Consider the following 170,802-nt stretch of genomic DNA (forward strand, 5'->3'; position numbering starts at 1 on the left):
AAAAACCCGGAACAAATCAACAAAGCCCAAGAATCAATTGGAAAAATCATTAAAGACATTTCCATCATTGTCGAAAGTAATCCGGAAATTAAAGCGTCGCAGGTAGTCGAAAATCTCATGAACGAGCTTCGCGATACCGCCGACAAAGTAACCTATGCCAGAAGACTACTCATCGACCTCACTGCCGATTTCAATACTACCATCTCTACAATTCCGGGAGTCTGGATAGCTCCTATAATGGGTTTTAAAACAGAAAAAGGATTAAGCGTCCCCACCGCCGGAAAATTTCTTGAAGTTTCCGAAGAAGAAACACAAAAACCATCGGTAAAAATCTAATTTTATGCTTAATGTCTACGAACAGGTCAGAAATAACAAATCCAGATCCTCCACCATCATCGCCCTCTTTATAATTTTCATCATTTCCGTTGCAACGATAATTACATACGCCTTTGATTTAGACCCATCATTTGTAATTTTTGCCGTCATTTTTTCATGTTTTTCTTCAGTAATCAGCTATTTTTATGGCGATAAAATAGTCCTCAACCTAAACAATGCCCACCCGGCCAAACGGGAAAAATATTTTGATTTTTATACTATAACAGAAAACCTTGCCATGGGAATGGGTATTCCAAAGCCACAAATTTATGTCATCGAAGACGAATCCCCAAACGCCTTTGCCACCGGAAAAGACCCCAAAAGTGCCGTAATTTGTGCCACTACCGGCCTTCTTAACAAACTCAACCGAACTGAACTTGAAGGTGTAATAGCCCACGAACTATCGCACATTCAAAACTACGATATCAGGGTAATGATGATTGTTAGTGTCCTAATCGGTACGATTTCCATCCTGGTAAATTTGGTTTCCAGAAATCGTCTCGGCAGAAACAGCGACCGTAAAAGCAACGGGCTCTTAATTCTATTAGGATTCATTCTCTTATTATTTGCCCCTTTAATCGGTCAAATTATCCAACTTGCCATCTCGAGAAGTAGGGAATTCCTGGCTGATTCTTCGGCTGTTAAATTAACCCGTCAACCACAGGGATTAATTAATGCTCTCAAAAAAATATCCTCCGACCCCTCGGTTCTCGCCTCAGCCTCAACCGCCACCGCTAGCCTTTATATCATAAACCCCTTTAAAAACAATAAAATCGCCAATCTTTTTTCTACCCATCCCCCTATTGAAAAAAGGATTACCGCCCTTGAGCAAATGCTCTAAGTCGCAAAATTCCCGCATATGGTGATTTTGATACACTTCCTCCAACTTTTAACTTTTGACTTTTAACTTTAGACTTACATATGTCTTTCGTCCATCTTCACGTCCACACCGAGTATTCCCTGCTAGATGGCTTATCAAAAATTAAAAAGTTAACCAGTCTGGTAAAAGACATGGGAATGAATGCCCTGGCTATAACTGACCACGGCAATATGTATGGAGCAATTGAATTTTACAAATCTTGTCAAAAAACCGGTATAAAGCCAATTATAGGATGCGAAATGTATCTCGCTCCCACTAGTAGATTGGACAAAAATAATGCCAGTCGAAAATCATCGCACCTCATCCTTTTGGCCAAAAATCTTCAAGGATACAAAAACCTAATGAAAATGGTCACCATTAGTTTTATGGAGGGCTTTTATTACAAACCAAGAATCGATTGGGAAATCTTGGAAAAATATCACGAAGGAATAATATGTAGCAGTTCCTGCCTTGAAGGAGAAATATCCCAGCTTATCATCGACAACCGATACGATCAGGCTATGGATAAGGCCAAAAATTTCCATCAACTTTTTGGGCAAGATTATTATCTTGAAATCCAAAAGCACGTGGGACTAAAAAATCAGGATGTGGCCAATGAAAAGATCGTAAAAATCAGCCGTGAGTTAGGAATTCCACTAGTCGCAACCAACGATGCCCATTATCTCAAAAAAGATGATGCCTTCGCTCAGGACGTGCTGGTCATGATTAACACTCAAACCACCATTGACAATCAAAAAAGGCTTTCTATGTTTGATGTTCCGGATTTTTATATTAAAAGCCCGGAAGAAATGGCCGACCAATTTTCCCAATACCCCGACGCCATTGAAAATACACAAGTAATAGCCGATAAATGTAATCTTGAAATCGAAATAGGGAAGTGGTATTTCCCTAAATTCCCCCTACCTGAAGGAAAAACATCAGAGGAATATCTTAAAGAAAAAACCTTTCAAATGGCGAAAAACCATTACGGAGAATTAAGCCAGGAAATAATCGATCGCCTCGATTTTGAGCTCAATGTAATTTGTTCCAAAGGTTACGCCCCCTATTTTTTAATCGAGGAAGATTTTATCCGGTGGGCAAATGAAAATGACACATCCTCAAATACCAGAGGATCCGCTGCCGGCTCGTTAGTATCATTTGTCCTGGGAATCACTTCTGTCGATCCCTTAATCTATCAATTGCCCTTTGAAAGATTCTTGAATATGGACAGACCAACTCCACCCGATATCGATCTAGACATCGCCGACGACAAAAGACAGGGAATGCTATACCACATAGTCGAACAATATGGCGTAAACTCCGTTGCTCAAGTATGTACCTTCGGACGAATGATGGCCAAAGGTGCTGTTAGAGACACGGCCAGAGTACTTGGTTATGAATATGCGACGGGAGATAAAATTAGTAAATTGATACCTTTAGGCTCTCAGGGATTCCCGATGTCAATCGACAAAGCTTTAAATACCGCCCCCGATTTAAAAGCCATTTACAACACCGATCCAGATGCTAAAAAAATTCTTGATACCGCTAAACAAATCGAAGGCTGCGCCCGACATATAAGCGTCCATGCTTGTGCCATCGTTATTTCCCCGGACGAAATTACAAATTATTGTCCAACCCAAGTTGAAACTGGTGGTGACAAAACAATTACCCAATATGAAATGCATGCAGTCGAAGATGTGGGGTTATTAAAATTTGACATTTTAGGAATCAGGAATCTTTCAATTTTAGGCTCAGCCGTTGTCAATGTAAGAAAAACAAAAAACATTAATATAGATCTCAGGAAAATACCTCTTGATGACAAAAAAACTTTTGAAATGCTTTCGATGGGAGGCACTATGGGAACCTTTCAGCTTGGAGGCGAGGGTATGACTAAATGGTTAAAAGAACTTAAACCGGAGAGAGTCGAAGATTTAATGGCGATGGTTGCTCTCTATCGTCCTGGCCCCATGGCCATTATTCCGGAATATATCGCCAGAAAAAATGATCCCTCGAAAATCTCATACTTCGATCCCAAAATGGAAAAATACCTTAAAAAATCCTACGGCTTATTGGTTTACCAAGACGATTGTTTATACACCGCCATTGAGTTAGCCGGCTACAACTGGGTAGAAGTTGACAAGTTTCGAAAAGCCATCGGCAAAAAAATACCCGAAGAAATGGCTGCGCAAAAAGAGAAATTTATTCAGGGATGTATCAAAAACGGTTATACCCAAGAAAAAGCCGAAGAGATTTTTAGTTACATCGAACCATTCACTAGTTATGGATTCAATAAGGCCCACGCCGCCTCCTACGGTATGCTAGCTTATCGAACCGCATACATGAAGGCCAATTACCCGGTTGAATTTATGTGTGCTCTGCTTACCGCCGAATCAGGTGATATCGAAAAAGTTAGCGCTGGGGTAGAAGAATGCCGTAACATGAGTATAATTGTCAACCCTCCAGACATAAACCGCTCAGAAAATGGTTTTACAAACGAACCAAACGAACTTTCGAAAGAAGGAATGGCGATAAGATTTGGCTTAAGCGGAATCAAAAATGTTGGCAAAGCTGCAATTGATGATATCTTGTCAGAAAGGAAACAGAATGGTGAGTTTTATACCTTCACCGATTTCTGCCTAAGGGTGGATAGCCAAAAAGTTAACAAAAAAGTTTTTGAAAGTCTTGTCAAAGTTGGCGCCATGGACCAATTTGGAGAAAGAAACTCAATTTTAGTCTCAATAGATAAAACCCGGTCTGATTGCGAAAAACAAAACAACAAAAACAATACAGGGCAATTCGGGCTTTTTGATGGTCCAAAAGATGAAAAAAAGAAAAATTCCGCTCCCCCGGACAGTTTCGCCCAGACAGAACCGATGAGTCAAAAAGACAAACTGGCTCTGGAAAAAGAACTATTGGGTATCTATATAACCGAAAACCCAATTTCCAAAATGCTTGACCAATTTCAGCAAAACGGTTTTCCCAAAATCGGCGATATTACCGCCAAGGGTCCTGATATCACTGTTAAATTTGTCGGTATCATTAGTAAATACAAAAAAATAACCACCAAGAAAAATGGTCTTCCCATGGCCTTCTTAGCGGTTGAAGACGAAACGGGAAAGATTGAGGTTGTTGTCTTCCCTAAAATATTCGAAAAGTGTAACCAAATCTTAATCGAAAATAAGGCCATATATATCGAAGGAAAAACTAATCTTAGGGAAGGCAATATTTCCATACTTGCCGATGTAATCGAAATCAGTCCTCCGCAAAACTCTCCCAAATACGATTTTATTATCCAAGTTCCTCCAAACACTACTCAAAACCAACTTATGAATCTTAACAACTTGCTAAAGAGGAACCAAAATGGGCATAGGGGATTAATAATACTTGCTAGCGGGAAAAACATTCCGCTACCATATGGTGTAAACTACAATTCTGACCTTCAAAAAGAAATCAACAATATCCTGAATATTGATAATTAACCATTTTTAGGCTAGAATACCAAGGTTTTCTCTGCTATAATTAAAAACAATAAGAAATCAAAAATATGTCTCTAAAAATAACCCACAAAGACAGTACCTTTTTAGTAGGGGACACCGTAAAAGTCAACTACAAAATTAAAGAAAAAGACAAGGAAAGAATACAAGCTTTCGACGGAATAATCATTGCGATAAAGGGAATTGGCGACAACAAAAATTTTTTAGTCAGAAAATCCGCGGCAGACGGAATATTCATAGAAAGAATTTTTCCAACAAATTCTCCCTGGATAGAGAGCATCAAAAAACTTAGGGGCCCAAAGACCACCATTAGAAGGTCAAAGTTATACTACCTCCGTAGTCCAAAAGCTAGAAAAATCTAGTTCCTTTTTTAAAAGGGTCCTTAGCTCAGTCGGTAGAGCAGTTGCCTTTTAAGCAATTGGTCGCGGGTTCGAGTCCCGCAGGGCCCACCAACATGTCGCTCTATGGTCTAATTTTAGGAATAAGTTTTCTTGTTGGTATAAACTTTTTCTCCAAACACAATACTTCCGTCCCCAAAGACAAACTCAACCTTTTTATTGTTGGAGCCATAGCCTCTGCTATTATCGGAGCCAGGCTTTATCATGTTGTTGACCAGTGGAGTTATTACTCCAACAACCTTTGGCAAATACTTGCCACATGGAACGGGGGATTAGGAATCTTTGGTGGCATAATTGGTACAATAATATTCATCCTTCTATTTTCATTCTTATCCAAAATCTCTTTTTTGTCGATTACAGATTCCATATCCCCAGTCATCCCCCTGTGTCAGTCCATTGGTAGGCTTGGAAACTTCGTAAACAATGAAATTCCTTCATGGTGGATAGAATCCTGTCTCAGCTTGGTTTTATTTTTCATTTTAAAAAAATCGAAAACTCCGACTGCTCACTATCTAATTGGTTATGGATTAATCCGTTTTCTCTTAGAATTTATCCGCACCGACACCTGGCAAATATCCTCTCTCAAAATAGGCCAGATGATCTCTGTCTTGTTTTTTCTTTCAGGCATCGCTATTATTTCAAAAAACACCAACTCCCGACACAAACAGTATTAATTCCCATGGCGGGTCCACCCATCTCTCCAACCATCTTTTTAATCATACTACCGTCAAAACATTCTGCTCCGAACATCCATTTGATAAGCATTGGAAGCCCCTGAACCAGAAAACTCAGGCAACCAATCTTATCAGGATTACTTCTTTGACTACAAACCAAACTCTGTAGGAAACTCTCTAAATATTGTCAATGCCACTGAAAAATCAATCGCATTAGACATCAAACATTTCAATATTTAATGCTAAAATCTAGCCATGGATCAATTAAACCCCAGACCGCGGGTTCTCACTGGCGACCGTCCAACAGGTCCGCTTCATTTGGGTCATTATGTCGGTACCCTTAAAAACCGCGTCGCGTTGCAAAATAAATACGATTGTTTTTTTATAATCGCCGATTTGCACACCCTAACAACAGCCTCCACCAAAGATAAAACTTCAACCATCAACGAAAGGGCCAAGGGGTTGGTTCTCGACTATTTATCGGTTGGAATCGATCCTCAAAAAAGCATTATCTATCAACAGTCCCGAATTCCCGAAGTAGCTTACCTATCACTAATTTTTTCAAATCTAATCACCGTTCCCCGCGCCCAACGAGTCCCCACCCTAAAAGATGTAATGCACGATCTCCGTATCGAGCAACCTTCTCTAGGGCTTTTAAATTACCCCGTGCTTCAAGCTGCAGACATTCTTATGTGCAAAGCCAATCTGGTGCCCGTTGGCAAAGATCAGGAGTCCCATATCGAAATCGCCCGCGAAGTTGCCCGTGACTTCAACCGTCTTTTTGGCGAAATATTCCCCGTTCCCAAAGCGTTAATAGGCAATATCGGCACCCTTGTCGGTACCGACGGCCAAGCCAAAATGAGCAAGAGTGTCGGCAATTGTATCTATCTTTCCGACGACGAAGACACGGTTATCAAAAAGGTCAAGGCCATGTATACCGATCCCACACGTATAAAACCCACCGATCCCGGTCATGTTGAAAGTAATCCAGTCTTTATCTATCACGATGCCTTTAACGATAACAAAGAAGAAGTTCAAGATCTTAAAGATAGATATACAAAAGGGCAAGTTGGCGATGTCGAGGTAAAAACAAAATTAGCCCTAGCTATAAACAAATTTCTAACCCCCATCCGTGCTAAACGCTCTGAGTTTGAAGGCAATGATAGTCTGATTATTCAAATTATCGATGAGGGGAGTAAAAAAGCCCATGTCGAGGCGCAAAAAACCCTCAATGAAGTCCTGTCTGCCATGGGCATGAAAGACTAGAAAGACAATCAGGCAGAGACATTTACAACATATTTATAAGATCGCAGATTTGAAGGCAAACACCTATTCGATTCATTAATCTCAAAACTTACGACAAACTAGTTGAAATCAGCCTTGTCTCGAACATAAATTTCTCCTGCTTTTGTATCTCTCCAAGTTTTCACTTGGAATTCTATCTGAAACTCCGGCCTCTTCAGCCTTTCGAAAAGTCCAATCGTCTAAAGTATCTTTTAACGCTCGCATGAAGGTATCATAGTCGAAAGGAGTGTCTTGTTTTTCTACAAAAGTATAGCGATAGTCACCTTCATCCCAAGTCTTTATATCAGCAATATCGTGCTGAAGCAAACATTCTAACTTATCTAAGGCATAAGCAAACTTCGCTTCAAGTGTTTGTTTTGCCTCAAACTCTTCCCAAAGAGCAATAATTTCTGAAGATGTTTCTGGACTAAGATTTTTAACTATTTCCCTTATCCCCTCAGATTCAGTTATTGGCTTAGCATCCTGTCTTTGGGAAATTTCGTGCGAAGGAATATCCCCCACAATTGCTTCTCCCAAATCGTGAATAATAAGCATTTTTAAGACCCTCAGCTTATCAACTTTCTTTTTGACCTTGTCCATCAAGGTCAAAGCTACCAACAGGGTCATCCAGATATGCTCAGCAACACTTTCTCTGCGATCTGAATTACTGGTCCAACTATGACGAAGTTCTGTTTTAAGTTTCTCGGCAAGTTTATAAAACTCGAAAAATTTCTTTATTTCTCCCTGCATTGATAAAATTCTAACACAAGAAAAGCGAAGTTAAGACTTTATTCACAATTCAGTAGAAATAGTGGCTGTATATTAAAACATCTTACAATTTTGTGACTCCAGGGGGAGTCGAACCCCCGATTACCTGGATGAAAGCCAGGTGTCCTAGGCCACTAGACGATGGAGCCAAAAACAAACAGTCTATTTTACCAAATAAATCAAAATTCCTCTACACAAGATGTTTGCCTTATACTTCAACCATGCAATATCTTTTCCATGGCGACGATTACGGCACCAGCCGAATGGAGTTTAATCAGCATCTCGATAATTGCCAAAAAACAGAAATTCTTCGCATTGACAATAAACAAATTGACCTTGACAAAATCAATAATTTCATCAATGGCGCGTCCCTCTTTGGTGATCAAAAAATCCTCGCCATCTCTAATTTTTTTTCCATCTCCAAGCCGATTCTCGATAAACTGATACCCATGATTAGCCAAAGTGCTATCGATATTGTTATCTGGCAAGACAAAGTTCTTACCCAAGTTCAACTAAAAACCTTTCCCAAAGCAACCGTCTTTTCTTCAAAGCTCAACAATACGCTTTTCCAATGCCTAAATACAATCAAACCCAACAATCTTAAGAATTTTCTGACCTCATACGAAAAAGTCGACAAAGCCAGTATGTATGATTTATTTCTATATTTACTAAAAAATAACCTCAGAAAGCAGCTTATAGGGCCATCAAGCTTTAACCCCCGCATTCTAAAAACAACCTATCTTCAGCTAATTGAGCTCGATTACCAAAACAAATCCGGTCAACTCACAATTCCAAAAGAAATCGCTCTGGTCAGAATCATAATAAACCTGATAAAGAATTAATAGCCATAATTCTGTTATCATTTTTATAGATGTCCAAAATTGTCAGTAAACCATGGGGGAGAGAAATAATTCTCTCCGAAAGCAATCTGCCTTATACCGCCAAAATTCTTCAAATTTCCGGCGGCAAAAGGCTTTCACTTCAGTATCACGATCAGAAAACAGAAACCCTTGTTCTAGTCTCCGGAAAAGCCATATTATTACGTGGTCCCACCCAAAACAAACTGGAAAAAACCGAAATGACCCCCGATCAGGGCTATACCATTCAAAATATGGAGGTCCATCGCATCGAAGCTATAAGCGACTGTCGAATTTTTGAAGCGTCCACCCCGGAAATCGGCATTACCTACAGACTCGAAGATGATACCAACAGAACCAATGAAACATTAAATCATTTATAAAAATATGGAAACCCCAAACATCCTCTGGTTTAAAGAAATTACCAAAGACAGCATCCCCCAGGCCGGTGGCAAAGGTGCAAACTTAGGCGAAATGTATGGTCTCGACATTCCGGTGCCCAACGGATTCGTTGTCACCTCCGATGCCTATTTCCGATTTATAAAAGAAAACAAGCTTGATATCCAAATAAAAAATGCCCTCTCGGGAATCGATGTCGACGACCCAAACCAACTCCTGTCCGCCTCGAAAAAAGCAAAATCAATCATAAAAAAAGGGAAGATAAGCCAGGCTCTTTCTATCGAAATCATGAAAGCCTACAAAAGACTTTCCGACTATGGCGGCCTAAAAAACAGCCCGGTGGCGGTCAGGTCATCCGCCACGGCCGAAGACTTGCCCGACGCTTCTTTTGCCGGTCAACAGGAAACATTTCTCCATGTTGGCGGGGAAACAAACGTACTAAATCGTGTTCAGGACTGTTGGGCCAGTCTCTTTACTCCCAGGGCAATTTTTTACCGCGAAAAAAAGAAATTTGACCACTTTCAAGTCGGCATTGCCGTCCCGGTGCAAAAGCAGATAAACTCAGAAATCTCGGGCATCGCCTTCACCATGAATCCGGTAACAAACGACAAAACCCAAATTATTGTCGAAACTATCTGGGGGCTTGGAGAATACATTGTTCAGGGAAAAGTCACCCCCGATCAGGTGGTAATAAACAAACACGATTGGAAAATACTATCCAAAAGTCACGTCAGCCAAGATACCCAACTCGTCGAATCTTCCGAAGAAACCAAAGAAACTCCCGTACCCAAAAGCAAGCAGGACAAAATCAAAATAACCGATGATATGGCCCTCAAAATTGCCAAAATTTGTCAAAAGCTCCACAACCACTACGGCAAACCGCAGGATATCGAATTCGCCATAGAAAAAAATAAAATTTACATAGTTCAGACAAGGCCAATAACTACCTTCGTCGCCACCCAAAAAGAAATTGACAAGCAGGAATCCATCAAACAAAAGCCCGATCTCGTTGGGGATTCGGCCAGTCCCGGTCTAGCCTCAGGGGTTGTTGTCATAATCAAAAGCCCCAAAGAAATAGACCGAGTTACCAAAGGCCACATTTTGGTTACCTCCATGACTTCTCCCGATTACGTTCCCGCCATGAAAAAAGTCAATGGAATAATAACCGACAAGGGTGGCCAAACCTCTCATGCCGCCATTGTTAGCCGGGAGCTCGGAGTTCCTTGTGTCGTTGGCACCAAAACCGCTACCAAAGATCTAAAAGAGGGTGATGTCGTTACCCTAAACGGTGCTACCGGCGAAGTCTGGAAGGGAAATTTAGTCACTGCGTCAAATGTTGTCATTACAACTCAACCGTCAGTAAACGGCAAGCCCCGAAAAACTGCCACCAAACTTTTTCTAAATCTGGGCGAGCCTGAATTAGCAAAAGTCATGTCCCAAAAAAACGTCGACGGTGTCGGTCTACTTCGGGCCGAATTTATGATTGCCAATATCGGCATTCATCCCAAAAAAATGATCGCCGAAAACAAACAAAAAGAATACATCGACCAATTGGCAAAAGGGCTACTAGAGTTCTGCAAAAACTTTTCCCCGAGACCTATTATCTATCGGGCCACCGATTTCAAAACCAACGAATACCGATTCCTAAAATGGGGAAAACTATACGAGCCTGAAGAGCCAAATCCGCTTTTGGGTTTCCGCGGTGCCGTCAGATATATCAACTCTAGTGACGTTTTTAATATGGAACTAGAGGCAATAAAATTAGTCAGAAACAAATACGGCTACAAAAACATTTGGCTCATGATTCCTTTTGTCCGTACTCCCCACGAGCTTGAAGAGGTAAAAAAAATCGTTACTGCCGCCGGGCTAATCAGATCTCCCTCATTTAAACTCTACATGATGGTCGAAATCCCTAGCAATGTCATCCTTCTGGACAAATTTATCGATGTCGGAATCGACGGAATATCAATCGGAAGCAATGATTTAACCATGCTCACCCTTGGCCTGGACCGGGACAATCAGGAAGTCGCCAAAAACTTCAACGAAATGGACCCGGCCGTAATCTGGTCCCTCAAAAGAGCCGTCACCAAAGCCAGAAAAAGAGGAATCAATGCTTCTATCTGCGGCCAAGCCCCCAGTAATTACCCGGAATTAGTCGAAAAATTAGTCAAATGGGGAATTACTAGTATCTCCGTTAGCCCCGATGTTGTAGAGTCCACCCGAGATATTATCGCTTGGGCCGAGAAACGAAAAATAGAAAAATAATTACCCAAAAACAACCACCATCTCACCCTTCAATAGGCCGATTTTCCCGGGATTGATTACTTCCTCAAAATTTTTGGTCATCTCACGGCAAATCCTCATCTGAATTTTGTCCCCATATACCTCTCGTATTTCAGCCACTAATTTTTCCACCCTAAAAGGAGACTCATATACAATTTTTACACCATCTACAGTCAAATATTCTTTCAAAACTTTAATTCTATCCCCTGATTTTTTGGGTAAAAAGCCCAAAAAACAAAATCTTCCCGCCGGTAAACCCGCCAACACCAAGGCATTAATAGCGGCACTTGGCCCGGGTATCGACGTATATTTTATACCCATCTCCTGGCATTTTTTAACTAATTTCCATCCGGGGTCAGAGACAATCGGTGTCCCGGCATCGGTTACCAGTCCGACTTTCGACCCTACCCGCAATAGTTCTATTATTTGGGGGATCTTTTGTTCCTCAACTTCATCATAAAAAGAAATCATTTTCGGGTTATTTCTAATACCCAAGTTTTTAAGAAGCATCCCCGTATGCCGTGTATCTTCACACAAAAGATAGTCCACCACTTCCAATGTTTCCACCGCCCGCAGGGTAACATCCTTAAGATTCCCAATCGGTGTGGCAATTATATACAACATTTATATTTCTTTTAAATCAAAATTTTTAACTGTTTTTTTGTCGGCGTTAAAATGAAAAACCGCTTTAATACTGGTACCCCTCAAAACCACCGGCAACCAGTGTTTATCTGTCTGCCACATCATTTCGTATGGTATTTTTTCAATATCAAACCACTCTGGCGCCATTTCTTCGCTTTCGCTTGGTTCTCCCTGCCACTGATAACACAAAAACAAATAAACAAAAACTTCAAAATCATCTTCAAAAACAAATAAAACTTCCCCTCTGGATTCTAGCTGCCCCAAATCAACTCCAAGTTCCTCTTTGGCCTCTCTCCTTGCCGCCTCAACTACAGTCTCGCCTTCCTGGATTTTCCCTCCGGTTCCATTCCACAAACCCACACCCAAACCTCTCTTCTTCATGGCCAAGCAAATTTTGTTTTCTTTTATCAAAAAACAATTGGTTACTACTTTTCGCATTTTTAATTAAAATTATCAATTATTTTATCTCAAACTCTTCCCAAAACGAATCAACCACATAAGTTTTTATCCCAATCGTCATTTTTTGTCCACCCAAATTCGAATCCATTATAACCTTTTTAATTCCCAGAGCCCAATCCTTTAGTAAATCCAAATTTTTTCTGGAGGTCTCACCTCTTATCAACACATCCCTTTTCCCCTCATAAAGCTGATACTCTTCAAAATCAACAATAATTTCGTCTACACCTTTATGAAACAATTCCGCCGTAAGCCCCGCCACACCAGTCTTTAGATGCAAATAATTTTCACTCATTAAATTAGCCAGACTCTTTTTATACTTAAATGTAATTGACGACATAATTAATTAAATTGTCTAATAACCGCTACTACTTTCCCCCTGATCTCCACTTCTGTCACAAAAATAGGGGACATGGTTGAATTTGCCGGTTGAAGCCTGATTCTATTGGCCTCGCGATAAAACCTCTTCAAGGTGGCAAACCCATTTCTCAAAACCGCCACCACAATATCACCGTTGTTTGCCTCCTTCTGCTCACGTACCACCACATAATCACCGCTCAAAATCCCATCATCAATCATCGAGTCACCCTTTGCCTGCAACACATATGATCTTTCCCCGGGCCGTACCAGTCCGGAATTCACCATTAGCGTTGCATTTGGGTCAGTATACGGTTCAATGGGCGCTCCACAGGCAATATATCCCAAAACCGGTAGCTCAAAAAAATTCCTTTCTATCTTAGCCTGACCCGCCTCGGTTCCGGTCACCTCAATCCCTCTCACCGCCCCCTTGTATCGCCTGATCAACCCCTTCTTTTCCAACACAGCCAAATGCTCGTGAACGGTAGCCAAAGAAGATAAACCCAAATATTGGGCAATCTCCGTCAATGTCGGTGCATAGCCAAATTTGTCAATATTCTTATTAATATAATCTAAAATTTGTTTTTGCCTTCTGTATATTACCGTTGCCATATTCAAGATATTACGCGAATAATACCCGAAGTCAACTACCAAAACAAAACTGACTAAATGTTATATTTAAACATACATTATGTTTGCCATTATTTTTCTCGCACTACTTATAGCCTTTCCATCCCCATCTTTCGCCGCCGGTGAGTTTAAATCAGTTCAGGAAATAGTTTACAATGTCGATCAAGCCGGAAATGCCCTGGTTCAGGAAAAAATTACCCTGACAAACAATTTGTCCCAAATCTACATAAAAAAATATACTATAGAAATCAATGGATCCGATATAAAAAACATAGTTGGAAACGATGAATACGGAAATATTGTAATCACCTCCGAAACAAAAGGCGACAAAACCACTATCAATCTGGAATTAAACCAACCAGCGGTAGGAAAAGACAAGACAAACACCTTCAACCTTTCTTATTCCATGGGCAAATTTGCCATCCACAAAGGGAGTATCTGGGAAATAAATATTCCCGAATACAATACTTTATCTGAAAACGATACCACCAGTGTCACCGTCAATACTCCCACCTCTTTCGGTAAATTATCATTTTCCTCCGTTGCGGCAAAAACCCTCCTCGCCTCCAACAACCAGAATCAAATCCAACTTTCCCCAAACCAGGCGGCCAACAAAAAAATCCTCCTGACCTTCGGTAATTTTCAACTCTTCAACTTCGAATTAAAATATTTCCTCAACAATCCCTCCTCAGATACAATCAACACCGAAATTGCCATTCCGCCTACCACCGAAAGCCAATCAGTAATATTTTCCGGCCTCACCCCCAGCCCAAACAATGTCTTGATAGACGCCGACGGAAACTGGTTGGCTCAATATCAGCTGTCTCCAAACCAAGAGATATCCGTTATCGCTTCCGGCCAGGTCAAAATTTCACCGCCATCCCCGCAGCAGGTAGATATAAACACCGAAATCTACACAAAACCCGAGTCCTTCTGGCCAACCGACGATCCTACCATAGCAAGTATTGCCGAAAAACTAAAAACACCCAAAGATATCCACAAATATGTTGTCTTCGCCCTGTCTTATGACTACAAGAGAATCGACTCATCCGGCCGCAAAGGCGCCCTCGAAGCAATCCGTACCCCCGGTGAATCCTTGTGTACGGAATTTACCGACCTATTTGTTACTTTAGCCAGAGCCAAAAAAATCCCCGCCCGGGAAATCGAGGGCTTCGCCTACACCAACAATCCCAAAATAAAACCGACCAACACCAACGCCGACATTCTCCACGCCTGGCCGCAGTATTGGGACAAATCAAAAAAGCTATGGGTTTCCATCGATCCCACCTGGGAAAAAACCACCAACGGAATTGATTATTTCACCAACCTCGATCTAAACCATTTTACCTTTGTCATTCACGGATTAGACAGTCAATATCCGCCCCCACCCGGTTCCTACAAAGACAACAAAAATATAAAGACGGTTGATGTCTCTTTTGCCACCGAGGAGCTAGAGGAAAGTTTCTCTCCCCCCCAAGTTACCGCCTCCAAATACACTCCCCTCACTAATCCCCAAGTTGATATAAAAAATATAAACCCAAATCAAATAGGGCAAATCGCCGTCTCCATTACCAATTCAAATTGGACCAAGACGATAAGCACTCTCCCTCCGTTTGGGAAATTAACCATCGACATTCCCAAAATGCCATTCTTAGTCTCCCTTCTGCCGATTAATCAAAAAACAAAAATTATGGTCTCATCAGACAAAATAGCCCCGACCGAATATCAAATTGTCTATCCTCCCCACTTCCTAAATTTGGGGATTACTATCGGTATTCTTATGCTTACACTGGCTATTGGAGGTATAATAGTGACTGGTACAAAAAAACCAAAAATATGAAAAGATTCCTCCGTCTTTTTCTCATAATCATCTTCTGTCTCATCACCGAAAACGAGATTTGGAAAAATCTTTCTTTCTCGCCGGTTGTTCCGACAATTATCAAGGTGGCTCTTGTTTTAACCATCTTCGAATTAGTCCTAAAGCCGATTATAAAAATTCTCCTTCTCCCCATAAACATTCTGACCTTGGGCACAATCAGGATTGTCATCAACACCCTGGGCTTATATATCGCCATTTTTTTAATCAGCGGTTTTCAAATCAATAATTTCACTGCCTTCAATTTTAAGTTGGAAGGCTTTTTTGCCTATCTTGCCAGTTCACTTACCATCAGTTTTCTGCTATATATATTCAATATAATTTTATACAGAAAAAAAAGTTAATATGAAAACTACCCTGATAATTTTTCAAATAATACTATCCCTTGTCCTTTCCGTTCTCATCTTCCTTCAGCCAAACGACGAAAGCAACAGCCGGGGAAACATCATGTCATCGGTCGAGTATCAAAAAAGAGGCTGGGAAAAAACTTTATTTAGTCTGACCATAATCTGTCTGATTTTATTCCTAATTTCGTCAATTATTCAAACAATAATTTAACTCCTTTTGATCAAAAAACTCAGGTTTACCCTAGAACTCTATTTAAATTATCTGAAGCGAAACCTGGTCCTTCTCCTCGGCGGGTTCCTGGTCGGCTCTGTTTTTTTTATTGGCCGAAACCAGCTGATTACTTTCTATCAAAATCAGTTCAAATCAAATCGGATTATCGGCGTCGAAGGTCTCTCTACCTCCCAAAACCTCCCCTCAAACATTTTGGAGAAAATCAGCTATGGCTTATTTATCAATCAAGAAAACGACCGCCCGGATCTTTCTCCGCTGGTCAAGTCCTTCGACATTCAAAACAACAACCTTGATTACATCATCGAGTTAAATGACAATATTTATTGGCATAGCGGCAAAAAATTTACCGCCGATGACATTTTTTATAATATTGCCGGAATCAAAATTGAGCCCATATCCGACACCTCACTAAAAATCAGTCTCAACAAACCCTTTACCCCCATCCTCTCTGCCCTAACCAAACCGCTTATCCAAAAAAATCTTGTCGGCCTGGGTGAATATTTGGTCAAACAAGTCACCCACAGCGAAGGCTTCGTAAAACAAATCACCATTATCCCCACCGACAAAGCCAACCGCACTTCAATCACCTACAAGTTTTATCCCGATGCCGAAGGTGTAATCAATGCCTATAAACTGGGAGAGATTGATGAAGCCGCTACTGGCTTGCTCCCCCCCGAAATGACCTCCTGGGCAAACACAAAAATTACCCAAAAAATCCATTCCGACAAAAAATATGCCGCTGTTTTTATCAATACTGCCAAATACGATTCAAAGTCTACTCGCCAGGCACTCAGTTACGCCACCCCCAAAACCACCGACAGAAATGAAAGATGCTTTGGCCCGATTCCCCCAAATTCCTGGGCCTACAATCCCTCGGTCAAGGAATATACTTACAACCCGGCCCGCGCCAAAGAATTAATTGGCGACACCAAAATTGAACAATTGAATTTATCGGTCACCGATAGAACCCTTCTGCCAATTGCCGAAAAAATCAGCTCCTCATGGGAGCAAAACCTGGGCATCAAAACAACAATCACCGTCGAAAACCAAATTGACAACCAAAATTACGACGCAATTTTGGCATATTCAGGCATCCCCTCCGACCCCGACCAATATACCTTTTGGCACTCTACCCAAACCGAAACCAATATCACCCATCTAAACAATTCCCGCATCGACAAGCTTCTGGAGGAGGGCCGCACCCAAACCGACATTACCGAGCGCAAAAAAACCTATCTCGATTTTCAGCAATTTCTCTCGGAAGAATCACCGGCCATCTTCCTTTTCTACCCCACCTCATTTACATTTTCCAGAATAAAATAACATATGACCAAATTCGAATTAGGTGCTGTTTTTATCTTTCTTTTGCTTTTGTCCTATGCCGGTTATCTCTCCTACCAGAGCATTGATTTTGATGTTCTCAAAAAACTCGAAGCCCAGCCTCTGGTTCTGCCACCTCCGCCCACCACTATACCGATTCAAAAATAATTTTGCCTCAGTTCTACATATCTTTTACGTATTAGCAGTCTTATACCCCAAGTGCTAACAACCCCCTCAATTTCCATATTCCAGACAGATAGGGCATATCCAAATGGTAAAATACAACCATGACCAATAATCTATATTGTTTCGCCCTCGGCACCAACCACTCCCTCTGCAAGGTCGAAATTATTAATGTCCTTTACCAAAAGGAAATTAGCTTCGAAATTATCGAGGCCTCGCAGGAAACTCTAATTATTAGCACCCCCATTGAGCTCGATCAAGTTATTTCCATAAACGACTTTGGCAGTACCGCCAAGCTTATAAAAATCCACTCCTCCGCAGACCTTTCCGACTTTTTTTCTACCCCCCAAAACATCCTCGGCCCTTACCTTTTTCCCAACCAAACAAGTGACCATATTCAATCCGGCCTTAGCCTTTACGGAGCCGGATGCAAGTACAAGGATTTAAACAAAGCTTTTAGCTTAACGGGGGCTTTGGTCAGTGAAATAAAAAAATATTTGTCAAAGCACAATATAAAAAGTAATTTTCTGCCGATCAAAGAAAGAATTATTCCAACTGCTAGCGTAGACAACACCAAAATTCTCTCCAAAGGTTATGAGCTAGTGGTCGCTGTCGGCAAAGAAACAATCTATGTGGGCAAAACAATCGCCATCCAAGACTACAAAAGTTATAGTTTCCGCGATTACGAGCGGCCCGCCCGGGATTCCCGCTCCGGCATGACCCCGCCCAAACTTGCAAAAATGATGGTTAACCTTGCCCGAAAAACCACCGATCAGCCTCTTCTCGATCCCTTCTGCGGCAGCGGAACCTATCTTATGGAAATGCTGTTATTGGGATTCAACCACATCACCGGCTCAGACATCGACCCGGTCGCCGTCGAAAACTCAAAAACCAATACCGAGTGGGTCTTAAAAAATTATCCGCAAATCGACAAAAGCTCAGAGGTTGGTATTTTCCAATCCGATGCCAAAAAAATATCGCAAAAAATTGCCAAAAAAAGCATCGATGCCGTCATTACCGAGCCATATTTGGGTTCTCCAAAAGCCATCCGTTTCAACCCTCTGCAAATTAGTCAGGAAATCAAAAAGTTGGAGCTTCTATATTTAGAATCGTTTAAAGAGTTTTCTTCTATCCTTTCAAAATTCGGCACCATTGTCATAGTTTTCCCGGTCTTCAAATATAAAGATAGTTTCTATTACCTAGAAATTATAAATAATTTAAAGCAAATTGGTTTTGACCAAAAAAATTATCTGCCCGATAAATACGCCGCAGAGCAGGACAAGCTTCATCTGACTCTCACCGATAGGGGAACCATCGTTTACTACCGCCCCGATCAAACAGTCTCCCGGGAAATCATCATCTTTTCCAAAAGATAACCTCCCGTCTTGCCCTCCGTAGCCTTGGCGCAGGAGGGTCATTGCGCCTGTCCGCCTTTGGCGGAAGGAGCAAAGCGACGTGGCAATCCCTGCCTGCCGGCAGGCATGGTTTACGGCAAGAAATACAAGACCGCCCCTCTCCCCATATTCATCCACAATCTTCAAAAATACTCCCGAATCACCTCAAACATTTTTTTATGTCCCTGTTTATTTGGGTGAAGCCCATCCGCAAAATCCTCGGCCAATAACTTTTCCTGCAAAGAAATAAACCGGCCTCCCTTTTGTTGCGTAATTTTCTCAATAAGTTTATTATATTCAGCCGTACTGTCGCAGCTAAATGGTTCATCCCCCCTCCAGTCGCCCAAAACCAGACCTACAAAATTTATGTCTTTTGTAAATCTACTCGCCGTATCCACCAATTTTATTAGATTAACTACAAAAAGTTCAGGATTATAATCTTTTGTGTCGTTAATCCCTATAGCAAAAATAATCGAGTCAGGATTTCTTACCGACGCCTCACCTTCAAACCGTTTCAAAACATCATCAGTCGTGTTTCCGCCAATTCCCAAATTAAATACATTAACAAAGCTATCAAAATATTTATTTTCCAAATATCGTCTTAAAAGTTCCACCCAGCCGGCATTTACATAAGCAGCCTGGGCAACACTGTCTCCAAAAATACAATATGTTTTATCCATTTTTTAAAAAGATAATCTATTCTACCAAAACCCCATCTACTCTCCGGTTAGCCCCAGCCCCCAATCTATTGTTTCCACCCATTTTTTGGAAGTATTAGAATAATCAAGCGGCAAACACACTAGTTCCTCCCTGCTAACCCACCTGATATTCATAAGTTCATCATCCTTATAGTCAATCTTTTCCCCATTCCACTCGACAACAAAAAACTTGCTAAATTCAGTTTGTTCGGGAAACCTAAAAAGATCACCCGACATTTCTCTAAAATTTTTTGGCTCAATCCCCAGTTCTTCTTGGACTCCCCGAACCAGTGCCTCTTCATACGACTCTCCCGAAATTACGTGTTCTCCCAAAAAACATATTTTCCCCGGATCTGTTTTTTTACTCATCGCTCTTTGGGTAATCAAAATCTTTTTTGCCTTCTTGTCAACCAAGGTAAAATGAACCGTACGATGAATTAGTTTAGGATCCTGTGACATTCCTCCCTGCTTGCCTGCCCCACCACTTCATCATTTTCATCAACCACATCAAATATTTCCATATAATCCTATTCTACCAAACAATGCTAAACTTATTTTGTGTTCCTTTCTACACTAATCGCCCTATCTTTTGTCAATAATCTTTTCTCTCATCCTCCCAAAACTCCTCCCGCCCGCAACACCTACAAAATTATAGATGTAATCGACGGCGACACCATAATTACCGACAAATTCCAAAAAGTTCGTCTTCTAAGTGTTGACTCCTCCGAGTTTTCCCGTTGCGGCAGCTCTGAGGCCAAAAAACAACTTGAGACTTTAGTCAAGGGCAAAAATGTTTATCTCAAAGAAATTATCGCCGACAAATACAGCCGTCTGGTAGCTCTCGTTTATGTCGGCAAAACTTTTGTAAACGGTGAGCTCGTCAAATCAGGGTGGGGGAGATACAACAGTATTAATTCCACCCAAAGCGATCTTCTTCTTTATTATTCCCAAGTCGCCCAAGCCAACAAATTTGGTGTTTTTAGTCCTCTCTGTCGACAAACCGAAAATCCTACCAATTCCAAATGTATAATCAAGGGCAATGCCTCCCGAGACGGCCGGTATCTTTATTTCTTCCCGGGCTGCAGCGATTATTCCCGGGTTATCGTCGAAAAAGATCTGGGTGACCAGTGGTTTTGCACCGAGGCCCAAGCTCAAAAATCAGGCTATACCAAATCAGAAAATTGTTACAACAAAACCTATAGTCAACAATAGATAGGTTACAATATCGTATGAAAGATTTAAGAGAAGAACTGGCGAAACTCGAACATTTGCAGTGGACCTGTTGGTCAAAATTTATGTTAAATAATTTAACTGAGGAAAATATCGCCAAGTGGAAAAAACAAATCAATACTCCATACAATGAATTAACTGACCAAGAAAAACAAAGCGATAGAAAATGGGCTGACAAAGTTTTGGAAATTATCCAGAAATAAAAAAGTGTTGTAATCTGTACTTCTAGTTTTTTAGAAAACTTAGACTTAACCCTTCCGAATAAAGAATCAAACTCCCCCTCTTTGGTCAACCAATCCGCCCAAATAATTCGCCTTGTATATTAACTTATCCCCCAAAAATATTTTTTCTTCCCCAAAAAATTTATCCGCCTCACCCCGCCAGGTATTTGTGTAAACATATTCTCCTTCCCTAAATTCTTTCGGTCCCCTAAATGGATAATCAGCCGGCATAAGTTTCAGTGCATCTCTCAAAATTCCGTAAACAGAATTGGTTTCAACTCCTTCCTCAACCCATCCATAATAAACCATCATCCAACAGGGCTTACCCTCGTAAAAAACAATGGTTCTCCCCCCATAAGGTTCGCCGCCAAAGAAATTGTCATGAGATCTCCATTCCCCCTTTTCAAACGGAATTGTGGTGGAGCCATCTGGCTCCTTTTCCCACTTTTTCGTCTTACCACCGGCATAACCGGCATTGTTTGAATCGATAAGAAACTTTTTTAATGATTCAATATTCATTTTATTTTTGTGGTTCAAAAAAAGACCTTTTGTTGGCTCTCGTTGATTATGTCACTACTTAGTTTAAGTAACAACTAGCTAGCAATTCAAATGCAGCAAAATTCCGACTGACCCAAAGTAAGTTCTAAAACGAATCCAGTTTGTATAATATAAATTTATATATATATGGAGAGACTACTAACTCGCAGAAATTTCTTAAGACTTGTCGCGAGTGCTGCTAGCGGAGTTGTTCTTGACGCCTGTAAACCAAGACCTAAGGCTGTCGAAGCCCCACCGACATCTGCCCCAACCAAAGTAGAACCTCCGAAGGCAGCCGCCACTATGGCCCCAAAAGAAGTGGAGACAAAAGATAACACCGCTAATACTGCTGTACCACAAGCTACCGAAGCACCAAAACCAACCAAAGAAACGTTCGTCGCAAAAGAAGTCCTTAATCCGGGCAAGTTACCGGAAAAATGGGGCTATTTTACCGGCCAGGGACCTAATGCTGACACTGCCTTCCAAGCCGCTAATTTTGGTACAGTTGGTCCGCTCGTTACCAAGTTTATGGGCATGGAAGACAAAGATCCCACCCTACCCCCAGATTTAATTGAGGCGGCATCGCTTTCTAAAAATAAAGAAAGCCAACCAAACGGCGAAATAATTCTCTATGTTGAGTCTAGTAGTGAAACGGCTTGTGACCAAATCGCCGATGGAAAGATGGATGAATTCTTTACGCAATTAGGAGAAAATATTGCTGCAATTCACAAACGGGGGATTAAAGTAACTGTGGCAATCCTACCGGAAATCAATATGGGTGATCAAATCCAAAATCAATGTCCTAGATTTAAAGAAGCATTCAGACGTGTTCACGATATTATAAAAAACAAAGCGCCCCATAATAGCCAAATGGCCCTATCTCTAAATTTTGCTACTTACCCATTAGTACCTGAAAACGATCCTGAAACCTATTTTGCCAAAATAGAGGGACTTGTTGATCGAGTTATTGTCAGCGGTTTTAACTTTGATACTGACGAAATTCCCGAGAAAACTTTTAAGGAGGTGTATGGGCCGATTCTTGATCAAATTTCCCAATGGGGGGTACCTATCACTCTAAATACCGGTTGTGCGAAAAGACCTTATCGCCCTGATTGGATCAGGGCAATTCCGGGTGTCCTTGCTCAATATCCTAATGTCGATCAAGTTTCAGTTTTCGCACAAGACAAATTAGGTCAGGGGATTGAACAAAATTGGTCTTTTGGTGACCCGGAGTCTCAGAAATCATTTCGAGATATTCTCCCATAATAAGGCCATATACCTCAACCCATTTGAACCATATCCGTTACAGGTTTCCAGTCCAATCCTACTGAAACAATATCATAATTTTCTTCAAAATTTGTCAAACTGCCTGCGCTATCCAAATTTACTCTATAGCCAGCAGTTCCACCTTCAACCAGAAACCTATCAGCGGCAGAATGTCCGACTGTGATTATTTTCCGATCAGGAAATCTTTCCACAAATTTTTTTGCAACTACGCCTTTATCTTCAGCTCCCAAGCATCCGGAAACCCCCGTCACTATACCATTTTTTTCCGTAAAGGTGTCTCCAATACAAAATATTCCTGATAAATTGTGTTTTCTGCATAATTCCTCAACCGACCATTCTAATCCGCAAGAGACAAACACAATCGGAATCTTATTTTTTTTGCATATATTCAAAAAAGGTTCTCCGTTTGGATTCAAAACAGTGCCACCAATTAATTTTCTAATACTGTTTTTGATAACCTCAACCTTTAAACCTATCAAGAGTTCGCATAAAGCCCTAACTTGCTCTCGACCTTCACCGCTTTTCCCGTACGATAATTTCTCCTGGTTTACCGGATAATTATCCGAAAAATAATTCGTATTTAGCCTACTTACATGATCTCTGACAATACATTGGTCAAAATCAGCTAAAACAATACACCCAGCATTTGGAAATTTTGATTTTATGTTATCAACAAGACCCTCTATTTTATTTTCCATCTCCTCATTATTTATTGCCATATTCCCTGGTTACCCCACATAGATTCATTTCTAACCACAGTTAAGTTAAATAAGGTAATTTATTGTATCAAAGACTTAATTCAGACCTTTAATCCGCCATTATTTAATCAGGCTTAAATTTCCATTTACTACAATTGGGCTCATTGCCACTATCTCTGATTTATAGAACTCAATTTCTGGAATCGGGTTGTACAGAAAAATCTTCTTTCCTAAAATAAAACTATATCCCATTTCAATTAAAGTATTTCCACCTATATAGTTTTTAATGCCTTTTTTATCTAAATTTAAAACTAAGATTGCGTCAACGTCTTTTAAGCTTTCGCATAATTCAATCAACCCGTTATTATCATTCTTATCTTTTATTGTTAATCTGGTTATTTCTTCAATATCTTTTCCGGCGTACCCTTTTGTGAAGCTTGAAATTACAACCTCGTGATTTATTTTTTCCAAACCAGATTTCAACTTCAACATTTCATCAGAAAAAACCATGCTACCAAGGATTGCTATTTTCATTTTTCTTGTTGAGAGTATACCGAAAAATTCAAACTGTATTCATCAAATTGTAACACCCTGCCTGCCGGTTTACCCGCCGGGGTGGGCCTCTAAGGGAGACTCGATTAAGAAATTATTCCAAGTTACAGATAGCGAAAACAAAATTTCAACAGTGCGGACCATTTTTTAATTTTTTGCGCGTGATTTCCGGATATCAATACACAATGAGATATAATTAACGCATGGACAAAAGGGAAACAACACAATCCCCCTCCGACGAAACCAGCACATTTGATAATAAACAATATAGTGTTATCAAGACAGGAGTTCCTCTTACAGTAGACAAAGGCCTATATGGTAAAGGTTATAATTATACTGTCGATTTTGATAGCTCACCTACTCTTCAAGCACTTTACCTTCAAGCGGAAACATTTTTTCGCACCGATAGTCTTTCTCCTCCACAAACTGTTCTTAATAAGTTAAAAGGAATCGTAGCCACAGCCTTTCCACACCAAGGCATTAATAAAGTTATTGACTTCGAAAGACAACTACGTAAGTCCAAAAATCCAGCTTCCCTGGAAGACTACGCCAAAAATGGTATCGGTAATTGTTCTCAAACCACGCTGACCTTAATTTTATTGTTCGAAAAACTTAGAGAAAAGGGGATGGCTCAAGGCGCTTTTACCTTAGAAGAAGCTGATTGGGAGAACGAATTTACTGGCGGCGGACACACTTGGGCAAAATACTTACCGGAACAAGGAGAACCTGTCGTCGTGGATGTTGTTCGGGACTATGTAGGGAACGAAGAAGGTCATAAATCCATTTTGGAAACAGTAAGGTGGGAAACTCTTAGTGGCTACTAACAAAACATTTTAGTTTACCGTCGAGCCGAGCGCGGCACGCGCCACATCAACCTGCTTCAATTTGCAGAAACTGTTAAGCAGTATGGCTACAGACTGTTCTATCCTTATAACTGAATTGTCTATATATCCCCAATGCTAACTTTACTTTTATTTTATTTGATTTAGCTTTCCAATATCTTTTTGTTGTACCATTAAAGTCTCGTCCATGGGCTTAAGAATAATTTTATTCAAAATAATGTTATTTTTTATATCGACGTTTACAAGTAATAAATCTCCATTATATTTTCCAGCTATTATATAGCTTTCGTCATTTATAGTACTAATTGGAAATTTTGTTTGTGACTGGATATCAGAGTAACCAATTCCATATGAGAGTAAAGTCCATATAATAATAAAAGCGGGATAGAAAACATAGTTAATTCTCAGGAACTTAGTAATAAAAGAAATATCAACATTTATATCTTTTTTCTTTTCTTTATTTGCTAGGTTCGCTTTAAAAATTTTTTCCGAGTACAAATTATATTTTGATAGGTAACTTTTTTCATTTGGATATTGAAAAAGTGGAATTACAAAAATATATATTATTAAAAGTAAAAAAATGAATAATATCAATGCCGATTTAAGTACGGGTAGGAGAATAGAAATAGATAAAATTAGATAGGTAAAAATTATAAATACGGCCAAGACTGCAACAAATGCAAATATTAGATTTTTTTTAGTTAAAGGCTTAAATTCTTCGTCTTCTTTTTTATTTGGAGACTTTGTTGAGAGAAAAAATGAAAACATTAAGACAGCTAATACAAATAGCACCAACAAGGATGACAGAATTGCTGTTTCTGTGTTAACTTCTACGAAAATTACTGGTAAATTAAGAAAAGTATATTTACCCGTGAGATAGCAAAAAGCAGCAATATATCCAACTACAGGAATACTGATTATGGACAAAGTCTGACTTGAGTTCAAATCTGGAATAATTTTCATTTTTCTTGTTGATAGTATACCGAAAAATTCAAACTGTATTCATAAAACTATAACACCCACCCTGCCCGCTTACTCGCCGGGGAGGGCCTCTAAAGCCGGTAAGATACTAATTTATACAGGAATATTGGCTATCATTTTGTCGATATATCCAATTGCTTGAACGGGCGTATCGACGAAATAAATCATATCATCTAGTACCTGTCGGATGAACCCCTCTTGTTTCATTCTCTTGAATTGATTTTTTAGACCATCGTAAAAGCCATCTGTATTTAAGACCACAATTGGTTTGTTATGCTGCTTTTGTTTTTTCAGCTCTAGTAGTTCAGTTACTTCATCTATTGATCCGATTCCACCGACCAGAAGCACAAACGCATCACTTTTTTCAGCCATTAGAACTTTTCTTTCGGGCAGAGTTTTGGTTATATATACTTCACTTAAATCCGTGCTAACAGCATCTTTAATTATTTCAGTAGCTATCCCGATTAGCCTACCTTTTGATTCTCATACTGATGAGGCAAGAAATTTCATTAAACCGATGTCTGAACCACCATAGATAAGGCCGTACCCATGACTAACAACTACTTTTGCCAAATCTTGAGCATCCTTAATATATTTTTCTTCAACGTCATTTACGGAACAAAAAACACAGATATTTTTCCCCACGGGTAGATTATAGCGTAAAAACTTTTCTAATACCCATAAACAACATCTCCCTCTTTGGCCCCGGCAACCGAAATCTTCTTCCACTTGTCCGGGGTATAGTTTCTTAGACCAATCAGTAAACAATCTTTTTTGAAAATAAAGGCAACCGGAACATCTTTGTCATTGCCGACTTTCTTAAGAATATGGCTAGTATCCATATATAATATTCATCTAAATATAAAGTGTTGCGGGACTAGGGCTCGAACCTAGAATATCCACTTCCAAAGAGTGGTGTCCTACCATTAGACGATCCCGCATTGTTTATTAAAACCTTTAACCCATCCGGCAATTCTCCTATTTAAATCAGTGCTTCTTCTTACTCGCACACTTATTTGACCATGATAGTTCTGATCTACATTTTTTCTCATGGTCATGATTTTATTTTTCTTAAAATAAATCTTATCAAACTTACTTTTAGGATAACCCAATTCATTAGACCAATATTCTACAAATACATTCTTTGTTTCTTTAAATTTTTCATGGACATAAAGCTCCAAAACGATATCATCGTCAATAATCTTCAAATACTCTTTTAACCAAAAAATAAAAAACGACAACATCCTGGAATCAGAATTGCTAAATTTTATACCAACGGAAACATTAGTCTCTTTTTGTTTTTCACCTTCTGCCCAATACAACATTATTCCTGCCAACCACAAATCGCGATTACTTAGTTGACCAATATCACTAAATGTACTTTTATCAATAGCTTCAATTTTTTGCAACCTTTGTTTTCTCTTTTTCGCACCACCCCTCTGTATCGCTGACAGTTTACGTTCAGTTAAAGCTTGTTTTTGTTTTTTTGACAAGCCAACCGATCTTAGCCACTGAGACAAAGTAGATTTTGCCACTGGGACTTTTTTCAAAATCTGGGAATAAGATAAGCCATCTTTTCTCAAAGAAACCGACAAATTTTTAAGGTTCTTTTTTGCCATTAATAAAACCATTATAAATGTTTGTAGTACATAGTACAATGGTTCGCTTATACCAAAAGTGCCGATGAGAGGACTCGAACCTCCACACCTTGCGGCATACGCACCTCAAGCGTACGTGTATACCAATTTCACCACATCGGCATTAATTTATTTCAATGTGCCCCCTGCCTGCCGGCAGGCAGGAATTTCACTTACCCTGCCGTAGCATTGGCAAAGGCGGGCCACATCGGCAGATTGTCCAAAAGTACCCTGTATTATACCAACAAAAACAAGCATAGCCACGTTTATTTGCAAAGCAAATTTAAGTGGCGTCGCCACGTTGTCCGATGAAAAGTCGGACTTACGCGGCACAGCAACGTTTATTTGCGAAGCAAATATTACGTTGTGGCTGTTGAGGGACTCGGACCCCCGACATCTTCGATGTAAACGAAGCGCTCTACCAACTGAGCTAAACAGCCATCCTGGCCTATTTTACCAAAAAACCCAAAAATATCGCTTCGCAAAACGTTACAATTTGGCTACAGAGACCGAAACATCCTTCTTAAAAAGTTTCCAGTATATAAATACTACCGGAAGTACTATTATTTCTCCAATTATTAATGCCTGGCCCGGGGATAGTTTGTCCGCAATAAAGCCTAATAAAAATGCAAATAATGCAAAGAACAAATTACCAGCAAGGCTGTTCAGGCTTACCATAGTTGCCCGTTGTTTATCAGTGAACTCCCTTTGGAACATAGTATCTTTAGCTACAGAACCTACACCATACGAAAATGATGAACTAGCCATAAGAACAGGAGAAAATACACTTGGGTAAATGACTGCTATCAAACTAACAATATGACTGTAAATCTTCCCCGGCATGAATGACTTGAAATAACCAAATTTTTTAATAATTTTCCCACTAATGTTCATTCCGATTGCCGCCAAAATATTAGACAACATTCTGTATATCCCAATCGCCCATACCGGCCACAACAATGCAATAAAAGCCGAACTGAATTGATACATTGTCTCGCCGACTCCATATTCAAGCACTGATGCGATGCTTAATAATCTTAGTTTTGAATTATCCTTAAATTTTAAAATAGCCTCTTTAAGGTGTGAATAGATATTTGTCCGGTCTGATTTATTTTGAATCTTTGGTTCAACCATCAAAAAACCTATATACAAACAGATCAATTGAGGTATTAGAGATAGCCACATCACAAAGGCAAATGAAAAATAAGCGATTACTCCACCAAATAGTGCTGATCCGGCCAAAGCCCACTGAAACATAGAGCTAACTTTACCGGAATGCTCGGCATAATTCTCCTCTTGGCCATATTCTTTCAATGAATCATGCAGGAGTGCCTGATTATTACCACTGTAAAAAGACCTGGCTAATCCAGCAAAAATACTCCCCATCGCCAATATTAAAAAATTCGTCCCAATTGCATAACATATCAATGTTAGAACTGCCATTAATGCCCCCAAAATAATCGTTTTTCTTCTGCCAATAAAGTCAGAGAAAATCCCGGTTGGTAATTCGAAAATGCTCGCAGACAACATCTCAATCGAAAGTACGGCTAATCCCAAAGTATAAGATCCGGAAACTTTCGCAAAGTAAATTATTGCCACAGGAGCATACGGTCTAAAGTCAGTGAAAAAGTTGAACCAAGTTAACAGCTTAATATTTCGATGAAATTCCATGGTCTTATTATAGTAAAAACAGGGGTGATAAGGCGAATTTATATTTTTATGAGAATAGGTCCAACTCTTATCGCCAGTATCCAAGATTTCCGGGCCAACAATAAAACATTATTATTTACTCGTACTCGGTAAAAACTTGATTTTAGGAGAATTTTAAACTACGACACAACCATCATCATCTTTGAGCGAGAGACGGGACTCGAACCCGCGACCTTCTCCTTGGCAAGGAGACGCTCCACCAATTGAGCTACTCTCGCAAAATAATTCAAAAGAACAAAAATAAGTGCCGAAGGTTGGACTCGAACCAACATCCCAGGTTTTTCAGACCAGTGCCGTGACCATCTTGGCTACTTCGGCAAGAAGTATCTGTATTATATCAATTAATTTTTGCGCAGCCACGTTTATTTGCGAAGCAAATTTAGGTTGCATAGCAACGTTGTCCGATGAAAGGTCGGACTTATGTTGCATAGCAACATTTCCACCAAAGCAAATTTAGTTGCGCAGCCACGTTTATTTGCGAAGCAAATATTACGTGGTGCCACGGGTGGGAGTCGAACCCACACATCCGGTTTTACGGATACGCCGTTCTGAGCGACGCTTGTCTACCAGTTTCAACACCATGGCAAGTACCGATATTTTATCATCCCAAAGGCCTAGCGCATAACACTCGCAAATTTGATAAAATATCCTGAAAAGCGCGGGATTAGTTAATCGGTATAACTTCACTTTTCCAAAGTGAAATGATGGGTCCGACTCCCATATCCCGCTCAAAAAGAAACAAAAATAATAAATAAAAGTTAAATCAATTACATATATGAAGCTTTTGCCCATAAAACCAACAATAAAATTTGATGATCTTGAGAAAATCGACATTCGTGTAGGAACAATCGAAAAAGTTGAAGACATCGAAAATTCAGATAAGTTGGTCCGGCTGACTGTTAATTTTGGAGATTTTAAGCGAATTATTTTGGTTGGAATGAAAAAAGAGCGAGAGAACCCAAAAGAAATTGAAGGGAGGCAGTCTTTGTTTGTCGTCAACCTCGAACCCAAAAAAATGATGGGCGAGTTTTCAGAGGGGATGATATTTGATATCGGATACACAAATGAAATTGTTCCGGTCCTATCTATGCCCGAAAAACAAGTTCCTGACGGGGTAAATGCAGGTTAGTACGGAAGATTAGAATAATTTTCATCGTCAAAAGCGAGGGTCCATCAAGGTTACGGATATAAAATAAATTACAAGAAATAAAAGGGCAAGGACCGCATACCTCTCGAGTTTTGAGTTTTTCTTATTCATTATGACCTTCGGAATTGCCACTACAAGAAACACCTCAACCCCAAATGAAATAAATCCAAAACCCGCAATTACTTGCCGTATAAGAGGGGAGAACACTAATAAATCCTCGTTTACATTTCCAAAAAAATCCAAAAAAGTAGGAATTTTGAAAATATCCTGGGTAATATCTTTCAAGAGATGAACTAAAACGACCAGGAAAAAAGCAGGAAGACAAAATCGCCAGATTTTATACAAATATTTCATCATTAAATAAGCTAATTTTACTCCATTAATTAGCAGACCTCCGCTTCCCAATATTCTTCCAAAATATCGCCACTATTTTTTAACTGTAGTTTTTATCCTGGAAAATCCCATCCCGGAAACCGGAACCAAACCCAAAAGTAGTAAACTATAAACATGTTAGATAATTTTAGAATTTACGGGAAACCTCCATTTGCTGTCGTATTGGTACACGGGGGTCCTGGCGCCCCGGGTGAGATGAAACCAGTGGCCAAAAATTTATCAAAAAACTTCAGTGTAATCGAGCCCCTCCAAACCAAAAATTCCATTGATGGTCAAGTTGAAGAGCTCAAATTAGTAATTGAAAGAGAAACGACCCACCCTGTTTACTTGATTGGTTGGTCTTGGGGAGCTTGGCTTAGTTATTTGCTTGCCGCCCATTACCCAAATTTGGTAAAAAAATTAATTTTGGTAAGTAGCGGACCGTTTGAAGCCAGTTACGCCGAGAGGATAATGAAAACAAGGTTAAAAAGATTGTCAACACCAGAGCAAAAAAGAGTTAATAAGATTATCCAATTACTCCAAACGGGAAAAGCCAATGACATCATTTTCAATGAATTTGGTAATTTAATGAATAAGGCAGATTCGTACAATCCACTTTCCCATCAGGGCAGGGGAGATATTGAAAAATCAAATTTTCAATCAGAAATTTATGAAAAAGTATGGTCAGAAGCCGATGCTCTTCGAAATAGTGGCAAATTACTCAAAAGTGGAATAAAAATAACGTGTCCCGTAGTCGCAATTCATGGCGATTTTGATCCACATCCCTCCGCGGGAGTTAAAAAGCCTCTATCGGCAATTTTAAAAAATTTCCGTTTTTATTTGCTAAAACAGTGTGGGCATCACCCCTGGTTTGAAAAAGAAGCTAAAGATAAATTTTATGAGATTTTATTTCAGGAGTTAAAATCCTAAAATCTCTAACATCCAAGTACTCTTTGAAAATATTTAATTGCAAAATCAAGTCGGTCGTAAAAATAATGCCAAAGACCATTTATAATCCTGATCAATAAATCCGATTCAATCATAACATCAATCTTGTTAACACACGGGAATTATTATAAATATACATAAATTGACAGTAGTGTGATAATAAATCAAATGCTAAAAGTTTATGTCGCGCATTCAGGAAATTTTGACTACAAAACAGAACTTTACACCCCCCTAAGGATCTCCTCCCTAAGCTCACAATATCATTTTGTCCTACCTCACGAAAGTAATGGATTCGTTAATTCCAAAGAAATAATAAAAAAGTCAGATTTAGTTATGGCGGAGGTTTCCCATCCATCTACTGGCGTAGGTATTGAGTTGGGTTGGGCCGATAGTTACCACATACCAATCTTATGCTTCTACAAACAGGGAACAAAGCTCTCTGGTTCACTAAAAGCTATTTCTAGCGCTGTCGTTTCCTATTCTAATCCAACAGACATGCTTAAAAAAATCGAAGACTTTTTATCCGAGAAGTTTTCGATTAACCAGTTCAACTCTGACAACCCCACTCCATAATATCCAAATACAGTCAAAAGATGAAAGATTTATCTTCAAAAAAACAAACAAAAACCCGTGTTCACTTAAGCATTCCCGCCATACTGATATTCATCTACTCCCTAATAACAATATATTTCTTTTATTTCAAGTCAACAAGTGAAAGTTACAGCCTGACTCAATCATGGAAGGAGTATTATGCTCTTGATGACTGGAACCTTTGCCTACATGCCCAAACAGATATTGACGGCGATGGTCAAAAAGACATTATCACTTGTACCAGCTGCGCGATTTTGTCCTCAGTTTCACCAAAAAACATCCCCACCAACAAGCAATGCCAGGAGCCGGGAATGTCGTCTATTGTCTTTCCCGACAACACCACTACCATAGGCCAAAATTTAACTTCCTCAAAACCTTTTTTATATCAATGGCCCAAAAAATCATATTTTGTAAAAACGCAAAACAATGTTTGGAAGCATTACGAAATGAACGGATTACAACTTAAAACCTACGAGTTGGGAGAAAATAATCTATTTATAGAAGTTAAGCCAACTATTTCTGATATAATTGACACGTTTACTTATCAGATAAGCCATCTTGGACTACCTCTGGTTTTCTTCATTTTCAGCATCCCAACATGGTTCCATTCATAATAAATTAGTCGTTTTCTACCCATCGGAACAGGGGATGAAACCAAAATACATTAACAATCCGCCGCTGTGGTGAAATTGGTATACACGCAAGACTTAAAATCTTGTGGTCTCAAAAACCGTGTGGGTTCGATTCCCGCCAGCGGCACTAAGTTATAAATTAAAGAATTATGGCATTAATTGACCGAATTTTAAGTCCATTTGGACTACAAATTACTCCCGTCAGAGAATTAGTCGTCCGAGACTCCAGGGGGAGAATTATTGATCGACATCCATTAACAATAAGACCTAATGGAACACCAGTGTTCGATGCTTCTGAAGTTGATACCGGAAATTCCCAATTTCCGGAAACAAGAAAAATTATTACAAGAATAATTTAAATTATCGGGGATTGGCGCAATTGGCTAGCGCGCACGGTTTGGGACCGTGAGGCTGCAGGTTCGAATCCTGTATCCCCGACTGAGATCGTCTTGTTTGTCGGATGATAATGGGTTAAATTAGTAAGGATGATAGGATTAATGATCATTTTGGGGGTGATTTTGCAGTCATGGCTGTTAGTGGGAATACCCAAAAAAACAAATTTGTTGAAAACCTTAATAATATTTTCGATTTCGTTGCTGGTTCTGGGACTATTTAAGCAGAAGCTTTTTGAAGATAAATCTGTGTCATTATTGATTTTCTTCTACATTTGCATTTTTAGTGAAGCTTTCCGTAATGAAGCCCTACCTGTAATCAACGAAAAGGTGCTGGTGTCGTACCTGACATTATTGGGGTATGTGTTGGTAAAGGTATCAGTCTTGATGATTTTATTATGGGCAGATATTAGTCTAATCATGCCGATAGCGGTGGTAATGGGGTTACTTTTTTGGCGAGTTTTTAGCAGTCGACCTTTTGGCGTGGCTGAAAAATTTTTGGCTTACACATTCTTTTTGGTGCTTTTGGTACTAGTCCAGACAGCTAGTTTTTTAACACAAGAGGCATTAATTGAACAAGATAGGATGCGGGGTGTTTCGAATTGGGAACTAATTTTGTGGGGGATGTCGATTCTCTATAGTAGTTTCTATATTTATCAGCTGTTAAGCCTTATCCCAATACCGAGTAAAACTCAGTCATTTTATCAAAAGTGGAAAGATGTTAAAAGCCAGGTAAAATTATTTGTGAAAAAATATTCCGATAAACAGGCACAAAAGATAGAATTATTGTTTTTGGTTTTGCTGCAGGGGCTAATTTATTGGGCCAATGAGAGGTGGCAACTGTATAGTTTTTTGGGTATAACAAGCTTATCAATAGTAGTGATTCCGCAGCTGTCGGCACACCTTGGTAAACATTAAAAGATAGGTTTTAGTTTTCTACCCATATTTTGTCTGACATAATGTACATCAACATTTTTATATTAGCTAGTTTTAGGATTCAGTTATTAAATTTTTGCGTTTAGAGCCGACAGTTTTGTCCAATCGACCGTGTCTGCCATAGCTTTAGCGTCGGTGAGGCTCCGCCTCTTCGCCGCGCCCCACCCGCAGCATACCGCGCGACCTGCCCGTGATAGGTGTCCCCAACTACGTTAGTCACAGTAAAAGTCTCCCTTGTCAAAGGGAGATTTAGAGGAATTAAAATATTATTTGTTATAATTCCCCATGCTCACTCAGCCTACTTTTATCCCGGTCGGTACCCAAGCCACCGTAAAATCCCTGACCCCTTGCGAGCTTTCAGAAATCGGGGTCGAAATATTTTTTTGCAACACCTATCACTTATATCTTCGCCCGGGAGATCGGGCCATCAAAAAATTTGGCGGTCTACATAAATTCACCCGATGGGACGGCCAAATTATCACTGATTCCGGCGGTTTCCAGGTCTTTTCCTTAGGCAAAGAGCATAATGGCGCCGGTAAACTTACAAAAATATCCGAAGACGGGGTAGAATTCCGCTCCCACCTCGATGGCTCCCTCCACTTTTTAACCCCCGAAAAATCAATTCAAATCCAGCACAATCTGGCCGCCGACTACCTAATCGCCTTTGACGAATGTACCCCATATCCGGCCACCAAAAAATACGCCACTCAGGCCCTGGATAGGACTCACCGTTGGGCCCTCCGGTCTCTTTTAGAGCACTGTAGGCTCAATAAAAAGCTAAACCAAAATTTAAAATTATACGGCGTTGTCCAGGGTAGTTATTTCAAAGCCCTCCGCCTTCAATCTGCCGAATTTATTTGTTCGCAGGATTTTGACGGCATCGCCATTGGCGGAGTATCGGTGGGCGAACCAAAAAACAAAATGCGCGATGCAGTTTCCTGGGTTATGCCCACGGTTTTAAAAACCAAAAAATCAATCCACCTTCTTGGGGTGGGGGAGATAGATGACCTTTTTGATTTCTTTGGTATGGGCATCACTTCTATGGACTGCACCATGCCCACCCGTTCTGCCCGGGCCGGTCAATTTCTAAACCGGACAGGTGAGGCAAAACACGATCTCAAACAAAGGTTTTACAATCAAATAATTAACAAAAAATATAAAAAGGATCAAAGCCCGTTGGATTTGGAATGCCAGTGTTATTCCTGCAAAAATTTCGATAGAGCCTATATCCATCATCTTTTCAAAACCCAGGAACTTTTAGGCTATCGGCTGATGACTCTCCACAACCTAAAATTTATGATCGATACCACCCAAAAAATAAGAGATGCTTTAAAAAATGGGACATTTGACAAGCTAAAATATTCCTGGCTTGGTAGGCCTTAACTATGGGAAAAACTTTTTTATGTATTAATTTCGGTTGCCGGGTCAACGCTGCCGAAACCAACCAATTCGCCCAAAAGTTAATTAGCGATGGTTATACTCCCCTCCTTTCTTCAAAGGAGGGGCCGGGGGTAGATTTAATCTTCATCAACACCTGTTCCGTCACCGCCAAAGCCAACATCGAATCTCTTGGCAAAATCCGCTCTCTTCGTCATCAGTACCCAAACGCAAAAATTGTCGTTTCTGGATGCGCCGATTTAAGAAATATTGAAGTATTACCGAATATTTCCATTATCAACAATGTTGAAAAAGAAAAAATTCTTGAAAAAATCAATGGCGCCTATCGCCCGCAAATAGGGGACAAGTTTAGTCATACCCACCGCTATATCTTAAAAGTTCAATCCGGCTGTACCCACAATTGCTCGTATTGTACCGTGCCCCAAAAAAGGCCATATCTGTGGTCTTTACCCATTACCACAGCCATCGATACGGTAAATCAGGCCATAAAAAACGGCTATCAGGAAATCATCATCTCCGGCGTAAATCTCGACCAATACAAGTATGGTTTTTCCACCCTAATCGAATCTCTTTTAAAAAACACATCCGTTCCCCTTATCTCCTTCGGCTCCATCCCCCTAAATTGCATCGATAGTCGCTTCCTTTCCCTAATGACAGATTACAGGTTACAGATTACCAATTTCCTCCATATTCCCCTCCAATCCGGCTCCGACAAAATCCTAAAACTCATGCACCGCCCTTACAATGTTAAAAAAATAAAAGAAATCTTTACTTCCTTAAAAAATATCACCCCCCGCCCTGTCAAGGGAGGGGCTGGGGGAGGGTTTAGTTTTGGTACCGACATCATTGTCGGCTTTCCCGGGGAAACCGATGCTGAATTTGAAGAAACATATAATTTGTGTAAACTTATCGGTTTTTCCAAAATCCACGTCTTTAGATTTTCCCACCGGCCCAATACTCTTATTACAGATTATTACAAATCGTGCCTTAAACCATCTAAAGTTGACATCAAATCCCGCGCCGAAAAACTCCGAAAACTTTCAACATAATGTTCTCCCTTGTCAAAGGGAGAATTAAAGAGGGATTTATATTGTTATTTCACCCTTTTTCTCCCCATTTACTAATTACTGATTACAAAGCTAATAATTTCTCCATCACCTCCCAAACCACACTTCCATTTCATCAAAAACCGCATAGTTAAACGACACTTCCTGTCCCGGAAACCGCGCATTTTTACCCCAAATACAGGCTTTATTAACATCATCCCGCATTTGGCTAGAAATCCGTTTCAAGACATCATCAATAGTCTTTGTTTTTTTCATAATCAGCGGTTCTTTTTTATCACCCTCGGTATTTCTCTCATACCTCAGATATACCCGAACAAGTCCCAGCTCCCTCCAAATTTTTTCCTTTAATTCTTCCAGGCCAATCTCTTTATCCGCACTTAAAAATAATACTTCCCCGGTTTTTACTTTCGACTTTAGACTTTCGACTTTAAAGTTATCAATTTTATTGATAATTCTCACTACCGGCATATATCTTCTGGATTTTGACAAGCCATCAATCAATACATCTACACTTTTGATTTTTTCTCCAAACTGAATCAGAGCATTGTTATACCCCATTTCTTCGGCAATTTCCTCCACCAATTCTTTGTCAAAAGAATAATATGGATCAATAATTTGTATCGCTCCCTTATCAGTCCGGTTAATATGAATTTTGGGTGGTATCTGCCCCAATCTTATCCCCGATTTATAAAGTTCATTGGCCATAATATCCAGCCACCCAATCCTTTTTACATCAGTCATTATCACCGCCAAGTCAGATGCTCTGATTACAGAAATCACTTTTTTCCCAAAACCTTTGTTTTCAGCCGCCCCCTCCACAATACCGGGAAGATCCAAGATTTGAACTTTAACACCTTTATATTCCATCATTCCGGGGACCACGCCCAACGTAGTAAAATCATAATTTCCCACTTTCGACTCAGCATTGGTCAGTTTATTGAGGAGTGTCGACTTTCCCACACTCGGTAGCCCCACCAAAACCACTGAAGCGTCACCGGAGTGTTTAATTGCATACCCTACTCCTCCGCCTCCGCCTTTCCCCGACGAGCCCTGCAATTCATCCTGCAATTTAGCCATCTTGGCTTTCAAAAGTCCATGCAAGTGTTCCGTCCCTTTGTGGTATGGCGTGTCCCGAATCTCCTTCTCGATTCGAGACATCTTCATTTTTATTATTTCTTCTTTGGTCATTCTGATAAAATCACTAGATACAAATGATATTCATTCTTTCTCTTTTATTATTGCTTCTCAGCTACAATCAGTCTATTTTAGCATCCGAAAACATTTTTGGGGTGCATTTAACCCAACCACAGGACATTTATACCGCAAAAGATATGATCAATAGTTCTGAGGGGGATTGGGGATGGGCCACAATTGTCATCAGAACCGATCAATTAAACCACCAAACTTGGCAGGACTTCTTTGACAATTGCCGTAAGTTCCACATTCAGCCCATTATCCGGCTAGCAACCGTGATGGAAAAAGAATGTTGGAAGCGGCCGGATTACACCGATATCGACAATCTCGCCATATTTCTAAATTCTCTTAACTGGCCGGTCCGGGAACAGCCCGTAATCCTTTTTAACGAAATTAATCATGCCAAGGAGTGGGGTGGGGAAGTCGACATAAAAAATTACACCGACCTTGCCATTTACGCTTCCAAAAAATTCAAAGAACTTAACCCGAATTTCACTATTCTTACCAACGGTCTTGATCTGGCTGCCCCCGAAAACCCGCCTCTTAACAAATCGGCTAGCAATGTTTATCGGGAAATTTTTTTATACCGGCCGGAGTTTTTTGATTCAATCGACGCCATTGCCTCTCACTCCTACCCCAACCACGGCTATATTGGTACACCCAAAGACTCCGGGCAACACAGCATCAGAGGTTATCTGTGGGAGCAGGAATTTATCAAAAATCTCGGAATCAAAAAAATTTACCCAATATTTATCACCGAAACCGGCTGGCCCCACCGTCAGGGAGTCAAACCCGACAATGGTTTCTTTACCGCCGAAACCGCCACCAGCTTTCTAAACCAGGCCTTCTCGATTTGGCAATCAGACCCCAACATCAAGGCCGTTACCCCCTTTATCTATAATTATCCGCATGAACCCTTCGATCATTTTTCCTGGCTGAGCTTAGATGAAAAGCTGATGCCCGAATACCAAAAATTACTGGACACGCCAAAAAATCAAAATCAGCCGGAACAAATAACAAAATTCCATACCCAGGGCATAAAATTACCCTTTATCATTTTTACCGATACCGAATATACCGGAGAGATAGTATTAAAAAATATCGGCCAGTCAATTTGGGGAGAAAAAGGCAGTTTTTGCCTCAATCCCCAAACAACTCCAAATGTCCAACTAGACGCCATCTGCATCGGCAACGGCTTCATCTACCCAAATCAATCACTTCCCCTAAGTTTTAAATTCAAGATATTATCCGACAAAGAATTTAAAGGAAAAACTTATATTAGTTGGGAAAACACCGACACCTATCAGATTACCCCTTTTTATAGCAATGCCACTATCTACCGAAGTGAGCTCAGATTCAAAGACAAGATTATTAATTTTGTCGAAAAACTGATAAAATAGACCGTATTATTTGACAATTTATAAGTACTCCGGTGCAGGCGCCCATAGCTCAATGGATAGAGTACTAGTCTTCGGAACTAGTGATGTGGGTCCGATTCCCACTGGGCGTACTTTACTTGTCCTCGTAGCTCAGTTGGATAGAGCGCTTCCCTTCTAAGGAAGAGGTCACAGGTTCGATCCCTGTCGGGGATACCCATATTTCGGGTTGCTAGCTCAGGCCGGTAGATCCGCCCTCCCGGCGGACTCTTGAGCGATCATAAAATACTTTAAAAATATGGGTTGCTAGCTCAGTTGGTAGAGCGATCGCCTCTTAAGCGATTGGTCGTGGGTTCGAGTCCCACGCAACCCACCACCAACAATCCGCCGCTGTGGTGAAATTGGTATACACGTACGCTTTAGGAGCGTATATCGCAAGATGTGGAGGTTCGAGTCCTCTCAGCGGCACCAAGGACATTTAAATCCCTTCGGTTTTTTTAAGCTCGACTAAAATATAACTACATATCAAAAAACAAGTAAGACTTATCACAAATAAGACTGAAAGATATGATAATTTATATAAAAATGTGATAGAATAGGGCTATTAATGATACTTTTTTTATAAAGCAAGGAAATATAATATGGAAACTATTATTCTAAAGGATAATCCTATTACTACAGATAGTACACTAATCAGGGATAAAACTTATCACCCGCCTGGGTCTATTATTAGTGTTGATCCAACTACTGGTCTAAGAAGAGAGGTCGCCTCACCCGCACAAGATACAGAAAATAGAAGAGCGTTTTTTAGAAAAAAATAGTCCGATCTTTAAACAGGCTTTAACGAAACCTCTCAAACTGCCCCGCCAATAAAGATGGTCTGATATAAACCTGATCTCTTTAGAAAACGTTGTTGAAACGTTTAAATCCTAATTTATTACGTTTCACCGCCAAATATTTGCTAAACTGAATCATGTTGTTGTATCTTTTGTTAATTTTCTTCTTTTTCTCTCCCCCAAAATCTTACTCCCAGGAAGCCACTCCCGCCGCCGGTCTTTTTGACACCTACAAAACCGACTACCTCTATCAGCGAAAAATCTATCAGGAAAACTATCTCGACTATTCCAAAAAAAAGGAAATCCACACCCAATACGGCACCCTGATTACTCAAGCCGACAAAAACGAAGCTACCACCAAAACTCTCATCGCCAGAAACACCATGCTCAAGGCCTATCTTATGGCCATTAGAGTAAATATGGACCAATATGAAGACCAAGATCCCATCGAAACCGAAATAATCCAAATAGAATTAGCAAAGCTCGAAGAGTGGCTAGACGAACAAAATTCGATAGTATCCTCTATCAACAATGAAAGCGATATCTCCGATTGGGCCGAAACGTTTAGATTCAAGTACATCACGATTCAACAACAAATTTATTCCTCTCTGGTCCAAAATGAAGTCAACCAGAAAACATTGGTTCTGAGAAAAATCCAAAAACTAGCCTCCGACATCCAAAATTCCCCCCAAGTCAGTCCCGAAAGTCAACAGTGGTTTTCTAGCCTACCGATAAAATCAGATTTGGTTGTCGCCAGTCTAGACAATGCCGTTAATAAAATGAAAAAAAAGCAGTACTCGGGCAATACTTTCAACAATTTTTACCCCGAAGCAAAAGCCGACCTCAATAAAGCCAATTTCTATCTATTAGAAATTATCGGTGACCTAAAATCAATTGTTTTAAAATTTACCAACTAATATGGCAGACGATCTCACCCAAAATATCGACACCCCACAGGACAATCCGGCCACCCCGGAAACGACCACTTCAAAAACAATTTTACCCAAAGATCCAAAAATCAAGCTTCTGGTCATTTTGGTCTCAGTCATAGCCATTCTTCTATTCATCGCCCTTATCGTTTCGGCCACAAAAAACGATCGGCCGACCCCCAAAAAGACCAAAGCTACCCCCACCCCCACAGAGTCTAATTTACCCCCTATTTCTCCCACCACCACCCTCGGTCAGTTTCCGGTAGAATTTCAGGCCCAGTTTGACGATATAGAAAAAGAAATGAACAGTCTGGAAAACTTACCTCCGCCCCAAATTGATACAAAAGTCGGCATCGAAGAATAATTTATTCCAAGACAGCGAAAACTCCGATCGTAAGATCGTGGATTTTTTACTTCCTCGAAAGATACCCACCCGTTTCAGTGCTAATAGAAATCTCATCCCCAACTTTTACAAAAAGCGGGACCTGAACTTTCGCCCCCGTATCTACCATCGCCGACTTCATCGCCGAAGTGGCCGTATCGCCCTTAACGGAATTTTCCGTTTCCACCACTTTACAAACAATACTTTTGGGCAAAGTTACCCCCACCGGGTTTTCTTCATAAAATTTAATCCTGAAAAGCAAACCTTCCTTCAAATAAACCTTATCATCTCCCATAATCTCCACCGGCACCATATATTGCTCAAAACTCCGCGGCTCAATAAAAACATAATTTGCTCCGTCAAAATACGAATATTCAGCCTCATGAGTTTCCACCATCACTTCCTCAACCTTTTCCCCCGATTTATAAGTAAATTCAACCACCCTTCCCGTATACAAGGACTTTAATTTCGTTTTATAAAACGCCGATCCCTTTCCGGGAGAAACAAAGGAAATATCCACCACCATGTGTGGCTCATCATGAAACATTATGTAAATTCCTTTTTTGAATTGTGCTGTCGAGATTGTCCCCATGTCTGGTATTTTACCTCCAAATTTTGGATTTTGCTAAAGCTGCTTCCCAAGTTTAAACCAAAAAAAATCCCAGAGCATGCTTTTTAGAGGAGCCACCCCGGGATCTGATGTGTAATATATCATAATATTATAAATACGTCAATTATACTAATCAGATACACACCCTCGCCGACTATGTCACATTAGTATTCACCCGTTTCCATTTGGCGGATAAATTGATTTACCCCCCGTGCCCAAGAACCATCAGAGTAAGGGCAATACTTTTTCATAATTAACTCCGCCGTATTCAAGCCCTTTTCAAAATACACCCTGTTTAGATATTCTGCGTAACTTCTTAGGGCCAAATCATAACTTTCAAACCGCAAAGTTCCTTTAGAATGTATCCCATAACCCCAACAGTTAAATGAACCCTCCGGGATTTTTTTGCACAAATTTGACTCCTGTTGGGCAATCGCCGGTATCCAATAATACTCAAAACCATAGGTATCGGACAGCTCACATATCAGCTCAGCGTAGTCAGCCAGCGGAGATTTATATTTTTCCAGATACCGCCTCACAATCAAGGGCCTGGCATCCGCCACCTCAAACTCCCCATTTCTGACAACATTTGTGTCTTCTTCATTCGACGCCGAGACAGCCAACCCCTCGTTACTACCCATGTCGTAAACAACGCTATAAGTTGATTTATGGCCGGGTTGATACTTTACAAAAGTCACTGTTTCCCACAGCAAAAATAATACCGATATTACACCAAACACCGACAAAAAGACCAGTCTTCCCACCACCAATATTGTTCTCTGCATTCGTATTTCATGATATCATACCCCTACTTATGAAAACAAACGTCAACGATATCGAGAAACAAAAAAACAAGACCTTTATCCTGAAAATCGTTCTCACCACAGAGGAGATAAATAGGGAATATACCTCCTCCCTAAAATCCGTCCAGTCAGGGTTTGAAACCAAAGGTTTTAGAAAAGGAAAAGCCCCTCTTGACCTGGTAGAGCAGCAAATTTCAAAACCAAAAATTCTCGAAGAAGTTGCCTCTCACCTTATCTCTCAGGCCTACGATCAAAAAATCAAAGAAAACAATCTCAAACCCATTATCCAACCTCAGATAAAAATTACAAATCCGCCCATCACCCTCGAAAAAGATTGGGAGATCGAAATCATTGGTTGCGAGTTGCCGGAAATTGAAATTGATCCAAAATATCAGCCTCAAGTCATCAAAATTAATTCTGCACCAGAAAAAAAAGAGCCCAAGGCCGAAAATGATCATGACCACAAACACGACAAATTGGACGAAATTTTAAACACGCTAATAAAACACTGCCGCGTCGATCTGCCCCCGATATTAATCAACTCTGATATCGAAAACCGCATGTCTCAGTTAGTCGATCAAACCTCCCAGGCAGGCATTACCGTTACCCAATATCTCAAAACCAGAAATCAGACTCTTGAACAATATAGGGCCGTCTTAACCCAGCAAATAGTAAACGAGTGGACCGTAAATCTTGCCATCGACAAAATCTCAAAAGATCAAAAAATGGAAGTCACCAAAGAAGAGACTGAGGCCCTTCTCAAACAAAACCCCAAAATGGCCAATAACCCAAATCTGGTTTACTACCTTATCACTCAGCAAAAGGTTTTTGACTACCTTCAACACCTCAGATAACTAGCTATACCAAAATATATCTTTTCAAGCTAATTAGTGTTATAATACTTGCCATGGCAGGTGGGTATTTACTTAAACCAAGTACCAACAAAACCGGTAACTACAAAGTTAACGGTTTTTCAAATGAAATAATTAAAGGGGACCGTGATGAAGCACCAAAGAAAAAAACTGGTCTAATGGGTATTTTAGGTCTCGGTCAAAGTGTAGAAATCAGCAAACCGAAGCTAAGCTGGGGAAACGAGTTTTTGGGCGGAGTAAGTCACCTTCAACAGGAAGAAAACCTTTTGCTCAAAAATCAACAAACCGAGCTCAAAAAAACCATCGAGTCCCTCCAACAAGAAATCAAAAAGCTCATCAAGGCCACCGATAGCCTAAATACCGATGTCGAAAAAATCGCCCTCGAGCCGATTGTAGAGGTCAGTGAGTATCAGCTTCACTTCCTTGACCGGGTAAAAATATTTATCGCCAACCTTCGAAAAAATCTATCTCAGGCCTCAACCTGGCTCGAATCATTCCAATCCAAGAAACGCAAAAAAAATGCCTTCTGGAGTAAGGTAAAAAATAAAAAGGAAGGGGGAGAGCAATATCTTTTTAGCGGTGAGCACTCCGCCGCCCGCTCCACCTCTTAATTTTTACTATTTCACCAACAAATCCTTTTTTAAAACACCCGGTCATTGCTCCCACTCACGCATTACGCCTGTCCGCCTTTGGCGTAAGGGGATTATTCCCGTGGCAATCTTTCCCACCCCGTCATTGCACCTGCCCGCCTCTGGAGGGGAGGGATTAAGGGTAGATTTCGACAAAAATTATAGATATACTAGGCCATCTCGAGTCTATAGCTCAGTTGGTTAGAGCGCTTCGTTGACATCGAAGAGGTCAGAGGTCCGAGTCCTCTTAGACTCACAAACCCCCTCAAGCCAAAGAGGTCAGAGGGGAGTTTATCCTGAGCGAAGTCGAAGGAAGTCCTCTTAGACTCACCATGCTATACATAAATCAATACTCAACTACATCGCCCGATCGGGCACAAGATTCTCGCCTCTGAATCGGGCCTCCTGTCTGTTTTGTTTTTTCCTATTATTTCTTATAAAATACATCATATGTCAGAACTTAAAGACCTCCGCCATTCCGCGGAACACATTTTAACCCAAACCATGCTCCGGCTTTATCCGGACAAATTTATTATGGCCATGGGTCCCGCCACCGACGACGGTTTTTACTTCGATTTCGAGACAGTAGGGGATTTCAAAATCAATGAATCCGATTTTCCGGTCATCGAGACCGAAATGAAAAAAATCGTCAAAGAAAACCTTCCCATTATCAAAAAAGAAATTACTCTCGCCGAGGCCAAAAAACTTTTTTCCGATAATCCCTACAAACTCGAATGGCTAGATAGCATTACTAATCGTGATGAAGCTATCACCATTTATTCCACCGGTGATGATTTTATTGATCTCTGCGCCGGTCCCCATGTCCGCTATACAAGCCAGGTCAAAGCCTTCAAATTGCTTTCGATAGCCGGCGCCTATTGGCACGGAGACGAAAAAAACAAAATGCTTACCCGTATTTATGGTACCGCCTTCGAGAACAAAGAAGCTTTAGAAAAGTATCTTCTTAACATCGAAGAAGCCAAAAAACGGGACCATCGTAAATTAGGGCCACAACTGGGCTTGTTCTTCTTGGCTGAAACTGCTCCGGGTATGCCCTATTGGCTTCCAAAAGGTACCGTCATTATTAATGAATTGCTAAAATTTTGGCGTGAAGAACACCAAAAACGTGGTTATTTTGAAACGATTACTCCTCAACTAAACAAAAAACAACTCTACGAAACTTCTGGCCATTGGGAGCATTATCGTGAAAACATGTTTATTTGCGACATGGGCGAAGAAGGTACTTACTGCCTCAAACCCATGAATTGCCCCAATGCCATGACCATTTTTCAACAGACAAAACATAGCTATCGGGAATTACCTCTCCGCCTGTCCGACTGCGATGCTCTTCATCGCCATGAAAAATCCGGGCAACTAAGCGGCCTTCTGCGCGTTCAAAAATTTGCCCAGGATGATGCTCATATCTTTGTCACCGAGGCACAAATCAAGGATGAATACAAAAGAATTCTGGAAATTGCCCATCTTTTTTATTCTGTCTTTGACATAAAATTCAAAATTCGACTGGGTACCCGCCCCGATGATTTTATGGGCGACATTGAAACCTGGGACAAGGCCGAAAAAGAGCTTGAACAAATTCTCATCGACAACAAATTTGACTATTTCATTGGCAAAGGTGAAGGTGCTTTTTATGGTCCCAAACTGGACATCCTCATGGACGACTGTTTAGATCGGCAGTGGCAAACCGGGACCATCCAACTTGATTTTCAGTTGCCCCGAAAATTTGATCTCAAATATACCGATTCCGACGGCACCGAAAAAACTCCGGTTGTCATCCATCGGGTAATCTACGGTTCTTTAGAAAGATTTATGGGTATCTTAATCGAGCAGTTTGCCGGTGCCTTCCCAGTCTGGCTCTCACCAATTCAGGCCAAAATAATCCCCATCACCGATAATCAACTTGAGTATGCTCAAAAAATCCAAAATATTTTACTTGAAAGCAATCTTCGGGTAGAAATAGACGACCGGGCCGAAACCATGCAAAACAAAATCCGCTCAGCCGCCATGGAAAAAATCCCATATCTGATCATAGTAGGAGACAGGGAAGCCAAGTCTTCCGACAATCAAATCTCGGTCCGCCAACGGGACGGTCAGGATCTGGGTTCCATGCCTCTGGAAAATTTCCTAAAGCAAATTATCGGGCAAATTAGCACAAAGAGCTTAAACCTGATAAAATAGGCACAATGGCATATCAAAGATCCGACCAAAATTTGCGCTATTACAACACCAACAATCGTATCAGCGCCGCAACTGTCCGGCTTTTGGACGAAGATGGTAAGCAAATAGGTATTGTTCCTCTTGCTGAAGCTCGTCAAAAGAGCTTCGAAACCGGGCTTGACCTGGTAGAAATTGCCGCCCGCGCCGTCCCGCCGGTGGTCAAGCTCATCAGTTTTACCAAATTCAGGTATCAGGAGGCCAAAAAGCTAAAATCCGAAAAGAAAGGCATAAAAGGCGGCGGGCTAAAAGAAATCCAAATGACACCCTTCATCAGTCAAAACGATTATGAAACCAGAATTAAAAAATCACAAAAATTTTTAACTACTGGAAATAAAGTCAAATTAAGTATAAAATTCCAAGGTCGCCAAATTGCCCGAAAAGAATTTGGCTATAACTTGGTTGAAAAATTCAAAAACGACCTCAAGGAATACTCTGTTCCCGAAGGTGAACCAAAATTAATCGGCAAAAGATTAATGTTTACTCTGTCGCCTTCCACCAAAAAGAAAGCGGCTACAAAAAATGAAGAAAGTCAAAAATAAGCTAAAAACCAGAAAATCTGTCAGAAACAGGTTTGAAGTCACCAAAAATGGTGTTGTTCTACGTATGTCTTCATTTAACCGGCATCTTCGCCGCAAAAAAAGCAAAAAACAGCTCCGCCGGCTCAAAGGTAAGCAACCCGTCCTCGGCCGATTCGCCATAAAGGTTAAAAAGCTCCTGGGAAGAGCATAACATTATAGTTTTCTCCCTTGTCAAAGGGAGAATTAAAGAGGGATTTATGAGAGTTAAAACAGGCACAGTCCGCCACGCCGGACATAAAAAAATACTTCAGCAGGCAAAAGGGTTTTGGATGACCCGTCACAAAAGGTTCAAAGTCGCCAAAGAAGCTGTTATGCACGCCGGCCAATATGCCTACGAGGGCCGTCGCATTAGAAAAAGAGACATTCGCCAGATTTGGATTGTCCGTATCAACGCCGCCCTCAAACCATTCGAGATCAGTTACTCCAAATTTATAAAATCTCTAAAAGACAAAAAGGTCGATCTCAATCGCAAAGTCCTCTCTGATCTTGCCACCAACAATTCGGACGCCTTCAAAGCCATCGTTACCTTTATCAAATAAGCACGGGGGCTACTTTAATATTAAAGCTCCCTCCACCGGGAGCTTTTTTAATATAAAATAGACTATAAACTATCAAATGAACCAAGATCTGATCAAAGTGTTGGCCGATTCCAGCACCAAAATTCTTGCCGCAAATACCTCCGATGACCTCGAAAAAATTCGCATCGACCTCCTTGGCCGCCACGGCCTGATAAACCAGTTATTTTCTCAAATAAAAGTTGCCTCTGATCCCAAACAATACGGTTTTGACCTTAACCATCTCAAAAAACAAATTGAGCAATTACTCTCACAAAAATCAGCCGATATACAGCCAATAATAAGCCCAACAAAGTTAGAAACCAAAGATTCAATTTTTGCCTTACCAAATGTCGGCCATCTTCATCCCATCACTCAAACCGAACGTCAGATAAACAACCTGTTTCGCAAGTTAGGTTTTTCTGTTTACGATGGTCCCGAAATAGAAACCGACGAATTTTGTTTTCAACGGCTTAACGTTCCGGCCGATCACCCCGCTCGGGAAATGCAAGACAGCATTTATATAAAAGAGCCGGATTATTTATTACGCACCCAAACCTCATCTATCGAAGCCCGGCTTTTATCATCCGAAAAACCACCCTTCAAAGCAGCTTTTCCGGGCAAAACCTATCGCAACGAAAAAGTTACCAAAAGTAACCACTTTATCTTTCACCAATACCAGGGAGTTGCCGTGGACAGGCATATAACCCTAAAAGATCTTATCGGTACTTTTGACCTCCTGTTCAAAGAGCTATATGGACCCGATGTCAAAGTTCGCTATCGGTGCAAATACTATCCCGAGGTAGAACCTGGTATGGGGCTAGATCTCCAGTGTTTCAACTGCCACGGTACCGGCTGTCCTATCTGCAAAGGCGCCGGTTGGATGGAAATGGGCGGATCCGGCATCATCCACCCCAAAGTTCTCCAAATGGCCGGCATTGACCCCAAAGAGTGGCGCGGGTTTGCCTTCGGTCTTGGTCTCGACCGTTGGGTTATGGCCAAATTCAATATCAAGGACATCCGCACCCTGCTAGGCGGCAATCTTGCCTACAAACCAAACGAACTATGAAACTAATTATTTCTGAGTTAAAAAAACTATTACCAAATTTATCCGTAGATCCGGAAACCCTACGCGACGATTTAACCATGTTGGGCCATTTTGCCTCCGGATTGAAAAAAATTGATGGCGAAATCGTCTTTGATCTGGAAATCCGCCAAAACCGAGCCGATTGTCTCGGCTACTACGGCCTCGCTCTCGACCTATCCGTTTTTTATAATATTAATCTAATTTTACCAACACATCCAGTTTTACAGATTACAGACCTGCCCGCCAGTCAGGCGGGTTACCGATTACCAATTACCATAAACTCCCCCGATGTTAAGAGAATTCAGGCCATCAAAATCTCCGATCTAAAAATTGCCCCTTCACCAAATTGGTTAATTAAGTTTCTCACTCTTCACGACATCAATCCCATCAACAACCTCGTTGACCTCACCAACTACGCCATGTTGGTTTATGGCATCCCTTGTCATGCTTTCGATACGGCCAAGACCACCGATAATTTGATTTGGGAAAACAATTCAAAATACAAAAGTCTTGTTTCCCTCGACGGCACTACTCTGGCATTAAAAGATAACCTCATTATTAGCAATCCCCATGAATGTCTGTCTTTGGGGTTTATTGGAGGTAAGAATTCGGGCATCGAAAATTCAACGGGCGATACTATTTTAGAAATGGCCATTTACAACCCCACCCGTATCCGCGCCGATTCCCGTAACTTAAAAACAATTACCGAGGCATCCATTCGTCTTGATAAGTTTTTAGACACCGAAACCATACCTCAAGCTTTCGCTTTTTTAGTGGACAATGTTTTAAAAATTTGCGGTGGCACTGTTTCTAGCCAATTATTTGAACAATACCCCCAAAAACCCAGTCCCATTTTTATCCCTTTTGATCCGTCCAAACCATCCCAATACGCCGGTATAAATATCCCTGTTAATTTTTCGGTTGATATATTAACCCGTCTTGGCTGCAAAATTAATGCAAATTTAGTCACTCCGCCGTCTCTCCGAAAAGATATCACCATCGAAGAAGATCTGATCGAAGAAGTCATCCGATTTTACGGCTACAACAAAATCCCCCTTGATACCCCAATCTCTGCCAATCCTCTAGCGGATATCACCCCAAAAATTCTGCATTTAATCGAATCACTCAAAGACAGTTTGGTTTCCCTTGGCTACGACGAAGTCCGTTCCTGGCCTCTCGTTCAAAAACCATTATCCCGAAACGCAATTTATACCCAAAATTCCATAAATTCTGAATACCCGGTTTTAAGGGAATCAATTGTTCAATCCCTCAAAAACCAACTGGACCAGTTCAATCGATACAAATTACCCCAACCCCGCTTTTTCGAAATCGGCAAAATATATTATCAACAAGACAAAGAGTACCGCGAAAAATACGCTCTTGGTATTTCCAGTCACGATTCCGACAAGCTGATTTCCGACATCGAAAGCATATTTCAAAAAAAGTTTTCCACTTTTAACTCCCAAAAAATGCAAAACCAACTTTTTGTTGAAATTATTCTCGACGATCTAGAAAAACCAATAGCTTATCTCCCAAAAAACACCACCAATACCGCCATCGAGCTCACTTCTCAGATTATTACTCTCGACGCCAACGTTACATTTGATTCTCGACAGGATCCCATTTCTCTAATCCGGCAATACACCAAAACTATTGGTCCTCAATATCTTTGGCAAATTATCGTCACCGACGAATACCAGGACCAACCGACGGGCAAATATCGTTACACTTTTCGTGTCTCCTATTACAACTGCGACGACAAAACCGCCAAACAGCTCCATCTCAAATCTTTCGACCTGATCAAAATTTAAAGTCAAAACTCCCCGTCAAATGACAAGCTATATTCTCCCTTGTCAAAGGGAGAAACCCCGAAAAGGGGAGAGGGATTATAAACCGGTCGTTCCCACAGTTGGTACCACCGTTGGCACAATAGTCACCGTCGCCATCATTGTTGGTGTCGGAATAGTTACCGTTGGTGTTGCTGTTGGTGGCACGGGGGTAATTGTAGCAGTAGGGGAGGGGCTCCAATTCCAGGGCAAATTTACACCGATACTTACGTCAGCCACCCCGAAGCTTCCGTCTTTATCAACCGCCTTAACCTTAATTTTATAAAGCCCATCTTTTAAACTAACCTTGGTTTCATATGGCTTCTCAGTCCACACTTTCTTTTCCTCATCGTTAATCCACATTTTGACCTCAACAATCTTTTTCAGAGATGAGGTGTGAACCTTCACCTCAAAATCATTCCCCACTGTCGTTTCATGGTACGGATTATCAAATCCGATACTCACCATCCCGTCAGTCCGACAATAGTCTTCCGGGGGGTTATATTTATTTTTATCAGCTTGTTGACCAATCCACTCGTCTATTCCTTCCTGCCACCTATTTCTCCCATCTTTCGAAACAGGATCTTCTTCGGCCAATTTTATATATTCCTTTTCTTCGTAATTATTCGAGGCGATATCCTGAGGCGTCGCCAACCCCGCCTTGTCACCCTTACACACTCTCAGCTTCATATGAATCGGATCCGAAATTTTCGGCTGCGTTCCGTCAATAAAATATTCTGTCCTGGAGGGAAAACCGTCATGTGCCGGATATCCGGACAATCTGTCAACTTCCGCCGACACAATCCTGTCCGGGATGGGAAAATCCTGTTTTGGTCGTGTTGGAACTATCAAAAGCATAATCCTTTTCCAGATGGGGCTAGCTCCGGAAACACCCGAAGCCACTTTCAGCATTTGGCTGTTATCGTTGTTTCCCACCCAAGTGGCCACCAACAAGTTCGGTGTCCAGCCGATCGCCCAGTTATCACGTTTATCATTAGTCGTTCCGGTCTTTACCGCCACCTGATAATTTGGAATTATCAGCCCATTTACCGCCCCAAAAGTTATTTCTCTTGCAGAATTATCAGACAAAATATTGGATATAATAAATGCCTCTTGCGGCGTCATTACCCTTTTGGAATCAATCTGTCGAAACTCCTCCATCACCCGACCGTTGCTATCCTCCACCCTAAGCACCCCCGTCAGCTCTTTTTTCCATCCCGTATTGGCAAACGAGCTATAAGCCGCCGCCAATTCAATCATCCGTACTTCCGCCCCACCCAAAGTCACCGCCAGTCCATATCTTGACAGATTTTCTTTTGTCGGTTCCAAAGTTGTCAAACCCATCTCAAACGCCTGCTGCAGCATCTTCTCCAGTCCCACATTGGCAAGCATTTTGACCGCTGTCGTGTTTATAGAATTGCCCAGGGCATTTCGCAAAGAGATCGGCCCCAAAAATTTACCGGTATAGTTCTGTGGTTTATAATCTTTCTGTCCCTGCGTACCGGCAAAAGTTACTGGCGTATCCATAATCAAACTCCCGGCCGTCCACCCCTTTTTAATTGCCGTCAGATAGGTAACCGGTTTAATAGCCGATCCGGGCTGCCTTAGTCCCTGTGTCACTACATTAAAATTACCGTCTGTTTTATCCGAATTGTACCCCCTCGACCCCACCATCGCCAAAACCTGTCCGGTCACCGGATCAACCACCAGAGCCGCCCCGTTACTTATACCCATTTTTTCCGCTTTATCAATTTCCTCCGCCACTATCTTTTGCACTTCGTCCTGCAGCTTCAAATCAAGTGTGGTAGTAATTTTCAAGCCTCCGCCTTCAACCACATCCTCGCCGTACTTTTTTGCCAATTCCTCTTTAACCCAAAAGATAAAATGGGGCGAGACAATCTGGCTCGAGTTATCAAAAAACTTATAATCCACAGATTGCTTTATCGCCTCATTGTACTGATCCGTGTTTATGTATTCGTCCTGCAGCATTCGATCCAAAACATGTTTAGTTCTGGCCACATAGGCCTTGGGCGTCGTCGAAAAAGGACTGTACACACTCGGTCTTTGGGGTAATCCTGCCAAAATCGCGCTTTCCACCAGATTCAATTCAGACACCGGCTTGCCAAAATACTGTTCGGATGCCGTTCCCACCCCCCAGGCTGTACCACCATATGGAGCCTCGTTCAGATACATCAAAAGTATCTCGTCCTTCTTGTATTTGGCCTCAATCTGCATCGCCAAAATCAATTCTTTAATCTTCCGCGTTACGCTCCGCTCCGAAGTCAACAAAACATTTTTAACCAGTTGCTGAGTTAAAGTCGATCCTCCGGTTAAATGGCCCAGCACAAAATAGTTTTTTACGATTCGAAAAGGGGTTAGCGGGTCAAAACCCTTATGGCTATAAAATTCCTTATCCTCCACTGCTACGGTCGCTTTTTTCAAATAATCTGGTATCTCTTCCCACACGATAGGTGTTCTTTTAATATCCTTGTAGACATCATACAAAAGCTCCCCGTTTCGGTCAAAGATTTTACTGGAAAATCCCTCCCTTCTGACTACTTTGGACGGTGTCGGCAAATCCTTGGCATACCAGGCAAACAGCACAAAAATTCCTACAAACCCCGCCAAAATCATCACCAACGCAAAAACAAAAAATCCCATCAACAATCGACGCCTATCGATTTTCGGTCTCTTTTTTAACATATCGCAAATCTTTCTTCTTATTTTATCCACACACTTAAAAAGGGAACCATCCCGGATAATAATAATATCACCATTGCAAAAACCAATACAGCTTTCTTAATGGTTTTAGCCTTTACTTTCATAAGCAATGATAACATAGCATATGAATTCTCTGTCCGAAATCCCGCTTCTGGGCCCAAAGACCATCGAGAAACTAAAAAAACTAAATATCCACACCCCCGCAGATCTGATCAATCACTTTCCAGTTAGATATATAGACTTTTCAAAAATTACCAAAATTTCGGATTTAGAGCTAGACTCTAGCTCAACTGTTACCGGAAAAATAATTAGTTTTCAAAATATTTATACCCGCTATGGGAAAAATATCCAAAAGGCAGTCGTAGCCGATCAAAGCGGCCAAATCAATCTAATCTGGTTTAACCAACCCTACCTTTCAAAAAACCTGCCCATCGGCCAAACTTTTAGTTTCGCCGGCACGGTTTCTCTTTTCCAAAACAAAAAAACCATAATAAGTCCGGAATACGGAGCTTACAATACCGGCAAAATTATCGCTGTTTATCCCGAAACCAAAGGTCTGTCGTCAAAATGGTTTCGCAAAATTATTCAAACCAATATTCTCTCGCTATCCGCCAATATAACCGAAAATTTACCCGCCTTGATCTTAAAAAAATTCCACCTTGTAGATAAAAAACAAGCTTACCTCCAAATCCACATTCCCTCAGGCGTTGCCCATCTCAACCTGGCCCGAAACCGTCTGGCCGTCGACGAGATTCTCTCTCTGCAAGCGCTCTCTTACTTGAAAAAACAAAAATGGTTAACCTATCGGCCCAAAAAGATATTTAAATTATCCAAGATTTTTGACTCCCAAATCACTGACTTTATAAAAACTCTGCCCTTCAAACTCACCAAAACTCAGGAAATTGCCTGGGAGGAAATAAGAGGGGACTTAACTTCAAAAACCGCCCCCACTAATCGTTTACTTCAGGGCGACGTCGGCTCCGGAAAAACTATTGTTGCCATGCTTTCCTGTATTTTAGCCTCTCAAAACAAAAGCGTTTCTCTTTTAATTGCCCCCACCGAGATTCTAGCCAAACAGCATTTTGACAATTTTTGCCAATTATTAAATCACCAAAAAATCCCCGTCTATCTTCTTACCGCCCATTCAAAAATCGACCTCAAAAAAATTGAAAATAATTCCGTTCTCGTTGCCACTCACGCCGCCATCTTCAAAAAATCCGAGTTAAAAAGAAAGATAGGGTTACTCATAATCGACGAACAACACAAATTTGGTGTCGAACAAAGATCCTTCCTCTCTTCTTCTTCCAATCCTCCTCATTGTCTCACCATGACTGCCACCCCAATCCCTCGGACCATCAGTCTGACTCTTTTAGGAAATCTTGATCTCTCGCTTCTCGACAGTCTCCCCCAAAACAGGCTAAAAATAAAAACCTTCCTCGTCCCCAAAGCCAAATCAGTCGACTGTTATCACTGGATTAAAAAAACGGTTCAAACTACCCATCAACAGGTTTTTTATGTCTGTCCTTTTATCGAACCCTCAGAAACTCTCTCCACCGTCAAATCAGCCATCCACGAGTTTGATCACCTCAAAAATACTGTCTTTCCCGACCTGAAACTCGATCTGATTCATGGCAAAATGAAAACTCCCGACCGGGAAAAAATCATCAATAAATTTCGGGAAAACAAAACCAACATTCTCGTCACTACTCCGATCATCGAGGTAGGAATAGATATTCCAAACGCCTCTGTCATCGTCATCCAATCGGCCGACAGATTCGGCCTGGCCCAACTTCATCAGCTTCGTGGCCGTGTCGGCCGAAGTTCAAATCAAAGTTACTGCTATCTGTTTACCGAGTCAGACAACGAAAAAGCAATTAAGCGCCTAAACTATCTTGCCGAAAACCACCACGGCCAAAAAATTGCCGAATATGACCTTAGTCTCCGGGGTCCGGGTGAAGTCTTTTCCACTCTCCAACACGGCTTCCCCTCACTAAAAATCGCCTCATTTTCCAATGCTTCCCTCATCAACCAATGTCAACAGATTCTCAAATACATTCTCGATACAACTCCTGCCTTTGACTTACATCAGTTAGTCAATCACACCTTTTTCAACGATTCTCTCTCCTCATAGAACTCTATTAAACTTGATTACTTTTTATTGTATTATGATATGGATAATATAAATAAATACTCTGTACAAATAGTGCTAAACATCTCATATATGTATTGACCAAAAGGTATTTTACAGTGTATACTATAGTCAATCAACGCTCCGGTCATGCGAAAGCCCACCGGAGTTTTTTGTGTCATAATACACTCAATGAACAGTAATAAAGTAGCATTATTTATCGATGGAGAGAACCTAAGACACTATGTGGAGCAAGTTTTGCTAGATGGCGGCTTTAAAAAACACGAATTTTCTATCCTAAACATTGATTTTGAGAAAATGTTTAAAGGTGCTTTGAGTGGTTTAAACATAGTAACCAAAATATATTATTCTGCAAAACTTCAGGTCACACCCGAAACAGAAAAAACTTCCCGGTTGTTAGTCAACAAACAAAGATTTTTAAAAACAAGGTTAGAAAAACAAAAGTATCAGTTTTTAATTGCCGGAAAAGTAAGGCCACAACTTATAGACGACGGCAACAAAAAGAAAATTGTATTCAAAGAAAAAGGTGTTGATGTTCGCATTGCAGTTGACCTAGTAAAAAGTGCGTTTGATCGTAATTTTAATACCGTTGTTTTGTGTAGTTCAGATTCTGATCTTCAACCGGCAATAAAAGAAGCCAGAAGTCGGGGGCTAGAAATTATTTACTTAGGATTCGAGTCAATGCCAAACAAGGGGTTAACCTTTACCACCAATAAAACAATTTTACTCAGGAGTTCTGAGATAATAAACGCCATCGACAAAACCACTCAGCTTGAAGCCTTTGATCTTCAAAAATAATCTGTCAACTCTAATCTTGACATCCACTAGATGGGCTTATAAAATACAGTTATGTCACCAATAATAGAGATAAAACCGGACCCAGACCAAGGAGAGACATTCAAACCAATATCTGTCCCCGTTTCTCGGAAAACAGTACCATCCATAGTAACCGCTTTATGCCTGGCACCGGCAATAGCAAATGATGATGCTTCTAAAGAACAAGTTAGGGAAGCTTTAGTGGATCTAGCTCGAGCGTTTCGAAGAACTTTTTCGCGATAACCATAGTTAGTTAATTGCCAGTCAACTTTCTACTTTCAACTTTCTACTTTCTACTCTATAATACCCCTATATGACAGCCTTACCTAAACATTGGCCATCCAGTCGCCGCCAGGGAAAAAGACGTGCCAGTCAAACCGGCCCAAAACTTCAAAAAACCGTTAGCTGCAAACACTGCGGCCAGCCAAAAATGGCCGGCTATCAATGCTCAAACTGTAAACAGTGAAAAGTAAATTCGACCCCCGTCATATAAAAAGGATCAAAAACATGCAGGCGCTTTTTGCTCACGCCTGTAGAAACTCTGAACCGATCACCCAAGATACCGCCGACATTATTGCCCACCTCCCGGAAATCGATACCATAATCCAGGAAAATGCCCCCAAATGGTCAATCGACAAAATAAATCGAATCGATTTAAGTATCCTAAGATATGCTCTTTGGGAATTAATTTTTCAAAAAAAAGCCCCCCCAAAAGTCGCCATCGATGAAGCCATCGAAATGGCAAAAGAATTTGGCACCGAAACCTCCTCCTCTTTCGTCAACGGAGTAATCGGTTCAGCTGCCAACAAATTGGGGCTACTGGAACAAAATGCCCCACAACCAGAACCAAAATCAGCTTGAAAAATTAATCGGCGTAAAATTCAAAGATCCCCAAATCCTCAATCAGGCGTTAATCCATCGGTCATATCTCAACGAAAACAAAAATCTCATGTTACTTTCAAACGAAAGATACGAATTTTTGGGTGACGCCGTTTTGGAAATGTGGATTTCCGAAACCCTTTTTAAAATGTTCCCGCACTATAGCGAAGGGGACCTCACCAACCTCCGTGCCCTAATTGTCTGTACCCAAAATTTAGCCCTGGTCTCCGCCTCCTACAACCTTGGCGACTATATCTATTTGTCAAAAGGAGAGGAAACCCACGGCGGCCGGACCAACACCTCCATCCTGGCCGATACTTTCGAAGCCGTTCTCGGCGCCGTCTTCCTCGATCGTGGTTACAAAGTCTCCTTTGAGTTTCTAAAAACTGCCCTCTCAAAAAACGTAACCGAAATCGCAAAACAAAAAATTTACAAAGATCCCAAAAGCATTTTCCAGGAAATTGCCCAGGAGGTTAGGGGAGTCACCCCTCACTACCAAACAATCAGTGAATCCGGTCCCGACCACCAAAAAACTTTCGAAGTCGGAGTATTTTTAAATGATGAGATGATCGCCTCCGGCACCGGTAATTCCAAACAAAAAGCCGAAGAAAACGCCTCCCAAAAAGCCTCCGAAATCATCTCCGGCTAAAACTCCATTACTTTAAACTTTCGACAAATTAGGTTATAATCCCCCATATGCTAAAAATTAAACTTACTCCAAGAGGGACAAAACATCACCTCAGTTACCGGATAGTTGTCTCCGAAGCCAGAAGCAAATATAACGGAAATTTTGCCGACGATCTCGGCTTCTATACTCCCCAAACCAAAACCCTGCAAGTCAACAAAGAAAAAATCGTTGATTGGCAAAAAAAGGGGGCCATCCTTACTGTCGGCGTAGATAAACTTTTGAACCCCAAAAAAATTCCTAAAAAAACTAAAAAAACCACCAAAGATACTAAAGCCGAAACTCCGAAAGTAGAGGAAAAAGTTAAAGAATAATTATGGCCAAAATCACCGAAACTCTCGAATATATCGTAAAAGCCATTACCCCCGCCGATTCAGCTATCACCATCGAAGAAAGGGACGAAAACGGTCTTTTAATTCTCGAAATTGTTGCCCCCACCGAGCTTATCGGGCAAATCATCGGGAAAGAAGGCAAAATAATCAAATCAATCCGCACCATCCTTAACCTGACTTATCCAAATACTAAGTTTACTCTCGATATCAGGGGTTAAACGGATCTTTCCTGTCGTATTTTACAAATGTCTTTTTCTCGTCACTTTCCCCCAGTTCGATTTTCGCCCGTGGAGTATCTTCAATCGGGGTAAAGGCGGAAAGTTTTTTTAGCACATCAGTTTCTTCCTGTTTCATAACCAAATCCGCCAACGAGATGTTGGCTGATTTTTCCACCGTCTTTTCGCTCAAATAGTACGAGGACATATCAAGAGTCAGCTCCATTACCTGTCCCACCGACCGGACGTTAAAACTATCTATCGACAAAATCGGCAAATTTCTCTCAATCCCCAAAAGTAGCCCCAGATACCCCTCCTTGGGGCCAACAATAACCACTTTAATAGGTAGTTTCGGCTCTACTTCATTCCGACTCACGGTTCCCGGGCTGATCATAAAACTTTCCACCACAAAACCATGCTTTTCCGATATTCTCCGGATTATATTAACCAGATAGTACGAATCCTTCCCGTTCATCAGCGCGCTTTCCAAACTTTCCGCCTGGCTTTTCATTTCCGCCTGATCAACCTGTGTTAAATAGGCAATCTTTTCCCTAAGATCTTTTGTCTTTTGCGCAAATTTACTCGATTCTCCCTTCATCGAATTCATTTGCTCAATTCTGGGCGTCACCACTACATTTATGCTTATTAGCACAATTATTACCAATATGACCGGCCAAATATAAATAACCAACAAATTACCTTCAATCCCAAAAACCTTATCAGGGAGATTCATTTTAAAATATTTCATTTTATCTTCACCTCCATATCAAAAGTCCATCCTTTTTCAGTTGAATACACCAACGAATTTAGCTTTGCCGACATAAAACCCTCAGACAAACCGTCGTTAACATCCCGAACAATTTCCTCCAGTGTATCTACCTCTTTCCAATCAGGCACCACCCCCGAAACACTAAAAATTTTTTGGCTTTTAAGTTCATATTTGTCCAGGTTAATCACCGATGGAAACAAAGTAGTTACCGTTTGAAAAGCTTTCCCATACTCAAACCTTTTGTTCAATATTTCTCCCACAATTTTTGCCCGATATTTCAGTTGTTCACTGTTTAATACTGCATCAGAGATTCCCTGAAAATCTGTTACCGCTTTCTTATATTTCTTTTCATCTGCCACTAGAGCCATTTTTGCCAAAAACCAAAACAAAAAAACAACCACCAACCCCAAAACCCAGAGCACCGAGATCAAAATCATTACCCTACTTACCTGGGACTTAACTTTGATTCTCGCCGCCTGAAATTTTGCCTGAGATGGCAACAGGTTTAAATCCGCGCTCATACCAACCCCCTTAATCCTAGCCCCACCGCCAGACTAAATCGACATCCCTCAGACGCCAAATTTATCGGTATCACTAGCTTAGTCGTGTCAATATGCAAAAACGGTTGGATAACCTGCACCTCCACTCCCAATAATCTGGTTATCTCTTCAGCCAATCCCGGCAAATTAGCCCCACCACCGCTTAAAACTAGCAAATCCACCGGCCGACCCTGCTCTTCCAGAAAAAGTGACATTGCTTTTCTGATCTCATCCGCCATGTTACTAAACACCGGCGCAATCGCATTTTTAATCTTGCCCTCCAGTTCCATTTCCTTCATCCCATATGCTTTTTTGTATTCTTCCGCCGAGGCCATATCCAACCCCAAGTTAACCGAAATTGCCCTGGTTATAGACTCACCCCCCACCGACATTGATCGAGTAAAGGCAATATTCTTTTTGTTCAAGCTAACAATGTCAGAATACTTTTCTCCCATATCAATTAGCATTATCCCTTGCACGTTCGATACCGAGCTATTCAAAACCCTCTTCATCGCCACCGCCGGAGACTCCAGTGCCAAAAGTTCCAATCCCGCAAATTTAAACAATTTAACATACGCCTGAATTAGTTCATTTCGAGCCGCAATTGCAAATACTGCCAATCTTCCGGCACTATCTTTTTCGACAATTTCATAATCTATCGACACCTGGTCAAGTGGGTAGGGGACAAAGGTCTCCGCCTCAAACTTCAACGCATCTCTAATTTCACTGTCTTTCAGTGGCGGTAGTCTAATCAATCGGCTGATTACTTCATCTTCCGGCAGACAAGCCACTACATTTCTGGCTTTTATTTTTAGATCAGACAACAGCAGTCTAATTGCGGCCACCACCTCCTCAACTGGCTTATTTTTAGTTGTACTCTTTATCCAGTCATAGTTGGGGGTTTTTGTCTCCCCGATAGATTCCAAAGACAACCCTGATTTATCTCCGCTTATCTGGACGACTTTTATCGAACCCATCCCGATATCCAAGCCAAAAAAATCACTCATACTCTAAGTATAGCCATACTTTCTCACTTACTCAACACACGGCTGCCAGATGTTATCGCGTCCATCATAAAAAATGGTACTTTATAGCCTCTTACGACCGTTACCTTTTTGTTCACACCAACATTGCTTAAATCTCCTGCCCGTCCCACCGATGTAATCTCCTCGCCCTGAGACGGAAAATCATACGCTGCGTTGCTCATCGATACCCTGGTGTTATTAAACAAAGGTGTCACGGAAACTAAAAGAGTCTTATTCCCCATTCCCAGGGGGAAATTAAAACAGCCCAAAGTCAAAGCCTGGTCAACAAATCCACTCACGCTATCGCTGCCGCCACCGATATTAAACCCATACCTTCCGACCTTATATTCATCCGTTGCTCCGTCTTTATAAAAATAATCAACCTTCAGCGCCCCGACAAAGGCACTGTCAACACATATGTCTACGTCCGTACCGATAAAATGATTCGAGCTGATTGATCCGTCAGTATTATGTTCCACCAACCAAAATAACGCCTTCTGATTCTTCAAGGTATAATTCTCAAAGTTCAACTCGTGAACCCCCACTCCACCCAACTGCCTCACCGTTACATCTGCCCTTTCCTGATTACCAGGATTTGAATAACTGGTTTTAGTCCCTTCAGAGCCAAGATAATAATCAATTCCGGATTCTGCAGCACTAAAAGCTTTCTTTAGCAGCTCCTCGTCGGTATCAATTCTGGTTTCCACCGTCGTCTTTTTGGAAATTGATAGCCCGAATGTCAATACCACCGCCGACACTATAAGCACGATCAGTGCCACCTGGCCACTTTTTCCCTTAATTATAAATTTTAAATTAAGAATTATAAATTTTTTCACTTATCTTCCCTCCTTCCAGCCCGACAATACTTTTGTCAATTCTGCTGGCAAATTAAACATTAAATCCGATCGGTAGTTAACCAAAACTGCCGGTTTTGTGTTGTTTATTATCTTATCAGTATATCCTCTTGTTAAACTAATATCTCCGCCGGGAGTATAAATCACCCCGTTTATCACCAATTGCTCTGCCGAGACTCCTGGTGTCTCAAAGCCACCGTTTGCCAGAAATATCCCGTCCACCTGATTCACCGTCTCTTGGACTGTAATTTTACCCGAAACTACCACCATCAAAAACCCCACAGGATTTCTCACGATGTCCTCGTCAATCGAAAGATTCCCATTCACAAACACCACCCCTGTTACTCCGGCTCCCAAATTACTCCAGACAGTGTTCCCCTCAGATACCACTGCCGGCCTCATTATCTTTCTAAAATAATCATAATCGTATTTTTCTCCTATAACATTGGATTCCAGCCCCCAGTCGTGCACCTCACCATACTTACACAAACTGCCGCAACCCGAGCTGTTAGAAATAATCGGCGCCGCCACCAATCCATTACTACCGCCCAAGCCACCAATAGCGATTGCCGGAATACAAGTGGTGTCAATTGCGCAAGTCACCGGGATATTATCAAGAATGGACACCATTGCCCCGATACCACCCGATGTCACCTGAAACCACGGCCCCTGGTCTGCTGCCGTCACATAGTCTACCTTTATCTTTGGCTCTGTTTGGTAAGGGTTAACCACCTGATTAGTTATGTTTAGCCTGGTTGCTGCCGGGCAATTTTCCAAAACCCTTTCCCCGTCATTCACATCCGTAATCTTTAGCAGTCCGCTCAATACCGGATCCGTCCCAAGTAGCTCAGGGTCAAAATCAGGTGCATATTGTTGCCCAAAAATTAAATGATTTGCATTATCACTGTGATAATCAGAATCATTGTCCGCAGTCATTGTTCTGTTAGAAAATTTGTACAGGGAAGAAACATCTTCATACATCAGTCCGCCAAATCCTACACTGTCCGCAATCGGAATCGAATATCCGGTATGAGGACAGACCGCCAATAGATCGGCGCTACTGTCATAAACAGTTCCGACTACCTCCACCACACAATCCCACACCTTAAATTGTCTATTCATTTCCATCCAACCGCCAACACCTGTACTCAACAGACCTCCCCAGGTATCCTCAGCATAAACAAAAAGATCATAGCCGTCAGTCGCGGCCGGCCAACCACTCAAATCATTAAAGGTTACTGCAAATGTCACTGTCTTATCACTTCCGTTGGTTGTAGCCGTCGATCCAACCGTTACGTTACCACTACGCAAACCGGTCACGCTTATCCCCGCCGTCATATCATAGTGCAAACTCAAATCAGTACCATCACCAAATCTTAGCTCTACTATCTGAATCTCATCATGAACCGGAGAGGTAGAGTTATCAGGGTCGGTCACTGTCACATTAAATTTCACGATTCTCTCACCGGTTGCGGTAAAAAAAACGGGATCACATACATGGTTTCTAATTCCGGTAACAGGAATCTCCGTCGGCGTCGGCGCCAGGGTAACCACTGCCGTCGGCTCTGCTGTTGGCACAACCACCGGATCCATACAGATAGCATATGTTTTCAAATCGGTTGGCCATTCCCTCATCCAATACAACTGCCTGTCAGCCAAATTTTGTTTACACCTCAATTGATAATTTGTCCCCCCCGTCAAGCTAAATTCCGCCGACTGAAAAGACATTGCCTTCCAACCCTCACCGGCGTCAATGTTAAAATCTACCGAACTACCTTCCGTCGAGATATCTACTGTTCCCATAGAATCGGTTACCTTACAGTCCAAATGGTTCGTAAACGATCCGCCCCTCTGGCTACCCGCCTTGACTAAAACTCCGTTAACAGTTCCGCTAAAAGAAGGAGTAAACGACATTGTCATCCAATCATTCGATATAAAATTTACAGGACTCAAAGAAGCACTATCAAAAGAAACTCCCTGTGGATAAAATCCGGCATCCCCACAGGACGCGACAGTCGGTATCACTGCCCCTGTCGGAGTTGGGGGTGGAGCACAGGCAGCGCAGCTATAACTTCCGCCACCATGTACATATTGACAACTAGCCGGCGACCCGGCACAACCCATATGACAGCAATTTAATTCATATATCTCATTTCCCCAATCCTGAACACAGGTCGACGGGTCCGTTCTTACACCGCAGACACCACATGTACTGTCACACCCCGGATAAGTAGTCACCGGAAGGATACTGGTAGGTGTCGGAACGACTGTCGGCGGCGGTGCCGACGCCGAATACAGACAAGCGATAGAGCCATCTTGGTGATTGTGGTAGACATAATGGTATCCGCCTCCGTCAAGTGTCACCACGTATCCATCGGTAAACATCAGTCCACATACCCCCGCACTTGGACACCCGCAGCATGTATCGTCAAACGTCTTTGCTACAGCCGCCCCAGTAATTGAAGCAATACTTACTCCCGTCCTACTGGCCATATTTGCCTTATCAGTCGCCAAAGCTGTCGCCGCACTAGCCAATACGGATCTAGGTGTGTACCAAAAAACCACAGAAAAAAACAAAACTGCCAATAAAGCTATAAAACCTCTCGAAAAATTCATTCCAACATCAGAATACCATACGGAAATTTTCACTTCAAACGGCCAATGAGATTTTTACCCGTCCCTACTTTGAGTCAAAAAAGGTCAGTCCGGCAAACACCGACTTGCCCAATATACTTTTGTAGCAAACAGTATTTTTGTCCCAAACCGAGCCGCCGGTTACTTGCGGGTTAAAATCAAGTGGATATCCCACCGGATTTGTCTCCTTCACATATATACTTCTCATCGGATAGCCGGAACAAACAGCCGTCCATTTTCCTGTTGAGTCTGTAGTGACCGTACCGCAAGTCCAATGCCTCCCCGAACATGAACCCATGTCAACCCGATGGACCAAAACCTTTGCCGAGGCCAACATTTTACCGGTCTTGTAGTTCTTGACATACCCGGAAACTGTTTTTCTCACCAACTCTTGTCGGGCAAGACATCTTACTAGTCCTGAATTATCAGTATTATAGGTATATTTCATCCCTGCCCCTTCCAAAGCAATTATATAACCGCCCGTTTGCACCTGTGCACAAACCTTACTTGTATTACAACCACAACAACTATCAGAAAAAGTGACACTCTTTGTACTTAATACATAAATTTCACTCGCAGAAAGCCCCAACTTAGAAGACATATTGGCAATACTATTTTTAATTGCCACTCCCTCATCCGCTCTCACATTCTCAGCCGGCTTCAGGCAAAAAACAAATAATGCCAAACATAAAACAGTTGCTACTTTTTTTATTGTCTTCATAATTTTGTACCAGATTATAACTCAACCACCAGACATTGTAAAGTATTATAAGATTAGCAAAATCCGTCTATCTCCCTTCCTTCCACTTCGACACGGAACTGGCCGATACTGAAGGCATTTTAAACATCATATCCGGCCGGTATCGGACCACTACTGCCGGACTGGTATTATTTTTTGCTCCATTACTATATCCTCTTGATAATCTTATATCCCCACCGGGGGAATAGAGTACGCCGTTAATCACCAGTTGATTAGGCGACTTTCCATCTGCCTCAAAACCCAAATCGGCCACATACACCCCATTTATTTCTTTCACCTCTGTATCAACACTAATTTTTCCCGAAACTACCATCATAAAAAAACCTGATTTCGGCATCATTTCTTCGGTAATATCCTCATCAATCACCAAATTCCCCTGAACGTATACAATTTCCTCTCCTTCGCTATATGGTCCAATATCATCTTCATAACTAAGGCTACTTCCCCTAAAAACCTTCCCCACAGAATACTTTTGATAATAATTATCCAGAAAATACTGGTATCCATATCTCTCACCGATTATATATAGCTCCTCCCCCCAGTCTTTGGGAAACCCGTATTTACACTCACTTCCACAGTCAGTGTCATTGTCGATGTTTGGCGCTGCCACCAGTCCATTATCTCCACTTACATCCCTTATTGTCATCGCAGCGACACATCCCATGCTCTTATCGTCAGCACACGTCTCGGGGATACTGTTTACAATTTCTATTCCGGCCGCTATGCCGCCGGCTGTCACTTGAAACCATGCCTCTTGATCTTCCGGTGTCGGAGTTGTTGGCACTCCGGGTACGAAGGTAGTCGCAGGGGAGGGGATTAAAGTTGGAAAGCCTCCCATCGGCGCCACCAACAAACAATATTCTCGACACTCCTCCGAATACAAGGCAACATTTTTACTGAAAGGCGGATTAGGGGCAGTTGCCTCCGGGAGTTCACTCTTACATCCGCCGTTTGAAATCCACAATCCGGCCGATGCGTTCATCAAACTTGTTGGTACCACCACCCTTCCTCTGCTCAAACAATCATATATCGCCACTCTCCAGTCACATCTGCATCTAAAGACTTCGCTATTATAATAATCACTCGCTATCTCCCCCCCGGGATCACACTCCGTCCGTGGTGGTCTTACATCCGTCCAAAAGTCTTCGCATCCGATAGTGCTGGTCTCCCGGTAAACACAATCTGCAGTAAAAGGCCCCACCCCGGCCGGATAAGGGTAGCAAGAGCCGGCATAGGCATCTTTCAAAAAGCCACTAAACATCGACATCAAAATCAAGATAAAACCAATCACATATCCATTCTACAACACTTACTCAGTTCCTATTGTCATCCCCACACTATTTGCCACTGTCAACCGTGCCATCGAGGGCGGACCATTTGGACCGACACATGTAATTCTATTTATTGCCCCAACACCCCAACTGCCGTCACATGCGCTAATCGCGTGTACCCAAATATCATACGTCCCTCCCGGTTCAAAAGTATAATATTTGTAAGTCGTACTCACATCCTCACAAACATCTCCCGGGTTGGTTGGGGTACATGCACTGTTAAAAGAACTTGGCGAATCATCAACCCTCAAAGGATAATAGTCAGCCCCGGCCACCGGATTCCAGGATATTCTATTTCCGGCCACATCACAGACTAGTCCGGCCGGATTGGCAACCGGCTCACAGGCTGAATCAGGGATTGGTGTCGCCGACGGGGCACAAGCCGCGCAATTCCACGACCCCCCTCCGTCTACATACATACAGACCAAGGGTGAATTCAGGCATTCCATGTGGCAACAATTTAATCCATAAACAGAATTCCCCCAATCTACATAACAAGACGATGCCGACACTTTTACCCCACAAACGCCACATGAAGCATCACATAGGGGATAGCCTGGTCCGGGAGTATTGGTGGGAGTAGGGGCTATTGTCCTCGTTGCTGTTGGCGCTCCCGGTACCGGAGTCCGGGTTGCCGTTGGCGTCGGAGTCCGGGTTGCTGTTGGCACTCCCGGTACCGGTGTCCGCGTTGCCGTTGGCGTCGGTGTCCGGGTTGCTGTTGGCACTCCCGGTACCGGTGTCCGCGTTGCCGTTGGCGTCGGTGTCCGGGTTGCTGCTAGCGTCGGTGTCCGGGTCGGAGTCGGAGTCACACAGGAAGCAGACGATATACAGCTCACCGTCCCGCTAAAGCTTTTCTTTCCGTCCCATCGGCTGCAATAAGTCCCATCATTCCTCAAAATTTGATTTGAAGGACAGCTCAAACTCACGCTAGGGCCCGATACCCAACCCGTATTGCAAGCCCCCAATCCACACCAATTTAATCCTGACCACCCGCACGATTCATTCCAAACACTGGTTTGGCAGGCAGGTGCGGGAGTCGACGTCGGCACCGCAACCGGGGTAGAAGTAGGCGGAGTTCCACAGCTTGTATTCTCTCCATTACACTGATCACTTCCTTCACCGGAAACTGTTTTACAAACATAACTGCTGTTACAAGTCCGCCGGCAACAAGAATCGCTATTTGTATAATTACACCCCCCCGCAGGGGTACAACACGACATATTACAAACTCCATGACTACTGTCGCAATTACAAGCCCCCTGGGCAAAAGTAGGACGTGGCGAAAACAAAACGGTACTCAACAAAAACAATAAATACAAAAAAACTATTTTCATATGTTAGGGGCTATCCGATTTATTTCTTAATTACTTTAACTTTATAATTATATTCTTTTGCTAGACCTTTGACTGAATAAGGAAACTCCCCTAGCTGCTCAAAACTCCTGGTCCACTCCTCCCCGGGCAATATCGTCCTCGGCCCCATAAGTTCAAACTCTACCGCCACCATGCTATCGGTTCCGTTTCTAAAGGTAACAAAATCATGAAATCCCAAAATTCTGGACTGATCTTCGGCCGAAAGGCCGTTTTCGCCGATAACAAACTCAAAAGTTTCCGCTTTTTTCGCCATCTCTTCTTGTTCTGGGGTATAAGTAGGTACTATCGCCTCCTTTTCTTTTGGGATAACTTGATTTCGGCTTTTATTACCGATTCCACCCTCTGCAACATATCTCATCCCCACCGATCCGACCAACACCAACACGCCCAAGATAAAAAATACCAATCCCAACGAAACCTTCGCCGTAGCTCCTCTTTTAAACAAATTATCAATCACAACTAAAGATTAAAGTATCCCCGCACCTATGTCAATCGAGGCGGGATCTTTCGATTCCCGCCTCGATTATCTACTTTAAATTCAACTTATCTTACGGACGCCTTCGTCTTGGCGCTCTGACAACCGGTTTGGCTGGAGGATTTTCTACCATAGAATCCCCTACAAACGATTCAGCTGCTCCACAGGATGGTTTTCCTCGCCACAGAGGAGTATCAAGCGGATATTCGGTCACTATCAGAAAAGTGCCGTCATCTAGCCTACCTAAAATTGTCTCTGTCGGGAAGACTCCAGGTCCGTCACCAATCTTAACTGTCTCTGTCGCCGAGGATCTAGGATCACCGCCAACCCAACTGAGTCCGGGTCTTGGTTGCCACGGAGCAGATGGATATGTATCGTCGATTCTACTCACTCTCACGGCTACCCCGCACCTATTAATAGTCCAATCACCAGAACCATTGACACTATAATTTTCCTGTATCGCTAGCTGTCTCTCTATGGGCAGTACCGGCAATACCACTCTGTTTTCCGTATCTCTGGACACACCCCCCTCTTCTGCCTTAGCAACACCACTAACTGCAGCCCCACCAGCACCAAGTAATAATGTCGCCAACCCCACCCTGGCAACATATTCTACAAACCCAACATGTCTTTTAGCAGATCCTTCATTATTTCTTCTAATATTTCTTTCCATTTATTTTTATTTAAAAAATAATTAATTAGCGAACAGACGTAATATAACAAATATTCTAGGACATGTCAATATCATATTTACTCTATCCTTGCATACAATCAATTATATCAAAAAATTTAAAATATTCATTATAAAATATTATACACACCAATTACACACGCCAAAAATCACTCCTCCCATTCTAAAAAAATCAACCCTAAAGAAATTTTCGCCTCCCCCCTATCTCTTTTTTTATCAACACCGCCGCCCCCGTCCGAAAAACATAAAGATTAACTCCTAGTCACAAATAAAGACTAATGAATTACTTCTCGTATGTCAATCGAGGCGGGATCTTTCGATTCCCGCCTCAATTAATTACTTAAATTCAAACCTACTCTGCAAACCCCACTTGCATTGCAAACGATTTACCTTGGTCCGCAAGTTGGTTCTCCCTGCGATAAATCAGTCCCACCCCTATATTCGATCACATATAATACGCCATCCTTTGTCATTGTCCCTACAGGTCTCCACTCATTGCCAAGGCGGCTCTTTCCTCCTGTAGCTTGCCACGGAGCATCCGGATAGTCGGGTGTTCTTGGGCCTTCACCTGGGACGGGAATCGGAGTCATTTGGGTACCTGTTCCACACTCGTCAACAAAAAAACGACCGGCATTACCATCTCTGGCTCTGACCATATAGTCTATTATTATTCCTAATCGTTCACCGAGAGATACTCTCGGCAATACCACTCCACTTTCCTTACCGGTTCTATACGCTTCACTAACCTCTGCCTGAGTAACGCGACCAATAGCAGCCCCACCAGCACCAAGTAATAATGTCGCCAACCCCACCCTGGCAACATTTTCTACAAGCCCAACATGTCTTTTAACGGGTTCTTCATTATTTCTTACAATATTTCTTTCCATTTATTTACTATTTAAAAAATAATTAATTAGCGAGCAACCGTAATATAACATATATTCTAGGACATATCAATATCATATTTACTCTATCCTTGCATACAATCAATTATATCAAAAATATTAAAATATTCATTATAAAATATTATACACACCAATTACACACGCCAAAAATCAATTTCTTATCTTTATTTCCGAGGAAAAGTATTTCGAAACAAAGTCACTCGGGCCACCGCCCGATAGGCCGGAGCTCAAATAAAATCCCACGCTCAAATCGACCACTTTTCCTGTCGATGGGGAAGTCGTCCCGCTGATAAAATTCCCGCAACCGCTCACCTCCACTTCTTCGCCGCTCAGCCGAACGGTATTCGCCGACACCGATGCAATTTGGCTATCTGCCGACTCCACACATTGAATTGTCGTCCCTATGCTCGACAAGGAAACCCAAGATTTATCCGCCGGGTCCAATTCGATTGTCTCTCCCGGAGCATTTATCACGTTTTTTCTGATTTCCGACAATACCCAAGCCCCATTCTGCTCCACCTTATCCGCCCAATTGATCCTGTTTTTCGCCTTAAAAGAATTAACCAAAACGGTAGTTATAGAAGTCAGGATAAACCCCATCACTGATACCACCACCACTATTTCAATCAAACTAAAACCCATCCTTTTAATCTCCCTTTCGTCAAAGGGAGATACCCCCACAATAGTGGGGGAGAGGGATTTTGCTTTTGACTCTTTTCTTCTCATATCCTCGAAAATACCCTATTTAACTTAAGTATCTGCATTTCCTTTGCCGTCCATTGAACTGTTACCGTTACAAGAACACAAGACGGACACTCCACAATAGAGCTATCAGAATTGTTGAAAACAATTGTATATGTATATCCCGGAAACTCTGTCAGTGTTTGCCATGTTGTCGTCGCATACACAAAGGGCGATTCAAAAAATCCCTCCGGGTCAGCTTCTCTGGCTTTCATCATTTTCTCCATTACCACCTCCGCCATCCGGCCTGCCGTCTTTCGGTCAAAACTTCTTGTCTTTGTAGAAACCGAAGACACCAACAGCACCACCACCCCCGAAAGCACCAGTACCACTATTGCTACCGAAAATATTAAATCAACCAGACTTTGACCAAAATTTTTATTATTCATTTATCAATCCCGAAGCAGAAACTCTAACCATCAACCCGCCTCCGCCGGGATCTTCCATCCGGCTCACATCACCGGCAAAAACAGTAAAACCCACTCCCGAATTTACCGGGCTACCGGAAGAATCCACCAGTTTTCCTTCATAAGAAGCAAACCTCAAACTTGTCCCGACCCCAATCATCACCCCCTCGGGAGAAATATCTTTACTAAAATATTGAGCCGCGCCAGCATCGTTTGGAAAAACCGAAACGTTTCCCTCGCTGTCAACAGAAAATGTTACATATTTCAAGTCCGCCACTCCGCTCATACTCTGCCCTGTCATGGCATAATTTCTTGCCATCCTCAGGCTGGTTATCAGCCCCTCCCGGGCTTCTTCAATTTTTTGAGTTGATCCGAATTTGTTCAAAGATACCACCCCCACCGTTATCACCAACCCCATTATTGTTATCGCCACCACTAACTCCACCAAAGTAAATCCCCGTGACCTCACGTTCATATATATAAATCTACCATATTACGTCATTACGATCCTGAGCCCGTCGAAGGAGTGACAATCTTTAAACCTGCGACTTTGTAGGAAAATCACCACAACCTTCGGTCTCGAAATAACGAGCAGTGTTCTCCTTACAGATTACAGATTACCAATTACTGATTACCAAATTTACGGCTGTGTCACCCGATAGTTACAATTTCCGGTCGTACACGATACCGCAGTCGCAATCGTTGTTCCTGTCTCCATCCTGGCATATAGAAAATAGGTGTAATTAGTCTGCCGGTCATAAACATAGGTATCGCTACTCGGCCCAACCGGGTAAGCCGACAAAAACCCTCCCGAAGTCAATACTGATATGCTTGAGTCATCAGGATATGTCGTCCCCACCTGTCTCACCACTTCCAGTGCCATTCTGATTCTCTCCAAATCGGCCTGCCTTCTCCCGTCCCTTGCCTTTCTATTCGTCGTTCCGAAACTCACCGTCGCAATCGCCGTAATTATTGCAATTATAGTTATCACCACAATCAATTCAATCAAACTGAAACCTAGTTTTTTTGTAGTGCCCCTCCTTTCGTCAAAGGAGGGGGTAGGGGTAGATTTAATTCTCATTGTTGATTCTTAACACAATAATGAGTCTTATTGCCAACCCCCGTAAAATTACAGCTAGCATTAATAGAATTTCCTGCAGTCGTATTTTCAAGCTGTGCGCATACGCAATAATCCGGTACACCAACAACAAAACCTCCGGTAACCGTATATGGTGTCACATTCTTGGGATCAACAGGCCAAGCCTGCAAAAAACCTCCGCTGATTAAACCACTACTAAAAGCAGCAACTGTTCCCACTGGTGGATACACTGAATTATTCATCAAATAATACTGCTCCGCCGCCGTCTGAATATTTTTCATATCCTGCATCCTTCTCGCATCCCGCCCTTTCTTTTGCGCGTTCGAATAAGACACCGTCGCAATCGCCGTAATTATTGCGATTATGGAAATTGTTATCAAAAGTTCAAACAAAGTAAAGCCTGTCTGCCGAAAGGCATGGCCATTTTTTATTTTTTTCATTTTATTTTGCGCACACAACAAATAATTTGTCTGTAGTTCCGGCAGCCAATCCGCATACTCCCGTATTCGCTCCGCAATCTATCTGGGATTTTATATCCTCATCGCCGCTTCCCGCGTCCAAACCCACACACAAATCAAAAGTCTCACCGGCCGCATCAACTGTATAAGTGCACCCAATCCCGCTCATCCCCGGAAGATAGCTAGCCAACGTGGCCGACAAACCTGCACAGGTAGAAAACCCAACCGGATACGATTGATGCTCGTTGTAGTACATTCTCAGGGCATTTTTAACTGCATTGAGATCAGAAATCCGCTGGGTATCTTTGGCCCTCTCTCTGGCTCCCATAAAATTCGGCAACAATATCGCCGTCAGGGTAGCAATAATCGAAATCGCCACCAAAAGCTCAATCAGGGTAAATCCAAGTTTTCCGTTTTTCATAATTAAATGTTAATAGATAGTTAAATCCGGATCCAACGGATCATTATTAACACTGGATATCGCAAAACAAAAAGCATTATTTCTCCCGCACGCAGTGTAAAGCAAGTCTCCGCTTCCGTCTTTAAGACACTCCGGATCATTGGTGTTTTCCAGGATTGTATACAAAGAAAACTTTTTTTGGTCAGGAGACACTACATAGCAATACTGAGTTGGGGATGGCAGTATATTTTCTTTTGGTACCACCTTCATATATGTATACCCGGTAAGATCTTTCAATTCCAATCCCCACAATACATTTAAGCCCCTCCCTCCCTCCAAATCAGTCGCTATCGGATATTTCCCATAATCGGCATAATACATCTGCAGGGCCTTGGCCACCGAGCTGATATCGGTCTTCCTTTGTGAATCGGCCGCCCTTTTCCTGGCCAAAGTAAACTGTGATGCCGTGATTATCGTCAATATCCCCATAATGGTTATTACCACCAAAAGCTCAATCAGGGTAAATCCATTTTTACTTATTTTTATCATTGCTACTTAATCATAACAGATTTGTTAACTCACTCTCGACAACCCAACGCCCCCCACCATTCCAGTCCTCCTCCGGGGCAAAGATCAATCTGGCAGTCAGTACTTGGCGCCCAATAACAATTTGCCCCCGAGCAATTGGCCTGTTTCCAATTGCCTTCGTCCAGAACCCTACAGGCGTAGTTACAGATATCACCACAGGATTCGGGATATACAGTTGTATCATACCAATTGGCATTTGGACTGGAAACTCCATAATTTACCGGCGAAGAGGTATATGCCCCTGCTCCCGATATACCCCCCCAGCCAACAGGAATATCCCGATCGGCCAAAAACTCTAAGTAAGCATACGCTCTATATTCATCCGGGCAGCTGCTACTGGAATCCACAATTATTTCATACGGGTCACCATCCGGATCGCACGGCCACGGAGTCAACCAGGGAGAAAATATAATTCCGCTATCACAATTTACCGGATTCTGTAATTCATCAACTTTCGCCTGGTTGGGATAGCATCCCTTGTCGTTGTAATATTCCTCAAACGCAGTCTTAATCCTCGACAAATCTTTTTTTCTCCTGGCATCCTTACCCTTATTAACCAGAGCAATTGGGTTAATAATCCCGATTATAATCACCGACATCAGGGCAATTATTGACATCACTATCAACAATTCCGTCAATGTAAAACCCGCAGACCAAATAGCATTCCCCTTCCTTCCCATAAATTACTCTAACATTTTTTGGACATAGAAACCAACGCTCCCGCTCCACCACCAGGCCACCAATGTCCCCAATATCAGAAACGGACCAAATGGTATGACTGATTTTCTTTTTACCTTTTTTACCGCCATCAATACCAATCCCACTATCGCTCCCGACACAAACGCCACATAAAAAGCCAGTACTGTCTTTTCGGGGCCTAGCAACAATCCCATAAACACCGCATACTTTACATCTCCCATCCCCATCCCTTTCCCCTTAGTTATCACGTGTAAAAACAGTAAAAATCCTGCCGCTCCAACCGCCGCTAATAAATAAGGGACTACATTTTTCTCATCAAAAAACACCCCGGCAAAGGCGATAACAATCAGTATTATCGTAGAAAAATCCGGCAATATCATGTATCTAAAATCAAACACCGCACTAAACACCAACATCGTGATTATTACCAACTCCAAAACAAAAAAAACGTTAAATTCGTAATTTGAAATTCGTAATTCGTAGTTAATTAAAAATAATATCCCCATTGTAATTTCTACAATAGGGTAGGAGACCGGTAAACTTTTGGCACAACATCTGGTTTTTCCGCCCTGCGTCAGCCACGAAATTATTGGCACATTCTCAAACCACCTCAACTGTCTTCCGCAATAATCACAATAACTCCTTTCTTGAGACTTTAGGACTTTTGGACTTTTAGACTTTAAGACTTTATATCGAACAGCAGTTCGATAAACTACCATATTCACAAAACTCCCAAAGCACGCCCCCAAGACAAAAATCGTTATCAAAAGCAACATTTCCATAATCTATTGTACTAATACCCCTCCTTTCCTCAAGGGAGGGATTAAGGGTGGATTTTTGCCCCTCCGTCATTACGAGGAGCAGTTATATAAGCGACGTGGTAATCGTTACAGAATTAAAATAGTCGAGTTGTTTCAGGATTACGAAGCCTGTCCCGAGAAACGAGGTATCGTTTCTCCTCGCAATGACAAACATTCTAACCCTCCCTTCGTCGAGGGAGGGAATAAAAGGGTGGGTTTGGCTTGAGGGTAGATTTAGATTTATCCCTCCCTTTTCAAGGGAGGGAAGGGTGGGTTTAACCTAAAACCCCGCCTTTCGGCGGGGTTAAATTCGTAATTCGTAATTACTAATTCCTGCCTGCCGGCAGGCATGGCGTAATTAACCTCACTACGGCACACACTTAAATAAGGATGTTGCCGGTGCAAGAAACGTCCACACCGCCGGATCAGGGTACCCAGCTACAAAGTCGGCAGGTACCACCGGAACCAAGCTAAAACCTACCATGTTATTTGCCGAATCAACAGCAGCTTCCGGTTTATAAAGGACCGTCGCACTGGTTCTATTCGATTTCGCTTTCGGTATATAACAAACATAAATAGAATTATGCCCTGATGCTGCATCTTTTTTGTCAACATAAAGCAAGTTCATTCCCGCCAGGTTAAAATTAGGATTTCCGGGAGCCAGTGACGTATAGCCCTTGCTTAAAAATGAGTCTTTCAGTTCGTCAGTACTTATCAACAGCCCGGCATTATTGTACAAAGTACAATCATCATTTGGAGTCGACGCGGCACCGCCGGTACAAAGGGCTGCCCCGGCCATAGTACTCCTTCCGAACCAGGCCGCATCTGAGGTGGTAATTGTCGCCGCACTATCAATATCAACCCACGGATAAGTCTGCTTAACAGTGTAGTACCTCTCATAAGCGTTCATTACTTCTGCCGCATCATTTTGCACTGTCGAATCTTTGGCTTTGTTTGATTGCTCAATCGGGTTAATGGTCGCTAATACTGCCACCGACAAAATGGCAATCAAGGCAATCACTATCAAAAGTTCCACCAGAGTAAAACCTCCCTGCCCGGGGCTTTTTCTTATCATATTTTTCGCTATCATTTTTTTATTAACTTTTTAACTTTATTCAGCCACAGGCTGATCCGCCTTTGGCGGAAACTTTATTAACTTTCTACATTCATTATTTACCACTAGAAAGATGATGTCAAGTTATAGATAGGCATAATCACGGCAATTACCAAAAATCCCACCCCGACTCCTAGCACTATCATAATCAACGGCTCAATTGCCGCCGTCAGGGACTTCACTGATTGCTCCGCCTCGGTGGAAAAATATTCTGCCACCCGAATCAACACTTCATCTAGCTTTCCGGTTGCTTCGCCTGTTGCCACCATTTGATTAACAATCATCGGAAATACCCCCGCGTCCTCAAAAGAATTGGAGATACTAAATCCTTTCTGCACTCTTTCCGAAATGTCAATATACGCCCGGTTGTACACCTCGTTTCCTGCCACCTTGGCCACAATCTTTAGCGCATCGACCAGTGATATACCTGCCGACAACAGCATCGACAAAGTCCTTATCGTATCCGCCAAAATTGTCTTTTCAATCAACGGTCCCATAATCGGTGCTTTCAATTTCAAGGTATCCAGTTTGAAACGGAATTCTGCGTTTTTCATTCCGACTCTGTATGCCGACACCGCCCCCACGGCAATTATGGGAAAAAGATACCAATTTTTTGCCATCCCATTCGACACTGCCATCAAAATCTGTGTAACCATCGGCAGCTTTGATCCCATATCCGCATATAACCCCAAAAGTTTGGGGATAACAAAAATCATCATAATAAAAGCCACAATAATCATGCCTATTACCACGATAATCGGATAAATCATTGCCCCTTTCACTTTTCCCTGAAACTCGTTTTGGTCCTCCAGTCCGTCCGCCAACTTGGTCAATATTTCCTGCAACACTCCTCCCGACTCACCGGCATCAATCGAGGCCACATAAGCCTCACCAAAAACATCCTGATATTTCTTTAACGAATCACCCAAAGACTGCCCGCCCCGCACCATCCCCAAGGTATATTCCAAAATATCAAACATCATCCCGTTTCCCGCCGTCTGATTTTTTAGAAGCGACAGGGCATCGGTCAGTGGTAAACCTGCCGTCATCATCGTCGACAGTTGCCGGGTAAAAGTAGACACTTGTTTTAGCCCCACTTTCCCCAAAAATTTTTTTGAATATTCATTTAAAATGTTTGGTCTGTCCATCTCCACCGACAGGGGAATTAGACCCGATCCTTTTACCGATTCGATCACTTGCACCCGATCATTTAATTCCAAAAACCCCTTGATTGTCTTGCCGCTCCAGTCTTTTGCCCTGTATAAAAACTTTGGCATATTTATGATTTCCTCAATCTGGTCTGCAATTCATCCGGTCGTAAACTATAACTCATCGCCACTTCCTCGGTCACCTTGCCCGTTTTTACCAATATAGCAAGTGATTGTTCCAGCGTTACCATCCCCAAATCCGATCCGGTCTGAATAATATTGTCGATCATAAAATTTTTCGACTCGCGGACAATATTTCTCACCGCCGGAGTAGCCACCAATATTTCAAACGCCGGAATCCGCCCGCCGTCAATTCCCGGAATCAGCCTCTCCGAAACCACGGCTGAAATAACCGATGCCAACTGAACCCTAATTTGATCTTTTGATCCCTCCGGGAACACATCAATAATTCTGTCCATGCTTTGGGCTGCCGAATTAGTGTGCAGAGTAGAAAACACCAAATGGCCGGTTTCCGCAATTGTCAGGGCCGATGAAATAGACTCCAGGTCCCTCATTTCGCCGGCAAATACCACGTTTGGATCCTGCCGAAGACAAGACTTTAGCGCCGCCTCAAAGCTCGAGGTGTCCGATCCCACTTCCCGCTGCGATATGGTTGCCTTGTCAGGCTTTATCAAATATTCTATCGGATCCTCGATGGTCACAATATGGCAATTTTTCTGGTGGTTAATTTCGTTCAAAATCGCTGCCACCGACGTTGACTTACCATGTCCTGTCGGTCCGGTCATCAAAACAAATCCCTGTTTCATATCGATAAAATTCCGGAAAAACATCGGTAGATTAAGTTTTTCAAAACTCGGAATTTCCGAAGACACCACCCGCAGGGAACAGGCAAGCGACCCCCTCTGATAATAAGCATTTACTCTAAACCTGGCCTCAACCGCGGCTAGCGAAAAATCAAGCTCTTTTTCCCGTACCAAACGCTCGAATTGGCTTTCGGTCATTATCGACCGGATTAGCTCGTTCATTAACTTATCGTCGGAAATATCAAAGTTCCCGATATTGGTCAGCTCTCCGTCAATCCTCAGCTTCGGGTGAGTCCCCACCAACAAATGGATATCCGATGCCTTATTAGCCACCGCCAAACTCAACAATTCTTTTAATTTTATATTCATATTTTTTTAGTATTGAGCCACTCTCAATACCTCCTCTATTGTAGTCACTTTTTCCAACACTTTCACATACCCATCCTGTTTCATCCTAAGCATTCCCTCCGCCATTGCCTGCTTTTGAATTTCTGCTGCCGATGCCCTCTCCACTACCAGTTTGGCTATTTTTTCCGAAATCGGCATCACTTCATACAAAGCAATCCTTCCAAAATATCCGGTATTATTGCACTTCTCACATCCCACAATTTTTGGTATTTTCATCTGCTTTCCGTCCTTTTTCCACTTCTCTCCAATCATGTCATAAATCGGGCCCAAAGTTTCTTTCAACTCCGGATCCACGTCTGCCGGAATATCCACCTCCGAGGCACAATATTTACAAACCCTTCTTACTACCCGCTGGCCCACCACACAATTCAAAGACGATACCAACAAAAACGGCTCCACTCCCATATCCAACATCCGCGGCGGTACTCCCGCGGCATCATTGGTATGCAGGGTGGAAAATACCAAATGTCCTGTCAGCGAAGCGTTAATCGCCAAATCCGCTGTCTCGGCATCACGGATTTCTCCCACCATCATAATATTAGGATCCTGGCGCAAAAAAGATCGTAGCGCCGAGGCAAAAGTCAGCCCTGCCTGTGAATTTACCTGCACCTGATTTACCCCTTTCATCTGATATTCCACCGGGTCCTCGATGGTCACCACATTCACCTTTGACGTAGCCACAATATCCAAAACCGAATATAGGGTGGTGGTTTTACCCGAGCCTGTTGGTCCGCACACAATAATTATTCCGTGAGGCCGCTCAATTGCGTTCATCAGGTTTTTCAAGGCCAAGCCCCGCAGCCCCAAGTCCGGCAAAGTCGGTACTTTCTGCGATTTTTTCAAAAGCCGCATCACAATTTTTTCTCCATAAGTAGTCGGCAAGGTAGAAACGCGCAAATCAACATCGTTTCCGTCGGCCGAAAAGAAAAACCTACCGTCCTGGGGCACTCTTTTTTCATCAATTTTCAGATTCGACAATATCTTGATTCTCGAGGCCACTGCGTCCTGAACATTCCGCGGTAAGACATATTTTTCCTGCAAAATACCATCAATTCTATATCGAATTCTCACGTTGTCCTCTTGTGGTTCAATATGGATATCCGACGCCCTGGCTTTAACGGCATATTCCAAAATAGTTGATACAATTTTGGCCACCGGCGCTTCCGCCGATACCTTTCCCGCCCCCTTATCCAGACTTGCTTCCTTTTCTTCTTTCTTACGCTCGTCCAGGGCTTTCCCCACCTCCGAGGTTATCCCTTTTTCCCTCTCGTATTTCTCATTAACATAGCTAATGATTTGCTTTTCCAAAGCCATGGAGGCCGACACTTTTACCCCTGATTTCTTCTCGATAAATTCAATAGTCTCCAAATCGAGTGGATTTGCCATCGCCACATATAAAAGTTTATTTTTGGCGTCCAGTTTGTAGGGGACAATTTTATATTTCCTTGAAACGCTTTCCGGCACCAGTGCCAACGCCTCGGGTGAAAAACCGATTGTGTCCAAGTCGACGTACAAAACCTTCAAAAAATCTGCCTTCGCTTTGGCAAAATCTTCATCAGAGACCAACCTTTGCGATCTTATAATCGCTTCTTCCGGCTCACCACTTTTTAGCTGCAACAGCCCAATCTCGTCCGACTTCACCTGATCGATCAGGTTTCGGGCCACCAAAACCTCCCGGATATTCTTGTATATTTTCTGGGCAGCATCATTCATAATACATCTACATAATAAACATTTTCCCCAACCTTTACAATTACAATGATCTTTCCCTCAACCATAATTGTCTCCTCCGACCCTACCCTTTTATCTAAAAAATTAAACGAGCTTTGCAAAAAGCTAAATAATAAAATCTCAGCCAACAACCCCGACATTTTTACTATCGGGCCACTTTCGGGGTGGGGGATAGACACCGTTCGGGCCATCAATTCCTTTTTATCCAAAAAACCGTTTCAACACCTCAACAAAATAGTTTTAATCCGGGACGCCCAAAATCTCCAAACCGAAGCTCAAAACGCTCTTCTCAAAAATCTTGAGGAGCCGGGGGCAGATAACTTCATTATTCTGACTACCAACAATAGTGCCTCTCTGCTTCCCACCATAATTTCCCGATGCGAGGTAATAAAAATCCGATCCTTCTCATTGTCGGCCCCCCCGCAAGCTCTGGTTATCACCGGCTTTCCCGCTACAGATTTTTTAACCTCAGACCAAATCGCCCAACACAAAGAAGACGTTCTGTCCTATTTAGAAGGCCAAATTTCTCTCTTCCAAAAAAAATTAATCAAAAACCCGTCCAAAGAAACTGGGCTCCAAATTAAAAAAATAATCAAAGCTATTCAAATGATCAAATCCAACGTTGATCCAAAATCGGCTCTTGACTATATTATGCTTGCCTGACTTTAACCGCATTTTTACCTCAGTCACTTTTTAAAACAATGATATAATCTACTCAAGATGTTTTCTCCCATCTTTTCAATCAATAACAAAATTCTAAAAACCATCGGGGTTATAGAAGGGGCAAAAGCTGTTATCGATGATGCTCCGTTAATTCCTGCCTACGAAAAACAGTTTCAGCAAGAGGCTGTTGTCCGCACTGTCCACTATGGCACCAGAATCGAAGGTAATGACCTAACCTTCCAAGAGGTTTCCCGCCTTGTCGAAGGTCAGCAAATTACCGCCGGCGAAAGAGATATCCAGGAGGTCATCAACTACCGAAACGTTGTTTCCTACCTCGAAGAGCTCTGGTCTCTATACGATGCCAACCTGCCGCTTCCCGAAGAAAGAAATATAGCTTCAGCCGGCACCGAAGAAAAACGGCCGTTTTTTTACAGCGAAACCATTGTCAAAAGAATCCATCAGCTCACCACCACCAAAGTCATTCCCGAGACAGAGCTTGGGAAATACCGCCACCAACAGGTAGTTCTAAAAAACACCCGTACTGGCGAAATCGCCCACCGTCCGCCACCCGCCATCGAAGTCCCGTATCTGATGACCGATTTAATAGACTGGCTCAACGATCCCTCCGGCCGGGAGATCCACTCCGCCATTCGGTCGGCTATCTGTCAATACCTTCTGGTTGCTATCCATCCATTCATCGAAGGCAACGGCCGTGTCAGTCGGGCTTTTGGCATGCTTCCTCTTTATGTCGAAGGTTACGACATCCGCCGTCTTTTCTCCCTCGAAGAATATTTTGACCGCAATGCCGAAGAATACTACGGTACTATTCAGGAAACTCACAATCTCTCCTCCGACATTTTCAAAAGAGACCTCACCCTGTGGATTGAATACTTTGTTCTGGCTCTGAGTATCGAATTAAGCCGGGTAAGAGAAAAAGTTCAGACTCTCTCTCGCGATATCAAGTTAAAACAAAAACTCGGCGGCAAACAGCTCCACCTTACCGAACGTCAGATTAAATTGGTTGAATACATGCAACAATTCGGCGGTCTTCGTATGCCCGACGCCCAAAGCCTCCTTCCCATGGTCTCCGACGACACCATCTGGCGAGATCTCAAAAAACTAGTCGACTCCGGCGCCATCGAGAAGCGCGGTTCCACCAAAGGCGCCTACTATTGCCTGGTTGATGTCTAACATCATTGCCACTCGGTTTAGCAGGAGCAACAAGTGTTCTCCCTTGTCAAAGGGAGAATTAAAGAGGGATTTTGGCTGTAAGGTTTAAGCTATAATCACTCAATGATCACCCTCGACACCCTCGATCTCCAACACTTGTCCCCGCAGGACTTAGGCGAGCTTCTTATCTCCGCCAAAAACGCCTATTACACCACCGGCAAGCCCATCATGGATGACCACACCTACGATACCCTTGAGGAAATTCTTCGTCAAAAAAATCCGCATCATCGGATTTTTCAAAAAGTCGGCAACAAAAATTTTGATACCGGCTTTCTCAAAAAATCCCATTCCATGCCCATGGGCTCCCAAAACAAAGTCACCACCGCCGCCGAGTTAGTCCACTACTTCGAGCTAAAAAAAATCGCCGGAGGCAACGTTGATATGCAAAGCATATCTTACGTTGTTCAACCAAAAATCGATGGAATTTCCCTCGAAATCGAATATAAAGACGGCAACCTAATCGATGCCATTACTAGGGGAGACGGTTTTATCGGTGACGTTATCACTCAAAATGTCGTCCGTATGCAAAATTTCCGTGAAAGATTAAATGAGGATTTTACTGGTACCATCCGCTGCGAAATCGTCGTTACCTACAAAGATTTTAAAAAACTAAACAAAATTGTTGAAAAAAATAATACTCCCTCCCATTTTCAAGGGGAGGGTGGGGGAGGGGTTTCATACTCCAATCCCCGCAATGCCGTCTCCGGCATTTCTCAACGGTTAGACGGAAAATTTTCCGAATTATGCAGTCTGATAGCCGTCGACATTTCCCCGGAACCGGCTTTGGAATCAGAAAAAATCACTAAACTTAAATCGCTGGGTTTCATTCCCGTCGAAACTCATCTCTGTCAAAATTTTAACCAAATCGAACAAATCTACCAACAATTTCTCACCAAAACCCGCAAAACTTATCCCTTTGAAATTGACGGCTTAATAGTCAAAATAAATAATCTGAAAATTGCCCATCATCTTGGTTCCAAAAATAATCGGCCAAAATTTCAAATCGCATACAAATTCCCGGCCGAAAGCAATCAAACTCAAATCAAGAAAATTGAATGGCAGGTCGGTCCTTTGGGTACTATTACCCCGGTTGGTCAAGTTGAGCCAATTGAGTTGACCGGCGCTGTCATTACCTTCGCCTCCCTGGGTAATTACGATTTGGTTATTCAAAAAAACATCAATATTGGCGATATTGTAGAAATATCCCGTCGCGGCGATGTTATTCCCCATGTCGAAAAAATCATCACCAAGGTCAACCCGGGCCATGTTGATATCCCCATCCTCTGTCCCAGCTGTCAAACTAAATTGATCAAAGAAGACAAATTCCTCCGCTGCCCCAATCCAAAAAATTGTTTAGCCCAAATATTAGGGTCTCTGCGCCTTTTTTGTGATACCCTTGGCATCCTTGGTCTTTCCGACAAAACCATCGCCAAACTCTATCAAGCCGACAAAATTCGTCTCCCGGGAGATTTCTACAAACTAACCATCGGCGACATTAGTAATCTTGTTAATCTTGGAGAAAAATCAGGCAAAAATATTATTTACCAAATCCAAACCAAAAAAAACCTGACCCTCAAGCAAGTTTTTGATGCCGCTATCATTCCCAATTTCAGCGCCGCCCGTATTCAACAATTAATTACAGCCGGTTTCAATACCCCGGAGAAACTTTTAAATATTTCCAAAGTCGAAATTGAATCTCTCCCCGGTTTTCAAAAAACCCTGGCCGAAAAAATTCAGGCGGGAATAGAGTTACGAAAAGAATGGTTAAAATCCATCCTCTCCCAAGTTCAGATTACCAACCACCAATTACCAGTTACCAATTACAGATTACAAGGCCTAGCCTTCGCTATCACCGGCGATCTTTCCCAACCCCGAAAAAAAATTGAAGATCTGATCGAACAAAACGGGGGATCAGTCAGTTCTTCGGTTTCCAAAAATACTTCTTACCTCATAACAAACGAAACTAAGTCAAATTCTTCAAAATTTCTCGCCGCCAAAAAATTCGGTACCAAAATCATCACCGAAACTAAGTTTCTAGAACTCATTAACTCGTAAACTTTGTAACTTTCAGACTTTGAGACTTTTAGACCTTCGGCTTTTTGACTTTCAGACTTTGAGACTTTAGACTCTTTCATCATGATCTTCAAAAACCCTTCCCAATCCGCCTCGCTCTTAGCCCAAAAAATAATTGAAGAGGGGATAGCCCAATCTTCTCTTATCACCTATATCGATTCTGATGATAAAAATTATTGCCAACAAATTGCCGATAACTTGTCCCTCAAATTAGAATATCTCCCCAACCTAATAAGGGACAAATTCACCTTTGCCCTCCCGAATTTAATTATTGCCGACTCCGGTCAAACCCGGGGACAAGAGTACAACGAGTTCACCGACCTCATCCGAAAAATTTATCCAACAATTAGGATTTATCTGGCAATTCCTGTTATCCCCTTATCCGAAGAAGAAGTTCTAAAACAAGCCTGTGATTCCCTCATCACTCTTCATGTCGAACCCCTCTTCTTTTCCCTCGATCAGTTCTACGAAATCTCCCCGTAGTATACACAACCAATACACACTAGCAATCACACGCCCCGAGTGCTAATCAGCACATAAATTTACCTTTATCCTATCCTTAGGGAATAAGTAAACTTGTTCTATACTACACACATGAAGTTATTCGTCGGTCTCGGTAATCCGGGAGAAAAATATCGGCTCACCCGCCACAACCTGGGACAAATGGTTGTCAATCAATTTGTAGCAACGCATCACAATGCGTTCCTCTCCAATAAAAAATTATCTGCCAAAATCGCCGAGTATCAAAATTCAAAATTTGCCACCCTTAACTCCTTTATGAACGAGTCTGGTTTTCCGGTCAGCAAAATCGTCAATTACTTCAAAATTAGCCCACAGGATCTCTACATAATTCACGATGATCTTGATTTGCCGATAGGGGAGTACCGTTTCCAGTGCGACCGCGGCCCGGCCGGGCACAAAGGGGTTTCCTCCATCATCGAACAGCTCGGCACCCAAGCCTTCCACCGCATCCGTATTGGTATCGGTAAACCCACCACTCCCATTGCGGTCGAAGACTATGTCCTCCAGCCATTTTCAAAAGAAGAACAGGTGCTAATAAACCAAACTATTGATAAAATAATTACCGAGACAAAAACAATAACGGATTTTAATTCGTAATTAATAATTCGTAATTCGTAATTGATTTCGGGCCCATAGTCTAATGGTAAAACGTCTCAGTCGCACTGAGTTGTTGGCGGTTCGAGTCCGCCTGGGTCCACCGCAACTTTATTTCCTAGGTCGACCAAGAAAATCTCTTCCCCGGGGAGCAAGTTGAGCTTCTGTTTCTCTTATTTCTTTCCTATCTTTATTTTTATGACCCACCCCAATGATTTTAGGAAAATCTCTATGTGAATATCGGGAATAAATATCTTGCCTTTCATGTAATCTAATTTTAGATATTTGTTCGGCATCACCGGTCATCAATACTTCAGCCACCGATTTTTCAGTTCCGTCAACATCAACCATAGTCGTCTCACACCAAGAACAACCACCCCCATATGTCTCTTTTGCCGATCGAATGATTTTTGACAATAAATGGTCTACCGTACCGAAGTGTATCTCCCCGGTAATATCAGCCGAATCGACTAAGTTACTACACTCAACAAACACTCCGGATGCAATCGAAACTGCTACTCTAGCCTCAGCTAATGTCGCTACTTGACCGGTCTCAACCAAATCTCTTGCCAAGGCAGCCTTATATTTTGGATAATTACTTAGTTTTTCTTTTACCCCGGAATCAACCGCCTCTCCCTGCTGTTTTAATCTTAGCTGAAATCCCTCTTTTCTCTGTGGATCAACCTCACATAAATCCCTAACAATAACCGCGGCAATAGCTGGAACTGGATAATTTTCACATACCGCACTGAGATCAGCACCGTCAACACTACTAGCCCCATCATAATAATTTAGACCTTTTTCTATCATGTAAAATGGTTCTTGCTTTAAACCAGCCAACACATTTACCAACACAGCCAAACGTGTCATTCTTATCCAATCATCGTATGGGACACCCTCGGGAGAATCAATAAGATAACTACGAGAACCATACTCACCTTCTGGTGGAGTCGGTATTCTTCTTTCGAGTTTATAACCAAATTCATCTCTCATAGCGTCCGCCACCTGTCTTCGCGTTGCTTCATAACCTGAGTTTCGTTGGGCCAAATCATCTATTGTCATAACCAACATATTATCACAACTTTTAATCCCGATAAAGATTTCCTCCCTCCCCAATCCACCTTCCCCTCCTCTTGTTATCTAATTCTAGTGTGATGCTTCACCTAATCCCAACTGACGAACATCCATAAAAAATTCTCTAACTGCATATGCTCACTTTATCATTAGAGGAAAGACCACTTAGTTCACCTCATAAATCAAAAACTGCACTTCTCCGCCCGGTTTTTTGATTTCTTCCAATAGGCTCAGTTTACCTCCCGCCTCCCCCGCTATTGGGTTAATTACCGACACCACATACAAGCTTTTCGGTTTTAGTTCTTCTCTGTTCCAGTCAACCTCTTTAAACCAATATTTCCCAATCCTTGTTCCGTCTCCATCAGTTCTTTTCTGCATAGCCTCAACCGGAAATGCTCCAAAATACCCAAAATACAAATGTGCCACCCCCACAAATTGCCCATATCTGCCAAACTTTGGCTCCACCACCACCAGGTCATAATTTTCAGCCCTGGGTTTAATAAACTCCCACGCTTGTTTATACCCGTACTGAAACCCATCGGCGCTAAATTTTGGAAACTGAATATAGTAAGCCACTACAAATACTCCAAAATTAAAGACCAGAAAGGGTATTAATCCCAAAAACCATTTTCTCTTATTTTCAAACAGCCATTTAGCCCCTCCCGCCATAATAATTATCGCCGGCACCAGCATCGAAATATTTCTAACCGAGGTAATTCCACCTACAGTCAAGGCAGGCACTATGGGGCACAATAACAACCAAACTAACAACCACTTAAAATCATTTCCAAAAATTATTTTCCCCTTCCACAATCCGAGTACCACTAATGGTAAGCAACCCAACAAAAACCATCCCTGTTCCAATGGGTAACTGCCCTCAAACAAATCAATCCCATTTCCAAACATTCCCGCCAAATCAATTTGCCCCAAATAATTATTAATCGGACCCGTCCCTGCCGTCCAAGTTTTCCTCAACCAACTATCATGGTTGTTTTTTAAATAATCCTGCAACTGACCGTCAGACAACCACAATTGCGAGCTAGCCCGATTGTTTACATCCCTTCTTTGCACCATCAAAAAATTCAAAAACATTGGCAAAGCAATTATCACCACCAAAACCCACATCGTCCACCATTTTTTAAAAGAAATTTCCTTTTTCCAGATAAAAGGAAGTATCACCGCCAAAAGGGGAGTCAATCCCCATTGAGTGTGATAACCCCAAATTGAAAATCCCAACAACACCCCGGCTAAAACCAAATAAATATTAGTTTTCAAATTTTTATATCGATACATCATCCACACCCCCATCGTCATTACCAGTACCGCTAAGTTCGATTCAAAAGCCATCCGCGACACCGTAATTGCCTTAGGGTTAAGGGCCATCAGCAGTGCCGAGATTATTCCCACCCATGGGTTTACCGACTCTCTGGCCATAAGCCCCACAACCAATACCAAAATCGAGCCTGACAACGCCGATAAAAATCTTACCCCAAGCTCATTATTGCCAAACAAAAAGTTGAAAGGCATATTCAAATACCCATAAAGCGGGGCCTTATAAGTCTGGTGTGACTTAAACGATAGGGGATAAGCCACTCCATGTTCGTCCCTGCCGATCGTCCGCACCGAATAAGAATCAAAAGCAATCGAAATCTCATCATTCCCCAAATGTGGCGGATTAGAGCTCAAATTAACCGTTCTCAATAATAACCCCGCCAAAAATATTAACAATAGTCCGACCCCAAAATACTTATTTTTCATGTCTTATCCCTCTTTGCCACCAAAATATAAGTGCCGGCAATGCCCCTACCAGCGACATATTGCTATCCACCAGTATCCCCAAAGCCGAAGACACCACCACTGTCGCGATCCAAAAAAACTCTTCTTTTTTTGGTTTAGTCAAAAACAACATTCCAAAACCCAAAAATCCGATTGTTCTAACCAAATACACCGGCGACATAATTTTCAAAATATTCATTACCCATAACCTCAAAACCAGCCAATCTCCATAAAATATATTTCGAACCCGATAGGGGACAACCACATCATTTTTCCAATAGGTTTCCACCACTTCCAAATTCCCCGGATTTGTAATCACCATTTTTTCCAAATTAAAACTATATTCAAATGGTCTTAAATTTATGGTAAAAAAATGGTTAATATTTAGATTAATTAAAAACACAATCGGCATTACCAATACCAAAAAATATTTATTTCTTTGAGCCACCAACCACAAAACAATCACCGCCAACCCCACTTTCCAATCCATTTCAAAAAATTTCCAAAAAATTGGCGCCCCACCCAATACCACCATCATCAACCCCGTCCAAAACACGTTTTTTGCATCAATCCTTCTTTTATTCCCCACCACATATATTACCTCGTAAACGGCCTCACCCAAAGGATTTCTTGAGATATACCAGATAGTATCACACTACCCTATAAAATTTTTCAAAACGAGTTATAATCTGTCTCATGAAAAGAAATCTCTCACTACCTCTGTTAGTTGCAATTTTTACCTTCGTTTTTTTGCAAGCCCCTCTCAAAGTCTCCGCCCAGAGCCGCCCCGCATTTTCCGGCCTCAATTTTTATTACGGTGATCTCCACGCCCACAGCGGCTATTCTTCCGACGGCGTCGGCCGGCCAGAAACTGCCTACGACAACGCCATAAACAACAGAAACGACTTTTTTGCCCTCACCGAACACGACGAAGCCTTTGTTACCAATCCCGACCTCTGTCTCAAGGCCGTCGACAGCTCCAAAATCGGTACCCCTCAGTTTCAGTGCGCTCAAAGAGAAACCGTTGGCACTACCCAATAATGGCAAAATCTAAAAAGCATTGCCCAAGATAAAAATATTTCCGACCAATTTGTTGCCCTCTACGGTTTTGAGTGGACCCACACCGGCGGCCATATCAACGTCCTTGAAGCCCCAAACTTTACCACCCCTCCCTATACTCTGGATAACTTTTACACCTACCTCAGCCAACATCCGGACAAAAACACCCTCTTTGCCATGTTCAACCACCCCTTCAATGGTTCCGATTTCAGACTTCCGGTCAACAGCACCGATCTGTCAACTATATTCACTTACCGTTCTACCATTGCCCCCTATACCTATATGGTCGAAACCAACGCTTTTGCCTCTCATTTTCCCAAAGCTCTAAAGAAAGGTTACAAGCTTGGTGCCACCGGTTATGGCGATAACCACAATGTCGCCAACGCCGGTTCCCGTCGCTACGGAGTTCTTACTTCATCTCTGACCAAGGACTCGGTTGTCGCTGCTTTCAAAAACCGCCAAACCTTCGGGGTTCTCGACGGACGCGCCGGCTCCTCCTATTTTCCCCTTGCCATCGCCCTAATAGTCAACAATCAACTCATGGGCGGTACTGTTAATTTCAATGGCTCAATTTCTTACGAACTTTACGCCCGGGATGATCAAAAATTACTCGACTCCCTCGAGATTAGATATGGTGGTTTCGATTACAGCTCCGATTATTATCTTGCCGCTACTTTTACAAACAATGGTAACGAGGTAACCAGAACCGGAACCTTTTCAAACTTTGCCTATGCCATGCCCAAACGGGCAAAATTTGTCTACGCTGTTGCCAAACAAAAAGACTCCAAAAACAATTTGGTCGAAGTCGCCTGGTCTTCTCCGGTCTTTCTAAACTACAATCCCTCATATGTCACCACTCCAACCGCCACCCCCCCGCAACCCACCAGCCCTCCTGTTTCAACCATCACTTCCACCCCCACCCCAATTCTTACTCCCACCGCCACTCCGACCAAAATTATCACTCCCACTCCGACCACCTCAGCCATTACCTGTTCCGGCGGGTGTTACGGCAGTAGTCCCAATTGTACTAGAAACTGCGGCACTACTTGCACCAAACTTTCAGTCTCCCAAACTCTCTCCCAGTGTGGTTGGGCAAACGCCCGGGCTTATCGGTGCTGTAAATAAAAAATATTTCTCACAAATCCGCTAAAATAACTTGTGGGTAATCCGCCGACATCAATCAAAGACCAGCTCAAAAAATTTCAACAAACTCTTTTTGGGCGCCAAAAATATGTCAAAAATGAATATCAGTCCTACGGTCTGGAATTAGCCAAAGAATTGGGTGATTGGAAAAACCGTGCCCTCTATATCCGGATGGCCAAAAATATGGACCGAAAAATCCTCGAACAAGCCCGCTACTTTATAAAGGACCAAACTCGCGGTACAATTCAATCGCCATATAAACTTTTTATGTGGAAAGTTAAGGAATTACGGAGTAGTCAAAAATGAATTTTTTCGAAAAAAATATTCTAAAAATTTTTATTGGCATTATTCTGGCAACCGCCGTTTTTGTCGGCTTTAATCAGGTCCAAGCTCAAAATTCCAAAGATCAAACCCAAAAATTCAACCCAAAAAAAGACATCGTTTACACTCCCAAATTTGAAAATATAAAAGAAGAACTGATTATCACCGGCTCGATTAGCGCCGACAAAATTGCTTCACTCCGCTTCCAAAATTCCGGCAGATTAGTTTGGGTTGGCGTCAAAGTAGGGGACAGGGTCAAAAAATGGCAGGCTCTGGCTAGTCTCGACCGAAAAGAATTAGAGAAAAATCTTTCTACCCAATTTAACAACTATCTTACCACCTTTTCCGAATTCCACGACACCGAATTCGATTACAAAACCACCCGGGAAAACGCCCTGGTCACCGACACTGTTCAACGGATTCTTGATCGCACCCAATATTCTCTCAACAACGCCGTTATCAAATACGAAATCGCCGATATGGCTCTCAAAGAGTCAGTCCTGTCTACCCCCATCGAAGGAGTGGTCGTCGGTATCGATCAACCAATCCCCGGTACCAACATTACCCCCGCCACCGCCACCTTTACCGTTATCGACCCCGGCAGTATTTTTTTCAAATCAGAAATTGATCAGCAGGATGTTACCAAAATCACTACTGGGCAACTTGCCACCATCAAAATCGACGCCTTCCCCGGACAGGAGATAGCTTCGGAAATTTCTTATCTGTCTTTTATCCCTGTTTCTGGTCAAACCTCCACCGTCTATGAGGTCCGGTTTAATCTGCCCCTGGAAAACAACGATTTGCTATATCGTCTGGGCATGGATGGTGATGCGACTTTAGTTCTTTCGGAATCCGCCAATGCTCTCACCATTCCCACCGACGCCGTTTATGACGACAATGGCCAAAGTTATGTTTACAAAAAAAATGACAACCTTCTGGTCCGTCAGGATATAAAAATCGGCATCGAAACTGATACCACTACCGAGGTTAAAGAAGGCCTTACCCAAAATGACCAAGTCGTTCTCACCTCAAAATAAATCAAAAATCGTCCTCGAGTTAAAAGACGTAGTCAAAACCTATACTTCCGGCAATACTGTTTTCAATGCTCTTGACGGAGTTTCGGTCTGTATCCGTCAGGGAGAATTTGTTTCCATCACCGGACCTTCAGGATCCGGCAAATCGACTCTCATGCATATAATCGGCCTTCTTGACAACCCCACCACCGGCCAAGTCCTGCTCGAGGGGCAAGATATCTCTCACTTAAACGAAGAAGAGCTAGCCAAAACCCGTAATATTACCCTTGGCTTTGTCTTTCAGCAATTCAATCTTTTACCAAAAACTTCTTCCCTGGAAAACACCACCTTGCCGCTTTTGTATTCTGACATCCCCAGATCCAAACACAGACAAATGGGGATAAACTTGCTGACAAAAGTCGGCCTGGCAGACAAGATAATCAACACTCCCGCCCAATTATCCGGTGGTCAACAACAGCGGGTCGCCATCGCCCGGGCTCTGATCAACAACCCCAAAATAATTCTTGCCGATGAACCAACCGGCAATCTCGACTCAAAATCAGGTCTGGAAATTATGTCCCTTTTCCGCCAACTCCACCATGAGGGCAATACCATTGTCCTGGTTACTCATGATATGGAATTGGCTCAACAAGCCCAAAGAATTATTATTATCAAAGACGGCAAAGTCACCGGCAAATCATGCTAAAACCCTCCATCAACGATCTTATCAAAAGCAGTATCCGCAGTATTTTAAAAAATAAAAGCCGGACCGTACTAACTTCCCTGGGAGTCATTATCGGCGTTACCTCCGTCATCATGCTAACCTCAATCGGCAATGGTCTAAAAATTTTTGTCAATCAACAGTTTGAGGCCTTAGGAAGTAATACGATATTTGTCAGCCCGGGTAAAATTTTTAACGACGAAGGTGGCTTCAGCAACAACCGCAGCGGTCTCATCACCAACTCTTTTACCCAAAAAAATATCACCGATCTCAAACGCGGCCTTAAAACCAACATGGTCATGCCCCTCAAAACATCTTCTGTGGAAGCCAAATCAAATACCATAAAAAAAACTGTCACCATTATCGGCACCAATTACTTATATGGTCCCAACAACAATTCTTCACCATCTACCGGCAACGGCCGTTGGTTCACCAAAGAGGAAGAAGACAAAAATAGCACTGTCGCCATTTTAGGCGCCGTCATCGCCAAAGATCTTTTCCCCAATAGCTCCGCCTTGGGGAAAAAAATTGTTCTGGGCAGTAAAAATATAAAAATTATCGGCGTCAACGACAATAAAGGCAGCAGTTTTGGCGGTCCGAGTGTTGACGAGTACGTTTTTCTTCCTTTTGGGATTGTCGCCGACCTAACCGGTGATGAAAACATCCAGCAAATCATAATAAAAGCCCCAACCAAAGATCAAATAGATTCTACCAAAGAAAAAACCACCGACATTCTTTTAAAACATTTCGACAAAGATGCTTTTTCCGTCTTTGATTCTGCCCAACTTTTAAGCTCCATTAACTCCATCATCAGCACTCTGACCATTGCCCTCACCGGCATTGCCGCCATCTCTCTGATAGTCGGTGGAATAGGCATCATGAATATAATGCTAGTTACCGTTTCCGAAAGAACCCGCGAAATTGGCCTTCGAAAAGCTATCGGTGCTTATCCTCGTGCCATCCTGCTTCAGTTCCTTTTTGAGGCCATTATCCTATCCGGAATTGGCGGCATTGTTGGAATTATTCTTGGTTCTCTTGGAACCTTAGGCATCAACAGCTTCTTTCCGGCCAGAGTCACTCTTTCCTCAGTCGCCCTGGCTTTTGGTGTTTCCTTTATGGTTGGAATTATTTTTGGTGTTGCCCCGGCCCGCAAAGCCAGCCGGCTATCTCCGATCGAAGCCCTACGATACGAATAATCCCGTCTTTGCTATTATTAAAGGGTGAGACAAGAACTTAGGCATCATTTATTACCACTCCTCGGGATTTTTATCCTGGTTTCCATCGTCTGGATAATATACAAAGTTTCCCCTATAAACTTCGTTGCACTATTCTTTGGCTTAGCTATTGGCGCCTTTGCCCTAGACACCGATCATTTCATCTATTGGTTTTTTCTCTACCCCAATCTGGACGAAAGTCAGCAGGCGAAAATATTTTTAACCAACAAAAAATATAAAAAATTATTAAAATTGCTAGAAAATACTCACAAAAACCATACCAGTCTCGTCTTTCATCATTATTTTTTCCAGGCTATTCTTCTGCTTATTACCTTTTTTGTCTTTACCTCCACCACCAGTGTCTTTCCCAAAGCTATTTTGTTGGCTCTCAACATTCACCTTCTGGTCGACGAAATAGTTGACTTTAGAGTCGACAAAAAGCATCTCCAGGATTGGCTTTTTGCCCGCGAAGAAAAACAACTTGCCCTCAACTCCCTAACATATTACATCGGCACTTTTGTCCTGGTAAATGTCGTATACCTTTTTATCCTGATAAATTCAAAATTATGAGTCTGTTAACCGACCTAGTTTTTTTCGAAGCAAAAAACTTCCTGCCAAAAGAACAAATAATGCTTTTAGACGACACCCAATACGTTCTAAAAATATTGCCAAAAAACCACATTAACGATTATTCTTTCCTCGTTTCTTCCATCTCAAAAGCCTACGAGGGGTATCTGAAAAACTTCTTCTTCAATATCGGTATTATCAGTGAGGAAGAACACGCCAGCGACCGTTTCCGTGTCGGTAAAACGCTCAACCCATCACTTCGGTACAAACGCTTCTCCGTTTTCCAAAAATTGTCAGATCTCGATTCCACCGGCGAAGAGCTAGCCGAGACCCTCTGGGATGCCTGGAAATTCGGTCGTAATGAAATATTTCACTATTTCCCGGGAAAAATAAAGTATCTCAACCGTGAAGAAGCCGAAGACAGAATCTATTTGTTACTAAACGCCATTATCAAATCGGGCAAATTCCTAAAAGCCAACAAGCATTATTGCGACATTGTCCAATAGCCTCTCGTGTTAAAATCAAAAAGACAATTGACATTACAAATTTTTCCGTTAAGATTATTCCTATTATGAAAAAAATTATCGTCAACCAGGACAAATGCATCGGCTGCAATACCTGCCCATTAATAGATCCCGAGGTATTCGCCCTTGATCAACAAACTTACAAAGCCATCGTCATAAAACAGCCAGAAACTATCGATGAAAAAGTAGACTCCGCTGTCGCTTCCTGTCCGGTAGGCGCCATTACAATTGAAGAGCAGTTATAAATTAAATTTCTCCGTTTTTAACGAAAATTATATATTTTAAAATTATGCCCGAAACCAATAGCAACAAAAATAAATACGTCAAAGTCCCCACCGCCGGTGTTATCTTTTTCTCCCTTCTACTGGCCGGAGCTTCTTTTTACTCAGGAATTTCCTGGGCAAAGTCAAAAGGAGCCACTCCCGATACTACCACCAAAACTACTAGCGACAATGTCTTTGCTGTCGACAAAACCGACCGCCCCGAATTAAAATTCTTTGTCATGAGTTTCTGCCCCTATGGCAATCAAATAGAAGACATCCTTCGGCCCGTGGCTGATCTTCTCGGAGACAAGGCCGACATCCGACCTCAATATATCTTTGGCAAGGTTGCAAATCTGGGCGACTACTGCAAACAAAGATCAGGCGATCCCTCGCAATGTTCAAGTTACGTTACTAGCGGCTACTTCAAAACCGAAGCCGAGTGCAAAACTACCATCGCCGCCAATGCAAAAACTTGTCTCGACGAGAAAAACTATATCAAAGCCAGTGACGGAACCTTCTATGACTCCCTGCATGGCCGGATAGAGGCCAATCAGGATATCCGCGAAATTTGCGCCTGGAATCAGACCCAAGACAAAAAACTCTGGTGGAATTTTGTCGACAATGTCAACAAAAGCTGTACCTCCGAAAACGCCGATACCTGTTGGGAAGAACAGGCCAAAAAAGCCGGATTTGATACCAGCAAAATCACTGAGTGCTTCAACAAAGAGGCCATCAGCCTAATAGAAAAAGAAGTTGCCGAAACCACCAAATACCAGGTCAGCGGCTCTCCCACCGTTCTCGTAAACGGCTCTCTCTTCCCGCCCGAAGCCGCCTACGCCCAAGACGGCAATGGCACCCTAAAAATCGGTGACAAGGTGGCCGAGCAGGCAAAATATCGTACTCCAAATGTTATCAAGCAGGCAGTCTGTTCCGCCTTCAAAAAAGAACCAAAAGAATGCGATACCGTCCTCAATGAACTGAGCGGTCAGGCCCCCGCCGCCGGTGGTTGCAACTAAAAATCACGTCATTGCGCCTGTCCTTTTACCCGCCGAGGCGGACCTATGGCGGAAAGAGTGGAACAAGGTGTCAACCTTACGCCCGTCATTGCGAGGAGCAGTTGTTTAGGCGACGTGGCAATCTTCACGGCAAGAAATATAAAATCGCCACATTCACTTCGTTTATTCGCGATAACGTTCAGTATCCCTCCTTTTTTTATCAAAGGAGGGATTAAGGGTAGATTTTAACTAAACAATTTCCCCTCTTTATCCCTGTCCGCCTATGGCGGAAAAGAGGGGTTAGGGGAGATTTAACCCCCTAGCTCATCGAAGGGGTTTTTTGGTAAAATATCTTATGGAGTTCCTTTTTATACGGAGAGGGTATAAAGCTATTTGCTCCGAACACAAGAACGAATTTCCAAGACAAAACAGCCAATTCGGCATCAGGTTACCCCTCATTCCCTTGCGACCACGTAAGAATGATTTATGCCTTTGCGAACACGAAATGTGTAAAATCCGAGGGTGGGATGGGTGTACGGGTCGCGGCGTCTTCACTGAAATTTATCATGGTCAAACAAATCCAGTCGGAGTTATTGTTCCGGAGATCCCGACTGCAAAGGCACCAAGATTGGGACGCAGAGCTATTTGAAAACAATGCCAACCAAACTAAATTCTCATCAGCTTCGTAAAAGTAGGGTAGGGGAGTCAAAAAAAAATCAATCCCTTATCAAACGCAACCCGATTGTCTTGGTCCTCGACAACGTTCTTGATACCTACAATATCGGTTCTTTTTTTCGGCTTGCCGATGCCATTGGCGCGCAAAAATTATGCCTTTGTGGACCGGTCGTCACTCCGCCAAACATCAAAATTCACCGTAGCTCAATTGGCACCTGGAAATGGGTTCCCTGGCAGCATTACACTTCCACCCGGGAATGCCTTGAAGAACTTAAAAAAAATGGTTATCAAATTATTGTGTGTGAACAACATCCCAAAAGCGTCAACTATCAACAAGCTAATTATAAATTTCCCGTCGCCATCATTGCCGGTAGTGAATCAACCGGCGTCTCAAAAGAAGCTATTACCGCCGCCGATATGATTGTCGAAATTCCAATGTACGGAATCAACATTTCCCTAAACGTTTTGGTGGCTACCTCCGTCGTCTGTTTTCACTCCCTTTCTGTCCTAAAATAAGGGCTAATTTTGACGATATTTTTGGCTTTTTTTATAAATTTATATTGCCTATCTTAGGGCTTTATTTGCTTATTGTAAAGCTATTTTAATTTGTTAGAATGGAACTGTACGCAATAATTATCTATGGCAGACACAAACAACCAATACACCGGAAAACAAATTGTCGTCCTCGAGGGGCTTGAGCCCGTCCGCAAGCGCCCGGCTATGTATATCGGTTCCACCGACGTCACCGGGCTTCATCACTGCATCACCGAAATCATCGACAATTCCATCGACGAAGCCCTGGCTGGGTTTGCCAAAAACATCTGGGTAATAATCCATCCCGACAATTCAGCTACTATCGCCGACGATGGCCGCGGTATCCCCATCGATATCATGCCCAAATACAACAAACCGGCCCTGGAAGTCATCATGACCACTCTTCACTCCGGCGGCAAGTTCGAAGGTGCCGCCTACAAAGTTTCCGGCGGTCTCCATGGTGTCGGCGCCGCCTGCGTTAATGCTCTTTCCACACTCTACCGGGTTGAAGTCCGGCGTGATGGCAAAATTCATGCTATGGAATTTGCCCGGGGCAAAGTCAAAACCAAGCTTTCCGAAATCACCGAAACCAATGTCGCCAAGTTAAAAGAATTAATCCCTCAAAACATTTCCGGCACCACTACCACCTTCTTTCCCGACAAAGAAATTTTTAAAGACACCCTCGAGTTTGACAACAAAACCATTATCAAATCCCTCAAAGACCGTGCTTATCTGACATCAAAAATTTATTTTCATTATTTTGACGAAAGAAACAACACCGAACACAACTATTATTTTGAGGGCGGAATTGTCTCACTGCTACGCGAGACCAACAAAAATAAGGTCGTTGTCCACGAGCCTATTTATCTTCACAAAGCCGAAAATGATGTCGATGTTGAAGTCGCCATTCAATACAACGATACTTTCCAAGAAAATACCCCGTCATTTGTCAACATTATAAACACCCACGAGGGCGGCGCCCATCTTTCCGGGTTCAAAACCGCCCTCACCAAAGTCATCAAGGACTATGCCGCCAAAAAAGAACTGTTAAAGGGCAAAGATGACATCATTACTGGCGACGATGTCCGCGAGGGCTTAACCGCCGTTATTTCCATCAAAATGCCCAGCAAGGATCTTCAGTTCGAAGGTCAAACCAAAGGCAAATTGGGCAACAGTGAAGTCACCCCGATTGTTACCAAAATCGTCCGCGAAGAATTGGAAATGTATTTCGAAGAGCATCCCGATGTCGCCAAAGCCATCGTCGGCAAATCAATCCTGGCCATTCAAATCCGCAAAGCCGCCAAGGCCGCCAAAGATGCAATTATGCGCAAAGGGGCTTTTGATTCTCTCGGACTTCCCGGCAAACTGGCCGATTGCCAATCCCGTAAGCCCGAAGAATGTGAAATTTTTGTCGTCGAAGGAGACTCCGCCGGTGGCAGCGCCAAGCAGGGGAGAGACCGCAAGTTTCAGGCCATTCTTCCGCTTTGGGGAAAAGCCATCAACACCGAAGGTATGCGCATCGACAAAATTGTTGGTTCCGAAAAACTCAAAGATCTAATAATTGCCCTCGGCATGGGAATAGGGGAGAGCCTAAATCCCGAAAAGCTCCGTTATCACCGCATAATTCTAATGTCCGATGCCGACGTCGACGGCGCCCACATCTCAACCCTTCTTTTGACTTTTCTCTATCGCCACATGCCATATACCATCGAACACGGTCACGTCTACCTATCCATGCCACCGCTGTACCGCATCAAAACCGGAAAGGTCACAAAATATGTCTATACCGACGAAGAAAAAGAATCCTATCTCAAAACTCTCCCCGACATCAAAGGCATAGATATCCAGCGCTTCAAAGGTTTGGGGGAAATGAACCCTCAACAGCTTTGGGACACCACCATGAACCCCGAAACCAGAATGCTGAAAAAAATAAACATCGAAGATGCTGAAAAAACCGACGAAATTTTTAGAATCTTAATGAGCGAAGATGTCCCACCCCGCAAAAAATTTATTACTTCTCATGCCCATCTGGCTACCCTTGATTTATAAAAATGGCAAACGATATAAAAACACTACCGACCGCTCCCCAAAATCCTATCGGTAAAATTCTCAATGTCAACATAGTTCCCGAAATGGAAAAATCGTATCTCGATTACGCCATGAGCGTTATCGTTCAGCGGGCTCTGCCCGATGTCAGAGACGGGCTAAAACCTGTTCACCGGCGCATCATCTATGCCATGGACAAAATGGGTTTATCCGCAAGCGGAAGGAACGTCAAATCAGCTGCTGTTGTCGGCGACGTCCTAAAATCCTATCACCCCCACGGCGACATGTCTGTTTATATGGCCCTGGTCCGTATGGCCCAGGATTTTTCTCTTCGCTACCCACTGGTCAAAGGCCAGGGGAATTTTGGTTCCATCGACGGGGATCCACCCGCTGCCATGAGGTACACCGAAGTCAGAATGTCCCGTCTCACCCCGGAAATGGTCGCTGATATCGGAAAAGAAACCATTGAAATGATGGACAACTACGACGGCTCCACCAAAGAGCCCACTGTTCTTCCTTCCCGTATTCCCAATCTCCTTTTAAATGGCGCCGATGGTATCGCCGTTGGTATGGCCACCAGAATCCCACCCCACAACCTCAAAGAAATTTGTCAGGCCATCAGTCATATTCTGGACCACTGTCATCTCGAAAAAATTGAAACCCCCCTGGAAATTTCCCACATCAAGCCCAAAACAACTGAGGAGTTAGTTTTACAGCCGGTTTATCATCTTACCAACCAGCATTTTAATCTGGAAACTGCCGCCACAGTAGAGGAGTTGACTAAATATGTTCAAGGCCCGGATTTCCCCACCTCCGGAGAAATATACGGTAAAACCGGAATTATCGAAATGTACACTTCCGGTCGTGGTAAATTCGCTATCCGTGGGAAAACCGCCATCGAAGAAACAAAATCCGGAAAAATCAGAATCATCATCACCGAGCTACCATATCAGGTAAACAAAGCCGAATTCGTAAAAAAGATAGCCGACCTGGTTCGCGACAAAAAAATTGTTGGCATCTCTGATCTCCGCGACGAATCCGACCGGCATGGTATCAGGGTGGTGGTCGAAATCAAAAAAAACGGTAAACCAAAATCGGTGCTCAACAAGCTTTTCAAGTACACTCCCCTCCAAAGCTCTTATTCCGCCAATATGTTGGCTCTGGTCGACGGCGTTCCCCAAACCCTAAATCTTCGTCAGTTTTTGCTTCTTTTCCTCCGCCATCGTGAATCAATAGTCCGCGCCAGAACAATTTTCGATCTAAAAGGTAATTATATGAGGGCTCATATTCTGGAAGGTCTCAAAAAAGCCCTGGATATCATAGATGAGGTTATAAAAACCATCAGAGCCTCCAAGAGTACCGACGATGCCCGGGACAATCTTATTTCAAAATTTTCCTTTACCGATCTTCAGGCCAATGCTATTTTGGAAATGCAGCTTCGCCGTCTTGCCGCTCTCGAACGGCAAAAGCTCGACGAAGAATACGACTCCATCAAAAAGCTAATAGACGAATTAACCTCTATCCTTACGGTAGAAGCAAAAATGGTTTCCGTTTTAAAAACCGAAAACGACGAAATCAGCCAAAAATATGGCGACACCAGAAAAACAAAAATTTATGTCCGGGGCTTAGATGATTTCAGCGAGGAAGATCTGATTCCAAACGAGCCTACCATCGTCACCCTCACCAAAACCGGATATGTCAAAAGGGTTCCAAAAGACACCTACAAAACCCAACACCGCGGCGGCGTCGGTATCGTCGGCATGTCCACCAAGGCCGAGGATGAAATAGAAAACGTCATGTCCGTCGAAACTCACGACGACCTTTTATTCTTTACCAACAAAGGCCGTGTCTTTAGAATCAAAGTTTGGGATATCCCCGAAGCCAACCGTCAATCCAAAGGTCAGGCTCTGATTAATCTTATCAATACCGTTCAGGGCGAAACTGTCCAAACCGCTCTCCCACTTAGCAAAGACGAAAAAAACAAATTCATTCTTCTGGCCACCAAAAAGGGTATCGTTAAAAAAACTTCCTTAGAAAAATTCAAAAACATCCGCCAAAATGGTCTAGCCGCCATCAAGCTCGATCTAAACGATGAGCTGATTTGGGCCAAAACTACCACCGGTGGCTGTCAGGTTTTTCTCGTCACTCACGACGGCAAATGCATCCGCTTTGACGAAAAAGACACCCGTCCCATGGGCCGGCAAACCAGAGGAGTCAGGGGAATTCTTCTAAAAGAAAACGACTACCTGGTCAGCATCGGCATCATTCCCAGTACCATCACCAAGGTCGGCCAGGTCAACGGCTTCAGACATCTTTTGGTTGTCACCGAAAACGGCGTCGGCAAACGCAGCAATGTTTACCTTTATCCTCTCCAAAAACGCGGCGGAGTCGGTGTCAAAGTCGCCGCTCTCACCCCCAAAACCGGTAAAATCGCCGCCGCCCAGGTGGTTTCCGAAATCCACAACCAGGTAATTTTGGTCTCAAAAAAGGCCATAACTATCAAGCTCCCGTTAAAAAATATTCCCACTCTAAACCGAAACACCAAGGGCGTCATCCTGATGAGGTTCAAATCAGCCGACGACAAACTTAATGCCATGACTGTTCTAGAAATTAACGACACCGACAAGGAAAATCCAGCCTCGGATAGGGCAGGGGAGTCAGCCAAGAAATCAGCAGACAAAGTGGTCTAGTGATAACAGGATGCCAAAGTGTACTTTTGGCCAAAGATTGGGACATTTTGCTCACTTTACTATACACACTGGATACTAAAGACTATTTCCGATTTCCGCTATGATATTTCTCGTGTACTTCCCTCAATCTTGCATCTGTTACGTGAGTATAAATTTGAGTAGTGGCAATGTTTTTGTGGCCAAGCAATTCCTGAACCGACCGAAGATCAGCCCCGCTTCTTAGAAGATCAGTCGCCATCGAGTGCCGTAAAGTGTGGGGGGTGGCACCAACCGGTATCTTTGCCTGACGCGTAAATCTTTTTACCATATACTGAATCGCCCTCGAAGACAGCCTGGCTTTTTCTTCACTGGCCGTAATGTCCTTTCTTTTCTTCAAATTTACAAATAGCGGCCTAAACTTATCGGTCCTGCTTCTCAAATATCTCTCTAAAATCACCTTGGCCGATTGGGAAATAAAAACCAGTCTGGATCTTCCACCCTTGCCGATTATCCCAAATTCCCTGGTCTTCAAATCAATCTGATCTCGATTCAAAGCCACCAATTCCGATACCCGCAATCCGGCCGAAAACAGCAATTCCAAAATCGCCCTGTCCCGCAACCCGGCGGGCGTAGACAACAAAGGTTGGTTAAATAGTCTGGCTATCTGCTCTCCATTCAAAAACTTCAAAGAGTGTTCGCTGTTTTTTGGGACGTCAATTTTTTCCGGCTGCATCGATTTCAAGTCATTTTTAATTGCCCACTTCAAAAAAGCCCGCAAAACTATCACATAATATCCTTGGGTCACACTTTTCAGGTCTCCGTTTAAGCCCGGTTGTCTTGCCAAAAATAATCGAAATTTTCTTACGCTTTCAGAATTAATATCCGACAGAGTTGGGTATTCAATTTTTAGCTCCTCCCTAAAAAAGGCCTCCAGTTTCCCCAGGTAATGTTTATATTTCACCACTGTCAGTCGCGAGCAATTTCTTTCAATTTCCAAATGTTCAATAAATCTCGTAAATAGCGTGATTAAATCATCATTCATGACCTATCTTATCATAGCCAAGGGCATAAAAATCGATTCTAGGGCCTCTGGTGAGGCTATATATAACTTTTCCCTATTCTTAGGCCTTTTCCTACCGGTCCTCCCGATTTTTACCCTGAGGGGAGTCAATGTCCAATTTTATGCCTGACAAACCGGTTCGACCGACTGGGGCAACCGATAGGCGAAACGGGGTTATCTATTAACATTCAGTTGTCGCCACATAACATTATCTGAATAAATAATTCGTAATTCGTAATTGTTAATTATTAATTAAGTGACTCCTCCCCTCCACTTCCACTTCAGAGTACTTCGTGAAAGATACATTCTACGAAGTTACAAATATGCCACCTACCCGCCGGGGTAGAATAAACAAATGTTTTACTCACTTCCCCATAATTTACTCTAATCATTTATTAATTCGAAATTGATAATTCTTAATTGGTTCAACCCTTCCCCTGGGCTACACCTGCCCCTCTCGTGATACATTGGCGTTTTGTAAGTTTTCCACACAGACTATATCACTCTATATCACGGTAATTGTGAAAACTATAGGACATTATGTGAAAATTATAGGATATTATAGGACTATATATTATAGGTCTAGCACTTCCCTCCTCCCCTGCCAACCCCCTCACAAAAAAATTACCGATTACTGATTACAAATTACTAATTACAAAATTTGATTATCTCCACCTGGTCATCACAATAATTGCCAAAAATATAGCCACTCCCACCCAGACGAATCCCATCCACGTCTTCCGAAACAGTCTCCCCCGAATATCGCCCTGCAACAACCCCGATATAATATAAATCACAGACACCAGGTACATCGACCCTCTAAAAATTCCCACTGGCCAAAACGAAAATATCATTCCCAATTGGCCCAAAATTAATCCGGGAGCCAAAACATAGGCCATCCGGTTTTTATCCTTGCCGTCATCAGGTAGCTCAATCGCAATTGCCCAAAATTGATACAAAAATAGCAAAGTCGACACCGCAAAGATCACCAGTCCGTTTATCCAATAATCCCATCTGAAAGAAAATATGGTATCAAACAAAAAAAACGCCGCCAATAACAAGATTATCAAGCTAACCGTATACGCCGCCCGATACAAAGGTACCGTTTTATAGCCTATTGCCACCAAAAATACATTTTCAACCAAAAAAATAATATAGCAAAGCCCCCCAAAAAATACACTCATCGCCAATGAACCGACAAACGAAGCAGGCAATATGGCCGCAAACAAGCCAAAGCCAATAAACAGCGCCGACGGCAACAAAATTGCCATCAGTCTAAGATAAATGCTATCGGCAAATATTATCCCCAATCCAAACCAAAAACAAAAAATAACCAAAAGCGTCCCTACAATTAATCCGTAATACCGCGATTCATAAGGTAGGGAAATAAACATAAAAAAACCAACCGCCGATAAAATCGATGAGACCAGATACTTAAACCTTTTGGACATAGTCAAACCCGGTAAAAACATTAATCACATCATCACTTTCCTCCAATTCTCCCACCAGATCAAGCACATCAGCCACATCTTCCTCGCGGGAAAGCATTAAAGGCATTTTTGGCACCATTACTATTTCATACCGAACAACTTTTATCCCCATATTTTTAATTTTTTCCGCCACCTCGGTCAGATTCCCTGGGTCAACATATATCCTGTTTTCCGATATATCCTCAGCTCCGGCGTCAATCAAATCAAGCTCCCTGTCTACTGGTATTTGTTCAACCTCTATCTCTCCCCTTTTATCAAATTGATACAGCACCGATCCTCCCTCCACCAAACTTCCTCCGCAATTTCTAAACATTAATTTCAGTTCCGTCAAAGTTCTATTTTTGTTATCTGTTTCCGCTTCAATGATAAATGGGACCGAGTGGGGACCGTAGCCCTCAAAAACATAGTTTCCCATATTCGCTTTTTTTTCCTCAAAATTAGCGATTAACCGCTCGATATTGTCTTTCGGCATATCGACATCTCGGGCCGCGACAATTGCCGTCTTGAGATGTAAGTTAGCCTCCCTATTTGTATTCCCCCCACCCGTCCGAATTGCCGTCAGGATATTCTTGGCTGCCTTAGTAAAAACTTCGCTTCGCTTTTTATCTTGCGCTCCCTTTCTGTTTTTGATATTCGACCACTTAGAATGACCGGACATAATTACTATATTTTATCATCCGGCCAAAGGTATCACCGAAATATAAATATATTTCGTTTTCGCCCAAATTACTGTCTGTCCGAATTGTACAACTAAATAGTTCCTTTAATGCCAACAGTCCCCATCTCTCCTCCAAACCATGGTGATATACCATCAAGCACTTATCGACTATTTCCTCCGCATCATCAACTTCCATTACTGAAAACCCCGCCCATTCCAACCTCTCCGACATAAAACCGGCAAGCCCACTTTCTGCCGATGCGTTGTAAACCGATAGCCTCATATCATCAACCAAAATTCTGTCATCCCCAAAGTCCCTCATCATTATTTCTCCCAATACAAGCTTGTTTTGCTCAATGGCACCATTAATCTCCTCACTGCTTACAATCATACTGTTTTGCCATAAGACATATTTAATCCACCCAAATATTCCCAACTCCGAGATCAAATTTTTATTGCTGCTCCAATCCTCATATTTTTCCAGAAATACCACCTCATCGGCCATAAAGCCAAAATTATAAAAAAATATCGGTTTATAATCCGCAAAATTCACCTCCTGTTTTAGTAACCGCATGATCTTATCACCCTTGTACCACCCCAATCCTCCTGGCACCCAAATCGGCACACTTCCCCCCACCTCAAGCACATTTACCATATCCCTCACCGGACTTATCGAAACCATTACTAACCGATCGGGAGAAATAATTGCCAGTTTCACATCGGTTTTACCATTCCAGCCAGCCGACCAGACAGTAATTCCTAGCCCCCCCGCCACCACCAATACTCCCAATATTACCAGCCAAAGCCATCCCCTATTTTTAACCCGTTTTTTCATATTCCGCCAAAACATCTTTTAGATCACTAGGTATTTCCGATTCAAATGACACAACTTTCCCGTTTACATCGGTAAAACTAATCTGGTGGGCATGTAGAAACGGCCTCCCGCCGGAAGCTCTGAGCTTGTCGAAGGGCTCCCCGCCATACAACACATCTCCCACCAACGGCCATCTCAAGTTACTAAAATGAACTCTAATCTGATGAGTTCTCCCGGTCAAAAGATCAATATCCACCAAGCTATAGATTCGGTTACCCCTTTTATACTTTGAAATCAGCCGAAATCGGGTTTCCGCCTTCTTGCCGTCCGGATCAACTCCAAATTTCCCAAAGCCAAAACGGCTGCGACCTATCGGCACTTTCATTCCCCCCTCTCTTGGCAAATCTCCGCAAATTAACGCAATATATTTTTTTTGTACTTTCCTTTTTTTAAACTGACTTTTCAAATAATCCAGGGCTTTTTTAGTTTTTGCCACCACTATCAATCCCGAGGTCCCCTTATCCAATCGGTGCACTATCCCCGCTCTTTCTAAATTATTTGACTTTTTATCCCTCAGCCAATCCTCTAGAGTCGCCTGCCGGTTCGTCCGTCCCTCATTAGTTACCACCAATCCTCCCGGTTTATCTAAAACCATCATCTCCTCGCCTTCAAAAACTATTCCGATCTTTTCATCCATAAGTTTATTATAAATACCCCCGCACCCAAAACTATCATCCAATCTGCCAGGTTATTATATAACCCAAAAAATAATTCCCAATAATCCCTTACATATCCAAATCTTATCCGGTCAACCAGGTTTAACCCTCCACCCCAAAACACCGCCGCCAGCCCTCCCCCCTCTCCCCTCCAAATCACTTTATATCCCAAAATCAAAAATACGGCTATATTTAGTAATATACCACCTATATTAAACCCAAAACTGACTCCATAGTTTCGGACCATCACCCCAAAAAATCCCGCCAACACCTCATTTACAAAAACCAACAAAACCAATCCGGTTGTAAACCACAAAACTCTAGAACTCTGACTCTTTCTCACATTTAATACAAACGGTTGCTTCAGGCTTAATTGCTAACCGGTCTGTATCTATCATCTTCCCGCACTTCTCGCAAGTTCCATACTTCCCAATCCTTAGATAAGTCAAAGCCTTTCTGACCTGAACAATCTGTTTTTTAATAAAATTAGCCTTTACCACCGTTTCAAAATGCCCCACCTGTTCATCCACATCCTCCTCAATCGAATTTTCCGTCGACCTGGCTGCATCCATAAACGGATCAGACTGCTTTATGTCTTTCTCTCTGCGCTTTAAGCGGACAATCTCTCCCTCAAGGAAATGTTTTATCGGTGCTACCAATCTGCCGGGAAATTTAATACTCTCCGCCGGCTTCGTTTCTGATTTCATGATTTCTTCCTTTTTATCTTAACCAATAACGGATCAAGCACTTCTCCAAGAATAAACAATCCTCCCAGATTTATCAAGCCGGCAAACAAAAGTACCCCAAAAAAAACCCACTTGTTAATTATCAAAAAATATACCGCAAGGAGCATGAAAAACACCATATTGGCAAAGAAAAACCTAAATCCCTTCCGGCCACTTCTATACCAAACAAAGGACCGATACCGATTTTTCACCCACGTCGAAATCAAAAGACTCAAAACAAATATTGCCGCTATCGCCCCCTCCGTTACCCCAATCTTCCCAAAATCCACCCCCGCCAACCATACCCCCATCACCAAAATCAACATATTGTTGGTCATATCTTCAAGAAATGGCCATAATTTCCAACTATACTTCTGCGCTAGCACGGTTACAATCATTAGTAATATCACATAACCACCGGCCAAATTTAATCCCCGATTTTTATAAAATATTACCCAATCACCAAGCGTACTCCACTCCCCCCAATTAGCCAGTCCATAAGTTACCCTCCCCCCTATCAAAAAAGCCAACACCGCCAACCATGAAAAAGTAATCAAATCATCAACCCGATAACTATCTCTCAAATTTCTCCAGGTTAAATACAGAAACAATACAATTCCGATTATTGATAAGAACGGAAAAACCATACCCTATTATAATCTATATTCATCGCACAAATTGCGATCCCTTCATAGCGCCAAAGAACGAAATTGTATCTGTACGTCATTGCGCTTGTCCGCCTTTGGCGGAAGGAGTAAAACGACGTGGCAATCTTTACAGAATTTGACTATACAAATCTCTCCACTCCGGGTTAATGCAATTGATTATGTCTAACGTTAAAGATTGCCACAGTCAATCCTTCCTTCGCAATGACGCGAATCATCTGGTGCTCGTTTTTGGAAAAATTCGAACGCATTTCAAACAAAATTGTTAAAGTGTTAGGTCTTTAAACAAAATTATATTATTTTTTTGACCACGAATCAAAACAAATACTTTGTCTAATAAATCACCATGCTGAAGTACCATTTCTTTCTGTTGAAAAGTCATTTTATCAAAAATGTCTTTGGTGATTACAATCTTTTCTGTCTCTTCTGGCTTCCATCCACCCATAACGTGTGATTCAACATACCAACCTCCTGGAAATAGTTTTTGGTAGACTCTTGCCAATTCCGCTCCTTCCCAATTAAAAACATGGCTTTGAATTATTACATCGGGATGCATCCCCAAGCCACCTTGAGATCCTGAATCAACGTCACAAAAAATTGTTTTTCTCTCAAAAGCTCTTCGAGAACCAATCAAATAAACTCCAAGGTCGGAGAAAAATGGCTGTTTCGCAGTTAAGTCTTCAATCCAATCGTCAGTTAAAATGCCATACAACACAGAGGGATCTTCGGCAATATCCATTGCTCTTGTTCCCAATTTTGCTTCCAACGCGCGTATCTGAACTTCTGGTCTCTGTATTGTCCCTCTGCCCCATAACTCACCAGTTTGAAGAAAATCAATTAACCTTTCAACAGAATAAATATTTTTTGCAACATATGTCTGACCTTGTATTTTATCTTCCGTGGTACTTAATTGTTCTTCTGCCAATACCCTATCAACATTGCCTTCTGCCATTAGTCTTGAGACTATCGCTTCTTTTTTTCTTGGAATATTAGCGGAAGCAAATATATCTGCCTGTTCAAGCGCTTGTTGTCGTCTGGCTACTGGAGTTAACGTAAGAACGTCTTGAAATAATAAACCCGGCGCGGCGTCAATCTCCTGCCACCAACTTTTTAATTTGGCGTCAATCGCCATTTCTACCGACCATTTTAAACGCAGTTCATCAGGAGGAAGAAGATTTTTTGCCCATCCGGCATATTGATCCAAAAATGCTATTCCATTTTGTTCAACCCTTTTGTCATCCATATTGAATAGTATATTGCAAATTAAGAAGTAACTGCTTTCTGTCAGCACCCTTTGCACATAGATTTTTCCCTGTTCCGTTTCTAACCTTGGGCATATTCCCACAAAAATCTACCCACACAAACAGTTGGTCCATGATATTCTTCCTCGACAACATCTAACTGTCCACGATATAAATCCGTCATATAAAAAATTTATGTTTTATGATACGATTTCCTTTTTGGTGCCGAAGGACGGAATCGAACCGTCACGGTTTTTAAGGCCACAGGTTTTTGAGACCTGCGTGTCTACCAATTCCACCACTTCGGCAAATTTCAAACTTTATTTTATTATTGTCGGCCTCGGTAGTCTACCAATGAAATTTATCCGCCGGCAGGCGGACCACTTCGGCTTTCAAACTCTTCTATTATCTCACGACAAACCCCTAATTTTAAACCCAAAACAATTACTAATTACAGATTACAGATTACTGATTACAGATTACTGATTACAGATTACCAATTACCATCTCACCCTTTCTTCTCCACATCAAAAAAACTCACCTGCTTACCGTTAAAGTACAGATTAAAAGTTCCAGTCGGACCATTCCTGTGTTTTTCGATCCCACAGGTCACAATTTCCCGAACCTCCTCGTCCTCCCGGTGTAAAAACAGTACCACGTCAGCATCCTGTTCAATACTTCCCGATTCCCGCAGATCCGACAGTCTCGGTTTCCCCCCCCTGGCTTCCATTGCCCGGGAAAGTTGAGCCGCCGCCACAATTGGCACCTTTAGCTCTCTTGCCAAATTTTTTAATCCCTGGGAAATTTCCGACACCTCCTGAACCCGATTATCTCTGGTAGTTCCATGCATCAGTTGCAAATAATCAACCACAATAAATCTTATCCCCTTATCCGACTGCAGTCTCCTTGCCTTCGTCCTCAGTTCCGTCACCGTCAGCCCGGGAGTATCGTCAATATAAAGCGGGGCCTCAGCTAGTACCCCCATTGCCTCCGACAACGACGCAAAGTCATCTTCCGACAGTTGTCCAGTCTTTAGCTTCCAGGCGTCAATCAGCCCCTGACGAACTAGCAATCTGTCTACTAGTTCCTCCTTGCTCATTTCCAAAGAAAATACACACACCGGTTTCTTTTCTTCAACCGCCACATGTCTGGCAATATTCAAAACAAAAGCCGTTTTTCCCACTCCCGGCCTGGCTGCCAAAATTATTAAATTACTATCCTGCATTCCGGCAAGCATTCCATCCAACGACTTAAAACCGGTCCCGATTCCCCTCAAACCACTTCCCAATTTCTGCAACTCATCCAGGCGGTCAAAACTGGCCGTCAAAACTTCCTTCAGCGAAGATGGCACCGATTTCAAATGTTTTTGCGACAGCGAATATATTTCCTGCTCGGCATAATCCAAAAGCTCCTCCGACTTCAATCCATCATCAAAAGCTCTCTCGGAAATCCTGGCCGCCGCCGAAATCAGCTCCCTTTTAGCCGATAGCGACTTAATAATCCGACCATAACTCTCAACATTGGCCGAAGTCGGCACCTCGTTTGCCAACCTGGCCAAAAACGTCTTCCCTCCCACCCTCTTTAACAACTTAAGCTCCTTAAGCCTTTCCGAAACAGTCACGATGTCTAAGGGCTCCCTCTTTTCATACAAATCAATCATTGCCTGATACACCTGGGCATAGTTTTCATTGTGAAAATGTTCGGGACGAAGAAAATCCGACACTTCAACAATCCCATCGTTATCTATCAAAATCGACCCCAAAACCGATATTTCGGCTTGCTCAGAACTCGGCGGTATCTTTAATGTATCCATACAATTTCAAGCCCCTCAGGCAGACTTTCAGAATCTACCTTTAACGACTCAACCGGCTGCAAATCCTCCCTGTCAACCTCATCCATAAATTTCTTCATCTCTCCGGTGTCCGCCTGCCCTCCGACGGGAATCAGGTAATTTGCTCCCCACTTTTTCGCCCACGACAATACAATTTTTCCACCCACCACTTTTTCTCCTCCCACCGATGCCATCAATACATCAACGGCGTTAATCCGCTCGATTTTTTTATCGGTCAAAACTTCAGATATCTCACCCAAAATTCCAATTGTTACTCCATCTACATTAATTACATACACCGTGTCTCCGCTGCCGGCACCGACTCCCAATACTTCCACCCCCCCGACTTCATATTCTCCCGGACCTCTCAATATCACTTTTTCCCCGTCATTTAGCCCCAACCAATCGTATTTTTTGAAGTAAATATTATTACCCTACCTATGGCCTTATTAGCTCCAATAACTTCCTTTGTCGGATTAATCAAAACACTCTCTTTTTTGCCTTTTAACAAAACCGTTTGACTTCCCATACATCTTATTTCCATATATGCAATTCTATCATCACTTTTTAGCTCTTTGTGATATCATCTCTAAATCAATATGTTTAAAGAATTTGTGCTCGCCATCATCTTGGGCGCTCTTCTCGGATTCGGACTTACGGGAGGTTATTTTGCCCTAAACGCCAACAAGAAAAATAACCAACTCCCCGCCATCACCCCATCTCCGATCCCGCTTGTTTCCCAGGCCGTCGATTCAAAAATCAGCCCTGAGCCTTCGGAAAAACCCACCATCCAAAACCCCGACAATCTAACCGTTGACAGCCCCAAAAACGAATCGGTAGTCAACAACTCCAAAACCACAGTATCCGGTAATAGTTCACCCCAAAGTACAATAATAATTACCACTGCTCAAAAAACATACAGCCAAACGGCCTCCGAAGACGGCGCTTTTTCTATCGATATCGAGCTCGAGTCAGGCGCCAACAAAATCAACGTCTCGTCCATAGGTACCGGCGACAGCCAAACTGATATACAACTAATTATTACCTATTCAACCGCAAAGATATAATGACTATTCTTCTCCTGCTTTTCTTTCTCTTTCGTCCTCTAAATATTTTCGCTGCCACCCCAACTCCCACCTCAGTTGCCAACGACCCTACCCCGGCGGCAGATCCGACCAAAACATCCGGACTTGACGAAATAAAAAAAATCCGCGAGGCAGTCCAACAAAAAGTTCAGGAAAAACTAGCCGAGATATCAAATCCCGAAGTCAACCAAAAAAGAGGTATCATCGGAAAAATCACCAAAATTGATGGACTTGAAATTACCCTTGAAGACAATCTCCTTACCAGTCGAAAACTATCCCTTACTAACGACACGGTGGTCATTGGTATCAACAAAAATAAATCAAATCTAGAAAGTCTTAAAGTAGGCGTTGAAATCCTGGCCATGGGATATACCACTGAAGACGGTTCCCTCGATACCAAAAGAATTGTCATAGTTGACCTCAAAACAATAGCTGATCCCCTAAACGTCACCGTCGGCAAAATTGTCGATATTTCCCGAGCCTCTCCGGTCTTTGTCCTCATCCCCTCTTCCGACAAAAACACCCAATATCAAATCAAAACCGATGCAAAAACAGAAATTACTCAGCTCCAAAAAAACAAAATATCTTTTTCGGATCTCAAAAACGGCCAAAGAACTATTTTGGTTTTTAAGCCAGAAAGTAAAACCAGCAAATCCTTCTATGCCACCAAAATTATAAACCTCGACTATCAGACCCCTACCCCCACCCCCAAAAGCTAAAAACCGGAAATTCCGAATTTCTGATACAACTTTAGTGTTTCTCCACTTTTTAAAAACGATTCCCTATTCTCAATAAATTCCTCTCTGCCCCTTACGGGTTCGATACATACATAATTCTTGTCCCCCTCACTTACCCACAACTTTGAATATTGAAATCCTCCTATTTCCCAGTCCATCATTCCCCGTCCCGGAACAAAAATCTCGTTTTGGGGCTTTAGGGCAATATAGCCACTTTTCTTAACTTTTTCATTCATGTTTTCTCCGTTAATTTTCAGGTCTTTCCAGCCCTGGGGCATTTCAAAATAGTTGTGTATCCCCACATTTACAGGTGATTTTGCCCCAAGATTTTTAACTTCTATCTCATGCAATAAATTATTGCCCTCAAGGCGATATTTTTGCTGCACTTCAATATGTCCCGGATACGCGCCCACGTTTTGAAATTCAAAAGATATCTGAAAACAATTTTTATTCCCTTTCGCTACTCTCCACAATCCATTTCTTACCGGCCCATGAGCCGGCAGTTGAAATTTACCTACCCCCTCATTGGCAAAATTCGGTACACACAAATGGGTATTGGCAATTTTTCCGTCATTCCGATGATATGTCCCCAATACTACCTTATCCCCGTATCTCAATTCTTTAATCCTGCCCCCCATCAAATCAATCTCTAATTTCCAATCACCAAAACCTATATTAATCTCCGTCACAAACTAAGTATACCAAAACAAAACCACAAAGAATTTACCCCTCTATATACCGGATTTCATTCGATACGTATAATATATTTATTCTTTAATTTCGGTTATTTATTCCCCGAATAAGCCACCCTTAAAACATATCCGAATAATTCAAACATGTACATATATTTAATAGTCTGTTATCATCCTCACATGTTAGTTAATTCTCTCGTCCTCCTTATTTTGGTCGTCCTCCTTATTACGAAGGGGGCACTTTCGGAGGCAAGAGGAAGCTAATTTTTTCTCAAATTAATTCTCAAAAACCCCTCCGAAACGGAGGGGTTTTTAGTGGAATATTATTTATTAATAAAATATGGAAAGAATATCTAGGGATCGCATAGAAGTTGACCCCTGTGGATTCCGGGTTGAAGAATTAGATACCGTCGGGGTGATCCCTCCCCGATATTACATAGATGGTTGGGATAAATTACCGGGAGGAGCAACCGTTTATTGGTCCCATACGGACAGACGTATTCCACCGCGCGAAGTTATACTTCGACCCTCCCAAGGTGTCATAAAGCCAACCAAAAACAGCAAAACCTAACATTTTTTGCTATAATCTATTCCTATGAAACAAGGAATTCATCCAAAATATTTTGCTGATTGCCAGGTAAGCTGTGCCTGCGGCAATAAATTTACCACCGGCTCAACCCTGGAAAAAATCGAGGTAGACGTTTGTTCCAAATGTCATCCTTTTTTCACCGGCCAACAAAAGTTTGTCGACGTCAAGGGTAGAATTGACAAATTCAACCAAAAAGTCCAACAGGGCAAGGCTTATGCTGTCAAAAAAGCCGCAACCCCCAAGAAAAAAACTGCTAAAACCAATTAGCTTGTTTTTTTCTTAAATATGCCAACTATAAACCCAAACATTGCCATTTTGGAGTTTCACACCGGACCGGGTGGGCAGGAAGCCACTATTTGGTCTCAGGACTTAATGAACATGTATAGCCGTTATGCCAATCGTATCGGCTGGAAAGTCTCCCAAATTGACGACAATATCATAAAAATTTCCGGCTTTGATGCCTTCAGTCAGCTAAAGCACGAAACCGGTACCCACCGGGGCCAAAAAATCCCCATAACCGAAAAGCGCGGTCGTATCCAAACATCAACCGCCTCAGTCGTTGTCCTGCCCCAAATCGATTCCGCTGATATAGTAATTAATCCCGATGATGTTGAGATCACCGCCTGTCGGGCCGGCGGACATGGCGGCCAAAATGTCAACAAAGTCAGTACCGCCGTCAGGTTAGTCCACAAACCCACCGGTCTAGCTTTTTCCGTCCGTCAGGAACGATATCAGCAGCAAAACCGGGAAATCGCCATGAATCTCTTAAAATCAAAACTTTGGCAAATCGAAGAAGACAAAAAAATGTCTCATATCAGCGGCTCTCGGGCTATTGCCACCCAATCCCATCGGGCAGACAAAATCAGAACCTACAATTATTCCCGAAACCAGATCAAAGATCATCGTATCAACGTTTCCTTCAACAACCTCGATCGTATGATGCAAGGCGAGCTCGAAGACTTGATTCTCGAACTTTCAGTTCTCGATACTCACAAAGAAAACAATAACTAACTAGTCTACGCCATCGCTTGATATCCTCCCAACTGAAGCCCCTTTTTACTATAGCGTTGATATAAACCTTTCAGAATTGTACCCACATAATTATCAGGAAACTCCCTTAACTGACCGGCATATTCTAGTATTAGTCTACAAAAGTTATCATATGCTCCAACTCTCGCTTCCTCGTATTGCAAAAAATCAACTGTTCCCGATAGACACAATTGTCTGGCCTCTTCACCCCTCCGCAAAACTTCAATTATCTTAGCAAAACCAATTTTCCCACAAAAATCCTCCCACCCCGGCAAAACATTTTCCACAAAACCAGTTCCAACCACTCCCGGCAATAAACTTAATTGCCATCCCGCCTTTTCTCCCAACATAAAAACATTTAATGGATTTATATTTAAAGCCATCCAATACGCATTCCAAGCATTATGAAACCGATCCACATCCTCTGAAGCAGACAAACTTTTTCCCAGTGGTTTCCATACCTTATCATTTAACCACCACGCAGACTCGCCTAAACTATTTAATAATTGGTCAGTAGTCTCTATTCTGACTTCTGATAATTGTTGTCCTCTATCTCCGACTACCAGGGGCATTATCTGAAAAGGCCAAACTGCCCTAAATTCATGCAATGCTGTCCGAAAACCAGCCACTGGAACAAATTGGTTGAAAGCAATCTCCGGCCAAAGGTATTCATTTCCGACAAAGTTAATTATCCCCTTATTTGCCACTGCGACCTCTTTTCTCCCGGGATAAAAATTCATTTGTACCCCTAACAATTGCCCATCAGCGCCCGGCACTATTAAACACGGTTGGCAAACCGTTCCTCTGGCCATTAAAAATGGTGCCAGTCCCAAATTACTATCTGATGGTCCATCAATCCCAAATGGGCTCATCACATGAAGCAAAGGATGACCAAAATATAGCTTCCTTACTGTCTCCACTTCATTTTCTCCATTACCATCAACTTCCATCCCCAACCTCCTTCGACTCATTTGCCATTGAATTCTGTCTCCAGTATCACTCCTCACTTTTACCATTTCCGCCCATAAGTTCTTACCCGCCACATCACCAAATACCTCTTCCGCCTCGCCGGTCTGCCCTATTGCCAATAGGTCCACATCAGCATTATTTAAACATGGACGCTCTCCCGCCATTTCCATCCTCGCTAACTCCGTTGGTGAAAACCTCCATCTGGGAGTTATTCCCCGAACAAAAGCCGGATCTTTCGCTCTTGAAAGATCCAAAGCTGCCCCCTCCACCGCCATTAATATAAGTTCTGGTTTTCTCACCAAGACTTCACGGATCAACTCCCCGACCTCTGTCATCGCCACCCTTCCATCTTCTTCGTAACCATATATACCCCGTATCCTATCGAATTCTATCAACCTTAGACCCACTCCTCCATACTCCTCAAGAGTCGATCCTCCTTTTAGTATTTGCCCTTGTCTGGCCATTTTTGCCACTCTATTACAAAGATCTATCGATCCTTCTCTCTCCAATAAAACACTCCAACCTTCATGCCCGGCTTGGTCCAAACCCTTTTTGTAAATACCCATCATCTCCTGTTTGTCCACCTTAGTTTATCAACCGATATCCCCTACCTCTAACAGTCTGTATTCTGTTCCCGATACTTTCCTCAGCCATCTTTTTCCGTAAACTTCCCACCATTTTATCTATTGCCCAGTCAGAATACTTAACATCCGCCCTTTTCCCCCAAAGCACCCGAGCCACTTCCTCTCTACTAATCACCCGGCCTCTGCTCTCCAGAAAGCCCCTCAACAACTGATATTCATTCAAGCTAAATATGTCAGAAACTACCACTCCTCCCGCCACTATTTCTCCCCTTTTTTCATCAAATTCCAACCTCATTTTATCTATTAATTTTTTATTTTTTATATATTCTTCAAACATCCTCAAAAATAACTTTCCCTTTTTTACCAACCCGTTCTGTCTCACAAAATCCGAAAAATATTTGTCCTCTACTTTTCCCCCCGCTGCCAGTAACCCCATCAACCGTTTATCTTTTCCCCCAACTGATTCCAGTATGTCATTAAATACTTTTTTCACCTCCCAACAGGATTTCAAAGATAAACCTCTCAAAAAAACCTTTATCAAATATGGATGCCCTCCGGTAATTTTCCAGATTGCTTCTCCTTTTTCTTTTTTTATTTTATAACCATATCTTCTTACAAAATCAGCTATAACCCCATTTGATTCCTCTTTTGAATATAGCGGATAATATATTTTGTTCTGGCCAACCAGTTCTGCCACCTTTCCTAATTTAGTCAAGCTCTCCCCGTCAAAAATATCCCGATTGACTCCAAAAATATAATGTATCAAAACTTTATTCTTTCGCCACAAATAAACCATATTATTCCACACCGATAGCGGGTAATGTAAACTCTCAAAATCGACTAATATTATTATTATTTGAATCCCTCCACTTAGAAGTCTTTTTATTTCCGCCTCAATTTTATTAAATATGCTTCCCAAATCATCTCCGGCTCCAACAATCCCCAATTCTTCCGCCATCAATCGATAAAAATCAACTGAATCCTCCGATATCAGCCTTTCTTTCTCAATTCTAATTACTTTATATTTCCCCGGTTCTCCAAAATCCAATCGAGACATTACCCAATTCCTACCAGCATTTGGGACAAAAATTAAGGTTGCATTTTCCCCCCTGTTTATCACAGACAGCACCTTACTGTTTATATCTCTCATCCGTCAGGATTATATCAAACTATCGCTATTCCTCCCACTTTCTCCAACTTTTCCGGCTTCCGCTCAGATAAAAATCAAGCTTCTCTCCTCCAACCCAAATAAACTCCCCTTATTACAAATCAAAATCATTATGTCTCTTAAAGAAACAAAAAAACAAGTTGCCCTCTTTGATGACAGTCCAGACATCCAAGCTAGCCTTGGCATGTTATTAGATATGAATGACTACGGAGTACATCCGGCCACTTCAATGTCAGAAGCTTTAGAGCTTATCCCCCAATTACCTAAACTAAAAGTTAGATTTGCCATCGTTGATGGAAATTTGTCCCCTGGAGGTTGGGGAGACAACCGAGACGGAGCCGAAATTGTGAGTAAAATACAGCAAAACCCCTATCAGACAATAACCATCGGGTATGCCTCTCGGGGAGATGTCCCGGGTGCCGACTACCAATCACCCAAAAACAAAGGACCCATAAACTTATTAAATACAATGAGATTGGCTATTCTCCCCTCTTCTAGAGCCCCACGCTAATCACTAGCCCCCATTTTCTCTTGACAAAACCGGCACCCCGTGATATATATACCCCATGGTTACGCCTGAAAAGCACTTTCAAGAATGCGCTGTCCCGGGCCGTCTGACTTGCGACCAGCCCGGTCGCTTACGGGGTCGATGCTCTATTTGCACCCCCGCAAAAAATTTGGTTCTACACCATGCTACATCCTTTGCCCAAGCCAACATCCGCTCAATCTCAAAAATCAGCTCCTCCTACGGGATAATATTAGTACGACAGAACCCTTGCACAGTGGAATCCCAAATCACAATAAATACAGAACCAACGCCGATAACCATACCGGTCGTTCGTATCGCCTCTGGCCAATTCGAGGTTGCACTTCCAGAATCTTGGATGGATATAATTCCCACCTCAAAAAATTCTACCCCGTCCTCTTCTCCAGCTTCACTTTAAGGTTCATCTCTTTATCATCCCGCCAAATTTTCAGGTCAACACTATCCCCTATTTTCTTTTTATTAATAATTGAAACCAAAGAGTCAGCTTTATCATCATTCATCTTCACCCCGTCAATTTCCATAATTATATCTCCCCCTTTAACTCCATATTTCTCAGCCGGGCTGCCGGCAATAATTTCCTGGACATAAACTCCGGCCGGAACACCGTTTTGCAAGGCCAAATTTTTTGAAATTACTCTATACGACACCCCCAAATACGGTCGCTCAAATTCACCCGTAGCTTTAAAATTATCAATTGAAGCCTTGACCAGGTTAATAGGTAGGGCAAAGCCAATACTCTGCCCTCCCTGTGACACCGCTACGTTAACCCCGATCACCTGGCCTGAGGAGTTAAAAAGCGGCCCGCCGGAATTCCCGGGGTTTATTGCCGCATCAGTCTGAATTACTCCGTCCAGTTTTTCCGTCCCAATTAAACTGCCTCCGGCCACAATTCCCCTTCCCAATCCGGAAATTACCCCCTTGGTTACCGTCGACCGAAATTCGCCCAGTGCTGTCCCAATAGCAATCACCGTCTGCCCCACCTTCAGTCTGTCGGAATCCCCCAACTTCACCGGCGTTAATCCGCTCCTGTCAATTTTCAAAATTGCCAAATCATTAACCGGATCCCTATATATCTCTTTTACCTCTATCACGTCGTCTTTCCCAACTACCACCTTATATTTCGCCTCCGTATCAGACACTACATGCTTATTGGTCACAATCAGTCCGTCAGGGGTAATAATAAATCCGCTGCCAATATCCTGTTCAATTTTTTCTTCTCTGTTTACCTCCTGCCGGGGAACCCCAAAGCCAAACATTCCTCCCCAAAAACCATTATCGGAAAAAGGGTCGCTAATCACCGTAGTCTTACTAATTGATACTGTCACTACACTTGGTGTCGCCTCCTCCACCACCTTCGTTACCACCGACTCCTCGTCAATCACCTGCAACTTGGTAATCTCCGAAACTTTTTCTACCGTCCTGTCCAAAAACTTGGATTTTACCGTTCTTCCCAACACTACTCCGATAAACAGTAATAGTGAAATTACCAAAACTACCGCCACCGATATGCCCGCAATTTTTAGCGATTTTCCCCTCATGATTTTCTATTGTAAATCTTCACTTATTTTTTTGTCAATACTTCAATCGCCTTTTTAAGTTGCATGTCCTCTTCATCCACGGACGAATATTTTACCTCAACATCAGGCATAATTCCGTCTTTGTGAATATTTTTCCCACTCGGCAGCAACCATTTGGCTACCGTTACATGAAGCCCCGAGCCGTCACTAAAATCTTCCGGCTGCTGGACTGTGCCCTTTCCAAAGGTTTTTTCTCCCACCAGTGTTCCCCGGCCATAATCCCTCAGCGCCCCCGCCAAAATTTCAGATGCTGAGGCTGATCCCCCATTCACCAAAACCACCAAGTTATCCGAAAGCAGTTTCCTTCTCGATCTGTCAACCTCATACGATTCCACTTTCCCATCCGACGATTCCTGTTTCACAATCACTCCGCTCTCAACAAAATCAGATGCCACCAACACACTCGCCTGTAAATACCCGCCCGGGTTATTTCTCAAATCGAGCACTATTCCCGCCACGCTGCCTTTGGCCTTTTCCTCATTTATTTTATTCACCAGACCGGGCCAATCCGTATACAACTGTTCAGTAAATTTGTACAGTTTTATCCACGCCACTTTCTTGTTACCTTCCTGCCTCCATTCAAGTTCCAAACTGGCAACCACAATGTTGTCTCTTTTTAAAACCACGTCAAAAGTTTCCTTTTCTCCCTCTCTGAATAGTTTCAATGTCACCTCCGTTCCGATTTTCCCCCGGATTAGATTCACCGCTTCATCCAAAGCCATCCCGGCCGTATCTTTGTCAATATTTTTTTCCTTATCAGTAATTTTCAAAATCAAATCCCCCGCCCTAACTCCGGCTTTTTCCGCCGGTGTCTTTGGCAAAGGCGACATCACCGATATCGTTTTATCCTTATACCCAAGCTGTATTCCCACTCCGCCAAATTCACCCGCCAGATCTTCATTGGCACTTTTATTTTCTGATGGCGGTAGATAAACCGTATACGGATCATCCAAAGACGACACCATCCCCGAAATCGCCCCGTAAACCATATTTTTATCATCGATTTTTTCTTTATCAAGATACAGCTGTTGCAACCGGTCCTTCACCCTCCACATCATCGTCAAATCCAAGGGTTCCCTTCCGCTGCTACCCGGAGCATCTTCCACACTTTTTCTGCCGGCATAAAAGCTTATCAGAGAAAACACCGAAATAACCGCCAATATTAAGGTAATATTCCTCAGGGTCTTAATCCTCATTCTTCTATTGTACTACCAAAAGTAATCTGCCAACCTTTGAATTTAGCAATATCCTTCTCTCTCCCTCATCTGTTTGATTATCCACCAATTGATCCCACACCGATCTCTCCAAAGACATCACCGGAAACCCCACCTCAATCTCTTTAAAATCCATCTCCACCGGTTCCGGCACCACCAAACCGGCCACCCCTAGTACCTCCGCCTTAATAATATACGCCACACTGGGTTCTGTTGAAAAGATAATCTTACCGTTTAGAGCGCTAGTTAACTCCGTTAGTTTATTCCGAATCCTTAGGTCGCTCTCACCCCACACCTTACCATCCACCAACCCGACTCCCTCATACTTCAGAGACTCAAATTCCAGCACCATTTTCTCCTTTTCCACCTTCAAAACTTCCGAATCAACCGGCGAAACAATCTCTCTTCTTTTGCTTACCACAGTCTGGAACTGAATATTTAAAAACTCATCAATCCCGCAAAACTTACCGCTGCATGGAGAATATAGCTTTTTGGGAAACAGTCCTCCGTCGACAAACAACAAGTCCCCCTCCTTAAATTCCTTATCGCTCAAGCTACTATATAATTCCTGAAGTTTACCCTTAGACATTCTCGACAACATCCACGAGGCGTCATAAGAATCCACTCCGACCTCTTCACAGGTCAACAAAAGTTGCCCTTTCTTCACCTTCACACCCTCCGATACCTCTACCTTTGCCCCATTGGGAATCATCACCACCCACTTTGACTTCACCGTCGCTAACTTTGATTTTTTTTTCTTCACCGCCATAACCTCATCAGAAATTATAGCAGTTCAGAGACCAAAATCCCGTCTGTCTTTAATTCTGAGTCGTAAATGGCACCAATCCCAAGTGTCTCGCCTGCTTGATAACATCCGACAATTTTCTTTGATGCTTCACGCAAACACCCGAGTACTGGGCTCCGATTATCCTACCTCGGGGGGATAAATATTCTTTCAAACCCTCATAATCTTCCCATCTCGGTATGGTCTTGGTCTTACAAAAAGAACAGCCCTTTTCTCTTCCGCGAATCTTTGCGGCTAAAAGCGAATCTTTCTTGGATTTTTTAATCATAAACTCACCAAAAATTTTAAAACGGCATCTCCTCTTTCGGAGCATCAGTTGATTTTGCCGAAGTTTCTGCGTCCATTATTTCATCCGGAATCACAATATCTTCAAGCTTACCGTCCTCAGGCACGAATTCTTCTGCAGGAGCTGGAGCAGAGGCGCCGCCAGCCGGGGCGAAATTCTGAGCCGTATTTTGTCTGTCGCCGACACCTTTGTTGTCCAAAATTATCATATCATCAATTACAATCTCTGCAATCTGTCTTCTACTATTTTCGGCATCGACCATATCCCGATACTGAATCCTGCCCTCTACATATATTCTGCGGCCTTTTGCCAATAATTGCGAACACAACTCTGCTAGTTTATTCCAAGCCACAATCCTATGAAATTGAGCATCTTCTTTTCTTTCGCCCTGTTTGGTTACCCAAACCCGATTGGTGGCCAATCCAAAAGAAACAACTGCCATCCCTGCCGGGGTATACCTTAATTCAGGATCCCTGGTTAGATTACCAATTAACAAAACACGATTTAGACACCTACTGGGCATTTTGACTCCTTTACTTTTTTAATATTAAATAACGTATAATTTTCGGCTCTCTGTTCAAAAATAAATTAAATTCCTTAAATTGAATCGGTTTTTCGCCTTCCACGTCCAAAACCCAAAAATCACCTTTTCCAAAATCCCTTATTTTATAAACCATATCAATCATTCCCAAATGATTTTTGGAAACTACTTTGGCCTTGGCATCATCAACCCAACCCTCTATCTTTACCAAAACCTCTTCTTTTTCTTTTTCTTCGATTTTTGGATTCAAAACCGAAACAATCTGATATTTATATTTATTGTCTTTCATGAACGTACTAGGTTATCACACACCCCTTTGTTTTACAATAATAAACTTGCCCATATTTTCATACAATATCTTCTATCGGCTCTGTCTTCAGAGCCTCAGTATCAGCTTCCTTGTCAATAATTGCCAATATCCTGTCAATCTCTTCGTTTGTCAGATTATCCGAATCCGCCACCGACTCCAAAATAGAATTTGCCTGGGCCAGTGCCTCCAAAGGCAGCTCCATCGACTCGATTATTTGCTTTGCTTCTTTTATATCCATATTCTCATCAATCTATATTTTCCTAATTATATATCCCTCTTTCGTATCTTCAACTATATATCCCAATTCCCTAATCTCATTTCTAATCGTATCTGCTTCCGCCCATTTCTTTTCTTCCTTGCACCTCTGTCTATTTTTGGCCATCACCACCACCGCCTCCGGCACCTTTTCTTCAATCGACTCCCTATCCAATTTCAGGCCCAACACTTTATCAAAGTCCAATATCGTTGCCAGCTTATCGCCGTCCGCCAAATCCGACTTTGCTAATTTCCAAACAACCGCCATCGCCTCCGGCATTGCCAAATCATTCTCAATTGCTTCCACAAACTGCTGTTTAAAATCTTTGCTTACCTTCCCCCCGGGAGTTCCATTCTGTTTCCATCTTAAAACCATCGACAACAACTTCCGGTACGACAATTCCGCCGTCGCCATACCATCCAGGCTAAAAGTCATCCCCTTTCTGTAATGAGAATTAATCGCCAAATACCTGTACACCATCGGGTCAAAACCTTTCTCTTTTAACGCTCGTATCGTATACACCTCTCCAACTGATTTACTCATTTTACCCTGTCCTATCGTAATAAAGGCATTATGTATCCAATAATTGGCTGTTTGATGTCCGAATGCTCCGCATCCCTGAGCAATTTCATTAGTATGATGTATTGGAATATGGTCTTCCCCTCCCGTATGAATATCAAAAGTTTCCCCCAAATATTTTGTCGACATCGCCGTACATTCAATATGCCACCCCGGGAATCCCACTCCCCACGGGCTTTCCCACTCCATTTGCCTCCGGGCTTGCCCTGAGTTTACGCAAGGACTAAATTTCCACAAGGCAAAATCACAGGGGCCCCTTTTCTCCCGGTTCTCTTCCACTCTGGCCCCTTCTTTAATTTTGTCCGGATTCAACCTGGCAAAATCACAATAGCCCGGAAACTTTGCCGTATCAAAATAAATTCCGTCACTGATTTGATAAGTAAAGCCGTTTTTCTCTAACCTTTCTATTAGCTCAATCTGATCTTTAATATGATCAGTTGCCCGACAAAAAACCAAAGGTTTCACAATATTAAGCATTTCCAGGCTTTCCATAAATTCGCTCTCATATTTTTTGGCAATCTCCCACACACTCACCCCCTCTCTTTTTGAGCCCTTTTCCATCTTGTCCTCCCCCTCATCGGCATCTGAGGTCAAGTGTCCCACATCAGTAATATTCATTACCTGATTAACCTCGTATCCGACATATTTTAAAGTCCTAACCAAAATATCCCAGGCGATATAGGCATACATATTTCCAATATGTGGACTGGAATAAACCGTCGGACCACAGCTATAAATCCCTGCCTTCCCCTCCTCTCTAGGCTTAAACTCCTCCTTAGACCTCGTCAGTGTATTGTAAAACTTGATCATACCAGATTATATCAATATTAATCCGGTTTTTTGGCTTGCTCCATACTCTGATCAACCATGCTAGGTTTCCTCTTACCCTGTCGCTGTGGACCTTTTTTCTTTTTATTCCCTTCAGATCCGTATTGCGCCGCCATCTCTTCCTGCTCCCGCTTTTCTGCTTCTCTCTGTCTCTTTAAATTTTCCAAAAACTGTCGTTCTTTCTCGTCTTCGTCCTGTTTTTTTTGATCTTGTATCTGCTTAATTTCCGCCCCCACATTTCTTCCCTGCCCCATTTCTCCTCTGATCCTTTCTGCCTCTTCCTGTCTCTTTTTATCGTCCTCAGCCCGCTTTTGTTGCAATTGCCCCTCAGTCATCGGCGTTATGTCCCCCAAAAGCTCCTTGCCGGTAATTATTGTATTACCAATTTGCGCCACCTGCTTTACCCCTTGTTCTACTGTCTCCATTCCTATTTGTTTTATCGCCTGCAACACTTGTTTTGGAATATTATTATCTGTCATTTTATTTGAATTCTATAATTTCTAATTACAGATTACTAATTACTGATTACAGTTTACCAACTCTTATATCTCCCTTCTTCCCTCCATTGCCCGGCTCAGGGTGGCCTGGTCTGCAAACTCCAAGTCAGCCCCCATCGGCAAACCACTCCCGATTCGGGAAATTTTAAGACCTGATTTTCTCTCTTCAATTTTCCGCTTTATATAAAGTGCCGTTGCCTCACCCTCCATAGTTGAATTGGTGGCGATTATCACCTCCTCCACCCCGTCAATCCTGGCCAATAATTCATCAATCTTTAGGTCATCCGGACCAACATGATCCAGCGGATTGATCACTCCTCCCAACACGTGATAAACCCCCCTATACCCTCCCATATTTTCAAGCGCCATCATGTCAATCGCCCTCTCCACCACACAAACCAGTTTATGGTCTCTCTTTTCATCCAGACAAACCACGCACTCATCCTCTTCACTCACCGAAAAACACTTTTTACAGACTTTGATATCTTTCTTTACATTTATCAAAGCCTGAGCTAGTTCCACCACAAAAGAAGCGGGCGTATTCAAAAGGTAAAAAGCCAGACGAGTCGCACTTTTGGGCCCAATCCCCGGTAGCCTCTCAAAACCGGTAATCAAATCTCTCAGCGCCTTTGGGAATTGAACCATGATTATTAAAACAAACCTTCCAAACCGCCCATGTCTTTCATTTTTCTGGCGGCGGCTTCCTGTGATTTTTTCAATCCCTTATTAATAGTATCCACCAGTAGCTTATTTTCTACCCCGTTTATCGACAAAAATTTCACCTTCTGGTCCCCCGACACCGTAACCCTTACTCCTCCCTCTTCAACCTCTACTACTTCCGCCTCCACCGCTTTTTTTAACTTGAAAGCCTGAGCCAACATTTTTGCTTTATCAAACATATTTTTTAAATAACTTTTAATCCGCCCTTATTCTATCGAAAATCTACCCAAAAATCTCTTTGGCCACTTCATATATATCTTTTGTACTGTTATCAGCATTGTTTTTCTCCAAAGATAACTCACTGCTCACCGCCTCAAGGGGCGTGTCGTTTTTTATTACCAGAGGCTCCTTTTTGCCCTTACTTAGGACACATTCAAACGCCATATCCACCCCGTAAACTTTCGACAAGCCCATTTCTACCACCTTACGGTTTTTTGCTTCTTCAAGTCTATCCTTATGAAACGGATAAAAAACCTCCAAAATTAATGTCTTTCCCCGCACTAATTTTGGCCGGGCTGCCCTCAAAAACGCCTCTACCGAATGATTAAATGGCTTGACCGCTGACAGCATTTTTGACCACTCTTTTTCCACTTTTTCCAGCTCCAAGCTACCACCCGCAACTTTGAGCTCAGCCTCCTCCCTTTCTTCCGGCTCACTTACCATCTCAGTCCTGATTTCTTCGACTCTCAGTACGGTTTCCGTCACCACCGTCGTCTCGACTTTGCTGTCACCCGCCATCGGGGCCTTTCCCACCCCCAAGAATTCCGCCACCGCTAGCTGTAATGGCAGCTGATCAATATTTACTTCTTTCTCCTGTTTACTGGCAGCTATCAGCAAATTTATAAGTCGGGAAACTTCCTTCAACCCCAATCCCGTATCCTCCGACAAGCCCACTTCATTTTCAAAAAAAGCCACCAACCTTTTTTGCAGATACTCCAATAACTTTTCTCTAAATACCGAAAAGTCGGCCCCTTCCCCAGCCATTTTCTCCAGTCTTTCCATAATCTTTCTCCCGTCTCCCAAAACCAAATCAGCACAAATTTCCTTCTCCCCATACTCTCCCGAAATAGTCTCCATATATTTCTTTGCCTTATCGTATGTAATTTTATTACCCAACTGAAGATACAATTCGTTAAACTTTCTTTGCAAATTTCTAAAACTTCCATCGCTTTCCGACACCAACAAATCTATCGTTTTATCGTCAATCTCAATCCCTTCTCCGATTATTATTTTCTTCAAAGAACTCACTAGCTCCTTCTTTGCTCCCTTGCCAAAATCAACCCTCATCAACCTCGACAAAACCGTTTCGGGGATTTTTTGAGGATCAGTTGTACACAAAATAAAAATAGTATTTTTGGGTGGTTCTTCAATCAGCTTTAACATGGCGTTAAACGCCTCTTTAGTCAACATATGAACCTCATCGATTATGAAAACCTTTTGTTTGAGTTTGCTTGGCAACAGATATGCCCTATCCTTCAATACCCTGATATCATCAATTCCCCGATTTGATGCCGCATCAATTTCAATGATATCCATACTGCTCCCCCGGCTAATTTCCTCACAGTTTTCACAAATATTACACGGCTCCACTCCTTGCGGTTTTAAACAATTTACCGCCCTGGCCATAATTCTGGCCGCCGACGTCTTTCCCGATCCTTTTGGGCCGGAAAACAAAAAGGCCTGAGGGGTGTCTTTCGACTTTAAAATTTTGGTCAAGCTTCCACCCACCCGTAATAAATCAAGATCAGAAATCCTCTGCGGCCGATATTTTAGATGAAAAACAGACATCAGACAGATTTAACCAAAACGAGTCTGACTTTACAATGGCTTTAACTATATCACCAAATTATTTACCCCGTGTTTCAACCATTCAAGCAACACTTTCTCGAGCCTGCTTTTTTGGAAAACAACCTCATACTTCAACTTTTCAGTACATATAACTATATCACCCAACCTTATTCTTCCATCTGCCATGGGCTCTTTCGACATTGGGAAGCCCAAAACTTGCGGGATATAGTTCTTCTTTCTGTATTCCATGTTATATTTTTTCGCCTTTTCCCTACCCACAAATAATATACTTAGCTCCACCCCTCTCGGATACCCAAAACTTTTCAGCGCCTTTTCTGCCACTCTCAAAACCATTACCTCATCCAACCCCCAATTCTTCGGGTGCTTTATCAGAATAACATTATTCATATTTATAAGTCTCCCTTGTCAAAGGGAGATTTAGAGGGATTTGGTCCTTTCTTTCACCATCTTTGAAATCATCTCTCCGCCTGCTCTCCCTGCTACCTTAATCATCACGTTTTTCATCACCAACCCAAAGTTACCCCCAAATTCAGCCACAACTTCATCAACAATCTTTTCCACCTCCGACTCGGACATCTCTTGTGGTAGATATTCGTTTACCACTTCAATCTCATAATCCTGCTGTTTTACCAAATCCTCCCTTCCGGCTTTCAAAAACATTTCTCTCGACTCTTGTTTATTTTTTAGTTCCTTACGCAAAACAGAAATTTCTTCCTTGTCAGTCATTCCCCCGGGTGGTAATTGCATTTCTCTCTTATCAATCAAAGATATCAAAAACCGCAACACATCCACCCGGGCGGAATCCCGATTTTTCAAAGCCAAAACACTATCAGATTTTAGTTTGTCTCTAAGCATGCCTTCTGGAATTTTTAGCTCTTTTCCGGCACTTTTCACGCCAGATTATGATTTTCTTTTTTGCGTACCTTTCTTCCGAGGGTTTGGTATAAGCCGCCCTTTTTCTTACTTCCTCAGTAATATCCTCCTCAATACACAACCGCCGAAACTTACCAATCACATCATCTTTGGACTCGCCCTTTTTTTTCTTTACAATTATTGGCATCAATTCACCTCCTTTATTGACATAAGGTGTATTCTATCTTATTTTTTCTTAGACTTCAAACACTCAATCACGTCTATACTGTTAGATATTTTCTTCCCGTTAAAAGTGTCCCCAACTCCGCAACCCGTTGAAGTCGGAACCGGCGCTCTCGAAGTTTTGGGCTGGGCCTTCAGGCATTCAACCACGTCCAGACTGTTTGCTATTTTTTTACCGTTGTAAGTACTCCCCACCACACATCCCGGGGGGGCAGTCACTGTGGGGACAATCACCATATTTGGCGTCGCTACCGGCTCCGGTGCCGCCATTGTTTTAAAGGAGTATGGGATACCGTTGTTATCAAAAACCTCTTCTCCTACCCTGATTCTAAAATAATAGTTTGCTCCTTGTTTTAGAGGGGTCAAAGTCATCTTATGACTTACTACCGATTCTGTTTCCACTGCCCTCAAAAGTAAACTTGCCGGAGTCGATCCGTATTCCACTACCCCCATAGACGCCTTATCAGAAGTCCAGGAAATCACAGCACTCTTCCCGTCGGCCAATGGTTTTGCCAACACATCTTTTGGTGCCGTATCAGCCGCCGCCCCGCTCATATATGTCCTCACAGTATTTATCCCCAACACCCCCAACACCCCTACCAATAAAATAATTACCAGAACAACAATCGATTTTACATTCACCGCCCCTCTCATTTTATAACCATCCAAGTAATAGTATGGAAAGTATACTGACACTGCCAAAAACTAATAAGCCCATCGTCGGACCAAAACCACCGGTCCGTGGCAACTCAGCCTCTGTACTCGTTGTGGTAGTCGTTGTCGTAGAAGTCGAAGTTAACGGAGTTGGAGTCGCGGCAGGATTGGAAGTCGGTGTAGGCCCACTGGCAGCCTCAACAATAGTATAGGACCCGCTCTGGTTTGCCGCACAGCTGACCACATCAGCCCCATCTTGGTTAGCAATATTTGTATCTCTAGTATTCCCCTGAGTACAGGCCAAATTAACAATTGCCGTCCCCACCGCTTTTGTCCTAAAAGTGAATGTCAGTAAAGGCCCAGAGACAGTGGCCGAATCGTACAGACTTGTTGAAGTCGGTGCCAAGGTCATCTCAAAAGTACCAGAGTCGTTTTGAATTTTTGCCGTTCCCGCATCAAAGGTAAAGTTAAAAGCCGGCGCCGAAACCCTTTCCACCGATAGCAACTCCAGTTTAGTCGCATCAAAGCTCCCCATCACATCCATTGCCAAAACCTTTTCCGCATCCGATTCAGCCCCCAGAACAACTACAATGTTTGAACCCACCGTATATGTTCCCGTTGCCGGGGTAAATGTAAATCTCGGAGCCGCAAAAGCTTTTACCGGAGTCACCACCAACATCAGAAACGCAACCAGGGAAACCAGTAAAAACTTTACTTTTAGATTCATTTATTTTATTACCTCAATAGTTAATTTGCTGCCTGAATAAGGTAACGCCTTAGCAGTAGCATTCTCTACAAACATAGTAGCAGACTCGTTTGTACCGTTTCCAGTACTTACTTCAAAACTAAAATCCCCAACTACTTTTGGAGTTGCTTCAAAGCTCACCAGGTTCAAAACATCACCCTCGGCCAATTTCATCCCCTGAGTATCCGAAATCAAAAAGTTTACTACTATCATTCCCTTTGTAGTACTGACCTTACTAAATGTCGGACTAGGCAACTTCGGATCAAAAGTTAAGCTATCAATATCAAATGATTTCGGGTCATATTTAACATACAAATTTAACGAATCAAGAGATCTCTCGTTCTTCGCAAGCATATTAACTTCCACCATCGACGGCTTTCCTGCCTGCATCTGGCTCTCCCCTGCAAAAACCAAGCTAAAATCAGGGTTGGAAACCACTTCTGACGGAATCAGGGCAACATCTCCACCCGGAGGAGTCACCACCAGATTCTTCTTTGCCAGACCTGAAAATAAAATAATACTTTCGGCAATCACCAAAACTGCCGCAATTGGTACTAATATTTTAAAATAATTCATATTTTTCCTCCGTTTGTTTTTTTATAATTTCTTCTAATTTAAAGATAACACAGAACTTCCAACTAATACAATTGCTCTAATTTATCTTTTAATGTTTGTTTAAACAAAGCTGTATCAATTCCGTTAACCTTACAGTTCCCGTCCATATCGGCCTGTAAGTAGCCACCGTCATCTACCTCGTCAATTCTGGTTGCGGCTGATTTCACATAAGAGTAATCAAGACCGTCAACCACCCCATCGGGTACTCCAACCGTCGCTCCGGTCACATCACCCGGCATTACCGGATATCTCGAAAAATCATAAAGTGGTGTTGTGTCTGCATCATCGGTCAGAGCTAAATTACCCCATGTCGAAGCAAAATATTCAGATTGGTTATCAATCCCATACTTCACCTGAAGATGCTTTGGTCCCTTAAAAAATACGGCTATTCCCTCATAATATGGGAAGTCCGTCAAAACTACTTGGCCTCCATAAACAACCCTCTCGCTTATTGACGTGTTCAGTACCGGTATCTGCCCGGGATATATCTTAATAGTCCCCTCCGGTGCCAAAACTGTCACCGTCACCGGCCAATTTACCGCACACATATTGCCCGCCAGTACATCCCTGTAAGAAATCATGTATTTCAAAATCGGCCAACCGGCTGTCATTGGTGGCGTCTCTGTCGGCAAAAGAGTGTTGGTTGGCCTTAACGTATTTGTCGGCCTCGGTGGCGTCTCTGTCGGCACATCGGCCAGTGGTGTTTCTGTGGGCATCAGGGTATTTGTTGGTTTTAGTGTATTCGTTGGTCTCACTGGCGTGTTAGTTGGGACGAGGGTATTGGTCGGTCTCAATGTATTCGTTGGCTTCACTGGTGTTTGTGTAGGCCTCAGCGTATTGGTGGGAATAAGCGTTCCTGTCGGTCTCAATGTATTCGTTGGTCTCACTGGTGTGTTAGTTGGGACGAGGGTATTGGTCGGTCTCAATGTATTCGTTGGCTTCACTGGTGTTTGTGTAGGCCTCAGCGTATTGGTGGGAATAAGCGTTCCTGTCGGTCTCAATGTATTTGTTGGTTTTGGTGTAATAGTCGGGGTCACTTCCGACTGGCTGCCATCTTCAATCACATAACTCATCCCGGTAACTCTATCTATCGACATCGCCGTATCGGTAGTCGTTGAATTACCCGACACAACCGATTTACTCTTATCAAGAGTTATCATCCCCGTCGTTGTCGATCCGCCCGCCGTAAACATCAATTTGGCCACATTTACCACTCCGGAGCTCAAATCCGCTTCCGGCTTGTTAGAAGTCACCGATAAATTAATACATCTATTAATCCCCGCAGGGTAATTGCTGCCACCAACCGCTACCATCATCGACAATGGCACCTCATTAAACGAGCTCGTTTCTTTATTTACAATTATCACTTTGTCCAAATCAGTCTCATCAACCGAAAGCTTAGTACTGTCATAACAAACCTGAGTGGTTACCCCCACTACTTTCGCCTTTTCCGACCCACCCGTTACGTTCCCCGTTTCAACCCACAACTGCACTGGAAAAGCCTCATTCATTTTCAATACTCTGTTCTCGGGTAAAAGAAATAATTTTGATCCGGCAAAGTACGCCCCGCTTCTGGTATCCCTGCTCCTGCCGGTCAAAAACACTGCCCCGGCAAGAGCGATCAGCAAGACCACCCCAAAAACAATGGTCCCTGCCTTTTTCATTTTAATTTCCTCCCGAAGTCATCAACTCGCTAAAATACTTGTGCCACAAAGAATAGTCAAAGACATTAACGACACCATCGCACTTTCCGTCACTACCGGTAAAGTCGGCGTCCCAGTTTGTACTTACTTCCGGCACTCCGGCACTCAGGTCTACGAACTCTCGTCGCCATACGGCATAATCGGTTACATCAATCGAACCGTCGCAATTGGCATCACCTTTTGACTTACCTTTAAAGGTAGGTTTCGGTACATTAGAGCCCGTACAGTTATCATCTACATCTCTTACGAAACCATTCATCACATAGCCAGGTACAAACCACCGATACTCCCCTCCGGTATTCAGCTTATAACATTCAAAAGTGGTTGGGCATTCCTTACAACTTGAAGCTGCACCTTCTGCTACCGTAATCCAGTGTATACAATTTGTACTGTTACAGTTCCTGCCGCTTACCGGTTCATAATACCCCGGGCAGCTATTAGTCTGGTTCTGATACAGTTTCCCATCCGCCGTACACAATTGAGAACACTGATTGTTACAGGCCGATTTTAACTCTACTGCAAAAACCCCCACTTCGTTCATCTGATAGGCCGCTTTCGGATAATACGCTCCGCTAGCACCACCAATCGCAAAGCTATTCGCGCTTGGTTGTGCCCCTACCGATGAAACCTTGCTCATATAAATTATTCCCCAATTAGAAACGGTTCCGGTCATATTGACGATTTCACCTTTTTTAACGGTGATATTCCCGTTTGCATTATTCAAAGTCAAACCGTTACATGAGAAATTCTGGTTGCAGGTCGCCGTCGGAATCGGTGTCAGAGACGGTACCGGCACTCCGGTCGGGATCCCGCACCTACAGCTCAAATCACCGGCACAACTTGGATTCCGGCAAAAATTCCCCGGTTTCCCCTGGCTATCAAAATAACCCGAGGTACACACCAATCCTAAACTGCGATCACACATATCCTGACCCTGGATCATTGTGCAGGATTCATTGCACCCAGCCGCAGCGGTGGCAACGTTAAATGTCGCATTATCGGTCGACGCACACGACACAAAGCCCGTGCACGGCAGACTGCCTCCCTTATAACTACAGGCCGGATTACCGGTACATTTACCCACCGGTGCTGTCGGCACATCACAATGCGCTACATAGTTGCCAGCCGGCAAACCCGCAAACTGAAAACTATCATTGCAAGCTGCCCCATTAATGCTATTGCACTGTTTAACTCTGGTGTAATAGAACCCTTCTTCTCCGGGAACACTGGAATTAGCTGCCAATGGCGCCGGCGACATTTTCGAAGTATCAATCTGTTTATAATCCCTTCTTTCTATCCACAATCTCACCGGATAAGTCCCCGAAGCGTTAGCATTACCTTCATAAGTAATGGTTATTGCCCCTCCCGGAGCTGATTGAGGAATCAAGCCGGTAATTCGGCAATATGCTTTACTTTCCGTCCCCGTCGGTACCACCGTCGGGACCACACTGCCCGAACAACATCGATAAGTCGGCGCCCAACCGCAGCCATTGGCCGCCGCTGTCGCTGTATCGCCAAATCTGGTACAAGCCTTACCGCAATTAGTAGTGCAGTTGGCCTCGTTGGAATAGCATCCGCCGGTACAACTTGTCGGCGCGCTACCTGTCGGCACCGTTGTTGGTCTGACTGTTGGCGTTACAGAAGAGCCGCAACTCGAAGAACTAACACAGCTAGTCGCTCCATTAAAGCTCCTTGCTCCATCCCATCTGGTACAATACACCCCATCATTTCTCAAAAATTGGTTAGCAGGACAGCTAGTACTCACACCCGGGTTAGATACAAAACCAGTGTTGCAGCTCGAACCCGCTCTACACCAATTCATTCCCGACCACCCGCACGACATATCCCAAACACTATCCTGACAACTGGGCGCTATAGTCGGGGCAGGCGTCGTCCCGGAACAATTCGTGGATGTAATACAAGTAGACGAACCATTAAAGCTCTTAGCCCCATCCGATCTGGTACAGTAAGTCCCCTGATTTCTCATAAACTGATTCGGGGCACAACCGGTGGCAACCAACGGCCCGGAAATATAACCGGTATCACAACTGGTCCCAACTTTACACCAATTTAATCCCGTCCATCCACAGGCCATATCCCAAGTACCATTAGCCTGACAGCTTCCGGGAGCCGAGGTTACTGTAGCTGCTTTCACCGTAAACTTAATAAGCAGTTGGCAATTGTTACTGCCTGATTCTGCCATTCTAAAACTGGCTACTCCACCCGTACCCGAAAATTTTACCGTATTACTATTCCATGCATCGACTACTTTCCAACTTACCCCCTCTACACTTCCTCCTACGGTCACCTTAACATCACCACCCCCGCCACCTACATTTAATCTTTTGACTTTAAAATACCTACCACCCGGGTTAGAAAATCCACATGTTCCGGTTGAACTAGTATTACCGGGGTTCTCCCAAGATTCAAATGAACCGCTGGTTGATTGAACCGTTATTTTTACTCCGTTTCCATCAGACAGCACTTTTCCTGCACTGTCCACTACTATCCCCCCGTAATCAACATAATGCCCCTCGCCGGTTCCGCCACACGACCACCAGTCAACATAGTTATTGTTGCTATCACAACACGCCTGTTTATCAGGATTCCCGTCAGCCGAAGGACAGCTGTGGTAAGAATTGGGTATTGCCGTAGGAGTCAAAGTCGGACCCACGGTTGGAACCATAGTTGGCACTCTAGTCGGAGCCACTGTCGGTCTTACCGTCGCAGTCGGAACCACGGTTGATCTTTTACAATACCCCGAGCTAGTAGTGCTGCTACAAACAAACCCGCTACAACACCTATTATCAGAGTCACAATAATCACCATCACAAGTATACTGCGGAGTCGGTGTTCTAGTGGGAACCACCGTCTTGGTCGGTGTAACCGTCGTTCTGGTTGGCGTTGCCGTTACCCTAATAGTTGGAGTAGAAGTCCCATACGGCTTTACTGTCGGCTTTACGGTCGATGTCGGAGACGTTGTAGATGTATATTTGCAACAATTTTGTCCCGTTGGACACCATCCCGACCCTTCTCCGATAAATGTTTTTCCCGCAACTCCATAATTCAAACTACAAGCTTTATAATTATCCATACACATTTGAGACAAACCAGCGCTCTCGCAATGTTGGGTCGGAGTATTAGTCGGTCTCAGAGTGTCCGTCGGTACTGGCCTTATACAATATTCCTCACCATATGGGTTACCGGGAGACGTCTGGCAGACTAAACCGGCACAACAATTATTGTATCTTGAGTCACCACTGACACACCCACGATCCTGGGCTATACAAGCACCGCTTGTTGGTGTTACTGCTGGCTCCGACGGCATTGCCGCCCTGTTTCTAATATCCTGGTTCTGTTGGCTTAATTTGGTAACCATCGGCAGTGCCACTGCCATTATCACCAAACCTATAATCAATGGTATCTGAGCCATGCCCAAATTTTCTCTAAAATTAAAAAATCCAATTATCTTCCGTATTTTTGGGCTCATTTTCTGTTTTTTTATATAAAAATATACGCAAATACTAATAGAAAAGTAAAACACTTGGCATCACCTGAGTCAATACGTCAAATGTTAAAACACCCAATAATCATTACTTTTCTTCTATACTTAAACTATGGCTAACAAGAATTTAAACCTATTAAAAACCATTTTCCCTCTTGTCGCCCTGCCATTCATAATCCTGGCCATAAAAACGGTTTTAGATATCCGCAAAGGTGCTGCTGGTATCCCCGCCGCCATTATCATCGACACCCAAAGTCCTCAGGGTAATATCCCCTCTTCCCTATGGCAAAACATTTCTCAGGGTGGCGAAGAGCCTACCGATATGATTGCTCCTGTTTTATACCAAACCAAGCCCCTCCGGCTCCAACTGATACGAATCGACCACCTATTCGATTACTATCAGGTTTACGCCGGTCCCGGAAACTACAACTTCGAAAAGCTCGATCGTATTATAAATAGTATCCTGTCAACCGGCGCCAAGCCGATGCTTTCCGTTTCCTACACCACTTCCTCTATGTCCAAAAACGGTCAAAACGCCGGCGAGCCATCAGACTGGAACCAATGGTACCAATTAGTCAAGGCCACCGCCAACCGTTATTCCCGGGAAAAAAATATCTCCGGTATTTATTACGAAGTCTGGAACGAGCCCGACCTTTTTGGCGGTTGGCACTATGCCAAAAGCCCCGATTACTCCACCCTTTACGTTCAAACTGCCAGAGCAATTGTCGACGGTGCCGGCAATTCCGATTACAAAATCGGCGGCCCGGCTACTACCGGCTTTTATGAAAACTGGATTAAATCCTTATTTAAAACGGCCACCGAAAATCGCCTCCGCCTCAATTTCATCTCCTGGCACAAATATTCCAAAAACATTATCGATTACGAAAAAGACTTTAATAACTTAAACAAAATTTTATCTGACTTTCCTCAATATTTCGGCATTGAAAGGATTATCACCGAAACCGGCCCCTCTCCAGAAGCCGACGCCTGGTACGACAATAAGCTTTCCGGAATTCATCTTATTTCCCTCTGTACTCAAATGGCCGGCAAAATCCACCGTCTTTTCCCATTTGAACTCGTCGACGGCCCCTCCCCAAGATCCCCAAACTCAACCGGTTGGGGTATAATCACTCACCACACCAACGGCTCTGTCCCAAAACCCCGCTATTATGCTCTCCAGTTCCTAAACCAACTCCAGGGCCAACGTTTATCCTCAACCGGTGATGGCAGTTGGGTTACTTCGCTTTCGGCCAAAAATGGCTCAATAATCTCCACCCTATTAGTAAACTACGACAGTTTAAATTTACATCCCGAAACCGTCCCGGTCACCTTCCGCGGCATTAGCCCCGGCAATTATCGGCTAGTTAGCACCATTTATATGGGCAAAGAAAATTCCAAAAATATAACCGTCCCCTCATTCAATTACACCGAAAACGTCTACCTCGAGCCCAATTCTGCCATCATTCTCAAACTCACCCCGCTAAATTAAGCGTCATTGCGATCCGCCAACTGGCGGAGTGGCAATCCCTGCCTGCCGGCAGGCAATCTTTACAGGATTAAAATAGTCAAGCTGTTTCAAGATTGCGGAGCCTGTCCCGAGAAACGAGGGATCGTTTCTCCTCGCAATGACAAAACAGTTCTCACTCTTAATTCGTAATTAGTAATTAGTAATTTTGGAATTTTATTACAGGTTACAGATTACTTATTACAGATTACCAATTACAGGTTACCAATTATTTGAATATCCTCACCACATCACCGGCTGTGATCAAAAATATCAAAAACAACAACACCACCATTCCGAAATTATTAATAGCCGTTTCAAACTTTTGGTTGACCCGTTTTCTGAAAATCATTTCATAAACCACAAAGATTATCCTTCCTCCGTCCAAAGCCGGAAAAGGTAAAATATTTACCACCGCCAAATTTACAGATACTATCGCAAAAAAATGTACCACCGCCAACATCCCCTGGTTTTGTTTGATACTACTTGTCGCCTGAAACATCCCAATTGGCCCGCTCACATCTTTTGGCACTCTGCCCTGAAATAGTTCACTCACCATGCCGATCACTCCGCTTCCAATAATTTTTCCCCAATAATAAGCCTCTCGAAAACCAGCCCCAATCCCTTTATGTATCTCATACCACTTCATTGGCACCATTTCCGTGTTAGATACCGTCACCCCCATTCCGCCCTCACCTGCCGGAGGATTTTCCCTTACAAAAACTTTTACTTCTCTTTCGACTTTTAGACTTTCGACTTCTAGACTAATTTCTTGTCCCTTATATTTTGCCACTTCATCTGTCATCTCTCTTGCGCTAAAAACCGGTTTACCCTCAACTTCGACCACCGAATCTCCTTCTTTAAGCCCTGCCATTTCCGCCGGGCTACCCCCGGTAATTCCTATTATCTTCACCACCTTTATATCCGTCGGCACACCGGAAACGGAATAAACAAACGAAAAAATCGCTATTGCCAAAACCAGATTCATCAACACTCCCCCCAAAACCACCATCATCTTCTGCCACGGTTTTTTATTATTAAACGCCACCCCACCCTTTCCGTCTCCATCTTCGCCATACAATTTACAAAACCCTCCGATCGGCAGCCAATTCAAACTAAAAATTGTTCCGCCAAATTTTTTCCCCACGATTCTCGGTGGCAAACCCAATCCAAATTCTTCCACCTTTACCCCGGTTTTAATCGCCGCAAAATAATGGCCAAACTCATGAACCAAAACCAAAATAGAAAGCGCAATTATAAAAATTAAAATATCCATCTTTATGTGATCTGTAACCGGTAATCTGTAATCAGTAATTTAAAACTATTTTTGACTCTCAACAGATTTAATTAAACCATTAATTAATTTTTCAGCAACTTTACTTTGGACCCAAATTTTCTTGCAGGAATCAGAATCTATCTATTTTAGATCTTTTGCTAACAAAATAAAATTTTGAACTTCCTTTAGCGATCCTCTTGCTTGAAAATAGAATTTAATTTTATCATTAAAATGATATCTACCAAATCCCTCTGCTATATTAGCACTAATTGAGCTCGCAGCCCTCCTTAGCTGATCACAAACTCCATATTTCTCAACTCGAGGGAACTTATCCAATATTTTATAAACAGAAATCACCAAGGCGTGTGATTCCTTCCATGAATTTAAATCATAAAAATCCAATATTCTCCCCATCTTCCTATCACATTCTACCAGTTTGATTACCAATTACAGGTTACCAATTACAGGTTACCAATTACAGGTTACCAATTACTGATTACTGATTACTGATTTTATCCCCTTATCTCCCCTTCCTTCTTACTGGCCACCATTTCCAATTTCTCAATATATTGGTCAGTCACCTTTTGCAACTCTGCCTCATCTACCTTAAATTCATCCTCGGAAACTGTTTTTTCTTGCTTTGCCGACTGTAATTCTTTCCGGAAATCTGCCCGGGCATCCCGGATCATCACTCTCGCCGCTTCAAGTTTCCTCCCCAAGATTTTTATATAATCCTCTCTTTGTTCTGTTGTTAGCATCGGCAAGCCCATCCGGATTATTTGCCCGTCAACTGCCGGGTTCATGCCAATATTGGCCGCCGCAATCCCATTGGCAATTTCCTTTACCAAAGTCCCATCCCACGGTTGAAAAGTCAATGTTCTTACGTCGGGCACTCCAATCGATCCAAGCTCAATCAGTCTCATTTTTTGTCCGCCATACACAGTTACCACCACATTCTCTATCAACCCCGGCGTTGCCCTGCCGGTCCGAATCGATGAAATATCATCAACAAAAATTCCTACAATCTTATCCATTCTCGCTTTTACGTTTGGGATATTTATCATATCGTTATTTTACCAAACTAATTACCAGTTACAGATTACAGATTACAGGTTACCAATCTATATCTCAAATCTACCAATTCTTCCAAGTTTTATATTCTCCCCAAATTTTGCCACCAGTGCTTTTATCAGATCCGATACGGTTTTGGACGGATCCTTAATAAAATCCTGTTTTAGCAAAGCCTTTGCATCTTTGGGATTCATCGCCGCCACCTGCAAACACAAATCCTTTGCCAGGGCCATATATTCTTCATTTTTTGCCACAAAATCAGTCTCACACAATAGTTCCACCATTACCCCGATTTTACCGGTTGCATGAGTATAAGTGGCCACCCTGCCCTGATGAGTTTCCCTATCGGCCTTTTTCTCCGCCTTTTGAAATCCTTTTTCTTTCAATATTTCTCTTGCCTTCGACTCGTTGCCCTCGGCCTCTTCCAGAGCCGCCTTAATTTCCATCATTCCTAATCCCAATTCTTCCCTCAATTTTTTAACTAGCTCAATTAATTTTTTAGTCTCCATTTTTTTATTTTAATATTAATTTACAATTACAGATTACTGATTACAGATTACTGATTACCAACTCATTTCACCCCCGCCGCTTTTATCGCCTTCCCGATTTCTTCAACAATTATCGTGATGCTTTTAACATTATCATCGTTGGTCGGAATGGCAAAGTCCACCTTAAAAGGATTACTATCTGTATCTACCATCGCCAGAGTCTTTACCCCCCTCATCGTCGCTTCTTTAATGGTCGTTTTTTCAAACCCGGCATCAACCGCAAAGACCATATCAAATAATTTATCGAGTTTAACCAGTCCCCCCACTATCTTTTCCAATCTAATCACCTCTTTTTTCATCTCAAGGATTTCTTTTTTAGTGCTTTCGGTAAATTTCCCCTTCTCCAACCCGTCTTTAAGATCAACTAGTTTTTTTATATCTTTTCGGATCTGATCCCAATTAGTAATTGTCCCTCCCAACCATCTGTCTGTTACATAAGGTACGCCGGCTTCAGTCGCCACTCTCCGGACCACTTCACGGGCCTGGCGCTTGGTTCCAACCAATACTATCTGTTTACCGTTCCTTTTAGCGTTGTATATGTAATTACACGCCGCTTCCAGTCCGTCTAGAGTTTTAACCAAATCAATCACCTGAATTCCGTCTTTGGCCGCATAAATCGACTCTCTCGCCTTTGGATGAGTTTTAGAAATTTTGTGACCCAAATGACATCCGGCATCCAGTAAATCTTTTAGCCCGATTGTCAGAGTATATTTTTTGTCAGCCTTGGCATCTGCAGCTACTTTTTCTGCCAAAACCACTGCCTGCAATTCCTGTTTCTTGGACAAAGCATCTTTTTTTGCTCTGAGATCTTCATTAATCTTTTTAATCTTATCTGCCGTTACCGCCGTCTGTTTCTTGGCTTTTACTACTAACGCTTTTTTTACCAAACTTTTACCGGTTCGGTTTACGGTTTTTACGATCGTCTTTTTCTTTTCTTCCATTTTGTTTTGTCCTTACTAATAATCTTGGGTGGGCCAACGGCCAGGACAAACACCCGCCAATTAACTAATAACTATTCAATCGGAAATTATAACACACTCTCCGTCATTGTGTCTGCCCGTTTACCCGCCTTTGGAGGGAGAATCCTCGACGCTAATCGGGACGACGTGGCAATCTTTCGGCTCTTGCCGTCTGGATTTTCCTTGTAGAGACACCCCGCGGGGTGTCTCAATACAAAAATAAAAAAAAGGTGAATTGAAAAAAACAACAACCCAGGAAAACACAAAAAACAAAAACAAAACAAAAAAAATAAAAAAACGTAACCCCATGGTTACTAACAAAGGGGGCATTCCCCTTTGCTTTTTCTTTTTTCTTTTTTTTCTTACCATCCCTCGGGGTGGGCCATAGAAGACAGCGATGTCCTCTGATCTTTTTCGGCCCACCCCGAGAACCCCTTACACCGGGGCTACGACTGGCGTGTGAAAGGGCCGCCGCAATTGGGGTATGCCTTCACGCACCCACTCCTCAGACGGTTGCACTGCGAGCAGAAACTCGACTTGTTACCCACCACCAGCAGAATCAGAAAAGACAAAAGACGTTCCACGTCGCCTCCTTTGGGCAGTCATAAAAAACCCATGGAACCCCACGGTGAAAACAACGCGACACGCTATTTTTTTAAAAATTAAGAACCTAACTCTCACACAATCATATTCGCTTCTCCTCTCTAAATAGAATCAACCAATCCACCAAAAGATGAACTCGTTGATCCCATTTAAAAAGGGTTTAACTACAGATTACAAGTTACAGGTTACCAATTACTGATTACCAATTACCAAAATTTTTTCCTGGGTTGTTAACGAACAGGAACGTTTAAACGACATTTGTCGTTTATTACGTTCAGGACAGGAACAAAATCATCTCAAAACCGCATTGGTTCCTAATAATTTTGTTACGAAAAACAATCCGATTATATCACACTATACTAGTCCTTGTCCCTGGGGACACTATTCCCCACAAAACCTTCTTCCCTAGGTCCATATCGCTTCAACCATCGCCCCAACTTGGCCGTCCTCTTTAACCCTTCGGCTCTTTCCTCTGGACTTTCCCTGGCAACAACTACAACTGCCGGTGGTATCTCTTCCGCCACTGTTACCATAACTTCCCTTGCTTTTGCCCCCAATCCGGGCATTGGCATCTGAATCGTCAGGGCCTCCAACGTTTTTCCCATTAACCTATTTTAATCCATATTTAAAAAATAAAAACAACAAGACAACTCAAAACACCAAAAAACAAACAAAGTGGAGTGACCACCATCGTGCATGGTCACCCCACCCGTTGTCTTCGCCCTCGGCGATCTTTGGGACTTACCCAATGACCGCCGATATTAGCGACAGAAAACCCCAGCTAGCCAACGCGGTGGGGATCAGGACAAACAAAAGGCAAAACCCCCCACCCTCCGAAGCAGGCTGGTCGTCGTTCTTCTGCGTAGCCGCTAGCTGAAAGAAGGACAATGCCGCACAAAGTGCGAGCAAAGAGCTAGCCGCAACCCACCTGATTTTCATCTTCATGCGATTTTCCTTTCTGGCCAATGGCCATGAGTTGTCTTGTTGTCAACGAACCAGTCTTCAGCAAACCGCCGCTTACAGATATAAATCTTTGGCAATCTGCTAAAACTATATCTTATAATATCACATATCATCGAAAAATACAACAATATATTTACATAACAGACAAAATCATAAACCCTGTTTCCGTCCAATATTAGTGTAAAATCAAACTATGCCCGACAGTGTTCAAAGCCAGTTCACCATTCTTGAAATCCGTCTGCCACAAAACAACGAATACACTCTGGAGTCTATGTCCTCTCTTTTTTCCAATTTCACCCAATTTTCCAGTCTTGGATTTTTCGAGAAACTCCTCGGCAAAAAGAAAACTATTGCCTCAATTGAAATCGCCCTGATAAACGGCCAGATTAGATTTTTTGTCGTCACCAACACCCGTGACGCCGATTTTTTCCGGGCCCAAATTTTAGCCCAATACCCCACTGCCATCACCCGCAACCCCGATGATTATCTAACCCCTTTTTTAGTCGGGTCGCACTGCCCCGTTACCCCAGGCCAAGATTCCACTCCAAAAACAGAAATAACCCCCCAGCGCCTCAGTTTCATCCAGCTTGGTCTTTCCCGCATGTCTGATTACCCTCTAAAAATCGCCAAAGACTTTCGCGATACCGATCCTCTAAATTCCATCCTGGCCCCGCTCTCCCGATCAAACAGCCGCGATGATTTTTTCCTCTATCAAATAATTCTTTCCTCCGCCCCCAAAAACTGGCAGGGTCCAATTATCGACGTTATTCAAAACGGCACGGTAGTCGACAAAGAAAAAGGCTATCACCAAGCTCATCCCGACAAAGCCGTCTTTGAGCAAAAAATCCAGTTCCCCGGGCTTCTGGCCCAAATCAATCTTTTCTCCAATAATCCCGGGTTAATTACCGGCGTTTCCTCCTCCTTTGGCATCTACACCAGCCCCCGCGGTAATCTTATCAAAACCTTTACCCCTGGTTTTTTTCACAAAAATAAACTCCCAACCGCAATATTCTCCAGGGAAATCAAAAAAGGTCTCAAAACTCAGATTCTAAACACCGAGGAACTCGCTGCCCTCTGCCATTTTCCCAATAAACTCACAAAACTTCCTAACATCGCCTGGGGCAAAAAACTTTATGCCGAACCCCCGGAAAATCTCCCCATAATCGAAGGTCTCTCCGAAGAAGAAAAAAACAAAATTACCGTTTTCGGTCGCACAGAATTCCGCAACAAAGACGCCATTTTTGGTATCAAAGAGGGGGAAGACCGTCGCCGCCATACCTATATTATCGGTAAATCCGGTACCGGAAAAACCACCCTCATTGCCAACATGGCCATTGATGACATCAGAAAAGGCCGTGGCGTCGCTATCATCGACCCTCACGGTGATCTTTGCAACACCATTCTTGACTATATTCCCAGCAACCGCATCAACGACTGTTGTTATTTCAACCCCGCCGATCCGGAATACGTCTACCCGTTAAATGTTCTCGAGGCCAAAAACGAGTCCCAAAAAGAATTAGTCGCTTCCGGTGTCCTCTCCATCTTCAAAAAACTCTATGGTACTGTTTCCTGGGGACCGCGTCTCGAGCACATCCTCAGAAACACCGTCCTGACTCTTGTAAATACTCCCGACTCCAACCTAACCCATGTTATCGAAATCTTAACCAACAGAAACTATCGAAATCGGGTTATTGAAAAGTTAAACAATCAAACTCTCAAAAACTTCTGGCTCAACGAATTTGACCGAATGGACCCAAAATTCCAAAACGAAGCCATTGCCCCGGTTCTAAACAAAGTCGGTCAGTTCATTTCCTCCACCAAAATCAGAAACACTCTTGCCCACTCCAAATCAAAAGTCGATATTCAAAGCATCATGGACCAAAAAAAGATCCTTATAGCCGATCTCTCCACTGGCCGCCTCGGAGAAGACAATTCATCTCTTCTAGGCGCTATGTTAATCACCCAAATCCAGCTTTCCGCCATGAACCGTGTTTTTCAAACGGTAGAAGAAAGATCTGATTTCTATCTTTACGTCGACGAATTTCAAAACTTTGCCACAGAAGCTTTCATCAAAATCCTCTCCGAAGCCCGTAAATTTAAGCTTAATCTAATCGTCGCCAATCAATACATGAACCAGTTGGAACGTCCGATTCAGGATGCTATTTTCGGCAACGTCGGTTCCCTTATCTCCTTTGTCGTTGGCAACCAGGATGCCGCTATCCTCCAAAAAGAATTCGGAGCCGAGTTCCCCTCAGATGACCTTGTGAAACTTGGTAGATATCAGGTCATTTGCCGTCTCTCCATTGACTCAGAAACAACCCAGCCTTTTTATTCCAACACCCTTCCGCCGCTCCTGTGCAAAAATCAGCATCGCGATAAAGTAATTAGAACTTCCCAGGAAAGATGGGGCAAAAAACTAAAAGACGCCTTTCCCCCACCCAATTCCCTGCCAGTCATTCCACAACCCTAAGGTTTTTCCACCCCGCTAGTTCGTCATTACGATCCGCCAACTGGCGGAGTGGCAATCATTACAAGACTTAGTTAGTCAAGTTGTTTCAGAATTACTTCTCCCGACGTAACGTCGGGATCGCAATGACGGGTTTTAAGGTTTCTTCCACCCTGCCCACTTACACTCCGGATATTTCGAGCAGCCATAAAATTTCTTGCCGCTCCGGGTTCTCTTTATTACCACCGGCGCCCCACACGTCGGACAGTCAAATCCGGCCACTTCCTGATACTGTTTAGTATACCTACACTCCGGAAACCGGCTACAAGAAATAAACTTCCCGAATTTCCCCAGTCTAATAACCAGCTCCCCCTCCTTACACTCCGGACATTTTTCCCCCAATTTTTCCGTCTCCACCTTCACTCTCTCTGCCCCGGCTTCGGCTATTTTTACATCCTTCTCAAATCTGTTCCAAAATGTTTTCATCATTTTTTTCCAATCCAATTTTCCCGCCGCAATTTTGTCCAAATTACCCTCCATGTCAGCCGTAAACGGCAACGACAAAACTTCAGAAAAATTCCTTACCAAAAATTCATTGGCCGCCTTGCCCAATGCTGTTGGGATAAATTTCCCCTCATCCTTTTCCACATACTGTCGAATCTGAATAGTCGAGATAATCGGCGCATAAGTACTTGGTCGCCCGATTCCCTGTTTTTCCAGGCTCGATACCAAACTTGCCTCGGTATATCTTGGCGGTGGGTTAGTTTCCGACTCCTCAAACCATATCTTTGTAGCCGAAATCATCTCTCCTTCTTTTAAAGCCGGCAATATCTGATCTTCAAATTTCTCTCCATTAATCTTCAAAAACCCATCAAAAATCATCCTTACTCCTTTTGACTGAAACAGACCGCCTCCGTCTCGCAGATTAACCACCGTACTTCCTGTTATCGCCGCTGCCCCCTGTGTTGCCACTGCCCGTTTCCAAATCATTTGGTATAGTCTATTCTCCCTCGGGTCTGCATCCGCCAGTTCTGTCCTATTTACGTCTGTCGGCCTGATAGCCTCATGCGCCTCCTGGGCATTCTTGGCCGTATTTTTATAGTACCTGATCTTTGCCGATATATACTTTTCTCCGTATGTTTTGCCGATATATTTTCTGAAATCATTTATCGTTTTTTCGGCAATATAGACCGAATCAGTCCGATGGTATGTTATAAAGCCTCTTTCAAACAATCTTTGCGCCACACTCATTGTCGTTTTCCCTGGCCATCCAAACCTCCTGGCCGCTGCCTGTTGAAGTTTTGATGTTGTAAAAGCCGGCAGCGGCGTTCTGTTAATTTCTTTCTCTGTTACTTTCTCGACCACCATTTGGTTTGATAGGTCATTCACGAATTTCGTCACCTTCTGCCTATCCTCAAAAATCGACTTGGTAAAAGAATAAACCCCGTCAAATAGTTTGATCTTTTCCGTTTTAAACGCCGACTTTTCTTCCACCTTTATCAGATCAGCGTCAAACTTTTCCCTCCCCTTTTTCAATTCCGCCAATACCTTAAAAAACACTTCTTTTTTAAATGCCTCAATCTCTTTTTCCCTTTCGCACACCAGTCTCACCGCCACCGACTGCACCCGCCCACCGGACAAACCTCTCCTTACTTTTCTCCACAAAACCGGAGATAAAGTATAACCCACCACCCGGTCAAGAATCCTTCTCCCCTGCTGCGCGTTTACCAAATCCATATCCACCGCCCGTGCTTTTCCCATCGCATCAGAAATTGCGTCCTTAGTAATTTCATGAAATGTTATTCTGCTGATATCAAGCTTCTTTCCCACTTTCAAACTTTCAGACTTTCCCACTTTCAGACTTTTAGACTTTAAGACTTTTGACTCATCTGGATGCGTCAGCAACCACTCCACATGCCACGATATTGCTTCCCCTTCCCGATCCGGATCTGTCGCCAACAATACTCTTTTAACTCTGGCCGCAGTTCTAATAAGGTCCTCTACCACATTTTTTTTCTTGGGATCGATCTTGTAATCCGGCTCAAAACCGTGTTTAATATCCACCGACATCTTATTCCCCGGCAAATCTCTCAAATGACCCACGGTCGCAATCACCTCAAAATCTTTTCCCAAATATTTCCCTATAGTTTTCGCTTTCGTCGGCGATTCCACTACCAATAAACTCTTGTCTCCCATGTTTATAAAATTTATTTACTAAATTACTAATTACAGACTTGCCTGCCGGTAGGCAGGTTACCAGTTACTGATTACAGATTACCAGTTACCGGTTACAGATTACCATTTACCAATTACTGATTACCAGTTACAAGTCTATATATTATCACCACCTGTCAAGCTTTCACTACCATCTTACCCTCGGCAAGCATACAGTTTCTCCGGTCGCCAACGATAGCACCACCCTGGACTCTTCTCCGGGCTGAATACCCTCTAAGCTACTTCTATACAACTCCGACGCCCTCCCATCCCCCGCAATTAGAGAGTTAGAATTCCGAATCTCTTTCCCCCGTCCATCGGTTCTCATCACAGTCATCGACCACCCCAATCCCGGGATACCATCAACAATTCCCAATGCCATTCTCGTCACCACCTGTCGCGCAAAACTAGTTACTTTGGTAATTCTTTCCTCCATATCATCCGCCGCTACCTTCGGAATCCCCTCATAAGCTATCGTACTTCGCCAATAACCCGTTGGCCTATTTTCTTTGGAACTTGGTCCTTCAGCCCCCCTTTCTCCTGATAACATTGACCACTACTTTACTACAATCCTTCTAAATCTTCAATCCCCGTTACAATATTCGCCCCGTTTTTAATCAGATAATTTGGCGCTGCCGAATTGGTATCTGTCATTCTCCCTGGCACTGCCCATACCTCCCGCCCCTGCTCCGCCGCCAGCCTTGCTGTTACCAAAGTTCCGCTTCTTTTCGACCCCTCAATTACCACTACCCCCCTCGAGATTCCGGAAATTATTCTGTTTCTTGCCAAAAATTTTTCCGGGGCCGGCAATACTCCGTTTGCATATTCTGAAACTATCAACCCTCCACTAGCCAAAATCAATTCATAAAGCCACTTATTCGACCTCGGGCTAACCACGTCCACTCCCGAAGCCAAAACCGCAATTGTTTTCCCGCCCCTCTCAGTACAAACCCTTTGCACTTGAGCATCTACCCCAAAGGCCATCCCCGACACTACCACAATCCCGGTTCTGACCAGTTCCGGAACTAGCTTTTCCACCACTTCTTTCCCGTATTCACTGATATTTCTGCTCCCCACCACCGCCAGGGCTTTCTTTTCTCTTAGCAACTCCGTATTCCCAAGACAATACAGTCTATCGGGGCAATCCGGTATCTGCCGCAGTAAATACGGAAAACTGTCACTATCTTTACAAATTACTTTTATTTCCACTCCTAAATCATATACTAACGTCATTGCGATCCGCCAACTGGCGGAGTGGCAATCTTTTCTAGTCCTCCCTTCTTCAAGGGAGGGAATTAAAGGGTGGGTTTTAATTTAATTAAAATTACAGATTACAGATTACAGACCTGCCTGCCGGTTTACCCGCCGTGGTGGGCAGGCAGGTTACAAATTACATTTTTATCCCCGGTGTTGGTGTCCCATATCTTGGCACCACCGTTTCCGGTTCCTCAAACCATTCTTTCAAAATATCCCCCACAATCGGCGCCGCCACATCAGACCCTTCCCCGCCTCTCTCCACCACAACCGTAATAGATATTTGTGGCTCATCAACTGGTGCAAAAGCAGTCAGCCAGGCATGTGTTTCTTTACTCCCGTCACCCACTTCCGCCGTCCCTGTCTTACAGGCAATCTCAGTCTTAAAGTTAAAAAGCGGCCACGCTGTCCCTCCACTTTTACAGGCTTCTTTCATTCCCCCAACTACTAACTTTATCGTCTCTTTCTTTATCCCCAAACTTTCGCACTCCGCTTTCCCGTTCCGAATCAAGGTCATTTTACACTTCACCCCCCCATTGGCTACCACATTCGTCATCTGGTTCACCTGAAGAGGTGTCACACTCAAATCTCCCTGTCCGATGGCCAAATGATAAGTATTTCCCAAAAACCACTTCTCCCCCTTATTTTCAATTTTCCATTTTTCATCCGGTAAAATCCCGCTAATTTCCCCCGGTAACTCCACCCCCGCTTTTTTTCCAAAACCAAATTTATCCGCCCAGGTCACAATTCTCTCCAGTCCCATTCTCTCCCCCAATCTATAAAAAAATATATCATTAGATCTCTTCAGGGCTTTTACAATATTCACCATCCCATCTGTCCCGCCGCTTTTGTTCCACAGCCAATTCGAATAGGAATATTCACCCACCTTTATCACCCCGGTATCCTCGATCAGAGTATTGCCATCAATTACACCCGTTTCCAGTCCGCCGGTTGCCATCGTCAGTTTAAACACCGAACCCGGATGATATCTTGCCGCCACCGCCCTGTTCAGAAGCGGCAAATCTACCTTATCGTCCAGATAATTATTAATCGCTACATTATCCTGCTGAAATGAAAACACATTGGGGTCAAACCCGGGACTGGAAACCATGCTGACTATTTCTCCGTTTTGGGGGTTGCTGATTATTACCACCGCCTTTTTCCCTTCAAGCATTTTATAAATCTTTTCCTGCCAGTAAGCATCCAAACTTAAGGTAATTTTTTCCCCTATTTCCGGCTCCTGTCTCCCTAGCTCTCTGATATATTTCCCCTTTGCATCTACTTCTATCAACCGTTTACCGTCCACCCCCCGAAGATCACAATCAAAATACTCTTCAGTTCCTCCCCGTCCCAACACACTTCCAAATCCCAACCGCTCTTTGCACTTATCCGTATTTATTTCCTTTTCATTTACTTGCCCCACATATCCGGTAATAAAAGACATCGATTCCCCATATGGGTATTGCCGCTTTAACTCATATGCCAAATCTTTACCCTCAAACCGATAGCCCAAAAAGTCCCCCTGGTCATCATAAACCCTGTTTCCGTCAACCATTTTAAAGTATTGATAAAAACTTTTCGCCACCACCCTGTCTTTCCGGTCGACTATCAATCCCCTTCCGGCCGGGATTACCGTTTCAAAAATTCGGTTTTCCCTGGATAAACTATAGTAATATTTGTGTCTGATAATCGACAAATTGCAAAATCCGACAAACAATATCCCAAAGCTCAAAAACAGACCTACTTTCAAACCCCAATACCGCAAATTACCCTCGGTTTCCATCATTCCCTATATCCCGAAACCAGTCTAACCTGACCGAGTAATTCTCTGTTTTCTATCAATGCCCCGCATCCAAAAATGACCGACATACCCGGATCCTCTGTCACCCGGGTTACTATTTTAGTCTCTTTTTCAATCTCTCTATCCAGACCTTTCAGCTTCGCTCCGCTCCCCACCAAAATAATTCCTCTTTTCAAAATATCATCCATCAGCTCCGGCGGAGTTTCGTCCAACACCGTTTTCACCATCTTAACAATTTTTCCCACCTCAAGTCCCACCGCCTCCTGAATTTCCGAAGCACTTAGTTTAATACTCCGGGGCAGACCAGACTCCAGATCGCGACCCCTCACCAAAGAGTGGCTCCCTCCCTCACCATCAAAAATCCTTCCCGATTCAATTTTCACCCGTTCCGCCGTACCCGGACCAATCAGCACCCCATATTTCATCCTTACATAATTCACAATATTATTATCCAATTCTATCCCCGCTACTTTACTCGCCCGGGTCAGCACGACCCCACCCATCGATACCAAACTTACTTCCGTTTTTCCTCCGCCAATGTCCACCACCAGCAACCCCGACGATTTATTAACCGGCATCCCCGCCCCAATTGCCGCCAAAATCGATTCCTCCACCAACATTACCTGGGCCGCCCCCGCCGCCAAAAAAATGGTCTTTACTGCCCGTTTCTGAACATCGGTCACAAAACCCGGGACTCCCACCAATACCTTGGGTTTCAAAAACTTAGGATATTTACTGGGTATTTCATAAACCAACCGTAGATAGTAAGTAATCATATCTTCTGCCGACTCCATATCCGAAATTATCCCGTTTTTTATCGGGTTAACAACTTCGATATGGATAGGCTCACGGTTAACCATTTCTTTTGCCTTTGTCCCAAAAGCAATTGGCCGCAGATTAGACAATTTTGGCGCCGACAACCCGGTCCATCTTTTCTTTTTTGGTCGGGCCACCATGGCCGGCTCATCCACCACCACCCCCCGCTCTCGAAGATAAATCAAAACATTACTGCTGCCCAGGTCAACCCCAATATCCCACCTAAACGGCGCCAAAATTTTGTCCACAAAACCTCCAAAATCAAAAAGACTGATCACATCAAATTATAGCAAGATACCGTTATACTATACCTATGAAATTAATACCCAGGGCAATTATTTTTTGCTACCTCCTGCTTTTCTTTTTCACCCCCCTGATTTTCACCTCCTTTAATTCAGAGCTGTTCGAATTACCCAAAACTTACTTTGTTTTTGCCATTACTATACTTGTTCTTTCCCTTCATTTAATCAATCATTTTGTCAACGCCACTCCCCTCTATCGCCGCAGCTTCCTGGACATCCCTTTTGCACTATTTCTACTCTCCCAAGCCATTTCCACCATTATTTCCATCGATCCCCACACCTCTCTTTGGGGCTATTATTCCCGAATGAACGGCGGGCTTTTATCCACCGTCTCATATCTCACCCTTTTCTGGGTTTTCAATGTTTACCTCACCGATTCTCTAAAAAACAAGCTAGTCCACACTGCCCTGATTTCCGGATTAATAGTCTCTGTGTACGGAATTTTGCAGCATTTCGGTATCGACAAACACCTCTGGATTCAGGATGTCCAAAACCGGGTTTTCTCCACCCTCGGCCAACCAAATTGGTTGGCCGCCTATCTTTGTATCCTTATCCCTTTTGCCATTTTGAAATTTCTTAATTCCAAATCAAAGTTACAGTTTACTGTTTACAGTTTACTGATTACCGTTTTTTATCTGTGTCTCCTTTTTACCAAATCCAAATCAGGTATTCTTGCCGCCATCATCACCATCTCTCTCTTTCTTATTATCTATTCCCAAAAAACAAAAAAAATTCTATTACCGATTATCGTTTCCGGCTTAGTGATTATTTTTCTTTTTACCGTCAACAATCCCATTCAAAATCGCCTTTCCCCCTCCTCCCCCCAAACTCCCTCAGCCCTGTCAGAGGTTACCGCCGACACTAATATTACTGCCTCAGAAGATATCAGAAAAATTGTCTGGCAAGGTGCCTTTGACCTCTGGAAACGTTTCCCCGTCCTTGGCACCGGAGTAGAAACTTTTGCCTATTCTTATTACTGGACCAGGCCGACCTCTCATAATCTCACCTCCGAGTGGGACTTTCTCTACAACAAAGCCCACAACGAATATTTAAACTACCTCGCTACTACCGGCGCTCTAGGCTTACTTGCCTACCTCCTCATCATTTTCACCGTTCTCAAAAAATTAATCCCTAATCACCAATCCGATATAGAAAACCTGGCTATCCTCTCCGGCTTCTCCGCCATTTTGATCACCAATGCCGCCGGTTTTACCGTCGTTGTCTCATCTTTATTTTTCTTCCTTCTTCCCGCCCTCATCAAAATCCCGCCACAGGTTATTACTCCAAAAGCCAAACTAAAAGATAATTTTTTTACCATTCCCCTTGTCATTTTTACCCTAATCTGTGGCAGCTATCTTTTCAACACCATTACCGCCTATTATCTAGCCGATATCGCCTTCGCCCAATCCGAAAATACCGATGCCGACCAAGAGCCTCAAACTGCCTATGACTACATCGGCGCCGCCATTAAATTTCGACCCACCGAGCCCTTGTACCAAAGCAAGATGTCTACCATCGCCGTCAAACTCGCTTCCATCGACAAACAATCGCAAGACAACAACATCAAGATCGCCCTGGCCGCTTCTGACAAATCCGTTGCCGATTCTCCGGCCAATGTTAACTTTTGGAAAGAACGAGCCCAAATGTTTATTTACCTGTCCACCATCGATTCAAAATATTTTACCGACTCCATCGAGTCCCTTCTCTCCGCCTCCCGTCTTGCTCCCACCGATGCCAAAATTTTTTATCTTATCGGTCGTTTTTATCTTACTGCCGGCCAAACTCCAGAGGCCCTTTTGTACTTTCAAAAAGCCATCGACCAAAAACCAAACTATGATTTTGCCTATTTTGATATGGGGAAAATTTATTTGGATCAGAAAGACTATCAAAAAGCCAAAGAATCATTTGAAACCACCCTAAAAATCGCCCCAAAAAACACCGACGCCCAAAATTACCTTGATCAAATCAACCTCCTTGACTAGAACTTAGCCATTGTTTACAATCTCACCAATTATGGCACCAGAACGACGATGTCGCGGAAATAGAATGACCTGGGGACTCGATTGCAAAAGATGTATTCACCTTGAAAAAGACCCAATAACCGGTGAGATCAAATACCCCGACGATTGTCATCATGGTAAAGAACGTTTCCGCATACCACCGGAAAGTACTTTCCGCGAATCTGGTACGAGCGGAGGTGATAGCCCAGATAGAGGTGGCTCCACGGAGTTTCCAGTTTCACCTCGCCGAGGAAGAGGAGATTAACCAATTTCCCCTTCCACCACCTTCCTCACCTCCCACACCACCATTTCCTTGTTTACTTCTTTATAAAATTTCCCTCCTTCCTCCAAAATCCTGTCCACAAACAACACCCCGTTTAGATGATCCAGTTCATGCTGGAAAACAATGGCTTCAAATCCCGACATATCTTTTTTCCTTTTCACCAACTTTTCCCCTATCAGTTCCTCCCAGGAAGCGGTAATTTTTAAAAATCTTTTTACCGTTCCGTAATAATCCGGAAAAGACAAACATCCCTCCAAAAAATCCTCATCCTTTCCCCCTTCAACCTTTATCTTGGGGTAAACCTTCTCCCCAAAAACCACCTCAATTTCGGGATTAATAAACACCTCCACCTCCTTTGTTTTTACGTCCTTCAATCCAAAAAATCTCCTGTCCAAGCCTATTTGCGTCGCCGCCAATCCCGCTCCATTAGCGCTTGCCGACAAAACTTTTTTCAGCTCCGACACATCCCCCTTCAAACTCCCGTCCACTTTTTCAATTCTCGGAGTTGTCTGCCTCAGCACTTCAGCCGGATAGATCACAATTTTCTTCACAGGCTATTTTATCAAATTTTTTCCCGAACTCAGGTTATAATTCTCTTATGAAAATAGTATTCTTTGGTTCATCGGAGTATTCACTACTCATTCTAAAGTGTCTTCAAAAAATCCAGGGTTTTGACGTTTCCGCAGTAGTTACCAAGCCGGACAAAGCCACCGGCAGGGACAAGCAAATCACCCCCAATCCCGTCTCCCGGTTTTGTGCAGACAATCATCTCCCCCTACTTCAGCCCGAAGCTTTTGACGACCAATTTTCCGATACCTTTCGGTCGCTTAAACCCGATTTGGGCCTATGTGTCGCCTATGGTCCGCCCTACTTCTCCCAAGAGTTGATTGACATTCCCAAGTACAAAATTGTCAACATCCACCCCTCTCCTTTACCAAAATACCGGGGAGCAACACCCGGACCATGGCAAATAATTAACAACGAAACCAAAAGCGCTGTCACCTTTTTCCAAATCGATATTCTCCCCGATCACGGCCCTGTCATTACCCAAATCCCCTTCACTATTTCACCAGACGAGACATCCTCTTCGTTTTACCAAAAAGCCTTCAACCTCGCCGCTGATAGTCTGGAAACTGTTCTCACCTCCTATATCCAAAATCCTCAATCACTGTTGCCTCAAGACCACTCAAAAAAATCTTATTTCCCCAAACTCTCAAAAGAATCCGCAAAAATAGACTGGTCTTGGAACATCAACAAAATAGAGCACTTCATCCGTGCCCTCGACCCCTGGCCTATCGCCTGGACCGAGGTAACCAATTCCAAAAACCAGATTTTAAAAATGAAAATCTTTTCCTCGACTTTTGACTTTCGACTTTCGACTTTAAGACTCGGTACAGTCCAGATAGAAGGCAAAAAACCGATCCCCTGGGCCGAGGTAAAAGACTACTACCGGATTATCAAATAGTCAGTTGTCATATTACCTTAGGTTAGGGTATATATGTCATAATTACCATGGTTTTTTCCCAAAAAAATAGGTCATACGATATCAAAACACGGTCGAAAGATTGGCCAATTTCATCAAATCATCATTTACAAATATTTTTATTTTTTGAATATAAATATCATCTATTATGCCTATAGACAGGCATAAATAATTTTGACATCTTAATCATTTTCTGTCTTAATTTTAACAAGGAGGAAAAATATGGCAACCAAAAAAAAAGTAGTCAAAAAAACCGTCAAGAAACCGGTCAAGAAAAAAGTAAAAAAAGCAGCTGCAAAAAAGAAAAAGAAATAGTTGTAAGCTGAAACCAAAAAACAAAAACGGTACTTAAACGAGTGCCGTTTTTTGTATTTCTTTCTTCAATCTCTTCAGGCACTTAGCACAAAATTTCCCGCTAATCTTCTCCCCGTCCACCGACATTGTCACCTTGTGGATATTGGCCATAAAGGTCCGCCTGGTTCTGTTTTGAGCGTGAGAACGGTTCCTGCCGATCTTTGTTCCCTTACTACACAAACTACATGTACGCATGGGTTATACTATATCAAAGTTTATGAAAATTTAATACATGGCAAATATCGTCTCTTTTATAGCTCTAATCATCGCCATTACCATCCACGAATTCTCCCACGCCTTTATGGCCGACCGTCTCGGCGATCCCACCCCCCGATCCCATGGTAGGTTATCACTCAACCCTCTAAATCATCTCGATCCGATAGGGACTTTAATGATGCTCGTCGCCCATTTCGGCTGGGGTAAGCCGGTCCCCATTGATGCCTATAATTTCAGTCATCCCAAAAGAGACGAAATGCTCGTCGCCCTCGCCGGCCCCGCCAGCAATCTGATTCTGGCCTCCATCCTGGCTATTGTTTACAACGCCACCGGTAGTTCGGTTGTCTACATTATTGCTCTGATTAATATTTACCTAGCTATTTTTAATCTTCTCCCCGTTCCTCCCCTCGATGGTTCCAAAATATTTCTCAATCTCCTCCCTCAGGATAAATCCGTTGAGTGGCAAGAAGCTTTCGACAGATACGGCATATTTTTGTTAGTCGCCCTGATTTTTCTGCCCGTTGGTGGGTCAAACTTAATTAGTCTAATCATCTCCCCCATCGTCGGCTTCATCTCCAAGGTGCTATTTATTCGCTAGCCGAAAACAAAATTACTTTTTCTTCTTTTCCAAAGCCTCGTCATCCAACAACTGGTTGAGGGTCATCACCATTTTGGTAATCTCTTTTGTTCTATACCCATGTACCTGCGCCCCTTGCTCCAAAGTCTCCTCTCCCGCCGCCATACATCCCACACAATGAAAGTTATAATCCTCGACCAGTACCCGCGCTAATTTTGGATATTTTTCCAGTAACTCCCCAATTAGCATCGACTTATCAATTTTTTGTTTTGTCTTCATAACTTCTTATTTTACACCACAAATTACGTTATACTCAGCTATTAAACATTAAGACTTCAAATATGGACTTTCAAAAAATGGTTGATCGGGCAAACCAAATCTTAAATTATTATGCCGAATCCGACAAAAAAAGGCTCGGCCACGAATGGCCACGGGGTGAATATATGAAAGCTTTATTTGGCGACATGGGCGCTCTGGCCAAATTAACCATGGCAAAAGACGGTCTGCGTGACATAGAAGATGTAGACATCAAACTCTCCCGGGAATTCGCCGATGTACTTTGCGGCCTTATTTTTTTAGCCGGTAAATATGAAGTTGATCTCGAAAAAGCCTTTTATGAAGGCATGGATGAGTTGGAACGAAGAGCCACTACCAGTGCCGGTGTCACCGGACTAACCAAGACTGATGCCAAATATGGAAAATTTGATCGATAAAAATGGTATAATGAGCTGTCCTGCCAGAAGCAATTCTTTGAGAGGGTGTTTTTTCTAGCTAACCTTCAAAAATGGATGGCGCGTTCTTTAAGAGCTTTGCTCTTAGGGATAGCCTTCCACCACGTTTTTTAGCGTGGAAAAGCCGCTATCGAAGTAAACTTTTGGCGGGATTTTTTATATTCCGATTTCCTTTTTGATCCGTTCCAGTATCAGGGGCAGGCTCTTTCTGTTATTCTCTGCCTCCTTGGAAATTGTCTCCGAAAATTTATTCCGGTACTTCTTTTCGTTATTCAGGTAATTAAGAAAAAATTTCGTTATCTCCCCGTTTTTCTCTTTCACCCACCCTAGTTTCTTGTGAAGCACAATTTCTATATTCCCATCTTCCTGCCCGCCTATATGAGTTATCGCCACAAACGGTTTGGCCATTGCCACTACATCAAACAAAAAATTCGGCCCCGCCTTGCCAAACACAATATCACACCCCGACAACACCTCGGCCATATTGTCAATCCAACCCAAATTCTTTATCTCCACCAGGTTATCTTTGCGGTACCTTTCCAATAGTCTCATGTATTCGGCCACCAAATTAAAACCCAGTTTATCCGTCCCCGAATTAAACACCAATCCCACCTTTTTCTTCACAAAAACCAAAGCCGGCAAAATCTTTACCAGCGAATTTGTCCCCAAACTCCCCCCACCCACAAAAATCACCGGCCGATCGTCGGTAAATCCGAGTTTTCCTTTGGCCTCCATCCGGTCATATTTTTTATACATTGCCTCCCTCACCCACCAACCCGTCATCATTATGTTATCCGGCAAAATTCCATACCTCAATGCCTTTTTCCAACCTACCTCATCATAAACCAAATGTAAGTCCGCTCCGGGAACAAAAGATACGGGGTTAATTGACCACGGATCGGCTACCACCGTCCACAGTTTAAACTTTTGATTTTTATCGCCCTCTTTCAACTTTGCCAAAGAATGACTATGAAAAAAATATGCGCTGATTATCAAATCCGGTTTGTATTTGTTGACCACCTTTTTCAGTCTCGGCACACTGGTCAGCGATACTCTTTCCGTCAGCTCTCTCAATCTATCAAACTCCATCAATTTATATGCAATCCTATTGGTTGTGGGCGAAAATCTATACAAAAATGTATACACATCATTGGCTATCCCCGTTTCCGCCTTTACCTCCTCATAAAGAACCTCAAAATTTTCATCCGTTTCCTTATCTTTAAGATACCCATATATTGCCTTGGCAATCGATCTGTGCCCCCACGGCATCTGATCAGTTATGACCAAAATTTTCTTTTTTGCACTTGACATACAATCTATATTTTAACCTATTACCCCTCAAAACACTCTGATATAATAATCCCACTAGCTCCTGCTTTTTCGCCCTCCTAGCTCAATGGTAGAGCGACGGTTTTGTAAACCGCTGATTGGGGTCCGATTCCCCGGGAGGGCTCCTAAAAACTCGACACCATAACCACACCCCATCCTCAAGCCTCAGCCCACAATCCCCACAGACGAAAAGCTCTCGCCTTAATTGGTAGGTGGAATAAATTGTGACTCGGTCAAAAACCTAAAATAGCTAGTATTCCCCTTAATAACGTTTTGAATGACCTGATTACCCACCAACACCATATCATAACCATCAATTGGCAATGAAATCCCGTTTAAAAATCTCCCCGGCTCGGCATTTATATCAACCCATGGTTTTGCTATCGTCGGATGCCCGCTGGCATCAGCCAAAACCCATCGGGTATAACCCTTGGTTCCTTTAGTTACAATCTCCAAAAGATTCCCGCGGCGATCGACATAGGTTGCATAGCTGTCATAAGGCCCACCTCCGACAGGCAGGCTCAAAGTTTCCACAATCCAACGAACACCTGTATTACTCCAATCAGGAGACCCGTCAGCCTTCGGCGGAACAACCCGATAATGTTTCGAGTTTCCCCTAAAAAATATCTGCCAAAGATGCCCGTTACTTTCCTTAAAAGTCGACGCCGTACTCACCGGACCTGTTCCCGAAGTAAAAACCGAACCCACATCATTGGCAAACCAGGGTATCGTTATGTTATTCCAATCCGGATTACCCGAACCGTCATTTTTGGAAGCAACTGCCCGGCTGTACCCCACCGTCCCTTTCATTAGAGTCTGCCAAAAACTGCCCGAATAGTCAACAAAAGTCGTATATGCATCAAAGGGTGGAGAAACATTCGGAACCATCCCATTCATTGTAATCTGCGACCACGGAGTCAAATCAGGAGTTACTATCACCGTCGGCAAAGGTATCGGAGTATCGGTAGGACTTCTCGTTGGTAATGCTATAGGGGTATTGGTAGTTTTTGGTGGCGGTGTGATTGGAGTAACCGTAGGAACTCTGGTCGGTGGAGGAGGTGTATTTGTAGAAATTGCCACTGAAGAAATTGGCGTATTAAAGAACAACACTCTGTTCCAGGTGTGGTCAAGAACTACTAAGTTCCCGTCTTTATCAAACGACGGGCTAGAAAGCTGTGAACCGGGTATCGGAATCACCCTCGAAGCATCAACCCTACAAGGTTGTGAGCATGCCGGTAAAGGGTTGTCAAAAAGATAACTTCTCTTTTGATAATCATTCCCATAACCATCCGTCACCATCACCATTTTATTGTCCCGCGAAAACGCCACCCCGATAGGTGTATATGGAATACTTCCCGAAGACTTGTAGTCATTTTTATGCGTAAAATCTGACCCTCCATAAACCCTTTTCGGCACTCTTTCTCCTTGGGCAAAAAATACTTTGTTCGGATCAGGAATCAAAGTCTCCCGGTCAAACTCTAGCAAACGGTTATTACTGCACTGCCACCCCTCTCTGCTCCCATCAACTACATACAAATTTTGAAAATTATCAAAATACAACCCCCCCAAGGTACCAAAACCATCCGCCACCATGTTAGGGCAGTAATGCCAATTAGGGTTAGATTGATCATCATCATTATCCACTCCTCTGTTTGCCAGATATGAATCATTATTCGGCTGTCCAATCACCATATCTACTACCGGCGAAGAAAGTGGGTGATTTATCCTTAATATCCGATGGTTCATCGCATCAGAAATCCACAAAGCATCATTCCCATTTGCTCCGTCATAGGCTATCCCTACAATCCACCCCCTAACCTTGATCCTCCCTCCGGTTTTCAACGGCAAACCGGCTCCGTACCTACTTATATCGATTGTTGCAAACGGGCTCGCCTGTGACTGTACCGGCCCGTTAAACACGTATATTTTCCCCTCCGTCCCCGCCATCCAAATCCTATTACTGCTGTCCTTGGTTATAGCAATATTTTCCCGATTGCCGGTCACCGTTGACATATCTCTCTCGAACAACACTCCATCCGCCGTCGAACCGGAACCTTTCTGGCCATAATCATTCCAAAACAGTACTCGCGACCTATCCGAAACAAACATCTGGTTCTGACCATTTGAATAATTAACTAAAAGAGATTGAATTGGATCACGGAAACCGGCGCCGGAAATAAAATTCGGGCTCCCCTGTGATTTAATAATCCGTTTATCAAACTGATTGTCTACTATCCCTGTTCGTGTAAATCTTTTTATGTCCTGCTGGCCTAAATCGGAAAAGAAAAAATTACCATCACTATCTATTCCTGTCCCCTCCGGGTGATAAAGCCCTTTGCTAACAGTCCGAACAATCTGCCAACTTCCGGAAACTTTTTTAAACTGCTGAATTTTGTCCAACTTGCTGTTACTTAACCAAAACGTATCCTGTGGAGAGAAAGGATCCATTTCCAAAGCTGTTATCCTTCTAAAGTAAAACGGGTAGTACTTGTTCGACTTAGTCGCATCATCCCAATCACCGGACAAAACTTCGGCCGCCGCCATACCATTGGTAAAATTCGGACCATTAAATATCAAGACCCTAAACAATGCCTCTCCGTTAGGCCAATCAATTACAAACAGTTGGTTTGTAGTCGAGTTGTACCGTACTGCTTTTGGCCGACATAGACTATTAGTCGGAGGATTCACCCCTTTTCCGGAAGAACACCCACTACCTAGTCCACTAGAAAAATCTGATTGGCCAATCACCAAGTTAGCTTCAGACGAATTTGGCGGAAAACGGAGCACTCGGTGGTTAGCGATATCTGTCACCCAAACATTCCCCTGCGGGTCAACATCTATTCCTCCTCCCAAATTATTACCACTAGAAACAGTCGACAAATTAAGCCCCTTATTGCTGATTGCTCCACCCCTGTTAGCCTCTCTGGCAGCAAAATCAGCCTGGCCCCAAACCTGATCTGCCACCAAATTGTTTGAAATCGGGTCATTAAATTTCAATACCCTATTATTATATTTATCAAACACATACAAATTATGGCTATTATCGACCGATAAAGACATTGTCTCCGGTGTCTCCATTAGTGATATCGCCATCGGGTACGGCTGCAAACACAAAGAAGATGCCGAGGCCGGTCGTCTCTCTGTGTTGTCACCGTTACAAGTCCCGTGATATTTATCGGTTTGTCCGATAACCACATCCGCCTCTCTGTTTTCATCAATAGAACAACTCGAACCAGGGCAATCTAGGTTATTAGTACACCTGTTCTGATTATTTGCACATTTCCCAAGTGCCGAAAACCCCAGGATCCTGCTATTACCACTATCTACAATATAAAGCCTGTTGGGAGAAATACTCCTGTCAACCAAAACTCCCTGTGGATGAAAAGCTCTATTCCCCACTGTCTGGTTGGGGGTGGTCTGAGTAAAGTCCAACTGACCAAAAACTTTATCGGCCACGAAATCACCGGCAGCCGCCACCCGGCTGGCAGTTGCCACTCCACCCTTTTGGGAATCTGCCGTTATCCCTGTAGATGAACCGCTATTAACCCGTGTAGAACTGTATGATCGGTTAGACCTGGATCGGCTAAAAAAACTCCCCCAAGGAGACGTATTGTTTACCCCGATCGCCGCTTCTGATTTCAAAACGCGCCTTTCCGATAAGCTCTGAAGCACCATGGCTAAGGCAAGAGACATCACAAAAAACAAAATAGCAAATCTAAAATTTTTTCGACCAATTTTTTTGTGAAAAACCATTTTCTATCTCCTATCTCGCCTTTTAAACTACTAATACTAGATAAATAATATTTCCTTCATACTAAAAGTCAAGCCCAGATATCACCCTATCTTTGCAACTTCTTCTGCCACCACCTTTGGCAATTCAAAGCTCGACACATCCAAAAATCCCCTCACAATCATCCCCGAGGCTTCTTTCTCACTTAATCCCCGAGTCTGTAAATATTCAATTTGATCTCTCGAAATCCGTCCGATTGATGCCTCATGGGTCATCTCCAAATCCGCCAATCTTGCCTCAATTTCGGGAATCGCCACAATCAATCCCTTTTCTGAAGTCATCAAGCCGTTGCATTCCAAATGAGCCCTGATCCCGCTAGCATTCCCCACTAACTTTCCTCTGTTATAGATTGATGCATTGTCACAGACTATTTTACTCACAATCTCCCCGCTCGAATTCTCTCCATTAAGTTCAATCCGCGCTCCGGTATCAATCACACTCCCCGGATGTCCAAAAATCACGCTATTAAATACCGCCCGGCTGTCTTTCCCCTCCAGTATACATTTGGGATACATTTGAATATCAGAAACCGGGTTCAAACACACGTAATTAGACACAAAGCTTCCCCCCTGTGCCACCTTTATTACCGTCCGCGGTCTCACCACCGCTGTTTTATCCCAATTATGAATCATGGTAAACACCACCTTCGCATTTTTCCCCACATATATTTCCGTAATTCCCAAATGTTTCGCCCCCTCAACTTTCTCGCCTGTCAGGCACCCGGTCACCACCCTCAGCTCAGAATTGTCCTCGGCTACGATAATGTTATGGATTTTCTGGACAAATTTACTCCGGCTAACATACAAACAAGTCTGCACCGGCAACTTTGACTTAACTCCTTTTTTTGTTTTTATAAAATAGCCATTATGAAGATCCCCAAAAACATCCCGGGTGTATTCATCTTTTTGCGGATCAATAAGTTGCCACCAATAATCCTTTGCCAATCCGTCTTCAATTGCCCTGCTAATGTTGGCCACCGTCACTCCTTCCTGTTTTGAAAAGCCACACTTCAGTTCCTCATTTTCCACCATCAATGTTCCGGAGACATCATCTTTTTCCAAGTCAATTCCTGTCTGCATTATTTTATTCATGTCTTTCTATTTAAACAATTTATACAACCCTGATATCCTTTTCGGGTAATCGATTTAAACACTTCTCTTGGATCTCCCGAGCAATAAATCATTCCGTCCATCATCACATATGCCCTATCCGCTTTCAAATAATTTAAAATCGATCCGTTATGGGTTACCACCAGGGCGCTCTTCCCTCCCGAGACCAAGCTTTTGATATGTTTAGATAACTTCTCGATACTCTCGATATCCACCCCCGAATCAGGTTCATCAAATAAATACAAACTTGCTTTTTGCAGCGACAGTTGAAATAGTTCAGATCTCTTTATCTCCCCTCCCGACAAATTATCGTTCACACCCCTGGCCAAAAATTTCTCCATTTTCAACTTTTTAACCATCTTGTCAACCAACACCGGATCCGTATTAAAAGTTCCTACCAAACTTTTCAGATTAAGCCCTTTTATCTTTGGTGGTCTTTGAAACATCAGCACCACCCCCATCTTTGCCCTACCCTCAATTGACAAATCCTGAATTTCAACCCCGTTCAGTTCTATCTTTCCCGAAAGCTCCTCGGGTTTTCTTAACCCCATGATAGTCCTCAAGAGCGTCGTTTTCCCGCTGCCGTTTGGTCCAAAAACCACCACAATCTCCCCATCCCCCACTTCCAGATCAACCCCTCTCAATGCTTCTTTATCTTCAATCCGGACCAAAAGATTACTGATTTTAAGCATAAATATATTATAAACCCAAAATCAAAACTATTTTTCACAAATTCACCCGACACTTTGATAAAATAGGAGCGCGGGCCTGTAGCGTAGTTGGTAGCGCGTCCCCATGGCATGGGGAAGGTCAGGGGTTCGAGTCCCCTCAGGTCCACCCGTACACACCATTTCTTCGCCTGGATAGCTCAGTTGGTAGAGCATCCCCTTGGTAAGGGGAAGGTCAAGGATTCGAGCTCCTTTCCAGGCTCCGAGTGATAAAAAAGATCCCCCCCATCCTTTTTCTTGCCGTAATTTTCTATTTCGTCTTCATTTACAAAACCCCGCCTTCTTCTACACCCACATCTCCGCTTATTTCCCCACCCAACCCTACTGTCACCGACACCCCTGTTTCGGAAATCTCCCTTAAATCACATACCCTTCGCTATCATTACCGTCAAATCAAAAACACCGAAATAATCACTCTCATTCCCAATTTTCAAGAGCAACAAAGTTCCGATCAGATTATTGAAAAGAATAAATGTTTATTTGGCATCAACGGTGGCTTTTATTTACCCGAAAACAAACCTCTTGGTCTTTTTGAAATCGGGGAAACCGTCCTCGGCAAATATAGCTCCAGTCGCACCTTCAATGGCTTTCTTCGCCAATCACTCGACTACTATCTATCTATAGTAGACTACGGCACTCTTTTAAACTTCAGCAGCCCCTCTAGATTTATCCTTCAGTCAGGGCCTTTGTATCACCTAAGCCAATCTCCAAAGATAAATTTTTCCGATCCAAAACCTGCCCGCCGCCATCTTATCGCCCAGGATTCAAACAAAAACTTCTTTATCTTTTCTGTTTTCGGCACTGAAAGTAGCTACGACGGTCCCACCCTTAACGAAATTTATGAATTCTTTGAGCACCCGGATATAAAAAAAATTGCCGATTTCACCATTGCCCTAAATCTTGACGGCGGTTCCGCCTCTGCCTTTTACGACCAAAGCCAAAATATTCACGTCAGGGAAATCAAACCCATCGGCAGCTTCCTTTGCGGCTTTTAACGTCATTGCGAGGAGCTTTCCAGGCGACGCGGCAATCATTACGCCCCCGTCATTGCGAGCGAAACGCGGCAATCTCGCGCCATCCGTCATTGCGAGCGTAGCGTGGCAATCTCGCGCCATCCGTCATTGCGAGCGTAGCGTGGCAATCTTTACAGGATCTGACTATACAAATCTCTCCACTCCGGGTTAAAGCTATTGATTAAATCTAATTTCTTCTTTCTTGATCCGCTCTTTATTTGTTTTTCTCTTTGTAAAGCCAAGGTTATATCTTCAAAAAATTCGAAATAGACTAATTTATTAACCTCATATTTCTTTGTAAACCCATCATCTAGTTTTTCTTTATGTTCATAGACTCTTCTGACTAAATTATTGGTTATTCCTGTATATAAAATTCGACGATTATGGTTTGTCAAAATATAAACAGCTGAGTAAAGTCTCATTTGTTAAAGATTGCCACAGTCAATCCTTCCTTCGCAATGACGAATAAATCAACCATGATTCAAATCAACCAACTTTGTCCGTCCTTGGGTTATAATCCACAGTATCGGAGGGTGGGCAGGACGGTAATGCGCTAGTCTTGAAAACTAGTGGGAGCAATCCCTAACAGGTTCGACCCCTGTATCCTCCGCAGCGTAATGCCGACAAAGTCGGCAAACGCTGCTGAAACGTTTGAATTATGAAGTAATTCATTGCGTCCCACCTATATCGTACCGGTTTTGGCTAGTGATAAAATTGTGTAATGGAACCGAAACTTTTTGTAGCCACAAAAGCGTTTATCAACTATCAGGGTAAAATCCTGATTCTAAGGGAATCAGATAAATATCAGGACGGATCGAATGCCAGTAAATATGATGTGGTTGGCGGAAGGATAATACCCGGACAGAATTTTTTAGAAAGTTTGTTAAGAGAGATTGAAGAAGAAACCAAACTTAAAGTTTCGGTTAAAACCCCTTTTTATGTCGGAGAATGGCGACCGGTAGTAAAGGGCGAACAATGGCAAATTGTTGGCACTTTTTTTGAATGTCTATCTGATAGCGACAAGGTCGAACTGAGTGAAGATCATGATGACTATAAATGGATTGATCCAAAAGAATATTTAAGCTATCCTATCATCGAAAATTTGCAGCCGGCGTTTGAGAAATATATTGAATATTTAAAAAATAGGTTCTGACTGCGTCAGTGGTTCGGCATAAGTATGGATATTCAAAAATTTGCTCAAAAAGGTATAGTAATAAACGATAATAAAGAGATTCTTTTTATTAAATACTCGAGTAGTAAATACGTTTCAGAAAAATTGACGGGTAAATTCGCATTACCAGGGGGAAGAATAGAGTTCGGAGAAACCCCAAATAAATCAATAATCAGGGAGGTAGAAGAGGAAACCGGTATTAAATGTAAACCCGGTATTCCAATCTACTGTTGGAATTGGGAATACCAAAAAGATAGCGATAGAATTCAAGTTAATGCGGTGGCTAGAGTATGTAAATATGTTAGTGGTCGTTTGTCGCAGCCTAAGGAAGAAGAGGAATTAACTATTGAAGGGTGCTATTGGAAAGCGAAAGAAATAGTTCTAGACTTGGATGTTGTATGGGACGAAATTCCAGCATTAAAGTTATTTATAGACAACTACAATTTTTATTTGAAGTGTTTAGAAGAAAATAGGTTCTAACTTCGTGTTCGACAAGCTCATTACAGGTCAATGGTTCGTCACAAGATTCTGCTACATTGTTATAATCAACCATGATTAGATTGGTTTATTTTGACTTTGGAGGAGTATTAGTAAATTACGATCGGGTATTTCAAAAGGTTTGTTGTGACTTTAATTTAAACTTCGATGAATTTTTGAAATTCTATAATCAATTTGACCCAGATTTGAATGTTGGAAAGATAAAAACAGAAGAATTTTGGAGAAAATGTGTTGATAACTTTGGCCTTAAAAATATTGATAATTATAGTTTAGCTAAAGCATGGGTATCAGATTACGACATTATTGAACCGATAAACAAAATGGTTTATTTTTTGGAAAATAAATTTGAAATAGGAATAATTTCAAATATTAACTCAGGTATTTGGGAAGCGGCAGTTGAAGATAAATGGGTACCAAATATTAAATATAAAATAGTTTTATTATCTTACAAAATAGGAGTGGTAAAACCAAATGATAAAATTTACAAGATGGCTCAACAAGAATCTGGAGTAGAACCAAATGAAATTCTGTTTATTGATGATAAAGAAGAAAATTTAAAGATACCAAGAGGTATGGGATGGAAAACAGTCCTATTTGATATGAATCAAGCAGAAAAAGGAATTGAAGAAATTAAGGCATTTTTAAAATAAGTTATCGAGACAGTTTCTTATCAGACTCACCTGCTCCGCAGCGTAATGCCGACAAAGTCGGCAAACGCTGCTGAAACGTTTTAATTACGAAGTAATTCATTACGTCTCGCCAAATGTTGTGACAGTTGATGTTGATTGTATAATTGGCTATGTACAAATCTTTTACCAAATCAGATTTTGAGAAAATTTTAGGGCTGCCAAATGATTATCATGTGAACGGAGTTTTGTCGTGTGGACATTATGATTTTGAAAAGCAGATTGCACGATTAGAAAAATCATTAACTGATATAAAAATTTCTTACCAAATAGTTAGACAAACTGGATATCTGCAAAATACCCCCGAGGTAAGAATTGGAGAAAAAATTTATTGGTTTACCGTCGTATATGGTGGGGTTACATTAAGCGAATATTTACATTTTGCCTGTACTTTTGGGTCAAAGAAGAATATTCATATCGGTAGTTGTGGTGGCCTATACCCAGAAATGAATTCCGTAGATTACTTGATTCCGACCTTTTCTTTCGGCAACGAATCAAGCACTAGATTTTATGACCGAGACGACACCGACAACATTCACTATCCAAATAACGAATTGAATCAAAAAATAAAATCAAAACTAAAAGGAGAAAAAATCTGGGAGGGACCAATGATGACTTGTGGAGCGATGTTGGCAGAAACCAAGGAAGACGTAGAAAAATGGTCAAAAGAGGGATATTTCGGGGTAGAAATGGAAACTAGTACGGTGTTTGCCGTGTCAAATCATTTCAAAGTTCCATCAGCGTCACTTGTTTATGTAACCGATAATTTAATTAAAGGTCAAGTAGTTGGCGATGAAAGCCACACCCAACAAAAAGAGTTTCGTTATCAAAAAGCTCAAAAAATGTTTGACGTAGCAGTTAGTGTTTTACTTGAATAATAAAATTCTAACTTCGTAATTCGACAGGCTCACAATAAATCAATGTTTCCGTGACAATCAAAATTGACTGTATAATTTGGTATGAGTGACAACCAGGAAATTGAAATTAAGATTCAAATCGAGAGTAACATTAACTTATTTTCCTTTCTCGAAAAAGAAGCCAAGTTTATTGGTGAAAAACATCAAATCGATAAGTATTTCACCCCGGCACACAAAAATTTTATTGAACCAAGACCAGTAAAAGAATGGCTAAGATTAAGAGATTCATCGGGCAAGTTTTCTATAAACTATAAAAATTGGCATTACGACACATTTGGAAAAAGCAATTATTGCAATGAGTATGAAACTCCAATAGAAAGTCTCCAACAACTGGAGAAAATTTTCGATGTGCTGGATATAAAAGAAGTAGTTACAGTAGATAAGGTTAGAAAACTATATTTATATCAAGAATACGAAATTGCTATTGATTCAGTTAAAAATTTAGGAGATTTTGTAGAAATTGAGTTTAAGGGAAATGTAAATGGTCGTGACCCGGCAGAAATCACAAACGAGATGGTGACATTTTTGAAAAAAATTGATTGCGGCAAAATATCTAGAAATTTTGTTGGTTACCCCTTTCAACTTTTATTCCCCGAAGAAGTTGTGTTTGAAGAACAATAAACTTCATAAAACAGGTTTTAACTGCATCAACGGATCGCCATGATCTCCTTTCAATTTTTCTCCCCACATCCACCCCCCACCCTCAAACAATTTTGTATAATAGACCAATACAATTTTGGCTTAATATATAAAAATGAAAATTCCTCAAAACCCCATAAAATACCTCCTCGGCCTTTTAATCGTTATCACCCTCCGGCTTCTCCCCCATCCCCCAAATGTCGAGCCCATCATGTCAACCATGATGCCTTTTTCTAAAAAATGGGGCTGGTTTTCGGGTATGTTTTTTTGTTTTTTGGCTATCTTAACCTATGATCTTCTCACCGGCACTCTGGGTGTCTGGTCCCTGGTCACTTCCGCCACCTACGCTCTATTGGGCATTCTTGCCAGTCTCTATTTGAAAAATAAGGAAAACAAAAGTAAATACTACATCGGTTTTTCGGTCGTCGCCACCCTTTTATACGACGCCATCACCGGCATTGGTATCGGTACATTGTTTTTCCATCAGCCATTTATGACCACTCTCGTCGGCCAAATTCCATTTACTTTGTATCACCTTGCCGGAAATATTGTTCTCTCCGGTCTAATCTCGCCCATGCTTTACAAATGGGTAATCTCAAATCCAAAGCTTGAAACCCGGCAAATCCTAAACCGTTTGGCTTCAGTTTCCCCATAGATCACTCGATGTTATAATCCCACTATGGTAGAAAAAGCCAATGTGTTTGTGGTTGATGATGACCCTTCCCAGCAAAAGACTATCCGTCGTTTACTCGAAAGCGCCGGACACCATGTCGCGGCTTCGGCACAATCCCTTTCGGAAGCTTTAGCTATAGTTCCACAACTCCGTGACTTAGGTGTTCAGGTTGCCACCCTCGATGGTTCACTGTATGGAGTAAGAACCGCCGGCCAGCTCGTTTTAGCCGCCATTAAAAAACAGGCCCCCGAAGTAAAAACTATCGGCCTATCAGGTAATAGATTCCCCACAGACACAAACATTAGAGTAGACATAGATCTTACAAAAGATTTTACTGACGAAATAGCGGAAACAATCACCAGGCTTTAACATTCTCCCGAAATTACTTTTACTGTTTTTGTTATCATAAGCCATAATTAGAAGTTACCCTTACCCCCACATTGTCCAAAAACAAAATCCCCTATCTTGATCTCATCCGGACTGCAGCTATTATCGCCGTCATTTTTATCCATGTCTCCACCCCCTCTGCCTATCAATTCAACCAAATCAGCCGCTTTGACTGGTGGTTAGCCATCATCCTTGATTCTCTTTCCCGCTTTGCCGTCCCCTCTTTTCTTATGATTACCGGGCTACTGCTTCTCGACCCAA

Annotated in this window: 185 protein-coding genes, 22 tRNA genes and 1 pseudogene (1 of these 208 running past the window's edge); 99 read left to right on the forward strand and 109 right to left on the reverse strand. The window is 42.7% G+C overall.

Annotated elements, in window-relative coordinates; all coding sequences use genetic code 11:
- From WC841_02090 to trpS, 7 genes are all read left to right on the forward strand, one after another.
- Positions 1-336, forward strand: partial view of a LemA family protein gene (locus tag WC841_02090; GenBank protein MFA5828139.1) — the 3' portion only. Its footprint begins 249 nt before the window's first position; 336 of the gene's 585 nt are visible here — the last part of the coding sequence; its start codon lies beyond the left edge, outside the window; the stop codon is at positions 334-336.
- A gap of 4 nt (positions 337-340) precedes the next feature.
- On the forward strand, positions 341-1,216 hold the full coding sequence (locus WC841_02095; GenBank protein ID MFA5828140.1) for a M48 family metallopeptidase: 876 nt from the start codon (positions 341-343) through the stop codon (positions 1,214-1,216).
- 80 nt (positions 1,217-1,296) lie between these two features.
- On the forward strand, positions 1,297-4,713 hold the full coding sequence (locus WC841_02100; protein ID MFA5828141.1) for a DNA polymerase III subunit alpha: 3,417 nt from the start codon (positions 1,297-1,299) through the stop codon (positions 4,711-4,713).
- 65 nt (positions 4,714-4,778) lie between these two features.
- A complete protein-coding gene (gene rplS, locus WC841_02105; protein ID MFA5828142.1) occupies positions 4,779-5,090 on the forward strand; it encodes a 50S ribosomal protein L19 in 312 nt (103 codons plus the stop codon).
- 14 nt (positions 5,091-5,104) lie between these two features.
- Positions 5,105-5,180 (forward strand) — tRNA-Lys (locus WC841_02110).
- A 2-nt stretch (positions 5,181-5,182) separates the two neighbouring features.
- On the forward strand, positions 5,183-5,800 hold the full coding sequence (locus WC841_02115) for a prolipoprotein diacylglyceryl transferase family protein (GenBank protein MFA5828143.1): 618 nt from the start codon (positions 5,183-5,185) through the stop codon (positions 5,798-5,800).
- Between the two features lie 255 nt (positions 5,801-6,055).
- Complete coding sequence (gene trpS, locus WC841_02120; protein ID MFA5828144.1) at positions 6,056-7,066, forward strand: tryptophan--tRNA ligase; 1,011 nt, start codon at positions 6,056-6,058, stop codon at positions 7,064-7,066.
- 108 nt (positions 7,067-7,174) lie between these two features.
- Here trpS and WC841_02125 read toward each other — a convergent pair whose 3' ends face one another.
- Positions 7,175-7,834: an HD domain-containing protein gene (locus WC841_02125; protein MFA5828145.1), complete on the reverse strand. Its 660-nt coding sequence runs from the start codon at positions 7,832-7,834 to the stop codon at positions 7,175-7,177.
- A gap of 93 nt (positions 7,835-7,927) precedes the next feature.
- A tRNA-Glu gene (locus WC841_02130) sits at positions 7,928-8,001 on the reverse strand.
- Between the two features lie 72 nt (positions 8,002-8,073).
- Here WC841_02130 and WC841_02135 point away from each other — a divergent pair.
- Genes WC841_02135 through ppsA form a run of 3 tightly spaced genes read left to right on the forward strand, consistent with a single transcriptional unit; the run spans position 8,074 to position 11,373 of the window.
- Positions 8,074-8,694 (forward strand): hypothetical protein, encoded by a 621-nt coding sequence (locus tag WC841_02135; protein ID MFA5828146.1) that lies wholly within the window; start codon positions 8,074-8,076, stop codon positions 8,692-8,694.
- Between the two features lie 29 nt (positions 8,695-8,723).
- Positions 8,724-9,092, forward strand: coding sequence for a cupin (locus WC841_02140; GenBank protein MFA5828147.1), 369 nt, complete (start codon positions 8,724-8,726; stop codon positions 9,090-9,092).
- Positions 9,093-9,096: 4 nt separating this feature from the next.
- Entirely contained in the window at positions 9,097-11,373 is a 2,277-nt protein-coding gene (ppsA, locus tag WC841_02145; GenBank protein ID MFA5828148.1) for a phosphoenolpyruvate synthase, read from the forward strand.
- Here ppsA and rsmI read toward each other — a convergent pair whose 3' ends face one another.
- The 4 genes from rsmI to lexA are packed head-to-tail and all read right to left on the reverse strand — an operon-like array spanning position 11,374 to position 13,458.
- Positions 11,374-12,015: a 16S rRNA (cytidine(1402)-2'-O)-methyltransferase gene (rsmI, locus tag WC841_02150; GenBank protein MFA5828149.1), complete on the reverse strand. Its 642-nt coding sequence runs from the start codon at positions 12,013-12,015 to the stop codon at positions 11,374-11,376.
- The gene (locus tag WC841_02155; protein ID MFA5828150.1) at positions 12,016-12,471 is read right to left on the reverse strand and encodes an 8-oxo-dGTP diphosphatase; all 456 of its coding nucleotides are present in this window, start codon (positions 12,469-12,471) and stop codon (positions 12,016-12,018) included. It abuts the gene before it with no gap.
- A gap of 19 nt (positions 12,472-12,490) precedes the next feature.
- The gene (locus WC841_02160; protein ID MFA5828151.1) at positions 12,491-12,829 is read right to left on the reverse strand and encodes a hypothetical protein; all 339 of its coding nucleotides are present in this window, start codon (positions 12,827-12,829) and stop codon (positions 12,491-12,493) included.
- Between the two features lie 2 nt (positions 12,830-12,831).
- Positions 12,832-13,458, reverse strand: coding sequence for a transcriptional repressor LexA (lexA, locus tag WC841_02165; GenBank protein MFA5828152.1), 627 nt, complete (start codon positions 13,456-13,458; stop codon positions 12,832-12,834).
- A 79-nt stretch (positions 13,459-13,537) separates the two neighbouring features.
- Here lexA and WC841_02170 point away from each other — a divergent pair, with 79 nt between their 5' ends.
- From WC841_02170 to WC841_02195, 6 genes are all read left to right on the forward strand, one after another.
- Entirely contained in the window at positions 13,538-15,316 is a 1,779-nt protein-coding gene (locus WC841_02170; protein MFA5828153.1) for a transglutaminase domain-containing protein, read from the forward strand.
- The gene (locus WC841_02175) at positions 15,313-15,696 is read left to right on the forward strand and encodes a phage holin family protein (protein ID MFA5828154.1); all 384 of its coding nucleotides are present in this window, start codon (positions 15,313-15,315) and stop codon (positions 15,694-15,696) included. The genes WC841_02170 and WC841_02175 overlap by 4 nt, the downstream gene beginning before the upstream one ends.
- Before the next feature lies 1 nt (position 15,697).
- The gene (secG, locus tag WC841_02180) at positions 15,698-15,910 is read left to right on the forward strand and encodes a preprotein translocase subunit SecG (protein MFA5828155.1); all 213 of its coding nucleotides are present in this window, start codon (positions 15,698-15,700) and stop codon (positions 15,908-15,910) included.
- A 6-nt stretch (positions 15,911-15,916) separates the two neighbouring features.
- Positions 15,917-17,254: an ABC transporter substrate-binding protein gene (locus WC841_02185; GenBank protein ID MFA5828156.1), complete on the forward strand. Its 1,338-nt coding sequence runs from the start codon at positions 15,917-15,919 to the stop codon at positions 17,252-17,254.
- A 3-nt stretch (positions 17,255-17,257) separates the two neighbouring features.
- On the forward strand, positions 17,258-17,419 hold the full coding sequence (locus tag WC841_02190; protein ID MFA5828157.1) for a hypothetical protein: 162 nt from the start codon (positions 17,258-17,260) through the stop codon (positions 17,417-17,419).
- 119 nt (positions 17,420-17,538) lie between these two features.
- Complete coding sequence (locus WC841_02195; protein MFA5828158.1) at positions 17,539-18,810, forward strand: hypothetical protein; 1,272 nt, start codon at positions 17,539-17,541, stop codon at positions 18,808-18,810.
- A 161-nt stretch (positions 18,811-18,971) separates the two neighbouring features.
- Here WC841_02195 and WC841_02200 read toward each other — a convergent pair whose 3' ends face one another.
- Both WC841_02200 and WC841_02205 read right to left on the reverse strand, forming a co-directional pair.
- Complete coding sequence (locus WC841_02200) at positions 18,972-19,508, reverse strand: SGNH/GDSL hydrolase family protein (protein MFA5828159.1); 537 nt, start codon at positions 19,506-19,508, stop codon at positions 18,972-18,974.
- A gap of 36 nt (positions 19,509-19,544) precedes the next feature.
- Positions 19,545-19,985, reverse strand: coding sequence for an NUDIX hydrolase (locus tag WC841_02205; GenBank protein MFA5828160.1), 441 nt, complete (start codon positions 19,983-19,985; stop codon positions 19,545-19,547).
- 99 nt (positions 19,986-20,084) lie between these two features.
- On the opposite strand from WC841_02205, the gene WC841_02210 reads away from it, so the two are divergent.
- Positions 20,085-20,738 (forward strand): thermonuclease family protein, encoded by a 654-nt coding sequence (locus WC841_02210; GenBank protein MFA5828161.1) that lies wholly within the window; start codon positions 20,085-20,087, stop codon positions 20,736-20,738.
- A 17-nt stretch (positions 20,739-20,755) separates the two neighbouring features.
- Entirely contained in the window at positions 20,756-20,959 is a 204-nt protein-coding gene (locus tag WC841_02215; GenBank protein ID MFA5828162.1) for a hypothetical protein, read from the forward strand.
- A 66-nt stretch (positions 20,960-21,025) separates the two neighbouring features.
- Here the strand turns inward: WC841_02215 and WC841_02220 are convergent, their stop codons facing one another.
- On the reverse strand, positions 21,026-21,496 hold the full coding sequence (locus WC841_02220; GenBank protein ID MFA5828163.1) for a DUF5680 domain-containing protein: 471 nt from the start codon (positions 21,494-21,496) through the stop codon (positions 21,026-21,028).
- Positions 21,497-21,661: 165 nt separating this feature from the next.
- Between WC841_02220 and WC841_02225 the strand changes: the two genes are divergently transcribed.
- Entirely contained in the window at positions 21,662-22,780 is a 1,119-nt protein-coding gene (locus WC841_02225) for a hypothetical protein (protein ID MFA5828164.1), read from the forward strand.
- Between the two features lie 14 nt (positions 22,781-22,794).
- On the opposite strand, the gene WC841_02230 is transcribed toward WC841_02225, so the two are convergent.
- Positions 22,795-23,520: a hypothetical protein gene (locus tag WC841_02230; protein MFA5828165.1), complete on the reverse strand. Its 726-nt coding sequence runs from the start codon at positions 23,518-23,520 to the stop codon at positions 22,795-22,797.
- 99 nt (positions 23,521-23,619) lie between these two features.
- On the reverse strand, positions 23,620-24,033 hold the full coding sequence (locus tag WC841_02235) for a hypothetical protein (protein ID MFA5828166.1): 414 nt from the start codon (positions 24,031-24,033) through the stop codon (positions 23,620-23,622).
- A gap of 221 nt (positions 24,034-24,254) precedes the next feature.
- Between WC841_02235 and WC841_02240 the strand changes: the two genes are divergently transcribed.
- Entirely contained in the window at positions 24,255-24,875 is a 621-nt protein-coding gene (locus WC841_02240; protein ID MFA5828167.1) for a hypothetical protein, read from the forward strand.
- A 147-nt stretch (positions 24,876-25,022) separates the two neighbouring features.
- Here the strand turns inward: WC841_02240 and WC841_02245 are convergent, their stop codons facing one another.
- The 12 genes and pseudogenes from WC841_02245 to WC841_02300 all read right to left on the reverse strand — a co-directional run bounded on the left by WC841_02245 (position 25,023) and on the right by WC841_02300 (position 29,806).
- The gene (locus tag WC841_02245; GenBank protein MFA5828168.1) at positions 25,023-25,856 is read right to left on the reverse strand and encodes a hypothetical protein; all 834 of its coding nucleotides are present in this window, start codon (positions 25,854-25,856) and stop codon (positions 25,023-25,025) included.
- Between the two features lie 111 nt (positions 25,857-25,967).
- Positions 25,968-26,345, reverse strand: a pseudogene (locus WC841_02250) (LOG family protein).
- Between the two features lie 12 nt (positions 26,346-26,357).
- A complete protein-coding gene (locus WC841_02255) occupies positions 26,358-26,519 on the reverse strand; it encodes a hypothetical protein (protein ID MFA5828169.1) in 162 nt (53 codons plus the stop codon).
- A 26-nt stretch (positions 26,520-26,545) separates the two neighbouring features.
- A complete protein-coding gene (locus WC841_02260) occupies positions 26,546-26,716 on the reverse strand; it encodes a hypothetical protein (GenBank protein ID MFA5828170.1) in 171 nt (56 codons plus the stop codon).
- 27 nt (positions 26,717-26,743) lie between these two features.
- Positions 26,744-26,815, reverse strand: a tRNA-Gln gene (locus WC841_02265).
- A complete protein-coding gene (locus WC841_02270) occupies positions 26,801-27,493 on the reverse strand; it encodes a hypothetical protein (protein MFA5828171.1) in 693 nt (230 codons plus the stop codon). Before WC841_02270 ends, WC841_02265 begins: the two co-directional genes overlap by 15 nt.
- Before the next feature lie 59 nt (positions 27,494-27,552).
- Positions 27,553-27,634: transfer RNA gene (locus WC841_02275), tRNA-Leu, on the reverse strand.
- Positions 27,635-27,878: 244 nt separating this feature from the next.
- Positions 27,879-27,951: transfer RNA gene (locus WC841_02280), tRNA-Val, on the reverse strand.
- 49 nt (positions 27,952-28,000) lie between these two features.
- Positions 28,001-29,182 (reverse strand): MFS transporter, encoded by a 1,182-nt coding sequence (locus tag WC841_02285; protein ID MFA5828172.1) that lies wholly within the window; start codon positions 29,180-29,182, stop codon positions 28,001-28,003.
- 184 nt (positions 29,183-29,366) lie between these two features.
- Positions 29,367-29,439: transfer RNA gene (locus WC841_02290), tRNA-Gly, on the reverse strand.
- 27 nt (positions 29,440-29,466) lie between these two features.
- Positions 29,467-29,539: transfer RNA gene (locus WC841_02295), tRNA-Phe, on the reverse strand.
- A gap of 176 nt (positions 29,540-29,715) precedes the next feature.
- Positions 29,716-29,806, reverse strand: a tRNA-Leu gene (locus WC841_02300).
- Between the two features lie 73 nt (positions 29,807-29,879).
- Between WC841_02300 and WC841_02305 the strand changes: the two genes are divergently transcribed.
- The 11 genes from WC841_02305 to WC841_02355 all read left to right on the forward strand — a co-directional run bounded on the left by WC841_02305 (position 29,880) and on the right by WC841_02355 (position 36,686).
- Positions 29,880-29,950: transfer RNA gene (locus tag WC841_02305), tRNA-Gly, on the forward strand.
- A 46-nt stretch (positions 29,951-29,996) separates the two neighbouring features.
- Positions 29,997-30,350: a tRNA-binding protein gene (locus WC841_02310; protein ID MFA5828173.1), complete on the forward strand. Its 354-nt coding sequence runs from the start codon at positions 29,997-29,999 to the stop codon at positions 30,348-30,350.
- A gap of 525 nt (positions 30,351-30,875) precedes the next feature.
- Entirely contained in the window at positions 30,876-31,670 is a 795-nt protein-coding gene (locus tag WC841_02315; protein ID MFA5828174.1) for an alpha/beta hydrolase, read from the forward strand.
- A 171-nt stretch (positions 31,671-31,841) separates the two neighbouring features.
- Positions 31,842-32,261, forward strand: a complete 420-nt coding sequence (locus WC841_02320; protein ID MFA5828175.1) for a hypothetical protein — start codon at positions 31,842-31,844, stop codon at positions 32,259-32,261.
- A gap of 20 nt (positions 32,262-32,281) precedes the next feature.
- Complete coding sequence (locus WC841_02325; protein ID MFA5828176.1) at positions 32,282-32,893, forward strand: hypothetical protein; 612 nt, start codon at positions 32,282-32,284, stop codon at positions 32,891-32,893.
- Between the two features lie 60 nt (positions 32,894-32,953).
- A tRNA-Leu gene (locus tag WC841_02330) sits at positions 32,954-33,038 on the forward strand.
- A 22-nt stretch (positions 33,039-33,060) separates the two neighbouring features.
- Positions 33,061-33,270 (forward strand): hypothetical protein, encoded by a 210-nt coding sequence (locus WC841_02335; protein MFA5828177.1) that lies wholly within the window; start codon positions 33,061-33,063, stop codon positions 33,268-33,270.
- Between the two features lie 5 nt (positions 33,271-33,275).
- A tRNA-Pro gene (locus WC841_02340) sits at positions 33,276-33,349 on the forward strand.
- A gap of 47 nt (positions 33,350-33,396) precedes the next feature.
- Positions 33,397-34,221: a hypothetical protein gene (locus WC841_02345; protein ID MFA5828178.1), complete on the forward strand. Its 825-nt coding sequence runs from the start codon at positions 33,397-33,399 to the stop codon at positions 34,219-34,221.
- A gap of 303 nt (positions 34,222-34,524) precedes the next feature.
- Positions 34,525-35,622, forward strand: coding sequence for a tRNA guanosine(34) transglycosylase Tgt (gene tgt / locus WC841_02350; protein ID MFA5828179.1), 1,098 nt, complete (start codon positions 34,525-34,527; stop codon positions 35,620-35,622).
- 2 nt (positions 35,623-35,624) lie between these two features.
- Positions 35,625-36,686 carry a radical SAM protein gene (locus WC841_02355; protein MFA5828180.1) on the forward strand — a complete coding sequence of 354 codons (1,062 nt, stop codon included), beginning with the start codon at positions 35,625-35,627 and terminating at the stop codon, positions 36,684-36,686.
- A gap of 105 nt (positions 36,687-36,791) precedes the next feature.
- On the opposite strand, the gene WC841_02360 is transcribed toward WC841_02355, so the two are convergent.
- The gene (locus tag WC841_02360) at positions 36,792-37,892 is read right to left on the reverse strand and encodes a GTPase (protein ID MFA5828181.1); all 1,101 of its coding nucleotides are present in this window, start codon (positions 37,890-37,892) and stop codon (positions 36,792-36,794) included.
- A 23-nt stretch (positions 37,893-37,915) separates the two neighbouring features.
- On the opposite strand from WC841_02360, the gene WC841_02365 reads away from it, so the two are divergent.
- From WC841_02365 to WC841_02400, 8 genes are all read left to right on the forward strand, one after another.
- Entirely contained in the window at positions 37,916-39,298 is a 1,383-nt protein-coding gene (locus tag WC841_02365; protein MFA5828182.1) for a hypothetical protein, read from the forward strand.
- 38 nt (positions 39,299-39,336) lie between these two features.
- A tRNA-Arg gene (locus WC841_02370) sits at positions 39,337-39,408 on the forward strand.
- 8 nt (positions 39,409-39,416) lie between these two features.
- Positions 39,417-39,490, forward strand: a tRNA-Arg gene (locus tag WC841_02375).
- Between the two features lie 84 nt (positions 39,491-39,574).
- Positions 39,575-39,650, forward strand: a tRNA-Lys gene (locus WC841_02380).
- Between the two features lie 10 nt (positions 39,651-39,660).
- A tRNA-Leu gene (locus tag WC841_02385) sits at positions 39,661-39,745 on the forward strand.
- Between the two features lie 170 nt (positions 39,746-39,915).
- Positions 39,916-40,095 (forward strand): hypothetical protein, encoded by a 180-nt coding sequence (locus WC841_02390; protein ID MFA5828183.1) that lies wholly within the window; start codon positions 39,916-39,918, stop codon positions 40,093-40,095.
- A gap of 152 nt (positions 40,096-40,247) precedes the next feature.
- On the forward strand, positions 40,248-41,027 hold the full coding sequence (locus tag WC841_02395) for a hypothetical protein (GenBank protein MFA5828184.1): 780 nt from the start codon (positions 40,248-40,250) through the stop codon (positions 41,025-41,027).
- A gap of 1 nt (position 41,028) precedes the next feature.
- A complete protein-coding gene (locus WC841_02400; GenBank protein MFA5828185.1) occupies positions 41,029-41,403 on the forward strand; it encodes a hypothetical protein in 375 nt (124 codons plus the stop codon).
- A gap of 46 nt (positions 41,404-41,449) precedes the next feature.
- Here the strand turns inward: WC841_02400 and efp are convergent, their stop codons facing one another.
- A complete protein-coding gene (gene efp, locus WC841_02405) occupies positions 41,450-42,013 on the reverse strand; it encodes an elongation factor P (protein ID MFA5828186.1) in 564 nt (187 codons plus the stop codon).
- 182 nt (positions 42,014-42,195) lie between these two features.
- Positions 42,196-42,816 carry a hypothetical protein gene (locus tag WC841_02410; GenBank protein ID MFA5828187.1) on the reverse strand — a complete coding sequence of 207 codons (621 nt, stop codon included), beginning with the start codon at positions 42,814-42,816 and terminating at the stop codon, positions 42,196-42,198.
- A gap of 29 nt (positions 42,817-42,845) precedes the next feature.
- Between WC841_02410 and WC841_02415 the strand changes: the two genes are divergently transcribed.
- The 9 genes from WC841_02415 (at position 42,846) to WC841_02455 (ending at position 50,600) form a co-directional block, all read left to right on the forward strand.
- Complete coding sequence (locus WC841_02415) at positions 42,846-43,688, forward strand: trigger factor (protein MFA5828188.1); 843 nt, start codon at positions 42,846-42,848, stop codon at positions 43,686-43,688.
- Positions 43,689-43,741: 53 nt separating this feature from the next.
- The gene (locus WC841_02420) at positions 43,742-44,317 is read left to right on the forward strand and encodes a DUF5660 family protein (GenBank protein ID MFA5828189.1); all 576 of its coding nucleotides are present in this window, start codon (positions 43,742-43,744) and stop codon (positions 44,315-44,317) included.
- 200 nt (positions 44,318-44,517) lie between these two features.
- Positions 44,518-44,591: transfer RNA gene (locus tag WC841_02425), tRNA-Val, on the forward strand.
- A 194-nt stretch (positions 44,592-44,785) separates the two neighbouring features.
- On the forward strand, positions 44,786-46,531 hold the full coding sequence (gene thrS, locus WC841_02430) for a threonine--tRNA ligase (protein MFA5828190.1): 1,746 nt from the start codon (positions 44,786-44,788) through the stop codon (positions 46,529-46,531).
- 5 nt (positions 46,532-46,536) lie between these two features.
- Positions 46,537-47,109 carry a translation initiation factor IF-3 gene (gene infC, locus WC841_02435; GenBank protein ID MFA5828191.1) on the forward strand — a complete coding sequence of 191 codons (573 nt, stop codon included), beginning with the start codon at positions 46,537-46,539 and terminating at the stop codon, positions 47,107-47,109.
- Positions 47,090-47,299: a bL35 family ribosomal protein gene (locus tag WC841_02440; GenBank protein ID MFA5828192.1), complete on the forward strand. Its 210-nt coding sequence runs from the start codon at positions 47,090-47,092 to the stop codon at positions 47,297-47,299. Before infC ends, WC841_02440 begins: the two co-directional genes overlap by 20 nt.
- A 46-nt stretch (positions 47,300-47,345) precedes the next feature.
- On the forward strand, positions 47,346-47,687 hold the full coding sequence (rplT, locus tag WC841_02445; protein ID MFA5828193.1) for a 50S ribosomal protein L20: 342 nt from the start codon (positions 47,346-47,348) through the stop codon (positions 47,685-47,687).
- A gap of 76 nt (positions 47,688-47,763) precedes the next feature.
- Entirely contained in the window at positions 47,764-48,771 is a 1,008-nt protein-coding gene (locus tag WC841_02450; GenBank protein ID MFA5828194.1) for a phenylalanine--tRNA ligase subunit alpha, read from the forward strand.
- Positions 48,768-50,600: a phenylalanine--tRNA ligase beta subunit-related protein gene (locus tag WC841_02455; protein ID MFA5828195.1), complete on the forward strand. Its 1,833-nt coding sequence runs from the start codon at positions 48,768-48,770 to the stop codon at positions 50,598-50,600. Before WC841_02450 ends, WC841_02455 begins: the two co-directional genes overlap by 4 nt.
- 75 nt (positions 50,601-50,675) lie before the next feature.
- Here WC841_02455 and WC841_02460 read toward each other — a convergent pair whose 3' ends face one another.
- Positions 50,676-53,318 carry a transglycosylase domain-containing protein gene (locus WC841_02460; protein ID MFA5828196.1) on the reverse strand — a complete coding sequence of 881 codons (2,643 nt, stop codon included), beginning with the start codon at positions 53,316-53,318 and terminating at the stop codon, positions 50,676-50,678.
- 142 nt (positions 53,319-53,460) lie between these two features.
- Between WC841_02460 and WC841_02465 the strand changes: the two genes are divergently transcribed.
- The 7 genes from WC841_02465 to WC841_02495 all read left to right on the forward strand — a co-directional run bounded on the left by WC841_02465 (position 53,461) and on the right by WC841_02495 (position 58,415).
- Positions 53,461-55,467 (forward strand): ATP-dependent DNA helicase RecG, encoded by a 2,007-nt coding sequence (locus tag WC841_02465; protein ID MFA5828197.1) that lies wholly within the window; start codon positions 53,461-53,463, stop codon positions 55,465-55,467.
- Positions 55,468-55,656: 189 nt separating this feature from the next.
- Positions 55,657-56,283, forward strand: a complete 627-nt coding sequence (locus tag WC841_02470) for an NYN domain-containing protein (GenBank protein MFA5828198.1) — start codon at positions 55,657-55,659, stop codon at positions 56,281-56,283.
- 331 nt (positions 56,284-56,614) lie between these two features.
- The gene (gene rpmF, locus WC841_02475; protein MFA5828199.1) at positions 56,615-56,767 is read left to right on the forward strand and encodes a 50S ribosomal protein L32; all 153 of its coding nucleotides are present in this window, start codon (positions 56,615-56,617) and stop codon (positions 56,765-56,767) included.
- Entirely contained in the window at positions 56,764-57,162 is a 399-nt protein-coding gene (nusB, locus tag WC841_02480) for a transcription antitermination factor NusB (protein ID MFA5828200.1), read from the forward strand. The genes rpmF and nusB overlap by 4 nt, the downstream gene beginning before the upstream one ends.
- Positions 57,131-57,829, forward strand: a complete 699-nt coding sequence (rnc, locus tag WC841_02485) for a ribonuclease III (protein ID MFA5828201.1) — start codon at positions 57,131-57,133, stop codon at positions 57,827-57,829. Before nusB ends, rnc begins: the two co-directional genes overlap by 32 nt.
- Positions 57,830-57,876: 47 nt before the next feature.
- On the forward strand, positions 57,877-58,179 hold the full coding sequence (gene rpsP / locus WC841_02490; GenBank protein MFA5828202.1) for a 30S ribosomal protein S16: 303 nt from the start codon (positions 57,877-57,879) through the stop codon (positions 58,177-58,179).
- 2 nt (positions 58,180-58,181) lie between these two features.
- A complete protein-coding gene (locus WC841_02495) occupies positions 58,182-58,415 on the forward strand; it encodes a KH domain-containing protein (GenBank protein ID MFA5828203.1) in 234 nt (77 codons plus the stop codon).
- Here WC841_02495 and WC841_02500 read toward each other — a convergent pair.
- From WC841_02500 to WC841_02615, 24 genes are all read right to left on the reverse strand, one after another.
- Positions 58,405-59,145, reverse strand: coding sequence for a hypothetical protein (locus WC841_02500; GenBank protein ID MFA5828204.1), 741 nt, complete (start codon positions 59,143-59,145; stop codon positions 58,405-58,407). The genes WC841_02495 and WC841_02500 overlap by 11 nt on opposite strands.
- A gap of 11 nt (positions 59,146-59,156) precedes the next feature.
- Positions 59,157-59,702 carry a hypothetical protein gene (locus WC841_02505; protein ID MFA5828205.1) on the reverse strand — a complete coding sequence of 182 codons (546 nt, stop codon included), beginning with the start codon at positions 59,700-59,702 and terminating at the stop codon, positions 59,157-59,159.
- The gene (pilM, locus tag WC841_02510) at positions 59,699-60,727 is read right to left on the reverse strand and encodes a type IV pilus assembly protein PilM (GenBank protein ID MFA5828206.1); all 1,029 of its coding nucleotides are present in this window, start codon (positions 60,725-60,727) and stop codon (positions 59,699-59,701) included. The genes WC841_02505 and pilM overlap by 4 nt, the downstream gene beginning before the upstream one ends.
- A gap of 23 nt (positions 60,728-60,750) precedes the next feature.
- Positions 60,751-61,581, reverse strand: coding sequence for a hypothetical protein (locus WC841_02515; GenBank protein MFA5828207.1), 831 nt, complete (start codon positions 61,579-61,581; stop codon positions 60,751-60,753).
- Positions 61,582-64,215, reverse strand: a complete 2,634-nt coding sequence (locus WC841_02520) for a hypothetical protein (protein ID MFA5828208.1) — start codon at positions 64,213-64,215, stop codon at positions 61,582-61,584.
- A gap of 64 nt (positions 64,216-64,279) precedes the next feature.
- Positions 64,280-64,954 carry a hypothetical protein gene (locus WC841_02525; protein ID MFA5828209.1) on the reverse strand — a complete coding sequence of 225 codons (675 nt, stop codon included), beginning with the start codon at positions 64,952-64,954 and terminating at the stop codon, positions 64,280-64,282.
- A gap of 67 nt (positions 64,955-65,021) precedes the next feature.
- Positions 65,022-66,284 (reverse strand): hypothetical protein, encoded by a 1,263-nt coding sequence (locus WC841_02530; protein MFA5828210.1) that lies wholly within the window; start codon positions 66,282-66,284, stop codon positions 65,022-65,024.
- A gap of 18 nt (positions 66,285-66,302) precedes the next feature.
- Entirely contained in the window at positions 66,303-67,658 is a 1,356-nt protein-coding gene (locus WC841_02535; protein MFA5828211.1) for a hypothetical protein, read from the reverse strand.
- A 19-nt stretch (positions 67,659-67,677) separates the two neighbouring features.
- Positions 67,678-68,154, reverse strand: coding sequence for a hypothetical protein (locus tag WC841_02540; protein ID MFA5828212.1), 477 nt, complete (start codon positions 68,152-68,154; stop codon positions 67,678-67,680).
- 91 nt (positions 68,155-68,245) lie between these two features.
- Positions 68,246-68,845 carry a hypothetical protein gene (locus WC841_02545; protein ID MFA5828213.1) on the reverse strand — a complete coding sequence of 200 codons (600 nt, stop codon included), beginning with the start codon at positions 68,843-68,845 and terminating at the stop codon, positions 68,246-68,248.
- A 404-nt stretch (positions 68,846-69,249) separates the two neighbouring features.
- Entirely contained in the window at positions 69,250-69,750 is a 501-nt protein-coding gene (locus tag WC841_02550; GenBank protein ID MFA5828214.1) for a hypothetical protein, read from the reverse strand.
- Between the two features lie 168 nt (positions 69,751-69,918).
- Positions 69,919-70,494, reverse strand: coding sequence for a type II secretion system protein (locus WC841_02555; protein ID MFA5828215.1), 576 nt, complete (start codon positions 70,492-70,494; stop codon positions 69,919-69,921).
- On the reverse strand, positions 70,491-70,898 hold the full coding sequence (locus tag WC841_02560) for a hypothetical protein (GenBank protein ID MFA5828216.1): 408 nt from the start codon (positions 70,896-70,898) through the stop codon (positions 70,491-70,493). Before WC841_02560 ends, WC841_02555 begins: the two co-directional genes overlap by 4 nt.
- Entirely contained in the window at positions 70,891-71,391 is a 501-nt protein-coding gene (locus WC841_02565; protein MFA5828217.1) for a type II secretion system protein, read from the reverse strand. The genes WC841_02560 and WC841_02565 overlap by 8 nt, the downstream gene beginning before the upstream one ends.
- Before the next feature lie 165 nt (positions 71,392-71,556).
- The gene (locus WC841_02570) at positions 71,557-71,997 is read right to left on the reverse strand and encodes a prepilin-type N-terminal cleavage/methylation domain-containing protein (GenBank protein MFA5828218.1); all 441 of its coding nucleotides are present in this window, start codon (positions 71,995-71,997) and stop codon (positions 71,557-71,559) included.
- Positions 71,994-72,455, reverse strand: coding sequence for a prepilin-type N-terminal cleavage/methylation domain-containing protein (locus WC841_02575; GenBank protein MFA5828219.1), 462 nt, complete (start codon positions 72,453-72,455; stop codon positions 71,994-71,996). Before WC841_02575 ends, WC841_02570 begins: the two co-directional genes overlap by 4 nt.
- Before the next feature lies 1 nt (position 72,456).
- On the reverse strand, positions 72,457-72,894 hold the full coding sequence (locus tag WC841_02580) for a type II secretion system protein (protein ID MFA5828220.1): 438 nt from the start codon (positions 72,892-72,894) through the stop codon (positions 72,457-72,459).
- A gap of 9 nt (positions 72,895-72,903) precedes the next feature.
- On the reverse strand, positions 72,904-73,422 hold the full coding sequence (locus WC841_02585) for a prepilin-type N-terminal cleavage/methylation domain-containing protein (protein ID MFA5828221.1): 519 nt from the start codon (positions 73,420-73,422) through the stop codon (positions 72,904-72,906).
- A gap of 29 nt (positions 73,423-73,451) precedes the next feature.
- Entirely contained in the window at positions 73,452-74,141 is a 690-nt protein-coding gene (locus WC841_02590; protein ID MFA5828222.1) for a prepilin-type N-terminal cleavage/methylation domain-containing protein, read from the reverse strand.
- A 3-nt stretch (positions 74,142-74,144) separates the two neighbouring features.
- On the reverse strand, positions 74,145-74,942 hold the full coding sequence (locus WC841_02595; protein MFA5828223.1) for an A24 family peptidase: 798 nt from the start codon (positions 74,940-74,942) through the stop codon (positions 74,145-74,147).
- Positions 74,943-75,327: 385 nt separating this feature from the next.
- A complete protein-coding gene (locus WC841_02600; protein ID MFA5828224.1) occupies positions 75,328-76,035 on the reverse strand; it encodes a prepilin-type N-terminal cleavage/methylation domain-containing protein in 708 nt (235 codons plus the stop codon).
- A 104-nt stretch (positions 76,036-76,139) separates the two neighbouring features.
- Positions 76,140-77,351, reverse strand: a complete 1,212-nt coding sequence (locus WC841_02605) for a type II secretion system F family protein (GenBank protein MFA5828225.1) — start codon at positions 77,349-77,351, stop codon at positions 76,140-76,142.
- Between the two features lie 2 nt (positions 77,352-77,353).
- Complete coding sequence (locus tag WC841_02610; protein ID MFA5828226.1) at positions 77,354-78,415, reverse strand: type IV pilus twitching motility protein PilT; 1,062 nt, start codon at positions 78,413-78,415, stop codon at positions 77,354-77,356.
- Between the two features lie 6 nt (positions 78,416-78,421).
- Positions 78,422-80,167 carry a GspE/PulE family protein gene (locus WC841_02615; protein ID MFA5828227.1) on the reverse strand — a complete coding sequence of 582 codons (1,746 nt, stop codon included), beginning with the start codon at positions 80,165-80,167 and terminating at the stop codon, positions 78,422-78,424.
- Between the two features lie 45 nt (positions 80,168-80,212).
- On the opposite strand from WC841_02615, the gene WC841_02620 reads away from it, so the two are divergent.
- The 6 genes from WC841_02620 to WC841_02645 all read left to right on the forward strand — a co-directional run bounded on the left by WC841_02620 (position 80,213) and on the right by WC841_02645 (position 85,370).
- The gene (locus tag WC841_02620) at positions 80,213-80,848 is read left to right on the forward strand and encodes a hypothetical protein (protein ID MFA5828228.1); all 636 of its coding nucleotides are present in this window, start codon (positions 80,213-80,215) and stop codon (positions 80,846-80,848) included.
- A gap of 57 nt (positions 80,849-80,905) precedes the next feature.
- Entirely contained in the window at positions 80,906-82,039 is a 1,134-nt protein-coding gene (locus WC841_02625; GenBank protein MFA5828229.1) for a Fic family protein, read from the forward strand.
- Positions 82,040-82,141: 102 nt separating this feature from the next.
- Positions 82,142-84,133: an NAD-dependent DNA ligase LigA gene (gene ligA, locus WC841_02630; protein ID MFA5828230.1), complete on the forward strand. Its 1,992-nt coding sequence runs from the start codon at positions 82,142-82,144 to the stop codon at positions 84,131-84,133.
- Positions 84,134-84,214: 81 nt separating this feature from the next.
- Positions 84,215-84,634, forward strand: coding sequence for a hypothetical protein (locus WC841_02635; GenBank protein ID MFA5828231.1), 420 nt, complete (start codon positions 84,215-84,217; stop codon positions 84,632-84,634).
- Between the two features lie 111 nt (positions 84,635-84,745).
- A complete protein-coding gene (gene pth, locus WC841_02640; GenBank protein ID MFA5828232.1) occupies positions 84,746-85,270 on the forward strand; it encodes an aminoacyl-tRNA hydrolase in 525 nt (174 codons plus the stop codon).
- Positions 85,271-85,299: 29 nt separating this feature from the next.
- A tRNA-Ala gene (locus tag WC841_02645) sits at positions 85,300-85,370 on the forward strand.
- An 8-nt stretch (positions 85,371-85,378) separates the two neighbouring features.
- On the opposite strand, the gene WC841_02650 is transcribed toward WC841_02645, so the two are convergent.
- From WC841_02650 to WC841_02660, 3 genes are all read right to left on the reverse strand, one after another.
- The gene (locus WC841_02650; protein ID MFA5828233.1) at positions 85,379-86,329 is read right to left on the reverse strand and encodes a hypothetical protein; all 951 of its coding nucleotides are present in this window, start codon (positions 86,327-86,329) and stop codon (positions 85,379-85,381) included.
- Positions 86,330-86,506: 177 nt separating this feature from the next.
- The gene (locus tag WC841_02655) at positions 86,507-88,099 is read right to left on the reverse strand and encodes a glycosyltransferase family 39 protein (protein ID MFA5828234.1); all 1,593 of its coding nucleotides are present in this window, start codon (positions 88,097-88,099) and stop codon (positions 86,507-86,509) included.
- A complete protein-coding gene (locus WC841_02660; protein MFA5828235.1) occupies positions 88,089-88,706 on the reverse strand; it encodes a hypothetical protein in 618 nt (205 codons plus the stop codon). Before WC841_02660 ends, WC841_02655 begins: the two co-directional genes overlap by 11 nt.
- Before the next feature lie 107 nt (positions 88,707-88,813).
- Here WC841_02660 and WC841_02665 point away from each other — a divergent pair, with 107 nt between their 5' ends.
- Positions 88,814-89,158 (forward strand): PHP domain-containing protein, encoded by a 345-nt coding sequence (locus WC841_02665; GenBank protein MFA5828236.1) that lies wholly within the window; start codon positions 88,814-88,816, stop codon positions 89,156-89,158.
- A gap of 9 nt (positions 89,159-89,167) precedes the next feature.
- Here WC841_02665 and WC841_02670 read toward each other — a convergent pair whose 3' ends face one another.
- Positions 89,168-89,365, reverse strand: coding sequence for a hypothetical protein (locus tag WC841_02670; GenBank protein ID MFA5828237.1), 198 nt, complete (start codon positions 89,363-89,365; stop codon positions 89,168-89,170).
- On the opposite strand from WC841_02670, the gene WC841_02675 reads away from it, so the two are divergent.
- The 12 genes from WC841_02675 to WC841_02730 all read left to right on the forward strand — a co-directional run bounded on the left by WC841_02675 (position 89,354) and on the right by WC841_02730 (position 101,882).
- Complete coding sequence (locus WC841_02675) at positions 89,354-90,301, forward strand: hypothetical protein (protein MFA5828238.1); 948 nt, start codon at positions 89,354-89,356, stop codon at positions 90,299-90,301. The genes WC841_02670 and WC841_02675 overlap by 12 nt on opposite strands.
- A gap of 33 nt (positions 90,302-90,334) precedes the next feature.
- Entirely contained in the window at positions 90,335-90,625 is a 291-nt protein-coding gene (locus WC841_02680; GenBank protein MFA5828239.1) for a hypothetical protein, read from the forward strand.
- Positions 90,622-91,677: an efflux RND transporter periplasmic adaptor subunit gene (locus WC841_02685; GenBank protein MFA5828240.1), complete on the forward strand. Its 1,056-nt coding sequence runs from the start codon at positions 90,622-90,624 to the stop codon at positions 91,675-91,677. Before WC841_02680 ends, WC841_02685 begins: the two co-directional genes overlap by 4 nt.
- Entirely contained in the window at positions 91,649-92,359 is a 711-nt protein-coding gene (locus tag WC841_02690) for an ABC transporter ATP-binding protein (protein MFA5828241.1), read from the forward strand. The genes WC841_02685 and WC841_02690 overlap by 29 nt, the downstream gene beginning before the upstream one ends.
- A complete protein-coding gene (locus WC841_02695; protein ID MFA5828242.1) occupies positions 92,353-93,570 on the forward strand; it encodes an ABC transporter permease in 1,218 nt (405 codons plus the stop codon). The genes WC841_02690 and WC841_02695 overlap by 7 nt, the downstream gene beginning before the upstream one ends.
- Positions 93,571-93,594: 24 nt before the next feature.
- A complete protein-coding gene (locus WC841_02700) occupies positions 93,595-94,158 on the forward strand; it encodes a hypothetical protein (protein ID MFA5828243.1) in 564 nt (187 codons plus the stop codon).
- On the forward strand, positions 94,155-94,661 hold the full coding sequence (locus WC841_02705; protein MFA5828244.1) for a hypothetical protein: 507 nt from the start codon (positions 94,155-94,157) through the stop codon (positions 94,659-94,661). The genes WC841_02700 and WC841_02705 overlap by 4 nt, the downstream gene beginning before the upstream one ends.
- 65 nt (positions 94,662-94,726) lie before the next feature.
- Positions 94,727-94,924, forward strand: coding sequence for a ferredoxin (locus WC841_02710; GenBank protein MFA5828245.1), 198 nt, complete (start codon positions 94,727-94,729; stop codon positions 94,922-94,924).
- Positions 94,925-94,968: 44 nt separating this feature from the next.
- Positions 94,969-95,958 (forward strand): hypothetical protein, encoded by a 990-nt coding sequence (locus tag WC841_02715; GenBank protein MFA5828246.1) that lies wholly within the window; start codon positions 94,969-94,971, stop codon positions 95,956-95,958.
- Between the two features lie 633 nt (positions 95,959-96,591).
- Complete coding sequence (locus tag WC841_02720) at positions 96,592-97,128, forward strand: TrmH family RNA methyltransferase (protein ID MFA5828247.1); 537 nt, start codon at positions 96,592-96,594, stop codon at positions 97,126-97,128.
- Positions 97,129-97,251: 123 nt separating this feature from the next.
- Complete coding sequence (locus WC841_02725; protein ID MFA5828248.1) at positions 97,252-99,195, forward strand: DNA topoisomerase subunit B; 1,944 nt, start codon at positions 97,252-97,254, stop codon at positions 99,193-99,195.
- Between the two features lie 83 nt (positions 99,196-99,278).
- Complete coding sequence (locus WC841_02730) at positions 99,279-101,882, forward strand: DNA gyrase subunit A (protein ID MFA5828249.1); 2,604 nt, start codon at positions 99,279-99,281, stop codon at positions 101,880-101,882.
- Positions 101,883-101,964: 82 nt separating this feature from the next.
- Here WC841_02730 and WC841_02735 read toward each other — a convergent pair whose 3' ends face one another.
- The 13 genes from WC841_02735 to WC841_02795 form a co-directional block, all read right to left on the reverse strand.
- Entirely contained in the window at positions 101,965-102,903 is a 939-nt protein-coding gene (locus WC841_02735) for a tyrosine-type recombinase/integrase (protein MFA5828250.1), read from the reverse strand.
- Positions 102,904-103,586: 683 nt separating this feature from the next.
- On the reverse strand, positions 103,587-104,372 hold the full coding sequence (locus tag WC841_02740) for a hypothetical protein (protein MFA5828251.1): 786 nt from the start codon (positions 104,370-104,372) through the stop codon (positions 103,587-103,589).
- Entirely contained in the window at positions 104,356-105,069 is a 714-nt protein-coding gene (locus tag WC841_02745) for a YebC/PmpR family DNA-binding transcriptional regulator (protein ID MFA5828252.1), read from the reverse strand. The genes WC841_02740 and WC841_02745 overlap by 17 nt, the downstream gene beginning before the upstream one ends.
- The gene (locus WC841_02750) at positions 105,053-105,904 is read right to left on the reverse strand and encodes a LytR C-terminal domain-containing protein (protein MFA5828253.1); all 852 of its coding nucleotides are present in this window, start codon (positions 105,902-105,904) and stop codon (positions 105,053-105,055) included. The genes WC841_02745 and WC841_02750 overlap by 17 nt, the downstream gene beginning before the upstream one ends.
- On the reverse strand, positions 105,888-106,580 hold the full coding sequence (locus tag WC841_02755) for an RluA family pseudouridine synthase (GenBank protein MFA5828254.1): 693 nt from the start codon (positions 106,578-106,580) through the stop codon (positions 105,888-105,890). Before WC841_02755 ends, WC841_02750 begins: the two co-directional genes overlap by 17 nt.
- Positions 106,559-106,942, reverse strand: coding sequence for a signal peptidase II (locus WC841_02760; GenBank protein ID MFA5828255.1), 384 nt, complete (start codon positions 106,940-106,942; stop codon positions 106,559-106,561). The genes WC841_02755 and WC841_02760 overlap by 22 nt, the downstream gene beginning before the upstream one ends.
- On the reverse strand, positions 106,920-107,306 hold the full coding sequence (locus tag WC841_02765) for a TraR/DksA C4-type zinc finger protein (protein ID MFA5828256.1): 387 nt from the start codon (positions 107,304-107,306) through the stop codon (positions 106,920-106,922). The genes WC841_02760 and WC841_02765 overlap by 23 nt, the downstream gene beginning before the upstream one ends.
- Positions 107,303-107,971 carry a hypothetical protein gene (locus WC841_02770; GenBank protein MFA5828257.1) on the reverse strand — a complete coding sequence of 223 codons (669 nt, stop codon included), beginning with the start codon at positions 107,969-107,971 and terminating at the stop codon, positions 107,303-107,305. Before WC841_02770 ends, WC841_02765 begins: the two co-directional genes overlap by 4 nt.
- A 283-nt stretch (positions 107,972-108,254) precedes the next feature.
- Positions 108,255-109,232, reverse strand: a complete 978-nt coding sequence (locus WC841_02775) for a hypothetical protein (protein MFA5828258.1) — start codon at positions 109,230-109,232, stop codon at positions 108,255-108,257.
- A gap of 218 nt (positions 109,233-109,450) precedes the next feature.
- Positions 109,451-109,538 (reverse strand) — tRNA-Leu (locus WC841_02780).
- 200 nt (positions 109,539-109,738) lie between these two features.
- Positions 109,739-111,043 (reverse strand): replicative DNA helicase, encoded by a 1,305-nt coding sequence (gene dnaB / locus WC841_02785; GenBank protein MFA5828259.1) that lies wholly within the window; start codon positions 111,041-111,043, stop codon positions 109,739-109,741.
- Positions 111,031-111,462 (reverse strand): MBL fold metallo-hydrolase, encoded by a 432-nt coding sequence (locus WC841_02790; protein ID MFA5828260.1) that lies wholly within the window; start codon positions 111,460-111,462, stop codon positions 111,031-111,033. Before WC841_02790 ends, dnaB begins: the two co-directional genes overlap by 13 nt.
- Entirely contained in the window at positions 111,453-111,605 is a 153-nt protein-coding gene (locus WC841_02795; protein MFA5828261.1) for a hypothetical protein, read from the reverse strand. The genes WC841_02790 and WC841_02795 overlap by 10 nt, the downstream gene beginning before the upstream one ends.
- Before the next feature lie 55 nt (positions 111,606-111,660).
- On the opposite strand from WC841_02795, the gene WC841_02800 reads away from it, so the two are divergent.
- Both WC841_02800 and WC841_02805 read left to right on the forward strand, forming a co-directional pair.
- Entirely contained in the window at positions 111,661-112,128 is a 468-nt protein-coding gene (locus WC841_02800) for a hypothetical protein (GenBank protein MFA5828262.1), read from the forward strand.
- Positions 112,128-112,865, forward strand: a complete 738-nt coding sequence (locus WC841_02805; protein MFA5828263.1) for a hypothetical protein — start codon at positions 112,128-112,130, stop codon at positions 112,863-112,865. The genes WC841_02800 and WC841_02805 overlap by 1 nt, the downstream gene beginning before the upstream one ends.
- Here WC841_02805 and WC841_02810 read toward each other — a convergent pair.
- Positions 112,862-113,572 (reverse strand): hypothetical protein, encoded by a 711-nt coding sequence (locus WC841_02810; GenBank protein ID MFA5828264.1) that lies wholly within the window; start codon positions 113,570-113,572, stop codon positions 112,862-112,864. The two genes, WC841_02805 and WC841_02810, sit on opposite strands and share 4 nt — an antisense overlap.
- A 343-nt stretch (positions 113,573-113,915) precedes the next feature.
- Here WC841_02810 and WC841_02815 point away from each other — a divergent pair, with 343 nt between their 5' ends.
- The 3 genes from WC841_02815 to WC841_02825 are packed head-to-tail and all read left to right on the forward strand — an operon-like array spanning position 113,916 to position 115,175.
- The gene (locus tag WC841_02815; GenBank protein ID MFA5828265.1) at positions 113,916-114,146 is read left to right on the forward strand and encodes a hypothetical protein; all 231 of its coding nucleotides are present in this window, start codon (positions 113,916-113,918) and stop codon (positions 114,144-114,146) included.
- Positions 114,147-114,170: 24 nt separating this feature from the next.
- Positions 114,171-114,431, forward strand: coding sequence for a 50S ribosomal protein L31 (gene rpmE / locus WC841_02820; protein MFA5828266.1), 261 nt, complete (start codon positions 114,171-114,173; stop codon positions 114,429-114,431).
- 18 nt (positions 114,432-114,449) lie between these two features.
- A complete protein-coding gene (locus WC841_02825) occupies positions 114,450-115,175 on the forward strand; it encodes a peptide chain release factor-like protein (protein ID MFA5828267.1) in 726 nt (241 codons plus the stop codon).
- A gap of 5 nt (positions 115,176-115,180) precedes the next feature.
- On the opposite strand, the gene WC841_02830 is transcribed toward WC841_02825, so the two are convergent.
- Both WC841_02830 and WC841_02835 read right to left on the reverse strand, forming a co-directional pair.
- Entirely contained in the window at positions 115,181-116,746 is a 1,566-nt protein-coding gene (locus WC841_02830; protein ID MFA5828268.1) for a hypothetical protein, read from the reverse strand.
- 1 nt (position 116,747) lies between these two features.
- Complete coding sequence (locus WC841_02835) at positions 116,748-117,896, reverse strand: winged helix-turn-helix domain-containing protein (protein ID MFA5828269.1); 1,149 nt, start codon at positions 117,894-117,896, stop codon at positions 116,748-116,750.
- A gap of 130 nt (positions 117,897-118,026) precedes the next feature.
- Here WC841_02835 and WC841_02840 point away from each other — a divergent pair, with 130 nt between their 5' ends.
- The gene (locus tag WC841_02840) at positions 118,027-118,425 is read left to right on the forward strand and encodes a hypothetical protein (GenBank protein MFA5828270.1); all 399 of its coding nucleotides are present in this window, start codon (positions 118,027-118,029) and stop codon (positions 118,423-118,425) included.
- 401 nt (positions 118,426-118,826) lie between these two features.
- Here WC841_02840 and WC841_02845 read toward each other — a convergent pair whose 3' ends face one another.
- From WC841_02845 to WC841_02935, 19 genes are all read right to left on the reverse strand, one after another.
- Positions 118,827-119,999, reverse strand: coding sequence for a trypsin-like peptidase domain-containing protein (locus tag WC841_02845; GenBank protein MFA5828271.1), 1,173 nt, complete (start codon positions 119,997-119,999; stop codon positions 118,827-118,829).
- Positions 120,000-120,022: 23 nt separating this feature from the next.
- Positions 120,023-121,234 (reverse strand): S41 family peptidase, encoded by a 1,212-nt coding sequence (locus WC841_02850; protein ID MFA5828272.1) that lies wholly within the window; start codon positions 121,232-121,234, stop codon positions 120,023-120,025.
- 4 nt (positions 121,235-121,238) lie between these two features.
- A complete protein-coding gene (locus WC841_02855) occupies positions 121,239-122,021 on the reverse strand; it encodes a hypothetical protein (GenBank protein ID MFA5828273.1) in 783 nt (260 codons plus the stop codon).
- Positions 122,022-122,070: 49 nt separating this feature from the next.
- On the reverse strand, positions 122,071-122,325 hold the full coding sequence (rpsR, locus tag WC841_02860) for a 30S ribosomal protein S18 (GenBank protein ID MFA5828274.1): 255 nt from the start codon (positions 122,323-122,325) through the stop codon (positions 122,071-122,073).
- 16 nt (positions 122,326-122,341) lie between these two features.
- Positions 122,342-122,866, reverse strand: coding sequence for a single-stranded DNA-binding protein (gene ssb, locus WC841_02865; protein ID MFA5828275.1), 525 nt, complete (start codon positions 122,864-122,866; stop codon positions 122,342-122,344).
- Between the two features lie 10 nt (positions 122,867-122,876).
- Complete coding sequence (locus WC841_02870; GenBank protein MFA5828276.1) at positions 122,877-123,173, reverse strand: 30S ribosomal protein S6; 297 nt, start codon at positions 123,171-123,173, stop codon at positions 122,877-122,879.
- Between the two features lie 58 nt (positions 123,174-123,231).
- On the reverse strand, positions 123,232-123,432 hold the full coding sequence (locus WC841_02875) for a hypothetical protein (protein MFA5828277.1): 201 nt from the start codon (positions 123,430-123,432) through the stop codon (positions 123,232-123,234).
- Between the two features lie 12 nt (positions 123,433-123,444).
- Positions 123,445-124,839 (reverse strand): cysteine--tRNA ligase, encoded by a 1,395-nt coding sequence (cysS, locus tag WC841_02880; GenBank protein MFA5828278.1) that lies wholly within the window; start codon positions 124,837-124,839, stop codon positions 123,445-123,447.
- A gap of 17 nt (positions 124,840-124,856) precedes the next feature.
- Positions 124,857-125,336, reverse strand: a complete 480-nt coding sequence (locus WC841_02885; GenBank protein MFA5828279.1) for a hypothetical protein — start codon at positions 125,334-125,336, stop codon at positions 124,857-124,859.
- A gap of 63 nt (positions 125,337-125,399) precedes the next feature.
- On the reverse strand, positions 125,400-125,999 hold the full coding sequence (gene recR, locus WC841_02890; GenBank protein ID MFA5828280.1) for a recombination mediator RecR: 600 nt from the start codon (positions 125,997-125,999) through the stop codon (positions 125,400-125,402).
- A gap of 5 nt (positions 126,000-126,004) precedes the next feature.
- Entirely contained in the window at positions 126,005-126,253 is a 249-nt protein-coding gene (locus WC841_02895) for a YbaB/EbfC family nucleoid-associated protein (GenBank protein ID MFA5828281.1), read from the reverse strand.
- 43 nt (positions 126,254-126,296) lie between these two features.
- Positions 126,297-127,862, reverse strand: coding sequence for a DNA polymerase III subunit gamma/tau (gene dnaX, locus WC841_02900; protein MFA5828282.1), 1,566 nt, complete (start codon positions 127,860-127,862; stop codon positions 126,297-126,299).
- Positions 127,863-127,907: 45 nt separating this feature from the next.
- A complete protein-coding gene (ybeY, locus tag WC841_02905; GenBank protein MFA5828283.1) occupies positions 127,908-128,270 on the reverse strand; it encodes an rRNA maturation RNase YbeY in 363 nt (120 codons plus the stop codon).
- Positions 128,271-128,300: 30 nt separating this feature from the next.
- Positions 128,301-128,777 (reverse strand): GatB/YqeY domain-containing protein, encoded by a 477-nt coding sequence (locus tag WC841_02910; GenBank protein ID MFA5828284.1) that lies wholly within the window; start codon positions 128,775-128,777, stop codon positions 128,301-128,303.
- Positions 128,778-128,981: 204 nt separating this feature from the next.
- The gene (locus WC841_02915; GenBank protein MFA5828285.1) at positions 128,982-129,620 is read right to left on the reverse strand and encodes a fibronectin type III domain-containing protein; all 639 of its coding nucleotides are present in this window, start codon (positions 129,618-129,620) and stop codon (positions 128,982-128,984) included.
- Between the two features lie 13 nt (positions 129,621-129,633).
- Complete coding sequence (locus WC841_02920) at positions 129,634-130,359, reverse strand: cohesin domain-containing protein (GenBank protein MFA5828286.1); 726 nt, start codon at positions 130,357-130,359, stop codon at positions 129,634-129,636.
- Entirely contained in the window at positions 130,360-130,953 is a 594-nt protein-coding gene (locus tag WC841_02925; protein ID MFA5828287.1) for a hypothetical protein, read from the reverse strand. It abuts the gene before it with no gap.
- A 62-nt stretch (positions 130,954-131,015) separates the two neighbouring features.
- Positions 131,016-132,656: a hypothetical protein gene (locus WC841_02930; protein ID MFA5828288.1), complete on the reverse strand. Its 1,641-nt coding sequence runs from the start codon at positions 132,654-132,656 to the stop codon at positions 131,016-131,018.
- Position 132,657: 1 nt separating this feature from the next.
- Positions 132,658-136,185, reverse strand: a complete 3,528-nt coding sequence (locus WC841_02935; GenBank protein ID MFA5828289.1) for a dockerin type I repeat-containing protein — start codon at positions 136,183-136,185, stop codon at positions 132,658-132,660.
- 127 nt (positions 136,186-136,312) lie between these two features.
- On the opposite strand from WC841_02935, the gene WC841_02940 reads away from it, so the two are divergent.
- Positions 136,313-137,689, forward strand: a complete 1,377-nt coding sequence (locus WC841_02940) for a hypothetical protein (protein ID MFA5828290.1) — start codon at positions 136,313-136,315, stop codon at positions 137,687-137,689.
- A gap of 244 nt (positions 137,690-137,933) precedes the next feature.
- On the opposite strand, the gene WC841_02945 is transcribed toward WC841_02940, so the two are convergent.
- The 7 genes from WC841_02945 to WC841_02975 all read right to left on the reverse strand — a co-directional run bounded on the left by WC841_02945 (position 137,934) and on the right by WC841_02975 (position 143,100).
- Positions 137,934-138,980 (reverse strand): M50 family metallopeptidase, encoded by a 1,047-nt coding sequence (locus WC841_02945; GenBank protein MFA5828291.1) that lies wholly within the window; start codon positions 138,978-138,980, stop codon positions 137,934-137,936.
- Between the two features lie 141 nt (positions 138,981-139,121).
- On the reverse strand, positions 139,122-139,394 hold the full coding sequence (locus WC841_02950; GenBank protein ID MFA5828292.1) for a four helix bundle protein: 273 nt from the start codon (positions 139,392-139,394) through the stop codon (positions 139,122-139,124).
- A 98-nt stretch (positions 139,395-139,492) separates the two neighbouring features.
- On the reverse strand, positions 139,493-140,044 hold the full coding sequence (gene frr, locus WC841_02955) for a ribosome recycling factor (GenBank protein MFA5828293.1): 552 nt from the start codon (positions 140,042-140,044) through the stop codon (positions 139,493-139,495).
- 57 nt (positions 140,045-140,101) lie between these two features.
- Positions 140,102-140,560 carry a translation elongation factor Ts gene (gene tsf, locus WC841_02960; GenBank protein MFA5828294.1) on the reverse strand — a complete coding sequence of 153 codons (459 nt, stop codon included), beginning with the start codon at positions 140,558-140,560 and terminating at the stop codon, positions 140,102-140,104.
- Positions 140,561-140,622: 62 nt separating this feature from the next.
- Complete coding sequence (rpsB, locus tag WC841_02965) at positions 140,623-141,540, reverse strand: 30S ribosomal protein S2 (protein ID MFA5828295.1); 918 nt, start codon at positions 141,538-141,540, stop codon at positions 140,623-140,625.
- A gap of 980 nt (positions 141,541-142,520) precedes the next feature.
- Positions 142,521-142,766: a hypothetical protein gene (locus WC841_02970; protein ID MFA5828296.1), complete on the reverse strand. Its 246-nt coding sequence runs from the start codon at positions 142,764-142,766 to the stop codon at positions 142,521-142,523.
- A gap of 136 nt (positions 142,767-142,902) precedes the next feature.
- A complete protein-coding gene (locus WC841_02975) occupies positions 142,903-143,100 on the reverse strand; it encodes a hypothetical protein (GenBank protein ID MFA5828297.1) in 198 nt (65 codons plus the stop codon).
- A 217-nt stretch (positions 143,101-143,317) separates the two neighbouring features.
- Here WC841_02975 and WC841_02980 point away from each other — a divergent pair, with 217 nt between their 5' ends.
- The gene (locus WC841_02980) at positions 143,318-145,594 is read left to right on the forward strand and encodes a DUF87 domain-containing protein (protein MFA5828298.1); all 2,277 of its coding nucleotides are present in this window, start codon (positions 143,318-143,320) and stop codon (positions 145,592-145,594) included.
- Positions 145,595-145,726: 132 nt separating this feature from the next.
- Here the strand turns inward: WC841_02980 and topA are convergent, their stop codons facing one another.
- From topA to WC841_03005, 5 genes are all read right to left on the reverse strand, one after another.
- Positions 145,727-147,766 carry a type I DNA topoisomerase gene (topA, locus tag WC841_02985; protein ID MFA5828299.1) on the reverse strand — a complete coding sequence of 680 codons (2,040 nt, stop codon included), beginning with the start codon at positions 147,764-147,766 and terminating at the stop codon, positions 145,727-145,729.
- A 166-nt stretch (positions 147,767-147,932) separates the two neighbouring features.
- The gene (locus tag WC841_02990; protein MFA5828300.1) at positions 147,933-148,334 is read right to left on the reverse strand and encodes a hypothetical protein; all 402 of its coding nucleotides are present in this window, start codon (positions 148,332-148,334) and stop codon (positions 147,933-147,935) included.
- A gap of 14 nt (positions 148,335-148,348) precedes the next feature.
- Positions 148,349-148,993, reverse strand: coding sequence for a DNA-processing protein DprA (gene dprA / locus WC841_02995; GenBank protein MFA5828301.1), 645 nt, complete (start codon positions 148,991-148,993; stop codon positions 148,349-148,351).
- Positions 148,994-149,174: 181 nt separating this feature from the next.
- The gene (locus tag WC841_03000; protein ID MFA5828302.1) at positions 149,175-150,788 is read right to left on the reverse strand and encodes a penicillin-binding transpeptidase domain-containing protein; all 1,614 of its coding nucleotides are present in this window, start codon (positions 150,786-150,788) and stop codon (positions 149,175-149,177) included.
- A gap of 32 nt (positions 150,789-150,820) precedes the next feature.
- On the reverse strand, positions 150,821-151,933 hold the full coding sequence (locus WC841_03005) for a rod shape-determining protein (protein ID MFA5828303.1): 1,113 nt from the start codon (positions 151,931-151,933) through the stop codon (positions 150,821-150,823).
- A gap of 35 nt (positions 151,934-151,968) precedes the next feature.
- Between WC841_03005 and WC841_03010 the strand changes: the two genes are divergently transcribed.
- Positions 151,969-153,939: an O-antigen ligase family protein gene (locus WC841_03010; protein MFA5828304.1), complete on the forward strand. Its 1,971-nt coding sequence runs from the start codon at positions 151,969-151,971 to the stop codon at positions 153,937-153,939.
- A 279-nt stretch (positions 153,940-154,218) separates the two neighbouring features.
- On the opposite strand, the gene def is transcribed toward WC841_03010, so the two are convergent.
- Positions 154,219-154,791 (reverse strand): peptide deformylase, encoded by a 573-nt coding sequence (gene def / locus WC841_03015; GenBank protein MFA5828305.1) that lies wholly within the window; start codon positions 154,789-154,791, stop codon positions 154,219-154,221.
- 47 nt (positions 154,792-154,838) lie between these two features.
- On the opposite strand from def, the gene WC841_03020 reads away from it, so the two are divergent.
- Together WC841_03020 and WC841_03025 are read left to right on the forward strand one after the other, a co-directional pair.
- Positions 154,839-155,705: a methionyl-tRNA formyltransferase gene (locus tag WC841_03020; protein MFA5828306.1), complete on the forward strand. Its 867-nt coding sequence runs from the start codon at positions 154,839-154,841 to the stop codon at positions 155,703-155,705.
- 604 nt (positions 155,706-156,309) lie between these two features.
- Positions 156,310-156,891, forward strand: coding sequence for a site-2 protease family protein (locus WC841_03025; GenBank protein ID MFA5828307.1), 582 nt, complete (start codon positions 156,310-156,312; stop codon positions 156,889-156,891).
- A 12-nt stretch (positions 156,892-156,903) separates the two neighbouring features.
- Here the strand turns inward: WC841_03025 and WC841_03030 are convergent, their stop codons facing one another.
- Positions 156,904-157,149: a DUF1858 domain-containing protein gene (locus WC841_03030; protein MFA5828308.1), complete on the reverse strand. Its 246-nt coding sequence runs from the start codon at positions 157,147-157,149 to the stop codon at positions 156,904-156,906.
- Positions 157,150-157,211: 62 nt separating this feature from the next.
- On the opposite strand from WC841_03030, the gene WC841_03035 reads away from it, so the two are divergent.
- Positions 157,212-157,583 carry a nucleotide pyrophosphohydrolase gene (locus tag WC841_03035; protein MFA5828309.1) on the forward strand — a complete coding sequence of 124 codons (372 nt, stop codon included), beginning with the start codon at positions 157,212-157,214 and terminating at the stop codon, positions 157,581-157,583.
- Positions 157,584-157,757: 174 nt separating this feature from the next.
- Here WC841_03035 and WC841_03040 read toward each other — a convergent pair whose 3' ends face one another.
- Positions 157,758-158,912, reverse strand: coding sequence for a glycosyltransferase (locus WC841_03040; protein MFA5828310.1), 1,155 nt, complete (start codon positions 158,910-158,912; stop codon positions 157,758-157,760).
- Between the two features lie 71 nt (positions 158,913-158,983).
- On the opposite strand from WC841_03040, the gene WC841_03045 reads away from it, so the two are divergent.
- A tRNA-Thr gene (locus WC841_03045) sits at positions 158,984-159,054 on the forward strand.
- Positions 159,055-159,131: 77 nt separating this feature from the next.
- Here WC841_03045 and WC841_03050 read toward each other — a convergent pair.
- From WC841_03050 to WC841_03060, 3 genes are all read right to left on the reverse strand, one after another.
- Positions 159,132-162,683, reverse strand: a complete 3,552-nt coding sequence (locus WC841_03050) for a hypothetical protein (GenBank protein MFA5828311.1) — start codon at positions 162,681-162,683, stop codon at positions 159,132-159,134.
- An 81-nt stretch (positions 162,684-162,764) separates the two neighbouring features.
- Positions 162,765-163,811, reverse strand: coding sequence for a SufD family Fe-S cluster assembly protein (locus WC841_03055; GenBank protein MFA5828312.1), 1,047 nt, complete (start codon positions 163,809-163,811; stop codon positions 162,765-162,767).
- Positions 163,808-164,521, reverse strand: a complete 714-nt coding sequence (locus tag WC841_03060; GenBank protein MFA5828313.1) for an ABC transporter ATP-binding protein — start codon at positions 164,519-164,521, stop codon at positions 163,808-163,810. The genes WC841_03055 and WC841_03060 overlap by 4 nt, the downstream gene beginning before the upstream one ends.
- A 72-nt stretch (positions 164,522-164,593) precedes the next feature.
- Between WC841_03060 and WC841_03065 the strand changes: the two genes are divergently transcribed.
- The 3 genes from WC841_03065 to WC841_03075 all read left to right on the forward strand — a co-directional run bounded on the left by WC841_03065 (position 164,594) and on the right by WC841_03075 (position 165,552).
- A tRNA-Ala gene (locus WC841_03065) sits at positions 164,594-164,666 on the forward strand.
- Positions 164,667-164,686: 20 nt separating this feature from the next.
- Positions 164,687-164,759 (forward strand) — tRNA-Thr (locus tag WC841_03070).
- Between the two features lie 4 nt (positions 164,760-164,763).
- A complete protein-coding gene (locus WC841_03075) occupies positions 164,764-165,552 on the forward strand; it encodes a phosphodiester glycosidase family protein (GenBank protein MFA5828314.1) in 789 nt (262 codons plus the stop codon).
- Between the two features lie 149 nt (positions 165,553-165,701).
- Here the strand turns inward: WC841_03075 and WC841_03080 are convergent, their stop codons facing one another.
- Positions 165,702-165,992: a GIY-YIG nuclease family protein gene (locus WC841_03080; GenBank protein MFA5828315.1), complete on the reverse strand. Its 291-nt coding sequence runs from the start codon at positions 165,990-165,992 to the stop codon at positions 165,702-165,704.
- A gap of 106 nt (positions 165,993-166,098) precedes the next feature.
- On the opposite strand from WC841_03080, the gene WC841_03085 reads away from it, so the two are divergent.
- The 9 genes from WC841_03085 to WC841_03125 all read left to right on the forward strand — a co-directional run.
- Positions 166,099-166,180 (forward strand) — tRNA-Ser (locus tag WC841_03085).
- Positions 166,181-166,291: 111 nt separating this feature from the next.
- Complete coding sequence (locus WC841_03090) at positions 166,292-166,723, forward strand: NUDIX domain-containing protein (protein ID MFA5828316.1); 432 nt, start codon at positions 166,292-166,294, stop codon at positions 166,721-166,723.
- Between the two features lie 24 nt (positions 166,724-166,747).
- Positions 166,748-167,221 (forward strand): NUDIX domain-containing protein, encoded by a 474-nt coding sequence (locus WC841_03095; protein MFA5828317.1) that lies wholly within the window; start codon positions 166,748-166,750, stop codon positions 167,219-167,221.
- Positions 167,222-167,292: 71 nt separating this feature from the next.
- Positions 167,293-167,889 (forward strand): HAD family phosphatase, encoded by a 597-nt coding sequence (locus tag WC841_03100; GenBank protein MFA5828318.1) that lies wholly within the window; start codon positions 167,293-167,295, stop codon positions 167,887-167,889.
- A 149-nt stretch (positions 167,890-168,038) separates the two neighbouring features.
- Positions 168,039-168,803, forward strand: a complete 765-nt coding sequence (locus WC841_03105; GenBank protein MFA5828319.1) for a hypothetical protein — start codon at positions 168,039-168,041, stop codon at positions 168,801-168,803.
- 81 nt (positions 168,804-168,884) lie between these two features.
- Positions 168,885-169,463, forward strand: a complete 579-nt coding sequence (gene cyaB, locus WC841_03110) for a class IV adenylate cyclase (protein MFA5828320.1) — start codon at positions 168,885-168,887, stop codon at positions 169,461-169,463.
- Positions 169,464-169,596: 133 nt separating this feature from the next.
- Positions 169,597-170,136: a DUF6580 family putative transport protein gene (locus WC841_03115; GenBank protein MFA5828321.1), complete on the forward strand. Its 540-nt coding sequence runs from the start codon at positions 169,597-169,599 to the stop codon at positions 170,134-170,136.
- Between the two features lie 24 nt (positions 170,137-170,160).
- Positions 170,161-170,523, forward strand: a complete 363-nt coding sequence (locus WC841_03120; GenBank protein ID MFA5828322.1) for a response regulator — start codon at positions 170,161-170,163, stop codon at positions 170,521-170,523.
- 71 nt (positions 170,524-170,594) lie between these two features.
- Positions 170,595-170,802: acyltransferase family protein (locus WC841_03125; GenBank protein ID MFA5828323.1), on the forward strand; the 208-nt coding region annotated here is incomplete at its 3' end.

Source organism: Candidatus Shapirobacteria bacterium (assembly GCA_041659325.1).
Classification (GTDB): domain Bacteria; phylum Patescibacteriota; class Microgenomatia; order UBA12405; family UBA12405; genus JBAZYN01.

Excerpts from the sequence above, each read along its gene's own strand:
- WC841_02095 (MFA5828140.1), top strand. The coding sequence starts at position 341 with ATGCTTAATGTCTACGAACAGGTCAGAAATAACAAATCCAGATCCTCC.
- WC841_02100 (MFA5828141.1), top strand. The coding sequence starts at position 1,297 with ATGTCTTTCGTCCATCTTCACGTCCACACCGAGTATTCCCTGCTAGAT.
- rplS (MFA5828142.1), top strand. The coding sequence starts at position 4,779 with ATGTCTCTAAAAATAACCCACAAAGACAGTACCTTTTTAGTAGGGGAC.
- WC841_02115 (MFA5828143.1), top strand. The coding sequence starts at position 5,183 with ATGTCGCTCTATGGTCTAATTTTAGGAATAAGTTTTCTTGTTGGTATA.
- trpS (MFA5828144.1), top strand. The coding sequence starts at position 6,056 with ATGGATCAATTAAACCCCAGACCGCGGGTTCTCACTGGCGACCGTCCA.
- WC841_02125 (MFA5828145.1), bottom strand. The coding sequence starts at position 7,834 with ATGCAGGGAGAAATAAAGAAATTTTTCGAGTTTTATAAACTTGCCGAG.
- WC841_02135 (MFA5828146.1), top strand. The coding sequence starts at position 8,074 with ATGCAATATCTTTTCCATGGCGACGATTACGGCACCAGCCGAATGGAG.
- WC841_02140 (MFA5828147.1), top strand. The coding sequence starts at position 8,724 with ATGTCCAAAATTGTCAGTAAACCATGGGGGAGAGAAATAATTCTCTCC.
- ppsA (MFA5828148.1), top strand. The coding sequence starts at position 9,097 with ATGGAAACCCCAAACATCCTCTGGTTTAAAGAAATTACCAAAGACAGC.
- rsmI (MFA5828149.1), bottom strand. The coding sequence starts at position 12,015 with ATGTTGTATATAATTGCCACACCGATTGGGAATCTTAAGGATGTTACC.
- WC841_02155 (MFA5828150.1), bottom strand. The coding sequence starts at position 12,471 with ATGCGAAAAGTAGTAACCAATTGTTTTTTGATAAAAGAAAACAAAATT.
- WC841_02160 (MFA5828151.1), bottom strand. The coding sequence starts at position 12,829 with ATGTCGTCAATTACATTTAAGTATAAAAAGAGTCTGGCTAATTTAATG.
- lexA (MFA5828152.1), bottom strand. The coding sequence starts at position 13,458 with ATGGCAACGGTAATATACAGAAGGCAAAAACAAATTTTAGATTATATT.
- WC841_02170 (MFA5828153.1), top strand. The coding sequence starts at position 13,538 with ATGTTTGCCATTATTTTTCTCGCACTACTTATAGCCTTTCCATCCCCA.
- WC841_02175 (MFA5828154.1), top strand. The coding sequence starts at position 15,313 with ATGAAAAGATTCCTCCGTCTTTTTCTCATAATCATCTTCTGTCTCATC.
- secG (MFA5828155.1), top strand. The coding sequence starts at position 15,698 with ATGAAAACTACCCTGATAATTTTTCAAATAATACTATCCCTTGTCCTT.
- WC841_02190 (MFA5828157.1), top strand. The coding sequence starts at position 17,258 with ATGACCAAATTCGAATTAGGTGCTGTTTTTATCTTTCTTTTGCTTTTG.
- WC841_02195 (MFA5828158.1), top strand. The coding sequence starts at position 17,539 with ATGACCAATAATCTATATTGTTTCGCCCTCGGCACCAACCACTCCCTC.
- WC841_02200 (MFA5828159.1), bottom strand. The coding sequence starts at position 19,508 with ATGGATAAAACATATTGTATTTTTGGAGACAGTGTTGCCCAGGCTGCT.
- WC841_02205 (MFA5828160.1), bottom strand. The coding sequence starts at position 19,985 with ATGTCACAGGATCCTAAACTAATTCATCGTACGGTTCATTTTACCTTG.
- WC841_02215 (MFA5828162.1), top strand. The coding sequence starts at position 20,756 with ATGAAAGATTTAAGAGAAGAACTGGCGAAACTCGAACATTTGCAGTGG.
- WC841_02220 (MFA5828163.1), bottom strand. The coding sequence starts at position 21,496 with ATGAATATTGAATCATTAAAAAAGTTTCTTATCGATTCAAACAATGCC.
- WC841_02225 (MFA5828164.1), top strand. The coding sequence starts at position 21,662 with ATGGAGAGACTACTAACTCGCAGAAATTTCTTAAGACTTGTCGCGAGT.
- WC841_02230 (MFA5828165.1), bottom strand. The coding sequence starts at position 23,520 with ATGGCAATAAATAATGAGGAGATGGAAAATAAAATAGAGGGTCTTGTT.
- WC841_02235 (MFA5828166.1), bottom strand. The coding sequence starts at position 24,033 with ATGAAAATAGCAATCCTTGGTAGCATGGTTTTTTCTGATGAAATGTTG.
- WC841_02240 (MFA5828167.1), top strand. The coding sequence starts at position 24,255 with ATGGACAAAAGGGAAACAACACAATCCCCCTCCGACGAAACCAGCACA.
- WC841_02245 (MFA5828168.1), bottom strand. The coding sequence starts at position 25,856 with ATGAAAATTATTCCAGATTTGAACTCAAGTCAGACTTTGTCCATAATC.
- WC841_02260 (MFA5828170.1), bottom strand. The coding sequence starts at position 26,716 with ATGGATACTAGCCATATTCTTAAGAAAGTCGGCAATGACAAAGATGTT.
- WC841_02270 (MFA5828171.1), bottom strand. The coding sequence starts at position 27,493 with ATGGCAAAAAAGAACCTTAAAAATTTGTCGGTTTCTTTGAGAAAAGAT.
- WC841_02285 (MFA5828172.1), bottom strand. The coding sequence starts at position 29,182 with ATGGAATTTCATCGAAATATTAAGCTGTTAACTTGGTTCAACTTTTTC.
- WC841_02310 (MFA5828173.1), top strand. The coding sequence starts at position 29,997 with ATGAAGCTTTTGCCCATAAAACCAACAATAAAATTTGATGATCTTGAG.
- WC841_02315 (MFA5828174.1), top strand. The coding sequence starts at position 30,876 with ATGTTAGATAATTTTAGAATTTACGGGAAACCTCCATTTGCTGTCGTA.
- WC841_02325 (MFA5828176.1), top strand. The coding sequence starts at position 32,282 with ATGAAAGATTTATCTTCAAAAAAACAAACAAAAACCCGTGTTCACTTA.
- WC841_02335 (MFA5828177.1), top strand. The coding sequence starts at position 33,061 with ATGGCATTAATTGACCGAATTTTAAGTCCATTTGGACTACAAATTACT.
- WC841_02345 (MFA5828178.1), top strand. The coding sequence starts at position 33,397 with ATGATAGGATTAATGATCATTTTGGGGGTGATTTTGCAGTCATGGCTG.
- tgt (MFA5828179.1), top strand. The coding sequence starts at position 34,525 with ATGCTCACTCAGCCTACTTTTATCCCGGTCGGTACCCAAGCCACCGTA.
- WC841_02355 (MFA5828180.1), top strand. The coding sequence starts at position 35,625 with ATGGGAAAAACTTTTTTATGTATTAATTTCGGTTGCCGGGTCAACGCT.
- WC841_02360 (MFA5828181.1), bottom strand. The coding sequence starts at position 37,892 with ATGACCAAAGAAGAAATAATAAAAATGAAGATGTCTCGAATCGAGAAG.
- WC841_02365 (MFA5828182.1), top strand. The coding sequence starts at position 37,916 with ATGATATTCATTCTTTCTCTTTTATTATTGCTTCTCAGCTACAATCAG.
- WC841_02390 (MFA5828183.1), top strand. The coding sequence starts at position 39,916 with ATGGAAACTATTATTCTAAAGGATAATCCTATTACTACAGATAGTACA.
- WC841_02395 (MFA5828184.1), top strand. The coding sequence starts at position 40,248 with ATGTTGTTGTATCTTTTGTTAATTTTCTTCTTTTTCTCTCCCCCAAAA.
- WC841_02400 (MFA5828185.1), top strand. The coding sequence starts at position 41,029 with ATGGCAGACGATCTCACCCAAAATATCGACACCCCACAGGACAATCCG.
- efp (MFA5828186.1), bottom strand. The coding sequence starts at position 42,013 with ATGGGGACAATCTCGACAGCACAATTCAAAAAAGGAATTTACATAATG.
- WC841_02410 (MFA5828187.1), bottom strand. The coding sequence starts at position 42,816 with ATGCAGAGAACAATATTGGTGGTGGGAAGACTGGTCTTTTTGTCGGTG.
- WC841_02415 (MFA5828188.1), top strand. The coding sequence starts at position 42,846 with ATGAAAACAAACGTCAACGATATCGAGAAACAAAAAAACAAGACCTTT.
- WC841_02420 (MFA5828189.1), top strand. The coding sequence starts at position 43,742 with ATGGCAGGTGGGTATTTACTTAAACCAAGTACCAACAAAACCGGTAAC.
- thrS (MFA5828190.1), top strand. The coding sequence starts at position 44,786 with ATGTCAGAACTTAAAGACCTCCGCCATTCCGCGGAACACATTTTAACC.
- infC (MFA5828191.1), top strand. The coding sequence starts at position 46,537 with ATGGCATATCAAAGATCCGACCAAAATTTGCGCTATTACAACACCAAC.
- WC841_02440 (MFA5828192.1), top strand. The coding sequence starts at position 47,090 with ATGAAGAAAGTCAAAAATAAGCTAAAAACCAGAAAATCTGTCAGAAAC.
- rplT (MFA5828193.1), top strand. The coding sequence starts at position 47,346 with ATGAGAGTTAAAACAGGCACAGTCCGCCACGCCGGACATAAAAAAATA.
- WC841_02450 (MFA5828194.1), top strand. The coding sequence starts at position 47,764 with ATGAACCAAGATCTGATCAAAGTGTTGGCCGATTCCAGCACCAAAATT.
- WC841_02455 (MFA5828195.1), top strand. The coding sequence starts at position 48,768 with ATGAAACTAATTATTTCTGAGTTAAAAAAACTATTACCAAATTTATCC.
- WC841_02460 (MFA5828196.1), bottom strand. The coding sequence starts at position 53,318 with ATGTTAAAAAAGAGACCGAAAATCGATAGGCGTCGATTGTTGATGGGA.
- WC841_02465 (MFA5828197.1), top strand. The coding sequence starts at position 53,461 with ATGAATTCTCTGTCCGAAATCCCGCTTCTGGGCCCAAAGACCATCGAG.
- WC841_02470 (MFA5828198.1), top strand. The coding sequence starts at position 55,657 with ATGAACAGTAATAAAGTAGCATTATTTATCGATGGAGAGAACCTAAGA.
- rpmF (MFA5828199.1), top strand. The coding sequence starts at position 56,615 with ATGACAGCCTTACCTAAACATTGGCCATCCAGTCGCCGCCAGGGAAAA.
- rnc (MFA5828201.1), top strand. The coding sequence starts at position 57,131 with ATGCCCCACAACCAGAACCAAAATCAGCTTGAAAAATTAATCGGCGTA.
- rpsP (MFA5828202.1), top strand. The coding sequence starts at position 57,877 with ATGCTAAAAATTAAACTTACTCCAAGAGGGACAAAACATCACCTCAGT.
- WC841_02495 (MFA5828203.1), top strand. The coding sequence starts at position 58,182 with ATGGCCAAAATCACCGAAACTCTCGAATATATCGTAAAAGCCATTACC.
- WC841_02500 (MFA5828204.1), bottom strand. The coding sequence starts at position 59,145 with ATGAATCTCCCTGATAAGGTTTTTGGGATTGAAGGTAATTTGTTGGTT.
- WC841_02505 (MFA5828205.1), bottom strand. The coding sequence starts at position 59,702 with ATGAGCGCGGATTTAAACCTGTTGCCATCTCAGGCAAAATTTCAGGCG.
- pilM (MFA5828206.1), bottom strand. The coding sequence starts at position 60,727 with ATGAGTGATTTTTTTGGCTTGGATATCGGGATGGGTTCGATAAAAGTC.
- WC841_02520 (MFA5828208.1), bottom strand. The coding sequence starts at position 64,215 with ATGAATTTTTCGAGAGGTTTTATAGCTTTATTGGCAGTTTTGTTTTTT.
- WC841_02525 (MFA5828209.1), bottom strand. The coding sequence starts at position 64,954 with ATGAAGACAATAAAAAAAGTAGCAACTGTTTTATGTTTGGCATTATTT.
- WC841_02535 (MFA5828211.1), bottom strand. The coding sequence starts at position 67,658 with ATGAAAATAGTTTTTTTGTATTTATTGTTTTTGTTGAGTACCGTTTTG.
- WC841_02545 (MFA5828213.1), bottom strand. The coding sequence starts at position 68,845 with ATGGAAAGAAATATTAGAAGAAATAATGAAGGATCTGCTAAAAGACAT.
- WC841_02550 (MFA5828214.1), bottom strand. The coding sequence starts at position 69,750 with ATGGAAAGAAATATTGTAAGAAATAATGAAGAACCCGTTAAAAGACAT.
- WC841_02555 (MFA5828215.1), bottom strand. The coding sequence starts at position 70,494 with ATGAGAAGAAAAGAGTCAAAAGCAAAATCCCTCTCCCCCACTATTGTG.
- WC841_02560 (MFA5828216.1), bottom strand. The coding sequence starts at position 70,898 with ATGAATAATAAAAATTTTGGTCAAAGTCTGGTTGATTTAATATTTTCG.
- WC841_02565 (MFA5828217.1), bottom strand. The coding sequence starts at position 71,391 with ATGAACGTGAGGTCACGGGGATTTACTTTGGTGGAGTTAGTGGTGGCG.
- WC841_02570 (MFA5828218.1), bottom strand. The coding sequence starts at position 71,997 with ATGAGAATTAAATCTACCCCTACCCCCTCCTTTGACGAAAGGAGGGGC.
- WC841_02575 (MFA5828219.1), bottom strand. The coding sequence starts at position 72,455 with ATGAAAAAAATAAAAAATGGCCATGCCTTTCGGCAGACAGGCTTTACT.
- WC841_02580 (MFA5828220.1), bottom strand. The coding sequence starts at position 72,894 with ATGAAAAACGGAAAACTTGGATTTACCCTGATTGAGCTTTTGGTGGCG.
- WC841_02585 (MFA5828221.1), bottom strand. The coding sequence starts at position 73,422 with ATGATAAAAATAAGTAAAAATGGATTTACCCTGATTGAGCTTTTGGTG.
- WC841_02590 (MFA5828222.1), bottom strand. The coding sequence starts at position 74,141 with ATGGGAAGGAAGGGGAATGCTATTTGGTCTGCGGGTTTTACATTGACG.
- WC841_02595 (MFA5828223.1), bottom strand. The coding sequence starts at position 74,942 with ATGGAAATGTTGCTTTTGATAACGATTTTTGTCTTGGGGGCGTGCTTT.
- WC841_02600 (MFA5828224.1), bottom strand. The coding sequence starts at position 76,035 with ATGATAAGAAAAAGCCCCGGGCAGGGAGGTTTTACTCTGGTGGAACTT.
- WC841_02605 (MFA5828225.1), bottom strand. The coding sequence starts at position 77,351 with ATGCCAAAGTTTTTATACAGGGCAAAAGACTGGAGCGGCAAGACAATC.
- WC841_02610 (MFA5828226.1), bottom strand. The coding sequence starts at position 78,415 with ATGAATATAAAATTAAAAGAATTGTTGAGTTTGGCGGTGGCTAATAAG.
- WC841_02615 (MFA5828227.1), bottom strand. The coding sequence starts at position 80,167 with ATGAATGATGCTGCCCAGAAAATATACAAGAATATCCGGGAGGTTTTG.
- WC841_02620 (MFA5828228.1), top strand. The coding sequence starts at position 80,213 with ATGATCTTTCCCTCAACCATAATTGTCTCCTCCGACCCTACCCTTTTA.
- WC841_02625 (MFA5828229.1), top strand. The coding sequence starts at position 80,906 with ATGTTTTCTCCCATCTTTTCAATCAATAACAAAATTCTAAAAACCATC.
- ligA (MFA5828230.1), top strand. The coding sequence starts at position 82,142 with ATGATCACCCTCGACACCCTCGATCTCCAACACTTGTCCCCGCAGGAC.
- WC841_02635 (MFA5828231.1), top strand. The coding sequence starts at position 84,215 with ATGATCTTCAAAAACCCTTCCCAATCCGCCTCGCTCTTAGCCCAAAAA.
- pth (MFA5828232.1), top strand. The coding sequence starts at position 84,746 with ATGAAGTTATTCGTCGGTCTCGGTAATCCGGGAGAAAAATATCGGCTC.
- WC841_02650 (MFA5828233.1), bottom strand. The coding sequence starts at position 86,329 with ATGACAATAGATGATTTGGCCCAACGAAACTCAGGTTATGAAGCAACG.
- WC841_02655 (MFA5828234.1), bottom strand. The coding sequence starts at position 88,099 with ATGAAAAATAAGTATTTTGGGGTCGGACTATTGTTAATATTTTTGGCG.
- WC841_02665 (MFA5828236.1), top strand. The coding sequence starts at position 88,814 with ATGAAAAGAAATCTCTCACTACCTCTGTTAGTTGCAATTTTTACCTTC.
- WC841_02675 (MFA5828238.1), top strand. The coding sequence starts at position 89,354 with ATGTTCAACCACCCCTTCAATGGTTCCGATTTCAGACTTCCGGTCAAC.
- WC841_02685 (MFA5828240.1), top strand. The coding sequence starts at position 90,622 with ATGAATTTTTTCGAAAAAAATATTCTAAAAATTTTTATTGGCATTATT.
- WC841_02690 (MFA5828241.1), top strand. The coding sequence starts at position 91,649 with ATGACCAAGTCGTTCTCACCTCAAAATAAATCAAAAATCGTCCTCGAG.
- WC841_02695 (MFA5828242.1), top strand. The coding sequence starts at position 92,353 with ATGCTAAAACCCTCCATCAACGATCTTATCAAAAGCAGTATCCGCAGT.
- WC841_02705 (MFA5828244.1), top strand. The coding sequence starts at position 94,155 with ATGAGTCTGTTAACCGACCTAGTTTTTTTCGAAGCAAAAAACTTCCTG.
- WC841_02710 (MFA5828245.1), top strand. The coding sequence starts at position 94,727 with ATGAAAAAAATTATCGTCAACCAGGACAAATGCATCGGCTGCAATACC.
- WC841_02715 (MFA5828246.1), top strand. The coding sequence starts at position 94,969 with ATGCCCGAAACCAATAGCAACAAAAATAAATACGTCAAAGTCCCCACC.
- WC841_02720 (MFA5828247.1), top strand. The coding sequence starts at position 96,592 with ATGCCAACCAAACTAAATTCTCATCAGCTTCGTAAAAGTAGGGTAGGG.
- WC841_02725 (MFA5828248.1), top strand. The coding sequence starts at position 97,252 with ATGGCAGACACAAACAACCAATACACCGGAAAACAAATTGTCGTCCTC.
- WC841_02730 (MFA5828249.1), top strand. The coding sequence starts at position 99,279 with ATGGAAAAATCGTATCTCGATTACGCCATGAGCGTTATCGTTCAGCGG.
- WC841_02735 (MFA5828250.1), bottom strand. The coding sequence starts at position 102,903 with ATGAATGATGATTTAATCACGCTATTTACGAGATTTATTGAACATTTG.
- WC841_02740 (MFA5828251.1), bottom strand. The coding sequence starts at position 104,372 with ATGTCCAAAAGGTTTAAGTATCTGGTCTCATCGATTTTATCGGCGGTT.
- WC841_02745 (MFA5828252.1), bottom strand. The coding sequence starts at position 105,069 with ATGTCCGGTCATTCTAAGTGGTCGAATATCAAAAACAGAAAGGGAGCG.
- WC841_02750 (MFA5828253.1), bottom strand. The coding sequence starts at position 105,904 with ATGAAAAAACGGGTTAAAAATAGGGGATGGCTTTGGCTGGTAATATTG.
- WC841_02755 (MFA5828254.1), bottom strand. The coding sequence starts at position 106,580 with ATGGATGAAAAGATCGGAATAGTTTTTGAAGGCGAGGAGATGATGGTT.
- WC841_02765 (MFA5828256.1), bottom strand. The coding sequence starts at position 107,306 with ATGAAATCAGAAACGAAGCCGGCGGAGAGTATTAAATTTCCCGGCAGA.
- WC841_02770 (MFA5828257.1), bottom strand. The coding sequence starts at position 107,971 with ATGGTTTTTCCGTTCTTATCAATAATCGGAATTGTATTGTTTCTGTAT.
- WC841_02775 (MFA5828258.1), bottom strand. The coding sequence starts at position 109,232 with ATGGATGACAAAAGGGTTGAACAAAATGGAATAGCATTTTTGGATCAA.
- dnaB (MFA5828259.1), bottom strand. The coding sequence starts at position 111,043 with ATGGATACATTAAAGATACCGCCGAGTTCTGAGCAAGCCGAAATATCG.
- WC841_02795 (MFA5828261.1), bottom strand. The coding sequence starts at position 111,605 with ATGGAAATAAGATGTATGGGAAGTCAAACGGTTTTGTTAAAAGGCAAA.
- WC841_02800 (MFA5828262.1), top strand. The coding sequence starts at position 111,661 with ATGTTTAAAGAATTTGTGCTCGCCATCATCTTGGGCGCTCTTCTCGGA.
- WC841_02805 (MFA5828263.1), top strand. The coding sequence starts at position 112,128 with ATGACTATTCTTCTCCTGCTTTTCTTTCTCTTTCGTCCTCTAAATATT.
- WC841_02815 (MFA5828265.1), top strand. The coding sequence starts at position 113,916 with ATGGAAAGAATATCTAGGGATCGCATAGAAGTTGACCCCTGTGGATTC.
- rpmE (MFA5828266.1), top strand. The coding sequence starts at position 114,171 with ATGAAACAAGGAATTCATCCAAAATATTTTGCTGATTGCCAGGTAAGC.
- WC841_02825 (MFA5828267.1), top strand. The coding sequence starts at position 114,450 with ATGCCAACTATAAACCCAAACATTGCCATTTTGGAGTTTCACACCGGA.
- WC841_02835 (MFA5828269.1), bottom strand. The coding sequence starts at position 117,896 with ATGAGAGATATAAACAGTAAGGTGCTGTCTGTGATAAACAGGGGGGAA.
- WC841_02840 (MFA5828270.1), top strand. The coding sequence starts at position 118,027 with ATGTCTCTTAAAGAAACAAAAAAACAAGTTGCCCTCTTTGATGACAGT.
- WC841_02845 (MFA5828271.1), bottom strand. The coding sequence starts at position 119,999 with ATGAGGGGAAAATCGCTAAAAATTGCGGGCATATCGGTGGCGGTAGTT.
- WC841_02850 (MFA5828272.1), bottom strand. The coding sequence starts at position 121,234 with ATGAGGATTAAGACCCTGAGGAATATTACCTTAATATTGGCGGTTATT.
- WC841_02855 (MFA5828273.1), bottom strand. The coding sequence starts at position 122,021 with ATGGCGGTGAAGAAAAAAAAATCAAAGTTAGCGACGGTGAAGTCAAAG.
- rpsR (MFA5828274.1), bottom strand. The coding sequence starts at position 122,325 with ATGATTAAAAAATCCAAGAAAGATTCGCTTTTAGCCGCAAAGATTCGC.
- ssb (MFA5828275.1), bottom strand. The coding sequence starts at position 122,866 with ATGCCCAGTAGGTGTCTAAATCGTGTTTTGTTAATTGGTAATCTAACC.
- WC841_02870 (MFA5828276.1), bottom strand. The coding sequence starts at position 123,173 with ATGAAAGACAATAAATATAAATATCAGATTGTTTCGGTTTTGAATCCA.
- WC841_02875 (MFA5828277.1), bottom strand. The coding sequence starts at position 123,432 with ATGGATATAAAAGAAGCAAAGCAAATAATCGAGTCGATGGAGCTGCCT.
- cysS (MFA5828278.1), bottom strand. The coding sequence starts at position 124,839 with ATGATCAAGTTTTACAATACACTGACGAGGTCTAAGGAGGAGTTTAAG.
- WC841_02885 (MFA5828279.1), bottom strand. The coding sequence starts at position 125,336 with ATGACAGATAATAATATTCCAAAACAAGTGTTGCAGGCGATAAAACAA.
- recR (MFA5828280.1), bottom strand. The coding sequence starts at position 125,999 with ATGGTTCAATTCCCAAAGGCGCTGAGAGATTTGATTACCGGTTTTGAG.
- WC841_02895 (MFA5828281.1), bottom strand. The coding sequence starts at position 126,253 with ATGTTTGATAAAGCAAAAATGTTGGCTCAGGCTTTCAAGTTAAAAAAA.
- dnaX (MFA5828282.1), bottom strand. The coding sequence starts at position 127,862 with ATGTCTGTTTTTCATCTAAAATATCGGCCGCAGAGGATTTCTGATCTT.
- ybeY (MFA5828283.1), bottom strand. The coding sequence starts at position 128,270 with ATGAATAATGTTATTCTGATAAAGCACCCGAAGAATTGGGGGTTGGAT.
- WC841_02920 (MFA5828286.1), bottom strand. The coding sequence starts at position 130,359 with ATGAATCTAAAAGTAAAGTTTTTACTGGTTTCCCTGGTTGCGTTTCTG.
- WC841_02925 (MFA5828287.1), bottom strand. The coding sequence starts at position 130,953 with ATGAATTATTTTAAAATATTAGTACCAATTGCGGCAGTTTTGGTGATT.
- WC841_02930 (MFA5828288.1), bottom strand. The coding sequence starts at position 132,656 with ATGAAAAAGGCAGGGACCATTGTTTTTGGGGTGGTCTTGCTGATCGCT.
- WC841_02935 (MFA5828289.1), bottom strand. The coding sequence starts at position 136,185 with ATGAGCCCAAAAATACGGAAGATAATTGGATTTTTTAATTTTAGAGAA.
- WC841_02940 (MFA5828290.1), top strand. The coding sequence starts at position 136,313 with ATGGCTAACAAGAATTTAAACCTATTAAAAACCATTTTCCCTCTTGTC.
- WC841_02945 (MFA5828291.1), bottom strand. The coding sequence starts at position 138,980 with ATGGATATTTTAATTTTTATAATTGCGCTTTCTATTTTGGTTTTGGTT.
- WC841_02950 (MFA5828292.1), bottom strand. The coding sequence starts at position 139,394 with ATGGGGAGAATATTGGATTTTTATGATTTAAATTCATGGAAGGAATCA.
- frr (MFA5828293.1), bottom strand. The coding sequence starts at position 140,044 with ATGATAAATATCCCAAACGTAAAAGCGAGAATGGATAAGATTGTAGGA.
- tsf (MFA5828294.1), bottom strand. The coding sequence starts at position 140,560 with ATGGAGACTAAAAAATTAATTGAGCTAGTTAAAAAATTGAGGGAAGAA.
- rpsB (MFA5828295.1), bottom strand. The coding sequence starts at position 141,540 with ATGGAAGAAAAGAAAAAGACGATCGTAAAAACCGTAAACCGAACCGGT.
- WC841_02970 (MFA5828296.1), bottom strand. The coding sequence starts at position 142,766 with ATGGGAAAAACGTTGGAGGCCCTGACGATTCAGATGCCAATGCCCGGA.
- WC841_02975 (MFA5828297.1), bottom strand. The coding sequence starts at position 143,100 with ATGAAAATCAGGTGGGTTGCGGCTAGCTCTTTGCTCGCACTTTGTGCG.
- WC841_02980 (MFA5828298.1), top strand. The coding sequence starts at position 143,318 with ATGCCCGACAGTGTTCAAAGCCAGTTCACCATTCTTGAAATCCGTCTG.
- topA (MFA5828299.1), bottom strand. The coding sequence starts at position 147,766 with ATGGGAGACAAGAGTTTATTGGTAGTGGAATCGCCGACGAAAGCGAAA.
- WC841_02990 (MFA5828300.1), bottom strand. The coding sequence starts at position 148,334 with ATGTTATCAGGAGAAAGGGGGGCTGAAGGACCAAGTTCCAAAGAAAAT.
- WC841_03010 (MFA5828304.1), top strand. The coding sequence starts at position 151,969 with ATGAAATTAATACCCAGGGCAATTATTTTTTGCTACCTCCTGCTTTTC.
- WC841_03020 (MFA5828306.1), top strand. The coding sequence starts at position 154,839 with ATGAAAATAGTATTCTTTGGTTCATCGGAGTATTCACTACTCATTCTA.
- WC841_03025 (MFA5828307.1), top strand. The coding sequence starts at position 156,310 with ATGGCAAATATCGTCTCTTTTATAGCTCTAATCATCGCCATTACCATC.
- WC841_03030 (MFA5828308.1), bottom strand. The coding sequence starts at position 157,149 with ATGAAGACAAAACAAAAAATTGATAAGTCGATGCTAATTGGGGAGTTA.
- WC841_03035 (MFA5828309.1), top strand. The coding sequence starts at position 157,212 with ATGGACTTTCAAAAAATGGTTGATCGGGCAAACCAAATCTTAAATTAT.
- WC841_03040 (MFA5828310.1), bottom strand. The coding sequence starts at position 158,912 with ATGTCAAGTGCAAAAAAGAAAATTTTGGTCATAACTGATCAGATGCCG.
- WC841_03050 (MFA5828311.1), bottom strand. The coding sequence starts at position 162,683 with ATGGTTTTTCACAAAAAAATTGGTCGAAAAAATTTTAGATTTGCTATT.
- WC841_03055 (MFA5828312.1), bottom strand. The coding sequence starts at position 163,811 with ATGAATAAAATAATGCAGACAGGAATTGACTTGGAAAAAGATGATGTC.
- WC841_03060 (MFA5828313.1), bottom strand. The coding sequence starts at position 164,521 with ATGCTTAAAATCAGTAATCTTTTGGTCCGGATTGAAGATAAAGAAGCA.
- WC841_03080 (MFA5828315.1), bottom strand. The coding sequence starts at position 165,992 with ATGAGACTTTACTCAGCTGTTTATATTTTGACAAACCATAATCGTCGA.
- WC841_03090 (MFA5828316.1), top strand. The coding sequence starts at position 166,292 with ATGGAACCGAAACTTTTTGTAGCCACAAAAGCGTTTATCAACTATCAG.
- WC841_03095 (MFA5828317.1), top strand. The coding sequence starts at position 166,748 with ATGGATATTCAAAAATTTGCTCAAAAAGGTATAGTAATAAACGATAAT.
- WC841_03100 (MFA5828318.1), top strand. The coding sequence starts at position 167,293 with ATGATTAGATTGGTTTATTTTGACTTTGGAGGAGTATTAGTAAATTAC.
- WC841_03105 (MFA5828319.1), top strand. The coding sequence starts at position 168,039 with ATGTACAAATCTTTTACCAAATCAGATTTTGAGAAAATTTTAGGGCTG.
- cyaB (MFA5828320.1), top strand. The coding sequence starts at position 168,885 with ATGAGTGACAACCAGGAAATTGAAATTAAGATTCAAATCGAGAGTAAC.
- WC841_03115 (MFA5828321.1), top strand. The coding sequence starts at position 169,597 with ATGAAAATTCCTCAAAACCCCATAAAATACCTCCTCGGCCTTTTAATC.
- WC841_03120 (MFA5828322.1), top strand. The coding sequence starts at position 170,161 with ATGGTAGAAAAAGCCAATGTGTTTGTGGTTGATGATGACCCTTCCCAG.